The 164,330-nt window shown below is 42.8% G+C and carries 139 protein-coding genes, 3 tRNA genes, 1 rRNA gene and 1 pseudogene; 71 read left to right on the top strand and 73 right to left on the bottom strand.

The features are described from left to right. Positions 1-443 precede the first annotated feature (443 nt). Positions 444-1,007 carry a DNA glycosylase gene (locus tag I6E61_RS11060; protein ID WP_369074425.1) on the bottom strand — a complete coding sequence of 188 codons (564 nt, stop codon included), beginning with the start codon at positions 1,005-1,007 and terminating at the stop codon, positions 444-446. 467 nt (positions 1,008-1,474) lie between these two features. On the opposite strand from I6E61_RS11060, the gene upp reads away from it, so the two are divergent. The 4 genes from upp (at position 1,475) to I6E61_RS11080 (ending at position 5,147) form a co-directional block, all read left to right on the top strand. Continuing rightward, the gene (upp, locus tag I6E61_RS11065; RefSeq protein WP_110923541.1) at positions 1,475-2,131 is read left to right on the top strand and encodes a uracil phosphoribosyltransferase; all 657 of its coding nucleotides are present in this window, start codon (positions 1,475-1,477) and stop codon (positions 2,129-2,131) included. Between the two features lie 95 nt (positions 2,132-2,226). Next, positions 2,227-2,979 (top strand): SDR family NAD(P)-dependent oxidoreductase, encoded by a 753-nt coding sequence (locus tag I6E61_RS11070; RefSeq protein WP_197134720.1) that lies wholly within the window; start codon positions 2,227-2,229, stop codon positions 2,977-2,979. 270 nt (positions 2,980-3,249) lie between these two features. Continuing rightward, positions 3,250-4,149, top strand: coding sequence for an ABC transporter substrate-binding protein (locus I6E61_RS11075; protein ID WP_197134723.1), 900 nt, complete (start codon positions 3,250-3,252; stop codon positions 4,147-4,149). Between the two features lie 47 nt (positions 4,150-4,196). Then, on the top strand, positions 4,197-5,147 hold the full coding sequence (locus tag I6E61_RS11080; RefSeq protein WP_227685838.1) for an alpha/beta fold hydrolase: 951 nt from the start codon (positions 4,197-4,199) through the stop codon (positions 5,145-5,147). A gap of 96 nt (positions 5,148-5,243) precedes the next feature. Here I6E61_RS11080 and I6E61_RS11085 read toward each other — a convergent pair whose 3' ends face one another. Genes I6E61_RS11085 through tyrS form a run of 3 tightly spaced genes read right to left on the bottom strand, consistent with a single transcriptional unit; the run spans position 5,244 to position 7,479 of the window. Next, positions 5,244-5,474, bottom strand: a complete 231-nt coding sequence (locus I6E61_RS11085; RefSeq protein WP_197134728.1) for a DUF1653 domain-containing protein — start codon at positions 5,472-5,474, stop codon at positions 5,244-5,246. 12 nt (positions 5,475-5,486) lie between these two features. Next, positions 5,487-6,266: a TIR domain-containing protein gene (locus I6E61_RS11090; protein ID WP_197134731.1), complete on the bottom strand. Its 780-nt coding sequence runs from the start codon at positions 6,264-6,266 to the stop codon at positions 5,487-5,489. Between the two features lies 1 nt (position 6,267). Then, positions 6,268-7,479: a tyrosine--tRNA ligase gene (gene tyrS, locus I6E61_RS11095; RefSeq protein WP_197134734.1), complete on the bottom strand. Its 1,212-nt coding sequence runs from the start codon at positions 7,477-7,479 to the stop codon at positions 6,268-6,270. 231 nt (positions 7,480-7,710) lie between these two features. Between tyrS and I6E61_RS11100 the strand changes: the two genes are divergently transcribed. From I6E61_RS11100 to I6E61_RS11110, 3 genes are all read left to right on the top strand, one after another. Beyond that, positions 7,711-9,099 (top strand): anhydro-N-acetylmuramic acid kinase, encoded by a 1,389-nt coding sequence (locus tag I6E61_RS11100; RefSeq protein WP_197134737.1) that lies wholly within the window; start codon positions 7,711-7,713, stop codon positions 9,097-9,099. 455 nt (positions 9,100-9,554) lie between these two features. Continuing rightward, positions 9,555-10,916 (top strand): beta-ketoacyl-ACP synthase II, encoded by a 1,362-nt coding sequence (gene fabF, locus I6E61_RS11105; RefSeq protein WP_197134739.1) that lies wholly within the window; start codon positions 9,555-9,557, stop codon positions 10,914-10,916. Between the two features lie 116 nt (positions 10,917-11,032). After that, the gene (locus tag I6E61_RS11110) at positions 11,033-11,884 is read left to right on the top strand and encodes a cell envelope integrity protein TolA (RefSeq protein ID WP_197134742.1); all 852 of its coding nucleotides are present in this window, start codon (positions 11,033-11,035) and stop codon (positions 11,882-11,884) included. A 93-nt stretch (positions 11,885-11,977) separates the two neighbouring features. On the opposite strand, the gene I6E61_RS11115 is transcribed toward I6E61_RS11110, so the two are convergent. The 5 genes from I6E61_RS11115 to I6E61_RS11135 form a co-directional block, all read right to left on the bottom strand. Further along, positions 11,978-13,795 carry an aminopeptidase P family protein gene (locus I6E61_RS11115; protein ID WP_197134744.1) on the bottom strand — a complete coding sequence of 606 codons (1,818 nt, stop codon included), beginning with the start codon at positions 13,793-13,795 and terminating at the stop codon, positions 11,978-11,980. A 497-nt stretch (positions 13,796-14,292) separates the two neighbouring features. Then, positions 14,293-15,861, bottom strand: coding sequence for a peptide MFS transporter (locus I6E61_RS11120; RefSeq protein ID WP_197134747.1), 1,569 nt, complete (start codon positions 15,859-15,861; stop codon positions 14,293-14,295). 326 nt (positions 15,862-16,187) lie between these two features. Continuing rightward, positions 16,188-16,643, bottom strand: a complete 456-nt coding sequence (locus I6E61_RS11125; protein WP_197134750.1) for a hypothetical protein — start codon at positions 16,641-16,643, stop codon at positions 16,188-16,190. A gap of 141 nt (positions 16,644-16,784) precedes the next feature. After that, positions 16,785-18,368 carry an apolipoprotein N-acyltransferase gene (gene lnt, locus I6E61_RS11130; RefSeq protein WP_197134753.1) on the bottom strand — a complete coding sequence of 528 codons (1,584 nt, stop codon included), beginning with the start codon at positions 18,366-18,368 and terminating at the stop codon, positions 16,785-16,787. A 242-nt stretch (positions 18,369-18,610) separates the two neighbouring features. After that, positions 18,611-19,510 (bottom strand): CBS domain-containing protein, encoded by a 900-nt coding sequence (locus tag I6E61_RS11135; protein WP_197134763.1) that lies wholly within the window; start codon positions 19,508-19,510, stop codon positions 18,611-18,613. A gap of 276 nt (positions 19,511-19,786) precedes the next feature. Here I6E61_RS11135 and I6E61_RS11140 point away from each other — a divergent pair, with 276 nt between their 5' ends. Further along, positions 19,787-21,163 (top strand): DUF4105 domain-containing protein, encoded by a 1,377-nt coding sequence (locus I6E61_RS11140; RefSeq protein WP_197134766.1) that lies wholly within the window; start codon positions 19,787-19,789, stop codon positions 21,161-21,163. A gap of 38 nt (positions 21,164-21,201) precedes the next feature. Here the strand turns inward: I6E61_RS11140 and I6E61_RS11145 are convergent, their stop codons facing one another. Continuing rightward, complete coding sequence (locus tag I6E61_RS11145) at positions 21,202-21,804, bottom strand: YcgN family cysteine cluster protein (protein ID WP_197134769.1); 603 nt, start codon at positions 21,802-21,804, stop codon at positions 21,202-21,204. Positions 21,805-21,949: 145 nt separating this feature from the next. On the opposite strand from I6E61_RS11145, the gene I6E61_RS11150 reads away from it, so the two are divergent. The 4 genes from I6E61_RS11150 (at position 21,950) to mutY (ending at position 28,755) form a co-directional block, all read left to right on the top strand. After that, positions 21,950-22,687 carry a dienelactone hydrolase family protein gene (locus I6E61_RS11150; protein ID WP_197134772.1) on the top strand — a complete coding sequence of 246 codons (738 nt, stop codon included), beginning with the start codon at positions 21,950-21,952 and terminating at the stop codon, positions 22,685-22,687. Between the two features lie 312 nt (positions 22,688-22,999). Then, positions 23,000-26,170: a DUF2339 domain-containing protein gene (locus tag I6E61_RS11155; RefSeq protein WP_227685840.1), complete on the top strand. Its 3,171-nt coding sequence runs from the start codon at positions 23,000-23,002 to the stop codon at positions 26,168-26,170. Between the two features lie 143 nt (positions 26,171-26,313). Then, entirely contained in the window at positions 26,314-27,270 is a 957-nt protein-coding gene (gene ylqF, locus I6E61_RS11160; protein ID WP_194197954.1) for a ribosome biogenesis GTPase YlqF, read from the top strand. A 243-nt stretch (positions 27,271-27,513) separates the two neighbouring features. Further along, positions 27,514-28,755, top strand: a complete 1,242-nt coding sequence (gene mutY / locus I6E61_RS11165; protein ID WP_197134774.1) for an A/G-specific adenine glycosylase — start codon at positions 27,514-27,516, stop codon at positions 28,753-28,755. Positions 28,756-28,888: 133 nt separating this feature from the next. On the opposite strand, the gene I6E61_RS11170 is transcribed toward mutY, so the two are convergent. Together I6E61_RS11170 and rapA are read right to left on the bottom strand one after the other, a co-directional pair. Further along, positions 28,889-29,791 carry an acyl-CoA thioesterase II gene (locus tag I6E61_RS11170; RefSeq protein WP_197134776.1) on the bottom strand — a complete coding sequence of 301 codons (903 nt, stop codon included), beginning with the start codon at positions 29,789-29,791 and terminating at the stop codon, positions 28,889-28,891. Positions 29,792-30,169: 378 nt separating this feature from the next. Beyond that, positions 30,170-33,058 carry an RNA polymerase-associated protein RapA gene (rapA, locus tag I6E61_RS11175; protein ID WP_197134778.1) on the bottom strand — a complete coding sequence of 963 codons (2,889 nt, stop codon included), beginning with the start codon at positions 33,056-33,058 and terminating at the stop codon, positions 30,170-30,172. 645 nt (positions 33,059-33,703) lie between these two features. Here rapA and I6E61_RS11180 point away from each other — a divergent pair. The 3 genes from I6E61_RS11180 (at position 33,704) to I6E61_RS11190 (ending at position 38,357) form a co-directional block, all read left to right on the top strand. Beyond that, the gene (locus I6E61_RS11180; protein WP_197134780.1) at positions 33,704-36,013 is read left to right on the top strand and encodes a sensor histidine kinase; all 2,310 of its coding nucleotides are present in this window, start codon (positions 33,704-33,706) and stop codon (positions 36,011-36,013) included. 111 nt (positions 36,014-36,124) lie between these two features. Then, positions 36,125-37,081, top strand: coding sequence for a response regulator (locus tag I6E61_RS11185; protein ID WP_197134783.1), 957 nt, complete (start codon positions 36,125-36,127; stop codon positions 37,079-37,081). Between the two features lie 334 nt (positions 37,082-37,415). Next, a complete protein-coding gene (locus I6E61_RS11190; RefSeq protein ID WP_197134786.1) occupies positions 37,416-38,357 on the top strand; it encodes a D-2-hydroxyacid dehydrogenase in 942 nt (313 codons plus the stop codon). 20 nt (positions 38,358-38,377) lie between these two features. Here the strand turns inward: I6E61_RS11190 and I6E61_RS11195 are convergent, their stop codons facing one another. Together I6E61_RS11195 and I6E61_RS11200 are read right to left on the bottom strand one after the other, a co-directional pair. Continuing rightward, positions 38,378-40,015 (bottom strand): NAD(P)/FAD-dependent oxidoreductase, encoded by a 1,638-nt coding sequence (locus I6E61_RS11195; RefSeq protein ID WP_197134789.1) that lies wholly within the window; start codon positions 40,013-40,015, stop codon positions 38,378-38,380. 60 nt (positions 40,016-40,075) lie between these two features. Then, the gene (locus I6E61_RS11200) at positions 40,076-40,789 is read right to left on the bottom strand and encodes an RluA family pseudouridine synthase (protein WP_197134792.1); all 714 of its coding nucleotides are present in this window, start codon (positions 40,787-40,789) and stop codon (positions 40,076-40,078) included. 382 nt (positions 40,790-41,171) lie between these two features. Here I6E61_RS11200 and trxA point away from each other — a divergent pair, with 382 nt between their 5' ends. The 3 genes from trxA to I6E61_RS11215 all read left to right on the top strand — a co-directional run bounded on the left by trxA (position 41,172) and on the right by I6E61_RS11215 (position 44,001). Then, positions 41,172-41,498, top strand: a complete 327-nt coding sequence (trxA, locus tag I6E61_RS11205; protein WP_197134795.1) for a thioredoxin — start codon at positions 41,172-41,174, stop codon at positions 41,496-41,498. 518 nt (positions 41,499-42,016) lie between these two features. Further along, a complete protein-coding gene (gene rho / locus I6E61_RS11210) occupies positions 42,017-43,285 on the top strand; it encodes a transcription termination factor Rho (protein WP_055125334.1) in 1,269 nt (422 codons plus the stop codon). 476 nt (positions 43,286-43,761) lie between these two features. Next, positions 43,762-44,001 (top strand): hypothetical protein, encoded by a 240-nt coding sequence (locus I6E61_RS11215; protein ID WP_197134798.1) that lies wholly within the window; start codon positions 43,762-43,764, stop codon positions 43,999-44,001. A 137-nt stretch (positions 44,002-44,138) separates the two neighbouring features. Here the strand turns inward: I6E61_RS11215 and I6E61_RS11220 are convergent, their stop codons facing one another. Further along, the gene (locus tag I6E61_RS11220; protein ID WP_197134801.1) at positions 44,139-45,029 is read right to left on the bottom strand and encodes a neutral zinc metallopeptidase; all 891 of its coding nucleotides are present in this window, start codon (positions 45,027-45,029) and stop codon (positions 44,139-44,141) included. Positions 45,030-45,549: 520 nt separating this feature from the next. Here I6E61_RS11220 and I6E61_RS11225 point away from each other — a divergent pair. Further along, positions 45,550-45,906, top strand: coding sequence for a hypothetical protein (locus I6E61_RS11225; protein ID WP_110923572.1), 357 nt, complete (start codon positions 45,550-45,552; stop codon positions 45,904-45,906). 240 nt (positions 45,907-46,146) lie between these two features. Here I6E61_RS11225 and I6E61_RS11230 read toward each other — a convergent pair whose 3' ends face one another. The 5 genes from I6E61_RS11230 to rpmI form a co-directional block, all read right to left on the bottom strand. Beyond that, positions 46,147-46,446 (bottom strand): integration host factor subunit alpha, encoded by a 300-nt coding sequence (locus I6E61_RS11230; RefSeq protein ID WP_197134804.1) that lies wholly within the window; start codon positions 46,444-46,446, stop codon positions 46,147-46,149. A gap of 226 nt (positions 46,447-46,672) precedes the next feature. Beyond that, positions 46,673-49,078 carry a phenylalanine--tRNA ligase subunit beta gene (pheT, locus tag I6E61_RS11235; RefSeq protein WP_197134807.1) on the bottom strand — a complete coding sequence of 802 codons (2,406 nt, stop codon included), beginning with the start codon at positions 49,076-49,078 and terminating at the stop codon, positions 46,673-46,675. Positions 49,079-49,265: 187 nt separating this feature from the next. Next, entirely contained in the window at positions 49,266-50,321 is a 1,056-nt protein-coding gene (gene pheS / locus I6E61_RS11240; protein ID WP_110923575.1) for a phenylalanine--tRNA ligase subunit alpha, read from the bottom strand. Between the two features lie 308 nt (positions 50,322-50,629). Then, complete coding sequence (rplT, locus tag I6E61_RS11245) at positions 50,630-50,986, bottom strand: 50S ribosomal protein L20 (protein WP_011281252.1); 357 nt, start codon at positions 50,984-50,986, stop codon at positions 50,630-50,632. A gap of 150 nt (positions 50,987-51,136) precedes the next feature. Continuing rightward, positions 51,137-51,334: a 50S ribosomal protein L35 gene (gene rpmI, locus I6E61_RS11250; protein ID WP_197134810.1), complete on the bottom strand. Its 198-nt coding sequence runs from the start codon at positions 51,332-51,334 to the stop codon at positions 51,137-51,139. A 437-nt stretch (positions 51,335-51,771) separates the two neighbouring features. Between rpmI and I6E61_RS11255 the strand changes: the two genes are divergently transcribed. The 7 genes from I6E61_RS11255 to I6E61_RS11285 all read left to right on the top strand — a co-directional run bounded on the left by I6E61_RS11255 (position 51,772) and on the right by I6E61_RS11285 (position 58,088). Continuing rightward, complete coding sequence (locus I6E61_RS11255) at positions 51,772-52,218, top strand: thioesterase (RefSeq protein ID WP_197134813.1); 447 nt, start codon at positions 51,772-51,774, stop codon at positions 52,216-52,218. 123 nt (positions 52,219-52,341) lie between these two features. Beyond that, positions 52,342-53,175, top strand: a complete 834-nt coding sequence (hisIE, locus tag I6E61_RS11260) for a bifunctional phosphoribosyl-AMP cyclohydrolase/phosphoribosyl-ATP diphosphatase HisIE (RefSeq protein ID WP_197134816.1) — start codon at positions 52,342-52,344, stop codon at positions 53,173-53,175. A gap of 243 nt (positions 53,176-53,418) precedes the next feature. Continuing rightward, positions 53,419-53,691: a Sec-independent protein translocase subunit TatA gene (tatA, locus tag I6E61_RS11265; RefSeq protein ID WP_197134819.1), complete on the top strand. Its 273-nt coding sequence runs from the start codon at positions 53,419-53,421 to the stop codon at positions 53,689-53,691. Between the two features lie 53 nt (positions 53,692-53,744). Next, entirely contained in the window at positions 53,745-54,446 is a 702-nt protein-coding gene (gene tatB / locus I6E61_RS11270) for a Sec-independent protein translocase protein TatB (protein ID WP_197134822.1), read from the top strand. Then, positions 54,446-55,312 (top strand): twin-arginine translocase subunit TatC, encoded by an 867-nt coding sequence (tatC, locus tag I6E61_RS11275; protein ID WP_197134825.1) that lies wholly within the window; start codon positions 54,446-54,448, stop codon positions 55,310-55,312. Before tatB ends, tatC begins: the two co-directional genes overlap by 1 nt. A 179-nt stretch (positions 55,313-55,491) precedes the next feature. Next, positions 55,492-56,991, top strand: a complete 1,500-nt coding sequence (locus I6E61_RS11280) for a UvrD-helicase domain-containing protein (protein ID WP_197134828.1) — start codon at positions 55,492-55,494, stop codon at positions 56,989-56,991. Between the two features lie 77 nt (positions 56,992-57,068). Then, the gene (locus tag I6E61_RS11285) at positions 57,069-58,088 is read left to right on the top strand and encodes a tRNA-dihydrouridine synthase (RefSeq protein WP_197134831.1); all 1,020 of its coding nucleotides are present in this window, start codon (positions 57,069-57,071) and stop codon (positions 58,086-58,088) included. Positions 58,089-58,165: 77 nt separating this feature from the next. On the opposite strand, the gene I6E61_RS11290 is transcribed toward I6E61_RS11285, so the two are convergent. Both I6E61_RS11290 and I6E61_RS11295 read right to left on the bottom strand, forming a co-directional pair. Beyond that, complete coding sequence (locus I6E61_RS11290) at positions 58,166-58,591, bottom strand: MAPEG family protein (protein WP_197134834.1); 426 nt, start codon at positions 58,589-58,591, stop codon at positions 58,166-58,168. Between the two features lie 14 nt (positions 58,592-58,605). Beyond that, positions 58,606-59,019, bottom strand: coding sequence for an OsmC family protein (locus tag I6E61_RS11295; RefSeq protein WP_110923584.1), 414 nt, complete (start codon positions 59,017-59,019; stop codon positions 58,606-58,608). Positions 59,020-59,550: 531 nt separating this feature from the next. On the opposite strand from I6E61_RS11295, the gene I6E61_RS11300 reads away from it, so the two are divergent. After that, positions 59,551-60,069 (top strand): RNA pyrophosphohydrolase, encoded by a 519-nt coding sequence (locus I6E61_RS11300; protein ID WP_110923585.1) that lies wholly within the window; start codon positions 59,551-59,553, stop codon positions 60,067-60,069. Between the two features lie 106 nt (positions 60,070-60,175). Here I6E61_RS11300 and I6E61_RS11305 read toward each other — a convergent pair whose 3' ends face one another. Beyond that, positions 60,176-60,991 (bottom strand): NRDE family protein, encoded by an 816-nt coding sequence (locus I6E61_RS11305; protein WP_197134837.1) that lies wholly within the window; start codon positions 60,989-60,991, stop codon positions 60,176-60,178. A gap of 90 nt (positions 60,992-61,081) precedes the next feature. Further along, the gene (locus tag I6E61_RS11310) at positions 61,082-62,737 is read right to left on the bottom strand and encodes a DUF4139 domain-containing protein (protein ID WP_197134840.1); all 1,656 of its coding nucleotides are present in this window, start codon (positions 62,735-62,737) and stop codon (positions 61,082-61,084) included. A gap of 435 nt (positions 62,738-63,172) precedes the next feature. Between I6E61_RS11310 and urtA the strand changes: the two genes are divergently transcribed. From urtA to I6E61_RS11350, 8 genes are all read left to right on the top strand, one after another. Continuing rightward, positions 63,173-64,477, top strand: a complete 1,305-nt coding sequence (gene urtA / locus I6E61_RS11315) for an urea ABC transporter substrate-binding protein (RefSeq protein WP_197134962.1) — start codon at positions 63,173-63,175, stop codon at positions 64,475-64,477. A gap of 260 nt (positions 64,478-64,737) precedes the next feature. Further along, positions 64,738-66,492 carry an urea ABC transporter permease subunit UrtB gene (gene urtB / locus I6E61_RS11320; RefSeq protein WP_227685870.1) on the top strand — a complete coding sequence of 585 codons (1,755 nt, stop codon included), beginning with the start codon at positions 64,738-64,740 and terminating at the stop codon, positions 66,490-66,492. Positions 66,493-66,502: 10 nt separating this feature from the next. Then, a complete protein-coding gene (gene urtC / locus I6E61_RS11325; RefSeq protein ID WP_197134843.1) occupies positions 66,503-67,573 on the top strand; it encodes an urea ABC transporter permease subunit UrtC in 1,071 nt (356 codons plus the stop codon). Continuing rightward, the gene (urtD, locus tag I6E61_RS11330; RefSeq protein WP_197134846.1) at positions 67,573-68,418 is read left to right on the top strand and encodes an urea ABC transporter ATP-binding protein UrtD; all 846 of its coding nucleotides are present in this window, start codon (positions 67,573-67,575) and stop codon (positions 68,416-68,418) included. The genes urtC and urtD overlap by 1 nt, the downstream gene beginning before the upstream one ends. Positions 68,419-68,518: 100 nt before the next feature. Then, positions 68,519-69,217, top strand: coding sequence for an urea ABC transporter ATP-binding subunit UrtE (gene urtE / locus I6E61_RS11335; RefSeq protein WP_197134849.1), 699 nt, complete (start codon positions 68,519-68,521; stop codon positions 69,215-69,217). Between the two features lie 320 nt (positions 69,218-69,537). Further along, complete coding sequence (gene lgt, locus I6E61_RS11340) at positions 69,538-70,422, top strand: prolipoprotein diacylglyceryl transferase (RefSeq protein WP_197134852.1); 885 nt, start codon at positions 69,538-69,540, stop codon at positions 70,420-70,422. Between the two features lie 45 nt (positions 70,423-70,467). Further along, on the top strand, positions 70,468-71,328 hold the full coding sequence (locus tag I6E61_RS11345) for a thymidylate synthase (RefSeq protein ID WP_197134855.1): 861 nt from the start codon (positions 70,468-70,470) through the stop codon (positions 71,326-71,328). Positions 71,329-71,392: 64 nt separating this feature from the next. After that, on the top strand, positions 71,393-71,962 hold the full coding sequence (locus tag I6E61_RS11350; RefSeq protein ID WP_197134858.1) for a dihydrofolate reductase: 570 nt from the start codon (positions 71,393-71,395) through the stop codon (positions 71,960-71,962). A gap of 481 nt (positions 71,963-72,443) precedes the next feature. On the opposite strand, the gene uvrC is transcribed toward I6E61_RS11350, so the two are convergent. Both uvrC and I6E61_RS11360 read right to left on the bottom strand, forming a co-directional pair. Continuing rightward, positions 72,444-74,288 (bottom strand): excinuclease ABC subunit UvrC, encoded by a 1,845-nt coding sequence (gene uvrC, locus I6E61_RS11355; protein ID WP_197134964.1) that lies wholly within the window; start codon positions 74,286-74,288, stop codon positions 72,444-72,446. A 153-nt stretch (positions 74,289-74,441) separates the two neighbouring features. Continuing rightward, positions 74,442-75,968 (bottom strand): DUF3360 family protein, encoded by a 1,527-nt coding sequence (locus I6E61_RS11360; RefSeq protein WP_197134860.1) that lies wholly within the window; start codon positions 75,966-75,968, stop codon positions 74,442-74,444. A gap of 515 nt (positions 75,969-76,483) precedes the next feature. Here I6E61_RS11360 and I6E61_RS11365 point away from each other — a divergent pair. Next, complete coding sequence (locus tag I6E61_RS11365) at positions 76,484-77,047, top strand: DUF4442 domain-containing protein (protein ID WP_197134863.1); 564 nt, start codon at positions 76,484-76,486, stop codon at positions 77,045-77,047. Between the two features lie 218 nt (positions 77,048-77,265). Here the strand turns inward: I6E61_RS11365 and rplS are convergent, their stop codons facing one another. The 4 genes from rplS to rpsP form a co-directional block, all read right to left on the bottom strand. After that, entirely contained in the window at positions 77,266-77,658 is a 393-nt protein-coding gene (gene rplS / locus I6E61_RS11370; RefSeq protein ID WP_194197924.1) for a 50S ribosomal protein L19, read from the bottom strand. Positions 77,659-77,870: 212 nt separating this feature from the next. After that, complete coding sequence (gene trmD, locus I6E61_RS11375; protein ID WP_197134866.1) at positions 77,871-78,644, bottom strand: tRNA (guanosine(37)-N1)-methyltransferase TrmD; 774 nt, start codon at positions 78,642-78,644, stop codon at positions 77,871-77,873. Positions 78,645-78,747: 103 nt separating this feature from the next. Further along, entirely contained in the window at positions 78,748-79,281 is a 534-nt protein-coding gene (gene rimM, locus I6E61_RS11380; RefSeq protein WP_197134870.1) for a ribosome maturation factor RimM, read from the bottom strand. Positions 79,282-79,469: 188 nt separating this feature from the next. Next, the gene (gene rpsP / locus I6E61_RS11385) at positions 79,470-79,739 is read right to left on the bottom strand and encodes a 30S ribosomal protein S16 (protein ID WP_194197922.1); all 270 of its coding nucleotides are present in this window, start codon (positions 79,737-79,739) and stop codon (positions 79,470-79,472) included. A gap of 619 nt (positions 79,740-80,358) precedes the next feature. Here rpsP and I6E61_RS11390 point away from each other — a divergent pair. After that, the gene (locus tag I6E61_RS11390; protein ID WP_197134873.1) at positions 80,359-81,837 is read left to right on the top strand and encodes an ATP-binding protein; all 1,479 of its coding nucleotides are present in this window, start codon (positions 80,359-80,361) and stop codon (positions 81,835-81,837) included. A 56-nt stretch (positions 81,838-81,893) separates the two neighbouring features. Here I6E61_RS11390 and I6E61_RS11395 read toward each other — a convergent pair whose 3' ends face one another. From I6E61_RS11395 to I6E61_RS11455, 13 genes are all read right to left on the bottom strand, one after another. After that, on the bottom strand, positions 81,894-82,073 hold the full coding sequence (locus I6E61_RS11395; RefSeq protein WP_197134876.1) for a hypothetical protein: 180 nt from the start codon (positions 82,071-82,073) through the stop codon (positions 81,894-81,896). A 177-nt stretch (positions 82,074-82,250) separates the two neighbouring features. After that, complete coding sequence (locus I6E61_RS11400) at positions 82,251-83,939, bottom strand: ATP-binding protein (RefSeq protein WP_197134879.1); 1,689 nt, start codon at positions 83,937-83,939, stop codon at positions 82,251-82,253. A 310-nt stretch (positions 83,940-84,249) separates the two neighbouring features. After that, positions 84,250-84,966: a response regulator gene (locus tag I6E61_RS11405; RefSeq protein WP_021812806.1), complete on the bottom strand. Its 717-nt coding sequence runs from the start codon at positions 84,964-84,966 to the stop codon at positions 84,250-84,252. A 538-nt stretch (positions 84,967-85,504) separates the two neighbouring features. Continuing rightward, complete coding sequence (locus I6E61_RS11410; RefSeq protein WP_021812807.1) at positions 85,505-85,921, bottom strand: F0F1 ATP synthase subunit epsilon; 417 nt, start codon at positions 85,919-85,921, stop codon at positions 85,505-85,507. A gap of 105 nt (positions 85,922-86,026) precedes the next feature. Further along, positions 86,027-87,460 (bottom strand): F0F1 ATP synthase subunit beta, encoded by a 1,434-nt coding sequence (gene atpD / locus I6E61_RS11415; RefSeq protein ID WP_197134882.1) that lies wholly within the window; start codon positions 87,458-87,460, stop codon positions 86,027-86,029. A 38-nt stretch (positions 87,461-87,498) separates the two neighbouring features. Next, the gene (gene atpG / locus I6E61_RS11420) at positions 87,499-88,380 is read right to left on the bottom strand and encodes a F0F1 ATP synthase subunit gamma (RefSeq protein ID WP_194197917.1); all 882 of its coding nucleotides are present in this window, start codon (positions 88,378-88,380) and stop codon (positions 87,499-87,501) included. Between the two features lie 216 nt (positions 88,381-88,596). Next, positions 88,597-90,141, bottom strand: a complete 1,545-nt coding sequence (atpA, locus tag I6E61_RS11425; protein ID WP_197134884.1) for a F0F1 ATP synthase subunit alpha — start codon at positions 90,139-90,141, stop codon at positions 88,597-88,599. 93 nt (positions 90,142-90,234) lie between these two features. Next, positions 90,235-90,858 (bottom strand): F0F1 ATP synthase subunit delta, encoded by a 624-nt coding sequence (locus I6E61_RS11430; RefSeq protein ID WP_110923629.1) that lies wholly within the window; start codon positions 90,856-90,858, stop codon positions 90,235-90,237. Between the two features lie 13 nt (positions 90,859-90,871). After that, positions 90,872-91,342 (bottom strand): F0F1 ATP synthase subunit B, encoded by a 471-nt coding sequence (locus I6E61_RS11435; protein WP_194197915.1) that lies wholly within the window; start codon positions 91,340-91,342, stop codon positions 90,872-90,874. Between the two features lie 117 nt (positions 91,343-91,459). Continuing rightward, positions 91,460-91,708: a F0F1 ATP synthase subunit C gene (atpE, locus tag I6E61_RS11440; protein WP_010197960.1), complete on the bottom strand. Its 249-nt coding sequence runs from the start codon at positions 91,706-91,708 to the stop codon at positions 91,460-91,462. A 33-nt stretch (positions 91,709-91,741) separates the two neighbouring features. Further along, a complete protein-coding gene (gene atpB, locus I6E61_RS11445; RefSeq protein ID WP_110923631.1) occupies positions 91,742-92,608 on the bottom strand; it encodes a F0F1 ATP synthase subunit A in 867 nt (288 codons plus the stop codon). Between the two features lie 698 nt (positions 92,609-93,306). Beyond that, positions 93,307-93,705, bottom strand: coding sequence for an ATP synthase subunit I (locus tag I6E61_RS11450; protein WP_194197914.1), 399 nt, complete (start codon positions 93,703-93,705; stop codon positions 93,307-93,309). A gap of 265 nt (positions 93,706-93,970) precedes the next feature. Beyond that, positions 93,971-94,855, bottom strand: a complete 885-nt coding sequence (locus I6E61_RS11455) for a metal ABC transporter solute-binding protein, Zn/Mn family (RefSeq protein WP_227685851.1) — start codon at positions 94,853-94,855, stop codon at positions 93,971-93,973. Between the two features lie 195 nt (positions 94,856-95,050). Here I6E61_RS11455 and I6E61_RS11460 point away from each other — a divergent pair, with 195 nt between their 5' ends. The 6 genes from I6E61_RS11460 to gluQRS all read left to right on the top strand — a co-directional run bounded on the left by I6E61_RS11460 (position 95,051) and on the right by gluQRS (position 100,701). Next, positions 95,051-95,599, top strand: coding sequence for a Fur family transcriptional regulator (locus I6E61_RS11460; protein WP_197134905.1), 549 nt, complete (start codon positions 95,051-95,053; stop codon positions 95,597-95,599). Between the two features lie 101 nt (positions 95,600-95,700). Next, complete coding sequence (locus tag I6E61_RS11465) at positions 95,701-96,504, top strand: metal ABC transporter ATP-binding protein (protein WP_197134907.1); 804 nt, start codon at positions 95,701-95,703, stop codon at positions 96,502-96,504. Between the two features lie 99 nt (positions 96,505-96,603). Continuing rightward, positions 96,604-97,422 (top strand): metal ABC transporter permease, encoded by an 819-nt coding sequence (locus tag I6E61_RS11470; RefSeq protein ID WP_197134909.1) that lies wholly within the window; start codon positions 96,604-96,606, stop codon positions 97,420-97,422. A gap of 277 nt (positions 97,423-97,699) precedes the next feature. Next, positions 97,700-98,548, top strand: coding sequence for a metallophosphoesterase (locus I6E61_RS11475; RefSeq protein WP_197134911.1), 849 nt, complete (start codon positions 97,700-97,702; stop codon positions 98,546-98,548). Between the two features lie 487 nt (positions 98,549-99,035). After that, a complete protein-coding gene (gene dksA, locus I6E61_RS11480) occupies positions 99,036-99,473 on the top strand; it encodes an RNA polymerase-binding protein DksA (RefSeq protein WP_110923638.1) in 438 nt (145 codons plus the stop codon). Positions 99,474-99,777: 304 nt separating this feature from the next. Beyond that, a complete protein-coding gene (gluQRS, locus tag I6E61_RS11485) occupies positions 99,778-100,701 on the top strand; it encodes a tRNA glutamyl-Q(34) synthetase GluQRS (protein ID WP_197134913.1) in 924 nt (307 codons plus the stop codon). A gap of 110 nt (positions 100,702-100,811) precedes the next feature. Here gluQRS and ftsW read toward each other — a convergent pair whose 3' ends face one another. Both ftsW and murD read right to left on the bottom strand, forming a co-directional pair. Further along, on the bottom strand, positions 100,812-101,936 hold the full coding sequence (gene ftsW / locus I6E61_RS11490) for a putative lipid II flippase FtsW (RefSeq protein ID WP_227685879.1): 1,125 nt from the start codon (positions 101,934-101,936) through the stop codon (positions 100,812-100,814). A gap of 344 nt (positions 101,937-102,280) precedes the next feature. Continuing rightward, on the bottom strand, positions 102,281-103,696 hold the full coding sequence (gene murD, locus I6E61_RS11495) for a UDP-N-acetylmuramoyl-L-alanine--D-glutamate ligase (protein ID WP_197134917.1): 1,416 nt from the start codon (positions 103,694-103,696) through the stop codon (positions 102,281-102,283). A gap of 661 nt (positions 103,697-104,357) precedes the next feature. Between murD and I6E61_RS11500 the strand changes: the two genes are divergently transcribed. The 4 genes from I6E61_RS11500 to I6E61_RS11515 all read left to right on the top strand — a co-directional run bounded on the left by I6E61_RS11500 (position 104,358) and on the right by I6E61_RS11515 (position 109,075). After that, positions 104,358-105,857: a SulP family inorganic anion transporter gene (locus I6E61_RS11500; protein WP_194197904.1), complete on the top strand. Its 1,500-nt coding sequence runs from the start codon at positions 104,358-104,360 to the stop codon at positions 105,855-105,857. Between the two features lie 175 nt (positions 105,858-106,032). Next, positions 106,033-106,887, top strand: a complete 855-nt coding sequence (locus tag I6E61_RS11505; RefSeq protein ID WP_197101967.1) for a universal stress protein — start codon at positions 106,033-106,035, stop codon at positions 106,885-106,887. 480 nt (positions 106,888-107,367) lie between these two features. Next, positions 107,368-107,706: a P-II family nitrogen regulator gene (locus tag I6E61_RS11510; protein ID WP_010197981.1), complete on the top strand. Its 339-nt coding sequence runs from the start codon at positions 107,368-107,370 to the stop codon at positions 107,704-107,706. Between the two features lie 106 nt (positions 107,707-107,812). Continuing rightward, positions 107,813-109,075, top strand: coding sequence for an ammonium transporter (locus I6E61_RS11515; protein WP_197134918.1), 1,263 nt, complete (start codon positions 107,813-107,815; stop codon positions 109,073-109,075). A gap of 482 nt (positions 109,076-109,557) precedes the next feature. Here I6E61_RS11515 and I6E61_RS11520 read toward each other — a convergent pair whose 3' ends face one another. The 3 genes from I6E61_RS11520 to I6E61_RS11530 form a co-directional block, all read right to left on the bottom strand. Then, a complete protein-coding gene (locus I6E61_RS11520) occupies positions 109,558-109,941 on the bottom strand; it encodes a DUF2147 domain-containing protein (RefSeq protein ID WP_110923646.1) in 384 nt (127 codons plus the stop codon). Between the two features lie 258 nt (positions 109,942-110,199). Next, a complete protein-coding gene (locus tag I6E61_RS11525; RefSeq protein WP_194197901.1) occupies positions 110,200-110,463 on the bottom strand; it encodes a hypothetical protein in 264 nt (87 codons plus the stop codon). Positions 110,464-110,549: 86 nt separating this feature from the next. Beyond that, positions 110,550-111,386 (bottom strand): DNA/RNA non-specific endonuclease, encoded by an 837-nt coding sequence (locus I6E61_RS11530; protein ID WP_227685854.1) that lies wholly within the window; start codon positions 111,384-111,386, stop codon positions 110,550-110,552. A 186-nt stretch (positions 111,387-111,572) separates the two neighbouring features. Between I6E61_RS11530 and I6E61_RS11535 the strand changes: the two genes are divergently transcribed. The 3 genes from I6E61_RS11535 to I6E61_RS11545 all read left to right on the top strand — a co-directional run bounded on the left by I6E61_RS11535 (position 111,573) and on the right by I6E61_RS11545 (position 114,136). Further along, a tRNA-Ser gene (locus tag I6E61_RS11535) sits at positions 111,573-111,663 on the top strand. A gap of 456 nt (positions 111,664-112,119) precedes the next feature. Further along, on the top strand, positions 112,120-113,274 hold the full coding sequence (locus I6E61_RS11540; protein ID WP_197134921.1) for a leucine-rich repeat domain-containing protein: 1,155 nt from the start codon (positions 112,120-112,122) through the stop codon (positions 113,272-113,274). 148 nt (positions 113,275-113,422) lie between these two features. Then, the gene (locus I6E61_RS11545) at positions 113,423-114,136 is read left to right on the top strand and encodes a hypothetical protein (RefSeq protein ID WP_197134923.1); all 714 of its coding nucleotides are present in this window, start codon (positions 113,423-113,425) and stop codon (positions 114,134-114,136) included. 308 nt (positions 114,137-114,444) lie between these two features. On the opposite strand, the gene I6E61_RS11550 is transcribed toward I6E61_RS11545, so the two are convergent. Then, positions 114,445-115,509, bottom strand: a complete 1,065-nt coding sequence (locus tag I6E61_RS11550; RefSeq protein ID WP_197134924.1) for a hypothetical protein — start codon at positions 115,507-115,509, stop codon at positions 114,445-114,447. Between the two features lie 81 nt (positions 115,510-115,590). Next, positions 115,591-117,129, bottom strand: a complete 1,539-nt coding sequence (locus I6E61_RS11555; protein ID WP_197134925.1) for a YHYH protein — start codon at positions 117,127-117,129, stop codon at positions 115,591-115,593. Between the two features lie 620 nt (positions 117,130-117,749). Between I6E61_RS11555 and I6E61_RS11560 the strand changes: the two genes are divergently transcribed. Beyond that, on the top strand, positions 117,750-118,292 hold the full coding sequence (locus I6E61_RS11560; protein WP_197134926.1) for a peroxiredoxin-like family protein: 543 nt from the start codon (positions 117,750-117,752) through the stop codon (positions 118,290-118,292). Positions 118,293-118,498: 206 nt separating this feature from the next. Next, the gene (locus I6E61_RS11565; protein WP_197134927.1) at positions 118,499-119,293 is read left to right on the top strand and encodes a YdcF family protein; all 795 of its coding nucleotides are present in this window, start codon (positions 118,499-118,501) and stop codon (positions 119,291-119,293) included. A gap of 60 nt (positions 119,294-119,353) precedes the next feature. Here the strand turns inward: I6E61_RS11565 and I6E61_RS11570 are convergent, their stop codons facing one another. The 7 genes from I6E61_RS11570 to rsmH form a co-directional block, all read right to left on the bottom strand. Continuing rightward, a complete protein-coding gene (locus I6E61_RS11570; RefSeq protein WP_197134928.1) occupies positions 119,354-120,274 on the bottom strand; it encodes a putative RNA methyltransferase in 921 nt (306 codons plus the stop codon). Between the two features lie 228 nt (positions 120,275-120,502). Then, a complete protein-coding gene (gene mraY, locus I6E61_RS11575; protein ID WP_197134929.1) occupies positions 120,503-121,621 on the bottom strand; it encodes a phospho-N-acetylmuramoyl-pentapeptide-transferase in 1,119 nt (372 codons plus the stop codon). A 3-nt stretch (positions 121,622-121,624) separates the two neighbouring features. Beyond that, the gene (gene murF, locus I6E61_RS11580; protein WP_197134930.1) at positions 121,625-123,085 is read right to left on the bottom strand and encodes a UDP-N-acetylmuramoyl-tripeptide--D-alanyl-D-alanine ligase; all 1,461 of its coding nucleotides are present in this window, start codon (positions 123,083-123,085) and stop codon (positions 121,625-121,627) included. Between the two features lie 107 nt (positions 123,086-123,192). After that, positions 123,193-124,944: a UDP-N-acetylmuramoyl-L-alanyl-D-glutamate--2,6-diaminopimelate ligase gene (locus I6E61_RS11585; protein ID WP_197134931.1), complete on the bottom strand. Its 1,752-nt coding sequence runs from the start codon at positions 124,942-124,944 to the stop codon at positions 123,193-123,195. Positions 124,945-125,022: 78 nt separating this feature from the next. Then, positions 125,023-127,107 carry a penicillin-binding protein 2 gene (locus I6E61_RS11590; protein WP_197134932.1) on the bottom strand — a complete coding sequence of 695 codons (2,085 nt, stop codon included), beginning with the start codon at positions 127,105-127,107 and terminating at the stop codon, positions 125,023-125,025. Next, the gene (locus I6E61_RS11595) at positions 127,104-127,586 is read right to left on the bottom strand and encodes a cell division protein FtsL (RefSeq protein WP_197134933.1); all 483 of its coding nucleotides are present in this window, start codon (positions 127,584-127,586) and stop codon (positions 127,104-127,106) included. Before I6E61_RS11595 ends, I6E61_RS11590 begins: the two co-directional genes overlap by 4 nt. 327 nt (positions 127,587-127,913) lie before the next feature. Then, a complete protein-coding gene (gene rsmH / locus I6E61_RS11600) occupies positions 127,914-128,909 on the bottom strand; it encodes a 16S rRNA (cytosine(1402)-N(4))-methyltransferase RsmH (protein WP_197134965.1) in 996 nt (331 codons plus the stop codon). A 434-nt stretch (positions 128,910-129,343) separates the two neighbouring features. Between rsmH and gltX the strand changes: the two genes are divergently transcribed. From gltX to I6E61_RS11620, 4 genes are all read left to right on the top strand, one after another. Next, positions 129,344-130,870, top strand: coding sequence for a glutamate--tRNA ligase (gene gltX, locus I6E61_RS11605; protein ID WP_197134934.1), 1,527 nt, complete (start codon positions 129,344-129,346; stop codon positions 130,868-130,870). A 158-nt stretch (positions 130,871-131,028) separates the two neighbouring features. Then, complete coding sequence (locus I6E61_RS11610; RefSeq protein WP_197134935.1) at positions 131,029-131,394, top strand: hypothetical protein; 366 nt, start codon at positions 131,029-131,031, stop codon at positions 131,392-131,394. A 122-nt stretch (positions 131,395-131,516) separates the two neighbouring features. After that, positions 131,517-131,592 (top strand) — tRNA-Ala (locus tag I6E61_RS11615). 145 nt (positions 131,593-131,737) lie between these two features. After that, positions 131,738-131,813, top strand: a tRNA-Glu gene (locus I6E61_RS11620). Between the two features lie 160 nt (positions 131,814-131,973). Here the strand turns inward: I6E61_RS11620 and I6E61_RS11625 are convergent. Next, positions 131,974-132,273, bottom strand: a complete 300-nt coding sequence (locus I6E61_RS11625; RefSeq protein ID WP_197134936.1) for a hypothetical protein — start codon at positions 132,271-132,273, stop codon at positions 131,974-131,976. A gap of 284 nt (positions 132,274-132,557) precedes the next feature. Between I6E61_RS11625 and I6E61_RS11630 the strand changes: the two genes are divergently transcribed. Together I6E61_RS11630 and I6E61_RS11635 are read left to right on the top strand one after the other, a co-directional pair. Then, positions 132,558-133,211, top strand: a complete 654-nt coding sequence (locus I6E61_RS11630; RefSeq protein WP_197134937.1) for a LysE family translocator — start codon at positions 132,558-132,560, stop codon at positions 133,209-133,211. Positions 133,212-133,243: 32 nt separating this feature from the next. Beyond that, on the top strand, positions 133,244-133,702 hold the full coding sequence (locus I6E61_RS11635) for a hypothetical protein (protein WP_197134938.1): 459 nt from the start codon (positions 133,244-133,246) through the stop codon (positions 133,700-133,702). Positions 133,703-133,816: 114 nt separating this feature from the next. Here the strand turns inward: I6E61_RS11635 and acnA are convergent, their stop codons facing one another. Further along, a complete protein-coding gene (acnA, locus tag I6E61_RS11640) occupies positions 133,817-136,645 on the bottom strand; it encodes an aconitate hydratase AcnA (protein ID WP_197134939.1) in 2,829 nt (942 codons plus the stop codon). Between the two features lie 337 nt (positions 136,646-136,982). Further along, on the bottom strand, positions 136,983-137,975 hold the full coding sequence (locus I6E61_RS11645) for a DUF3025 domain-containing protein (protein ID WP_197134940.1): 993 nt from the start codon (positions 137,973-137,975) through the stop codon (positions 136,983-136,985). A gap of 111 nt (positions 137,976-138,086) precedes the next feature. Between I6E61_RS11645 and I6E61_RS11650 the strand changes: the two genes are divergently transcribed. Together I6E61_RS11650 and I6E61_RS11655 are read left to right on the top strand one after the other, a co-directional pair. Then, a complete protein-coding gene (locus I6E61_RS11650; RefSeq protein ID WP_197134941.1) occupies positions 138,087-138,803 on the top strand; it encodes a metal-dependent hydrolase in 717 nt (238 codons plus the stop codon). A 45-nt stretch (positions 138,804-138,848) separates the two neighbouring features. Then, positions 138,849-139,427: a YchJ family protein gene (locus I6E61_RS11655; protein ID WP_197134942.1), complete on the top strand. Its 579-nt coding sequence runs from the start codon at positions 138,849-138,851 to the stop codon at positions 139,425-139,427. 24 nt (positions 139,428-139,451) lie between these two features. On the opposite strand, the gene I6E61_RS11660 is transcribed toward I6E61_RS11655, so the two are convergent. From I6E61_RS11660 to I6E61_RS11670, 3 genes are read right to left on the bottom strand one after another with little or no spacing between them, the layout of a single operon-like run. Then, the gene (locus I6E61_RS11660) at positions 139,452-140,360 is read right to left on the bottom strand and encodes a class II glutamine amidotransferase (protein WP_194197875.1); all 909 of its coding nucleotides are present in this window, start codon (positions 140,358-140,360) and stop codon (positions 139,452-139,454) included. Next, on the bottom strand, positions 140,361-140,705 hold the full coding sequence (locus I6E61_RS14210) for a hypothetical protein (RefSeq protein WP_227685858.1): 345 nt from the start codon (positions 140,703-140,705) through the stop codon (positions 140,361-140,363). Positions 140,706-140,752: 47 nt separating this feature from the next. Then, on the bottom strand, positions 140,753-141,922 hold the full coding sequence (locus tag I6E61_RS11670) for a homoserine kinase (protein ID WP_197134943.1): 1,170 nt from the start codon (positions 141,920-141,922) through the stop codon (positions 140,753-140,755). Positions 141,923-142,112: 190 nt separating this feature from the next. Here I6E61_RS11670 and hisF point away from each other — a divergent pair, with 190 nt between their 5' ends. The 8 genes from hisF (at position 142,113) to glmS (ending at position 150,531) form a co-directional block, all read left to right on the top strand. Further along, complete coding sequence (gene hisF, locus I6E61_RS11675) at positions 142,113-142,895, top strand: imidazole glycerol phosphate synthase subunit HisF (RefSeq protein WP_197134944.1); 783 nt, start codon at positions 142,113-142,115, stop codon at positions 142,893-142,895. A 375-nt stretch (positions 142,896-143,270) separates the two neighbouring features. Continuing rightward, the gene (gene ribE, locus I6E61_RS11680; protein WP_194197873.1) at positions 143,271-143,792 is read left to right on the top strand and encodes a 6,7-dimethyl-8-ribityllumazine synthase; all 522 of its coding nucleotides are present in this window, start codon (positions 143,271-143,273) and stop codon (positions 143,790-143,792) included. Positions 143,793-144,035: 243 nt separating this feature from the next. Next, complete coding sequence (gene nusB, locus I6E61_RS11685) at positions 144,036-144,878, top strand: transcription antitermination factor NusB (RefSeq protein WP_110923696.1); 843 nt, start codon at positions 144,036-144,038, stop codon at positions 144,876-144,878. 2 nt (positions 144,879-144,880) lie between these two features. Beyond that, positions 144,881-145,912 carry a thiamine-phosphate kinase gene (gene thiL / locus I6E61_RS11690; RefSeq protein WP_197134945.1) on the top strand — a complete coding sequence of 344 codons (1,032 nt, stop codon included), beginning with the start codon at positions 144,881-144,883 and terminating at the stop codon, positions 145,910-145,912. Between the two features lie 3 nt (positions 145,913-145,915). Further along, positions 145,916-146,497: a phosphatidylglycerophosphatase A gene (locus tag I6E61_RS11695; RefSeq protein ID WP_197134946.1), complete on the top strand. Its 582-nt coding sequence runs from the start codon at positions 145,916-145,918 to the stop codon at positions 146,495-146,497. A 196-nt stretch (positions 146,498-146,693) separates the two neighbouring features. Further along, positions 146,694-148,070, top strand: a complete 1,377-nt coding sequence (gene glmU, locus I6E61_RS11700; RefSeq protein ID WP_197134947.1) for a bifunctional UDP-N-acetylglucosamine diphosphorylase/glucosamine-1-phosphate N-acetyltransferase GlmU — start codon at positions 146,694-146,696, stop codon at positions 148,068-148,070. Positions 148,071-148,182: 112 nt separating this feature from the next. Beyond that, the gene (locus tag I6E61_RS11705) at positions 148,183-148,554 is read left to right on the top strand and encodes a hypothetical protein (protein ID WP_197134948.1); all 372 of its coding nucleotides are present in this window, start codon (positions 148,183-148,185) and stop codon (positions 148,552-148,554) included. 132 nt (positions 148,555-148,686) lie between these two features. Continuing rightward, entirely contained in the window at positions 148,687-150,531 is a 1,845-nt protein-coding gene (gene glmS / locus I6E61_RS11710) for a glutamine--fructose-6-phosphate transaminase (isomerizing) (RefSeq protein WP_197134949.1), read from the top strand. Between the two features lie 845 nt (positions 150,532-151,376). Here the strand turns inward: glmS and I6E61_RS11715 are convergent. The 3 genes from I6E61_RS11715 to I6E61_RS11725 all read right to left on the bottom strand — a co-directional run bounded on the left by I6E61_RS11715 (position 151,377) and on the right by I6E61_RS11725 (position 155,026). Then, complete coding sequence (locus I6E61_RS11715; protein ID WP_197134950.1) at positions 151,377-152,780, bottom strand: aspartate ammonia-lyase; 1,404 nt, start codon at positions 152,778-152,780, stop codon at positions 151,377-151,379. Between the two features lie 191 nt (positions 152,781-152,971). Beyond that, complete coding sequence (locus I6E61_RS11720) at positions 152,972-154,255, bottom strand: dicarboxylate/amino acid:cation symporter (protein WP_197134951.1); 1,284 nt, start codon at positions 154,253-154,255, stop codon at positions 152,972-152,974. 75 nt (positions 154,256-154,330) lie between these two features. Then, positions 154,331-155,026, bottom strand: a complete 696-nt coding sequence (locus I6E61_RS11725) for an aspartate/glutamate racemase family protein (RefSeq protein ID WP_197134952.1) — start codon at positions 155,024-155,026, stop codon at positions 154,331-154,333. Positions 155,027-155,141: 115 nt separating this feature from the next. Here I6E61_RS11725 and I6E61_RS11730 point away from each other — a divergent pair, with 115 nt between their 5' ends. Together I6E61_RS11730 and I6E61_RS14405 are read left to right on the top strand one after the other, a co-directional pair. Beyond that, positions 155,142-156,029, top strand: a complete 888-nt coding sequence (locus tag I6E61_RS11730) for a LysR family transcriptional regulator (protein ID WP_197134953.1) — start codon at positions 155,142-155,144, stop codon at positions 156,027-156,029. Between the two features lie 154 nt (positions 156,030-156,183). After that, positions 156,184-156,342: pseudogene (locus I6E61_RS14405) on the top strand (TIR domain-containing protein); the annotation flags it as partial. Between the two features lie 467 nt (positions 156,343-156,809). Here I6E61_RS14405 and I6E61_RS11740 read toward each other — a convergent pair. The 4 genes from I6E61_RS11740 to I6E61_RS11755 form a co-directional block, all read right to left on the bottom strand. Continuing rightward, a complete protein-coding gene (locus I6E61_RS11740) occupies positions 156,810-157,625 on the bottom strand; it encodes a sulfite exporter TauE/SafE family protein (protein WP_197134955.1) in 816 nt (271 codons plus the stop codon). A 69-nt stretch (positions 157,626-157,694) separates the two neighbouring features. Beyond that, on the bottom strand, positions 157,695-158,207 hold the full coding sequence (locus I6E61_RS11745) for a flavin reductase (RefSeq protein ID WP_197134966.1): 513 nt from the start codon (positions 158,205-158,207) through the stop codon (positions 157,695-157,697). A 104-nt stretch (positions 158,208-158,311) separates the two neighbouring features. Continuing rightward, entirely contained in the window at positions 158,312-159,340 is a 1,029-nt protein-coding gene (locus I6E61_RS11750) for a methionine synthase (RefSeq protein WP_197134956.1), read from the bottom strand. A gap of 58 nt (positions 159,341-159,398) precedes the next feature. Then, on the bottom strand, positions 159,399-160,436 hold the full coding sequence (locus I6E61_RS11755; protein ID WP_197134957.1) for a DUF1852 domain-containing protein: 1,038 nt from the start codon (positions 160,434-160,436) through the stop codon (positions 159,399-159,401). Positions 160,437-160,867: 431 nt separating this feature from the next. Here I6E61_RS11755 and I6E61_RS11760 point away from each other — a divergent pair, with 431 nt between their 5' ends. Then, entirely contained in the window at positions 160,868-162,196 is a 1,329-nt protein-coding gene (locus I6E61_RS11760) for an esterase-like activity of phytase family protein (protein WP_197134958.1), read from the top strand. A gap of 182 nt (positions 162,197-162,378) precedes the next feature. On the opposite strand, the gene I6E61_RS11765 is transcribed toward I6E61_RS11760, so the two are convergent. From I6E61_RS11765 to rrf, 3 genes are all read right to left on the bottom strand, one after another. Next, positions 162,379-162,972, bottom strand: coding sequence for a 2-hydroxychromene-2-carboxylate isomerase (locus I6E61_RS11765; protein ID WP_197134959.1), 594 nt, complete (start codon positions 162,970-162,972; stop codon positions 162,379-162,381). A 58-nt stretch (positions 162,973-163,030) separates the two neighbouring features. After that, complete coding sequence (locus I6E61_RS11770; RefSeq protein WP_197134960.1) at positions 163,031-163,759, bottom strand: SDR family oxidoreductase; 729 nt, start codon at positions 163,757-163,759, stop codon at positions 163,031-163,033. A 461-nt stretch (positions 163,760-164,220) separates the two neighbouring features. Continuing rightward, a 5S ribosomal RNA gene (rrf, locus tag I6E61_RS11775) occupies positions 164,221-164,330 on the bottom strand; the annotation flags it as partial.

Genomic DNA, 164,330 nt, shown 5'->3' on the forward strand with positions numbered 1-164,330 from the left:
CGGCTTATCCTATTTAGCGAGCTGACTATCATATCATGTTTTAATAGTCTGTCAACTTCTTTTTTTATCTCGTTTCAGTAAGTTAACCACGTTATTTCAGTGTAATTATACACTTCCTAACTGCTAGTTCCCCCTAATGAGGTGCGTATTATAGACGCTTATTTTACTAAGTCAAGAAGTAAATTTTATTAGTTTAAAACTAATTTACTTAAGATATTCGTTGAGTGATTAACCACTTCCTAAATACCCTTCCCTTCTGACTGGGTGGCATTATACTCGGTTTGATGGCGCGGTCAAGGACTCTTATAAACTATTCTATAGTTTATAAGAGTCCCTCAGGAATACTGGCTACTTATCAAAAGGTTAGCTATGAAAATAAACTTCTCATTGTCTTAAACAGTTTTTTGGTTGAAATCATCTTCTTCTATATAGGATGATCTTTTTTATAACTTACCTATTTTTTCAAAAAATGCTCTATACGCAGCGGCTTTTTTATCTAATGATAAAGGGTATGCCCGTGAAGTTGATGGCAACCTATATAAGGTTAGATTATTCACATCAGCTTTCTTACCTGTACTTTGCCATTCATAAGGGTAATCTATACTTTGATTGGTCTTAGGATACTTGGACTTAGTAGGTGGCTCGCTTAATAAATTGAGTAGTACCTCAGTTGCCTTACCACCTGTGGTAAACAACGTTTTAACTTTTGGCACTTGTAGCAAGATATCATCTAAATCAACAGGCGTTACTACCGTTAAGTTCTTGTCAGACGCATTGCCCGTCTCACGAATGGCTTGCTTTACCGTCGGACAAGAAGCGATACCTCGGTCAAACATAAAGGCGCGAATACGTTCAGGATCAAAGCGCTTCTCGTCCCCTACTCTGAAATAATCTGCATCATCAAAAAATACAAGTCCATAGATACGCCACATATCATTATAAAAATTAGGATAGTGAAAACTCATGGCCCATTTATCACTAGTCGGTGGAAACGTGCCCATCATCATGACGGTGGCATTGGGCGGTAATACAGGTAGAAAAGGATGTGTTTCTACTTTTGCGGCATTTGTTTCGGATAAAACTGGGTTGTCATTGGTAGTATTAGTATTTTTTTGAGCACTGTCTGGTTGTTTGGTCATGATATTCTTCATCAGAAAAGTCGTTTTTTTGGTATCATAGCAGGTCTAAACACTACTACATTTATAATCACTTTATATAGTCAAATATAGTCGGCTCGAAATGTAATGATACTTTAGATGCGTTTTTGATAACATCTTAATCATACTTATGAGCCATACAGTCTTAACCTCTATCATGTCAAAAGTGTGATAGAAGCATTTGGCTACCTTGCGCATTAATTTTAATATTGATGCGTCAAATATATAGTGGACACGTGGTATGTGTTTGTATCTTTTATAATAATGGCAACCGCAGTGACTGCGCAAGCATCAGCCCCAAAATCAAGAGAGATTCTATGAGCGACTTAAATAGCGGTTTAAAAATTACGGTAATCGATCATCCACTAGTTCGTCATAAGCTCAGCCTTATGCGTGAAAAAGATTGTAGTACTTATAAGTTCCGTACATTGACCAAAGAGCTTGCGCGCTTGATGGCATATGAAGCAAGCCGGGACTTCGAGATTGAAACGTTCCCAATGGCAGGATGGTGTGGCGAAATCACTGGTGAGCAAATCATCGGTAAGACAGCAACGATTGTACCAATTTTACGTGCAGGCATCGGCATGTTGGACGGGGTGCTCGATCTGATTCCTACTGCAAAAATCTCTGTCGTAGGCTTGCAACGTGACGAAGAAACCTTACAGCCAGTACCATTTTTTGAAAAATTCGTCAGCCACATGGACAAACGCCCAGCACTTATCATCGATCCGATGCTAGCAACAGGCGGCTCTATGGTTGCGACTATTGATATGCTAAAGAAAAATGGCTGTACTAATATTAAAGCACTCGTATTAGTAGCTGCGCCTGAAGGTGTACGTGTGGTCAACGAAGCACATCCTGATGTGACTATTTATACTGCCGCATTGGATAGCCATTTGGATGAGCACGGCTATATCATTCCAGGTCTTGGCGATGCTGGTGATAAGATATTTGGTAAGCAACTAAATCAGTAACCTTTAAACTAAGGTATTCGGTTATCTTAGCAAGGCATTCGGTTATTTTAGATAGTCATGACAAAAGCATACAGTATCAATGATAAGGATATAACATGAACGTATTGATTACAGGCGCTAGCGCAGGTTTTGGTAAGGCATTGGCTGAGCGTTTGGTGGCAAAAGGCCATCGCGTGATTGGCTGTGCCAGACGCCTCGATAAGTTACAAGCTTTGGCTGCAGATTTGGGCGAGGCATTTTTACCTGTGGTCATGGATGTCAGCGATACGGCTTCTATTCCACAAATCATTGCTGACTTGCCTGACGGTTTTAACCAAATCGATGTCTTGGTTAATAATGCAGGATTGGCGCTGGGCGCTGGGCCAGCACAAGAGTCCAATCTAGATGACTGGATGCGCATGACCGATACCAATATCAAAGGGTTAATGGCCTTGACCCATGCAGTCTTGCCAGCTATGGTGGCTCGTGATAGCGGTTATATCATCAATGTTGGCTCGATTGCAGGCAGCTGGCCGTACTTTGGTGGTAACGTCTATGGCGCGACTAAAGCATTTGTAAAACAGTTCAGTCTAAACTTGCGAGCTGACTTACTTGGCACGCAAGTACGCGTGACCAATCTTGAGCCAGGTAATGTAGCGGGCACTGAGTTTTCAAATGTGCGCTATCATGGCGATGACGACAAAGCTGCCAAGGTTTATGACGGCTTCAAAACCATGACTGGTGACGATGTTGGCGATATTTTATTATGGTTGATTGAGTCGCCTGCACATATCAACGTGAACCGCTTAGAAGTGATGCCAGTTGCGCAAACGTATAATGGCTTAACCATTGCAAAAAATGATGGTTAGTTAACACAAGTAAATAGTAGGTTTACCATTAGGCGGCAATACTTTATCGATAACAGATACGGTATTGCCGCCTAATTTTTTGCTGCTTTATCATTATGAGTTTTATCACTACTATAGACGTAAGATGATCGAGCATTAACTGTCATAACCACTTTTATTTTATGCTATGGTCAGCTCTCTTACTCTTTGACACTCTCAGTTATCGAGAGGCTAAACCATCAAGACCATCGCTCATCAATACTGTTATTTATTAAACTATAAGGACATTTTATGGCTAATACGCCGCTCACTCTGACGCTAGAATGGTTTTTAAATCCAGATCACCTGCCTTTTATTGCGGGCATTCATACTGGCGCCTATTCTGATGCAGGGCTTGATATCAAAATGATAGAGCCAACTGAACATTATGATGGCTTTGCAGAATTAGAAGCAGGCAATATTGATTTACACGTGAACGAACCGATTCACTTATTCGAGCATTATTTTGAAGACTTAAAAGCATTGGGCTGTTTTTTTGTGACGGATGGTGGCGTGCTTATCAAGCAAAGCAGCCTTGATAAATTGCATCAGAACCAACCGATTCGTATTACAACACCTGCCTCAAACCCTATTACCAATAAAATTGGCTTTGAGATTTTAAGCCGTTATGCCAAGAAAAATGGTTTTGTGTTAGATGTCGCTAATGTCAGTTTTGTAGAGACCGATTTTCAGCACTTAGAAAACTTACAAAAGGGTGATGAAGCAGGCGAATTTGATGGCGCATGGTTGTGCTTCTATAACTTTGAAGGTATTGAGGCCAATCATACAGGGCTTGACTATACCTTTATTGATCAGCACTTATCACCGTATCCCAACTTTTCGGCATTGGAGCTGATGACCACCCACAGTATTTGGGAAGAAAAGTCAGAAGCGTTGACACAGTTTGTATCCGTCAGTACAGCAATGGCGCAGTTGTGTATCGACAATCCCGAACAAGCACTCACTATTTATTATGCCTATACAGATGAGACACCATCGGCATTGATGGACGACATTATCAACGACACTTTGAAGCGCTTGATAGCACCTATCCAACCAGATGCCGAACGTTGGACCGCCCTACGTGAGATGCTATCAACATTAGATATTGCTAACATTAGTGATGCTAACTACGCCAAACTCTGGCAGTAGTATAGTTAAATCCATATAAATCCCATATGTTCAAAGCGACGTTCAACATGGCATTCAAAATACCTGAGCAATACCAACTGCAAACCACTCATGTGACAGCGACTGACGGTACGATGATACCGATATCTGTGATTGGCAAAGGTCAACCTGTGCTGCTATTACATGCTTTTGGTATGGATGCACGGCAGTTTTTGCCGTTTATATTATCCCTGACCCGACAATACTGCTTTTATTTGCCGCATTTTCGTGGTTTTGGTTTGGCCAGTGATTTGACGTTACCAACGTTTGACTTTATTGAACAATATGCAGAAGACACACAGCAAGTGGTACAGCATATTCGTCAACAGACAACCGTAGACGCCTTACCTATTGCTGCGATATCGATGGGTGCATTGGTCATGTGGGCATACTTTAAGCGTTTTGGTCATGACAGTGTCAGCCGCTATCTGAATATTGACCAATCGCCTCTTATCCATAATCAGCCCGACTGGCAAGATGGCGGCGTCTTTAGTACACGTCAGACAGAATTATTTGCTCAGTTTACGCGGTTAATTTCTCATGCTGAGCCATATATGCACGTTGATGATTTTCGTCATCTACCCTATCGATTAAAAGCAGATTTGTTGGATATAGAGCGCTCGTTTTCACTGCTCTCTGTCAGCACCAAACCTTCACAGGTATTGACGAAAACCTTGAGCTATCGAGCACCGCACAAAATCTCATTAATGAAGCACGCAACATGGCAACATAAACTACGCTGTCTATCTGCCTATGTTGCGCTGCCCTATGACTACCGCGACGTTTTGCCAACGGTAACTATTCCAATCACCTTGTTAATTGGTGGACGCTCGCAGTTGTATGATCCAAAACGGCAACAACAGTTGCTTGAGTTACTGCCCAACGCCACTGCAACGGTTTTACCGAAATCTGGTCATGCGGTGCCAATGGATGCGCCTGTGGCTTTTTATCAGGTGTTAAAGCAGTTTTTGCATCATTAACCCTTAAGATATTGGTCTAAGTAGACATAAAAAAGCGACTTTGAAAGTCGCTTTTTTGTTGAGTCAGCTGTGAGATGTGTTCGCAGAAAACTGAAACTAATCGTTTAAGTCTTTGATTAATTCAAACCGTGGCACTTGCTTACCATCTACCATGACGGTTTCAGTAAACATCGTTAAAGGACGAACCCACACGCCATATTCACCGTATAGGCAACGATAAACCACTAGCGATTCTTCGGTTTCTGAATGCTGCGCGGTATGCAACACTTGATAAAGGCTGCCTTTATAATGGCGGTAGATGCCTTGCCGAACTGTCTTGTCTGTCATTATTACATCCAATTAGTCAATTTTGTTCATATCAACATCATAGCCAGAGCTTTTCATTTCTCTAGCAATGCTATATTTCCAAGCTCCACCTGTGTCCATAGGCTTATAGACTACACCTGATATATCATTGGGAATTTCGACATTACCTTTCACAAGTGCAACAACATTCGCTCGACCAATCTTACCGATTAAGAGTCCATGTTCAAAAATAACATTTTGCCTTGCTCTTGGTTTGAATTCTTCTAGTTTAGACTTAATAACTCCGCCGATGTCACACTCAGTATAGAGAACGATAGCAAAACCTACATCCGTATGTTTTTCTAACTTCTCTATAATTGTAGCACCAGAGTCTACTTGCTCATGGAGGATAACAGCTTCAAAACCAATTTTTTCAATAAACCTTGCTACTTCATTTTTCGCGCCATCATCGTGACCGTGAACGATAAAGACTTTTGAGCACTTACTCTGATTATCAAAAGCGGACATAATTTGTCCCCCTGTTAGTTTTTTAGAAATATTGACATCATAAACTAAAGTATTGACTAGATTTTCCAGCTTCTCTTTACCTTCTTGCCACTTTATTTCTTTGTCAGATCCAGTCGCACTACAGTTGATACCTTTTAAAAGGTATCTGATCGCATAAAGCTCATTTATATATTTCACTTTAGAATCAAAAAACTTCTCAACTATAACACTGACTCTAGAATAGAGCTTTTCAGCTCTTCTAGAATCATCATATTGTAACTCTATAATTTCTTTGCTTATCTCTTCAAGTATTGAAATCTTATCCATATTATCCAACAGTCACTTTCGCATAGGCTTTTTTGCCTGCTTGGATAACCACGGTTTGCCCAGAAGTTAAGTTGAAACCTGCATCAACCACATCGCCATCTACTTTTACTACGCCGCGTTTTACCATGTCTTTGGCAGATGAACTATTTTTCGCAAGCCCAGATTGATTCAGTACTTGAGTGATAAACAGTGCATCCTGACCTTCTAGATCTACCGTTACTTCTGGCAAATCGATTGGCAATTCGCCATCAGCCAACACATTACCCGCTGATTTGTGCGCATTGGCAGCGGCATCAGCATCATGGAAACGCTCGATTAACTCTTCCGCTAGAATACGTTTGATTTCCTGTGGATTACGACCATTTTCCATTTCTGCCAGTAGACCTTCGACTTCATCCATTGGTTTAAAGCTTAAAAATTCATAATAGCGGCGAATTAATGTATCTGGCATAGATAAGATTTTTTGATACATCGTGCCCGGTGCGTCATAAATGGCCACGTAGTTATTTAAAGACTTAGACATTTTATTAACGCCATCCAAGCCTTCCAAAATTGGTACGGTAATACATACTTGTTGCCCTTGACCATAACGGCCTTGCAACGTACGACCCATCAATAGGTTAAAGGTCTGATCGGTACCACCAAGCTCAACATCGGCTTTCAGCGCGATAGAATCATAGCCTTGCACGAGCGGATACAAAAACTCATGGATCGAGATTGGGGTCTGTGAGGCATAACGCTTAGAGAAATCATCACGCTCAAGCATACGCGAAACGGTTTGCTGACTGGCAAGCTGAATCATATCTGCCGCTGACATATCGTTAAACCATTCTGAGTTAAAAACTACACGGGTTTTTTCTTTGTCTAAGATTTTAAATACTTGCTCAGCATAGGTCGTGGCATTGGCTTTAATTTGCTCATCAGTCAATGGCGGACGCGTGCTGTTTTTGCCAGAAGGATCACCAATCTTGGCCGTATAGTCACCAATTAAGAAATAAATCTCATGACCTAAGTCTTGAAAGTGCTTAAGCTTATTGATTAGTACGGTATGACCTAAATGCAGGTCAGGTGCAGTAGGATCAAAGCCTGCCTTGATACGCAATGGACGGTTTAGCTTAAGCTTCGCCACTAAATCCTCTTCAGATAGGATTTCTTGTGTTCCGCGTTGGATAAGAGCAAGTTGTTCTTCTAGGGTGTAAGTTTGCGTGGTCATGATGATCTCTTTATTGTCTTTATTAAGGGTTAAACGTTTGGGCTATTTATACTAAATGTTACTAAACCAAAAAATACGATGAGCGGTGGCAAACTCGTTTAGTCTACTAAATACAGGACTTACACTCATTTTCCTTGCTGCTCTGATTTTGGGAATGGTATTAAGGTCTCGTAGCCTGCAAAAGATGTTAGAATTTGACGGATATACTAGCGTTTTTTAAGGTAAATTGCCATGACCAACCCCGCATCGATTGCTGATACTCGACACAATACTCATCCAGATTTAGAGATGGACAGTGATTTGGATAATAGCTTGGAAAATATTGACGATTTAAATTATGCCACACTTACTGAGGCACTTGAGCAGACTGTGTTTGAAAACTTCGATGATGGCTTATATATCGGCATGATGTCGGGCACCAGTTTGGACGGTATGGATGCCGTTCTTTGTCAATTCGGTACAGATACTGGTAATGAAGAAGAAACGCAGCAGCCCATGCGCTTGTTAGCTTCTTATAGTCAAGACTTCCCACCGCGACTGCGTGAAGTATTGTTAGCATTATGTCAGCCCAACGGTGTTCAGGCATTAACACCCACAGCTGACGAACCAAATAGCGAGCTGGACTGGTTCGGCTGGGCAAGTCGCGAGTATGGTGAGTTTGCAAGTGAGGTGGTCAATACGTTATTAAAACAAGCCGATACCGATGTAGAGTTGGTGCTAGCCATTGGCTGTCATGGTCAGACTGTGCGCCATCGTCCGCAGATGGGCTTTAGCTTACAGTTACTCGATGCCAATATCATCGCTGAGCGTACAGGTATCAGTGTGGTTAGCGATTTTCGACGCCGTGATATGGCCGTTGGTGGTCAAGGTGCGCCATTGGTTCCAGCCTTTCATCAAGCACTGTTTGCCACGCCTGACAGTACTCGCGTGTTATTGAACTTGGGCGGCATTGCTAATATCACTGTCTTGCCAGCGACTTCTACTAACTCATCAAATCAACCAGACAGTATCATAGGTAATGTTGTAGATAATGGCGTTGTGGGTTACGACACTGGCCCTGCCAACTTACTATTGGATGCATGGACAGCGTTGCATACGAATAAAGGTTATGATGCGGGTGGTGCATGGGCGCAGTCTGGTCAAGTCATTGAGCCGCTGCTCAACCAGCTGTTGGTACATCCGTTTTTTGCAAAACCTTATCCCAAAAGTACTGGGCGTGAAGACTTTAACTTAGCATGGCTGCAAGAAGAGCTACAAAAATTCGAACAAGCATCTGCTATCATTCGTTATTCGTCAGCAGATGTACAGGCTACACTCACTGAACTGACGGCCATCAGTGCGAGTGCGCAAATTAATCAATTTATCGACGCTAATAAAAATACTGCGGTATATGTCTGCGGTGGCGGTGCATTGAATGGCTATTTAATGACACGCTTGCAGGTACACCTTCCTCATTGCACAATAGAAATGACTGCGAGCTTGGGACTGGATCCAACGTGGGTAGAAGCCGTTGCTTTTGCATGGCTAGCAAGACAAACATTGATGGGTGAAACAGGTAATTTGCCAGCAGTGACGGGTGCAAGTAAAAACGTGGTGTTGGGACAAGTCTGTTTTGCGTAGCAGATTTCATTACTATACTGCAGGTCTCACTAATGTCTGTTGTTATTACCAGTCCAATAGAACATGGTTATATTGATATCAATGTACCCAGTATAAGTTATACATGAGTATATTTAGCGAGACGACAACATAATGTCTTTACCTTAGATAGTAACGGCCTTATCGTGGATAAACTACATAGTCAAAGTATAGGCAGTCATCAGCAATACCTTTATACTATTAAAGCAATAGATAGCTAAAGCAGCAGGTAGCCTTTGATACACTCGTTAGGCTTCGCAAGTACACTACACTTAAGTTTACATATGTACACTTAAGTGTTTTATAATGGTTGTAAAAATGCATGTATGACGCTATAAATAGTATAACGCGACAGTAACAAACGATATGACGACAGCGCAATCAAATAATATCAGAAAAAACCATCCTTTTAGGAACGCAAGTACAGGACATATAGCATGAGCCAAGACATCAATACAGCCACATCACCGACGACGACTGGCACAAAGCGCCGTCCAAAAAAGCCTCATTATGAGCGCGATGATGACACTCGAGTGGTCGTTACCGGTATGGGAGCTATCACCCCACTGGGCCTAGATCTTGAGAGCACATGGACCAAACTTCTGAATGGCGAAAGTGGTATCGTACCCATCACTCACTTTGATGCCACAGAATACCGCGCTCAAATTGCCGGTGTGGTCAAAGACTTCGATGCCAAGCAATATATGAATGCAAAAGATGCGCGCCGCTATGATGAGTTTATGCATTATGCCATCGGCGCAACTACCATGGCCTTACATAATGCTGGCTTCATCGATGAGATTGGTGCAGCTGATGCGCCCGTTAAAAATGTCGATCAAGAACGTTTTGGCGTGATTATTGGGTCAGGTATTGGCGGTATTCAAACCATCGAAAACAGCTGTGCGACGCTCAATGCTCACGGGCCAAAAAAAGTATCGCCTTTTATTATTCCTGGCTCTATTGTGAATATGGCAGCTGGTCTTGTAGCCATCAAACATAAACTAAAAGGCCCTAACCTTGCTACATCGACAGCCTGTACAACTTCAACACACGCCATTGGTTTAGCAGCGCGATTGATTGCACATGGTGATGCCGATGTCATGCTGGCAGGTGGTAGCGAAAAAGGCTCAAGTCCTTTAGGTATGTCTGGTTTTGCCGCGATGCATGCGTTATCAACGCGCAATGATGAGCCTACCAAAGCCTCTCGTCCATTTGATAAAGACCGTGATGGTTTTGTACTCGGTGATGGTGCTGGCGTAATGGTATTAGAGAGCCTTGCTCATGCTAAAGCACGTGGTGCAACGATATTGGCAGAACTGGTTGGGTTTGGCATGAGTGATGACGCCAGCCACATTACCTCGCCACCAGAAGATGGTAGCGGTGCTGCCCGTGCCATGCAAAATGCGATTCATGATGCGGGTATCGAGCCTTCTGTAGTTGGTTACGTCAATGCACATGGTACCAGTACACCTGCTGGCGATGTCGCCGAATCACTGGCTATCGAAACCGTCTTTTCAGCAGTTAAAGACACTATATTGGTCAGCTCCACCAAGTCTATGACAGGCCATTTGCTTGGTGCTGCGGGCGGTATTGAAGCTATTTTCACTGTAATGGCGCTTCAGCATCAGCATGTACCACCTACCATTAACTTAGATAATCTCGAAGACAATTGCAACCTTGACTATGTTGCCAACCAATCTCGTAAAGTTGAAAACCTACAATACGCTGTTTCGAACAGCTTTGGCTTTGGTGGCACCAATGGCTCACTAGTCTTTGCACGTTGGCCTAACAATGACTAGGGCATAAAAGCGCATAATGAGATGCGTTGTAACCTTGGTGTCAGATTTACTACGTTTGTCCACTTGCAGCCCCTTATCTTACTTGCGTATGATAAGGGGTAATTTTTGGAACATTTATGGAAGATACCATGTCAAGCTACTCATTTTCCCATCAGTTTTATCAACGCTGGACGTGTGCGCCTGAACCCATCCGCGCAGCTATTACCCAAGAGCTAAAAGACATTACCACTTTACTGCAAAGCGATACACCCTTTGAGAGCTTTGAATTTCAAACCCATGATTTGGATGCTCATATTGATGAGCTTTATGAAAACCACGAAGCCGAGCAAGCCATTGCAAAGGCCATTGCTGATAAACAAGAGCAAGCACGCGCAGCCGCCGAACAACAACGTATCGAAGAAGCACAGAAAATAAAAGCGGCAGAGGATGCCAAGCTCAAAGAAGAAGCTAAATTAAAAGAAGAGGCCAAACTGCGTGAAGAAGCAGAGGCCGCACAAAAAGAACAAGAAAAGAATGCAGCAATAGCCGCTGATAAGAACAATGATAAGTCAGTAGTAGCAGTTGAGACAAATACTGAAAACAACGCTAATAGTAGCATCCCTGATAGCTCTGAAAAAAATAATACCAAAAGTGTGGCTACTGAAAATCCTACGCCGAACCATAAAACCATTAGCGAACATGCGAACGCTGTTGAAGACAATACGGTTAATAATGATAGCAGCGTTAAAAATGATAGCGCTATTAAAGCCATCAACGATAAAGCCAGTAATGCCATCAAGTTGGCATTAAAAGACGCCAAACTGAGTACCACGCATCAAGAACTGATCCGTGAACTTGAGGTACAAATTGATGATTACCTCAGTGAGCAAATGATGCTGATGTCTGAAAACTTAAAGTCTTGGCTACATGCTGAAGTCATCCAAAATCTAAGCGATCAAGATAAATCACAGACCAATAAAGAATCATAACGAAGCTAAATGCTGCGTTCCGATAACGGAAAAGCCCTGTAAATGATTTACAGGGCTTTTTCTATTTTAGATTCGCAGATATAGGCCTTTACTTTAAATAGCCTGCGTACGCTCAGTTAACCACTCAAGTGCTGCACCGTCGACACGGTCTTTTAGCTCCGCATAAACTTGGCTGTGATAATCGTTGAGCCAGTCAATCTCTACTTGATTCAACAATGACGACTCAATCAAACGAGTATCAATCGGACAGTAAGTAACGGTTTCAAAGTTTAAGAATTTACCAAACTCTGTCTCGGTAGGGCTTGCCACACGCGTATTAACCATTAGATTTTCAATGCGAATACCCCACTTGCCTTCACGGTATAGACCTGGCTCATTACTTGAAATCATACCTTCTTTCATGGCACGCTCTTTCGGCGTACTCGCGTTATAAGCAATGACTTGTGGACCTTCGTGGACATTTAAGAAGTAACCAACCCCATGACCGGTACCATGACCATAGTCCATCTGTGCCTGCCATAGAGGCGCACGGCAAATGGCATCGATTAATGGTGAAGCGATACCGTCAGGGAAATGCGCTTTTGCCAATGCAATATGGGCTTTTAGCACTGTGGTAAAGTCGCGTTTATGCTCAGAACTGACTTGTCCGATACCGACCACGCGAGTGATATCAGTCGTGCCATTTTGGTATTGCGCGCCTGAGTCAATCAGTAGCAATCCGCCCTCGCCCTCGGCCACATCAAGATAGCTGAATTTTTCTGGTGTTGCGCGGTAATGTGGCAGCGCACCGTTTTCATTAAAACCTGCAATCGTTGGAAAGCTTGGCGATACATAGTGTGGCTGCTGACTACGTACATCGATTAGCATGCTATCCACGTCTAACTCACTCAAACGCTCACCGTTTGCTAAGCGCTGCTCAAATGTCGCAAAAAACTCAGCTAAGGCAGCACCATCTTGACGCATGGCTTCACGCACATGATCGATATCAGCATCAGCTTTAACAGATTTAAGTAGCGTACTTGGCGCCATTTGCTCAATAAAGCCGATACCGTCTGCCATCTTCGATAGCGTACCGACTGCAACCTTACTTGGATCTAATAACAATAAGTCTTCTGGCGTCAACGCGCTCAATGCCTCTTGTACTGCATCATAATCAGCAATCGTGATGCCGCTATCTTTTAGGGCTGTGGCGATATCAGCACTGACTTTATTGTTATCGATAAACAATGTCGCGTCATTTTCACTGATGAGCATGTGTGACAAAAACACAGGGTTGTAATCAACATCAGCACCGCGTAAGTTGGTCAACCATGCGATGTCATCTAAACTTGAGAGTAAATGATGCGTCGCTCCTGCCTCTGCCATACCTGCACGCACGGCGGCAAGTTTTGAGGTGGCAGACTGAGCAAGAAATTGTTCATCATGAGCATACAACTTGGCAGCTGGTAGCGCTGGACGATCTGTCCATATTTCTGTCAACACGTCACGTTCAGTAATTAAAGTAATGTCATTGGCATCAAATGCGTTCAACAATCGGTCCTGCTCAGCGATAGACAACACATTGCCATCGACTGCCACACTATCACCTTCTTGCAAATGCTCAGCTAACCAATCAATATGATTGGGCTGACCTGGAGCCAGCTTCTCTAAAGTAATACCCGTGCCGTCTAACTGATCAGCAGCGTGTACCCAATAACGACTGTCTGTCCACAGACCAGCAAAATCAGCAGTCACGACGAGCGTACCGACCGAACCTGTGAATCCTGACAGCCATAAGCGTGCTTGCCAATATTCAGGCAAGTACTCAGATAAATGTGGATCGGCAGATGGGACGATAATCGCTGTCAGGTCTTGTGCAGCTATGGTCTGACGCAGACTATCGATACGATCATGGATGATTTGTTTATTCATTAAAAGTGTCCTTATTAGAGGTAGAGCAATTAATTCGAAAGAAATTAGTTCTAGAAATTATTACTGTGCGGCGGCTATGGATAGTCGTCTTATTCGAGCGGAAAAATTTTAAGCAGTCATTGACCGATTATTATTAGAGTTATAGTCAATTACATTCAATCATTTAAGAGTTAAAGGTTTGCCAATAACCAGATACAGGAAACTACCTATGGTTAAAGCAGAATCGTATCACAACAGCACACCATTAGATGTTTGGGCAGATAGCAGGGTTTCAATGGCGCAAGAGAAATATCTCTCCAATTAAAACAATAAAACGTGCTACCAATTATGGTAACACGTCTCATCATACGTCACTTGTGCTGTTATTATTCACAAATGTACATCAGCCTATAGTTAATCCAAAATAATATCGATACAAGGAAACCGAGTGCAAGCTATACATTCGTATGGTTAGCGAGGTTGACACTGTAGCGGTTTTATAGTGGATTAACTATACCTTATTGCTTGGCTAGCTGTTTCTCACGCTCACTATCTTTAAGCATTTTATTGATAGGTTTTGCTAATATCAGCAAGAATATCGCGGTAACCACCAAGAATATTGTCATGGTTGTAAATAGACCTGGCAACCCTTCGATTTTGTCAGCTGATACATGACCACCAAAGAAAGCTGCAACCAAGTTACCCATTGCGATAGAAGCAAAGAATAGCCCCATCATTTGACCCTGCATACCCTCTGGCGCCAGCTTAGTCATTGCAGACAAACCAACTGGGCTAAGTGCTAACTCACCCAACGTTAATAGCAACAGACTACCAACCAACCATAGTGGCGACGCTAAGCCAGCACCAGGCGCTAAGATGCTTTTTGAAGCAAAAATCATTAAGGCAAAACCTGCCGCTGCGAGTAGCATACCCAGTGCAAACTTAGCCATACTGCTAGGCTCAAGACCTCGGTTACCAAGCTTGACCCAGATGATACTGATGATGGGTGCCAATATTAAAATAAATAAAGGATTCAACGACTGGAACCAAATGCTCGGTACATCAAACCCTAATACATTCAAATCGGTATAACGATCAGCAAACAAGTTAAAAGACGTTGGTTGCTGCTCAAAGCTCGACCAAAACAGCGTCGAACCAATAATTAAGATAAAGCAAATCAACAAACGCAGCTTGTCTGTCTTATCCAGCTTAGGTGAAATGAACATAATAGCAAAGTACAGGATGACCACCCCAGCAATTATATAAGTCATATACTCTGCGACCATCTCAGGATTGAACGATATCATTCCTGTAGAAACCAATAGCACTACGGCGACTAATAGCGCTAAAAAACCAGCGACCCAGCGACCGACATTTTTGTATTGATCATTGGATTTTTCCCACTCGGCAGTGATACCTTTAGCTCGTGCATAACGCGTCAAGTTCTTTTGCGCGACGAAACGATAGATGAGCAATGAGACCAGCATACCCAAGCCACCAACGCCGAAGCCGACATGCCACATACCTTTTTCTTTGAATACACCAACGATCAGCGCAGCCAATAACGCGCCGATGTTAATACCCATATAGAACAAGGTAAAACCGCCATCACGGCGAGAGTCACCTTTGGGGTATAAAGCCCCCACCATCACTGAGATACAGGTCTTAAATAATCCTGAGCCCAAGACGATACAGATTAAACCGACAAAGAACAGTGTCATGCCAAACATAGAGGAGAGTGCAATACACAAATGACCAAGGGCAATAATAATACTGCCCCACCACAGTGCTCTCTCCTGACCTAGCCAGTTATCCGCTAGCCAGCCCCCAGGTACAGCAGCCAAGTACAACGAACCCGCGAAAATACCATAGATAGCAGAAGCGGTGACTTCATCAAAGCCAAAACCACCACTACCTACCGTCGCCACCATAAATAAGACCAGTAGCGGGCGAATACTATAATAAGAAAACCGCTCCCACATCTCAGTGAAAAACAATGGACGTAGCGGCGTTGGATGCCCCATAAAGCCAGTATCTAGTGCGTCTAATTCAGCAGCATGAGCCCCCGATCGTGTTTCTGTGCCCATAACTTTATTCCTTTAAAGATCATATTGGTAATGACCAAGCCCCTATTTATTCCGATGGGCGGTCATATAGGCGAAGTATTGTTGCACTTGGTTATATTCAAGTAAAGAAAAAATTGGTTAAAAATTACACAATTACCCATAAAAAAAGCCCGTTCTCAATAGTTGAGAACGGGCTTTTTTTATGAGTCTCGAGGACACTACTATTATACTTATAGCACTGTTGATAGAGACTTCATAATGCTTTCACTTGAATATATGTTACTTGAATACCTATCACTTGATAGCTAAGTAGCACTATTAGATCATGTAAATGTCCATATTACAGACTACTGTGCCGCTGCCGTATCATCAGCTACGTCGCCAGCTTCCAAATCACCATCTGCTTGCTCTGCAGTCAAATCAGCATCAGCCACAGCGGCTTGGCTAACGGTGCCAGAGGCAGTCGCGGAGCCCGCTTCGGCTGTCACTACTGCGCTGTCAGTAGAACCTTCAGCAGTAGAATCTCCAGCAACTGTGGCTGGCGTAACCGTTGCATCTGCTGCAGTATCAGTTGCTGCTGGCGCTGTTTCATCAGCTGGCACAGCAGCATCTTCAGCGGCAGTCGCTTCTGCTTCATCAGCAGCGGCTAATTCCTCAGCAGTCTGAACAGTAATGTGCTGTCCTGCTGGACGTAAAAATCCAGAAACACCAATTAGTAAGACAATACCTAAAAACAAGGCAATACCACCTAAAGTGTATAACAGCTCTTTTTTTGGATTGTTATTGACGATACCTTCTGACATACCTGATCCACCTTGCACAAAATATTTGAAATATTGGCCTATTATATCGCAATTTATACCGATTTGTTAAAACCCTTAAGTATTTAAAGGATTTATTATCGGCAAACTTTGCCAGTCTCTTTTATAGCCTAGCACCGTCTCTTATTTGCGTGACGCGCCCAAACGCAGTTGAGCGACCCCACGCTTGCCAAAATAGCTTAATAGCAATAGCAGCGCCATAACGAATAAAATAGGATAATTACCGAAGCGCATATAAGGCGTACTACCAACTCGCGCTTGGACATTGCCTCGTAATACGGTGCGCTCAAACTGCGGTGCACGCTCAACGATATGGCCTTTATGATCGATAATAGCCGTGACGCCTGTGTTGGTCGCACGCATAAACCAACGACCATTCTCTAATGCACGCATCTGTACCATCTGTAAATGTTGCAACGGACCTGCTGACTTACCAAACCAGGCATCGTTTGAGATGGTCAATAAAAAGTCCGTACCGACCGCATTTCTACGAGTGGTATCAGGATAGGCCACTTCATAACAGATTGCCGTACCTAAGTTATGACCACGTACACGCAGTGGTGACTGCTCGTCATTGCCACGGCTATAGCTCATAATGTCTTTACTACCAGCCAAGTCAGGTAACACATCTAGCAACCCTTGAAACGGAATATACTCACCAAACGGCACCAAACGCTGCTTTTTATACAACCCTTCTCCTTCTGCGCCTAAAGCAATCACACTATTATAAAAAGGTGCATACTTATCGGTGCTGGCATCATAAGCGGCTTGGTCTACATACGGTATACCAGTTACCCATGTCGTATCAGTCTCATTGGCCAGTTTTGCCATTTCATTGATAAAATCAGCTGCTGCTATCTGAGACATAGGAATCGATGATTCAGGCCATAATACAAGGTCACTTCCCCACTCTGTGCTCGTTAACGTTGCATAGATGTTTAGGGTTTCGAGTTGATATTCATTCAACCATTTTAAATCTTGAGGGATATTACCTTGAATCAACGATACAGACAGATCTGGCGTACCTTTTGGCTTGGTCCATTGCGGATTTATCAGCCATAACGCGCTGCTAATCACTAATAAAGCGATCGAAGGAATCATATAGCCGCCACGGCGACGCAACAGCTCGACCACGCTGGCAGCCAATAATACGGCAACGAACGAGATAGCAAACACCCCAGCGACTGGAGCGAGTGATGACAGCCAAGGCTGCTCTGTAAAGGCATAACCAAGGAACAACCACGGAAATCCGGTGAGCAGCCACGTCTTCATCCACTCTTGCAGTATCCAAAGCGCGGCAAAAGATAACGGCTGACGGCCGACCATTCGATTGAAAACCAGCGCCAAAAAGCCATGGAACAAGCCCATGCCTAGCCCCATAATGGCAATCATCAGCAGCGCCAGCCATACGGGAATGGCACCATACGTATGAATGGAAGTGTAAAGCCAAAATGCCCCAACACACCATAGCCCTGTGCCATAGGATTGACCGATCAAAAAAGCACGCTTGCCACTCATATCAGGCATCAATAATGCATATAAAATAGCAGGCGACACCAATGCTACAGGCCACACACCATAAGGCGCGAGTGCAAAGATAAACACCGCACCTGCCAGCAAGGCAATTAGCACGGTCAATGCTAGAGGTAAGCCCTTTGGCTTCTCGGGGTTCAGGCGTTTTTGCAAATCAACAGTAGACAGACGCATAGCAGGTATCCAAAACCATATTTTTCAAAATTTTAAGCGTCAGTATTCAGGTAAAAACCAAGCTGAAACTGACCGTATAATATTCTATACCGTATCTAAAAATTAAACCTGCCCATGATACCAGTCTCAACCTATTAATAGGTAACATTGCGTAGCATGCACTAATCACAGACCAAAAAAAACACGACCGCAATCGTGTTTTTTTATATTTCTCGATAAAATTTTAGATGGCTAGCAAGAGATTAATGACTGCCTATCAAAACTTGCTGGTTAGCATCCGTTTTGGTCAGCTCTAGATTTTGGATAAAACGTCCTTCAACATCAGTAATAGTGATTTTCCAATCATCTATTACGACGCTCTCACCTTCTAAATCACCCACGAAGCCAAGTGCTTGCATGACCAGACCGCCCATCGTATCGACATCGGTATCATCAAAGTGACAGCCAAGCTCATCATTACAGTCTTCTATCACCGTAGATGCCTGCACACGCCACGTATTTGGCTTTTCAGGATCGGCGATAATATTATTAATATCACTATCTTCATCGAAGTCATCATGCTCATCGACGATATCACCAACTATTTCCTCGAGCAAATCTTCCATAGTGACCACGCCGCCAAAGTTACCAAACTCATCGACGACAATTGCCATATGCACTTGCGTACGTTGTAGTGAGCGTAACAAGGTGTCAGAACGTGCTGTCTCACTAATATATAGTGGCTGACGCACCAAATCTCTGAGACGTTTACTGTCTATTTTATCTTCTTGGTCACGCACCATATGGACGAGAATAGGTATCAAATCTTTTGCCAAGAGGATACCAATGACGGCATCATCATCTTGACTGTCAAAAACAGGATAGCGCGAGTGTGTGGTCTCAAGAATGATATCCATCACTTCGGCGAGACTGGTACTTTCATGCAGACCAATCACTTGCGGGCGCGGGGTCATGATTTCACGCACTTGGGTCGCAGGCAGGTCGAGCACGCCTTCTAACATATCGACAGTATCAGGCTCTAAGAATTGACGCGAGTCTTGTACCAAACGAATCAATTCATCACGGGTTTCAGGGGCGGTCGATAGCCAGCGTTTTAAGCCGCGCATCGACCAACTACTCGGGCTGGGAGTGTCGTCAGACATGGTAGTGTGGTTTAACCTCTTTAGTTAATAAAAATTTAGTTAATAAAAGTCAAAGTAAGAACAAACAACAGGTAAAACGTAGATGGGGATAAAAACAGTAAACAAAATAGGTCGCGTATCATTAATTCAGTATTAAATCATAAACAAACCACGACAAATTAGCTTCACTTTATCTTATGACTCACTGACATTCAACGACAAATTCACTCAAATTGTATTGTCAGTGTGTTATGAATTTTGCTATGGTCAAAGCCTTTATCCACTAAGAAAAACGCTATGTCGCTACGTTCTGTTTTTTCTCGCCTGCTTTCGCCGCGCTCAAATCATCGTCGTTCAGATAACGATATGGCTCGTGGTGGCGTAAATCATAGCGGCGTAAATCATAGCGGCGCAAATAACCATAACGTAGAAAGCAGCTCTGTGAAAAGCAACTCTCTGAATGGTACTCCGTCAAAGTCTACGTGGCGACATTATATTGTGCAGTGTCTAATCATCATTACGCTGTTACTATCAGCCATTTGGTTGCTGCTTGCCATTTGGTATCAGTTTGGCGAGCGCTCGGCCATCACTTGGCTAGCAGGGATCATGATTGTTGGTGTACTGACAGCATTGCTCAAAAGCCGCTATTGGCTAAAAAGTGCTAAGCCATCAAATAGCCAGCCTTTGACGAGTCAAGCAAAAACCAGTGGCAAAACCAGAACTAAGTGGTTAACGGCTTTATACGCTGCGATTTGGTTTTGTGGCGTTGGCTGGTTTTTTTCTATTGAACCGCAGCAAGAGCATGACTGGATGAGCGAAGTCAGCCAACGTGTCTCTTATGAGCGTGATGCAAACAACCCTGATTTGATTACCCTGACCAATATTCGTAACTTTGACTGGCATACCGCCGAGGATGCCACCGCGCATTGGGATACTCGCACGATCGATATGTCCAAACTCTCTGGTGTCGATGTCATCAACTCTTATTGGATGGGGCCACTGATTGCCCATACCTTAGTCAGCTTTCGCTTTGAAGATGATCGACCACTCTCCTTTTCATTTGAGATTCGTAAAGAAAAGGGTGAATCATTTTCTGCCCTCGCTGGGTTTTTTAGACGCTACGAGCTCAGCCTGATTGCCGCAGAAGAGCGCGATATTATCTACACACGTAGTAACGCGCGCGGCGAGCAAGTTTATCTATTTCCTGTTAGCAATTTGCAGCAACACGAGGTCAAGTCGCTATTTGAGTCTTACTTGACTGCTGCCGATGAGTTGAATGCAAAGCCTGCTTGGTACAATACGCTGGCCAGTAACTGTACCAATATTATTTTTTATATGGCGCGTATCGTCAGTGGCGATCGTCTGCCATGGGATTACCGCATCTGGGTCTCTGGCTGGCTACCGAACTATCTATATAATGTCGGCATGTTAGATGCCAACCCAGAAAGCAATGGTCAGCCGTGGTCAATGGATACATGGTACGAGCGTACCCATATCAATCCAAAGGTTAAAGGGTTTGATAATCAAGTGAATCTAGCGTCTGGCAATAATAGTCACGAGAACGGCCGCGAGTTCTCTGAACAGATTCGTCAGGACATCCCTATCCCGCCACTGGCTGATTCACAAGATAGCGCGGAGGCCAAAGCCAAATCTGCGGCTCAGGCTTCTGACTAAGAATAATCTGGCATTTATACAGGGTTGACGAAGGTTGGCTAAGGGTTTACCCAATGAACCACTCGATCTTCCATTTCTTCATCAGACATGCCCGTCTCGGAGACACAGCGCCCTGCCACGCCGACATTGGCAGCGCGCATTTTTTGCTGCGTCGCCACGGCATTTTGTGTCAATAATAAGTGCCAGCTTGGCAAGCTTTGTCCTTTATACAACCGCTTATAGGCACAGTGCGATGGTAGCCACATCATCTGCGGCAGGTTGTCCATGGCCAGTTGAATACAATCTGGCACATGCTCTTGGCGTGTCGCATACTGACCACAGTATCCTGTCGCACAGTCCATCAGCTGACAAGTTACATCGGTATACTCGACTAGCTCCTCGTCCACATCGCCATTCTCATCTTCATCGATGTATTTAATTAAACAGCAACTGCCGCAGCCATCACACAAAGCTTCCCATTCGCTATGGTTCAACTCATCTAGCTTAAAGCGTTCCCAAAACTGTGGGCGCAATGTTTCAGATGCTTCATCCGATTCGCTGTCAGCAAACAGGCTCACGATTGGTTTAGTTTCTGATTTCACCTGCGAGACATAAACATCAGGTAAGTTATCAGTAGATTTGTTCAACAAATTCATAGTCATAGCGTCGCAGTAGCATTTTAATAAAGAGCGTTACACTATTATAGCTGTTTTTGCTGATTATGGGCGTTAAGGTAGTACAAGTTAGAAAAACGAACTCTTAGAATGACAAATAAATAAAACTCACAACATAAAAAAGGACAATAATATGTCAATTAAAACATTTGAATTAATCAGCACTACTGAAAATGGCATCGAACTTATTAGCTATGTCGCATTGCCAGAAAACGCATCAGACGATAACCCAGTACCAGGTATTTTAGTGGCTCCAGAATGGTGGGGCGTGGTCGATCATCCGAAATCAGTAGTCGAGCGCTTGGCAGAAGCAGGTTATGCAGCAGTAGCGATGGATGTCTATGGTGAAGGTAAGCTGACCACCGATGCAGCGCAAGCCAACATGTGGATGGAGCAAGTACTTGAAGATCAAGACATGCTTATGGCACGTTGCCGTTTGATACTCAATGACTTTAGTGATCAATTAGCTGTTGATGGTGACAATTTAGCAGCGATTGGCTATTGCTTCGGCGGCAAAATCGTCCTAGATATGGCACGTGAAGGCATGCCATTAAAAGCGGTTGCTACGTTCCATGGTAATCCATCACCAAAACAGCCAGCAGACAAAAACTTCACGGCCAAAGTATTGGTCGCCCATGGCCGTGATGACTCGATGGTCTCAATGGATGCCATCGAAGGTCTTAAATCAGAGCTAGATGCCGCCGATGTGGACTACACTATCGATGTCTATGACAATGCCAAGCATGGGTTTACCAACCCGCATGCCGATGAGCGTGCTGCCAAAAATGAAGTCGATCTTGGCTACAACGAAGCCGCTGCCAAACAAAGCTGGGAAAACATGCTTGAGTTTATGAAAGCCAACTTGGCATAAGTTGTAACAACAGAGAAGCGTAAAAGCTCTCGGTATACCGCAAAGGTTAAATAGCAAATAAAATAAAAAAAGGGCCGCTTAGTATTTAAGCGGCCCTTCTTTTTGAGTAGCTTTTCATAAATGACCTTTCAAATATAGTCAAAGAAGTCTAAAACAGATACAAGGCAGCCGACTGCAAATTGTACAAGCAGTACATTTAAGGAGGGTAACACAGTAGCAGTTTAGTAGTTCTCTGACTATAAGTCGCAAGGACAGTATTGTACTTCTTAGCAAATAACGTCATTATCACTGCATTATAAGTTGTATTGAGTGATGAAGATGTTTTATCTATTGATAAACCAACTGGGTTGGTTGGCTTTTACCGCACTATTAATTGTGGTGGTCGTACTCTACGTCAGAATTAATCGGCAGATTGGGCAGCTACGCCGTGATGTAAACAAACTACAAACCGAGCTTGTGCAGCAAAAAGTCAATCACGCCACTCCCTCAGGTATTCAATCAATCGAAAGCAATGCTGCTAGCAATAGTGATGCTACGAAAGAGAACCTAAATGAAAGTTCAACTCTCAACACAATAGATGAAACAAATACAATAGCACAGACATGGCCACCATTACCGCCAACAACTGCTACAGTCTCAAATCTACAAGCAAACCCTTTATCAAATCCGTTATCAAAAAAGGCATCGAACAGCTCTGACAATGAGCCTACCGAAACATTAGGCTTGATAAAAAACAAAACGCTAACCACCGCGATTCAACCAGACGAAAGCTCTTTACCTATCGTCACCTCACTGTTCCATTCTATTAAAAACTGGTTTTTCGGTGGCAATTTAGTGGTGCGTGTCGGCGTATTGGTGCTACTCGTTGGCGTGGTATTACTGCTGCGCTTACTCAGTGATTATATTGAAATTCCGATTGCCTTCAAACTCATGGCCATTGGTGGCGCAGGTTTAGGATTAGCAGCACTGGGGCTAAAGCTAACCGCAAAACGGTTCTCTTATGGCATTACGTTACAAGGCGCAGGTCTAGCTATTGCGTACTTGAGCACCTTTTTTGCTTATAGTGTCTATCAAATTATTCCAAGTTTACCGAGCTTTATTGGGCTTGGCATATTATCTGCCGTCACTGTTGCCCTCGCCGTCCGTCAGAACGCCTTCCCATTGGCGTTGCTAGCATTGTCTGGTGGTTTTTTCGCACCGATTTTGACCAGTGAAGATACAGGCAGTCTAGTTGCCTTGTTCAGCTATTATCTACTGCTAAATGTGGCCATTGCCATCATTGGTCATTACCGCCCGTGGAAAATTTTGAATTTATTCGGTGTGACTGTGACATTTGGCCTCGCCTATTATTGGGGAATCAGCGGAAATCTAGACGCTGTCATTGATTCACAGCGTTGGTCATTGGCTTTGTTGGTTGCCTTACATTTGAGTCTTTACCTGTTTGTCGTGATTCGCTACGCACAGCAAATCATCGCTTACAACACCGATAACGAGCAGGCAATTAATCAGGCCAATCGTACCAGCTCTGACGACACCGAAAAACCAGATACTGACCAGCATGCCTACCTGTTTCCTATCGACACGGGATTATTATTTTCAGTGCCACTGATGGCATTCGGTTTATTTGCTGCGATATTAGATGGTATTCCTCATGCCTTGACCATCGTCAGTGCGATTTTAGGGACAATTTATCTTAGCTTAGGCTGGCTATTCGTCCAACGCAGTCAGCGTTATGCGTTGATTACCGAAGGCATGTTGGCACTCGGGTTCGGCTTTTTAGCTTTGGTCATTCCGCTCGCGTTAGATGCTGAATGGATTGCGTTTGGGTGGTCAGTCCAAGGACTGGCTCTCGTGTGGTTTGGTAGGCGCTCCTTACGTGCATGGTCAGTATTACTTGGTCTGTTATTACAGCTCGTCAGTATCGGTATGTTAGTGCTTACTCTTATATTCTCTGGCAAAGACTATCCTATTTTAGCCTTAAGTATTTCAGCCATTGCTTATCTAACTTCTGTCTTTATTTTACGTAGTAGCCACTCGCCCGCACTATTAAATGATAGCTTGCGCGACGATTTATCCGATTCAACCGATTCAACAATACTTAAAACGTCCACCACGACCTCAGACCCGATAGACACTTATGCCAATGCATTGGGTATCAGTACTGATGCCGCGCGCCAATGGCTGACATCTATCAATAGTCGAAGCACAGCGTTCAATATCGTGTGGCGCAGTCCTAGATTCATACAGTTTTTGACGATGACTGCAATGGCATGGGTACTGCATGTGCTGCTGCTTGATTTTCATCAATGGTTTACCCATTGGCAGCTAGCCACATCAACCATGATTGCACTCACAGCACTGATTACCCTTAGCATTTACTGGGTCATTAATCGTTACCATGCATGGACGGAAATCAGACAGCTTAGCCATGGCTTGTTATCCCTGTTTTATCTGATGCTGATACTACAGCTACCACAAAAATTTGAGCAGCACTTAGACTGGATGACCGCAGACTGGTTGCTATTTACAGGTTTACTCATTGGTTGGTTGGTTGTTGGACAGTTGTGGCTGAAAACATGGCATAGCGATGAGCGTTCATCACATTATGATAATACAAGCTGGCTAAGTGCTGGTATTTTGGTTGTCGCAGCAGCGGCACACTATGGTCTACCTGCCTCTGCTGGCGTGATGGCTGTCTTGATTCCAGCCCTATTCATGATCCTTGGATTATGGGGTGGTTATCGCTATCGCCGTGATGATCAAACAGACAAACAGGCAATTGAACTGATAACTGAAACTACCACACAGGGGTTGCTGTACTGGTTTGATTGGCAACGGGCACTGCTAAATAGTGCAGCCATCTTTGCGCCAATTGCCCTATGTTGGGTCATCATTACCAACTGGTCTTATGATGGCGTGATTTGGGGTATGCCCTATTTTCCATTGTTGAATCTATATGACGTTACCTCAGGGTTAGCGCTACTCGTTGGTTTTAGCGTTTATTACCTGAATCAGCAATATAATAACGAGCAGTCAAACCAAAAAAACACGCTCATCCAAAAGAATATTCAGAAAATTTTCACTACTAATAATTTGCTGATTGTTTTAGGTCTTGTTAGTTTTTGGCTGATATCCAGCATCCTTATCAGGACACTTCATGCCTTTATTGGTACTCCACTATGGAATGACTATCAAGGCGGCGCGTGGCAAAGCGAGCAAGTTCAGACTGGACTGACCATGTTGTGGACGCTTTTGGCATTAATCGCCACTATTATGGCCAGTCGCTACTGGCAGCGTGCGCTTTGGTTTATGGGTATCGGGCTATTGGGTGTGGTTGTACTCAAACTGGTCTTGGTCGACCTGTCACAGACCGAAGCAATTTGGCGGGTCATATCCTTCCTTGGCGCAGGTAGTTTGATTCTGCTCATTGGTTATTTGGCACCGTTACCGCCGGCGCACGATGAGATCACGGATAAGACGTAACCATAACCTGATCACGACCTCACATGATGGTTAAGTGAAATTGTGGCGTGAGTAATGTGGTTCTGTAGTAAACTGGACACCATTAGAAAGTAAACGTTGATTGTTTTACTTTTAGCATTTTTTATAAAAGGTTATGAAAGCAGATGGATAAGAGAGCAAGTATTCAGTGGTTCCCTGGGCATATGAACAAAGCCCGTAACGAAATCAAAGAAATCATGCCACAGATGGATTTGGTCATCGAGGTCATCGATGCGCGTATCCCTTATAGTAGTGAAAACCCAATGGTCGCAGCACTGCGCGGTGAAAAACCTGTCATCAAAATCCTGAACAAAGCTGATCTTGCTGATCCAGAGTTGACCCAAATATGGATGGATTATCTCGAGCAGCAGAGCGGTGTAAGAGCCATTGCTTGCGATACCGAAAAAGCCAACGACGTAAAACGCATCATCGCCATCTGTAAACAACTCGTTCCTAATAAAGTCGGTACGGGTCGTCAAATCAAAGCCATGATTATGGGTATTCCAAACGTTGGTAAATCAACGTTGATTAACACCTTAGCAGGGCGCGCTGTCGCAAGAACCGGTGATGAACCTGCCGTGACCAAATCGCAGCAGCTGATTAAGCTGGACGATGACATCATGCTCTATGACACGCCTGGTATGCTATGGCCAAAAGTTGAAAACGAAAACTCTGGCTATCGTCTAGCAGCGACTGGCGGTATTCGTGATACGGCTTTTGACTTCGCTGATGTCGCTAGCTACACCGCTGAGTACTTAATGCACGCCTATCCTGAGCTACTAAAAACCCGCTATAAAATTGAAGAACTGCCAAAGACTGATTGGGAGTTTTTTGAAGTCGCTGGTCGTAATCGCGGCTGTGTACGTTCGGGCAATCAAGTCGATACATACCGCATGTCTGAGATTCTCATTAATGAATTACGTAGTGCGAAACTTGGACGTATTACGCTTGAGACACCAGCTATGACTGAGGCTGAAGAAATCGTGGTCGCTAAACAGCGTATCGCTGCTGAAGAAAAGAAAAAAGCCAAAGAAGAAGAAAAGCGTTTGCGTCGCTTGAAAACGCGGAAAAATAGGAAGTAAACGTCCACTAGGATATTTCGTAGGGTGCGCCTAGCGCACCTGTTGTGTTTTTCATAACCACCTCTACATACCTAAAAATACGCTTAGATTTTACTTGGCAAACAACAGAGTTAATTGCCACTTTATCCAATAATACTGACGACAAAGCTCACCTACCTGCATCTTGTATCAATCGTATTACACCCCATAAATAACCTTAATATCAAATTCTATATATCCCTGTTCAACTTACAAGGAATACTCTTGCCTACTCAATTTTCTCAGTCACCTACTTCCCTAAACTCCTTCGCCCCACGCCTACTCGATTGGTTTGCCGAAAATGGACGCCATGACTTACCTTGGCAACAGCACCAAACCGATACGCCCAATCCTTATATTGTTTGGTTATCCGAAGTGATGCTCCAGCAAACGCAAGTGACGACTGTACTGCCCTACTTTGCACGATTTATGGCGTCGTTTCCGACAGTGCAGGATTTGGCAGCAGCAGAATGGGATACCGTAGCAGAGCATTGGGCAGGACTTGGCTACTATGCACGCGCGCGTAATTTGCATAAAGGTGCCAAGCAATTGGTCGAAGTAATCGATGAAACGGGCGAGTTTCCACAGACACTCGCAGCATGGGAAGCGATCTCGGGCGTTGGGCCATCGACTGCTGGTGCCATTATGGCGATGGGCTTGCATCATTATGGCGTTATCTGTGATGGCAACGTCAAACGAGTCATCACGCGCTGGGCGGCGATTGACGGTGACATTACCAAGTCTGCTACGACTAAAGAGCTTTGGGCACTGGCGGAACGCTTAACACCTAGCAAGTATTCCGGATTATTTGCACAAGCGATGATGGATATGGGTGCAACCTTATGCACCCGTAGCAAACCTGCCTGTCTATTGTGTCCACTCAAAGAAGATTGCCTAGCGCATGCGCAAGGACGCGAGACTGATTATCCAGTCAAAGCGAAAAAACAACCCAAGCCTAGTAAGTTCAGTAATGCGTTATTGATTAAAGATACTAGTGACAATATTTTATGGCTACAACGCCCTGATAACGGTATTTGGGGTGGATTGTGGAGCTTACCTTTGCAGTTCGTAGAAAAAATTGAGGGTAAAGCGAGTGGCAGCACTGCGAAAAAAGTAGAGACTAGCGACAATAAACCATCGGATATGCTAAATGACGTACGTAGTAATGAAAAAGTATATGAGACAGAATTTACCACTGCTGAGCAGATTATCAATGAGTGGATGATAAAAAATGAATTAGTAGCAGCACCTATCAGCAAGACTTTACTAGATGAAGCGCCTATTAAACATTCACTAACGCACTTTCACTGGTATTTGACCCCGCAGTCCGTGACGTTAAATACTAAACAAGCTGCCGAGATAACCAAAGCACTGCAAGCCGCCGACATTAATATTAATTGGTTGAATACTAACGATGCTCAAGCAACACTTGGATTACCACGAGCGATGGTCAAGATTTTAGAATAATCTTATAACCTATATTTCCGTACCAACCATGCTCAAACCAGCTGATTAAACAACCATCTCATATGCCATAAAAAAAGCGACTCACTATTGATAGTGAGTCGCTTTTTCTTTAGTCGTTATAATATAGTTAGCGCTAAGACTTCGGCACACGTAATCGCATCAAGCCTTCTTGTTGTACCGTGGCAACCAGCTTACCATTTTGCCAAAACTGACCATGGTTCAGCCCTTTGGCATTAGATGTGGTATCACTCCACATATCGTATAGTAGCCAATTATTTAAATCAAAGTTACGATGAAAATGCATCGAATGATCGATACTGGCGGCTTGCAGACCACTGGTCATAAAGCTCACACCATGTGACATCAGCCCTGTGCCCACCAAATAAAAATCAGATGAAAACGCCAAGAGCGCTTGCTGAATCGCCACTGGTTGATTGCCCAGCTCACGGATACGCAGCCAGTTTGCCTGCTTTGGTTTCATTGGTTCTGGATTGATAGGGTCACGTGGTTTAACCGGTTTAATCTCGACATGACGACGACGCATAAAGCGTGATTTCAGCGCATCTGGCACTTTACCGATATGCTCTCCTTTCAGCTCCTGCTCAGCGAGCAAGTCTTCAGGTGGCGGATAAACAGGCATGTCTTCCTGATATTCCAAACCCTCTTCCATCGGTGAAAACGAAGCAATCATTGAAAATATCACTTGCTCAACCGGTGGCTTACCACGTGCTTCTTTATATTGAATCGCTGTCACTTCGCGTGCAGACAGACTGCGGCCATCGCGCAATCGACGCACCTGATAAATCACTGGCTGGTTGATATCACCACCACGCAAAAAATACCCATGCAATGAATGGCAAGGCTTGTCTTTATCCAACGTATGAGCCGCTGCCATAATCGCTTGTGCCAGCACTTGCCCACCAAAGATACGACTGCCGACATAGTCATGGCTCTTACCCTCAAATACATCAGGGGTAACTTCAATAAGCGCGACAGTAGCCAGCAGCTCATCTATCAGTTGCGAATAATCGGACATGACGATATGTTTCCTTATTTTTATCAAAAACGCTAACTATCTGAAGACAAGTGCCCAATCATATCAATATGATACAGCGACAAATCCTTTGCGTTTGAATTCAAAATAATATGAAATCACTTGCTGAAAGTACACAAGAGAGATTGTAGAACAAAAATACAGTCATAGCAGCGCTATCGCTAGTATTTATTATAAATAGAAAAAGGTAATCATATTACCCAATATCGATAGCTTTGGCTAGGTAGCGACAGACTACTTGGGAGTATCCATTTGATTGTTAGACTACGACAATAGATGACCATACACTGGTAAATGTCGATATTAGCCATAGAGAACGAGGCTTTTTATATCACCTCGTTCTTTATCTTTGTCTCAAAATTACGGCTTCACGGCTACTAGCACACGGATAGAATCAGGTACTAATGACAAGTTGCTTAATGCTTGCTCGCCTTGTGCTTTTAGCTGCTCTAAACGCTCAATCTCTGCAGGGCGCACGTTAGGGTTGATGGTTTGCAAATGTTGTAGGCGTTTGATTTCACGCGACCACTGCTGGCTAAAGCGCGCGCTTGCTTGCTCACCAATCTCAGCCAACTGCTGACGGGCAATATCCTCAGCTTCATAATAACGCTGCTCAATCACATCGCCGCGCACTTTAATCACTTGGCGTGCACGGTTTTTATCCAAACGCTCAATATGCGGCATGATCATCTCAGCACTGATACGTGCTGATAAATCACTGCCCTGCTCACTGATAAAGACGCGAATGTTTTGCGTGGTCAATGTCGCTGGCAAATTGAGCATTTTTGGTGCTATCGCTTCTACGCGGAAATTCACTTCTAGCAGCACCATGCCTTGTGGTACAGCAGCACTTTTGAGCATTGCAACTGTGGTATTACCAAAGGTACTGGTACTCGCCAGCTCATAGATAGCACGCATCAATGGATGCTCATGAGTGATGAATTCGATATCTTCACGCTGTAGCGCTTGATCACGCTCAAACGTCAACGTCATACCGTCTTCGTCACCAAGTGGCAAACCATCGATATAGTCACTAATCTCAGTGCTATCAATCGGGGCGATAACCCAAGATCCATCACGCTGAATATTATGATCTATATTGGCCGAAGCAAAGAAACGCTCAATGAATTGCGGCAATAGATTATGCCCATCAAAATCACGCATGGCATCAGCGATACGCCCAGCAACACGCGGACGGCATGAGTTATACTCAAGCAAGCGATCGCGACCAGCTTGTAGCTGTGCTTCTAATCCCAATCTCGTCTGTAGCGCTTCGTCGATGATACCTTGTAGAATAACCTTGTTTTCGGCCGTATCTGCACCTTCTAGCATTGGCTTCAGCACTTGGATATATTGCTCTTGTACGCTCTGCGCCGTCGGTGAAATCTGATTGAACATATTCAGTGCATCGTTATACCAATGATACAGACGCTCTTGCGCCGTGCCTTGTACATAAGGCACATGCAACATGATTTGTTGCGTCTGACCGATACGATCTAGGCGACCAATACGCTGCTCTAAAGTATCTGGATTCGCAGGCAAATCCCATAATATCAACTGACTCGCAAATTGGAAGTTACGACCTTCTGAACCAATCTCTGAGCACAATAGTATCTGTGCGCCTTCACTGTCTGCGAAGAACGCTGCTGCTTGGTCACGCTCAAGCAATGTCATCTGCTCGGTAAAGATAGCTGTCTTAATGCCTGCATGCAGACGTAATACCGCTTCCAAACTCTCTACCGTCGCACCACTACGGGCAATCAACAGCACCTTTTGATGTTTCAGATCGCCGCGCAAGATATCAACCAACCAAGACACACGTGGGTCATCTTCTAGCCAGCCACCATCAGGTTGATTCTCTTCGCCCCATAGCTGCTCACGCAGTTTACCCGTGGTTTGATAGCTGTTTACCCATGCATCAGGTAATGGCAGCGGATAAGGCTGACTACTACGACCATAAAACCCTTTGACACTCTCACGGGTATTACGGAACAGGATACGACCAGTACCATGACGATCTAGCAGCTCGTTAAGCGCATAGGTACGCAGTTTTTCGTCGTCATTAATCCCTGCTAATTCATCAGCACCGAGCGTAAGCAAGCTACTCAACGCAGCGATTTGCCCGTCACTCAATGGCTTGTCTTCTATCAGTACACCAGCGACCGTTGCCGTTTCAGCAAAAGCGGCTTGACCATCGATAAACTCATCTAAATCATCAAAACGATCCGGATCGAGCAAGCGCAAACGAGCAAAATGACTCTGTGCACCAAGCTGCTCAGGTGTCGCTGTCAATAGCATGACGCCTGCCGTCTCTTCTGCAAAGTCAGCAATCAAGTCATATTTATCATTGCCGCCTTGTGCTTCATCCCAATGCAGATGATGCGCCTCATCGACCACCAATAAATCAAACCCTGCGTCCATCGCTTGGTCATACAAGTCAGGATGGTCAAGCAATAGATCCATACCAGCGATGATGCACTGCTCGGTCGCAAAGACGTTCTGTTCAGGATCGTGCTCTTTAATCGCTGCCGTACGTACCAAGTCAAACAAGGCAAAATTTAGATTAAAACGGCGGCGCAGCTCAATCATCCATTGGTATTGCAGACTATCTGGAACCAGAATGAGCACGCGCTCAGCCTTACCGGTCAATAGCTGCTGATGAATAATCAAGCCAGCTTCAATGGTTTTACCTAGGCCAACTTCATCAGCAAGTAAGACACGCGGTGCAATACGTTTACCGACTTCATGAGCGATATAGAGCTGATGCTCAATGATATCGACACGCGCACCCATCAGGCCTTTGAGTGGATGACCAGCCAGCGCTGATTGCATACGCAAGATATCTTGACGCAGCTCATACCAATCACCACGTTCAATGCGGCCAGCGAGCAGACGCTCAAGCGGCTTGGCAAGCGTGATGTTGGCAGCGAGACGAGTCTCCATGATGCCGCGCTCGTGTTCATCGACACTATATTTGAGCACACCCATCACTTCATCGACAGCATTGACCGTGTAGCATTTGCCGTCTTGGTCATAAATGCTGTCACCAGCTTTGAACACTACGCGCGATAATGGCGCAGAGTTTTTGGCATAGACGCGCGTCTCTTCGCTTTGCGGGAATAAGATATGCACACATCGGTCGTCAACATCGATGACCACACCCAAGCCAAGCTCAGACTCCGTATCAGATAAATAACGTTGACCAACGGCGAATTCAGTACTGTGCAATGAAGCGATAGAGATAGTCATAGGGCGATGTCTTTTGTACTCAGGTAGTAAGAAATTAGATAGATAGCTTAGAAAACAGCAATGGCGGCTAACGACCGCTAAATAAGGTTGTTTACACCGTAAAATGTCAAAAAGACATAAACGAAGTGCTACAACATCAATCGAGCCAGCAGTTTAGCCGACCATTATATAACGTTAGCGGGTAGATGAGTGCGTTAAGTTGACTTTTCAAGAGCAGATTCATACAAGATTATGTCAATGCTAAGCATAAGTTGGTCATATAAAACAATAAGATAACGACTCGCAAGTATATAAAAAACATTTACATCATAAAATTGTTTCTATACTGTTACTTTATGAAAACAGATGCATTTTTTGTTACGTTGGTTATTCATGTTTATTATTAATAAAAATATTTAGTGGCCCAATATCTAAAACCAGTTTTGTTCAAAACTGTACGAATATCACTGCTTTTATAGACACTTAACTTTTAAAGAAACATAACAGTTAAGCCTTAAAGCTATTTGCTTGACCTTTTCTTTTAGCCCATTCGACATTTGATATTCAGATTGAGGATACGCTTTAATAATCACGGCTCTTTTTCTACCCAAAAATACTGCTGATGGTATTTTTCGTACTTTATATAATTCAAGGATGAATACATTTATGAGTGCCTCCAAAAAAGTTGGCTTGCTCAACCAAGTCAGTACCCAAGTGACCGTTATTTTGTTTCTTGCTTTTGCAGTTGTTCTTGCCGTTGTCGTCTATATCGTCGAAAAAGAAGGTTATGAAAAAATCCGACTTGAGTCCGGAAAACTAGTGGCTCAACGAGGTAATACGGCAGTCAATAGCATCTCCTCAGATGTCAATCGTGTGATGCGTAGTGCATTGCAGCTACAGCAAAGTGCGCAGACACTACCACTACAAGAAAACATTCTACAAGCCAGTACTGCCAATGCTTTTGATAAGCGAGACTATAGCTTGCTAGGCAGCGGTGGTATTTGGCCTGATATTGGTGCGCTTGGTGAGGGTGCAGCTACTCATCCATTTTTGATGGTACGCCAAGAGGGTGATTACCGAGCCATCCTAACAGATCCAAATCCTGCCAATCCTTACTATAAACAAGACTGGTTTAATAAGGTAAGAGCCCTCAATCCTGACGGTTGTATTTGGGCTGATGTGAGCCCCACTCAGACCAAAGGCGAGCTTGCTATGAGCTGCGGCGTGGCTATCGAGCGTGACAATCAATTTTGGGGTGTGAGCACAGTAAACTTTACACTTAATCAATTACAAGAAAACATCGTCAATCTGAGTGAAAGCTCTGGTTCAGGTTATATTTTATTGCTTGATAATAGCAATAAGGTCATCGCCTCATCTAACCCCGAAAGCCTAAACTATATCGATGAAAAAACCGGTACACCGCTTGATATTAAGCAAGTGATTGACTCAGACCCTGCTTGGCAACCTATCTTAGATTTTTTAGAGACTCAGCATAGTGACATCATCAAACAAGTTGCGGCGAAAATCTCTCCAGAAGCCCAACAAATCATTGCAACACTTAATAAAACAGAAGCAACTGCTGTTAGTAGTTCTGAGCTTATCAACTATTCGGCTTATGTGAATGCCAGTGAAAACCATCAAAGTACGATGGACAGTCGCCTATTGCAGAATTTCGAGTTAACCAATGACAACTATTATAATGGTAGTCAGGCGTATGTTTTCCAGATTCCTGAAACCTACTGGAAACTCATCGTGGTACAGCCCGACTCTGCCGTCAATGCCATTGCAGATAACTTAAGCAAAAACCTGATCAGATCAATCATGTTAGCGTTACTTATCACCGTTGTGCTGATCTATTTCATGCTGACATTCTTGGCATTTAAACCATTGAAAGAGACCACAGACAAAATCTCTCTGGCTGAAAAACTGATTGATGACAAGCAATACAACAAGCTCAGCGAGGTCAAGTTTGCGGGTGGACGTAATGAGATTGGTCTAGTTAACCATTCTATCAATGAGCTACTTCATCGCATTCAGTCTAATGAAGGTAAGCTTGCCAATATCAATCAACAGCTAGAAGTGAAAGTCGAAGAACGCACTGCTGAGTTGCAAGACACCTTAAAAGAGCTAAAGAACTCACAACTGCAATTGATACGGTCTGAAAAAATGGCCACGCTCGGTCAGATGGTCGCAGGCGTTGCTCATGAAGTAAACACACCTTTATCCTATGTGCAGAACAACCTCGAAATCATTGGGCAATTGACAGCACAATATGAAGATTTGATTGCTTTGGTGCAAGGGTTGAAGACACTTAATACTAATGAAGCAGTGCCTACCACTGAAATCGAGAAACTATTGGCTGATATCGTTCGTGCTTCTGATGAAATCGAAGAGGATGACCTATCAGATGAGCTCAAAGAGCTGATTAAAGATTCCTTATTTGGTGTAGAACAGATTACCGAGATGGTACTCAATTTACGTAATTTTGCACGTCTTGATGAATCAAAAGTCAAAACGATCGATGTTCGCGAATGTATAGAATCTTCGCTAAAAATCGCTGGTAATTCTATTAGAAATCAAGAGATTGTCACCAACTTTGGCACAACGCCTGAAATCAAATGCTCACCATCACAAATCAATCAGGTGCTGGTCAACCTATTGAACAATGCCTCGCAAGCCATGGATGGTAATCCTGATGACAAAATCGAAGTGCGTACCTACGCTGATGATATCAACGTTTATATTGAGGTCAGTGATAACGGTAAAGGCATGAGCCAGTCCGTATTGGATCAAATATTTGAGCCGTTCTTTACCACAAAAGCAGCAGGTGAAGGTACTGGACTCGGCATGGCTATCAGTCAGCAAATTATGGAACAACATAATGGTGCGATTCAAGCCACATCAACCGAAGGCGTGGGCACGGTGTTTACCCTAACCTTGCCCATCGATAATCATTTAACAGAACAAAATATGTAAGCATAAGCGAAGTGTTAATTATATTGTCAGTGCAGCGCATAACCGGGCGGCACTGACAAAAGGAACAATACCTATAATTTAGCCCCTACTATTCATCGTAAGGATACGAACATGAATGAGATTGAAGACAACATACAGCCGTCTGTTCTAAGTACTGAACCCAAACCAAAAATTGCGTTTATCGATGATGAAAAACGCATTTTGCGCTCGATGAAACTGCTCTTTCGCAAAAGTCATGATGTTTTCATCACCACTGACCCCAACGAATATATTGATTACATCAAAAATAACCACGTGCATGTGGCCGTCAGCGACCAACGTATGCCTGAGCGTGTTGGTGTTGACATATTACGAGAAGTCAAAGAAGTTTCACCATCGACTATGCGTATTTTGCTTACTGGGTATGCCGATTTGAATGCTATTATTGGCTCTATTAACGACGGCGAAATTTATCGTTACCTAACCAAACCGTGTAAATCTGAAGAGCTTCAATCAGTTGTTGGCCGTGCCACCGAAATTGCTTTGACGTACAACCCTGATGAAAATGCAGATCAAATCGACAGCTCAGATAATAAGCAAACACTGTTGGTCATAGATGAGAACGATGAGTTGATTGAACAAATTCGCAAGCAATTTTCAAACAGCTATAAAGTATTACATGCTACCAGTTTAGAAGCTGCCTACGATTATCTTGCTAACTACGATATTGGAGTTTGTATCACAGATATTAATGTTGCTGGTGAGAATATCGCGCCTATTATCTTCACCTTAAAGCAAGATGCACCGCACCTAGTGGTATTAGTGCAAACACAGTTCCAAGATGCCAGTTTATTGATTGATCTTATTAACAAAGGTCAGGTATATCGCTGCTTACCAAAACCAATGCGTGCCAGCCTGCTAGAGATTAGCGTCAATCGCGCGTTCCGCCATCATAGCAATCTCAAAGCCAGCCCTGATTTGGTCAAACGTCACGAAGTAGAGCACGACCCTGAAAATGATATTCGTATTGATTTAAGCAATCGAGTGCGTAGTTTTATTGGTAAATTGCGCAAGCGTTTTTCGTTATAACCTGTTATTTATAAAAAAACAGCCACGGCGAAACCCTTATAAAAAACCCTTACATCAATTATGGCGTAAGGGTTTTTTATCATTTTATCTCTCACGTTAAAAACGTTAAGCACCAGACGCCTCATTGATAACTGATACCTCGCAATTTTTTGATTCATAGTCGTTCAGTAGGTCAGCTTCAACTTTCAATGCAATATTTTTAATCGCTGTTTCTGATTACTATTTTAATGCGATATTTTCAATCAACCGCTTTTGATTGACCAAGGCAACATGCTACATTACGTCGATAATCATTAAAACCAACTTTAAAATAACCATTCGATAAGGAATAACCATGCAAGCGGTTTTTTTAGACAAAGGCACTTTTTCTGATGGTATCGACTTACCTGTCCCAACAGGCATAAGCGACTACGTCACTTATAATGAGACCCCAAAAGACACTTCTGTTATTTTAGAGCGCTGTAAAGACGCCGATATTATCATTACCAATAAAGTTCAGATTAACGCTGAAGTAATAAGCAAACTGCCCAAGCTCAAACTCATTCAACTGACTGCTACTGGTATGAACAACGTCGATCAAGACGCTTGTAATGAGCACGGTGTTGCGCTTTTTAATGTCGCTGGTTATGCGGTCAAAAGCGTGCCCGAGCATACGTTTATGCTCATGCTAAATGCAATGCGCGCAGGCATTCACTACCATCAAAAAGTCTCTGATGGTACGTGGCAAGCGAAGGGTGATTTTTGCCTACTTGATATCCCGCTGATAGATTTGGAAGATAAAACGTTAGGTATCATTGGGGTTGGCACCATCGGTAAACGCGTCACCGAAATCGCGCGTGCTTTTGGTATGACCGTATTATGGGCGGAACAGCAAGGACGGGTGCCGCGTAATGACGACTATACAGCGTTTGAGGACGTACTTGCTCAGTCCGATGTTCTAAGCTTACATTGCCCATTAAATGCACAAACTCAGCACCTTATTAATGCAGATACCTTAGCAAAAATGGCTAAACAGCCGCTCATCGTCAATGTCGCTCGTGGTGGTATCGTCGATAGCCAAGCGCTGACTGATGCAATTAATGACGAGCAAGTCATTGGTTATGCCAGTGATGTGTTTGAACAGGAACCTATTGCTAATGATGACCCGCTATTGAGCTTAAAGAACCATCCACGTGTCATCTTTAGCCCGCACAACGCTTGGGGCAGTAAAAGCGCACAAGAGACACTGTGGCAGATGCTAAGCAAACAAGTCGCGGATTTTATCGAGACACATTAAAGGACAGCCACTCATCCAATCTAACGACTGAATCGTAGCCAATCATCCTTTATTTTACGGTATTTGAGCACTATTCGGTCGCTGAGATAATTGTTTGTAACCCGCCAAGGATAGATATCTCCTTGCTTGGGTAGCTCGTGTTGAGCGCGATTGACATATCCTGAGGATAACGCGCCCATCACAGTCTCTGATTGGACATGGGCAGCGCCATGCTCACTCTGCGCTTCCGCTAATACTGCTTGATAACCATGCTTATCCATATAGCCAAGCAGTCGCATCACATACTGACAGGCCAAATCAATCTTTAATGTCCATGAGGCGTTGGTGTAGCCGAACAGCACTGCCATATTGGGCACATTTTCAACCATGACCGCTTTATAAGTCATGCGTGTACCGATATCTACTGCCTCTCCATCGATATATACTTTTGCACCACCCAGCATTTGTATCTTTAGCCCTGTCGCTGTCACGATGATATCTGCATCGAGATGTTTGCCAGAGTTGAGCATGACACCTGTCTTCGTGAAATGGTTTATTTGGTCAGTCACGACGGCTGCGCGCTTACCCTGTAACGCTTTGAATAAATCACTGTCTGGTACTGCGCATATCCGTTGGTCCCAAGGATTATAATCGGGTACAAAATGCGCCACATCGACATCGCTGCCTTTTAGTTCTGTTTTGACGCCGCGCTTTAATAGCGCTTTCATAAATTTGGGGGCTACTATAGCCGCTCGGTAAGTACCTTGTTGTATGAGTACATTGCGGGTACGCAATACCATATAGGCCTGCTCTTTTGATAAAGGTGAAAACTTGCCTGACAGCCAATCGAGCGCATAATCATCGCCTGGCACACTTGCCACATAAGTGGGTGAACGCTGCAGCATAGTGACGTGTTGGGCGCATTGCTCAGCTTCTTCATCTACTAACGCTGGTAGCAACGTCATCGCCGTCGCACCACTCCCGATAATGACTATCTTTTTGTCTTGATAGTTGACGTTATGCCAATGCTGCGGATGGACTATCCGGCCTTCAAACGTTTCTTCTTGATCAAAATGAGGCTTATAACCTTGCTCATAATCGTAATAACCAGTGGCACCGACGACGAACTTGGCTGTCAGAGTAAACACTTCACCGCTAACATGGTTTTTTACCATGGCCGTCCATCGTTGGCTGCTAGTTGACCAAGAAAGCTGCTGTACCTCATGCTGATAACGAATATGTTCAGTGACGCCAAACTCCTGTGCCGTATCAGCAATATAACGCTTAATATCCCCGCCTTTTGCCAAAATCCTATGGTTCAACCATGGCCTAAAACTGTAGCCAAACGTCAACGCGTCAGAGTCAGAGCGAATGCCGGGGTACGTAAATAAATCCCATGTACCACCCAAATCTGTACGCTTTTCTAAAATCGCAAACCGCTGCGAGCTTTTCTGCTGCTGTTTTGATGATTGACGTTTACGTTGACCTGGGCTTTTATGACCAAACAGCCCTCTGTGTTTTTGCTGCTGCAATCGGCAAGCCATACCTATACCGGCAATTCCTGCGCCGATGATAAGCACTTCATAATCTACTGGCGTGTCTAAGCGCGCCTTTTTAGATTGAAAGCGTCTCTTCACTGCCTGCCTTGCCGCCTGCTTTGCTGCTATGATATCAAGCATAATACGGTCCTTGTTTTTGCATGATTTATCTAATTTTCATGATTTAACTAAAAAATCTGATTAAAAAGGACTTGGGCTTTCCCAGTCCATCCACGCACCCAATACCGGATGCTTTAGACGTAGATGCTGTGCATGCAGATTGAGCCTTGGCGCAATCTCTAACGCAGTCCCTTCAGCATAAATAGGGTCGCCAATCATCACATGATCAACATGCACCATATGTACACGTAGTTGATGGCTACGACCGGTAACCGGCTTTAGCATCACTCGTGTCACTGCATGACCGTCACACTCTTCATGAGCCAATATTTCATACATGGTTAACGCATGCTTTGACCAATCGTGGTCAACGATGTGGCGCGGTTTGGTCGCAGGCTCGTAGCGGACTGGCACTGATATTTTGCCAGTTGCACCAACACTCTCCCACTGGCCAAAGACACGGGCTTGATACTTCTTCTGTGGCAAACGCTCAATAAACTGCTTACTGATATGAGTTTGTGCTGCTGCGTTTTTTGCAAAAATGAGCAAACCTGAGGTATCCATATCAAGACGATGAATCAATTTGACTGCTGGATTGACGCGCTCAAGCCTTGCTAGCAAACTCACATTTAGCGTTTTACCATTGACACTTAATAGCCCTACGGGTTTATCAACCACCCAAATATCATCGTCCTCGTAGACCGTAATATCTCGTGCAAATGCTTGAAAAAACTCAAACGAACGGGCATTTTCTTGAGCATTAAGGGCGTTGACTTCTTCATCAGTAAAAAGCATAAAAATGGGCTACTTATATTAAGGCGTAAAGGTAAAAAACAGACTTACTTATGGATTAAAATGTGAGGTAAATGGCAATTTCAAGCGTAAAGAGATATGTCAGACGGGTTAAACAGTCGCAACCATTTCATCAAAAATGCACAGAGCAGAATCAACTGGCAGGCAAAATATAATTCATATCGCCCTATGTCGATTTATTGTGCTAATCGCAATTGTTAAACAATTTAACCAGCCTGCATCTGTCAAGTTTGAGCAAACATGTTAATATAATGGCACATTTTCACCACTTCTAAACGATTCTTTGGTCACTCATCACGCTACTATCTAACTAAGATATTATGTAATGTATGGCGATAGAAATAATAAAACAAGAGAGAAAACTATGTCAGATCTTATTTTCCATACCACCGATGCAGACTTTGATAAAGACGTACTAGAGTCAGACGTACCAGTATTGGTAGACTTTTGGGCCGCTTGGTGTGGTCCTTGTAAAGCCATCGCTCCTATTTTAGAAGATTTAGCCGCTGACTACCAAGGTAAAATCAAAATTGTTAAGGTAGATGTTGATAGCAACCCACAAGCGGCTAGCCGTTTTGGTATTCGCAACATCCCAACCCTGTTTGTATTCAAAGATGGCGAAAAAGTTGATTCAGTAATGGGTTTACAGCCAAAAGCTGAATTGGCAAAAGTATTAGACAAGCATTTATAAGCTTGTGATAGCTAAGCATATGTTAAAAATTGCAATGTAATAGAAGGAGCCACTATCTCACTGAGATAGTGGCTTTTTTGCTTATTTTTTATGCAAAAAACTCGATTATATGACTTTTTTGGCAAAATTTATTGACAATGCTATTGTGAAGACCGTATAGTCTGCTGACAACAGAAAACTAATTGTTTTCATAAGTGTCTTATCGCTATTCTCCTCGTGTTTATCAACAAAAACACAATCGTCGTTATAAACACCATTGCTGAACGAAATGACTAAACACAATTACTGATATTGAGTTTTTGACGCAGACTCTTATGTAGCCTTCTTTATATTTATTTCTTATTACCTTGCATCAAACGACTGCAATTCGTACATAAGCTGACATGTAACACCCAAACTACATAAATCCTAGCTCTGTGCACGCACCCTCTATCGCCATATTATCGTTGTTTTAATCAATGTCGTGACTTGTGCTGCTAATGGCATCTCTCATCTGATCACTTGCTAATGACCTATCTATGAATCTTACTGAATTAAAGAAAAAATCAATCGCTGAGCTATTGGCTATCGCAAAAGAAATGGGTCTTGATAATATGGCACGTAGCCGTAAACAAGATATTATCTTTGCTATCCTCAAAACCCATGCCCGTAACGGTGAAGCCATCTATGGTGACGGCGTCCTTGAGGTTCTACCGGATGGTTTTGGCTTTTTACGCTCATCAGAAGGCTCTTATTTAGCGGGTCCTGATGATATCTACGTCAGCCCTAGCCAAATTCGTCGCTTTAGCCTAAAGACGGGTGACAGTATCGCTGGTACGATTCGTCCACCAAAAGATTCTGAGCGTTATTTTGCGCTATTAAAAGTCGGTGAAATCAACTTTGATACGCCAGATCGTTCACGTCATAAACTTATCTTTGAGAACTTGACCCCACTATTCCCAACTGAGCATTTAAAACTCGAGCTTGGTAATGGTACAACCGAAGATTTGACTGGTCGTATCATCGACTTGATCGCACCGATTGGTAAAGGTCAGCGCTCTATTATCGTTGCGCCGCCAAAAGCCGGTAAAACGATGCTGCTACAGACCATCGCCCAGTCAATTACTCGTAACAATCCTGAGTGTTATCTCATCGTACTATTGATCGATGAGCGCCCAGAAGAAGTCACTGAGATGGTACGTACGGTACGCGGTGAAGTGGTTGCCTCTACTTTTGATGAGCCACCACAGCGCCATGTTCAAGTGGCTGAAATGGTCATCGAAAAAGCCAAGCGTTTGGTCGAGCATAAGCAAGATGTGGTTATCTTACTGGACTCAATTACACGTCTTGCTCGTGCTTACAACACCGTTATTCCTTCATCTGGCAAAGTATTGACAGGTGGTTTGGATGCCAATGCGCTTGAGCGTCCAAAACGCTTCTTTGGTGCTGCACGTAATGTCGAAGAAGGTGGTAGCTTGACGATTATTGCCAGTGCTCTTATCGATACTGGTAGTAAGATGGATAGCGTTATCTTTGAAGAATTCAAAGGTACAGGTAACCAAGAGATTACGCTTGAGCGCGATCTGGCTGAAAAACGTGTCTTCCCTGCGATTAATATCAAAAAATCTGGTACTCGCCGCGAAGAGCGCCTGCTTGATGAAGATAAACTGCGCAAAGTTTGGATTTTACGTAAATTACTACAGCCGATGGATGGCGTACAAGCAACTGAGTTCTTGTTAGACCGCTTAAAAGAAGCGAAAACCAATGATGAATTCTTTGAGCAGATGAAACGTAAATCACAGAACTAAGGCTAGCACCGTATTGCTTTAGCATAATACGCAAGCATTTGGCTTAGACAAAAAAGACCGCTTCCGAGCGGTCTTTTCTATTTTTACGATTAGAGATTACAACCAGCAATCTCAACTGACTTGTTATCTATACGAACGCAACAACTCTGAGCAAAACCTCTATCAAGGACACAGTGGAGAAACATCCTTTACAGGATATTCGCAAAGAATAGCGCTTTTACTACGCGCATAAATTATTAGTTGGGGTAGTATGAGCATACTCTGCTACACAAATCGACAGCAGTATCAATTTTTGATACATTTAACGCAGTCTTTATTAATACAGACCACGATATGTTTTGCGGTAACACAATAGGTCATTTTAAGACTATTGCCCAAGTATCCTAATACTGAATGTTAGTACTAAAATGCTTGGACAATGCAAATATCGTGTTTTGATTATGATTAACTAACTTGATAACTTAACAGGTGATATTATGAAATTTGCTAAAACTATTGCAATGACTGCTCTTACTAGCTCTGCTCTTATCATGGGCGGCTGTGCAACTAATGGATATAGCAGTGGCTTGAGCAATACTGCTAAAGGTGCTGCTGTTGGCGCTGCTGCGGGTGCTGTACTTACAAGTAACGGCGATAGCAAAGACATCGCTCGTGGCGCACTTGGTGGTGCTGCAGTAGGCGGTGCTGGTGCTTATATTCTTGACCAAACTCGCTAATTGATCTCATCAAGGCTGAATCCTACCTTGATAGAATCTTAGCTAGACACAAAAAAGCCTGCAATTGATTGCAGGCTTTTTTGTGTCTAGCTAAGGCGTATCGAAAATAAATACGCTTAGCATGATATCTAGTACACTTATAGCGCTCCACTAAACGTATCACAAGACTGTACGCTACCACTCTCTAGACCACGAGTGAACCATTGCACACGCTGCTGACTGGTCCCATGAGTAAAGTTGTCAGGTACAACCGCGCCACCACTAGCTTTAGCTAAACGGTCGTCACCGATTTGACTGGCTGCATTGATAGCTTCATCGATATCACCCGCTTCTAAGAACTGTACGCGCTCTTGATTACGCTGCGCCCAAACACCTGCGAAGCAATCTGCCTGTAACTCTTGTAGTACTGACAGCCTATTGGCTTCTGCACGCGTGACTTGACGTCTGGCTTCGTTGACTTGCTGACTAATACCTAGCAACGTCTGCACATGGTGACCAACCTCATGCGCGATGACATAAGCTTGAGCAAAATCACCCGCCTTGCCTTCGTTGCCTTCATCACTAGAGCCCTGCTTATCACCTGTGATACCAAGATTTTGACTCATTTCTACAAAAAATGATTTATCTAAATAAACAGTTTGATCTGCTGGGCAATAAAACGGACCTGTCGCCGCGCTAGCGCTACCGCAAGCTGAGCTCACTTGACCATTAAACAGAATCAATGATGGCTCTTGATAGGTACTACCTGCTTCATTAAATATTTGATGCCAGACTTCTTCTGTATCAGCCAATACTACTTTTACAAACTGTGTATCTCGATCTGTATCGGTTGCAACCTCAGTAGAGGTATCACTACTTCCACCGCCAGTAACGGCTTGACCTGTCTGCAAAGCCGTCATTGGGTTTACCCCAAATACTAGCCATAAGATACCAGCAATGATAATACCGCCGATACCACCGCCAACCATCTTTCCGCCACCACTACTGGTGCGTACGTTTGAACTACCACGTCGACCTTGCCATTTCATAATTTTATTCCTCAAACATACGATAGGTACTGCTGCTCGTATTGATAGTTATTCGTATAATATTACAGCCAATACTGTTTTTTATCTTGGTGCTTTAGCCTATTATATTAAAAATAATAGGCTGTATAGGCCTTTCGATAGATAACACCTCTTTAATTTACTCACATTACATCAAACGTTACATTTATTTACTGATTAATCGTCGTGAAAGCAGTAAATTATTGCAAGTAAATTTAGAAGTTAATATCCAAAAAACTTCTTTAAAAACAATCTGATGTCATTGATTGCATTTTTTTTGATATCCAACAGGGTGTTAAAAATTATAATCAATATACGAAGTAAAATTAAACTTACAATTTTATTGTTACTTAATTGTACGGACTATTTCCATTTAGGTAGAAAACATATAGAATGCGTGCAAGCTGAGTAGCTGTAACTGGAAGTCGTTGAATACTGAGAAATCTCGGATTTCAACCCATGTTGCTGCTATTGATCATTTCATTTTTCCGGAGAAAACACTATGAAACTTAAATTACTTGCTCTAGCTGGTATCATGACTGCAACTATGGGCCTAACTGCCTGTGACAGCAGCAAAGAAAACGCTGCTGAAGATTTATCTGACGCATCAGAAGAAGTGCAAGACGCTTCTGCAGAACTAGACGAAGCTGCTGCTGAAGGCGAAGTAACTGCTGATGCTGACGCTGCTGTTGCTGGCGCTGAAGCTGACATCGCTGATGCTCAAGCTGCAACTGCTACTGACGAAATGGACGCTGAAGTTCCTGTAGACGGCGAAGCAACTACTAGCATGGATGTAGCTAGCGAAACTCCAGCTGTTGACGCTGCTGACGAAGTTGTTGTTGAAGAACCAGCTCAGTAATTTTATCGTTTATACGATGAATATACTGTAGTAAAAAAAGAGAGCATTAGCTCTCTTTTTTTATGCCTGTTATTTATGATATATAACAAACTAATATCGTAATATTCATCAATATTGCTACTCATATATGGTTTAAGCATATCAACATGCTTAGCTTGCACACCTAGACTATATAGTGAGTAACAATCGACGACCTAAATATCAAAACTTAAGCCGTCATCATCAATACAAACATCTAGATTAGGCGTCAAATAGACGCTCATCAACCTGCTGGCGAAACTTCTGTCCTGTTTTAAAGGTAACCACACGTCGGGCTGATACCGCAACGGGCTCCCCTGTCTTCGGGTTACGACCTGGTCGGCTGTTTTTATCTTTAAGTTCGAAATTGCCAAAGCCTGAAAGCTTGACCTCTTTGCCATCAATCAAACTCTCTGACAACTCATCAAAAAAGTTCTCTACCAAACAGCGGCCTTCTTGGCGTGTTAGGCTTAGGTGACTCATTAAATGCTCAATCATGTCAGATTTGGTTAGGGTGCTCACAGTACAACTCCTATGCTATGTCGTGATGTCGAATATCATGGTTTAGCGGTATGAGGGTTAATGTTAGCTATTATAAAGGTTTTTGGATGTTTTTTTAATAAAAAACGCAGAAAAGTCCTTTATTAATAACCACTTAACGTATTTTAGGGCTTTCTATTAGTAGCAATGCTCCGTAGCCTTATGAATAGAAAAGCTACAGAGCATTGTTTATTGTCTATATTAAATATTAGCTATCGCGTAACTGCGCAGAATGCTGTGTTGTTAGCGCTTGCACAACCTGATCAGTAGTCGTTTTTACCACGTCATCAGATAAGGTTTGCGTACTGTCTTGCCATACGAGTGCAAATGCCAATGAGCGCTGACCTGTCGGTACTTTATCGCCTTGATAAACATCAAATAACCACAGATCTGTCAATAGCTCGCCTGCGGCAGCACGAATCGTAGTTTCTAGTGTCTGCAAACTAATATCACTATCGACTAGAATGGCAATATCGCGGCGTACTTGTGGGAACTTACTAGGCGTGCTGATAGCATGCTGCTCACGAGCGACAGTCAGCAATGGTGCAAGTGATAGCTGCGCAACCCAAGTGGCTGGTAGGTCTAACTGTTTTGCGGTGTTAGGGTGCAATTGGCCAAGCCAACCAACGTACTGATCATCGATATATAGTTTAGCGCTTTGACCAGGATGCAAAAAGTTTAGTCCACTACGCTCATAACGGATACGAGCACCCTCTATTTGCGCAGGTAATAACTGCTCGATATCATGTTTGAGGTCATAAAAGTCTAAAGCACGATTCTGATAGGCTTGCTCATCCCACACATTACCGACTGCGACCAACGCAATACTTGGTGTCTGTACTAATTCGCTAATGCTCTGCCCGACAAAGCTAAGACCCGTTTCAAAGAAACGTACGCGTGGTTGCTGACGGTTCAAGTTATATTGCACACATGGTAATAAACTTGACAGTAAGGTGCGGCGCATAACGGCTAAATCACTAGAGATAGGATTGGCTAGTGCCAGTACCTCTCCCAGTGCTTCGTCATCGAGCAATGCTTCTAGTTTTGCATCGCTAAAACTAAAGCTAATCGCTTCCATATAGCCAGTATCGACCAATGCCAACTTCATCTCATGAGTCAAGTCAGCGGTATCGTCATAATCCATGCTTACTTGCAGATGTGGCAAAACGCTTGGAATATTGTCATAACCATAAATACGGGCAATCTCTTCGATAAGATCCTCGCGGATACTCATGTCAAAACGATAAGATGGCGGCTTACAGACCAACGCATCTGCTTGTTGCTCAACTTCAAACCCTAACTGAGTTAAGATACGCACCATCTCTGTTGGCTCAATATCGATCCCAATGACATCACGAACTTTAGTGATGGGCAAAGTAATTGGCGCACGTGCTGGTAAATGCTCACTACTCTCAGCTTTTACGATAGGACCCGCTTGACCACCAGTGACGCTAATAATCAAATCACAAGCACGTGCCAATGCTAGCTCTGGTAACTCAAAATCTACCCCACGTTCAAAACGTTGCGACGCATCAGTATGTAAACCAAAGCGGCGTGCGCGAGCAGCGATAGCAAGCTGACCAAAGAAAGCACTTTCTACAATAATATTGGTTGTGCTATCAGTAATGCTACTACGCTGACCACCCATGATACCAGCAAGTGCCAGTGCCCCTTTATCGTCAGCAATCACGAGCTCATCACCCGTTAGAGTAACCGTTTGCTCATTGAGTAAAGTAATGGTCTCAGCAGGCTGCGCCAAGCGCACAACGATATCACCAACGATGGTATCTGCATCAAAAGCATGTAGCGGCTGACCCAACTCCATCAATACATAGTTGGTCACATCAACCAAGAAGTTGTGTGAACGTAATCCTGATTGAACGAGCGCATCCTGCATCCACTTTGGTGTTTCGATACTACGATCAATATTGCTAATCGATTGTAATAAGTAGCGTGGACAGGCTTCAACGGCATTTACCGTTACGGCTGGCGTTGCACCATTTTCGGTAATAGTGATGTTTTCAGCGATGGTTGGCATTTGCATTGGTAAGTCGTTGATGACTGATATTTCACGTGCAATACCACGTACACTAAAGCAATCACCACGGTTTGGTGTGATAGAGATATCCAATATCTGATTATCTAAGCCTAGATATTCACGGATATCTGTACCGATCAGCGCATCTGCAGGTAATTCAAGCAAACCGTCTATGCTATCCGTTAAATCAATTTCGGAAGCACCACAAAGCATACCGTTAGAGGCCACGCCGCGTAGATTACCGTTTTTGATTTTAAAGCCCTTCTTGTCATCGCTTGGTAGCACTGCCCCAACGGTGGCAACAGGTGCTTTCATACCGACGGTGACATTAGGAGCACCGCATACAATTTGTAGCAGCTCAGCTTCACCGATATTTACCTGCGTGACTCGCAGTTTATCCGCATCTGGATGCTGCTCAACGCTGACGACTTCACCGACGACCACACCACTAAAGGCACGAGCAACCGCATAGCGATCATCAATCTCTAGCCCTGCCATGGTTAACTGTTCGGCCAACTGTTCGCTGGTATTCGTGGGGTTCACCCATTGACGTAGCCACTGTTCGCTAATTTTCATAAATATCTCGGATCAGAATTTTATAATAAAGTGTTGGAGTAACGCTTGGCGAATTCACTTGCTATAGTCAATCCTATATAAACTAGATACAGCGTCAGGCTCGCTCAGTCTACAATTTGTAGCACTTTCACTCACCTTCCTTGTATCTAAATTATCTTGAACTGACTATATAGGCATAAGGAAAAATCTAGCCAAATTGCTTTAAGAAGCGCACGTCATTTTGGAAAAACAGACGTAAATCGTCAATACCGTAATACAGCATCGCAAAGCGCTCAATACCCATGCCAAATGCAAAGCCAGTATACTTTTCAGCATCAATGCCGCAGTTGGTCAGTACTTGTGGATGTACCATACCGCAGCCCATGACCTCAAGCCATTTGCCATTGTCATCTAAGATATCTACTTCGGCAGAAGGCTCAGTAAACGGAAAAAATGATGGGCGGAAACGCACAGTCAGTTCTTTGGCAAAGAATGCTTCTAAAAACTCACTAATCAAGCCTTTTAGCTCAGCAAAGGTGCTCGACTCAGTAACCATAAGCCCTTCTAACTGATGAAACATCGGCGAATGGGTTTGATCGGAGTCATTGCGATAGACGCGACCTGGGCAAATAATACGAATAGGCGGTTCGTTCTTTTCCATCGTGCGAATCTGCACAGGACTGGTATGCGTACGCAGTAGGTAATGCGCATCAAAATAGAATGTATCGTGCATCGCGCGTGCTGGATGATGCGACGGAATGTTTAGTGCTTCAAAGTTATAGTAATCGCTCTCGACTTCAGGGCCAGTCGCGACATTGAAGCCTGCTTGAATAAAATACTGCTGCATGCGCTGAGTAATCATCGTTACTGGATGTAAATGACCTTTTTGACCACCACGAGCAGGTAACGTAATATCGATACTTTCTGCTTCAAGCTTGGCATTTAATGCGGCCACTTCTAACTGTTGTTGCTGATCAGTCAATGCTTGCTGAATACGGCTACGGACTTGATGTAACCAGCCACCGTAGGTTTTTTTGTCATCAGCACTGAGTTTACCCATTTGCTTTGACCAGCCAGTTAATGGGCTCTTTTTACCTGTCAATTGCACACGCAAATCTTGCAATTCACGCGCATCAGTAATCTGTAAAACCAATGCTTCAGCAGCACTCGCAAACTCTGTCAGTTGAGCTTCATTCAGCTCACTGAGCTCTGAGGATAAGGTCGGTAGCGCCGACAAATCGTTGATAGCAGCAGGGGTAGTCATAAGACGCATTATTCCTGATTTAAACGGACTATTAATAATAGTGATTGGTAATTGTAGGGGTTTGACCAAATATTGCAAACCATTTACCCATTCATTTTAAAATAAAGGCTAATAATATGAATGGCTTGAATATTTAGACAACAAAAAATTTAATTGCACATCAAACGAATTTTTTCTGAATTCGAATAGTGCAAATAAAGTCAGCTCTAAAATATTTTAATATAAAAAAAGCCACCGACCAGCGGTAGCTTTTATTAATATCGTACTATTAATCAATATTAGTTCTATTCATTTAGATAGGCTAATATTTATGCTAGTTCCGCTTTTGCTTTTTCAACCAATGCAGTGAAAGTCGCTGCATCATGCATAGCGATGTCAGCAAGTACGCGACGATCGATTGCGATGTTAGCTTTTTTCATGCCATTGATAAAGCGGCTATAGCTCAAACCGTTTAAACGTGCACCAGCATTAATACGTGCAATCCAAAGACGACGGAAGGTACGTTTTTTGTTGCGACGGTCACGATAAGCATATTGACCAGCTTTGGTCACTGCTTGTACCGCTACACGGTAAACACGTGAACGGGCACCGTAGTAGCCTTTTGCGCGTTTTAGGATTTTTTTGTGACGACGATTCGCCTGTACACCACGTTTTACACGGGCCATAAATTACTCCAAGATATTTTTAATCATTATTAAACGAATCACGATGTCATCGAATAGTAGACATCGTTATCAGATTGCAAGGTCAAATATTTTTAATTAAGTGGCTATTAATTAAATAGCGCTTGATTAAATGCATATGACGATAGGCTATTAGATGTATGGGCACATACGACGAACTGCTGCTTCGTCAGACTTGTCCACCATCTTAAGACCGCGCAACTGGCGAATACGCTTAGCTGATTTCTTGGTCAAGATATGGCTTTTGTTTGCTTGCTTACGTTTGAAGCCGTTTGCTGTTCTTTTGAAGCGTTTAGCTGCACCGCTTCTGGTTTTCATCTTAACTTTCATGATGATTTGCCTCTTTGTCTTTGATAGAACCTGGTCGTCAAATAGTAAATAACGAATAGTGGCTTTAAAAACAACCACTAAACCTCTATTTGCCTCGAGGTGGGAGGCGGTATTTTAGCAGATAGCGCGCTGTTTTGCCAAGGAAAGTTTTAATCTTGCCCCAGTAAACCATCATCGTAGATAACGAGTATGAACCGACTGCTAGCCTTTCTGATAAAAACACCAATAAAACTGGAAAATCATCCGCAAATAGATTGAATGTCAGCTTAAGCTGTGCTTAAGTAGAGAGTGAATACTGGTATAGTTTAGGAGCTAATAATACAAGGCTACTTATCACACTTATTAGCCGTATATCATGCGGTCGTCATCGTTACGATGTTAGCAACCTATATCAAGTTCAGCAGAACTCATCACCTGCCGTCAACCTAGGAAATAATGTGTCAAGAAAAGAGTTGGATTTTGATAACGATTTATTTGTTTTTGAAACAGTTATGCGTGTACGTCATACTGAGGTTGATATAGGCCAGCATCTGACACTCGAATCATTGACGGCGTTGGTGACTGAAGCACGAGCAAGATTCTTATACTCCAAAGGTATTAAAGAGATCAATGCTGACTATCAGGGCTTGATTATCGATGAGTTACAGTTAAACATTGATGGTCATGTACCTCTGCGTGACCAGCTCCTGTTTGAGATAGGCGTTGAGCCGTTGTATGATGATGACGGCGGCAATATAGTGATAAAAGTTACGCGTATGCACACAGGTGAAACAGTGGCTAAAGCACGGCTACACTTTCTCAGTTACGACTTTCGGCTACATAAAGTGACGGCGCTAAACAACACTTTAAAAGAAGCGCTGTACCCACACTTAGTTAATCTTTAATATTGTTTTTCTTAAAATACTGTCTTTGCTTAACCAGCTTTCTCACTCGCAATATCAAAAGAGTGAGTGGCCATGTTGCAATGACCATTCCTTACTTCATACTTATAAGATGATAGATATATTATGACTTTACCTGCTTGGCTGGCTGCCATAAAATTTAATGATGATGGTTTGATTCCTGCAATTGCTCAAGACCATAAATCTGGGCGTATTTTGATGATGGCATGGATGAATGCTGAAGCCTTACAGTTGACTGCGCAAACTCAGACAGCAGTTTATTTTTCGCGCTCACGCAGCAAGCTGTGGCACAAAGGCGAAACCTCAGGTCATACTCAAACTGTCCACGATATTCGCTTGGACTGTGATGCAGATGTGATTGTACTTGATGTCACCCAAGCTGGCGGCATTGCTTGCCACACTGGCCGAGAGTCTTGTTTTTATCAGCGCTTGGACCTATCTGGGCAAACGCCAGAGTGGCAAACTGTCGATAAGGTGCTAAAAGATCCTGCTGATATCTATCATTCAGATGCAGCGAGTTCTCCTCATCAAAACCATGAAGCTGATGCAGTTGGTACAGTCGCAAATACTGAGAGTCAAATAGAAAGCGCCTCTATTTTGCAGCAACTTGATAATGTATTGGCCGAGCGTAAGCAAGCAGATGCTGATAGCTCTTATGTGGCTAGCTTATACGCTAAAGGGTTGAATAAAATATTAGAAAAAGTCGGTGAAGAAAGCACAGAAAGTATCATCGCTGCCAAAGATTTCGCCAGTTGCGATGAAAGTATAGACAAAGCGCAATATGATGAGGCACGTCATGAGCTCATTTATGAAGTTGCCGATGTCTGGTTTCATACGTTGGTGGGACTGGCATGGTTCGACATAGAGTCGGACGCTGTGTTAAATGAGCTAGGTCGTCGCTTTGGATTGTCGGGCATCGATGAAAAGGCTTCGCGATAACTTGTGATGTTGTAAAGTCAATCTAATGAAGGCAGCTTGTCAAATCGTAAAATAATTAGCTACTCTGTTTGATTATTTTGCGATTTCACCCTTTTGTCACAACTGCAGGTTATAATATAGCTCTTTTAACGTCGCATTATATGTCGATACTTTTTGTGTACTATATTGCTATGTGATAAACGCAAAGCTATAAACGTAAAGTATTCATATACAGACTGAAAACCAAGACATGAGGATAGCTTTATGGGCAGTTTTTCTATTACGCATTGGCTAATACTATTGGTCGTTGTGGTCGTCGTATTTGGCACCTCTAAACTGAGAAATGCAGGCAAAGATTTGGGCGGTGCGGTTAAGGGCTTCAAAGAAGCGGTCAAAGATGAAAATACCGAGCATGCTAAAAAGCATGCCGTCCTTGATCACGATAGCAATACACGTACAACAGATCGCTCAGCTACTGACAACATCAATAATAGCGATATCAACGCCGCCCCAACTGACGATAAGCACAACGTATAATGCCTATAGCACTTCGCCAGCCTGTAGTTCCTAGATAGTGACACTCAACCATTATGTTTGATATTGGGTTTTCCGAATTACTCCTCTTTGGCATAATCGCCTTGATTGTTCTGGGTCCAGAAAAACTGCCTCAGGCAGCACGGACGGCTGGGCAATGGTATGCCAAAATTCGCCGTACGGTTTCTACTTTACAGTCTGAAATAGAGGCTGAGCTAGATTTGGCTGAAACACGGCAGCAAATGCAAAAAGAGCTGGCAAAAATCCGCCAGACTGAGTCGGATATGAAACGCGAGCTAGCAGAAATGCGCGGCAATATGAAAGAGTTTGAAAACGCTCAAAATCAACATTTCAATGCAGCGCATGATACTGTCGATAAGCGTGCATATGGCAAGGCTGATGAAAATAATGGTGAGCAAAATAGTAGTGAACAAAAAAATCAGTCAGTCACGCCCAAAGAATTCGATTATGCCTATGTGCAAGATACGACATTAATAGATACTAAGCAGCCATTAGTATCAGAAGTAGATGACAGTTTACACGGCTCTTTCACCGGCAGCACGCCCCAAGATAGCACTCATCAAGTGGTTCAAAACATCACGACCAAACCTTGGGAAAATATGTGGTTCCGTCTTGGTGCGTATGACAAAGCTCGCCGTTTACCTATGCCTCCCTACCTGCCGAATTATAAAGCCGACGTTTTATTAAACAGTCCTGTAAGCATGCAGACTTCTGACAATAAACAGGAGTCTGATTGATGGGATTATTCAAACGCAAAAAAAGCCGCCAAGAAAAAGTCGCTAGTTCAGACAAAGAAGCAACTACCGATGCGATAGATAAAAATGAGTCTACAGATGCGTTAAGCGCTGTGGCTGATATGCCTATTACAGAACATTTGATTGAGCTACGTAGACACTTAATTAAGATATGTGTTGCTGTACTGGTCATATTTTTGGCGTTAGTCGGATTTTCACGCGAGCTATATAACCTATTGTCAGATCCGTTGGTTGCACAACTGCCAGCCAATTCGACCATGATTGCGACAGACATCACCTCCAACTTTATGGCTCCAATACGTCTGACTGTATTTGTCGCTGCATTCTTTGCCATGCCTTATATTCTGTATCAAATTTGGTCATTTGTAGCGCCTGGTCTATATAAGAAAGAGAAGAAAATCGCGATTCCAGTACTATTATCTTCGATATTCTTATTTTATTCTGGCGTAGCGTTTGCCTACTTCATCGTACTCAAAGGGGTTCTAAAGTTCTTTATCATGTTTGCCCCGCAAAACGTCCTACCAATGACAGATATCGACAGTTATCTAAGCTTTGCACTCAAACTGTTTATGGTATTTGGCTTAACTTTTGAGATTCCAGTCGTCACTTTGCTATTGATATTAACTGGCATTGTCTCCATTCAGAGTCTAGAAGATAAGCGCCGCTATATCATTGTCGGTTGTTTTGCCGTGGCAGCAGTCGTCACACCGCCTGATGGCGTATCAATGCTGATGCTAGCGATTCCGATGTGGTTATTGTTTGAGCTTGGTTTGTTTTTAGCCAAAATCTTAATCAAAGAAGAGCCTAGCGCTGCTCTAGCTGCTAAGACGGCCTCGCACAAAGAATGAACTTACCAGTTAATTCAAAACAGGCCAACGCGCTAATCTGTTAATATGGTTACTTAAGCCTCAAGCAATCGTCCATACATCTTTTGACTATATTATCACTAATCAGCCATTGTCTATGCAGTGGCTTTTTTTACCCCCATCATTTTTGACCATGTTTTACTCTTTTAGGTAACTTTGTTATGTCCGCATCTATGCCAGCTTATATGAGCGATCCCACTGATGAGCAATTGAATGCGCTTAATATGGCGATGGATCACAAGTCATTCAAAGTGGTGGCTTATGCGGGTGCTGGTAAAACCACGACGCTCAAGCTAATCGGTGAGCGCCTGCGCGGACGCGGCTTATATTTAGCCTTTAACAAAACGATTGCCAATGATGCACGCTCAAAGTTTCCACCACATGTGGAATGTCGCACTTTTCACTCACTTGCCTATCGTCATGTCGCGCGTGACATCACTGCAAAACTCTCCTTGCCGCGCTTTTCACCTAAGCGTCTGGGTGACGATTTGGGCTTGCAACCTGTACAAGTCCGTCGGCAAATGGATGGGGTTAATAAATACATCACACTCACGCCAGCCCGATTGTCGCGATTTGTCAGTGATGCGGTGAGTCACTTTTGTAGTACGCATGCCAGCTACCCTGCCCCCAGACACATACTTTTCCCAAGTTGGCTCGATGACTCAGATGCAGAGCAATTGCGTGAGATGCTCTACCCTGCCGTAGAACAACGCTGGTTGCAGTCGATTGATGCGCGTCATCCTGCTGGCATTGGGCATGATATTTATCTGAAACTTTGGGCATTGTCTAAGCCAAGCATTCCAGCCGATTTTATCTTATTTGACGAAGCGCAAGATGCCGACCCATTGATGATGGGTATTTTGACCCAGCAGCCGAGACAGGTCATCTATGTAGGCGATGCACATCAGCAGATTTACGAGTGGCGCGGTGCGGTCAATGCCATGAAAAAACTGCCGCTGCCGCAAACCTTATTGACGCAGTCGTTTCGCTTCGGCGAGCCAATTGCAGAAGTTGCCAATACACTGCTCAAGGCATTGCAAGAAGATGTGCCGCTCAAGGGCAATCCTAATAAACAGTCCTCTACTGACAAAGGCATGGTACATAGTAAAAAAGACGCCATCCTATGCCGTACCAATGCCGCTGCGATGTCGCAATTATTGACTGGACTTAAACTCGGTCATAGAGTGGCGCTGCAAGCAGACACTGATCGTATGCTGAAATTCTGTCAGGCTGCCGAAAATTTAAAAAATGGCAAATCTGCTTATGGTGTGCCCGAGCTGGCATACTTTTATAATTGGGGTGACGTACAAGAGTATTCTGAAACCAATGAGGGCAGCGATCTCAAAACTCTAGTCAAACTGGTCGATGACCATGGCACCAATGTATTGAGTCAAGCGGTCAATAGCTTGACCAGTATCGAAAATGCGGACTATGTCATCTCAACTGCTCACAAAGCCAAAGGGCTTGAATGGGGAAAGGTACAGTTAGATGATGACTTTTATTATGATGTCACCACCAATGCGGTCAAGATAAGTCCAGAAGAGTTGCGCTTACTATATGTCGCTTGCACTCGTGCCCAGAGCAATTTGGACATCCATAATATTAAAGACTTGATATCAGGATTGCAGACAGGTAAGAAAGTTATTTTTGGTAAGACTTAATTATCCTCCATCTCTGCCAATCTCAAGCTTCATTCTATCTTTCGTTATAGCAACCTTTTAGCAGTGAACCACAAGCAATGAACCATAATGATCAGCTTCAAATCCGTCAAAATACGATCTCTCAATTATTTTCTGACCCTGTTCGCCTCCTTGCACCAATGGAAGGGCTAACCGATCCGTTGATGCGGCAAATCCTCACGCAGATTGCGGCAGATTTAGGTCGTCCCTATGACTGGTCGGTTAGCGAGTTTATTCGTGTGACTCAGCATGTCTTGCCCGCGCATGTGTTTTACAAATACGTTCCAGAATTGCGTCATGATGCCAAGACTGCCTGTGGCACACCGATTCATTTGCAGCTCTTAGGTAGCGAAGCGCAACTCATGGCAGACAACGCGGCATATGCTGCCGAGCTTGGTGCACCTGCCATTGATATTAATTTTGGCTGCCCTGCCAAGACAGTAAACAGCCATCGTGGTGGTTCCGTATTATTGGATGAACCTGAAACCATGTATCAGATTATTAGCGCTGTACGTCAGGCAGTACCTGATAATATTCCTGTGTCTGCCAAGATTCGTTTGGGATATACCGATACCAGTAGAATGGATGATATTCGTGGCGCGATTAACGACAGTGGTACTGACTGGCTGACCATTCATGCACGCACCAAAACCCAAGGTTATAAGCCGCCAGCCTATTGGGACAAGATTCAAAGTTTTAATGCGCTCGATATTCCAGTGATTGCCAACGGTGAGATATGGAACGCAGAGCATGCACAGAACTGTATGACGCAAGCAGGTACAAAACATTTAATGTTAGGTCGCGGTGCGGTTACCCGTCCCGATTTGATTGCGCAGGTTGATAGCAATATTAATGATACGGGAATGATGACTGCCTTAGCATGGGAAGATTTAATCACACATCAGATTAAATTTTTGGAAGGTCAGGCTAAAACTGAAGTCATACTGGTCGGTCGCTACAAGCAATGGCTCGCTATGCTCACCAAAGGCTACGGCGAAGCTAAGATAGTATGGGATGATATGAAACGAGAAAAAAACAAAGCAGTTATCATTAGCGCACTGCAAGCCAGTGTAGGCTAATGATAACTGCTTTTATCTAAAAGCTAGGCTGTCTTAAAACTCATTCATCTTGAAGTTAATAGACTTAACAAACTGTACTAAATACTTACTCGAATCGCTAAATAAAATAGCATCAAAGAACAAGCCATCGATAACGCCCAAAGTATCGAGCGAAAAGCTGACAAATTGGTGATATAAGCCACACAAAAACCAATACGAATCAGCACATACAGCCAAGCCAATACATTGATAATTGCCTGTGGCACGAAGAACAGCATTGCCGTTAGGACAGCCGCCAAAAATATAGGCAACGTCTCATAGCTATTTTGCTGTGCAGCATTAGCACGTGCCGCCATTCCTGTCGCATTTTTAAAAAAATCACGTGGATGCGTATTATTTCTGAGCTTAAAACCGCCAGACGCTTTTGCAACGATTGATACTAACCATGGTAATAAACTTGCCACCACCATTGCCGAAATGGCAGATGCTGCGGTATTAGAGACCAACTCCAAAAGTGCATTCATTAATATATTCGCCTCTACCCTGCTATAACTTCAAAATCATGAGTGACGTTCACGCCGCCCTGTACCAACATTCTACTGGCTGAGCAGTATTTTTCTGCTGATAAATGAATGGCTTTTTCGACTTGCTTTTCTTTGACATCTTGACCCGTCACCACAAAATGCATATGGATATCGGTATATACCGCTGGTACGGTTTCAGCACGTTGTGCAGTCAATTCACAACGCACATCTGTCACTGCTTGGCGTGATTTTTGTAAGATCTCTACGACATCATAGCTAGCACAACCACCAAGTCCCAATAGAATCAGCTCCATTGGACTAGCGCCTTTTTCTTTATCTGCATCGATCTGTACATTATGTCCTGACGGTGACACGCCCATAAAAGCTTTGTTTTCTTGCCACGTAACACTTGCTTTTGACTCTGACATTTTGCCTGTTCCTTATTTCAATTAGCAGGTTCTCTGCTTTTTATTTTTAATAATACCCGTTGCCTTAATACTGTATGGGTAGTTATATCACGTTGCTAGTGTAGCATAAGCCAAAGCGAGATTTTATATCTCCATTCTCGTTAACTGTCGTTGGCTACTATCATGACTCTAGTTACATTTATAGTAGCCTAGCTTCTTTAATTCATGATTTATTTATAATAATCGTTTTTAAATCATGGCTGAATACTAATACACTTATTCCACCGTCATTACTGAAACTTGCCCTCGCTGTAATGTCTTGTAAATAAACTTACAAAAGTCTATTTATAACCACTTGATTTTAAACAGCTAAACTCGTGAAACATTTTATAGCAAAATACTGTTACACATTTTGCTTGTTTCTTGGTTTAATAACGGTAATGAATCTTGTTTTGACCTAATATCGATAACAATCACCTTATAATAATTATGATTGTTGTCATGGTTTTAGATCGAAATAAGCTATTTTAAATAAATTAAAAAGGTTTAGTCATGATAGATGCAGACGGCTTTCGCGCCAATGTCGGCATCATCTTGGCAAATACACAAGGGCAGGTTCTGTGGGCAAAACGTATTGGTCACAACGCTTGGCAGTTTCCGCAAGGTGGTATCGATCGCGGAGAGACGCCGATGGATGCGATGTATCGCGAGCTCTGGGAAGAGGTCGGCCTACATCCGCGTCATGTAGACTTGTTGGCAGTGACGCAAGATTGGTTGCGTTATCGTCTGCCAAAACGCTATGTGCGACATGGACAACACCCTTTGTGTATTGGGCAAAAACAAAAATGGTTTTTGCTGCGCTTAGATGAGGCAAATACTCAACATATCCGCTTCGATGAAGGGAAGCCAGAATTTGACCATTGGCAATGGGTCAGTTACTGGTATCCACTCGGACAAGTGATTCATTTTAAACGAGGCGTTTATCGCCGTGCCTTGCAAGAACTGGTACGCGAGCTTCCCTTAAAGCAAGAACTGATTATCCCTGAGCAAGAAAATCATTTGATAGTGTGATAAATCGCTCAATTTATAATGTAATAAAAAACACCCTTGGTAATTGCTAGAGTTTTTAGCCATTACCAAGGGTGTTTTTTTATTGTTGTTCAGCTATCGAATGCAGTCACTTTGAATGATGGTCAAACTCTCGACTGGTAATATTGGCCGTGAAGTTTGCGCCCGTAGCGCCCTCTTTGCGCAACGTCAAAATACTTTGGGTACGAGTCCCATAAGTGGGTACATTGTTTTCTGTATTGCCAAAAGCCACTGGTTCAATATAAACAGAAGACAGCATCTGCTCCACCTCAAACGCCACGCCAGTATCAGGCAGCTTATCTGCTGGCGCTGATGTACTATCAGATAACGCATCGAAAGCTGCCTCTTGCCAGTACTCAGACGAGCTGTTCTCAGCAATCAGTGGCAATACTTCTTGCCGTAGCCTGCCACGTAAACGCTCTGTCTTAAACCAACTGTCCTCTGGCTGACCGTTAGAAAGCACATGCAAACCTGCATACAATGGCGTTGGCGCATGACCGCGATTATTAACGATGACAGCTTGTGCCATATCGCCAATAATAAGATTAAAGCCAGCATAATCTTGCAAAGTAATATTTCGGGCAAAATCCATTGGGCTAATAGTACTTGTCAAAAAGTCAGTCACTAACGCACCGCGCGAACGCTCATCTGTCCCTGCCTGCACACCATCACGAAAGTTCAATACCGCAGCCCAACGGCCATTTTGCTCAAAAAAACTCGTCTGTTTTTCTTGATGAATACCTAGCCATGTGCCACCGCTTTGCTTATCACGCCCAGCGTAAATAGGCTGATCAGACCATTGATGTAAAGGCTCAGTTGGACGCTCCAGAAACTCATCACGATTGGACAATAATACCAATGGCAGCTCATCAAATAACTGCCAAGCAATGGCGACGATACACATAGCATTCCTTTTATAATAATCTGTTATACCAATGCTTTTTAGCAAAAAAAAGCGCATCGTTTGAGGTTTTACTTACTAATCGAGTAGCATTTATCGATTGCCAGCTAACAGCTTATTGGCAGGATAGCTAACCTGAGACGTTGAGCGTATGACTTGTGACTGCTTGCTTGGCAAATCGAACTCCCATGCTACTATGCCTTGATTGTCATTCCAATCTCGTTCGGTTACAGGCGGCGTATGAGTGACCGTAACCTTCAAGCTGTCATCACGGCTGATAGGCTCACTGCCCAATACTTGCAAACGTACACTGCGATTATGCTGATTGGTAAATTGATAGGCGTTGGTGGTCGTTATGGTTTGCGTACGGTTTAGCACACCTTTCTCACCTTGCTTGTCTTCATTGGTCAGCTCTTTCACAAGCATGTTTGGATCACTACCAAAGCCAATGCCTTGCTCTTTTAGCATTTGGTAGCTATAACGTGATTGACCTACATAGTTGTCATCACGGTATAGCTGTAATGACCCATCTACCCAGTCTGGTGTTAGAAATGGCGCTGATGCATACCAGTAGACGGCAGTCTCGACGCTTGGTGTGCTGCGAATCCATAGCTTACTGCTACCAGATTGCTCTCCAATCACTGTACGTACACGTCTTCCATCACTTGGAATACTAACCAGCTGCGGTAAGCGATACTCGATGATGCCATTTTTATTTTGGCTACTAACGGTAAAATTAGGTAGCGGTGCCATAGGCGCTCCTGCTCCTTTAGTGTAAGCCCTTTCTGCCACTACTACAGGAGCAGCATCCATCATAGATAGCTCACGCCTAACATTCGCATCTTGATTCTCTTCATATAATGACAGACGCTGCACATACGGCAGTTGCCCTGTCGTACTCTGATTGGGATTAACGGTACTGAGTGTCACAGGTACGTTTGTCCAATTCTCACCCGTCTGCTGGGCGATAATCGCAGAAGCTGTGATACTTAACTGCTCACTATTTGTATTTAGGTGAGCTTGATATGCAGGTTCCCAACCTGCGCCGCGTACTTGGTAATGCAACTTAACGCTACTTGGCGAGCGACTGGCGGTACGTACACTCACCTGTGTCACATTATTAAAGGTTGATGTCGCGCTGCCTGACATAAGCTGATTAAGTGCATCTTGAGCACGCGCCTGACGCTGTTGAATCTTTAAAATTCTTTGGTTAATACTAGTCGCTTGAGTTTCTATATCACGCGCACTATTAGCAATTGTACTATCCGTATTAACCTGCGTGGCTTTGGTCAAATTCTGTAAATATGCTTTTGCTAAGCGTGCTGCTTCCAATTCTGCATTGATATTGGCTAAAGTGTTTTGCTGCGTCTGCACCTTAGCATCACCTTGATATTGGCATTGCGCTGCTTGCTCTCCAGTCAATTCTTCAATACTGATTTCACCGACGTTGACGTTACCCACCGCCTGTACACTCAAGCTCTCTTTATCCATATGAGGTGACAAACATGAAAACACAACGGTTTGTTCACCGTTACCTGTGATAGGCAACGCCCGTGTCACGCTTGCCAAACCTTGATAAATAGTGACTTGTTCAACGTTGCTCGTTGCCGCTTGCGCCGAAGACAATCCCAATACGGTACTACCACCAAACATAAGCGGCAAAACCAAAAATCTAGTCATTTTATTAAGCGGCGGTAATGCGCTGCCATGGTCTGTTGAAACAGACGCCTGTATTACATGTGCGTTCATACATCATTCCTTAGAAGTAAAATCCATTATGGCAGCAGCGCACTTTTACTATCAGACTTGCCATCATATAAGCGCGCAAGACAATTTCTATCAAAAATAGTATCTTTCAAAGATATAACCGTAGCGTTTTTGACACTTTTTAGCAACAAATGTCTCTATCAAAGCTAACGTCATATTTTTATATTGTGCACGGTTTCTCTATTTATTCCCTTTTATGGTGCAACTTACCAAAATCTATGCACTAGATTAATGAAAAAACGCAACAATTTTTAATTATTGTGCTGTTATTTCCCAAATAACGGCCTTTTTAACTTGGCACGGAACTTGAACTATTAATCACTGTTAAGTAACAATATTTTATTTTTTGTATTTACTTAGGAGATGTCCATGTTTTCGTTACCAATTTTAGCCAACCCTCAGTTTGTTGAGTCGAATATTCCTAGCAAACTCAAATCACGCGTTTCACTATTGGCGATAGCTGTCATCAGTAGTTTGAGTCTCGCTGCCTGTCAAAAACCTGCAGAAACTGCGACATCGACAGAAACTACAGCCGAAACGACTACAGAAACAACGACTGAGCCTGCCGCTGATGGCGATACCATCAAAGTAGGTATCTTGCATTCATTGTCTGGCACTATGGCCATCTCCGAAACCTCTCTAAAAGATACCGCATTAATGACCATTGATGAAATCAATGCGAATGGCGGTGTACTGGGCAAGCAGCTAGAGCCTGTGGTCGTTGACCCTGCCTCTGATTGGCCATTGTTTGCCGAAAAAGCCCGTCAGCTATTAACTCAAGATAAAGTGGATGTCATCTTTGGCGGTTGGACTTCCGTATCGCGTAAATCAGTATTACCCGTGGTTGAAGAGTTAAACGGGTTGATGTTTTACCCAGTGCAGTACGAAGGACAAGAGCAATCAGAAAATATTTTTTACACTGGTGCTGCGCCAAATCAGCAAGCCATTCCAGCGGTAGAGTATTTAATGAGTGAAGAAGGCGGCGGTGCAGAGCGCTTTGTATTGCTGGGTACTGATTACGTCTATCCACGCACCACCAACCAGATTTTAAAGGCATTTTTGAAGTCAAAAGGCGTGGCTGATGCAGACATCATGGAAGAGTACACACCATTTGGTTTCAGCAATTATCAAACCATCGTATCTAACGTCAAAAAGTTCTCGACGGGTAAAAAGACAGCGGTAATTTCTACTATCAACGGCGATTCAAACGTTCCGTTTTATCGTGAACTGGCCAACCAAGGTATCAAAGCGTCAGAAATTCCAGTCATGGCATTCTCAGTAGGTGAAGAAGAGTTACGCGGTATTGACACCAGTCTACTGCAAGGTCATTTGGCGGCATGGAACTACTTTATGTCAATCAAAAATCCAACCAACAGCGAATTCACCAAACGCTATAAGCAATATGCATTAGACCAAAACCTACCAAATGCTGAAAAAGTCGTGACCAATGATCCAATGGAAGCCACCTATGTCGGTATCAATATGTGGAAACAAGCCGTTGAAAAAGCAGGCACTACTGATGTCGATAAAGTACGTATCAGCATGGCTGGTCAGACGTTTGATGCGCCTTCTGGTTACACATTAAAAATGGATGACACAAATCATCATTTGTGGAAGCCTGTGATGATTGGTCAAATTCGTGCGGATGGACAGTTTGACACGATTTTTAAAACGCCAGAGGTCATTCAAGCTCAGCCTTGGAGCGAGTACATTCCTAAATAGGCTGTCCACTGAATAAATTTGTGCTGACAGGTGCATGAATCGATGACCCAGTACCTACTCTCCACATTTATTTTCAACACGTTATATATCTATACACCTTATCTATACCTCTATTGCTTAGTACGCTAAGCAGTAGAGCCAAGAATTTGTTGACCGTGGAACACAGGGAGCCGCATATGCAGCGTCACACTTTATGCCCCATTGCAGGGCAAATATCATCTAAGAATGGTAATGATCAGCAAGCACCAACAAGCAGGTTCATGAGACACGCTGCGATTTTTTCAATATCTATACCTATGCGGCTACTTGCTCTGACTGCATTATTTATAACAATTCTCACTACCTCTGCGCATGCGGACCATGACGGTCAACCACATGACCATGATACAAATACCGCTCATAGTGACCAACCACTGGTCACAACTGCGAACGTATCTACTTCTACTCAAGCCAGCACCTCAGATACCTCAAAGATTTCAACAGCAACTTCTACAAGTTCAGGCGATGCCATTCAACAATTTGTGGCGGGTGATTTTAGCCAGCGTCAAGCCATGCTAAGTGACTGGCCTGGATCGGTTGAAAGTTTAGATAGCTTGGTTGAATTCATTGCAAATGATGAACTGTATCAAGGCAATAGTGGGCAAACGTATTTACTGAATAAAGACGATCAGTTATTTACCTATCCCAATAAAGAAGAGACAGCCGACTGGCCTAGTGACTTATCACAAATAACCTTGACCAATGCGCTGCGCTCGGCGCTGATTTTTGGACAAGCTAAGGTTAAGCTAGCATCTGACAAACCTGCACAGCGACTACAAGCAGTTGATATTTTAGCCAACAACATTGACCAAGTAGACCCAGCCATTATTACGGCAGCAGCAGCAAATGAAGACAGTGCTAAAGTCAAAAAAGCGCTAACTGCATTACAAGCTCGTATAGATTTCAAAAATGGTGACCTACCCACTCAAATCACAGCCGTAAAGCTACTTGCTGATAGTGATAGCCCACAAGTATTAGTCGATATCGAGTCTGCCCTTGCCGCTGATAATTTAGATTCTGCACTTGAAGCAGCACTTGTCGACGCTGAATCTAGCGTGTCACGCCGTATCAAAATCAGCACATGGACCGGTCACATTTTCACCGGTATGAGTACCGCCAGTATTTTACTGCTAGCGGCTCTTGGCCTTGCCATTACCTTTGGCTTGCTTGGCGTAATTAATATGGCGCATGGTGAGCTGATTATGATTGGGGCTTATACCACATATATGGTGCAAAATTTCTTTCAAGCTTATATGCCAGATATGGCAGGCTGGTATTTGCTTGCCGCTATTCCAGCTGCTTTTTTGGTCAGTGCCATCATCGGTATGATAATCGAGCGCATTGTCATTCGTCCACTATATGGTCGTGAGCTAGAGACATTATTGGCAACCTTTGGCGTCAGTCTGATTCTGATGCAATTAGTACGTATGATTTTTGGTGCGCAAAACGTTGAAGTCAGTAACGTGGCATGGCTCAGCGGTGCATATCAAGTGTCATCAAGTTTGGTACTACCTTATAACCGTATCGCCATTATTGGTTTTACGGTCATCATCGTGGCGCTACTGGTGTACTTACTTAATAAGACCCGATTTGGATTGTTTATACGAGCAGTCACCCAAAACCGCCAGATGGCAAAAGCAGTTGGCATTCCTTCTGCACGTATCGATATGATGGCCTTTGGTTTGGGCTCTGGACTTGCCGGCATGGCAGGCTGCGCGCTTGCTCAAGTAGGCAATGTGGGTCCTGACTTGGGTCAAACCTATATCATTGATACGTTCTTGGTCGTCGTGGTGGGCGGTGTCGGTCAAGTATGGGGTGCAGTACTAGCAGCCTTAGGACTTGGTGTGAGTGGCACGGTACTCGAGATTGGTATTGGTGCAGTATTGGCAAAAATTGTGTTGTTGGTTCTTGTGATTCTGTTCATTCAGAAACGGCCACAAGGTTTATTTGCACTCAAAGGCCGCTTTGTTGAATAAGGAGACTCCTATGATACTGACCAAATTACTGTCTGATACCCCGCGTAGTGCTATTTTAATTGGATTATGTTTTGCCGTACTACTTATACTGCCTTGGCTACATCTTATGCCAGAGAGCTCACCTTTTTATCTTTCGGCCTACTGGATCACCCTGATTGGCAAAATTATGGCTCTAGCCATGGTGGCTTTGGCGTTAGATCTTGTCTGGGGCTATGCTGGTATTTTGAGCTTGGGACATGGCCTGTACTTTGCTTTGGGTGGTTATGCGTTTGGCATGTACCTAACACGTGAGACTGCTGGCGACGCGCTTCCTGATTTCATGCGGTTTTTGAGCTGGACCGAGATGCCATGGTACTGGGCTGGCACGCAGCATTTTTGGTGGGCGGTCGCACTGGTTGTATTAGTGCCTGGCTTAGTTGCATTTATCTTTGGTTTTTTTGCCTTTCGCTCCAAAATCAAAGGCGTTTACTTTTCTATCATCACTCAAGCCATGGTCTACGCGGCAGCCTTGCTGTTCTTCCGTAATGAAACGGGCTTTGGCGGCAATAACGGCTTTACTGGTTTTACGACCCTACTCGGCTACGACATTACCGCGGCCTCTACGCGCTCAATGCTGTGCTTTGTCACTGCCGTCGCATTGTTAGTCTCTTATATGGGTTTGCGTCATTTAATGAACCAGCCTTATGGACGAGTGCTAGGTGCCATTCGTGACAGCGAAAACCGCCTGCAATATTTGGGCTATCGTACATTGTGGTACAAGCTATCCGCTTGGGTATTATCCGCCGTCATCGCTGGTATCGCAGGTGCACTATATGTGCCGCAGGTAGGCATTATCAATCCAAGTGAAATGAATCCTGTGAACTCAATTGAAATGGCCGTCTGGGTAGCAACGGGTGGTAGAGGTAAATTGATCGGTGCAATTTTAGGAACTGGTGTGGTCAACTCGGTCAAAACTTACTTCACTGTCGCCTACCCTGAGTTTTGGCTACTGATATTAGGTGGACTGTTCGTCGTCGTGACGTTGTTTTTGCCCAATGGCATTATGGGCTTGTTCGATCGCTTCAAAAAGGAGAAACAATAATGCTAAATGATAAACCGTCAACGACTGAGCAAATTATTAATGAGTATGGACGTACTCATGGCGGTACTGGCCGCAGTCATCCAAAGCCATCAGGCGTCGATTTTAGCCATGGTATTGCATTGTATTTAGAAGACTTAAGTGTTTGGTTCGACTCTTTTCGCGCACTCAATAACTTATCGTTATACATTGAAGAAGGTGAGCTACGCTGCATTATTGGCCCTAATGGTGCGGGTAAAACCACACTAATGGATGTCATCACGGGCAAAACTCGCCCCACTGAGGGCAGTGTATTTTTTGGGCAAACCCACAACCTTGCTAGTATGTCGACCGAAGAAATTGCTGAAGCTGGCATCGGACGTAAGTTTCAAAAACCTACTGTCTTTGAAAATTTTACGGTGATGGACAATTTGTTACTTGCTGCGCCGAAAGACAAGCGTGTAGTCAAAAGCTTATTCAACAAACTCAATGCTGATACCCGCGATACCCTTGACGCTACCCTACAGCAAATCCGCCTGACAGATAAAACTAACAAGCCTGCCGGCTTACTTTCACACGGGCAAAAACAATGGTTAGAGATTGGCATGCTACTGATGCAGAGCCCCAAGCTGATTTTACTTGATGAGCCTGTGGCTGGTATGACCGATGCCGAAACAGAACATACGGCCGAGCTGTGTCTAAGACTTAAAGAGAATCATACCTTGATTGTGGTCGAGCACGACATGACCTTTATTGATGCCATTAGTGAAAAAGTCACCGTATTGGCGCAAGGAGCAATTTTGGCCGAAGGCACGTTAGCGGAAGTGCAAGCCAATGAAGCAGTGATTGAGTCCTATTTAGGTCGATAGTTAGATTGCTAGCTGGGTTGATAACTGAATTGATAGTAGTACCGACAAATTGCCATGCCGTTTAGAGATTAGGAGATGATTCAAATGTTAGGAGACAGCCATGTTACACGTTAACGATATCAATCAGTACTATGGTGGCAGCCATATTTTACGAGACGTCTCGCTTACAGCACCTATCGGCGAATGCAGTGTGGTACTTGGACGTAACGGCGTGGGTAAAACCACCCTACTCAAATGTTTGATGGGGATACTACCAATTAAATCAGGGCAAATCCTGCTCAATGATAAAGACATTAGCAAGATGTCATCCGAGCAGCGAGTACGAGCAGGTTTGGCTTATGTACCACAAGGGCGCGATATTTTTTCGACACTGACGGTAGAAGAAAACATCTTAATTGGTATGGCCAAATTTTCACGTAGCAAGGCAAAACACGTACCCAAACATTTATACGATATTTTCCCCGTACTCGATGAGATGAAACATCGTCGTGGTGGTGATTTATCTGGTGGTCAGCAGCAGCAACTTGCCATTGCACGCGCCTTAGCCTCTGAGCCGACTGTACTGATTTTGGATGAACCAACTGAAGGTATCCAGCCTTCTATTATTAAAGATATTGGCCGAGTTCTACGCGACTTAGCGGACAAAGGCGACATGGCAATTGTACTGGTTGAGCAATTTTATGAGTTCGCAGAAGAACTGGCTGATAATTACACCGTGCTATCACGCGGCAAAGTAGTGTCACAAGGCGCAGGCGACACGATGGTCGAAAACAACGTACAGGATCTGGTCGCTATCTAGCTGCTTTTACTTAACTGTATTTATTTATGAGCATTTGGTAGTGAACGCTCAATAAGGCTAAAAATTGCGTTTTTATCCTAAGCTGCTAGCTACCAAGATTGGTGCTTGTTCTACAGGTCATCACGAAACCTTTTCACAATTACAGTCATTTGTCCTATTTCCTCCATCATCTTACTTGCTTCCTACCCTATGTATTCTGCACTGTATCGACCGTTCAACTTCTCGATGCTAACTGATTGTCATCATAGCAATTGTGTATGCTCGACGAATGAAATTTGCTATTATAGTCAGCACTTTATTACCAATATTATGATGCCCTTATGATGATTCATCCTCAGTACGATCCTGTAGCATTAGCCATTGGGCCTGTTGAAGTCCATTGGTATGGGCTGATGTATTTACTGGCATTTGCTGCCGCTTATGGCCTAGCGTGGTATCGCAGCACCAAACGCGATAACTGGACCACCGACATGGTGTCCGACTTAGTATTCTTTGGTGCACTTGGCGTTATTTTAGGTGGCCGTGTTGGCTACGTCTTGTTTTATCAATTCGGTGAGTTGCTACAAAATCCTGCCTATCTCTTCAAGGTCTGGGAAGGCGGTATGTCATTCCATGGTGGCTTGATCGGTGTCATGCTTGGTATGCTATATTTCGCTCGTAAGTATAAAAAGACACCATTCCAAGTACTGGATTTTATCGTGCCATGCGTACCAACGGGTTTATTGTTTGGCCGCATTGGTAACTACATCAATGGTGAGCTATGGGGCCGTGTCTCTGACGGCGGCTATAATTGGTTGACGTACTTCCCGCAAGCAGCTGCTGCTGATATGCAACAATTGCAGACCAATCCTGAACTACAAGAGCTAATGGCTGAAGTCAACGGTCAGTATCTGCTGCCTCGCCATCCTTCACAATTGTATGAAGCGCTTGCTGAAGGTTTACTGCTGTTCTTATTCTTATGGTGGTATTCATCAAAACCACGCCCTCGTATGGCAGCGACCGGTATTTTTATGTTAGGTTATGGTGTTAGCCGTTTCATCATCGAGTTCTTTCGCCAGCCAGACGTTGACCAAGGATTCATCTTGTTAGGCTGGATAACCAAAGGGCAAATGCTAAGCGCCCCGATGATAATCATTGGCTTTATCCTATTAATCTATGCCTACAAACGCGGCATCTATGACTGGGGTAAGCAAGCTGCTTATTAAGCTATATACCAATCAGTGTACTAAACAATACCGACGAGCATTTTTATGATTAACAGCAATAATGAGCAGGGCTACTTAGACTTGCTCAAACACGTTTTAACCACAGGCACTGAAAAAGGCGATCGTACTGGCACTGGTACGCTCAGCCACTTTGGTGCGCAGCTACGTTTTGACCTAGCGTCAGGCTTTCCGCTATTGACCACCAAAAAAGTCCATTTTAAATCCATCGCCTACGAGCTGTTTTGGTTTTTAAGTGGCAGTACTCACGTTGATTACCTGCAAGCCAATGGCGTACGAATTTGGAATGAATGGGCTACGGCAGAGCAGACAGCACGCTTTAATCGACCTGCTGGTGATTTGGGTCCTGTCTATGGCCATCAATGGCGCAATTATGGCGCAACCAAAGATGAAGACGGCAATTACCATGCTGATGGTGTTGATCAAATCACTCAGGTTATCGAGCAAATAAAGACCAATCCTAATTCACGCCGTTTGATTGTGTCTGGTTGGAACCCTGGCGAAGCAGATCAAGTCGCCTTACCGCCTTGTCATACCATGTTTCAATTCTTCGTCGCGGACAATAAACTGTCATGCCAGCTCTATCAGCGCTCAGCAGATTTATTTTTAGGTGTGCCATTTAATATCGCCAGCTATGCCCTGCTTACCCATATGGTCGCGCAAATTTGTGATCTAGAAGTGGGTGAATTCATCTGGACAGGTGGTGATTGCCACATTTATCAAAACCACCGTGAGCAAGTTGAGTTACAGTTGACGCGTTCGCTATATACACTGCCAACATTGAAACTTAACCCTAATGTTAATGATATTTTTGCCTTCAATTACGAAGACATTAGCATTGAGGGTTATGAGTCGCATCCTGCTATCAAAGCGAAGGTTGCGGTATAGTGCTTGTCTGATTAATAGCTATGAATAAGCTTAAAATTGTAAAAGATAATAAAAAGGATAGATTATGAGTTATGCCCACACCGAAGTTGCCCAAATCGCTGCTATCAGTAGCAACCGTTGTATCGGTAAAGATAATGAGCTGCCGTGGCATATCTCAGCAGACTTGCAGCACTTCAAAAAGATGACGATCAAAGAAAATGATGGTGGTATACAAGGTATCGTCATTATGGGTCGTAAGACGTTTGAATCGATGGGCAGCAAGCCTTTGCCAAAACGCGTTAGCTTTATCATCAGCAGCCAGTTGGATTATGCTGAGCAAAAAGGTCTTATCGGCAAAGACAATGCTTATGTAGTACACAACCTAGATGATGCTTTGACACAAGCAGCCAGTCTGGCGCATGGCGCGCATCTGGATACTATTTGGGTCATTGGCGGCGAGCGTGTCTTTAGCGATGCCTTGATGTATACCGACCGTATTGAGCTGACCCACGTAGATACTGAAATAACCGATGGTGATGCGTTCTATCCTGAATTGCCAAGTGAATTTGAAGTGGCAGAAGAGTCTGAGCAGATGCATGATGAGAAAAGTGCGTTAGATTTTAAATTTGTGACTTATAAAAGTAAACAAGGCTAATGCCATTTAGTGTGGCCATTTGTCATTTATAAACTATTACTAAGGAGAAACCAAATATGCAAAATTAAAAAAGCCCAGCAAAATTAATTGCTGAGCTTAAAAAACTTTTAGATACGACAACTGTGGAGCTAGGCTCCCTTGTTAGCATACTAATAAATTTTATTTACCTTGGACGGTTCATATATTTTATAGTAAATGCTAATAAGTGTCTACGTCTAGTCTCCATGGTTATGAATTCCTAATCATAATTGTGGAGGTCACTAATGGCTATTCAATGCGGTTATCCTAAAGCTGTGCATGTTCGTTGGTATTTACGCTATCGATTTAATCGTTGGGAGCGCGTTTGCGAACACTGCCGTAGCTATCCAAACCAGCAGCTAAGTTTTGATTTTTAGAGATTAGAGGTTTTAATCTGCTAAATATTACTAACGTTAAAACGACAACAGATTTGGTTCTGTTGTCGTTTTTTTAATATGTACAGCTACTCATGCAACACTTTATAGACGGTTTTTGCTAGTACTGGCCCAATACCTTGCACCCCTGACAACTCTTGCTGAGACGCACCAAGCAATTGCTGCATACCACCAAAGTGATTGAGCAAGTCACGACGGCGCTTTTCGCCCAGTCCTGGTATCACTTCTAGTACTGACGACGAACGACGCTTATCACGCTTTTTACGGTGCGCTGTAATCGCAAAACGATGTGCCTCATCTCGGATATGCATCAATAAATGCAGCGCTTTACTATCCATCGGTAGATCTAATGGCTCATGATCGATAAAGTGCAATACTTCAAGCCCAGCCTTACGCCCTTCTCCTTTTGCTACACTAATAAGCAAAGTATCACCAAGAATACCCAACTCAGTCAATACTTCTTTAGCAATACCAAGCTGACCTTTACCGCCATCAATAAGCAATAAATCCGGCAACGGTTGCTTTTTATAACGCCGTGTCAGCACTTGTTTCATCGCTGCATAATCATCACCGCCTACGATGTCATGGATTGCATACTGACGATAATCACGCCGACGCGAGCCACCTTGGTCAAATACCACGCAACTACCAATGGTCGCTTCACCCATCGTATGTGAGATATCAAAACACTCAATCCGATCAATAGTTCGATCGGTGACATCCGCCAATACATCTTTTAATGCCCCAAAGCGTGCATGCAATTCTAAATAATCGCCGAGCTTAGTTTTTAGCGCGTTATTGGTATTCAGTTTTGCCAAATCCAACCACTCTGCACGATGTTCACGTACATTAGTTTTGATGACGACTTTGCTACCAAAGTGCGTGGCTAAGGCTTCGCTCACCGCCACCTGATCTGGCAACTCATGAGTTAGCATAATTTCTGCTGGCAAATCATCAGTGACTTGAAAATAGAAAGAGGTAATAAAAGCAGACAAATTATCCGCGAGCGATTCGCTGCTGTCGACATCCGGGAAATAGTTCTTACCACCCAGTACCCGCCCGCCGCGGACAGTCAGTACGTTGACACATGTCATGCCTGCCTGACTGGCAATAGCAATCACATCCGCCTCACCTTGTACGGTATAGACAGCTTGCTTGGCCTGCACTTCACGCAGCATAGAAAGCTGATCGCGATAAAATACTGCTTTTTCAAAATCTAACTCTTCAGCTGATGCTTCCATTTTTTCAATCAGAGTCGTATGAATATCACCAGAGTCACCCTTTAAAAAACGAATGGTATTGTTAACGTCCTCTGCATACTCTTCTGCTGATACCAGACCCACGCAAGGCGCACGGCAACGCTTAATCTGATACTCAAGACAAGGGCGCTTACGTTGATTAAAGAAAGTATTGGTACATTGGCGCATTTGAAACATTTTCTGCATCAGCACCAACGTCTCTTTTGCCGCATGAGCAGAGGGAAACGGCCCAAAGAATCGACCTTTTTGATGATTACCTTTGCCGCGACCATACGCCAATCTCGGATAGGGCTTGTCAGCTGAGATAAACACATAGAGGTAAGACTTATCATCACGCAATAGCACATTATAGGGCGGACGATATTCTTTAATTAGGTTTTGCTCAAGCAGTAGTGCTTCAGTCTCACTACGCGTGATAATGGTTTCGATATCATGGATACGCGCCACTAATGCTCGTGTCTTTGGATGATCGATCGTCTTTGCAAAGTAGCTGTTTACACGGCTTTTAAGTGATTTAGCTTTACCAACGTATAAAATATCACCGTTTTTCCCCAGCATCTTATACACGCCTGGCAAATTTGGTAGGCGCTGAATTAGATGCTTAAGACGGGCTTTTTTATCGTCGATAGGGCTTGATTCTGAGACATTAACCATAGAATTCATTGCTCTTAAAAGTCTTATAATACTGCTAGTTATGGGGCGGGAGTCATTGTTTTACAAGCCAATTATTATCATAGCATCATCCATAAAAAAGCCAGCTTTCGCTGACTTAGTTTGTTCTATTATCGTTTATTCAGCAACATACTACTAATGACGGAAGTTAGCCATTAAAGCTGGGATACCCGGCAGCATACCAACGATAGCCATCACACCAGTCAATACGACAAACATAATACCCGGTATGATCCAGCGGCTCATCTTAGTCAAATTAGCGCTACGTTCTTTAGAGCCAATCAAGCCCAAGTTATCGAGCAACAACGTGAGTGACCAACCGAATGCCGGATTTACCAATGCAGAAGCAAACACCACAATAGCGGCAGACTGCGTGGTTTTACCTTCGCGCGTCATCTCCATGCCAGCTTCAAGAAGCGGGATAAACACCCCAACGATCAATGCCACACACATCACTGGCTGCCAGATAGCCAAATCCATCGGATAGCCCCAAACCCCTGCGATAATACAGAACAATGCCGTCAGTAAAGCACCGGCAGGAATCGGACGTTTGGCAATCGCCGCTGGGACAATATAAGTGCCCCATGATGATGCAAAGTTAGCACCACCCAATACAGAGCCTACTACCTGACGAAACGAAGCGCTGGTCATGGTGTCATCGATATCCATGAGTACCTTTTCAGTACGTTTAGGATAGCTGATTTTTTGAAAGACCTGATGACCTAAAAAATCTGGTGACCACATCGCAACTGCCAAAATAGCAAATGGCAGTACGACAATAAAGCTTTCAACCGTCGGTAATCCTAGCATCCAACCGGTATTCTCACCCCACCAATACATCGGGTTCATATTCGGCAAGCCTGGTGCCGTTTTAAACTCAAAGGGCGCGCCCAATGCAAAGGCGAGACCACCACCTAAGACACAGCTGAGCGGTACCGCAAGCCAACGTTTTTGCCAATGTTCAAGTAATGCATATAGCAGGATAGTTGCCAAAATAATAAAAAAGGCAACATGCGACATGCCAATACCTTCTGCCCAAGCAAAAAGGTTTTTGACCTGCGAGGTGGTACCGATAAACCCTAAGTAAATCAAGAGGCCACCGCACACACCTTTACTGGTCAGATTTGCTAGCAGACTGCCCCCTTTACTGATTGCCAATAGCAAGCCAAAGGCACCGATGAGCAGACCAAACGCCATTGGGTGACCACCAGCGGCCACTACAATAGGAATAAGCGGAATGAGGGGGCCGTGAGTACCTGCAAGGTTGGCTGTCGGCAGTAAAAAACCTGAAAACAAGATAATAAAAAATGAAACAATTAATAGCTCATAACGAACGTTTTCTAAAACAAACGCATCGCCCAAACCAAGTGGACCTGCAAATGTTGCAGCAATCGCACCTACCATAACCACTTTACCAATCGTCGCCGCCATTGCAGGAATAGTATCTTCATACTCAAAGCGATAGTCACGAAACGGTAAATTGGGACGCCAGCGTTTGGGCTGCATGATTTGCAATTCATGATTGAGATAATCATCACGACTCTCAAAACTCGAACTTGGTTTGTGCAACTCAATATAGCTACCTGATGACTCTGTGTCGTAATCGGACGGGTTTGACGGTTGTTGATTAGACCCTGAAGAAGGGATCTGAGAGTTACTCATCACATTTCCTTGTGTCGACTGAGACTTTGATTAACTGATAATTTAATAGTGAAACTTTATATGACTAAAGCGTTCATTAAAAATTGCAAGCCATTGTATGACATGAGAACTCGAAATGCGAACTTAGAACCACTTAAAAACACCATGCATAATTATAATATATAAATTAAAGTTTCTATTTAATACGAAATTTAGCTCAATAGAAAACCATAAGGAAAAAGTGTACTTAATATAGGCTTTAAATTGAAATAAATGACCCTTTTCTTAATAATCATCTATATCTAGACATTTGTTATCATATAACTAAATATCAAAGATAGTTATAATAAATAGCTTATTATAACTTTGAGGTAACTATAGAAAATCCATCTCAGTTACGCTTTAAAGCTAGCGGTCTTGGTATTTTTTACTTATGATAAATACCCCCTAATGATTATGCTCAATATAGATATCTTTCAAATAACAGCTGTATCAAAATAAATAGAAAAACTTAAAAGCAATAACAGGATAAGTTCATGCGTTTACTACCATCCAATTTTGAGACCTTAAAACGTCGAGCTAAACAAAGCATTATGCCATTACTGACACCGCATTTACTCAAGCTGCGCATCAACACCTACGCGCCTTATGTCGGTGCAGGTATCAAAATCGACCATATAAGTCTGGATCAAGGTCTGTGCGTCGTCAGCATGGGGCTTAATGCTTTGAACAAAAATATCGTCGGTACTCAGTTTGGTGGTAGTTTATATTCAATGGTTGATCCATTTTATATGATTATGCTCATGCACCAGTTAGGTAGTAGCTATGTTGTGTGGGACAAAAGCTCACATATCGATTTTGTTGCGCCGGGCTATAGCAAAGTTACCGCACGCATGAAGATTGCCAGCTCTGAAATCATTACCATTCAAGAAATGGCAAAAGATGGTGATGCTGTCTTTCGTGAATATAAAGTCGATATAGTCGATGAGCAGCAAAAAGTTATTGCGGTCGTCACAAAGACGATATATATCCGACTGCGTAAGTACAGCAAATCTAAAGACCAAAGCAGCCGTATAGATAATTTTGATGACGAAGATTAGAGCGTACTGAACATGTCATACCTAACCCAAATTTAAAACCCCACATACAAAAACCCCAACCTAGCTTTCGCATAGATTGGGGTTCCGTCTTTTTTGGTATGGCCCGCTTATTTATATGATAAACCTATGAATAAGGGCTTGTATCTACTTTTGCGTAGTTGCCTTGCCACTTCATTAGCAGCTCAGCAACCGTAGCAAGTTTGAGCAGTTGCTCAAACTTATGCTTTAGCGGCAGCTTTCTTTGGAGCAGTTGCACGCGGAGCAAGTTTTTCGCGGATACGTGCTGATTTACCAGAACGCTCACGTAAGTAGTACAATTTCGCACGGCGAACAGCACCACGGCGTTTAACTTCAATGCTTTCAATGATTGGTGAATGCAATTGGAATGCACGCTCAACACCAACACCGCTTGAGATTTTACGTACGGTAAACGCTGAGTTTAGACCGCGGTTACGCTTAGCAATTACAATGCCTTCAAAAGCCTGTAAACGCTCACGCTCACCTTCACGTACTTTCACTTGAACCACAACGGTATCGCCGGGTGCGAAGCTTGGGCGCTCAATCAATTGAGCATTTTCGATGACCTGAACTAATGGATGCTTGTTGCTCATGAGAGTTATCTCCTCACATTAGATAATAGAGGCTTAACGCATATCACCTGTTTGTAATAATTAATCGCGTCTCTTTATAGTGAGACACAACGTAAATGGGTTATAACCAACGGCCACTATGCTATGACCTGTTTTATTATTGCTCAAAATTTTGTTTCTTAACTGTTTATCGAATCTGTAACTTATAAGATAGTTTTTTATCGAAACTAACCTTATAAAGTCTTATTTTTCTCTGCTTTTGCCAATGCTTTTAACCACTTTGCTTGCTCTACCGTTGGTGTAAACGCTTGCCACAAGTCTGGACGACGCGCTTGCGTGCGACTGACTTGCTGACTAAAGCGCCACTTAGCGATATTGGCATGGTGACCTGACAGTAAAACCTCAGGAACCGCCATACCAGCAAAATCATGTGGCTTAGTATAATGTGGACAATCAAGCAATCCATCGACGAAGGAGTCTTGCTCAGCTGACTTGTCATCACCCATAATGTCAGGCAGACGACGTATCACACTATCCATTAGCACCATTGCTGGTAGCTCACCACCAGTCAAGACATAATCACCTAGTGACACTTCCATATCGACATATTGTGACAGTAAGCGCTCATCAATACCTTCATAACGACCGCATAATAAAATCATGCCATCGTAATCAGTCATACTGACCACACTACTCTCACTGAGCGTCTGCCCTTGTGGCGACATATAAACCACCGGACAGTGCTCACTATCGACACGGCAGCCATGTTGACTGGCCCGTAAGCGCGCATCCTCAATAGCTTTTGACAATGGCTCAGCCATCATCAGCATTCCAGGACCGCCACCATACGGGCGTTCATCAATACGGCGATAGTTATCAGTGGTATAATCACGTGGATTAATGCATTCTATCGTCACTTGCTCCTGAGTGACTGCCCGCCCCGTGATACCAAAATCACGAATCGTGGCAAACATCTCAGGAAAAATACTAATAACGGCAAAATACATCTGATGTCTACTTGGCGTAGTGGTTAATAATGGTTAAATGAATCGGTACAATTATCGATGACACTTAACAATAAAGCCGAAACTTATATCGTTAAAGCTGATATCAATAATCACTTGGCCAAGACACAAGCACTGTTTTGTCAGTCATATTGACCTTCATTACCGTTTGCTTATGCCATGGAATCAGGCGCTCTTCATTATCCAAACTGTCTGAGTTTGCCGTTACACGCATGATGTCATGGGCACCGGTCTCAAACATTTCAGTGATATTGCCTAGATATTCATCTTGCTCGTTCATCACGCGCAAGCTGACCAAATCCGACCAATAATATTCGTCTTCAGCTGTCTCAGGCAAAACGTTTTGTTCGACCCAAACGGTAACACCGTTCATGGTCTCAGCAACATTACGATCAGGAACTTGCTCAAATTGAGCCACGATTCCTGTTCCTTGCTCACGCCAAGCTTTAACAGTCAAAGGTTTCATGCCTGTGGCAGTTTTCATCCACCACGGATGCATGTCAAATATTGCCGTACGATCATCTGTATCGCTAAAGACCCAAAGCCAGCCTTTAATACCATAAGGCTTTTTCAGCTGACCAATTTTCATAAGGGCACTAGCGTTTGGAACTGATGACATAACGGCTAACCTAACGATGATTAAAACAGAAATTATAATTACATTTCAATCAAAAGCGATAAACGCAATCAAAATCAATAAACAGTTAATGGCGCACCCTGGTTAGACCAGTTACGCTATATTTGCTAAAGTCTACTGAGATATGCTCATGATCTTGCTATCAGCATCTCAGTAATAGTAACGAAAACTTAAGCAGTTGCTTCAGTTTGTGCTACAGACTTGTTGTAAGCTTTTGCTAATGAAGCAACGCGATCTGAAGGTTGTGCACCTTTTGCGACCCACGCATTGTACGCTTCCATGTTTAGGCGTACTGCTTCTTCTGAATCTTTAGCGAGTGGGTTAAAAAAGCCGATGTTTTCAATATAGCGACCGTCACGCGCGCGGCGTTGATCAGCAACAACTACTTGATAAAATGGGCGTTTCTTGGCACCGCCCCGTGCTAAACGAATAACAACCATGTGAATTCTCTCTTTCGCAGGTATACCAAAAAGGGCATAATTATATCACAGTCTTTATTTATTGAAAACATAAACTGTGCTTATTTAATTATTTATTAACAATAGCTTAAATACACATCGATGTAAAACATAATTACTCATAACCTTTTATTTTCAATCAGTAATTTGACTGTCTTCAGCATATGGAATGGCTAAAAGACAAGGTCACTTTATCCCGATTCTCACACGCATTTTAGAAGGCCATATGGTTAGGTTATCGAGTAAAAGCGACGTCGGTACCTTTCAGTGATTATGCTATAGTCGAATTGAAATAATTTCGATACAAGGAAACCGAGTGCAAGTTATACATTAGTATGCTTAGCAAGGATGAAGATGTAGCGGATTTATATGAATTTGACTGTATTCTATGATATGTCTAACTACCTAATATGCGAGTTACTCAGTATACGTATCAAGCCATGTATACTGACCAAGATAAATGTACTTACCAAGTTCGATACCGTCACCTAGTTGATAATAACCAAGTCTAAAAAGCAGAGTTCATCCTATAAGCAGTATAATAACGGTTTGGCTCAATAGTCGATTTAATAAAATACCTCTCTCAACATGTTGGATTCATATGACCACCTCACACCCAAAACCACGTCGTAAAGGTTGGCTGCCACGCTCCTACTCCAACACTTGGCTGACAACCTTGATGGTCTCCTTTATTGTCCTTATCAGTGTTGGCTTGTCGATTTTATTTTTTTGGCGAAGCTTGTATTTACCAGAGTTAAAAAACCACGCTCGCTATTTGACAAGCGAGCTACAGCTGATGAACAGTGTCAATCAAGACTGGAAAGACCGCCCTGAGGTACGCCGGTGGATTTATCAGCATTCTCATGTGGTGTTGGTGAATAATCCGAATGACTTTCCAGAAGTGTCTGATAAAGCATTTGTTGGGGTCTTTACCGATGTGTTGCAACGCGAAATCGGTGCGCAGTTAGGTCGGCCTGTTGAGGTGTATTTCAAGTTCAAACCGACACCGCAGCTTTGGATACAAGACAGTCAAGACGACAGTTTTTGGATACGCGAACCAGTGGTTTATTATTCACAGTACAGTCCAGGATTGTTGGTACTATTCCTTATTGGATTGCCCATTTTATCGCTGCTGACTATTATCTTACTGGCACGACAATTGAACCGCCCATTACGATATTTACAGCGTGCTGCAACCAATTATATTCGTCTTGGTCACGCAACTACTTTACCAACGCAAAAGGGTCCTACAGAGATACGCCAAGTCAATATGGCATTCAACCGTCTATTTACGACATTAAACCAAGCGCAAAAAGAACGCACAATTATGCTTGCTGGTATCTCACATGATCTGCGTACACCTTTGACTCGTATGCGTTTGACGGCAGAAATGCTACCAGACGACTTCTTTCGAGAAGGACTGATTTACGACATCGAAGACATGGATGCGATTTTAGAGCAATTCATATCATTTATGAAAGACGGTTCCGATGAGCCAGTACGACTAACCAATTTGGATACTATTTTTAATGAAATCATGGTGCAGTTTGCACCGATGGAGTTTATTTATCAGTCCGAGTGCCACAAAGTAGTCCCGGTACGTCCAATGTCCATCAAGCGCCTCGTCATAAATCTGGTAAATAATTCCAAGCGCTATGGTAAGGGACCTATTTATCTATCAGCGACTGTTGTGCCAACATTTATAGAGACAGTAGAGGATGAAGATAGCGATGTAATCAGTGAAAACGTCGTCAATAAGGAAGCCCAAGAGCAGTTGTTGATATGTGTACGCGACTGTGGTGACGGTGTTGCAGAGGATCAATTAGAACGTATCATGCAGCCTTTTGAACGGGGGGAGACAGCACGTACCACACAAGGTAGTGGTTTAGGTTTGGCTATCGTAGATCGTATTGCAAGATTGCATCATGGCACAGTAGAAGCTATTAACCATCCCGAAGGCGGTCTACAGGTTTGTGTACGTATACCTTTGCTTTCTAAAGTTGCTGGAGATAAAACTGTAGCAGCTGATACTGAAGAGTTCTCTGGCTCTGATAACAACCTATTGAATAAAAATGACTAGACTAAACCTGACTAGAGCTAGAAATTTTTTCATTGCAATTTTTGCATGAATAAAAACTAGTCTCTAGTTCCGATGACAGGAGGAATATACTGGGCGCTATTGGTAAACTCTAATGGCTGAACAATACTTTCTTGCGCTGCTTTTAACGTTTGAGTAGTCGAGGGCTGCTGTAAGAACAAGTAATACCCTAGCGTTATCGCGTTTAAAACCACCAAACCACCAAATAAATATGGCATCCTTTGCCCTCCTCTACTTTCAAAAAATCTACTTTTAAAACCATTATTGGTACTGCAGTACTGCTGATGATTACAGCTAAAAAATGAGTAGACTGGTAGTAATTTATAGCCTATTAGTTAATATCATAACTACTCTTTAAAAGTAGCTATAACATCATATGCTGCCTTTATTTATCATCACTTATCATCGAAACCACGCTCACTTTTCTCTTGCGTTAACTCGTCAGCAGCCAGAATTTGTGTCAGTGGTTTAATCGGCCATGTCATGACAAATCGGGCACCGCCAAGTGGCTCGCTCTCATCGACTTTCATACTACCATTAAACCAAAAAGCAATACGCGATACAATAGATAGGCCCAGACCGTAGCCACCTGATGCCCGCGTACGACTATCATCTAAGCGTGAAAATGGAATGAATACTTTCTCACGATCTGCCTCTGGAATACCATGACCATCATCTTCAACACTAACAAAAGCATTACCTCTTTTGACACCTGCACTAATGACAATCGTGGTCTCTGCATAGCGTAATGCATTGCCTGCAAGGTTTTGAATCACACGATGGAGATAGCGTCGATCTGCAATGGCGGTTACTTTAGCATTTGGTAGTTTAGTCACTATCTTAATTGGCTTACCTAGTGCATTGGTCTCTCGTTCGATCTGCTCAAGCAACTCTCTAAGATTGACTGGTTCCAAATCTAGTTTTGGCGATCCTTCTTCAAGCTTAGCATAGGTCAAAATCTCATCAATCAAACCATTAAGCGCTTCAATATCTTCATCGATATAGTCGCGCTGCATAAAGCGTGAGTCTTCGTCATCAGTATCAGCAAGCATATCGACAGCAAAGCGAATACGAGCCACAGGCGTACGTAACTCATGTGACACCGCACGCGTCAGCTCTCGTTGCGACTCAATCAAACGTTTGATATGTGAGGTCATCGCATTAAAGGTCGCTGCTAAACGGGCAATTTCATCTTGCCCAATTACTTGTACCTGACTTTCAAGGTTACCTTTACTAACTTCATTGACACCGACTTGGATCAACTGCAGTTTGCGTTCAAGTGGGAAAATCAGTGCATATACACCCAAGCTGATCAAAAACATGCTAATAAGAATCATACTTATAATTAAATTGAGCGGGAACCAGTTAAATAAAGGTACTGGACCGATCAAAATTGCCATGTCATTGATTTCGGAAGGTACGACTATCTGGATAGCTGAGTTACTTTTACTGCTGTTGGTATCCTGTAGTGAGATAACAACCTCATCACGGCGTAAACGCCCCATCTGATCCGTATCTAAATTCAGCGTGTTGACTGCTTTGAATTCTAATGGGAATGAAAATTTCTCTTCTAACTGAGCCAAGCGTGCACGCTTATCAGGCAGTGTCACGTGATAGGACAAATCATCTAATAAGAGCACGGCTATTGCACGTACTTGCTGTTCAGTAACCTGCGTGACCCTAGCCGTTAGGACATTTTGATTGTCAGGTAAACGATAATAGACGTCAGCGTGCACAGGCTGAGTAACATATCGGACCACTGTATTACCATTTTCAAAACGTCGCAATTCGCTGGCATTAAAGTCCACGTCAGTAATAGGCACAATACTGAATTTTGAGCCAAACAAACTACTCGCATCAGACAGCCAATACTCACGCTGCTCCTCACTCTCCTGATGCGAAATGCCTTCGCTCACCAGATGAAAGGCACCCGTAGCCATATTTTCACGATAGGACTGTACACGTTCTTTATTGATTGTATCCATCAATAACTGAGCAAATAGCGCCACACATAAGCAGACTATGAGTAGTCCAGCATAGATACGAACAAAAATACTGTGTTTTAAAGAAGAGACTAATGACATACGTGCCGTGACCAACTTGATGAATAAAAATTGCTGATATCATGCAGCATAGAAGTGCTATGTAACAAATAATATCAAACACTATGGAGTGAAAATTATCCTAGCTATTATGTTTTTTATGTTGAGCCAACACCTAAAACACGCTGTACCACGTGTATGGTCTCAGTCACTACAATAATTGTTTAATTAAACCACATAACACTATGATTAAGTTTAAAAATTCGGTTTTAGCCATAAAAAAACCAGCATAGTTGCTGGTTTTTTATATGACGACTATCAATAGTAAATAATTACTTCAAAATAATGAGAATTAGTTACCTTCTTTCACGAATAAATAACCTTTGCTGCGTACGGTTTTGATACGTTTAGGGTTTTCTGGATCATCACCAATCTTTGGACGAATACGTGAGATACGTACGTCAATTGAACGATCTTGCCCATCATACTCAATACCGCGTAGACGCTCAAAAATATCTTCACGAGATAAAATACGACCAGCATTAGAAGCCAACAACCATAAAAGATCATATTCAGCACTGGTGAAATCAACCAGTTCATCACCTAAATTCACTGAACGACCACCATTATCGATGACTAACTCACCAAATTCTAAACGCTGTGGCACATCTTCTGATGGTGCATTTTCTGAACGGCGTAATAGCGCACGAATACGTGCAAGCAAGACACGTGGCTGAGCAGGTTTTGCGACATAATCATCGGCACCCATCTCAAGACCTAGTACCTGATCCATATCTTCAGTACGAGCCGTTAGCATCAGAATAGGATTTTGGTAATGCGGGCGAACTTCACGACAAACCGTTAATCCATCACTACCAGGAAGCATCACATCAAGCACAACCAAATCTGGTTGCTCATTGACGATACGGCGAATAGCACGATTACCATCTGTTTCAATCGCTACTTCTAAACCGTTTTTGACCAAGTAATCTTGGGTCAGCATGGCCAGACGCTCATCATCCTCAACAATCAAGATTCGGGGGGTGTTGTCTTCTTCATTCGTTGTCATTGTTATATCCTCTAATACATCTAATTTAAAAGTAGTAAAAGTAAGAGCGGTAAATTAATAGCACCATCACGTGGCACAATTGATGTTCGTATAGCTGTTACAAACTTGGTAGCACAGTATACTATTAAATATACAGCTTCCTATACTATAGCTTATAGTCGTTAACAAAACCTATAAACTACACCTATTAAAACGTTAGTTTACGTCCAAAAAACATGCGATTTACGCAAATAACAGCAGACAAGTTGGTTTTATCGCTCTTCGAATGCATAAATACTGGTAAGTAAACTAAACACTTGAGCCTTTTAATGGGCTTCCAATCGCTTTACTCTCACTCAAAGTTTACTCTCTACGACATATAATATAGCGACATATTGATGTTGTCGCCAGTGACTTTTTAGAAATTGTCCAATATTCGTTGATTCATATATAGTTGGTATGGTCACTCTAAAAACAGGCATAAAAAAACAGCCCATAATGGACTGTTTTTTTATCATCGAAAGACTAAGAACAAAGCCTAGCCTTTCAAACAAAGATTTTAAGCACGGTTTTTGTACTTACGGATAGTTTGTAGCTGTGCCACAGACTCTGCTAATGATGCTAAAGCTGCATTAGTCTGTACAGTATCCGATTGATTGACAAGCATTTGCTCAGCCTTTTTACGTGCTTCAACAATTTTGCTTTCATCAAGGTTATGTGCACGCATGGCTGTATCAGCCAATACGGTAACCATCTTCGGCTGTACTTCTAATACACCGCCTGATACATAGATCACTTCTTCTTCACCGTTTGGTGTTTGCACTCGCATCGCACCCGGTTTTAGCAAAGTAATAAGCGGTGTGTGACCTGGCAATACACCAATCTCGCCTTCGGTACCCGTAGCTATTAACATGCTAATTTCGCCTGAATACAACTCTTCACGAGCACTTACGACGCGACATTGTAACGTTGCCATACTTAACTCCTTACGATCAAAAACACAATCAAAACTGCGATGCGTTACTTAGTGGTAAATAGACTTATTACGGCCTATTTACCTTTTAGCAAATGCTAGCACAACTTACGCTGCAGAAGATTTCATTTTTTCTGCTTTGGCAACAACTTCATCGATGCCACCAGCCATATAGAATGCCTGCTCTGGCAAGTCATCGTATTCACCAGCGATGATTGCTTTAAAGCTAGCAATGGTATCGCGTAGTGGTACATATTTACCAGGTGCACCAGTAAAGATTTCAGCAACGTGGAATGGCTGTGATAAGAAGCGCTGAATCTTACGAGCGCGATAAACAACCAGTTTATCTTCTTCTGATAACTCATCCATACCCAAAATTGCGATGATATCTTTAAGCTCTTTATAGCGCTGTAGGATTTCCTGTACGCCACGAGCAACATTGTAATGCTCTTCGCCGATCACTTGTGGATCTAGCTGACGTGACGTTGAATCCAATGGATCAACCGCAGGATAGATACCTTGTGAAGCAATATCACGACTCAATACAACGGTTGCATCCAAATGAGCAAACGTCGTAGCAGGTGATGGATCGGTCAAATCATCCGCAGGTACATAAACAGCTTGAACTGAAGTAATAGAGCCTGACTGAGTTGACGTGATACGCTCTTGAAGCATACCCATCTCTTCAGCTAGTGTTGGCTGATAACCAACGGCTGATGGCATACGACCTAGTAGTGCTGATACTTCAGTACCGGCTAGTGTATAGCGATAGATGTTATCAACAAACAGCAATACGTCACGACCTTTGCCAGTAGCAGGATCTTTCGTATCACGGAAGTACTCAGCCATGGTCAAACCAGACAGTGCAACACGTAAACGGTTACCCGGTGGCTCATTCATCTGGCCATATACCATTGCTACTTTAGATTTACTAAAGTCTTCAGTGTTTACAACGCCAGCTTCTTGCATTTCGTGATAGAAATCATTACCTTCACGAGTACGCTCACCAACACCAGCAAATACTGACAAGCCTTCATGCTTAAGCGCGATGTTGTTGATCAATTCCATCATGTTGACGGTTTTACCAACACCAGCACCACCAAACAGACCAACTTTACCACCTTTTGCAAACGGGCAAAGTAAATCAATAACCTTGATACCTGTTTCTAACAGTTCAGTACTGTTTGACTGCTCTGCATAGCTTGGGGCTTCACGGTGGATAGACCATCTTTCATCAGCAGCAACAGGACCTTCTTCATCGATAGGACGACCAAGAACATCCATGATGCGACCTAGTGTACCAATACCGACAGGTACAGAAATAGGTGCACCAGTGTTGGTAACTGGTAGGTTACGCTTTAGGCCTTCAGTTGAACCCATTGCGATAGTACGTACGATGCCATCACCTAGCTGTTGCTGTACTTCTAGGGTGGTTTCGGTACCGTCTACTTGCAAGGCATCAAAAATTTTAGGAACTTCGTTACGGTTGAACTCAACGTCAAGAACCGCGCCAATAATCTGTACAATACGACCGCTACTCATTGCGTTCTCCTTGAACTTCTATATATAGGTGTAGTCAATTATGAAACAGCAGCAGCACCGCCAACGATTTCCGAGATTTCTCGAGTAATCGCCGCTTGACGCAGCTTGTTATAAACCAACTGTAAATCGTTAATAAGGTCACCAGCATTATCTGTAGCCGCTTTCATCGCAACCATACGTGACGACTGTTCAGAGGCAATGTTTTCCATTACCGCTTGATAAACAATCGACTCAATATAACGGCCAAGCAATTCATCAATCAAAGTCTTGATGTCAGGCTCGTAGATATAATCCCAACTAAGTTCAGTCTGCATGCCGCTGTCTTCATCAATAAGCGATCCCTCTGGAAGAGGTACTAACTGAGTGACTGTCGGCTTTTGAGTCATGGCATTGATAAACTGGTTATATACCACGTAGATACGGTCTAAATTACCGTTACTATAGTCCTCAAGCATCGCCTGAACAGGTGCATTTAATTGCTCAAACGTTGGCTTATCACCATAATCGGTCACGGCCGAGGTAACTTTACCACCAAAGTTTTTGAAAAAACTCACACCTTTAGCGCCAATGGCTGCAAACTCAGTCTGTACAGACTGGTCTTGGTATTGCTGGATACTTTTAGTTAAAGCTTTAAATAGGTTGACGTTCAAACCACCCGCTAGACCGCGGTCAGAGGTAATGACGATATAGCCAACCTTATTGACAGGGCGCGATACCATGTACGGATGTTTGTAGTCTGATGAAGCATGCACCAAATGTGAGATAACCCGGCGCATACTATCAGCATACGGGCGACCCACTTCCATGCGCTCTTGTGCACGGCGCATTTTACTTGCCGCAACCATTTGCATCGCGCGAGTAATTTTTTGGGTGCTTTTAATACTGGTGACTTTGGCACGTATCTCTTTTAAGCTTGCCATAATGATTCCAATATAAGAGGGTTAAAAAGCATTGGCGCAAGCGACAATCATTTAATATACAACATTAATCTGACAGAGTAATATTTTATATCTTGTGCATTACGCGATCTAATACCGTTAATGGTTAAAACAGTGGCGCAAATATCTAATCAGACAACGCGCCACTTTATTAGCTATCACAGATAGCCGTAACCAAATCCGGCTTAACCCGTTAAATTAATAACTGTGATTTTGTTTAAATGTCTCTAGAGCTGACTTTAAACGACCTGCGATATCATCGTTGTAGTTCGCAGTGTCATCAATCTCACGCATCAATTCACTCTGCTCATCATGCATATAGCGTAAGTAAGCTTCTTCGAAAGAACCAATTTTTTCAACAGGCACGTCAGATAAAAATCCTTCATTCGAAGCATAGATAACTGCTGCTTGCTCAGAGATAGACATTGGCTGATACTGCTTCTGCTTCATGAGTTCGGTAACGCGCTCACCATGGTCAAGCTGTTCACGAGTCGCATCATCAAGATCTGAGGCAAACTGAGCGAATGCTGCTAGTTCACGATACTGAGCTAGTGCGGTACGGATACCACCAGATAGCTTTTTGATGATCTTAGTCTGTGCAGCACCACCAACACGAGATACCGAAATACCAGCGTTGACTGCTGGACGGAGACCTGAGGCGAATAAACTAGCCTCTAGGAAGATCTGACCATCAGTAATCGAAATCACGTTAGTCGGTACGAATGCAGAGACGTCACCAGCTTGGGTTTCGATAATTGGCAATGCAGTTAAAGAACCGGTTTTACCAACAACTTCACCATTAGTGAACTTTTCTACATAATTAGCATTTACACGTGATGCACGCTCAAGTAAACGTGAATGTAAATAGAATACGTCACCAGGATATGCTTCACGACCTGGCGGACGACGTAGCAATAGTGAAATCTGACGATAAGCAACAGCTTGCTTTGATAAATCATCAAATACAATCAGAGCATCTTCGCCGCGATCACGGAAGTATTCGCCCATCGTACAACCTGAGTACGGTGCGATATACTGTAGTGCTGCTGGCTCTGATGCTGATGCAACCACAACAGTGGTGTACTCTAATGCACCAGTTTGCTCAAGCTTACGTACAACGTTAGCAATAGTAGAACGTTTCTGTCCAATTGCCACGTAAACACACTTAATGCCAGATGATTTCTGTGCAATAATCGCATCGATAGCCATTGCGGTTTTACCCGTCTGACGGTCACCAATGATAAGCTCACGCTGACCACGACCGATTGGGATCATAGTATCAACGGCTTTGTAACCAGTCATGACTGGTTGATCTACTGACTGACGATCGATAACACCTGGGGCGATCTTTTCGACTTTGTCAGTCATTTTGGCATCGATAGGACCTTTGCCATCGATAGGATTACCCAAAGCATCAACAACACGGCCTAGCAGCTCAGGACCTACGGGTACTTCAAGAATGCGACCAGTACAATAGGCTTTTTGACCTTCTTGTAACTTTAGGAAGTCACCTAGTACTACCGCACCAACAGAATCACGCTCTAAGTTAAGCGCCATTCCATAGACTTCACCTTCAAACTCAATCATTTCGCCGTACATGGCATCTTCAAGACCATGAATCTGCACGATACCGTCAGATACTTTGACAATCGTGCCTTCATTCTTTGCAGTTGCACCCGCATCAAGGTCTTGAATACGCTGCTTAATCAGGTTACTGATTTCCGCTGGATTCAATTGTTGCATTGCCTTGTTTCCTTTAATTTATGATAACCCGCCCACTGACTTAAATGCTCTTACTATCACGCAGATATTAAATGACTGCGTTGATAAATGGCATTAGGCAGTTAGCTGTGTTTTTAACTGTTGTAACTTGCCGCGCATCGAATCATCAATGATTTTGTCACCGACTTTGATCGTAGCACCTGCCAATAGACTTGGATCAACTGATTCGTGAATCACTACACTAGCATTTAGCGAGGCAGCGAGACGTGTTTGAATCATTTGACGTTGGTCATCCGTTAATGGATAAGCAGAAGTCACATATGCGTCAAGCTGCTTTAAGCTTACTGCCTTGTGATGGCGATAATGCTCATAAACTTCAGGAAGCAGCGCCAGACGCTCTTGTTCTGCCAGCTGCTTAATAAAATTATTGAGCGCTGGTGATACTTTAGGATAGCTAATACTATTACCGTAGCGAGAACCTTTGTTCTCACCTAATAGCTGTTTAAAAGCAGAGTCGTTATCACCAGCCACTTGTGAGTCATAAAGATCAACCAAAGCAGCTGACTTATGCTCAGCCGTAACGGCTGGATTTTCTAGCCAAGTACGGAACGCTTTGTCATTGACAATTGCACCAGCGATAAACAAGAAATTTTCCCACTCGTCTACGGCCCCGTTTTCATTGGCATAGTCAAACGCGGCTCTAGCGTAGGGTCGTGCTAAGGTTGATAAGTCAGCCATTATATCCTCACAGTTACAGCTTCGCCGCCAGTTGGTCTAGCATACTGGCATGTTTTTGCACATCGACTTTGTCTTGCAAAATCTTTTCTGCACCAAGTACAGCCAGTTCAGCAACTTGAGCACGTAATGACTCACGCGCCTGATTGATTTCCTGGTCGATAGACGCTTGCGCTTGTTGACGAATGCGCTCGCCTTCCACTTGGGCCTGCGTTTTTGCATCTTCGACAAGCTGGTTGGCACTCTTGTTCGCTTGCTCGATTAGAGCAGCAGCTTTAGTCTTTGCAAGAGTAAGCTCCTGCTGGACATCTTGCTCCGCGGTCGCCAGGTCTGCTTTTGCTTTTTCTGCGGCATTCAGGCCTTCAGCAATTTTACGCTGACGCTCATTGATGGCACCAATAAGTGGTGGCCACACGAATTTCATGCAGAACATCACAAAGATTGCAAAAGCAATGGCTTGACCGATGAGGGTAGAATTGATATTCACGTGATCACCTCTTTGTTAATGAAAAATCAGTTTCATTGATCATATTTGATAGCCAAACTTTGGCTATGGTTAAGATACAAACTTTGACTACCAAACATTTACAACTGAGCTTTCTGATTAACCTGCTAGAGGGTTAGCGAATAACAATAGCATAGCAATACCAACACCGATCATCGGAATAGCATCAAGAAGACCTGCTACGATGAACATACGAGTTTGTAGCTGTGAGCCTAGTTCTGGCTGACGTGCTACGCCTTCTAGGAATTTACCACCTAGAATAGCAAAACCAATACCTGTGCCAAGTGCGCCAAGACCGATAAGTAGCGCTACTGCGATAACTGTGTAACCACCTAATACTGGATCCATTGATGTATCCTCATTTACCTATTGAATGTCTAATTAATGTTCAGTTGATGATGCGAGCGACATATAAACTATCGTCAGCATCATAAATACGAACGCTTGAAGTGTAATAACTAAGATGTGGAAGATAGCCCACGGTACCGATAACGCCCATTGAATCCAAAACGGCATTAGAGCAATCAGTATGAAAATCAATTCCCCAGCATACATGTTGCCGAATAGACGCAAACCAAGTGATACAGGTTTGGCTATTAGAGTAACTGCTTCTAGGATGAAGTTGATGGGAATCAAAATCGCTTGTACGATTGGGTTTTTGGCGCCAAACGGATGTAGTGTTAATTCACCAATAAAGCCGCCCAAACCTTTTTCTTTAATGCTATAAAAGATAATCAGTGCAAAGACAGAGAACGACATGCCAAGCGTGATGTTAGGATCAGTCGTTGGAACAATCTTAAAGAAAACATGATGTGGATCATGGCCCATTGCAGCACCAATTTGTCCCGCAATACCTGGAACGAAGTCAACAGGTATTAAATCCATCAAGTTCATCAAAAAGATCCAAACAAAGATGGTCAACGCCAATGGTGCAATCAGTTTTGATGTACCACTGTATGAATCACGAACGTTGTTATCAACAAACTCAACGATCAATTCAACTGCTGCCTGCATTTTACCTGGCACGCCTGAAGTGACTTTTTTGGCAACCATCCAAAAGATGGTACAAAATAGAATGCCCAGACCAATTGACCATAGCATAGAGTCAAGATGGATAGCTTTAAAGCCCATTAGCCCTGCTTCTTCAGCAGTATAGGCAACTTTCCAACCTTCGCCCGGCAGATAGCCGTACGTCCAATTCGTTAAGTGGTGAGAGATATATTCTGATGATGTTTGCTCGGATGCCATAATGTAAGCTTCTTATTAATCAACGATTTAATCAACTACCAAAAATATGGTTGTCATCTGATGAGGTTTTAGTGTTTTATTTGATGTGCTTATAAGCAAGCAAATAATTCATGCTAAAGCGCTCATGTAATCAATAACATCCAACCCATAGTTCTATTACTAATATGCAATAATTGATAGCTTGAGATAAATTTTAGCTATCAAAAAAGGGCTTATGATGAATCAGTAATAGCCCTTGCATTTTTATACGCAAAATTATTATATATGTGTCTGCTTATTTGCCATATATTAATGGCAGGCACTCAATGTGGTACCCATAAGCAAAATATTTAGCTGCCTATACTAATGCAGCGTTGTATTCGTGTAAAGTCAATTGTGATTTTTTTATCCATTGTATGAATAAGTTAACTGCCTAGTAACATTTTAATGTCAGCATGCATAATTCCACATACACCATTAGATGACGACAATTTACTTGTCTATGATATCGGTGGCTAAATCTGCCCTACCCTATCACCATATTAGTGTGTGCTGAGCATAAAAGCTCATTTGGCAATCTTTATAATCACTATTACTGTTTTAAGACAGTTATTGTACTTCGACTTTTCGAACTAGTCATAGAGAAGTTGGACGGCAGGGTGACTTGCCAGTGCTATTAACAAAATATCTAACCAATCATATAGCGATTTTCATTAACACTAGCGTATATGCCACAACATCCAACTGTGACTAATTTGCATTACCATAAAACCGATAAACAGCGCAGGCGCAGATAGGGGTTGTACGGTAATAAAAATTAGTGCGAAACCAAACACGGTCAATAGCCATTTTGCCATTTGACCTCGATATAGCTGGCTAACAATATGTTGGCGCGCGCGATATCCAGTATGCCAAAAGATAAAAAAAGCAAATACGGCTTGAGTAGTAAAACTTAGCAACGCACCAATTGCAGCGCTTTTCGTTACAGTAAGCTCACTATCTAACCAAATAGCATCTAGAATCCAAACAACAATAATCAGGATAAACAATATCCAGGCTTGGCGTTTGATGTAGATACCAATTTTATCTTTCTGCGTGCGTTTGGCAGGCTTGGTCATCGGTATTCCTATAGCCTTACAATATTGGGATAATCTAGTATCCTTGTGACACTTTTATCCGTGAATCGCTCACTCTACAGGTACAGCCTTTCAACCAAAATTAAACGCCACTTATTATAAGGAGCATGTGAATTTTAAGCAAGCATAATATGAAATTTGTCAACTATTTAGCATGAAAACACACCTCAAACTAGGCCACACTTCATTTGAAAGCACTTAGTTTGAGGCATGGTAACATTTATTTGAAGAATACTTCGATTTATTCCTACTTACCATCCACACAATTGTTAATTTGCTGTGCCATATTCGTCCACCCTTCTACAAAATCTTGAGTGTCGCTCATGTCTTCGATTTGAGCAGTGGTACTAATTGGTTGCAATTTAGCAAGTAGTCCTTTAGAAACTGCGCCTTGATTAACCATACACATCTGCTTAACAGGACGATTCTCATTCAACCAACGCAATTGACTGGCTTTCGGAGAGATATGGTGGTCTGGGCTTAAACTACCTGCTAACTTTACATGAGCAGCTTTTTCAATATATTGGTAGGCATCATGATAAGCCCAGTAAGGACGGCTAGTCTGTGACGATTGTTGTACAGTGTTGACGGCTTTATCCATACGTGCAGCAAACTTTTCAACGTTGGCTTGATAGGTATTTGCGTACTCTGGATTAGCGCGACTATGTATCACTGCCAATGCACGGGTAATGGCTTTGGCGTTTTCAGGATCTAGCCAAATATGCGGATCAAGTGTGTCTGCAATTGGCTCGCCTTTCACGTCACGAAGCGGATAACGGTTGAAGGCCTTAAAGTCGAACATAGCAATGGCATTAGGTGCTGTCTGTAAGCTGCCAGTTAGGCTGTTTTCTAATGAAGGTCCAAACCAAACGACGAACTTGCTGTCTTTAATCGCTTTTATATCGCTTGGACTGACGCTTCCATGATGCCCCACATCACCTGGTTGCAGAATTCTATTGGCTGATGGTGTTCCTTCAGTCACCGCTTCACTGAGTAAAAACATCGGATAGTTGCTCACACTAACCGTTGCTGCTTGAGCATTTAGCGTTAAAAATCCTAGTACTGCTCCAGAAACTAGCAGACGTTTTATCTTGATAATTGGACGTAGTAACTGATTGAAAGCTGAGTTCATAGTAGGTGTCTTTGGTATATGATTGTTTGATATATGATTGGTATATAATTGATAGTGTTGAGATATCATGTTTACTGAAGAGTGACAATACAGTAGATAACTGAAGACAGCTTATCTGCTTTTCATTTTATTATGTTATACTATAACAATAAAAAATATAATAAAACAGCCATTTTATTTTTAGGAGTCCGCACCATGTCTACCCACTCATCAGTTTGTGAACACTTACATGATGCGCAAGACTTTACGCCGCATGACGTATTAGAACGTCTGGCAGCAGCAAAAGAGCAATGTCGCTTAAATGGCTCACGCTTTACGGCTTTACGTCAGCAAATATATCAGTTGATATTAGAAGCCAATAAGCCTATTGGTGCCTATGACTTAATTGCTCAGTTACAAAGCATGCGCCTGTCAGATGCTAGCAATAGTGATGAGACAAAAGAGCAGCTTGGCAAAAGACAAACTAAAAAGAACGTCGCTCCACCAACGGTTTATCGCAGTTTGGAGTTTTTATTGAGCGAAGGTTTGATTCATCAACTAACGTCTATTAACGCTTATGTTCCTTGTTGTCACCCGAGAGCACAGCATACGGCGGCTTTTTTGATTTGTGGTCAGTGCCAGCGGGTACAAGAATGTAGCAGCTTGCCAGTACAAGAGATGATGAGCTTTGCTGAGCAAGATGTTGGCTTTGTCGTGGAGCATAGTGTGATCGAGCTTAGAGGTCGGTGCCAAGCTTGCCAATAACCTATAAGTCTTGTTTTCATTATTTTTAATACTTTTTATTGGTTTTTAATAGCAATATTCTGATTATTTTTATCCTTTACTTATCCATTCGTTGTCATATTATGAGCCTGTCTACCTTACCATCTAATCAGCCTGTCCTACCTATTGCTGACGGCAATACTGCGAACGATGCTAGCCAGCTGCTGAGCCTACGCAATATCAGCTACTATATTGGGCAGCAACGCCTGCTCTCAAATATTGATATTGATATTTCTGTCAATGAAACGGTTAGCCTCGTTGGACCTAACGGTGCTGGAAAATCAACGCTTGTCAAACTCATCTTAGGTTTGATTGAGCCAACCAAGGGTAGTTTAACCGCACACCAACCATTGCAACTTGGCTATGTGCCACAGCGATTTACGATCCCGCCAATATTGCCATTGCGAGTCAGTGATCTACTGGGTCAAGCAAATAAAAAACGTCTAACCGCTGAGCAGCGCCAGTTCATATTTGATAATTTATCATTGACGCACTTGCTATCACGGCAAATGCTGCATCTGTCAGGTGGTGAGACACAGCGGGTATTATTAGCACGTGCCTTGCTAGATAAACCCAATTTATTGATTTTAGATGAGCCCATGCAAGGGCTTGATCCTGATACTGAGGTCTGGCTCTATCAGTTCATTGATAAGCTACCAGATTTCTTGCGTTGTGCCATGTTAGTGATATCGCATGATTTGCACTGGGTAATGAGAGGTAGTCGGCGCGTTATTTGTCTCAATAAACATATTTGCTGCGAGGGGCAACCAAGTGAGCTTGCTATTAGCACCGAATTTAAAAAGTTATTCGGTCATTATTATGAGCAGCCATATGTACATCAGCCACATGCTTGCCAGCATCACGCACCGAATGATATCGAACAATAACCATCAAAACCAAATATGGCACAGCTATGTTCAGTAAAGTGCTTTTGACACTTACTGATACTGTTTTGAGCCTTTATAAAAATTTTACGGATATTTATTATGACCACTTGGTTAGCCATTATCGCTCCTGCTTGGATCGCTGGCAGTATTTTAGCACTACTATCAGCGCCTTTGGGTTGTTTAGTATTGTGGCGCCGTATGGCATTCTTTGCCGATGCTCTAGCACATGGCACCTTACTTGGTGTCGCCTTAGCTGCTTGGTGGCAACTGCCGATGGGTATTGGTGTTTTGTTAGTCAGTATCGCAGTAGTGTTAGGACTGGTACTGATTGATGATGAGCGTCTACCTGCTGATGCAGTACTAGCTGTCGTTGCAGTGTCATTATTATGTTTAGGATTATTGACCTTAACCCAGCTGACAGATCAGCAAGCCAATGTACTAGGATTTTTATTTGGTAATTTATTAGAGCTAGATTGGGCTGACTTACCTCTACTTGCGGGTAGCGTGCTAGTGGGTTTGGGTTTACTACGCTATATATGGCCGGCGCAAATCAAGCTTGCTACTCACGAAGCATTGGCACGTATCCAAGGTATCAATCCAACACGCCAGCGATTGTTCTTTATGGGAATATTGGCAGGGTTCTGCGCTGTTGCGCTACAAGCGGTCGGCAGCTTACTCATCAGTGGTTTGTTGGTGTTACCAGCACTAACCGCACGCTTATGGGTAACATCACCAAAACAAATGGTCATTATATCTTTAGTTATCGCTCAGTTAGGTGTTACTTTAGGAGTTTGGGGCAGCATTTGGCTAGATATTCAGACGGGTCTCTCTATTGTATTAATATTAGCCATTCTGTTTTTTGTCGCACTTATTTGCTCAAAATTAATCACCGCAAAATTTTGGTCAGCTCGCCACTAATGGTTAACAATCTGTTGCAGGTTCTGATTTAATTCAACTTTATTTGATTAATATTGCTAGAGCTTTGTTTTACTTTGTGTTATAAACTTTCCTCATCACTATCAGTATCATTAATAATAAAAAAATGCCTATAATAGCTATTGAAAATATAGTGTATTAACTGGAGCTAAATATCATATATGATGGAAAAAAGTAGTGAAAACAGATAATAGTGACTCGTTTACTTATGGTCATGTTGACAGCGTCAATTGCTCTGTTTTAATAAGGGACTGACCCAATGCCAAGCAATACTATCAGTAGAATCAGTACGCCAGATGAGCAAGTTAATATCTTACAAGTCACCGATTTACACTTATTGACACCTAGCGCTTTTATTACGGATAACGATAATATTGACAGTGATGAAGCCGTCATTTATCAACATAGTTTTGAAAAGGTGCTTCAACAAGCACTAAATGAAGATATTCGCTGTGATCTCATTATCGTGACAGGTGACTTGGTCAATAAAATCATACCTACGATTTATGACCATATCTTTAAGGTATTACAAGCGACTGAAATTCCTTTTGCTTGTATTGCTGGTAATCATGATGTGACTGACGAAGTTGGCTGCCATTTACCATTTTTGCAGCGCACATTGGTTGCTCAGCCTGCTGACTCTCGGTTATTGAACCAACATATTATTGAAACTGAGCATTGGCAGCTATTGCTATTAGACTCATCTATTAGTGGGGAAGTTGCAGGCGAAATAACACCTGCCGATATGGACTGGCTATGTGAGAGACTCGATGCCTGTGACAAGCCTACGCTACTCGCCCTACACCATCATGTTGTACCGGTAGGCTCTGCCTGGATTGATGCTCATATGGTAGAAAATAGCGAAGATTTTTGGCAGCATATGAGAGCCTTTGAGCAGCTAAAAGTAATCATTAGTGGACATATTCACCAAGACCAAGTCCGCTATCGTCAGGGCGTTTCTGTCTACACCACACCCTCGACCTGCTATCAGTTCATGCCTAACGAAGATAACTTTGCTTATGATGAAGACGCTCGACCTGGTTACCGTTGGTTGCAATTAGCCAACAATGGAACGGTTGCAAGCTGGGTTGAAAGACTGGATACTTGATGCCCATAAATATTGGCATAAAAATAACTTTAGCCCTTATATACTAAGCATTTAGCTTAGGTTTCTCGGGCTAATATAATGTGGCTAGCAAAGTAAAATAGCCTCCAGTGTAAAAAATAACTTCATTATTATTAGAAACAATGATACAACTTATAAAATGAAGACTGCCTAACTTCTACCATTAGGTACTATCATAACGGCTAGGATGGCTGAGCCGACCATAATTGAGATTTTGATCTTATTGGTTTGCAGTGTTTTTTAGACAAAACTGTTTAAATAAAGATAAGCGTAACCATATATTTGACCATCGCTATGCTGATGTCAGGCTAGCAAGATAACTATATTATTAGATCAGCTGTGTTACTTGTGTTACCAAGTGGTAAAACGTTTTATAAATGGAAAGCATTATAGCGTTCGTAAAATTAATAACGTCTTATCTGTTGATACGTCGTTTTATTGAATTAATTTGAAAAAGTAGGATACCCATATGAGCACCGTGACCACGAATCCGAGTGAAGTGAAGTTTACTCCTTATGTGCCAGCCAAAGACGAAGAATATATGTCTGATGCTCAGTTAGAGCATTTTAAAGCGATTTTATTGGACTGGAAAAACCAACTGATTGGCGAAGCAGATCGTACCAAGACTTATATCCAAGATGAGTCAAGCGCCATGCCAGATATCAATGATCGCGCAACCCAAGAAGAAGAGTTTGCGCTGGCTTTGCGTACGCGTGACCGTGAACGCAAACTCATTCGCAAAATCGATAAATCTATGTCAGAAATCGAAAATGATGACTATGGCTTTTGTGAGACTTGTGGTGTAGAGATTGGTCTGCGTCGCCTTGAAGCACGCCCAACAGCGACTCAGTGTATCGACTGTAAAACGCTATCTGAAATCAAAGAACGTCAGAACCAAGGCGCTTAGATAAGATAGCTTCAATCAAGCATAAGAAGACCCTAGTTAAGTACGAGCGACCATGTTATTGGTCGCTCGTTGCGTTTTAGGCTATCGTTTCTTTGTTCCATGACTTGTAGTCAATCTATCACTATAGCCGCTGACGATAATAGCCCCTAACGATAAGTGTTAAAAAAACAATTTTATTTTTTAGAAGTAAGACCTCTAACAAATTATCTCATTTAATAAATATCTTTTTTAACCCAACTTTATTATTCTATCTAAATAATACTATCATCGATAACTACCTATTTTAAAAACGATCAAGATTCCTATGCCTACTCTTCCTCAGCCTATCGGCCGTTTCGCACCTTCACCTACTGGTGAGCTGCACCTTGGCTCTTTAACGACAGCACTTGCCAGCTTCTGCCATATCAAATCACTGGGTGGTCAATGGCTATTGCGCATTGAAGATACCGATACTGAACGCTGCGATCAGCAGTTCACTGAGCAAATCTTGATTGATTTAGAAGCGCTTGGTCTACACTGGGATGGCGATGTCATTTATCAATCTGAGCGTATTGATATCTATAATGATTACTTAAACTCTGCCCTGCGTCCACTCACTTACGGCTGCCAATGCTCACGTAAAGGCTTAGAGCAGTATTGGTCACAAGAAGAACAGAGCCAAATTCATAATGAAAACCAGCCAAATAGAAAGCGTTACCCACGCCGCTGTGTCGCCGCTGACCTTGACAGACAGCAGCATAAACTGCGCATACAGTTACCAGATTATAGAATTGGCTTTAATGACGGCATCCAAGGAATACAATGGGATAACCCGCAACAAACCTTAGGCGATATGGTGGCCCGTCGTCAAGATGGCATGATCAATTATATTTTGGCTGCGAGTCTCGATGATGGCCTGCAACAGGTTACTCACATCATGCGTGGTTTGGATATATTACCCATGACCACAGCACAAATCAGCATCATGAATGCTGCTCACTTACCCGCTATCGACCACTGGTATCACTTGCCATTGATATGCAACCCTGATGGGCAAAAACTCTCCAAACAAAACCTTGCACAACCCATTGATACACGAAATCCAAGTCAGTTAATCGCTCATGCACTAAAACTATTACAACAACCCGTCGTTGATAGAGATACCCCTGAAAATATGCTCAAGCAAGCCATTGCGCAATGGGACAATACCCCACTACAGAGCAAGCAACAGTTAAATTTATCTAACTGATAAAAAGCAGATAACAAAAAGCGCCACTCATTAGCGACGCTCTTTTAAAGGCAACCAGATACTAGTTATTAAACACCTTGTTATTGAGCATCATGCATAATCATAAAATGCTAATAATAACGACACTGGCTTTTTTCGATCTCAGGGCTTTCTTTATAAATTTTCAGCAATAGCGCAACCATCACTAGGCTAATCAACATAGATGAGCCACCATAACTGAAGAATGGCATGGTCAAACCTTTGGTTGGAATCGCGCCCATGTTCATCGCTGCATTAATAATCGTCTGGGCAATAAAAACCACACCAATACCAAAGGCCGTATAGCTCATGCGCATCTGTCGACGTTTTAACGCGTTATAACTGATACGCATCGCACTACCGATAATCAGGGCTTCGAGCACCAACACCATAGTGACCCCAACAAAGCCTAACTCTTCACCCGTAATTGCTAGTAAAAAATCCGTGTGTGCCTCTGGCAAATGCGATAATTTTTGCACGCTCTCACCATAGCCAACACCCGTAAACTGCCCACGACCAAAGGCAATCAAACTACGTGCTAACTGATAATCGGTATCTTGCACATCATCGAACGGATCCATGAACGACATCACACGTACCAATCGATACTGTGCTGTTGTGACCATCAATACTGCGCCACCAACAGCAGCCGCTGCCAATGCTAAGAAGTGCTTGTAAGGCGCACCAGCGATATAAAATATCGCAAAAATGGTACCCAAAATCACGACAAAAGAACCAAAATCTGGCTGCGATAAGAGCAGCATGGTAATGAGCGCGACCACTAGCATAATTCGTAAAAAGCCATCCAACCCATTACGAACTTCGAAAGACCGGCGCACCACAAAGTCAGACACAAAGACAATCATGACTAGCTTGGCAAGCTCTGCTACCTGAAAGTTAAACACACCCAAATTCAACCAGCGCTTAGAGCCATTAATAGGCGTACTGAACAAGGTTGCTACTAATAGCACACCCGTAATACCCAATAAAATAAACTGGGTTTCGGTTTTATATAGTCTTCGTAAAGACACGCTATAATAAGGAATAGCTGCAATAACCAGACCAATCGTCATATACAACAGTTGGTTGTTAAAAAAGTACAGCTCTGTCATACCGCGACTGAGCGCAAAAGGAATAGACGCAGAAGCGACCATTAGTAAACTGAGCACCAGCATACAGCCGACGCTCGATATCAAAACAGCACGTGCTGACGGCATAGAAAGAATACCATCAGAGCCAGCGGCTTGTTTTGGTTGGGACGAGGAACGAAAAAAAGAAGGGAGCGCCATAATTTTATATACACTAACGAACGAAAAACACGGCGTCTATGAAACGCCACCGTTTAAAAAATATGAAGAAGATAATACCAAACAAATCACTTGTCTGGTTATGATTGACAGTAGCAGCAATCTATAAGCAAAACAATCATTTATAAAGAAAATGCTTTCTGACAATAAACACCAACTAAATAACGTTTTATTATTCTATATTGTTGTTTATTCTCAGAACAACTAATTATCAAGCCAGTTAGGTATCAAGCCAATTAGCATTTATGCTAGTTTCATTGCACACATTCTAGCTGGCTGACCAATTGACTAAAATGCTCACCGCGAGCAGCGTAGCCCCTATACTGATCAAAGCTGGCACAAGCAGGAGACAGTAGCACCGCTTGTACTTGCGATAGGCTGCTTGATGTCACCTGCTGAATCGTAGCAAAAGCTTTTTCTAGCGTTTGGCACTGATGTAATGCCACATCAGCACTAATCTTCGCTGCACGCAAATGTTGCTCAATCAGCTGAGCATCTTCACCGATAAACAGCACTTGACTGACATATTGATTGATGAACGGCGTCAGTTCGCCAAACGCTTGGCCTTTACCCTGTCCACCTAAAATCAATAATAGCTTGCCGTCTTTTGGCGCATAGACCGCACCTAGCCCTTCGATTGCGGCCATGGTCGAGCCAATATTGGTGCCTTTTGAATCATTAAAATAATCAATGTCGGCAGCATGAGCGACATATTCACAGCGATGCTCAAGTCCAGTGAAGTGCTGTAACGTGTCTAGCATACTATCAAGTGGTAAACCTGCGAGCTCGCCTAAGGCTAAGGCTGCCTGTGCATTGAGCAAATTATGACGACCTTTAATCAACAGTTTGTCTGCCGACAGTAGCAATTCTGTACCACGAGCAAGATAAATTTGACCTTCAGGATCAATGATAAGACCATACTGGCCTTTATCAGGAGCATGAATACCTGTGCTCACTCTGGTTAAATTATCAGCGACTAGCGGGCGCGTCAGTGCGTCTTCACGATTAATAACGATGGACTTAGCACCCTGAAAAACACGGTGCTTGGCTTGATGATAACCCAACATATCGCCATGACGGTCTAAATGGTCAGGTGACATATTGAGAACTGTCGCCACCTGCGCACCCAAATTGGTGACGGTCTCTAGCTGAAAACTGGATAATTCCAGTACAGCCAATGCCATTTCAGGATTATCAAGTAGCGTGAGCGCTGGCACACCAATATTGCCACCGACACCAACATTAACACCAGCATCTGTAGCCATTTGACCGACCAACGTGGTCACGGTACTTTTAGCATTAGAGCCTGTAATAGCCACGATCGGCACCGTACAGGCTTCGCAGAATAGCTGAATATCACTGACCACTGGAATGTGAGCTTGCCGTGCAGCAGCAACAGCTTCGGTAGCCAAAGAGATACCAGGGCTGATAATGATACGTGCTGCTTGCTGCAACAGCTCGGCATCGATTGCACCGAACTGACGGATATCAACTTCAGCTGGTAATTGATCCGCTAATTTAGGTGCTTCTTGTGCATCAGTAACTGCTACCTGATAGCCTTGCTTGGCCAGATAGCGCGCAACGGATAGACCAGATTGCCCCAAGCCGACCACGACCTGTAGACCACTACCTTTATGAAGTAAGGCATCTGTTGCAATGTTGGTGGTCATATATATTCCTTCTATTTTACGAGCAAAACGGCATCAAGCAGACCTAATCTGTAAAGAGTCCAAACAATGCCTTCAAGATGAGAAGCATCATAACGGTATCGTTCAGATTTCGGTACTGGTTTTTTATGACTTTATGCTATTATGCGCCTGTTTTTATATTAAGTGGCTAGTGCTATAATAGTCGCCCTGAGCTATGAATGGTTGGGTATTCCCCCAAGCATTTTAGTTTAGCATGTTGCCACAGTTAACGCGCTATTCGCGTGTGATTGTCACTTATCTTTAACAGAGATTAGTGTTGCGGTCATGCTCTATCAAGCGACAATGTTTGTTTGACAGATTATTTACCACCCTCTACCGCACAAAGTCATTACTGACTCTATTCATTATTGTAGGTGCTATTTTACGCAACCTATTTTAAACAATATTTTTTAGGTAATCTCACTGAATTTATCATCGTATTAGTGATTGGTGAGCGTATTAGTGATACCAATCATAAATCAGTAGACATACTTATTATCGACCTTTAATAATTCAATGCCACCACATGATGCAATGCGTGTCGTGGTAAAAGAAAGATGGATAGCTACTTTTGTAGCGACGCGATCATTTTATTAATGAGTAATGATTACTTTTTTTGCCTCTAACCCTATGCAGTTTACTTATGACATCTTTTATTGATAACTTACGTGACGAGTGGTTTTCCAACGTTCGCGGTGACGTCTTATCAGGTTTGGTCGTCGCACTGGCACTGATTCCTGAAGCTATTGCTTTTTCTATTATCGCGGGTGTTGACCCAAAAGTCGGCTTATATGCCTCATTTTGTATCGCTGTCGTGATTAGTTTCGTTGGTGGTCGTCCGGGTATGATTTCGGCGGCGACAGGAGCCATGGCCCTAGTGATGGTTGATTTAGTCGCCGATCATGGTTTGCAATACTTACTGGCCGCTACCTTATTATGTGGTGGTATTCAGGTTGTGATGGGCTTATTAAAGCTAGGCAACTTGATGCGCTTTGTCTCTCGTTCAGTAGTCATTGGCTTCGTCAATGCACTGGCTATATTGATATTTGCAGCTCAGATTCCTGAGCTTAATCCCATGACTGAACGCGTTGGCATGACTGTTTATATCATGACGGCGGCCGGCTTAGCGATTATTTACCTGTTTCCGCTTATCCCTAAGATTGGGCGTGTGATTCCCTCACCACTTATTTGTATCGTTGGCTTAACGGCTGTTGCGATGTATATGAATCTCGATATTCGTAACGTCGGCAGTATGGGCGATTTACCAGACTCATTACCGATGTTTTTATTACCTGACATTCCATTGAATCTACAAACCCTACTGATTATTGCGCCTTACTCTATCGCGCTAGCCATTGTCGGTTTATTAGAATCTATGATGACAGCGACTATCGTTGATGAATTGACTGATACGCCAAGTGATAAGAATAAAGAATGCCGTGGTCAAGGTATTGCCAACGTTGTATCTGGTTTCTTTGGTGGCATGGCAGGCTGTGCGATGATTGGTCAGTCGATGATTAACGTCAAATCTGGCGGGCGCACGCGTTTGTCTACTTTGATGGCAGGTGTTGTCCTACTCATCATGGTTGTATTCTTAAGTGAATGGGTCAGCCAAATTCCGATGGCGGCATTGGTTGCTGTCATGATTATGGTGTCTATTGGGACGTTTAATTGGCAGTCTATTCGCGAGTTTAAAACGCATCCAATGTCATTTAACATTGTCATGCTAGCGACTGTTTTGACGACGGTATTTACGCATAACTTAGCGTATGGTGTGGGCGTGGGTGTTCTACTATCTGCTCTAGCATTTGCCAATAAGATTGGTCAGTTCTTAACCATCTTTAGTGAGTATGATGATAGCAGCAACACTCGCTATTATTATGTGCAAGGGCAAGTATTCTTTGCATCTACCACACAATTCTTAGGTAGCTTCGATACAAAAGAAGCACTAGATAGCATTGAAATCGATGTCAGCCAAGCACATTTCTGGGACGTCAGTGCCGTAGATACCTTGGACAAGTTGGTCATGCGCTTGCAACGTGAAGGTATTGATGTCAAAGTGGTTGGACTCAACAATGCAAGTCGAACACTGATTGATCGCTTCTCTGTCCATGATCGCCGAGATATTGGCCTATTGGATTAAGCAAAGCTGCGTCTGCATGCTAAATGCTGGCGTTACTTGATAGCGTATAAATAGACAATTGAATAAATAGTTTAATACACAGCTGCAGTGGTTGAGAGGATTGGGTATCAGCATTACCGTCCAATTCTTGAACCAAGCAGCTGTATTTTTATTATTAGAATGATGTGGTGGTCTTATGAGTAATTTAAAACCAGATAGCGTAATCGCCTGCTTGGACTGCCCTGATCATGTGCAAGCAGTGTTAGAGGCCAGCATGTGGGCCTCGACTCGCCTACAAGCGCCTATCGGACTGTTGCACTCTGTACCGAGCTTACAACAAAAAGCAGCGGTGAATTATTCTGGCTGTTTGAACATCGATGATGAAAACATGCTGCTCGAGCAATTCACAACCAAAGAGCATTTGAGTAATTGTGAGCTAAAGTCGCAAGGCAAGCTATTGCTACATCAAGCCACAACCTATTGTGAGCAGCAGCGCAAAAAGCTGAAGACATATACCTTGCATCGGCACGAAAACCTCAATGAAAGTATCGATTATGTCGATGATAAGGCGCAACTCATCATCATAGGCCATAATGTTACCTGCAAAGCAACATTGAGCCAGCTGGTTAGAGTCAGTCACTGCCCCATTTTGGTGACTCATGCACCATTTTTGCCCCCTACGACTGCGCTATTTGCGTTTGATAACAGTCCAACGTCGCATAAATTGCTCAATTGGCTCTGCAAAACATCGCTTGTACGTGCATTAACTGTGCATATTGTCATGATCGGCAAAGAAAACTCAGAAAACTGTGATGCCCTACGTGAGGCTTATGCGCGTCTCAAACAAGCAGGTATTAAATCTAAAAAAGCATTGCTAGACTGCCGTGATGTCACAGCTGCTCTACATTATTATCAGAATGAAAATGATATCGGACTGCTAATGACAGGTGCCTTTGGTCAATCTCGTATACGTACGCTATTACAAGGTAGCGATACCAAAAAACTCCTAGGCAGTACTAAAACGCCTTATCTTCTATTCCCTAAAGCGTAGACTCAAGCTAGCCTATAGCCCTTTATATGTCTATTATTACCTTATTGGATGCAGAGCATGAGTACTAATACCAGGCTCTGCGCCTATCTCTGCTATATATCAACATGCTCTCTAATGCTTTTCCCCAATCTAGCTCTCAATGCATTTCTACACATTAAATCAATTTAGCAAATCATCACATGAAATACATGGATAGCCTCCCCAAGCACCTAAAAAGTTGGTTATAATAAAGTTTTCGTTGATTTAACGCTAAAGGTTTATACAGGTTATTTATGCCCATAGTGACAGTGCTTACCGTGGTAGCATAGTCATTACTCTTTGCCTTGAATGTGAGTTTTTTGAGCACAAAGTTCCAATTTTACCTATTCCCCTTGAGTAAATTGGCACAGTTCTTGAATAACTTATGATAAGCAAGGCAGAGATACGATGTACCACAATGCCTCTATCAATCTGCAGCATCACACAAATAAGGAATATTTTATGAAGCTAATCACTGCGATCTTAAAACCGTTTAAGCTCGATGATGTACGTGAAGCGCTTTCTGACATCGGTGTTAAAGGTGTCACCGTTACTGAAGTTAAAGGTTTCGGTCGTCAAAAAGGTCATACAGAGCTCTATCGCGGCGCAGAATACGTGGTGGACTTTTTACCTAAGGTAAAAGTTGAAGTGGCTGTGATTGACGAGATGGTCGAACCTGCTATCGAAGCCATCACTCGTATCGCTAGCACTGGCAAGATTGGTGACGGCAAAATTTTCGTCACTGCTCTTGAGCAAGTTATTCGTATCCGTACGGGTGAAACTGGTCCTGACGCTATCTAGATTTGAGGCCATATCTATAAGCATAGATTTATAGATACAGGCTCTTACAGCATTCTTATCTATCGGTCATACCGATATCTATATTGTAAATTCAAGGGGAATTTAAATGGAAAGTCAAATCTTTGAGCTCCAGTATGCGCTCGATACGTTTTACTTTTTGATCTGTGGGGCGTTGGTCATGTGGATGGCAGCCGGCTTCACTATGCTCGAGGCCGGACTGGTCCGATCAAAAAATACGGTCGAAATCTTAACTAAGAATGTCGCGCTATTTGCAACGGCCAGTATCATGTACATGGTATGCGGCTACGCTATTATGTATGGTGGCGATCTGTTTTTAAGCGGAATTGCAGGCGGTGACACCTTAGTAGAAGACGCATTAGCAGCCTCTGCCGAAAATGGCTTTGGTGGCGACTCCGTCTACTCTGCAGCCTCAGACTTTTTCTTCCAAGTAGTCTTTGTAGCGACCTGTATGTCAATCGTTTCAGGTGCAGTTGCTGAACGTATGAAACTATGGTCTTTCTTATTATTTGCTGTCGTCATGACTGGTGTTATTTATCCACTAGAAGGTAGTTGGACGTGGGGCGGCAATGATGTATTTGGCATGTTCAACTTAGGTGACATGGGCTTCTCTGATTTTGCAGGTTCTGGTATCGTCCATATGGCAGGTGCTGCAGCTGCATTGGCAGGTGTACTACTGTTAGGTGCACGTAAAGGTAAATATGGTCCTAATGGCGAGATACGTGCCATTCCAGGTGCTAATCTACCATTAGCAGCACTTGGTACACTAATCTTGTGGATGGGTTGGTTCGGCTTTAACGGCGGTTCAGTACTCAAGCTTGGCGATATCGCCAGTGCAAACTCAGTTGCGATGGTCTTTTTAAATACTAATGCAGCAGCAGCAGGCGGTGCAATTGGTGCTTTAATAATAGCACGCATCATCTTTGGCAAAGCTGACTTAACGATGCTCTTAAATGGTGCACTTGCAGGGCTAGTCGCTATCACAGCAGAACCCTCTACTCCATCTGCATTACAAGCCACATTGTTTGGTGTAATCGCTGGCGTTATCGTTGTGCTATCTATCTTAGCATTAGATAAAATAAAAATAGATGATCCAGTCGGTGCTATCTCAGTTCATGGCGTAGTTGGTCTGTTTGGTCTGCTTATTGTACCAATTACCAATCCAGCGGCATCGTTCGTCGGTCAGATTGCTGGTGCGGCTACCATCTTTGTTTGGGTATTCGTTGCTAGCTTAATCGCTTGGGCAATTATTAAAGCAGTTATCGGCCTACGTATCTCTGAAGAAGATGAGTATGAAGGTGCAGATATAGCAGAATGTGGTATGGAAGCTTATCCTGAGTTCGTGAGATAAATACTTTGAAATCATACTAAAATATAAGCCCTAAAAATCCCGCGATACCTTTTGGTAGAGCGGGATTTTTTTGATCAAAATTAGGGTGTGTCCTCATTTCAAAAATGATGGTAAAAATGAGATAAGTTGCAGTCAAACGAGGAAAATAGTGCAGGTAATATCGAGATATTAGTTAACTATTTGACGCTGTTTGGCAAGATTTAACCATTTTTAACCCATTTAGATTACCATCGATTGAATTGAGGACATGCCCTAGTATCGTTTGGGCAATTATTAAAGCCGTTATTGACCTACGTCTCTCTGAAGATGAGTACGAAGGTGCAGATATAGCAGAATGTGGTATGGGAGCTTATCCCTAGTTCGTGAGATAAATACTTTGAAATCATACTAAAACATAGGCATTAAAAATCCCGCGATACCTTTCGGTAGAGCGGGATTTTTTTGATCAAAATGAACATCGATAAAAGAAAAACTATATTAGATTACTTCTTTTTCCATGTTTGACTGCGAGAAAATGGACCGATATAACCTTTTAGGTTTAGGGTGCTACCATTTAGGCTGGCAGTCATACGATAATCTTTACCCTTCTCAGGATCCGTAATCGTACCACCGCTATATTTACCACCACCGTCAGCTTTTAGACCTTTGATGACTTTCATACCAACGTGCTTTTTACCTGTTGCTGAGTTAGTAGCGATAAGTGTCCCAGTTAGCACACCATTTGACTCAGTGATTTTTACTGTGCCTTTTGGTTTACCTTCATCAAATGTCTGCCAAGTTGTATTGGCGAGCGGATCAGCGGCAAATGCCATAGTGGCTAGACTGATACCTGCAACTGCTAAAGCGGTTTTTGTAAATAATTTCATAAATTGACTCCCTTCATACAATGATTACTCGAAACATTATGTTTCTGATATTCCATGCTTATCCGTTGCTAGAATACTTTCTTACAAGCTTGACGATCTCATACTAATTGAAAGCCGATTACTACCATTGCTTATCAGCCTCTTCAAAGCTTTGAGTGATATAAGCAATGTCTTAATTCATTATAAGCAATTTTCGGACTTTGCCTAGTAGTTTTTTACACTTTATTATTTCTGTAAAAACAAAACTATATCAAAGAGTTATAGAAAAGGATTATCTATATCTTTGCCCAATTGGTCATCCTTTTCTTTTGACTTACCTTCATTCTTACTATAGGTGTCATCAACTTCAAAAGCTTGGATAATTTTAGTGGTTAGTGCATGTAGCTGCTGGGCTTGCTCATATCCAGATGCATCTAAAGTCAGATCAAGATCGCCATAAATAATGATTTTGTCTTCTTGATTTTCAATGACAAGCTCACCTATCTGCATACTTTGGTGGTTATTGGCAAAAGGTTCAATCATTTGGTCATCCATCCTATTAATAACATCTTATATTATTTCCAAATATCATTACTTTCAATTATATGCCTATTTTTACATATAAATCTCTATGCTTGCAGCTGACCCAATAGCCACTCAATAATCGCCCAAACAAATAGCATCCAAGTAGGCTCTTCTGTTGGTGCATCAGGTATGTTCGAGCTTTCGCCCGCTTTTAAGGGCAAGTCAAATGCTTGTTTTTTGGTTTGAGAGTCCAGCATTGGTAAGACGTCGATACCAGTTTCGGCAGCCAACTCATCAATACTGATGACTTCTATACGCTCTGACTCATCGTTTGGTGCGTAGTATACCCCTGCTTGATTGGTCGCTGGAATATAGACAGCTTTGAAGAAATGACTGGGTACGAGCACACGGTCAGCGAGCTGCTTGGTTTTTTTATTCGTAAATGAAACCCCTGTAATCGTATAGACTTCGCCATACTGCTGAGTCAGATAACGAGTCGCCGATTCAATGTTGCGCCAAATATAACGATTATTGCGGGGTGACTGTGGCGCAATATTGGCCAAACTGAAGCTGTCATATTGCTGGCTGCGATTGGCCATATCTGCATTGGGTGCTAAATGTCCGCGATCATAGCCAGAACCTGAATAGTCTGATAATGAAGCACGTGCTGAGTCTGGAAGCTTGCTTTCCTCGTGGAAACTGTCTTCACGATCAATCTCTTTGGCTTGCTGTAAGCGCTTGCGGTCTAGGTGTTCTGCCGACCATAGCGGTGTACGCGATACACCTGAGTACATGACGGCAAAACCATCCATACATAGCGCTTGTGTCTTGTTACTTAGTTTGTCATTGGTAAATTCAGGGTAGACACCACCATAAAAAGACTCACTACACTGGGTAAAATCATCAGCGTGCGCTGAGGTTATGCTTACTACAACTGTCATAATAGTCATTATGATGCTGTTCTTGAGATTGTATTTGAGCCTACCAACACTTATCATTCAGTCTTCTACCGTCTTTGCTTATTGTTACGTATACGCTATCCTAGCAGGCGTCTGCAAATAAAGAAAGATAAGGCGTAAGTGGTGACATTTTAAATGGTATCCGCTATACTGAGCCAGTCAAAAAACGGTGAAGTGGGTGAGTGGCTGAAACCGCACGCCTGGAAAGTGTGTATGCGTTAATAGCGTATCGAGGGTTCGAATCCCTCCTTCACCGCCAATCTTATTCTGCTTAATCCAAGCATCAGCTTTCCTATCTTGTTCTACCTTCTTATATATCCCTTGCTTCCTTTAGTAGTAGGACTTTCTGTCTATACTTATTACCTTCTGCTGTCTGCAATATTCCTATCCAACTCTATTTACTTCTATGCATCCTACGTATGATGTTAGTTTATTTGCAGTGGTTAACTAATCAAACTAAAATCAACAATATAATGACCTTTTTCTTGCCAAGAACGTCGCAACTAAAAAAGTGACGCACCATACAGAATGAGTAGGACAACTATCTACGATATATTAGTTAAAAAACCTAAATGCTATGACGCCACCTTTCCTATTCAGGTCAAGCTATCAAAAGACCTATGGCATGGGTAGATAGTAAGATTGTAGAGTGGTTAAATGATATGATTTAGTTGAAACAACATATCAACGTGCTCTATTAAGGTTGGGAAACTTTATGCCTCAAAATTCTAATGATACTGATCAAAAATCAAATGAATCTTATGCTCTTACAGAGCTTGACATAAGTAGCAATGCACTCAATTCAGTAATAGCAGCGTGTAAGGTAACCACTAACAGTTTCTGGATGCAGAAAATATGGGATTGGGCAGATAGTTTTGACATCAATGATGATGCTATATCTCGTGATAAAGAAGCTTTGCTAGCATTAAAAAGCATCGTTTTGGAAGCTCAAATTTTTACCGAACTACCTGAAAGTATCGGACAGCTTAAGAATTTAGATCGGCTTGTTCTTAATTATAATAGTCTTAGAGAGTTACCTGAGAGCCTTGGAAAACTTCTCAACTTAATTCAACTTGATCTTAATGGCAACAATCTCAAAGAACTGCCTGAAAGTATTGGACAGCTTAGTCACTTAACTCAACTTGGTCTCACTGGCAACAATCTCAAAGAACTACCTGAAAGTATTGGACAGCTTAGTCACTTAGCTCAACTGACGCTTGGTAGTAATACCCTTAATGAATTACCTGAGAGCATCGGGCAGCTTCATAATTTGACTTATCTTTCTCTTTTTGACAATAATCTCAGCTCTTTACCCACCAGCATTGGACAGCTTAATAACCTAATTTATTTATTTCTTGCTAATAACCATTTGAGCGCATTACCTAAGAGTATTTGTCAGCTTAGCAACTTGGTGACACTGACGCTTAGTGGCAATAAAATCAGTGTATTACCCGAAAGCTTTGGTGAGCTTAACAACCTAACTCAACTGACTCTCAGTCATAACAACCTTAATGAATTACCTACTAACATTGGACAGCTTGATCGTTTAGAGATACTGAATCTTGATAACAATAACCTCAGTGAGCTACCTGAAAGTATCGGACAGCTTGGCAACTTGACTAAACTGGTGCTTAGTGACAATAAGCTCAGCGAACTACCTACAAGTATCGAACAACTTAAGCATTTGGAGATACTTGATCTTTCCAATAATAGTTTTACTGAATTACCTGAGAGTATCGGGCATATATGTCACTTAAAAACGTTATATATTGAAGGCAATAACATTCAGAAACTGCCTGAAAGTATTAAGCATAATAGCAAATTGCATATTTATGACGATAACGACCTATTAGGTAAGGCGCACTACTAAATAGATAATTTTTCCGAAGATGATTAAAAATATAAACCGAAGTCCTATTTGAAGACTGCCATACGTAGCAGATGTCATTACCCAAAAATTGAATTATAGTAGCTATTTATAGTATTAAATTGAATTGAACCAACTAAAGGACTAAATCATGAAAACACTAGGATTGTGTATCATAGCAGGGCTAGGTTTAAGCGCTTGTGCTAGTGGTATGAGCAATGGAACGATGGGCAATAATCAAAATAATAATACTGATAAAATTGTCACGCAATACCCCATTGAGACTGCGATGCTCAACATCTATACCAAACAACGTAGTGAAAAATTGGTTGCTATTGTAGGCAATCAAAGTGCCTCAGCGGACATTCAAATCACGCCTAAGGGCAGCTTTCAATTCAATAATAAAGCGGTGCAAGGTGCCGAAGTAAATACTATCAATAAAGTGAATAATCGAATTACTGATCAGTCAGTCGCTATCAATTACTTCACCCTGAATCCACTAGTGTTTCATGGCTTCACGGATAGCACGGGCAAATACTCACTATCAAACCAGACAACCATCATTCCTAAAATGGCTACAGTCGGCGACTCAAATAAGTTGATTACTGAAACCGTCTATGCTGATAGCAGTATGCGTAAAAAAATAGGGTCGTATGAGCAAGACTGGGCTCTTACGCGAGACACCAATAATACGGCATGGCTCTGTATAGAAAACTCAAAAAACTTATTACTGAGCTCTGATCCTATAGGAACTTCATCCGAATGCTACAAAATCAATGCTAAAGGCGATATCTTAGCGAGCAAGGTGACACTAAGTCAGCCATCTACGAATGGCACTAAGACGGTGGTATTTACCAGTCAGTAGTTTATGCGCATATCGTTGTATATAGAGTACGCATTGGATACTCATACAAATAGCGAGGTTTTTTCTAACGTATGACCTATTTTTAGGTTATATATAGTCGGTTCAATATGATTTGGATACAAGGAAGCCGAGTGAAAGCACTACAAGTAGTAGGCTAAGCGAGACTGACACCGTACCCAATTTATAGAGGATTGACTAGAGCAAGCCAACGATATACTTGGCTTGCTCCATTTTTCTAAAATAATTCCCGCCAACCTAAATATGTGTGTTGTCAGCTCGTTTGGAACAACACCAATACTTTTCAGGTTTTATGATCCATTTACTGTGTAGCGTACGATAACTTCATTATCGAGTACTACATTGGTTGACCAAATGAATTCAGCATCTGCTTTTTCATTATCAAAAATATCTATGAAATTGGTATAAGCTGATTTGTTGTCTACCCCAATGGTTTGATTACTATAGGTGGTAGCGTTCGGCCAACTAGAGTCATCAAAGTCTGCTTGTTGCCAGTTGGTAGGCAATTCCCAGTGCAAGCCATAATCTGCCGAACCATCTTGCACATTAGCTGTGGTAACACAATTACTAGACAGTCGCTCGCTACCTGACTCACTAACACAGGACAAGTCTCTAATCGGTGCGGTATAAAAAGTTTGTGCTTTCCAGGTTTCATCAGTCTTGGCGATGATGCTATTGTATTTATCTTTGATCACAGCGACTAGACCACCATCTCCTGCATGAAATTCTGAGCCATTATTACTCTCTGAACCAACACCTAAGTTTTCTTCCCAATCTACCAAATGCATAGCAACGGTAAACGGTGCTTTTGCTTTGAAACGTACAATGTTTGAATTGAACTGAGTAAACGGTACATTGTCACGCCCGACGGCTACGCCATTGACGTACATCTCAAAGTAATTATCTGCAAAGACATAAGCGGTATACACCTCACCATCTGCGTCTACTTCAATGATGTCCGAACCATCAAGTTGAGCTAAAGCTTCACTTGCGGTGCGATAGTCGTTGCCCGTACAAGGGTTGTTTAAGTCAGACGCCACTGGGAAATCTGTATTGAGCAAATTGGTTGCTGCTGGTACTGTCCACGATTTACCATCAGTTGACTGGATACTGCCGATGTTGGTTTGACGACCGCGGTCACATTCATAGGCATTTGTCACGTCAGTCTGAGCAACACCTTGAGTTAAGCTAGCGGTGCCAGTATAGCTGCTGGCATCTGCACTGCTATTTACTGATGCTGTCGTTTGCTCATTGGCATCGGTGGCCGCTGAGTCTATCTGAGTTTGGCTACACGCCGCCAGCAATACAGCAGATACTGTCGTGGTTAGCAAAGCAGGTATTAAAATAGGTTTCATTAGGATTCCTTAGCATTATATAAGATGGTTTTTGAAATCAGCTTATTATTTCTATAACTGATCATTATCATTGAATGCACACTATTTTTTCTGTATGTCATCAGTGCGTTTATAAGTCTGTACGGTCGTACCCTCTGGATCAATAAATTCAAAAGTATAAATATCTTTGGTCGCTTCAGTAGCGCCCCAACCATAGTTAAGCTTATGCTCTTGACCGTCATGGGTATACGTTAGACTGTATTGAGTCGGACTTATAATCTTATAATCTGTGATCTCAGCTCCGCGCAAAGGCGTCAGCGCTGGGCGAACGCCATGAGTATGTGCTTGCGGTGAAATTTCATTTTCTGGTGCTTTCGTATCTGGGTTTATAGTGACCTTACCGCGCAAACCGGCAATTAAATACGGAAACTCTGAAGTAGCATGGTATTCATAGCTACCGTCTTCATTGAATTTGCCTAAATATTCATCAAGCTCATCATCGGTTTCACCATAGACAGGAAAGCCGTCTAGTGCATAAGCAATGGGCTTACCTTCACCAACTTGTGACTGTAGATGGGTTGGTGCAAGATGATAGTGGTAGTCATCAGCGCGTCCAGAATGCCCGCCCCAATTGTCTAACTCTCCGAATGCTTTGGCATCCTCACCACGATTGTTTAATGGGTTAAATATAGGAATGCCATTAGCTGCAATAGCGATGGCCCCTTTCATAAAATTGTCTTTGGCCATTAAAGGCTCATCGGCAAGCTCAGGCTGTAAAGGAATGACCCAACTGTTCTCATTGGTATAATCCTGGTCTATAGGTACTTGCTGTTGCCAACTGGTGATACCTGTCATCATTTCGTGGCTTGGGATACCATTTGATTCGACATACAGATATTTATCATCATGATGAGTACTGACGTTATCGAATGAGCCAAATACTGACGTCATAAAATCAATATCATTGGCTGGTACGGGCAAATGAGCAACCGCCTCTTTCGTCTTTTCACCGATATTTTGAGCCGTCTCAGTACTGCTACAAGCCACAAGCAAAGCAGCTGAACCCAATACTCCAAAAACTGAATAGGTGATTTTTGACGGTCGGTTTTTCTTGTGGCGTATATTCAAAACATAGAACAAAACCAAACCACTCGCTAAGACCAAGCCACCCAACAAGTAGAAGAATAAGACAGAGCGTGTGTCACTGTTATCCGTCATGACAAACGTTGCCGCATCAGCTTTATTTAGTGCCGTTCCATTATCGTTAGCGATAACAGTAGTATCGTTTGGATTTTGGATAGCCGTTAATTGATTACTACTTACTAGATTGTCAATCACTGCTAGCTGATTGATCGCTTGAATATGGGCGTTTTTTTCCAAAATATAGGTTTGATCATCGGCTGAAAAGTCCGACAAATCAAAAGAGAGCAACTGATGGTGGCTATCCGTTAAATAAACAGTACCATCTTCTAGTTTGATAAAATCAGCAGCGACACTAGGCTGGCCTGTGATCTGCCACTCTTTGGCAGGCATGGTATGTTCACTAAGGTCATGCGCGTAGGCAGAGGTCAGTGATGAAACTTGTATGGCAGTGACAATAGCAAGCAAGCTGAAAGCTTTAGCTGTTTTTGTAAGGGTCATAACATGCTCTCGTTTGGATTGATATTTGAAAGTTAGTCATAGTCAGACAGAGGTACTTATGCGCACCTGTCTAAACGTCGTGGCTACTTATCATTATTCACTCAAAAAATTATAGTGACCAAATAATAAACTCATTGTATTACAGCGATAATATCAATTATTACTTTAGACAAACTTTAAGAAATGTAATAGCTCAGAACTATTATTTCAATATCCTCAATTATTACCACCTATTGCTTAACTATCTATCTTCTTTGTATGTTGATGTTTATTGTCGAATATCGCGTTAGCTTTTTGATGTTTTACTTCAGTGCTATGATATTTGACATACTCAATCGCAGTATTATCATAGTCATTCCACTATAAAAGTTTTACTGCGTTAACATATTACTTAAATAGATGATCAGATAATAACAGATAAAACAAGTATCTCATTCGCCCTACCAGTGTCATGTAACGAGAGAAAATAAGAAAATTGAGTAGCTATAAAACCTTGCACTCGCTAACAAAAAGCCAACTTCATTGTTGAGCGTTTATTTGTAGTATCGGTACTTAGTATATTGAACGATCAATCAAATTCAACATAAATAAATTTTAATAAAACGATAAGGATAAAAACGATGTCAACAGACTACACTCAAAAACTTCATGCTGGCGTAAAATTCCCAGAGATAGAAGTAACCATGCTAAATGGCGAAGTAAAATCATTGGGTACGCCCGAAAATGGTCATGACTGGAAAATGGTCGTCATTTATCGCGGTAAACATTGCCCAAAATGCACTCAATATCTCACTCAGCTTGAGTCTATAAAAGAGTCGTTTGCTAAGGTAGGCGTTGATATCATCGCCATCTCAGGTGATAGCAAAGAGCAACTAGACGCGCACCTAGAAGAGTTAGACATTAACTTCCCTATCGCTTACGGTCTAACTGTTGAGCAGATGCACATGCTAGGTCTATACATCTCTGACCCACGCTCAGAGAAAGAAACCGACCATCCATTCGCTGAGCCTGGCTTGTTTATTATCAATGCAGAAGGTGATATTCAGATACTCGATATCTCAAATGCACCATTTGCTCGTCCAGATCTAGAAGTGCTCGCTGGTGGTTTAGCTTTTATTAGAAATCCAGAAAATAACTACCCTATCCGTGGTATGCATCGCTAGAAGTTGTTTAAATAGCAATTTTATATATCTTCCAAAAAAAGAGCTCCCCATTAGGGAGCTCTTTTTTATTTGATGATTGATAACCCGCCTTAAAAATCCATATTGTATCCATCTATCATAATGTACGACTGTGATAATCTTAGGCTCGGCACCTTCAAAACCACTCTCTCATATATCGATTATCTACATACAAGCGTATTATTTCTATGTCAAAAATACTATTTATCACCACTCGTGTCATCTTAGTCACTATCGGTATCGTGATCATCGTTGACTGTGTTGCTTTGATAGCGGTTGGTAAAATTAATTTTGGCTCGGTAGTACCGTTGCTATTAGGGATAGTCTTTGTCGCTCATGGGCTATTTTGGCAAACTATTCGCAGATATTGCTGCCAGAACCTTTGGTTGAACCGACTCTGGTATGGACTGTGGGCTGTATTTACGATTTGGCTCATCAGCTTTATGATCTTTATCTACTCCTTACAGCAGCAGATTACGCTTAGCACACAGCCTGCATCGACCGTGGCAGCGATTATTGTACTGGGTTCAGGGACGGTAGCAGGCAAGCCAACACCGACCCTCGCCAAACGCTTGGACACCGCTGTACCACTGATCGAATCACAACCTAATGCATTGGTCATAACCAGTGGCGGCGTGGGCTTTCAGCGTACACGTAGCGAGGCTGATATTATGGCAACGTACTTACATGAGACCCACGGCATAGCATTCGAGCGTATTTTACAAGAAGGTAAAAGCACCAGTACCGAAGAAAACTTAGCCAATAGCCGAGACATCTTAGAAGCAAACGGGCTGTCTATCGCTGAGCCTATTGCTATTGTGACCAGTGACTTTCATACCATTCGCGCAGCCAGTATCGCCAAGCATCAAGGCTATGAACAGCCTATCACTGTCGCCAGTCCTACGCCTTTATCTATTCGCTATAATGCATGGTTTCGAGAGTACTTTGCCTTTGTGAGTGGCTGGCTATTAGGAGAGTATTAATGCTAGCCATATTCTAGTCATCAGTACGGTATATCTATATAGGTACACTGTTAGAAGCAGCTACTTATCGGTCGTCTTTTGCAAGACATAGACCACAAACTTTGCCTCAGTATTAAATGGCTTCATTTCCACAGCTTCTAGCAACGTCTGTCTTTTCTCGTTACGTGCACGATAGGCATAAGGGGTCATGGCCATTAAATCAGCCAAATCACCTGCTGATAACGTCAATTCTGTACTGATACGATGAGTATCTAATAGCGTGAAATACGGAGACAACTCTGTCAGAAATTTATCAGAATCATGCTCGCGCACATCATCGAATAAGGCATCACGCACCGTTGCCAAGTGACCTGCATCAGGCTTGGCAATGATTAAATAGCCATCATCAGCCAATACTTCAGCAAAAGCCTCTGGCAAAATGGGACTAAAAATACTACTGATACCCGTCACACTACGAGCGCGTAATGGCAAGTGTGCAGCACTGGTGACCAGCGGATAAATCGCCGTCATCTGAGCAGATGGCTCTTTATTCTGCTGATACCATAACTGGCCTACTGCTTTGCTGACTTTGGCCAATTCAACCAATGCAGGTTTACTGATATCAGCAGCGATTAAAGTATCGATAACTTCAGTGCCCAGTTGCGCCATTGCCTGTGTGTAGTAGCCTTCTCCACAACCAATATCCAACCAATTTACCTGCTCATTTGACGACAATAACGCCACCATTTTTTGGCAGATTAAATCGTTCAATGGCTTATAGTGTTCAGCATGCAAAAATCGCTTGCGTGCCTCAATAGACTGCTGACTATCGCCCGGTGCTTTGGATTTTTTTTGTTGGACTGGCAGTAGGTTGACATAACCCTGACGCGCCACATCAAATGGATGTACCGTTTGTTTAGGGTGTAGGCTACCATCACAGCGCCACGTATCTGTAGCAGGCTGTAGTGGAGATTGACAAAGGGGGCAGATAAATAAAGACACGAGTTTCTCAAAGTCATACAAATATGACTGACATTTTAGCAAAATTCGAGTTAGTTCATGCAGAAAAGAAGCTATTAAAAACGTGATGACTGGAAAACAAAAAGCCACTTCAAATAGATTTGAAGTGGCTTTTTAGTCAACAGTATTGATATTAATTCAACGTCAATCAGAATGACGGTATCAACGTCGCTTTGAAATTAACGAACCTTTAAAGTTAACGTAGCTTTATTAACGTAGCTTTAAAGTCATGAGACCTAAAATAACAAGAATGATAGCGATAATCCAAAACCTTGCCACCACTTGCGTTTCTTTCCAGCCAATTTCTTCAAAGTGATGATGTAATGGTGCCATACGAAACACGCGTTTTTTACGCAGTTTATACGAGCCTACTTGTAGCATAACAGACAGTGCTTCAGCGACGAACAAACCACCCATAATGGCGAAGGCAATCTCTTGACGAGTCATAACCGCAATCGTACCGAGCATCGCACCGAGGGCAAGTGCGCCGACATCACCCATAAATACTTGTGCTGGATGCGCATTGAACCATAAGAAACCAAGTCCTGCGCCAATCATCGAGCCACAAACAATAATGACTTCAGAGTTGTAGGCGATATAAGGCACATGCAAGTAATCAGCAAAGCGTACATCACCTGATACATAGGCCATCGCCCCTAAACCTGCTGCGACTAAAACCACTGGTAAGATAGCCAAACCATCTAAACCGTCGGTCAAGTTGACAGCATTGGATGAGCCGTTGATCACAAAGTAGGTAAAGATAATAAAACCAATACCAAAAGGCACTGCCGAAAATGGAATCATCCAATCTTTAAAGATAGGCAATAACAGATCCTGCATCTCACGAGTAGTCGCGATATCTGGCTGTAGCGTCGCAATATAATACAAAGACACTCCAACGAACAACGCGCCCATCGAGAGCCAGAAATATTTTTTGCGAGCGATTAAGCCTTTGGGATTTTTATACTTAATCTTGAGCCAATCATCTGCCCAACCCACTGCCCCAAAAATAATCATGACAACGAGTAAAATCCAAACGTAAGGATTATTTAAGCGTGCCCAAAGCAATGTCGATATCCCAATCGCGCTCAAAATCAACACCCCACCCATAGTCGGGGTACCCGTTTTGGCCAAATGTGATTGTGGCCCATCACTACGAATCGCCTGACCATACTTTAATGCACGCAGGTGTCGAATGACACGTCCACCAAAAATCATGCTAAAGGCAAGCGCGGTCACGACCGCAAGTAACGCTCTCAACGTCAATGAAGAAACCGCAGAAAACGGCGTATAATACTGGCCAAGCCAGCCAAACAACCAAACTAACACCGCCTACTCCTCGACTAGCGCATTTATAAGGGTTTCCATTTCCATGGAACGAGAGCCTTTGAACAACACAGTACAAGGCTTCGCTTGTTGCGCTTGCAAATACGGCTGTAAATACTGTAATAAACTGTCTTTATCCGTGAATGCATGAGCGCTAATATCAGCAATCTCTTTCGCACCCGCCACGGTATAAGGGGCATACTCACCAACACAAAGCAGCACATTGATGCCTGTGGTCGCAATCGTACGACCCAAACTTTGATGTTCACTAATAGCTGCTTCACCTAGCTCACCGATATCACCGAGCACCATCACTTGCGTACCAGTCTGCGCTGCCAATACTTTAGCAGCTGCACGCACCGAATGGGGGTTGGCATTATAAGTGTCATCAATTAAGCGATGCATACCGAGCAACTGACTGTTCAAACGTCCCTTGGCTGGACGGGCATTTTCAAGACCAATCACGATATCACTCACGTCGATATTTAGTGCATGCGCACAGGCAGCAGCGGCCAAAGCATTATTGACATTGTGCTCACCAGCCAGTGGCAAGTTGATATCATGAACTTGGCTGCCAATATGCAATTTAAACTCACTGCGCTCAGGCTCTACATCGAGATGGCTAGCACTAACGTCCGTATTACCAAAGCCAATTACATGAGACGTCTGCTTTTCAGCGATACGGCGCAATTGATTGGTAAAATCATCCTTATCAGGAACGATGGCACACTGGTTATCGGTTAATGTACTATAAATCTCTGCTTTGGTTTGGCAGATACCTTCGCGACTACCGAATTCACCCAAATGCGCAGTGCCAATATTCAGGATACAAGCCACGTCAGGCTGAACAATCTCAGTCGTATAGGCAATCTCACCAATATGATTAGCGCCCAACTCTAAGATAGCATAGCGGTGATGATCCGACAGCTCAAGTAGCATCATCGGTACGCCCAAGTCATTATTTAGGTTGCCACGGGTAATCAGTGTCGGCGCCAATCTACCAAAGATACTACCAAGCATCTCTTTGCAGGTGGTCTTACCACTAGAACCAGTGATTGCAATTACGGTCAAATCTGCGTGCTGCTGACGACGATAAGCGGCCAGCTGACCTAGGGCTAAACGCGTATCACTCACTACCAACTGCGGAATGCTATTTGGACTGGTAACAGGACGCGATACGATAGCAGCGATTGCACCTTGTGATGCTGCCATATCGATATAATCATGACCATCAAAATTGTGGCCGCTCAGCGCTAAAAATATATCACCTGGCTTTATCGTGCGGGTATCGGTAGCGATACGATTGCCAGTGACAGCATCGTTTGATAGCACTGTCTGTCCTGCATTTATTTGTTCTGGTGATAACTGCCAATGACCATCAAGAGATGCTGTCGCGGCAAGCAGATTATCTACTTGCCAGACATACAGCCCTTGCGACTGAGTGGCAGTATCGTTGTCGGCTGTCATAGTGATTACCTTATATGATGACTACTTAATTTTTATAAACATTAGGGTCTGTTGAACATTCAAATATTAGGGCTGCTGATTGCTAAAATTGCACCAAGGCCAATTGCTTATACTCGGCCCGCTTGCGCTAGCGTTTGCTGCAAGATGACACTGTCATCAAAATCATAACGGAAATGATTAATCTCTTGATAAGTCTCGTGTCCTTTACCAGCGATAACAACAATATCATCGGCAGCGGCATGACTGACAGCATACTCAATGGCGGCTTGGCGGGCAGGTTCGATATGCGTACGTTGATATTGCTCTGTACTCATACCAGCTTGCATGTCTTGTAAAATCACATTGGGATCTTCGGTACGTGGATTATCAGCCGTTAAAATAACTTGGTCGGCACCCGCCAATCCTGCTTGCACCATCAATGGACGCTTGCCAGCATCACGGTCGCCGCCACAGCCAAACACCGCCCACAGCTGTCCCTTACAATGAGTCTTGAGACTGGCCAGCACTTGGCTCAGCGCATCAGGGGTGTGCGCATAATCTACGATGAAACAGCCATCATTAGATGGCACACGCTGCATACGTCCAACAGCACCTTGTAACTGCGGCACAACGGCGGCTATACGTTCAATATCACTATATATACCGTTATCAGTATCATTCGAGTTCACACTAAGCGCCACTGAAGCAGCAATAGCCGCGAGCAAATTAGCAACGTTAAAGCGTCCTAATAATGGGCTCACGATGTTTATGTTGCTTATATCGTGATTGCTAGAACCATTACTATTCATATCACTACGTAAGGTAATTTCGACACCTTGTAGGCTTGGCTTAATGTCAGCCGCCACAAAAGTAGCCGTCTTTGATGAATCTAAGCTATAGGTCCAAACAATTACATTGCTAGCCTGCGCAGTATCAATCATAACCTGTGCATACTCGTCATCGATATTAATAATGGCATGCGTCAAATCTGGAAAATGTGCTCTATCAAACAACTTGGCTTTTGCCGCTGCATACTCTGCCATATCGGCATGATAATCTAAATGGTCACGACTTAAATTGGTATAAATCGCCACAGACACTGGCATGCCTTGCAAGCGCTGCTGATCTAATCCGTGAGAGCTGGCTTCTAATGCCAATAGTTCAGCGCGCTCTGTGCCCATTTGATATAAGAATTGCTGGACAGCTAAAGCATCGCCTGTCGTATGGCTGGCTTGTACCAATGCGCCAAGTCGACCATTACCCGCTGTACCCATCACTGCACTACTCATGCCAGTTAATTGGGTTAATTGCGCTACCAATTGGCTGATAGTGGTTTTGCCATTGGTGCCCGTGACAGCAACGACCTTTGGTAAGGTCGCTGACTTCTGATACTGCAAACGAGATTGGATTAAATCACCTAAAAAGTCACGGATATTGGGTACGTATAATACAGGACAAGATAGCGCAGCTAATTGTTGCTGTGCGTTCGAGATACTACCCCCTGATGAGCTAATATCGGCAGAATTTGATACATTCGCCGTAGTAAACAGAGCGATAGGATCGACTTCCGATAGAATAAAGGCCGCATTTTTAGCAGCTTGAGATAGATAGTTGCGGCTTTTTTGACAGTTTGGTGTCTGGCTTTTTAAGAGAATAAATGCATCATTGGTTTCGAGCTGACGACTGTCTAGACGAAACTGCTGAAATGGGATAGTGGCAATTACATCGATATGGTTCGATTTGTCTTGAGTCGCTGCCTGAGTATCCGATGCCACTACCATCGCCGTCCATGCCTGCTGTAAACCCTGTTTATGACTACTATTGGCTTCAAGCAATTGTTGCAAGGTAACAGGAGCATCGTTTGGCGATAAGATAGTCATTGGCAAATCCTAAATGGTTAAAACAAATCGAATAATTAAGCGCTAAGCATGCAAAAACGGTCAGTTACACCCTTACTACTATGGCTCTTCCGTTTTTAACGGCTTGTCTAAAGGTACATTATATAAACGTAGCGCCTCTTTCATAACGTTATGGAACACAGGGGCTACCGTCAAGCCAGCATAAATTTGACCGCGTGGATCTTCAATGAGCATCACACCGACTAACTTTGGATTGGACGCTGGCGCCATACCAGCAAAGACGTTGCGGTACTGGTCGGTATAATAGCCACCATCTGGGTTGATACGGCGCGATGTACCTGTTTTACCAGCGACGCGATAACCATCGATAGCAGCGGCTTTGGCTGTACCACCCTGCTCGGTGACACTTTCTAGCATTTGGACAATCGACATTGCCTTTTCATGCGCCATGATACGCTTGCTCGGCAGCGGCTTATCATTTTTGGTTAGGGTCAATGGATGCATGACGCCACCTGCCGCTAGCGCTGAGTAAGCTTGCGCCACCTGTGCCAGGGTCACTTGTAGACCATAACCATAACTGACAGTTGCACGGCGTGCTGTTTCTTTCTCTTTTGGTGTCACAATCAGACCACTGCCCTCACCAGGGAACTGTAATGGTGTCTTCGCGCCAAAACCAAACTGCCTTTGCATATTACTAATAGCATCAGCTGGCAGGGATAGCGCAATCTTGGTAGAGGCCACGTTACTAGATTTCTGTAATAGCGTTGCCAGATTGATCATACCCAGATTATTGTGATCGCGAATAGTATAGCCACGAACACGGATAGATCCAGGATTGGTATCGATTAAAGAAGTCGGCGTATATTTACCAGAATCTAAAGCAGCAGCAACCGTAAACGGCTTCATTACTGAACCCGGTTCAAATACATCAAGAAGCGCACGGTTACGCTGGTTTTCACCAGTCATCTCATTTAGATTGTTTGAATTAAATGATGGCCATGTCGATAGTGCAAGCACTTCACCTGTTTGCACATCGACGATCATACCCGTCGACCAACGTGCTTTTTGCAAACGACCTGCTTTTTCCAGCTCTTTATAAAGCAAATACTGCAAGCGTGAATCAATGGTCAATGCCACATCTTTGCCCGGTATTTCTGGTTCAATTTGCTTAATTTCTTTTAAGCTGTTTTGTTTGGCATCTTTTAATACCAATACTTTACCATCATCACCTGCCAGCTCGGTTTCATACTGACGCTCGATACCGGCACGACCTTCGTAGCCACCTTCAGGGTCGCTCGCACTTTGTCCCATAAAGCCCAATAACTGCGAATTTGGTTGCGGCTGCGGATAATAGCGCTGAAAGAAATTCTTTTCATAGATACCAGGAAAATCAAGCGAGCTGACACTCTGAGCAATCTCAGGTGTTACCTTATTCAACAATGGCAGATAATGTGAGCCTGCGCCCGACGGCAGTGCTGCTTTTACCGCTGCTTCGTCAGTGACATCGATACTGTCATCAATGGCGGTGACTTTTTTTAACTCGTCGACTGAGATATTGGCAGCAGCAGCAAGCGTGGTCAGATCCATATTGTCTAGACGCTTTTGCATACGCGCCTGTAATTGTGGACTGCTAGGGTTGGTAAGAATAATTCGCTTTAGCTCATAATACTCACGCGAATAGTCATGCGGACTAAAAGACACGGTGGCAAGTGGCGCACTGACGGCTAATGGCAGGTCATTACGATCGGTAATCATGCCACGATAAGATTTTTGCGTACGCACGCTGGTAATAAGCTCATTGCCTTTATCTTGATAGAACTGCGCATTAGCGACTTGTAAATAATACGCGCGGGATATGAGCAACCCCAATACGACTAATGCTATACCCCAAATAGTACGAAATCGGTTTTTATCGTGCTCAAAACCGCCACGAGAGGACGCGCCAGACGCCTTACCTAAAAATGCTCTTTTGGCTTTTTGATTTTTGACGCTGGTATAAGCACCCTTGTCTTCGTTCTTTTTTAGACGATCAAATAGTTTGGCCTTACGGTTACCAGAAGATTGTTTTTCAGGCTTACTGCTCGTTTGTCCAGATTTAGCCGCGCTAGCAGGACGCAATGGCTTAGTGACCTTTCCGCTGGCTGGTTTTTTTCTGGTACTTTTGACAGGTTTTTTATCACTCATTGTCCAGCCTCCGCTTCCGCAACATCAGGAGACAAATCCGTAGAAGCACGTGGTCCAACAGCATATGACTCTTCTTCATCTGAATCAGTAGTGACCACTGGTACCAATACAGTAGCAGCTCCTGGCTGGATAATGAGCTTGTCTTTAAGGGTTGGTGAGAACATACCCAACTCAGACACAGCACGGCTCGCAATTTGCGGTGTCGCACTAAATGTCTGTTGTTCAATGAGCAAGCGCTGGTGCTCAACTTGTAGCTTACGCTCTTGTTTTTTCATGTCTTGCAAGGTTTTATAGTCCTGATGATATTGCTGAACGCCTTCGGCTGTTTTGATACCGCTCCACACAATCGCAGCGGCTATTATCAATAGCACTGCCACATAGATACTGACCACATTAAATCGGCGCACGAATAGTTCGCCGATATCGTTATTATAGGGCGGTGCGGCGCGACGTTTTGTCGGTTTGTCAGATATTGCCATGACGATCTCAAAAATTGAACTTCAAAATATAAAAAGCGATAACCGTCTATGAGTGATGAAACACTCATGAGCCATCAGCACCATCAGTAAAGATAAAGGTAAAACCAAACAGACAAAAAAGAAAGCAACTGTCGAGCCTAGCAGAGAATGTTTACAGATTTTTAACAGCCACGTAACCATTAAAACATCAGTCATATTTCACAAATCGATAGTTGACCAAATAACATGCCCGAGCGTTGACATATCTAAGCATTTATATATCTAGGCACCTATATGTCTAAGTACTTAGAATAAGTAGATACTTATGTGCCAACTATCTAGACTTTACTAATCACCGACAGGCAGGTAGTCGATATCCGTACGTGTTGCCATACGCAACCATGCACTACGCGAGCGTGGATTTTGACTGGTTTCAGCTTTGCTTGGACCCACACGTTTAGGCTTGCTAAAATAACGTGGACGATTGGGTGGCATTGGTAGATTTTCGTCTTCTGGGTACTGCCCTTTACTATGACGCTGCAAAAACTGCTTAATACGGCGGTCTTCTAATGAGTGAAAGCTAATGACAGCCAGTTGCCCACCTGATTTCAAAATCGGGATACTTTGCTCTAAAAAGGCATCGACATCGCCAAGCTCATTATTAATAAAAATGCGCATTGCCTGAAAGCTCTGAGTCGCTGGATGCTTGCCGCGCTGCCAGTTAGGATGCGCAACTTTGATTACTTCTGCCAACTCAAGCGTCGATTCAAAGCTGTCCATTTGCTTAATCGCACGCGCAATACGGCGGCTATGACGTTCTTCGCCAAAGTCATAAAGCACATTAGCCAACGTCTCATCATCGACTTTCATCAGCCATTCTGCGACCGACTGGCCACGGCTGGTATCCATGCGCATATCAACCGCACCATCACGCATGAAGCTAAAGCCACGACTGCCATCATCAATCTGCGGTGAAGAAATACCCAAATCTGCCATCAAACCGTCAACTTGCATGATACCCATAGCAGCTAGACTGTCTGTCAATGTCGCAAAGCTGTCATGAACCACTGTCACGCGGCTATCTGTACTTGCCAGCTCTTGAGCCACGCTAATTGCTGTCGGGTCTTTATCAAAGACAATCAGCTGCGCATCATCGGCCAGCTGACTTAATAGTAGTCGACTATGACCACCGCGCCCAAAGGTTGCATCAACGTAAGTACCGCTTATCTGCAAGCTATTCTGGTCGTCATTGCTTTGGCTGACACTGCTTTGAGCATCATTGCCTGTTTGCTTCGGCAAGGACTTGACGCCCAGCACCGCAGCGACGGTTTCTGGTAGAAGCACGGCATCATGAACGAAACTTAATTCGTCAGAGTGTGTATCGTCAGCAGTTTCAGGATGATTTACGTTAGATAGTGGCTTATTTTCTGGCTTATTATTTAATAGTGACACAAACGACTCAGTAGATGGCGACCATATTGGCCAGTAATAGTAAAAAATCAGATGAAAATAAACAAGTTATGCCTTGCTTAGCATTATTATCGCAAGGATATATCTGTAGTCAAGCGCTAGAAGGGCTTTTCATTAAAAATATCCTATCTCTCTGTTATACTAGCGCTATATTTTACGCTATTTTTCTACTTTGACGACTATTGTTTCATCCGTATTTTTTATTCAAATATTTCATGCATATTTGTCATTGCGATTTTTTATTACCCTCTTTCACTGCTAAATTCATTAACCAACACATTCATTAACAAACGTATTTTGAGATTCCTATGACCCAAACATCGACCCAAGCACCAACGCGCCCTGTTCGTACTCGTATCGCGCCTTCACCGACTGGCTTTCCTCATGTAGGAACAGCTTATATCGCACTATTTAACTTGGCCTTTGCTAAAGCGCACGGCGGCGAGTTTATTTTGCGTATCGAAGACACTGACCAAACACGCTCAACCGAGCAATCTGAACAAATGATTTTAGACGCGCTGCGTTGGGTCGGTCTAGATTGGAGCGAGGGTCCAGATATCGGTGGTCCTCATGCCCCTTATCGTCAGAGCGAACGTAGCGATATTTATACCAAACACGCCGAGATGCTCATAGAAAAAGATCATGCGTTTCGCTGTTTTTGTACCAGTGAAGAGCTAGATACCATGCGTGCTGAGCAAATGGCCAATGGTGAGACCCCACGTTATGACGGTCGCTGTGCTCACCTTGCACCAGAGACTACCGAGCAATTGGTCGCTGAAGGCAAACCGCATGTAATTCGTATGCGCGTGCCTACCGAAGGCATCTGCCAAGTACATGACATGCTACGTGGTACGGTTGAGATTCCTTGGACCCAAGTCGACATGCAAGTGCTGCTAAAAACAGACGGCATGCCAACATACCATTTAGCCAATGTCGTCGATGATCACTTGATGGATATCAGTCATGTGATGCGCGGTGAGGAGTGGTTGAACTCTGCGCCTAAGCATCAGTTGCTTTATGAATATTTTGGTTGGGAGATGCCAGTACTTTGCCACATGCCATTACTGCGTAACCCAGACAAATCAAAACTGTCTAAGCGTAAAAACCCAACCTCTATCACCTACTATCGTGATGCGGGCGTACTACCTGAAGCGTTGCTAAACTATCTCGGTCGTATGGGCTACTCGATGCCAAATGATGCTGAGCAGTTTACGTTAGAAGAAATGATTGCCAGTTTTGACATTCAGCGTGTGTCACTTGGCGGCCCTATCTTTGATATCGAAAAACTAAACTGGCTAAACGCAGAGTGGCTACGCGCCCTTACCCCTGAAGAGCTAAAGAACAAAATCCTTGAGTGGGCAAGCAATAGCGATAAATTAACCGCTATCGCAGCGGCGATTCAGCCACGTATTGAACTACTGTCTGATGCGGTGAATTGGAGTGGCTTCTACTTCCAAAACCTACCTGCTATCAATGCTGAGAGCTTTACACATAAGTCACTCACCCCTGAGCAAATCATGGATATGCTACAGCTGTCATTATGGCAGTTAGAAGTCCTGCCAACTTGGTCAGAAGAAAACATCTACGCCACGCTAAAAGGTATGGCCGCTCACCTCGATATCAAGATGCGTGACTTTATGGCGCCGTTCTTTATCGCTATCGCTGGTAGCACGTCATCAACGCCAGTCATGAACTCTATGGCGATTATCGGTGCTGATATGACGCTGACACGATTGCGTCATGCGGTTGATGTACTGGGTGGTCTCGGTAAAAAGAAACTGAAAAAACTTGAGAAACAAGTGGCTGAATTACCAGACTTTTTGGCTGCTGAGTAGTTTAGCTACTGAATAACTTATCTACTAAACAGTCGATTAGCTGAAATTTTTGAATGTAGAAGGGTCAGGCCAGTTCTGACCCTTTTTCGTTATTAATAGGTATTACTACCCTTAGACTATTAAATATCCTTTATCAAACTTCTTCACTGGAAATAAACATGGCCGCCAAAACCGTCACGATAGAAAGCAAAGACTATGTCTTTAACACCCTCAAAGAAGCACAGAAATATTATGATGCCATCGTAAAAGAGCTTTTTGATGCCAAGCTTACCCTGACAAAGGGTCAGGACTTTGAAGATTTAAAGTGGATATATACCACTTACTGCGGTTATACCAATCATAATCTAGATAAATTAAGCGAGTTTGATATTACTGGCTTTAAAGGTATCAGAACCGTCAGAGAAAAAGGTGGTCAATACATGCCGACTGAATGCAGTGCGATTATCTTTTCTGATGGCAGCGAAGAAGAGTTTTATACGGACAAAGCCATCAAAGAGATCTCTCTTAAGCAAAATCCACGCTAATTTGGCCTTGTTAAGCTAACAAAATAGGCTGAAACGCTTTTTTTTGCATATTTATGGATTATTTTTAAAATAGTAGTTGACAGGACTGTCGGTCTTGCATAAAATACGCACACTCTTAGCGAGGGGCTATAGCTCAGTTGGTAGAGCACTTGCATGGCATGCAAGGGGTCAACGGTTCGACTCCGTTTAGCTCCACCATACTATTTATTGCAATGCTCAGTACTACTGAAATTTATAATAGATACTCGCTAGTAGGACGATATCAGCACCTAGGCAATGCTTACTTGTAAGCTATCTGATATTGTGAAGTACCGTTGTAACCATTGGTTATAACACTCTATGCGTCCCCATCGTCTAGAGGCCTAGGACACCGCCCTTTCACGGCGGTAACGGGGGTTCGAATCCCCCTGGGGACGCCACTATTCGGCGTCACTTATTAGCACTGTTGCTTAGCATCAGATTAGACTAATAAGCGAACAATAAAAAATCCCAGTCATCACACGGTGACTGGGATTTTTTATGTCTGTTGGTTTTGTTATAGTCAGTTTATTATGGTTTGGATAATCTGAAGTTACTATATCAACGATCGTAACAAGAGACGAACTCTCTAATCGCCCAACCCCATTGCCTATACTCGCCCTTATAGTAACCTTCTAGATAAACCCACGGACGGTTTCTACTATCATAAGTGACCTCTGTGACATACACTTCGCGATCATTACGCAGCTTATTAATAATCTTGCCATTAGGTTCATCGCGGATGTTTAATGGTGTGTCAGTCGGATCTGTTACTTTGCAAATTCTCTCAGCATGCGCAGCACTTATCCCAACAGTCGTCGCAAACAGAGATACAGCAACGGTACAAGCCAAACGTTTCATCTCAAATCCCTATTATCAACAAATGTTTTATCTAATCCTGATATATTATCAGAGTTGGCACTGCCGTATCTGAGATTTTTATAAGATATTTACGTTTTATCCATTTCACAGGGGCTGAGCATAAACCGTGTCTCATGGTTTCTAAAATCAATATTTATTGAGTGATTTACTCTATTGCTAACTCACTCAATGCTAGATACTATCCACCCTATAAGCGTTTTATAAAAGACATAAAACGCTTATCACATACGAACAACTAGAGTTATCAAAAGAAGGGATTCGCTATGTTCGGGATTGAGAACTATCTAGGGTTTATTTTGGCTGCTATTCTTTTAAACCTAACCCTAGGCACGGATAGCATGTATATCATTACCCGTAGTATTTCGCAGGGACAAACGGCAGGGTTTTATTCTGTGTTGGGTATTACTTCGGGTATTCTGGTACATACGCTACTGGCTTCGCTAGGATTGTCCGTGTTACTTGCCAACTCTCCTACGGCATTTATGCTCGTAAAATATATTGGTGCCGGATACTTGTGCTATTTGGGTGTCAAAATGCTAATGAGTAAACAGCAGCCTTTGATAGCCAGTCGTTTGCAGGATAGCGAGAAGCCGAAATCCATCAAACCTCTAGACCACTGGCAAATATATAAGCAAGGTGTACTCACCAATACCTTTAATCCAAAAGTCGCGTTATTTTTCCTCGCATTTTTCCCGCAGTTTATTGACTCCAGTTATGCTTACGGCATGCTGTCATTTTTAATGTTGGGACTAACCTTTGCTGTTACTGGCTTTATATGGTGCTTGTGTTTGGCACTGCTGGCGTCAAAGTTCAGCAAAAAACTAAGAGAGAATCCAAAAATTGAATCGATGATGAATAAAATAAGTGGTGTCGTATTTATGGGCCTAGGAATTAAGTTGTTGACTGAGAAGGGTTGATAGAATTGGAATACATAGTAGAGGATGTAATAATGAACGATGATAGTAAGAAAAAATTTACTTTGCTACTTGAAGAGTTACTCAACACGGAATGCTCAGAACCAAGACAAATAGAGATAAACCTTGAACTAAATAAATTATCTCCCGATCCACTTTGGAGTGATTATATATTCTGGAGTGATGAGTATGTATACGAAGATGGGAATGTAAACTACGAGGAGTTTTTTGATAAAATTTCTGAGTACCCAAATTCTTACGAATATAAAACAAAGAGTCGCATTTTAGAGTTGGCTCAAAAACTTATTATTAGAGATTTCTCTGAGATTAGTGAAGTTGACATAGTAAATGAAATCAATGAATTGTCTCCCGATATCAGTTGGACGAACTACCTTTTTGTCGATAAAAGCTGCTTAAACGATGATGGTAGCATCGATAAAGAAAAGTTCTTAAATAAAGTGTTTAAAGAGAGCTGGAATGAGAACTTCAGATAAGTTAAGTAAATAGATTTTCAGATATTTGCTTTCCCTCTTCTCAGACAATAAAAAAGCCCAGTCCCCTACTTTGAATGGGATTGGGCTTTTTATCATACGACGCTTAATTAACCATTATGCAGCGTTTTTGCTCTCAGCAGCCAATTGACGCAGTACATAGTGCAATACACCACCGTGACGCACGTATTCACGCTCTTTTGGCGTTTGTAGCATGACATTGACTACAAAACTCTCGGTTGAGCCATCAGCACGTGTGGCCGTGACCGTCGCTGTTTTGCTTTCACCATTGTCTAGACCCGTGATGCTAAGCACCTCAGAACCGTCTAGGTTATAGGTCGCTGTATTTTCACCTTCTTTAAAGGTCAATGGCAACACACCCATACCGACTAGGTTTGAACGGTGAATACGCTCAAATGAGCTGGTCAATACTGCTTTTACACCGAGTAAAATCGTACCCTTCGCAGCCCAATCACGGCTAGAGCCAGAGCCATATTCCGCACCACCCAATACCACGAGCGGACGCTTTTCTTCTTTATACTTCATTGCCGCATCATAGATGGCCATTTCTTCGCCGTCTTGGAGAGTAGCGCTATCACCATTGAAGTAATAAGTATAGCCGCCCTCTTTGCCAGCCATCATCGTATTTTTGATACGGATATTGGCAAAGGTACCACGAGTCATAACCGCATCATTACCACGGCGTGAGCCATAGCTGTTGAAATCGGCTTGTAGGACACCACGCTCTTGCAGATACTTGCCCGCAGGTGAGTCTGGGTCGATATTACCCGCTGGTGAGATGTGATCAGTAGTGATTGAATCACCGAACAGACCTAAGATACGTGCGCCTTCGATATCAGGGATACCTTCTGGCTCCATGGTCATACCATCAAAGAAAGGTGGGTTTTTGATATACGTTGACCCTTCATCCCATGGATACAATTGGCTATCCGCTGAACTGATCGCGTTCCATGCTTTGCTACCTGCAAACACTTCACCGTAATTTTTGCGGAACATATCAGCATCGATATTATTAGCAATCAACTCATTGATCTCTTCTGACGTTGGCCAGATGTCTTTTAAGAACACATCATTACCGTCTTGATCCTGACCCAGCGGATGAGTGGTCATATCGATATCGACCGTGCCTGTCAACGCATAAGCAACGACCAACGGTGGTGACGCTAAATAACTGGCCTTGACGTGTGAGTGAATACGACCTTCAAAGTTACGGTTACCAGACAGTACCGCCGCAGCGACCAAATCGTTTTCTTCGATACCTTTTTCGATACTTTCAAGCAATGGCCCTGAGTTACCGATACACGTGGTGCAACCATAACCTACTAGATAGAAGCCTGTTTTTTCTAGCTCATCCATCAGCTTGGTTTTTTCTAGGTAATCAGTCACCACTTTTGAACCAGGTGCTAATGATGTTTTGACCCATGGCTTGGCTTTCAGGCCTTTAGCTACTGCTTTTTTGGCGACTAAACCTGCACCAATCATAACCGCAGGGTTTGAGGTGTTGGTACAAGAAGTAATGGCGGCAATCACGACTGAACCATCACGTAGCTTGTGGTCTTTCTCATCGATACTAACGGTCGAGAAGACCCCATTTGCAGGCTGATAACCATCATCTTGGTCATCGTTCATTTTTGGCTGAGCTGCTAAATGTTCAGCTTGTTCTTGCTCACCGCCCTCTTGGTCAAAGCGTACTTTGCCTTCTACTTCTGACTTGCGATCTTTGGTCATTTTTTCTAACGTTTCACCGAACTTCTCATGCATATCAGACAGATTGATACGTTGCTGTGGTAAGTTTGGACCAGCAAGTGCTGGCTGTACAGAAGACAAATCTAACTCTAGCTTGCTTGAATAAGTTGCAGCTGGAGTATCAGCATCATGCCATAGGCCTTGCGCCTTGGCATACTTTTCGACCAACTCAATTTGTGCTTCATCACGACCAGATAGGCGCAGATAATCAATCGCCATTTGGTCAATTGGGAAGATACCACAAGTCGCACCATACTCTGGTGACATATTGGCAATAGTGGCACGATCAGCCAGTGGCATACTGTGCAAACCTTCGCCATAGAATTCGACAAACTTACCAACCACACCATGCGCACGTAGCATCTCGACCACACGCAATACCAAATCTGTCGCAGTGACACCTTCAGTTAGCTTGCCTTTCAACTCAAAGCCAACCACTTGTGGAATTAGCATTGAAGATGGCTGACCGAGCATGGCCGCTTCTGCTTCGATACCGCCCACACCCCAACCCAGCACGCCGATACCATTAATCATCGTGGTATGGCTATCTGTACCAAACACCGTATCTGGATAAGCCGTCAGCTCACCATCTACATCAGCAGCCATCACGACACGGGCTAGATACTCAAGATTGACCTGATGCACGATACCTGTGGCTGGTGGTACGACGACGAAATTTTCAAAAGCATTACGACCCCAATGTAGGAACTCATAACGCTCATTATTACGCTTAAATTCTATTTTTTCGTTGAGATCTAGCGCGTCTTCGCGACCATAAGCATCCACTTGCACAGAATGATCGACGACCAGCTCACTAGGGATGAACGGATTGATTTGCTCGGCCTTTCCGCCCAGCTCAACCACCGCATCACGCATCGCAGCCAAATCGACCACTGAAGGCACACCAGTGAAATCCTGCAACACCACACGTGCTGGCATAAAAGCGATTTCTTTTGACGCCTCAGCCCCTGCATCCCAATTAGCAACGGCTTCGATATGGTTTTTACCGACTGATTGGCCGCCGTCTTCGTTACGTAATAGGTTCTCTAGTACGATTTTCATGCAAAATGGCAGTTTACTGATGTTTTCGTAGGTTTTGGTTAGCGTTGGCAAGCTGTAGTAGGCATGTTCCTTGCCATCAACCGCAATTGTGTCTTTTACATCAAAAATATCGCTCATGGTAGCTTCCTTATCGTTGTTATATATCCTGAACATAAGCAGTCTTACGCTCGTGCTGATAATTGGTGGCTAGATAAATCCTTCATCATTGTTTATTAAAGTTAATCGTTATTTGAAATGAGGAGATATAAATCTCAATAAATAAAATAGCTAAATATTTTCTAAATACCTTTTAAATCATTTCTCTATCATTTCTCTATCATTTAACAATAACGTCCTTTTACCATAACAAATATATCAACCTTTGTTAACGTCTAGACGTAGTCAAATCGTGGCACAATCGTAAACGTAACAAAGGCTTAGCCAGTGACCCACCAATACCTTCAGTCATTTCACATTAATTACTTTTTTGGCGGCGACCACTGCGAAACACATGGTTATCATCGTAAAAACTCGAGTCAGTATTGTCTGGCCAAAAGTGTGGCACACCCAAAATAGGCAACGGTGCAAGCTGGCGCGGGGTAACATCGTCTTTTGATAATAATTCGTCCATATATTGCGCAACTTTTTCATCCAAGCAATTCATCCGCTCAGCTAACGATAAAGTAAAGAATTCTTGTGCAACATTGATGACAATGCTGTGCGCGCATAAGGGTTTTCGCGGGTATACCAACTGCTCAAGCAGTGCATGCCCAAAGATATAGACCGCCGCTTGAGCATGGCTAGTAGGCTGTTGTGGGTCGTCCCACTTAGGACGCGGTGCCACTAAACTCGCCTGCCAGTCAAAATCAACCAATGCCTCACCGATACTAGCATCAGATGTCACTAGCACCGTCCCATTCTCATCAAAGACAGTAATGGTATCGCGCACACGCCCTCTACTCGCATTGATACCTTGCGCAGCTATTTCTAGCATATGATAATAATTGAGCAACGCCTTAGTCTTCGGAAACGTCAGCCAAATACTACCGTTAAATAAATCATGCAAATTATCACGCGTCGGAATATTGCCAGTCGTCGCAATAAAGCTTTCATATGCTTCGCCTTCAGGCAGCGCATTCTGTGAGACAAACTTTAGAGTATGGGCTTGATTGTTATGAGCAGGCTTGGTGGTCGGCAGCTCTATTTGCCCATGACTGCTTTGCTGATTAAATACATTGTTTAATACACCTGCAATCACATCTATTTGCTGACCCTCATACGCCACAGCATTGTTTTGTTCGCTTGATGAACTTAGGCTTTGCCTAGCAGCGCTGATGATGCTCAGCTGATTTATATGGCACATCCATGGTGCTTGCCAATCAATGTCAGCGAAGCTTTTATCCAGCATAGGTGATATCTCAGAAGAAATATCAGCATCAAGGGTAATGGGGTAATCAGTGATAAGCATAGGAGCGTTCTCTGTTAGGCATTTGGCCACGCTATGGTATCATGGTGCGCTTTTTTACTGCTAGATACGCCGCTCGAAAGGTCTTTTTGAGCGCTATGGATAAATGATTTTATGGCAAATTTTAATACCCACCTAAATGTCGCTTTTATGGTCAGCGGCACACTGAGTTTGACGGTTTATAAGGCCGGATTGATTGATGATTCAGGCTTTTTGGTGTGCGTGGCGCTTGGGACTATTGGTGGGTTACTACCAGACTTAGATTCTGATAATTCCACACCGATTAAGCTTGGTTTTAATATTACCTCGTTTATATTTGCCTTTGGCCTGGTCATGCATTGGCGTAGTGATTTGAGCTTACTTGCATTGATAGTATTGTGGCTAGCTGGCTACGGTTTTATGCGTTATGTGGTCTTTCATATTTTTACTACTATGACTGTGCATCGCGGCGTCATACATTCTGTGCCGTATATGGCGATACTGGGACTGGGTTTGACGTGCTTGAGCTACTATGCCGTACAGCTGCCACTGACGACCAGCTGGTTTTACGGTTTATTCTTATTCGGCGGTGCGATGGTACATTTGTCATTGGACGAGCTGTATAGTGTCAATTTATCCAATATGAAAATGAAACGCTCATCAGGCACTGCGATGAAGTTTTATAAACATGACGACAAATGGTGGTATTTATTGCTATACACCTTGCTCGCTATACTGGTCTATATGGCACCGCCTTTTGAGGCGTTTTGGGCGCAGCTACGTGACCCAGCACCATGGGCACAGCTCAAAGTCGGCATATTGCCAGAGTTAATAAAAAGCATGCTGCAATAAAAGCACTTTAAAGCCGTAAAATCTAAATGATAATTAGAGTAATCTATGCAATCTTCCCTACACACTTGCCCTTGCCAAATCAGTCCATCAGTAGAGATGGTAGACGCTCCGCTATCCTACCAAGACTGCTGCCAGCCTTATCATGATGCTTTTTACAATGACGAAGTAGATAAGTTGGATGATATAAAAGCAGAGACAGCCGAACGACTCATGCGCACGCGCTATAGTGCCTTTTTTTTGGTTAAGCCAGAGTATATCGTCAAGACCACGCTACCCGCACAGCAAAAATTGCTTGATATTAAAGCGATTGAGAGTTGGGCAAAAGAGACGGACTGGGCAGGATTGGAGATTGTAGAGCACACACCCAAGCTCGGTAAACGTCATGCACAGGTTGAGTTTAAGGCTTATTTTAAAAGCCATGAGGAAATAAATAGTGGCTTAGAAGAGAAAATACAGGCACACCATGAACTGTCTGCCTTTATAAAAATAAAAAACAAGGCGGCTGGTAACAGCGAACGCTGGTACTTTTTAGATCCGACGGTTGCGATGACTGTAAGCCAAAAGCAACCGTGCATTTGCGGATCGGGTGAGAAGTTCAAGCGGTGTTGTGGAATGTATATTTAAGCAATACTAAATATTAATCAACCCCTAAACACTCGCCCCAACCGCTCGTGCAATTGCAATCCCTTCATCAACCGTCAAAAACTTGCGCTGACTTGGGCTGTCTTTATAAATGACATCGCCATCTTGAAATATCAGGCATTCATTGACCGCCAATTGTTGCCATTTTTCATTTTCAGTCAATGGTACGGTAACTAAAATGGTGACTTTATCAGCATCTGTCGTCACATCGCCAAAGTTAATCGCCAAGTCATCGTCAGCCAATTTCGCTTCACCAAATGGTGCCTTACGCGTGAGATAAAACAATAAGCTCCCTGCATAAGCCAGTTGCCACCTGCCATTTGATATCAAGCAATTAAATAAGCCATTAGCAGATAAATAGCGACATTGCGTGGTCAGAAAGTTAAACAGTGTCTGATCATCAGGACGAGTTTTAAAGCTGCTTTTTAGACGATTGACCAAATAACAAAATGCCATTTCGGAGTCAGTTGAACCAACTGGTTGGCAGTGTGAGCCATTACCATTGTCTTGCAAACGCTGACAACGTTTAATAAATTCGCTATTCATCTGCCCATTGTGCGCAAACACCCACTGCTCACCCCAAACTTCACGGACGAATGGATGCGTGTTAGCTAAGCAGTTTTGTCCTTGGGTGGCCTTACGAATATGCGCAATGACGTTCATGGCTTTGATTGGGTAGTTATTGACCAAGTCGGCCACTGGTGACAGATGGCTAGGGCGATTGTCATGAAACAGACGCAGTCCCGTTGAGTCATTTGCCGCTTTATCACTATTCACACAGTCACTGCGTTCAAAAAACGCAATGCCAAAACCATCTTCGTGACTGTCAGTCATACCACCGCGCTTGCGAAACCCTGCAAAGCTAAAACCAATATCCGTTGGGGTGTTACAGTTCATTCCTAAGAGTTGACACATTTAATCGTTACCGCCATTGTTATTATTAATCGAGTCATCATTTATTATCGGGTTGCTTTGCGTAGAGTTACTTTGAGCATCAGATAACGCATCAAAGTCAGCATCACTCATTTCATCCAGTAAGGCAGCACCATCAGCTGGAATGGTCGCTAAGATACGCTGAGCTGCTACCAAATCCGTATCTTGTACCCACAGCACCGCCCCTGAGTTCATACCAGGAATGCTACTTAGCGCTTGCATCGATACTGTAATGTTATTATTTCTCAGCAAATTGGCATGCAGCTCGCCTTGCATATTGGTGTCGTAGCGTGCCAGTTTGTGCCAGTTATCAACTTGATCGGTCATGGGATCGCCTTATAGTTTTGGTACCAGAATAAATGAATAAGCAATGCTTACGACAATTGATCTAGCGTATATTCTTTGATTGCGAACTCACTACTATTGCTCAATTTTTCACGGGCTTGCTCAGCTTGCGTGATACTGCTAAAAACACCAATTATCTGATTGTCTGATGCCGTACCAGAAAGCACAAACACGGTATTTTGCGATTTTTCAACATGCGCCCAATGATAAGCGGCCAGACGTTTCATCAAGTCAGGGTTTTTGACCATGATGTTATCACCCGTACGACCTTCAGTACGGTTGTAATGGATGACATTTAAACGTAGCAACCAAAAAATCACTGCCGCTTTGGCTAGCATAACAGGTAAGGCGCGTTTTTCATCAAGGCCAAGTGAGCGTTTAGACTCATACCCTTGCAAGAATGCCGCCATTTTACTGCGGTCAAAATTCACCGATTCGCCTTGCTCAGCCATGCCCCACGTCGTGCAAAAGTCATTGATGGTAATGGCAATATCCATTACATAATGCTCAACACTGACCTCGGTAAAGTCTAATAAACCAGTGAGACGCTCTTCCCCTTTTTGCAGATTCCATAGGGTGTTGTCCGCAAACATATCCAAATGACACAAACCATTTGGCAACGTTGTCAGTGGCAACTCTGTGTAAGAACGCCAAATATCACTCATCAGCTTGGCTTCGTCACCTGGCATAAACTGCATTTCACGATCGCGTACATCTGCCCACGGGTATAAAGGTACGCCATACTGTTCAGCAGGTTGTAATGCTTGCAGTGTCTCATGCAACATCGCTAGCGCAGCACCGATATCATGGCACATCGCTTGCGTGGTTTGCTCTGGATGCGACCCTGCTAGGCATGGCACTAGCGTAATAGCTTTGTCTTCGTAATGAATGACATAGCGTTTATCATCGTCATCCGTTTGAACACTATTGGATTCAATAACGGATAACGGTGCGGCAACCGGTAGCTTACCGTCTAACTGATCGAGAATAACCGCCATTTTTTCGATATCAGCAGGTGGACGCTCTTCGAATAAAGTCAATACATAAGAATATGCGCCATCTACATCGTCAGTCGTTTGAATAAACCAGTTTGAGTTTTTTATCCCTTGGGTAATCGGAATAGCACGCACGAAAGATACGCCAAAGCTCTGGCAAAAGGCGGCAAACTGATTATCGGTTAACTGGGTATAAACGGACATGACATCTCACTTTTGGCAATTGAATAAGAAGTTAAATAGAATAAATTTAGACGGTAATCACAGCAATTGTACCGCGCATGAGCAAACTATGGCGAAATGCATAATAATCTTACGAAAACCTGCCTGAGACGGCGGTGTTTTTGCTAGACTAGCGCCTATAGAATGAATTGATTATAAGGTGAAAGACCCTATGTTAGCAAAGCGTATCATTCCTTGTTTGGACGTTGATAATGGCCGTGTGGTCAAAGGCGTACAATTTGTCGATATCAAAGACGCAGGCGACCCTGTCGAAGTAGCCAAACGCTACAACGAACAAGGTGCTGATGAGATTACTTTTTTAGACATTACGGCGACCAATGATGAGCGCGATACCACTTATCATACCGTTGAGCGCATGGCCGAGACGGTATTCGTCCCTCTCACAGTCGGCGGCGGGGTGCGTAAAATCGCTGATATCCGCAATTTACTCAATGCGGGCGCGGATAAAGTAGCGATTAATTCAGCAGCAGTGTTTACCCCAGAGTTCGTTGGTGAAGCCTCACAGAAATTCGGCAATCAATGTATCGTCGTTGCCATCGATGCCAAGCGTGTTGCTGATATCAATATTAATGGCATTATCGTCCCGCGTTGGGAGATATTCACTCACGGTGGTCGTAAGCCAACTGGCATCGATGCGGTTGCTTGGGCGAAAAAGATGGCTGATCTGGGTGCAGGCGAATTATTAGTCACCTCGATGGACGGTGACGGCACCAAAAAAGGCTATGACTTAGCCCTCATGCAACAAATCACTAGCCAAGTGAATGTACCAGTCATTGCCTCAGGCGGCGTCGGCAACTTACAACATTTAGCCGAAGGCGTATTAGAAGGCGGCGTCGATGCAGTACTCGCAGCCAGCATCTTCCATTTTGGTGAATACACAGTACAAGAAGCCAAAGCATATATGGCAGCGCAAGGGATACAAATGCGTCTATAGTCAATCATATATAAATTAGATAGAGCGTTAGGCGTGCTGAACCTAGTATTTTTAGTATTTTCACTCGCCTACCCTGTATTTAAATGTGATTGAGCCGACCAAGGCGTATTTGATATTCGACCATGGCAGTGCCCATTTATAAATGTCTAATACGCCCCATATAACACACTGGTAAAATACAAATAAATTAGAAAAAAATGTTATCATAGCGCTAACCACTTATTTTCGTTCATTTAACTGCCGATTTCTTTGATTATCAGTATCTATTGAATAACAAGCCAAACCATCGAACCTGTTATTTGAACGCATCACTATATTTAGCGACTCATTTACGCCCACATCTTTATTAAAAGCCAAATAAGCAAAGGATTTTTTATGTCAAATCTACAACAGCAACGCAATGACGTGACTCATATCGACGGTAATTTACATCAAAACAAAGACGTTCGTATTGGTATCGTAGTCGGTCGTTTTAATGGTTTTGTGGTTGAATCATTGGTAGATGGTGCAATTGATGCACTACTACGTCATGGTGTATTGGGTAGCAATATCACGGTTATTCGTGTGCCTGGTGCTTTTGAATTACCATTGGTTGCCCAACGTGCTGCTGAGTCTGATCGCTTTGATGCCATCGTTGCTTTAGGCGCGATTATTCGTGGTAGCACGCCGCATTTTGACTTCGTCGCAAGCGAATCTGCAAAAGGCCTGAGTGCTGTAGCGATGGATTACAACATTCCAGTCGCAAACGGCGTATTGACCACTGATAGTATTGAGCAAGCGATTGAGCGTGCTGGTACGAAAGCTGGTAACAAAGGCTCAGAAGCGGCAATGGTTGTCATAGAAATGCTTGCTGTTTTATCACAGCTAGATATTGATGACGAAAGTGATGATGCTTAGTTTTATTGATCGTTAGTATTGACCGTTAGACAGTCTCTATTTGACTGTCTATCGGTCTTATTAGCACAGGTAAGCAGTGCTATTTAAGCAGCACCTATAAGTAATATTGTTTGTGAAGTTGATGGGGTTATGGTTATTACGATAGCCCTCACCCTGTAACTCCAGTATCCAAGACTGACTGGCAAAACGTGCCAGCCGACCACTATTTAACATTCTATTTCAAAATTCAGGTATTGACCCCTTATGACTGACCAACTCAAGCACGCTATTAATGCTGCGAAAACCGCACAAATCAATGATAAACAAGCGGAAGCTACTCGTATAGCGAGCAGCAGTGCGGGTGATCAAACCTTCGATATGAGTGAGTCTTCTTATAAGACCAGTCACACTGCCATTCGTAAGGCGCGCCGCTTTGCAATGCAAGGTCTATACGAGTGGCTCGTCACTGATCGCCGTTTTGATGTAGACGGCAAGCTCGGTTGGAAAGCCAATGCGCCGCATGATATCGCTGCCCGTACGCGCGCGACCAATGCCATGCACACCGTACATATCGGCTACTATCACGAAATGATGCGTGATATCCCGGAGCAAATTGAAGCGTTGGATGCTCTAATTCTTCAGCATCTTGACCGCGACATTGATAAGTTGGACACCGTTGAGCACGCTATTTTGCTTATTGGTACTTATGAGCTGCAGAATCGCTTAGAGATTCCTTATAAGGTAGTACTTGATGAAGCGATGAAACTTAACAATCATTTCGGTGCCACTGATGCTCATAAATTGATTAATGCGGTACTAGACAGAATGGCTGTTGAGCTACGCGCTACTGAAGTAGAATCAGACACCAAAGCCAACCTGCGTACATCACAAAAATCAGCGGCTAAACAGGCTCAAGTGAAACCAGTTGATAGCACAGAAGCCACAAACGAAAGCGCTATTGATGACAGCCCAACTGCATCAAACAAACCTCGTATTAGCGCAAATAACACTAGTGTCAAACGCAATAGCGCTAGTAAAGCCAGTGCAAATATTAGCGAGTTTAAAGCGAGCAAAAAAGACGCTGACGATGCTAAAAAACAAGACTAGCCATGAATGAATTTGAGCTGATTGAGCGTATATTTTCGCAAATACAAGCGGCACATGCACCATTAACTGGTATCGAAAAAGGTATCGGTGATGATGCAGCTGTCATGGCAATGCCTGCAGGGTCACGCTTGGTCAGCTGTATTGATACATTGGTTCAAGGTCGACATTTTAGTGCTGATTGGCAGCACGTCAACGAGCTGGCATTTGCGATTGGTTATAAATCGGTTGCCGTCAACGTTTCAGACATTGCTGCAATGGGTGCGACCCCGCATAGTATTTTATTAGCATTAGCATTACCTAAGCAACTTGCCAATGAAAAATGGCTCACTGAATTTGCCAAAGGCTTATTTCATGCCTGCCAGTTATTTGGTGTGACGCTTATTGGCGGTGATACCACACGCAGTGAGAACTTGGTACTGAGTGTCAGCGCACAAGGATTGCTTGCCGCAGACACGCCAGCTGTATATCGTTCGGGTGCACAAGTTGGTGATAAGATTTATGTATCAGGGACGATTGGCGATGCCAGTTATGCCCTGCAACATCCTGACAGTACCCAAGGTAAAGAGTTGGCTCACAGGTTACATATGCCAACGCCCCGTATCGCCTTAGGGGCAGCATTGGCAAAGATTGGCGCAACGGCGATGATAGACATCTCTGATGGCCTTTATCAAGATATTGGGCATATCTGTCAGCAAAGCAAAATAGGTATGCGTATTAATCTAGAGCTGTTGCCTACTAGCGAACCATTGGCAACTATTGATTTATCTGAGCGCTTGTTATGCCAACTGGCAGGTGGTGATGATTATGAATTGGCATTTACTCTACCTGCACATATTGAACCGCCGATTGGCAATACACCTGTTACCTGTATCGGTGAAGTAATCGCACTGGCAGATGATCTAGTGACAGATGCAAACAGGTCTATAGCATTACACCCTACACTGTATTATCAAAATCAGCCAATCACACCAACTCAGCACGCGCCATTTGCAACATGGCCCAACCTTACTGGTTACCAACATTTTACAGGTTAGCCCATGACTGATCACGATTTATCCAAGCCTGATATCAGCAAAGCCAATGACTGCCCACCATTGCCTAAGAATGCCAGTGCTCTTGACCGTATGGTCTATTGGTTAGGTATTGGTTTGGGCAGTGGTCTGCCGCGCCGTGCACCTGGCACTTGGGGTACTGTTGGTGGGTTAATCATTGCCATACCACTGATGAGCTTGGGCTTCATACCTTTTCTAATTCTGACCATTCTATCTTGTATTTTTGGCGTTTGGATCTGTGGACGTACTTCTGAGCTGATGCAGGGTCATGATGACCCGCATATCGTCTGGGATGAATGGTCTGGTATCTGGATTACCCTGCTGCCTTTCTCTTACATGGGTGTCGCAGCCACAAACTTTTGGCAAGATGTCTCTCAAGAGCTTTCTATTTTCGCCATTGTTATCGCTTTTATACTCTTTCGGTTTTTTGACATTATTAAGCCGCCGCCGATTGGATGGGCCGATAAAAAGGTCGCTGGTGGCTTAGGTATTATGCTTGATGACATCATCGCAGGTATCATGGCAGCAGTATTATGGGTAGTGGTTATGTTGGGTGTACTATTATAAGTAACCATACCCGCTATGATAGTGAGTGATCACAACATAACCTCTTATGCCAGCAATTTGAATGCTATCCTCTGGCATAGATGATTTATTTATCCTTATCAGATTGCATTACAAAGCCTGCACATCACAGCATTTTTCTGAATGAACATTTGCGCTATAATTCAATATTATACTTTGTTACATTTGTAGGGCTACTATGACATTTCCTCTCTCGGTAATCATCCTCGCTGCCGGTAAAGGCACGCGTATGCAATCAGCTAAGCCAAAAGTCCTTCAGACCTTGGCAGGTAAATCTTTGCTGAGTCACGTCTTAGACACCTGTCATAAGCTAACTGTCAACGAGACCATTATTGTTCATGGCTTTGGCGGCGACCAAGTTAAATCGGAGATTATCGATCAGTATACGCAATCGTCAATTACTTGGGTTGCTCAGACTGAACAGCTAGGAACAGGCCATGCGGTCAAAGTGACGCTGTCTGATTTACCGAAAGAAGGACAAAGCCTTATTCTCTATGGTGATGTGCCTTTGGTGAGCCATCAAACTCTATCAGCGCTGAAGACAGCCAATACTAATGGCATGTCTATGCTGACTTTGACGGTGGATAATCCATTTGGATTAGGTCGTATCAAACGTGACCAAGCAGGCAATATCACTGCCATCGTTGAACAGAAAGATGCCAGTGCCGACGAGCAGCAGATTCAAGAGATTAATAGCGGCATTTATTGTGTCGACAATGCCCTACTACATAAATATTTACCCGAGCTATCTAACGATAACGCCCAACAAGAATACTATCTTACCGATATTGTCAAAATGGCAGTCGCTGATGGTATTACGATTGCAGCGATTGAACCTGAGCATACCTTTGAAATTGAGGGTGTCAATAACCGTAAACAGCTTGCCAGCTTAGAACGTACATGGCAAAGTAAACTAGTATCTGACTTGCAAGAAGCGGGCGTACAGTTTGCTGACCCTACCCGTGTCGATATTCGTGGTACGTTGACAGCAGGTCAAGATGTGTTTATCGACGTCGGTGTCGTATTCGAGGGCAATTGCACGCTAGGTGACAACGTCTATATTGAAGCAGGCTGTGTTATTAAAAACTCCCAACTCGGTAATGCTTGTCATATAAAGCCTTACTGCGTCATCGATCGCGCTGAGATTGGTGCGGGTGTCGATGTTGGTCCGTTTGCTCATTTGCGTCCTGACACGGTATTGTCCGATAACAGTAAAGTCGGTAATTTTGTAGAAATTAAAAAATCGATCATCGGTCAAGGCAGCAAAATAAACCACTTAAGTTACGTCGGTGATGCCACCGTCGGTACGGGCGTCAATATCGGTGCTGGTGTCATCACCTGTAATTATGATGGTGCTAATAAATCACAAACCATTATTGAAGACAATGCCTTTATCGGCTCTAACGCTAGCTTAGTTGCACCAGTTACGATTGGTGACACAGCAACGGTCGCGGCAGGCTCTGTAATTACCAAAAACGTGGACGCTAGTGCATTGGCATTTGGCCGCGCGCGACAAACTCAAAAAGACAACTTTCAACGACCGACTAAAAAATAGTAGGTTCATTAATAGTCAGTTTCATCGAAGTCATATTTGAGTAGATATCATTCTTACGATAGTTTCTATGCTACTGCCCAACCTAAGTAAGCATACTTCAAGAGTGCAGACTATGAAAAGACTATTCGTTACTATGCTGTTGTTAGCCAGCTTGACGTCGTTTTCAGTAGCGTCAGCTAGTACCACTATAGAATACGATGCAGAGTGCAAATACTTTGACGCTAAGAAAGTATTAAAATACTCAGGTAAATGCCATTTTAATTGGGGTGTTGGAATGAACCCTAAGCCTAATGGCATAATGTCAACATATCAGCGTTATATCCTGACTTACCCTAATGGCAATGAAGTTTGGATATTTATCAATGATGATGACTCTGCTACTGTAAACGATATTCCAGCGATGTCTTTAAAAGCAAAAATCGGCTACGAGAAAGTTAAAACGACTCAAGGTGAAATATTTGAATTTACCAAGGGTTCAGAATAAATAGATTTGATGGCAGATAAAAATAAACATATTTTACGATAAAGCTCAGACCATGTTGGTTCTAGCACTTCATAAAAAGCATTTAAATAATAGACATAGCAGTAATCAAAAATAATCAGTTAAGGAATAGCCATGTGTGGAATTGTAGGGGCAGTTGCTGAGCGTAATATCGCCAATATCTTACTTGAAGGTCTTAAACGTTTAGAGTACCGCGGCTATGATTCTGCTGGCTTAACTGTCATTCGTGATGGTGAATTACACCGTGAGCGTCAAGTGGGTAAAGTACAGGCGTTGGTCGATGCAGTCGCAGTCAATTCAGAGTTTTTTGATGGCCATATCGGTATCGCCCATACACGTTGGGCGACGCATGGCGAACCTGCACAGCGCAATGCTCATCCACATATTTCAGGTAAAATCGCTGTGGTACATAACGGTATCGTCGAGAACTACGCCGAGCTCAAAGAAGCGCTGATAGCAAAAGGCTATGAATTTACCTCACAGACAGATACTGAAGTCGTCGCGCACCTGATTAATGACATTTACAAAGCAACGTCTGACTTACTAGAAGCAGTTCGCACTGTTATTCCACTATTGCATGGTGCCTTTGCTCTTGGCATCGTACATACCGATTCTCCAGATGAGCTTATTACTGTGCGTTTAGGCTCGCCATTGGTGATTGGTGTAGGTATCGGTGAGAATTTTATCGCTTCAGACCAATTAGCACTATTACCAGTCACTAATCGCTTTATGTACTTAGAAGAAGGTGATATCGCTAAATTGACTCGTAAAAGTATTCAAGTCTATGCGGATGGAGTGGAAGTTACGCGTCAAATACATGAAATTGATGCCACACAACACAATGCAGATAAAGGTGAATTCAAACATTATATGCTCAAAGAAATCTATGAGCAGCCAGATGCCGTCGCACGTACCCTTGAAATGGGTATAGATAAAAGTGAAACCTCTAAACTGCGTGATGAATTCTTACAACGTCATGAAACGCAGCTATCAGGTATTCGCCAAGTTCAAATTCTTGCTTGTGGTACCAGCTATCACTCAGGTCTGGTCGCAAAATATTGGTTTGAGAGCCTCACCCGTATTCCCTGTTCGGTTGAAGTAGCCAGTGAGTTTCGGTATCGTAATCCCGTAGTCGTTGATAACTCACTAGTCATTTGCATCTCTCAGTCTGGTGAAACGGCTGACACTTTGTCTGCGCTACGTGATATCCAAAAGCATACCCCAGCAGGTTTGGTCAGCTTAGCGTTATGTAATGTTCCTACTTCATCATTGGTGCGTGAAACAGATATTTTCTTACCAACACTAGCAGGTCCTGAGATTGGCGTCGCATCGACTAAGGCGTTTACTGCTCAGCTTGCAGCTCTCATGTTATTAATCATGAAAGTGGGTGTCGTTCAACAGCGCATGACTGATGATTATTTAAGCAAATTGATTGGTGAGCTACAACTATTGCCAGGTCAATTGCATGCCAGCTTAAACCTTGACGCACCTATCAAAATCATGAGCGAAAGCTTTGAAGATAAAAGAAGCTGCTTATTCTTAGGCCGTGGCTTACAGTTCCCTATTGCATTAGAAGGCGCATTAAAGCTTAAAGAAATTTCGTATATTCATGCAGAAGGCTATGCCGCAGGGGAGCTAAAACATGGCCCATTGGCATTGGTTGATAAAGACATGCCAATCGTCGTATTAGCGCCTAAAGACAGCATGTTTGATAAGCTTAAAGCCAACATGCAAGAGGTACACGCACGTCATGGTGAGTTGTTTGTATTTGCCAGCGAATCCAGCCAAATGGTTGCAGAAGATAGATTGCACGTGGTCTATGTACCAGATGTTTGTGAGACACTAGCGCCCATCATCTATAGCGTACCTGTACAGCTATTGTCGTATCATGTGGCAGTGATGCGTGGTACTGACGTCGATCAGCCTAGGAACTTGGCCAAGAGCGTCACAGTCGAATAGTATGAGCAGTCACTTTTCATTTGCTGTCTGCGAGTAACAAAGTATCATACTATTGATTATGAAGTTTACCCCTGCTATTGTTAAATCAACATTAGCAGGGGTTTTTTATGCTCTCAAAAAATATGAAAAGTGGCTTACAGAAGGTAGAGGTCAGAGTGAGCTTGCTAACTATAAACCCTAGATAAAAATTTCCGATACATCCTCATTGACTCTAGCCACCCTCAGTCTGCGATAGCCAAAATATTTTTTGATTATGTATTTGGAGTAGATGATGGTAGTTTTTATTACACTCTTGATGAGCTATTTGGTCCATATAGGTCTCAGAGAGCTTGAGAGCAAGTAAGTTATACAACTCTAGGAAATACTAGAAGTACTAATTATTCAGTCAAAATAACTCTTGATATCAAACAATCATGATTTACCGATGTCTAAATCTTTTATGATACTTGTCCTAGCCATGACACTTTTATTTTGAATTGACTATAGAGCAAGGATAGGTTTCTTACTATAGTCAGTTGAAAACAAAATGGTTACGACTCCATCAAACGCACTACTGGTATAAATCTTACTTGCTTGCTCTGTTTACGCTGACAGAGGCTGCGCAAAATTCATCCTAGTAGTGCTATAACACTTTTGAAATATATCGACTATGTTGTCATAGTTTATTTTATTAAAAAATATAGACATTACTCTTTTATAGCGAATGATAAAAGCAATTAAAAGAAATTTTCTCTAAATTTAGTCATCAAAGTTATTTTGATATGTTAGATTTGATATTCTTCTCGTTTTATAATGTATACATCTAATGTCAATATACCTTTTAGAGCTTAATTTAATACATCTATTTAAATGCTACTGACCATGCCGTTAGGCGATAAAATTGTTGCCAACTCTTCTTCACTTAGCAGCCCCTCTTGCTTGACTAGTTCAGCAACCCCTAAGCCACTGAGCAAAGCTTGTCCCGCAATGCGGCTCGCATTGTCGTAACCAATGTGGGGCACGAGTGCAGTGACAATGCCGATACTGTTTTCTACGTGCTGGGCGCAACGTTCTTTATTAGCAGTAATACCCTGAATACATAGTTCGTCTAGCATGCAAATTGACTTCTCTAACATCCGCGCGTTATTCAATAGGTTATAAATAATCAGCGGCTCCATAGCGTTTAGCTGTAATTGCCCTGCCTCAGCCGCCATAGTAATCGTCATATCGGTACCCATTATTTGAAAGGCAGTTTGATTCATCGCTTCAGGAATTACGGGATTTACCTTACCTGGCATAATGGACGAGCCTGGTTGCATGGCAGGTAGATTAATTTCACCGAAACCGGTGCGTGGCCCACTCGATAATAGGCGTAAATCATTGCTTAGCTTAGATAACTTAATAGCTAAGCGCTTCAGTGTACCCGAGAAGGTAAGAAAAGCTCCCATATCAGCACTAGCTGCTACAAGGTCTTCTGCAAGCCTTACACGTAAACCACTGATAGCGGCTAATTCACTGATAGCCAAATGAGCGTAGCCTTTTGGCGCATTGATACCAGTACCAATAGCAGTACCACCTAAGTTTACTTCACATAGTTGCCGGCAGCTGTGGTCAATGCGGGCTGTTTCACCTCCTAAGTCACTGGCAAAGGCGTTGAATTCTTGACCCAAGGTCATAGGTACCGCATCTTGCATTTGGGTGCGACCCATTTTGAGAACTTCGTTAAACTCTTGTCCTTTAGTAGCTAAGCTCAGTTGTAGCTTGGCTACAGCTTTTTTGAGAGGCTGTGCAGACAGTATGATCGCTAAGCGTGCAGCGGTAGGATAGACGTCATTGGTTGACTGAGAGCGGTTAACATCATTATTCGGGTGTAAATATTCATATTGACCGTACTCAAATCCCATCTTAGTTAAGCCAATATTGGCAATTACTTCGTTGGCATTCATGTTAGTCGAAGTACCCGCACCCCCTTGAATTAAATCGACAATAAACTGTTCATGATACTCACCACCAATAATCTCTGCACAAGCCTCAGTAATTGCTTTAGTCTTGTCATCACTGAGTAAACCATGTTGGTGATTAGCTTTAGCAGCAGCAAACTTAACCATAGCTAATGCTGTAACTAGTTCAGAAAAATGGCTGATTGGCACTCCCGTGACATTGAAGTTTTGTTGTGCCCGTTGCGTTTGAATACCATATAAAGCAGTAGCAGGAACGGTTTGTTCGCCAAGTAAGTCTTTTTCAATTCTGTGAAATTTAGTGGACTTCATAATTTTAAGCCTTCTTAGCCATATTATGTTTCTATTCGGTAAAGTGAATTTTATAACTACAATTGTCATCATGAATATAGTTATTAAAATTGAAATAACTAAAATCTATTGAGCACATAACCTAGTCTTTGTGCTCAACTTGACAACTATCTATTAAAATTAATACATTTACATTCCAATTTATAATTATTTTATAAACTTTTATTGATAATTGATCCTTGTCCAGAATAGTTGTAAATTGACTCGTCTAACTCTTTCTCACTCTTACCGACTAGAACAGAAACCATCAAATCACCGCAAACATTCACACTAGTTCGTGCCATATCGAGTATACGGTCAATACCGGCGACTATGGCCAGACCTTCTAGTGGCAGACCTACAGTAGTGAGAACTAGAGATAGCATGATAAGACCAGCACCAGGAACCCCAGCTGTTCCAATGGACGCCAAAGTCGATGTCATGATAATTAAAACATAATCAGAAAAGGCAAGGTCAATACCGAATGCTTGAGCGATAAAAAGTGCACAGACACCCTGATAAAGCGCTGTACCGTCCATGTTTATAGTAGCTCCCACCGGAAGAACAAAGCTAGATACGCCTTCCGATACACCCAACTCTTCACGCGCCGCCTTGATAGTAGCTGGTAAAGTACCTGAACTGCTAGTTGTAGTAAAAGCAATTACAGCTGGGTTAATTATTCCTTTCAAATAACGCATAGGATTAAGGCGTCCCAAGATACTCAATAAACTAGTACAAAACACGAGCACATGAATTAAGCAACCAATGTAAACTAAGGCAATCACTTTGATTAATGGCACTAGGACATCTAAACCATACTTACCAGCCACCCAAGCCATTAAACCAAAAACACCATAAGGTGCCAGTTTCATAACCAGCTCGGTTAGTTTATACATAGCTTCAGCCAAACTTTCAAACAGTTGTATAGCAGGTTTGGCTTTTTCACCGCAAAGCACTAATGCCACACCTAAGCTCAGAGCAAATACTATTATTTGTAAAATGTCGCCCGCCGCTAGTGCACCCACTGGGTTCTGCGGTACTAGGTTAAGCAAAGTTTCAATAAAGGTCGGCGCTTCTTCACTCGCAGCAGCAACGTCAGTTACAACCATATTAAGCCCTTTCCCTGGTTCAAATAGGAAGCCTAATCCAAGACCAATAGTGATCGCTACAGCAGTCGTTCCTAAGTAAAGAGTGACTGTTTTTATAGCGATACGACCCATTTTGCGAATGTCCTTCATTGAAGTCACGCCTACGATCAGCGAGAAAAACACTAGAGGCACAATTAGCATCTTAATGGCGTTGATAAAGAGTGTTCCGATTGGTTTTAATATTTCAGCATCGGGACCTAAGATCACACCGGCAACTATTCCTAATACCATGCCTATCAGGATTTTTTTCCAAAGTGAGAGTCGACCCCAGAAATTGGAACGGTCTTGTTTTATGTTTGTATCATTCATTATTGTTTCCTTCCATTTCATTAACTCTGTCCATAATATTTCCATTATTCAAATTGATATAATTACCACGTTTTTTTAAACATATTCCTTAGCCCAGTTAACACATTGCTGAGCAAGTATATCTAATGAGTCTAAACATTGATTTGGCATGTCTTTTTCAAGTTGAGCTAATGCAATTGGAATTTCTGTACATCCTAATATCACTGCGTCAGCTTTCTGAAGTATCATGGCATTGAAAATAGGCTCTATTAACTTCGTACCATTTTCAATATTCCCAGATTTGACTTCATTAATTCCATTCATAACAGACGTTTGTTGTTCTTCATCAGGAATAAGAACATGAATGCCTTTGGCTTCCAAAGCTTCCTGATAGAGCTGAGCTTTAATTGTTGCATTAGTTGCTAATACCGCAATATTTTTATAACCAATATCACAAATTTTGTTCACTACGCTATCAATGATACTTATCGTATGAATGTTGCTGTCTTGCGTTAATCTTCTATACCAAAAATGAGCGGTATTACATGGAATAACGATACAGCTGGCTCCGGCCACAGTAAGCTCTTGAAAGCCAATTCTTAATTGTTCAAAAGGATCATTCTCTCCAGTCATGATGAAAGTCGTTCTATCTGGTACTTGAGGTATATTCCTTATAAGCATGGGTATATGCTCCTGGTCTGTTTTAGCAGGAGTAAGAGTAATCACTTTCTTCATAAATTCAGCTGTAGCTAAAGGTCCCATACCACCTAGTACGCCCAATATTTTATTCATTTTGAGAAACCAGAATATAAACGATAGGGACTAATCTATATGATTACTTGTCTTTTGATAAATGCTATTATCCTTAACCATATGCATAAATTGCATAATGTCAGAGGAAGTAGTTATGAATATTGAAAGTAAATGGCTAGAAGATTTTCTTATTCTTGCGGAAGTCAGAAGCTTTTCAAAAGCAGCACAAATCCGAAATATGACGCAACCGGCATTTAGTCGTCGAATTCAATCACTCGAAGAAACAGTAGGCTCGCAACTCATTGATAGAAGCAATGTGCCAATCAGCCTCACTCCTGTTGGTAGTGTATTCAGAACATCAGCTAGAAATTTAATGGGACAAATAACAGAGACGATAAATCATTTGAAGGGGCTATCAAATCTTGATGGAAGAGTAATCAAGGTTGCTGCGGCGCATTCACTAGCTAATAGTTTTGCCTCTAAATTGCATGACATTGCATCAGATATCATAGGATCTTCAATTTTGAATATTGAGGCTATCGATGTAGATCGTGCGATCGAAGCTTTGCAAGATGGTGAGTGTGACATATTGCTTTCATTTCATAATGAATTATTGAACCTACCACCTTACTTATCATTACTTATTGGTGAAGCAAAATTATTACCGGTATCCGCCTGCGACAATAAAGGTTTACCACTATATAAGTTTTCAGAAGAAAAGCCCTGTCCTTATTTATCGTATAGTCACAATTCTTATATGGGTAGACAAATTGAAAAAGTTAGGTCGAAAGTAAATCTTAATATTGTATTCTCTTCATCAATGACAGATTTGTTGAAACAACAGGTAATAAACGGAAAAGGTATTGCTTGGCTACCTGACTATGCTATAGAAAAGGAACTTGAAACAAAGCAACTAACAATTATTGGTAATTATGAGTTGGTCTTACCTATTTCTTTTTATGCATATCGCTATCAGGCCCGTTTACATGAGTCAGGAGAACGCTTTTGGAATGAATTGGCAAAATTACAAGTAGGTGAATAATGTCTGTAGAATTGAATCACCTATGTTATTAGTTCAGCAAGACTATCGATTGGATAGGAGATATCTTTCTTATGAATACTTCTACAACCAATGACCAACCTACAATTATCTATTTTAGGTTCACTGTATAATGTAGAAAGCGGAAGCAGTTACAACTTCTGACTTCGATTTAGCTATTATGAGTGGTGATGATATTGTTATTTCAAAAGATGAAGAGTTCCCCACTACACGCGATAACACTATATTTAAATTAGGGTTATTCATGGGGTTTCTTGGAAGACAATGTACTTTGATAGCTATTCTCACAGGTTAAGAGTCAAAACTTGCAAATGATCTACAAAGCCTGACCTCACTGAACTACACAGGTAAAGGAAAGCATCTCGAGACAGGTAACTTGGTAACTAAACTCGTAAGAATCATGAAAGAACAAAGGGTTAAGTGATAGTCGTTCAAATTACCCATTTAGTGGACAGTTAATAATTGGCTCTTTTAGCATCAAACTGAAAATATTGGTTTTAAATTAACTTTTCGAAATAGTGAGTATGATACTTTATTACTCGTAAAAGCACTAAGCTATTGTATTATCACTTTTCAGTATGATACTTTATTATTTTTAGTGTTGATTGACGATTAGCAAAATCAATGCTTTATGTTTATCTCAGTATGATACTTTATTACTCTCTGACATTTGCTTAAGAGTGGTTAATAAATAGCCCTGCCTTAGCCTTCTTAACTGCCTCCTGCTAGTGTTGACTTAATACTAGCAGGAGTTTTTTATACTCAAAGCAGCCCTTTGTAAAGAAAATAACACCCTACTACGGTCAACAGTACGGCAAAGCACTTCTTTAATAATTGCGGTGATAATATATGAGCGACTTTTGCACCTAATTTAGCAGTGAAAAAGCTCATGATACTAATACCTAAAAAGGCATAAATATGAACAAAACCAATCGTATTAGGTACATCTATGTCCTTATTCATCCCAAAAAGCATAAACCCTAATGCACCTGCAATGGCAATAGGTAGGCCGCACGCAGCTGATGTGCCAACCGCTTTTTGCATCACCACACCATAACGCGTGAGATAAGGTACGGTTAAACTGCCACCACCGATACCAAAAATGGCAGAAGCAATACCGATAACCCCACCTGCCGCCAGTTGTTTAGGTTTTGAATGCAAGGCTGTATGGACATTACTGGCACTATTATTCGCTTTATTTTTGCCACCCACAAACATCTTATAGGCAACCCAAAGCAAAAACACACCAACGATAATCTGAAGATATAACCCTGATATTTGCCCTGCAATCCCTGCCCCAAAAAAACATCCTATCGCTAAGCCTGGCACTAGATTTTTGAAGACAGGCCACATGACTGCGCCTTTTTTATTGTGCGCCATTAGTGAGCTTATGGACGTGACGATAATGGTCGCCAGTGAAGTACCTAATGCCAAGTGCATGATATTGTCAGCAGGGTAACCCATTTGGGTAAAGACAATGAATAATAGTGGTACGATGATAGTGCCACCACCCACACCGAAAAGCCCCGCAGCAAATCCTGCTAGGGCACCTATGACTAAAAAAATGATTAATTCCACGGATTATTTACTTCTTAGTTAGATTTAGTGAAATGGTTACGTTATTTTCCCAACAATGAAATAGCCAATTTAAGCGATTTCTACTTGAGCCATTTGGCCTACTTGGTGATAAGCACGATTAAAATAAACCAGACTTTCTTCTCGTCCGCCTTGCTGTGCAGATTGTTTGATAGCGACAACGCGACACATAAATACACTGTGCGTCCCAACCTCTTGAATGTGCTCAATCTCACAGTCAAAACTGACCAACGCATCTTCTAATACAGGAGCGCCTGTTTGCAACTGCGTCCAAGCGCCATATTCAAAGCGCTCTGCAGAATGCAATTTAGAAGCGAATGCATTAGATATCTGTTCATGCTGTGCGCCTAACACATTGACACTTAAGATTTTATTTTCAATAAAATAGCCATGTGATCGAGACGTTTGATTCATACAGACAAGCAAGGTCGGCGGCGTGTCTGTGACGCTACATACTGCAGATGCTGTAAATCCATGAAGACCAGATGGGCCTTCTGTAGTGACAACATTTACAGCAGTCGTTAATAGAGACATTGCATCTCTAAAGTCAGTTGCTTGAATCATATCTTCAATCATTGCTTCAATCCTGAGAAACGTTAAAAAATTGTGCTTCAATTTTAGTTTTGCAAGGGAAATTCTTTAAATAGAATTTCCTAAACGGCTAAACTCTAAGCAGTCAACTCTTGACGAACAATCTGTGCACCTGCACTTAATGCATTTAGCTTGCCTCTTGCCACTTGGCGAGACAACGGTGCCATACCGCAATTGGTCGCAGGATATAGCTTATCAGCATCGACAAATTGTAACGCTTTGCGTAGTGTGTTTGCTACTTCTTCAGGTGTCTCAATAGTATTGGTTGCTACATCAATAGCACCGACCATCACCTTTTTGCCGCGAATTAATTCAATCAAGTCCATAGGCACACGTGAGTTTTGACACTCTAGTGAGATAATATCGACTTTCGACTGTTGCAACTTAGGAAAAGCTTTCTCATATTGACGCCATTCTGAACCCAGTGTTTTCTTCCAATCAGTGTTGGCTTTGATGCCATAACCGTAGCAAATATGGACAGCCGTTTCACATTTCAAGCCTTCAAGGGCACGCTCTAAAGTAGCTATACCCCAGTCATTCACCTCATCAAAAAACACGTTAAAGGCAGGCTCATCGAATTGAATGATATCAACACCAGCAGCCTCTAGCTCTTTCGCTTCTTGATTGAGGATTTTGGCAAATTCCCAAGCCAGTTTTTCACGACTTCTATAATGACCGTCATACAATGTATCAATCATCGTCATCGGCCCTGGCAGCGCCCATTTGATTGGCTGATTGGTCTGCTGACGTAAAAATTTAGCATCTTCAACAAATACAGACTTTGGGCGGCTCACTGCACCAACAACAGACGGCACACTTGCATCATAGCGATTACGGATTTTGACCGTCTCACGCTTCTCAAAATCAACGCCATCCAAATGCTCAATGAACGTGGTCACAAAGTGCTGACGGGTCTGTTCACCATCACTGACGATATCAATACCTGCTTGTACTTGTTCCTGTAGTGACACACGTAGAGCATCTTGTTTGGCTTCAATCAATTGCTCACCTTCTAATGCCCAAGGTGACCAAATTTTCTCTGGTTCTGCTAGCCAAGAAGGTTTCGGTAAGCTGCCAGCAGTTGATGTCGGTAATAATAATTTCATGTGATTCATCTTCTTATTTATTCATTTATTTTTTATTATGCTAATTAGTGAGGACCAGTTAGGCGGCTTGTTGCCTAATAGCTTTTTCTTTAGCCGCGGCTCTTTGTGCTGCTTCGCTTTTCAGATCATAGCTTGCCGCCCACTCTTCAAGAATAGCTTGGTACGGCTTAATGAACTGCTCTTCAGTGAATTTGCCTTGCGTCACTGCCATCTGGCTACGCTCGGCGCGGTCATACACAATTTGAGTCAGTGAGTAATCTTGGTACTTTAAGCTTGGTTGATACACTTCACCTGCTCTCGAGTTGGCATTATAAATCTCAGGACGGTAGATTTTTTGGAAAGTCTCCATCGTACTGATAGCGCTTATCAGCTCAAGATCCGTGTAATCACCTAGCAAGTCACCCGAAAAATAAAACGCTAACGGCGCAGCGCTGTTTTCAGGCATAAAGTAGCGAACGGTTAAGCCCATTTTGTGAAAATAGTCATCAGTCAACGAATAGTCATCCTGTCTATACTCAACGCCTAATACAGGATGCTGGTTGGCTGTACGGTAATAGGTTTTACTGGTTGAGACACTGAGACAAATCACAGGTTTTTTGTGAAAGTTAGCGTTGTAAGCTTCTGAGTTCAATAAGTATTGAAACAGTTTGCCATGCAGCTCACCGAAATTATCTGGCGTGATCGATGCTAAATTCTTATCACGATGCTCTGGCAGTACCACACTAAAATCGTAGTCGCGTACATAAGACGAGAAACTATTACCAATCATACCGTCGATACGTTTGTTATCTTTATGATCAACAATCGTTGTTTGTAGCGTCTCAATGATTGGGAAGGTATGACCATTACCTTCAATATCCATATCAACAGATATGATATCAACCTCGACAGAATAACGGTCTGCTGTCAGATTATCCCAATGCGCTAACGCGTTAAAACGATTGTTAATCATGCGTAGCGTTTTACGTAAGTTCTCTTCGCAGTGCTCGCCACGAGCCAAATTTGCAAAGTTAGTCGTCAAACGCGTGCTGTCTGCAGGCTGATAGTTTTCATCAAAACGAATGCGCTTAATTGAACAGTTAAATTCTTTACTCATGGGGATCTGCCTTAATCTATTCTCAGTATCTGAGATAAAACCAAATTTGTGTATGGAGTAGATTATGCCCGAACTACAACATGAATAAAAACGACTTAATTTAAATAAAAGATGAATTAAATTCATCAAGGTAGTTTAATGGTATAAAGAGTATTGGATAATGTCAGTATTGATTATCCATTTAACTAAATAATTGAATCTCTAGACGCCTGATTTGACTAAGAATATAGACATAACTATTTAGAACCATATTTTTCTTTTATACCATTGTGAGCTACCTTAACCAGCCTCGTCAGCATTAGTGCTAATGTCATTAAGTAGACATACTTGAAAGCCATAATTCAATCTTCTTGATTAACTACCAACAATAATTTATTTAAGAATTGGAGAAAAGGATGTACACAATTAGGGCTAACTTTTTGAGAGTAAGTATGGGTATCATCGCCACGGCTGGTATTGGTCAGTTGGCAATAGCAGCGGATGCTTACTCTGCTGAGTTGGTCTCACATGCCTTACTACCCTCTCAAACATTTATCTCTGCTCCGACTGATGCGCCCAAAGATTTGCAAGTCAGTGGTAAATACACTACTGGGAAATTGATTGAAAAACTTGGCAGTATTGAAGGAAAGTCGGCAGGTCGTCCCACTGGTATCAAACTACCGTTCCCAGGACAACCTGTGCAAGGACACTCTGGTATTAAATATATGCCTGATGGCAGTTATTGGATATTGACCGATAATGGTTTTGGCAGTAAAGCCAACTCGCCAGATGCGATGTTATTCATGCGTCAGTATAAGATTGATTGGGATAAAGGAATTTTTGAACCTATAAAAACTATTTTCTTTAATGATCAGAACAAGGTGATACCTCATCGAATTACGCATCAAGACAGTAATCGCCGCTATTTAACAGGATCTGATTTTGATCCAGAAAGTTTCCAAATAATTGATGGTGATATTTGGGTAGGTGAAGAGTTCGGCCCATGGTTACTAAGATTCGATAGCAAAGGTACTCTCAAAGCCATGTACGATACAAAAGTGGATGGAGAAGTGGTTCATTCTCCAGACCATCCCGCCTTGCAATTACCAAGCAAACCCGATGATAACCTACCGTCATACAGTATCAAACGCTCTAAAGGCTTTGAAGGCATGGCATCGGCACCAGATGGACGCTATTTATATCCCCTGTTAGAGGGCGCAGTTTATAATCAGAAAAGCCAACAATATGATTCAGTCGATGGTCAGAACTTCTTGCGCATCCTGCAATTTGATACCAAGCGTAATACCTATACTGATAAGAGCTGGAAATACATACTTGATGATAACGACTATGCGATCGGAGATTTTAATATGATCGATGATACTTATGGTTTGATTATTGAACGAGATAATTTAGAAGGTGTAAACGATAAAGCTTGTAAAAAGACAACTGGAGATGAAAGTCAGTGCTTTGACAAACCAGCCGTATTCAAACGTATATATAAGGTCAAATTAGACCCTAAAAGTGAAATCGCTGAAAAAATCGCCTATATTGATTTAATGGAAATTAAAGATACCAAGGGTGTGGCCAAAAAACCCTTAGTAAATAATCAATTTGTATTTCCATTCTTCACAATTGAAAATGTAGATATCATCGATGAAAGCCACATCGTGGTAGGCAATGATAACAATCTACCTTTTTCCTCTAGCCGAGACCCAAATCAAGCAGATGATAATGAATTAATATTGTTAGAGGTCAAGGATTTTTTAAAAGCGAAATAAATCGTAGTGAGAAGTTGCACTAGGTTATAGCCAAACTAAAAGGTATAAAGGCTCTGGCTATAAAATATCAAAATAAACCCCTGCTATTTTCAATATTAGCAGGGGTTTTCTATGCACTCAAAGGAGCTCTATTCTAGGAGCTATAGTCTAGATGCTCTCAACTCATACGTTCACTTTACCTGTTAGAGTGAGTCCTTTAAAGCATTTTCAACGAAATTTAAGCGATCTTGTCCAAAGAACATCTCGCCATTCACAAAGAAACTCGGCGCACCAAATATACCTCGGGATATAGCTTCTTCAGTAGTTGCTTTCAAACGCTCCTTGACCTCAGTCTCGCTGATACGTGTCATAAAGTCAGTGGCATCAATACCTGCTTCAGACAGTACTTCAGCTACGATCTCTGGTGATTCCATATTTAGCTTTTCAGCCCATAGCGCGTTAAAGATAGCAGTTAGACAACTTGGAAACTCAGGTTCCCCTAGGTAGGCAGTAATACCTCGCATGAGATGCATGGTATTTAATGGAAAAAATGGATTGAAGTTAAATGGTACCTCGTAAATATTCGAGAAGCGCTTAAGGTCTGTGAGCATATAAGCACCTTTCGCAGGTATCGCAGCTGGTGAAGTGTTACCAACGGCTTGAAAAACGGCTCCAAGCAACATAGGTCGCCAAATAATTTCAGCATTGTAACGCTGTGCCATGCTCTCTAATTGTGTCCATGCCAAATAACTGGCTGGACTACCTACATCAAAGAAAAACTCTATTTGTTTACTCATCTTTGCATTCCTTGCAATGTATATTAAAATTCTTGGAGGATTTATAGTTAGGTAAATATTAGAAAGTTTCCATCCATGGGCGTAAATCAAGCTCATGAGTCCAGCTGTCTCTTGGCTGACAGTGTAATTGCCAATACTGTTCAGCGATATGCTCAGGATTTAAGATACCGTCTTGGTCTTTAAGTGCATAGCGCTCAGGAAAGTTGTCACGGATAAATGCCGTATCAATAGCACCATCAATAATAGGGTGCGCAACATGTATGCCTTTTGGCCCTAACTCGCGTGCCATACTCTGTGCCAAAGCACGTAATGCAAATTTAGCGCTAGCAAAAGCGGAAAAGCCTTTACTACCTCGCAAAGAAGCAGTTGCTCCTGTGAAAATAATCGTCCCTTTTCCACGAGGAATCATAACTTTCGCCGCTTCTCTACCTGTCAAAAATCCAGATAATGCTGCCATTTCCCATACTTTTCGAAAGACTCTTTCTGTAGTCTCTACAATAGAGAAATTCACATTCGCACCGATATTGAATACCACTACTTCAATCGGCCCAATATCTTTCTCAATATGAGCGAATAACTCGATGATTTCTTTTTCTACACGCGCATCACAACCAAATGGCTTGACTACTCCGCCAGCTGTTTCAATGTCGCTAACTAACGTGTTGAGCTTGTCGACACTCCTTCTAGTCACGCATAAGGTAAAACCTTCTGTTGCAAAACGTCTTGCAACAGCGCTGCCAGTGGCATCGCCTGCCCCAATGACAACCGTTACGGGTGCTCTATACATGTCTACTTCCTTATAGGTTCCTTTTTAGAACTAACAAAAATGTAGCTTTATTTCTGAGTGCTGTCAAGCTGACCTATTATTCAACGATGAAGGAGATAGTATGTGCGTTGGGATGAACTTACTCAGCATTTTTGCTCGATGCCTGGTACGTTAGCCATCATTGGTAATCGTTCGACACTCATGATTTTATGCTTAAGATATACAGGCTGACAAAGCTTGGAGGAAGTTTATACTATATCGTTCTAGCATTAGTATAGCTGGAGAGATGAGCACATGGCTGATGAACGCAGTGTGACATTACTACAATGCGCAGGCTATTGAGGTTTAGATGAGGTCTAAATGGATAGGTAGTAATGAGGTTAGTCTTTGATATACAGACCCTAAACCCTCATTATTTCCTCAAACTGCACGCAAAGAAAACCCCCTCCGCGTTAGCGAAGGGGGCTTTTCTAGGAATAGAGAGCTGACGATGACCTACTCTCACATGGACGAATCCACACTACCATTGGCGCTACGATGTTTCACTTCTGAGTTCGGGAAGGGATCAGGTGGTGCCATCGCGCTATTGTCG

It is taken from the genome of Psychrobacter sp. NZS113, assembly GCF_015864825.1.
In the GTDB taxonomy this organism is placed as follows: Bacteria; Pseudomonadota; Gammaproteobacteria; order Pseudomonadales; family Moraxellaceae; genus Psychrobacter.

What these genes read in the sequence shown, in the direction of transcription:
- uvrC (WP_197134964.1), bottom strand. Translation starts at nt 74,288, where the DNA reads ATGGTTAATGTCTCAGAATCAAGCCCTATCGACGATAAAAAAGCCCGT.
- pheT (WP_197134807.1), bottom strand. Translation starts at nt 49,078, where the DNA reads ATGAAAATTAGCGAACAGTGGCTACGTCAATGGGTGAACCCCACGAAT.
- I6E61_RS11625 (WP_197134936.1), bottom strand. Translation starts at nt 132,273, where the DNA reads ATGAAACGTTTGGCTTGTACCGTTGCTGTATCTCTGTTTGCGACGACT.
- I6E61_RS11565 (WP_197134927.1), top strand. Translation starts at nt 118,499, where the DNA reads ATGTCAAAAATACTATTTATCACCACTCGTGTCATCTTAGTCACTATC.
- I6E61_RS11125 (WP_197134750.1), bottom strand. Translation starts at nt 16,643, where the DNA reads ATGTCAGAAGGTATCGTCAATAACAATCCAAAAAAAGAGCTGTTATAC.
- I6E61_RS11310 (WP_197134840.1), bottom strand. Translation starts at nt 62,737, where the DNA reads ATGAACGCACATGTAATACAGGCGTCTGTTTCAACAGACCATGGCAGC.
- upp (WP_110923541.1), top strand. Translation starts at nt 1,475, where the DNA reads ATGAGCGACTTAAATAGCGGTTTAAAAATTACGGTAATCGATCATCCA.
- I6E61_RS11190 (WP_197134786.1), top strand. Translation starts at nt 37,416, where the DNA reads ATGCAAGCGGTTTTTTTAGACAAAGGCACTTTTTCTGATGGTATCGAC.
- I6E61_RS11520 (WP_110923646.1), bottom strand. Translation starts at nt 109,941, where the DNA reads ATGAAATTATTTACAAAAACCGCTTTAGCAGTTGCAGGTATCAGTCTA.
- I6E61_RS11655 (WP_197134942.1), top strand. Translation starts at nt 138,849, where the DNA reads ATGCAATCTTCCCTACACACTTGCCCTTGCCAAATCAGTCCATCAGTA.
- I6E61_RS11510 (WP_010197981.1), top strand. Translation starts at nt 107,368, where the DNA reads ATGAAGCTAATCACTGCGATCTTAAAACCGTTTAAGCTCGATGATGTA.
- I6E61_RS11390 (WP_197134873.1), top strand. Translation starts at nt 80,359, where the DNA reads ATGACCACCTCACACCCAAAACCACGTCGTAAAGGTTGGCTGCCACGC.
- I6E61_RS11585 (WP_197134931.1), bottom strand. Translation starts at nt 124,944, where the DNA reads ATGACTATCTTATCGCCAAACGATGCTCCTGTTACCTTGCAACAATTG.
- urtE (WP_197134849.1), top strand. Translation starts at nt 68,519, where the DNA reads ATGTTACACGTTAACGATATCAATCAGTACTATGGTGGCAGCCATATT.
- I6E61_RS11180 (WP_197134780.1), top strand. Translation starts at nt 33,704, where the DNA reads ATGAGTGCCTCCAAAAAAGTTGGCTTGCTCAACCAAGTCAGTACCCAA.
- I6E61_RS11550 (WP_197134924.1), bottom strand. Translation starts at nt 115,509, where the DNA reads ATGAAACCTATTTTAATACCTGCTTTGCTAACCACGACAGTATCTGCT.
- gltX (WP_197134934.1), top strand. Translation starts at nt 129,344, where the DNA reads ATGACCCAAACATCGACCCAAGCACCAACGCGCCCTGTTCGTACTCGT.
- rpmI (WP_197134810.1), bottom strand. Translation starts at nt 51,334, where the DNA reads ATGAAAGTTAAGATGAAAACCAGAAGCGGTGCAGCTAAACGCTTCAAA.
- I6E61_RS11465 (WP_197134907.1), top strand. Translation starts at nt 95,701, where the DNA reads ATGAGCCTGTCTACCTTACCATCTAATCAGCCTGTCCTACCTATTGCT.
- I6E61_RS11200 (WP_197134792.1), bottom strand. Translation starts at nt 40,789, where the DNA reads ATGCTTTTTACTGATGAAGAAGTCAACGCCCTTAATGCTCAAGAAAAT.
- fabF (WP_197134739.1), top strand. Translation starts at nt 9,555, where the DNA reads ATGAGCCAAGACATCAATACAGCCACATCACCGACGACGACTGGCACA.
- tatB (WP_197134822.1), top strand. Translation starts at nt 53,745, where the DNA reads ATGTTTGATATTGGGTTTTCCGAATTACTCCTCTTTGGCATAATCGCC.
- murF (WP_197134930.1), bottom strand. Translation starts at nt 123,085, where the DNA reads ATGACAGCCGACAACGATACTGCCACTCAGTCGCAAGGGCTGTATGTC.
- I6E61_RS11215 (WP_197134798.1), top strand. Translation starts at nt 43,762, where the DNA reads ATGAAATTTGCTAAAACTATTGCAATGACTGCTCTTACTAGCTCTGCT.
- I6E61_RS11500 (WP_194197904.1), top strand. Translation starts at nt 104,358, where the DNA reads ATGACATCTTTTATTGATAACTTACGTGACGAGTGGTTTTCCAACGTT.
- I6E61_RS11670 (WP_197134943.1), bottom strand. Translation starts at nt 141,922, where the DNA reads ATGTCCGTTTATACCCAGTTAACCGATAATCAGTTTGCCGCCTTTTGC.
- I6E61_RS11135 (WP_197134763.1), bottom strand. Translation starts at nt 19,510, where the DNA reads ATGTCTGACGACACTCCCAGCCCGAGTAGTTGGTCGATGCGCGGCTTA.
- I6E61_RS11530 (WP_227685854.1), bottom strand. Translation starts at nt 111,386, where the DNA reads ATGACAGTTGTAGTAAGCATAACCTCAGCGCACGCTGATGATTTTACC.
- urtC (WP_197134843.1), top strand. Translation starts at nt 66,503, where the DNA reads ATGATACTGACCAAATTACTGTCTGATACCCCGCGTAGTGCTATTTTA.
- rimM (WP_197134870.1), bottom strand. Translation starts at nt 79,281, where the DNA reads ATGTCATCAGTTCCAAACGCTAGTGCCCTTATGAAAATTGGTCAGCTG.
- I6E61_RS11610 (WP_197134935.1), top strand. Translation starts at nt 131,029, where the DNA reads ATGGCCGCCAAAACCGTCACGATAGAAAGCAAAGACTATGTCTTTAAC.
- acnA (WP_197134939.1), bottom strand. Translation starts at nt 136,645, where the DNA reads ATGAGCGATATTTTTGATGTAAAAGACACAATTGCGGTTGATGGCAAG.
- I6E61_RS11635 (WP_197134938.1), top strand. Translation starts at nt 133,244, where the DNA reads ATGAACGATGATAGTAAGAAAAAATTTACTTTGCTACTTGAAGAGTTA.
- atpE (WP_010197960.1), bottom strand. Translation starts at nt 91,708, where the DNA reads ATGGATCCAGTATTAGGTGGTTACACAGTTATCGCAGTAGCGCTACTT.
- I6E61_RS11150 (WP_197134772.1), top strand. Translation starts at nt 21,950, where the DNA reads ATGTCAATTAAAACATTTGAATTAATCAGCACTACTGAAAATGGCATC.
- atpD (WP_197134882.1), bottom strand. Translation starts at nt 87,460, where the DNA reads ATGAGTAGCGGTCGTATTGTACAGATTATTGGCGCGGTTCTTGACGTT.
- I6E61_RS11430 (WP_110923629.1), bottom strand. Translation starts at nt 90,858, where the DNA reads ATGGCTGACTTATCAACCTTAGCACGACCCTACGCTAGAGCCGCGTTT.
- I6E61_RS11090 (WP_197134731.1), bottom strand. Translation starts at nt 6,266, where the DNA reads ATGGATAAGATTTCAATACTTGAAGAGATAAGCAAAGAAATTATAGAG.
- atpB (WP_110923631.1), bottom strand. Translation starts at nt 92,608, where the DNA reads ATGGCATCCGAGCAAACATCATCAGAATATATCTCTCACCACTTAACG.
- trmD (WP_197134866.1), bottom strand. Translation starts at nt 78,644, where the DNA reads ATGTATTTTGCCGTTATTAGTATTTTTCCTGAGATGTTTGCCACGATT.
- I6E61_RS14210 (WP_227685858.1), bottom strand. Translation starts at nt 140,705, where the DNA reads ATGACCGATCAAGTTGATAACTGGCACAAACTGGCACGCTACGACACC.
- hisF (WP_197134944.1), top strand. Translation starts at nt 142,113, where the DNA reads ATGTTAGCAAAGCGTATCATTCCTTGTTTGGACGTTGATAATGGCCGT.
- ftsW (WP_227685879.1), bottom strand. Translation starts at nt 101,936, where the DNA reads ATGCCGTCAGCACGTGCTGTTTTGATATCGAGCGTCGGCTGTATGCTG.
- I6E61_RS11280 (WP_197134828.1), top strand. Translation starts at nt 55,492, where the DNA reads ATGTCCGCATCTATGCCAGCTTATATGAGCGATCCCACTGATGAGCAA.
- I6E61_RS11060 (WP_369074425.1), bottom strand. Translation starts at nt 1,007, where the DNA reads ATGATGATGGGCACGTTTCCACCGACTAGTGATAAATGGGCCATGAGT.
- I6E61_RS11650 (WP_197134941.1), top strand. Translation starts at nt 138,087, where the DNA reads ATGGCAAATTTTAATACCCACCTAAATGTCGCTTTTATGGTCAGCGGC.
- I6E61_RS11070 (WP_197134720.1), top strand. Translation starts at nt 2,227, where the DNA reads ATGAACGTATTGATTACAGGCGCTAGCGCAGGTTTTGGTAAGGCATTG.
- pheS (WP_110923575.1), bottom strand. Translation starts at nt 50,321, where the DNA reads ATGACTACCCCTGCTGCTATCAACGATTTGTCGGCGCTACCGACCTTA.
- I6E61_RS11725 (WP_197134952.1), bottom strand. Translation starts at nt 155,026, where the DNA reads ATGAATAAAATATTGGGCGTACTAGGTGGTATGGGACCTTTAGCTACA.
- I6E61_RS11660 (WP_194197875.1), bottom strand. Translation starts at nt 140,360, where the DNA reads ATGTGTCAACTCTTAGGAATGAACTGTAACACCCCAACGGATATTGGT.
- I6E61_RS11410 (WP_021812807.1), bottom strand. Translation starts at nt 85,921, where the DNA reads ATGGCAACGTTACAATGTCGCGTCGTAAGTGCTCGTGAAGAGTTGTAT.
- tatA (WP_197134819.1), top strand. Translation starts at nt 53,419, where the DNA reads ATGGGCAGTTTTTCTATTACGCATTGGCTAATACTATTGGTCGTTGTG.
- I6E61_RS11695 (WP_197134946.1), top strand. Translation starts at nt 145,916, where the DNA reads ATGACTGATCACGATTTATCCAAGCCTGATATCAGCAAAGCCAATGAC.
- atpG (WP_194197917.1), bottom strand. Translation starts at nt 88,380, where the DNA reads ATGGCAAGCTTAAAAGAGATACGTGCCAAAGTCACCAGTATTAAAAGC.
- I6E61_RS11155 (WP_227685840.1), top strand. Translation starts at nt 23,000, where the DNA reads ATGAAGATGTTTTATCTATTGATAAACCAACTGGGTTGGTTGGCTTTT.
- glmU (WP_197134947.1), top strand. Translation starts at nt 146,694, where the DNA reads ATGACATTTCCTCTCTCGGTAATCATCCTCGCTGCCGGTAAAGGCACG.
- I6E61_RS11365 (WP_197134863.1), top strand. Translation starts at nt 76,484, where the DNA reads ATGCGTTTACTACCATCCAATTTTGAGACCTTAAAACGTCGAGCTAAA.
- I6E61_RS11720 (WP_197134951.1), bottom strand. Translation starts at nt 154,255, where the DNA reads ATGAATGATACAAACATAAAACAAGACCGTTCCAATTTCTGGGGTCGA.
- rapA (WP_197134778.1), bottom strand. Translation starts at nt 33,058, where the DNA reads ATGACTATCTCTATCGCTTCATTGCACAGTACTGAATTCGCCGTTGGT.
- I6E61_RS11225 (WP_110923572.1), top strand. Translation starts at nt 45,550, where the DNA reads ATGAAACTTAAATTACTTGCTCTAGCTGGTATCATGACTGCAACTATG.
- atpA (WP_197134884.1), bottom strand. Translation starts at nt 90,141, where the DNA reads ATGCAACAATTGAATCCAGCGGAAATCAGTAACCTGATTAAGCAGCGT.
- I6E61_RS11450 (WP_194197914.1), bottom strand. Translation starts at nt 93,705, where the DNA reads ATGACCAAGCCTGCCAAACGCACGCAGAAAGATAAAATTGGTATCTAC.
- I6E61_RS11630 (WP_197134937.1), top strand. Translation starts at nt 132,558, where the DNA reads ATGTTCGGGATTGAGAACTATCTAGGGTTTATTTTGGCTGCTATTCTT.
- dksA (WP_110923638.1), top strand. Translation starts at nt 99,036, where the DNA reads ATGAGCACCGTGACCACGAATCCGAGTGAAGTGAAGTTTACTCCTTAT.
- trxA (WP_197134795.1), top strand. Translation starts at nt 41,172, where the DNA reads ATGTCAGATCTTATTTTCCATACCACCGATGCAGACTTTGATAAAGAC.
- I6E61_RS11345 (WP_197134855.1), top strand. Translation starts at nt 70,468, where the DNA reads ATGATTAACAGCAATAATGAGCAGGGCTACTTAGACTTGCTCAAACAC.
- ribE (WP_194197873.1), top strand. Translation starts at nt 143,271, where the DNA reads ATGTCAAATCTACAACAGCAACGCAATGACGTGACTCATATCGACGGT.
- I6E61_RS11185 (WP_197134783.1), top strand. Translation starts at nt 36,125, where the DNA reads ATGAATGAGATTGAAGACAACATACAGCCGTCTGTTCTAAGTACTGAA.
- tatC (WP_197134825.1), top strand. Translation starts at nt 54,446, where the DNA reads ATGGGATTATTCAAACGCAAAAAAAGCCGCCAAGAAAAAGTCGCTAGT.
- I6E61_RS11515 (WP_197134918.1), top strand. Translation starts at nt 107,813, where the DNA reads ATGGAAAGTCAAATCTTTGAGCTCCAGTATGCGCTCGATACGTTTTAC.
- I6E61_RS11170 (WP_197134776.1), bottom strand. Translation starts at nt 29,791, where the DNA reads ATGTCCGATTATTCGCAACTGATAGATGAGCTGCTGGCTACTGTCGCG.
- nusB (WP_110923696.1), top strand. Translation starts at nt 144,036, where the DNA reads ATGACTGACCAACTCAAGCACGCTATTAATGCTGCGAAAACCGCACAA.
- I6E61_RS11745 (WP_197134966.1), bottom strand. Translation starts at nt 158,207, where the DNA reads ATGATTCAAGCAACTGACTTTAGAGATGCAATGTCTCTATTAACGACT.
- I6E61_RS11770 (WP_197134960.1), bottom strand. Translation starts at nt 163,759, where the DNA reads ATGTATAGAGCACCCGTAACGGTTGTCATTGGGGCAGGCGATGCCACT.
- I6E61_RS11505 (WP_197101967.1), top strand. Translation starts at nt 106,033, where the DNA reads ATGAGTAATTTAAAACCAGATAGCGTAATCGCCTGCTTGGACTGCCCT.
- I6E61_RS11300 (WP_110923585.1), top strand. Translation starts at nt 59,551, where the DNA reads ATGATAGATGCAGACGGCTTTCGCGCCAATGTCGGCATCATCTTGGCA.
- I6E61_RS11405 (WP_021812806.1), bottom strand. Translation starts at nt 84,966, where the DNA reads ATGACAACGAATGAAGAAGACAACACCCCCCGAATCTTGATTGTTGAG.
- gluQRS (WP_197134913.1), top strand. Translation starts at nt 99,778, where the DNA reads ATGCCTACTCTTCCTCAGCCTATCGGCCGTTTCGCACCTTCACCTACT.
- I6E61_RS11455 (WP_227685851.1), bottom strand. Translation starts at nt 94,855, where the DNA reads ATGAACTCAGCTTTCAATCAGTTACTACGTCCAATTATCAAGATAAAA.
- I6E61_RS11305 (WP_197134837.1), bottom strand. Translation starts at nt 60,991, where the DNA reads ATGTGTATCGTCGCCATTGCTTGGCAGTTATTTGATGAGCTGCCATTG.
- I6E61_RS11645 (WP_197134940.1), bottom strand. Translation starts at nt 137,975, where the DNA reads ATGCTTATCACTGATTACCCCATTACCCTTGATGCTGATATTTCTTCT.
- lnt (WP_197134753.1), bottom strand. Translation starts at nt 18,368, where the DNA reads ATGCGTCTGTCTACTGTTGATTTGCAAAAACGCCTGAACCCCGAGAAG.
- I6E61_RS11765 (WP_197134959.1), bottom strand. Translation starts at nt 162,972, where the DNA reads ATGAGTAAACAAATAGAGTTTTTCTTTGATGTAGGTAGTCCAGCCAGT.
- lgt (WP_197134852.1), top strand. Translation starts at nt 69,538, where the DNA reads ATGATGATTCATCCTCAGTACGATCCTGTAGCATTAGCCATTGGGCCT.
- I6E61_RS11545 (WP_197134923.1), top strand. Translation starts at nt 113,423, where the DNA reads ATGAAAACACTAGGATTGTGTATCATAGCAGGGCTAGGTTTAAGCGCT.
- I6E61_RS11525 (WP_194197901.1), bottom strand. Translation starts at nt 110,463, where the DNA reads ATGATTGAACCTTTTGCCAATAACCACCAAAGTATGCAGATAGGTGAG.
- I6E61_RS11220 (WP_197134801.1), bottom strand. Translation starts at nt 45,029, where the DNA reads ATGAAATGGCAAGGTCGACGTGGTAGTTCAAACGTACGCACCAGTAGT.
- I6E61_RS11115 (WP_197134744.1), bottom strand. Translation starts at nt 13,795, where the DNA reads ATGAATAAACAAATCATCCATGATCGTATCGATAGTCTGCGTCAGACC.
- murD (WP_197134917.1), bottom strand. Translation starts at nt 103,696, where the DNA reads ATGACCACCAACATTGCAACAGATGCCTTACTTCATAAAGGTAGTGGT.
- I6E61_RS11475 (WP_197134911.1), top strand. Translation starts at nt 97,700, where the DNA reads ATGCCAAGCAATACTATCAGTAGAATCAGTACGCCAGATGAGCAAGTT.
- I6E61_RS11350 (WP_197134858.1), top strand. Translation starts at nt 71,393, where the DNA reads ATGAGTTATGCCCACACCGAAGTTGCCCAAATCGCTGCTATCAGTAGC.
- I6E61_RS11760 (WP_197134958.1), top strand. Translation starts at nt 160,868, where the DNA reads ATGGGTATCATCGCCACGGCTGGTATTGGTCAGTTGGCAATAGCAGCG.
- I6E61_RS11145 (WP_197134769.1), bottom strand. Translation starts at nt 21,804, where the DNA reads ATGACTATGAATTTGTTGAACAAATCTACTGATAACTTACCTGATGTT.
- I6E61_RS11715 (WP_197134950.1), bottom strand. Translation starts at nt 152,780, where the DNA reads ATGAAGTCCACTAAATTTCACAGAATTGAAAAAGACTTACTTGGCGAA.
- I6E61_RS11140 (WP_197134766.1), top strand. Translation starts at nt 19,787, where the DNA reads ATGTCGCTACGTTCTGTTTTTTCTCGCCTGCTTTCGCCGCGCTCAAAT.
- rpsP (WP_194197922.1), bottom strand. Translation starts at nt 79,739, where the DNA reads ATGGTTGTTATTCGTTTAGCACGGGGCGGTGCCAAGAAACGCCCATTT.
- I6E61_RS11290 (WP_197134834.1), bottom strand. Translation starts at nt 58,591, where the DNA reads ATGAATGCACTTTTGGAGTTGGTCTCTAATACCGCAGCATCTGCCATT.
- I6E61_RS11100 (WP_197134737.1), top strand. Translation starts at nt 7,711, where the DNA reads ATGACCAACCCCGCATCGATTGCTGATACTCGACACAATACTCATCCA.
- I6E61_RS11705 (WP_197134948.1), top strand. Translation starts at nt 148,183, where the DNA reads ATGAAAAGACTATTCGTTACTATGCTGTTGTTAGCCAGCTTGACGTCG.
- I6E61_RS11110 (WP_197134742.1), top strand. Translation starts at nt 11,033, where the DNA reads ATGGAAGATACCATGTCAAGCTACTCATTTTCCCATCAGTTTTATCAA.
- urtB (WP_227685870.1), top strand. Translation starts at nt 64,738, where the DNA reads ATGAGACACGCTGCGATTTTTTCAATATCTATACCTATGCGGCTACTT.
- I6E61_RS11085 (WP_197134728.1), bottom strand. Translation starts at nt 5,474, where the DNA reads ATGACAGACAAGACAGTTCGGCAAGGCATCTACCGCCATTATAAAGGC.
- thiL (WP_197134945.1), top strand. Translation starts at nt 144,881, where the DNA reads ATGAATGAATTTGAGCTGATTGAGCGTATATTTTCGCAAATACAAGCG.
- hisIE (WP_197134816.1), top strand. Translation starts at nt 52,342, where the DNA reads ATGACTTTACCTGCTTGGCTGGCTGCCATAAAATTTAATGATGATGGT.
- glmS (WP_197134949.1), top strand. Translation starts at nt 148,687, where the DNA reads ATGTGTGGAATTGTAGGGGCAGTTGCTGAGCGTAATATCGCCAATATC.
- I6E61_RS11750 (WP_197134956.1), bottom strand. Translation starts at nt 159,340, where the DNA reads ATGAAATTATTATTACCGACATCAACTGCTGGCAGCTTACCGAAACCT.
- I6E61_RS11755 (WP_197134957.1), bottom strand. Translation starts at nt 160,436, where the DNA reads ATGAGTAAAGAATTTAACTGTTCAATTAAGCGCATTCGTTTTGATGAA.
- I6E61_RS11595 (WP_197134933.1), bottom strand. Translation starts at nt 127,586, where the DNA reads ATGGCAATATCTGACAAACCGACAAAACGTCGCGCCGCACCGCCCTAT.
- I6E61_RS11295 (WP_110923584.1), bottom strand. Translation starts at nt 59,019, where the DNA reads ATGTCAGAGTCAAAAGCAAGTGTTACGTGGCAAGAAAACAAAGCTTTT.
- I6E61_RS11080 (WP_227685838.1), top strand. Translation starts at nt 4,197, where the DNA reads ATGGCATTCAAAATACCTGAGCAATACCAACTGCAAACCACTCATGTG.
- I6E61_RS11120 (WP_197134747.1), bottom strand. Translation starts at nt 15,861, where the DNA reads ATGGGCACAGAAACACGATCGGGGGCTCATGCTGCTGAATTAGACGCA.
- ylqF (WP_194197954.1), top strand. Translation starts at nt 26,314, where the DNA reads ATGGATAAGAGAGCAAGTATTCAGTGGTTCCCTGGGCATATGAACAAA.
- I6E61_RS11075 (WP_197134723.1), top strand. Translation starts at nt 3,250, where the DNA reads ATGGCTAATACGCCGCTCACTCTGACGCTAGAATGGTTTTTAAATCCA.
- I6E61_RS11195 (WP_197134789.1), bottom strand. Translation starts at nt 40,015, where the DNA reads ATGCTTGATATCATAGCAGCAAAGCAGGCGGCAAGGCAGGCAGTGAAG.
- I6E61_RS11590 (WP_197134932.1), bottom strand. Translation starts at nt 127,107, where the DNA reads ATGAGTGATAAAAAACCTGTCAAAAGTACCAGAAAAAAACCAGCCAGC.
- urtD (WP_197134846.1), top strand. Translation starts at nt 67,573, where the DNA reads ATGCTAAATGATAAACCGTCAACGACTGAGCAAATTATTAATGAGTAT.
- rplT (WP_011281252.1), bottom strand. Translation starts at nt 50,986, where the DNA reads ATGGCCCGTGTAAAACGTGGTGTACAGGCGAATCGTCGTCACAAAAAA.
- I6E61_RS11560 (WP_197134926.1), top strand. Translation starts at nt 117,750, where the DNA reads ATGTCAACAGACTACACTCAAAAACTTCATGCTGGCGTAAAATTCCCA.
- I6E61_RS11360 (WP_197134860.1), bottom strand. Translation starts at nt 75,968, where the DNA reads ATGAGTAACTCTCAGATCCCTTCTTCAGGGTCTAATCAACAACCGTCA.
- I6E61_RS11540 (WP_197134921.1), top strand. Translation starts at nt 112,120, where the DNA reads ATGCCTCAAAATTCTAATGATACTGATCAAAAATCAAATGAATCTTAT.
- I6E61_RS11730 (WP_197134953.1), top strand. Translation starts at nt 155,142, where the DNA reads ATGAATATTGAAAGTAAATGGCTAGAAGATTTTCTTATTCTTGCGGAA.
- I6E61_RS11555 (WP_197134925.1), bottom strand. Translation starts at nt 117,129, where the DNA reads ATGACCCTTACAAAAACAGCTAAAGCTTTCAGCTTGCTTGCTATTGTC.
- I6E61_RS11400 (WP_197134879.1), bottom strand. Translation starts at nt 83,939, where the DNA reads ATGTCATTAGTCTCTTCTTTAAAACACAGTATTTTTGTTCGTATCTAT.
- I6E61_RS11285 (WP_197134831.1), top strand. Translation starts at nt 57,069, where the DNA reads ATGAACCATAATGATCAGCTTCAAATCCGTCAAAATACGATCTCTCAA.
- rplS (WP_194197924.1), bottom strand. Translation starts at nt 77,658, where the DNA reads ATGAGCAACAAGCATCCATTAGTTCAGGTCATCGAAAATGCTCAATTG.
- rho (WP_055125334.1), top strand. Translation starts at nt 42,017, where the DNA reads ATGAATCTTACTGAATTAAAGAAAAAATCAATCGCTGAGCTATTGGCT.
- I6E61_RS11470 (WP_197134909.1), top strand. Translation starts at nt 96,604, where the DNA reads ATGACCACTTGGTTAGCCATTATCGCTCCTGCTTGGATCGCTGGCAGT.
- tyrS (WP_197134734.1), bottom strand. Translation starts at nt 7,479, where the DNA reads ATGACCACGCAAACTTACACCCTAGAAGAACAACTTGCTCTTATCCAA.
- I6E61_RS11460 (WP_197134905.1), top strand. Translation starts at nt 95,051, where the DNA reads ATGTCTACCCACTCATCAGTTTGTGAACACTTACATGATGCGCAAGAC.
- I6E61_RS11395 (WP_197134876.1), bottom strand. Translation starts at nt 82,073, where the DNA reads ATGCCATATTTATTTGGTGGTTTGGTGGTTTTAAACGCGATAACGCTA.